A 224,930-nucleotide genomic window follows, 5' to 3' on the forward strand; every position below is an offset into this window, starting at 1 on the left:
TCGTGCTCGGGCTCGTCGCGGCGTGGCGCACCTTCGACGTCGCGGTCGGCGCGGGCGATCTCGTGGCGGATGCGGAGAGCCTGCGGGCGCTCGGCGTCGCCGCCCTGCTGCTCGCCCTCATCGCCGCGAGCTGGGTGGCGCTGCGCGTGGTGCGCCGCGACCGCGGGGGCGCCACGGCGCAGGCGATGGCCGACCGCATCGACGGGCTCGCGCTCATCGTGGCGGCGTTCACGACGACGTCGGTCGTCGCGACGCCCGTGCTCGTGCTCGGGCAGGTGTCGCTCGGCTACGGGGCCCCGAAGGAGGTCGCGAGCTTCTTCGTCGCGGCCGCGGGCTGGGCGACGACGTCGACCGTCATGTTCATCGTGCGCGCCGTCGGAGCGATCGTGCTGATCGTGCTCGCTTTCGTGCAGGCGCGGCGCGGCCGCCGCACGACCCCCGAGCTCATGGCCGCGGTCGGCGTCGCGGGGCTCCTCATCGCGGTCGGCGTGCTGTTCGAGCTGCCGCTCGGCTGGAACGAGGATGCGCTCGCGATCCTCGGCGCCGTGCTCGGCCTCGCGGTGCTCGTCGGCTCGCTCGTGGCGCGCCGGCTCACGCCCGCGCGCGCGACATCCGTGCTCATCGCGCTGCTCATGTCGGCGCTCTTCGCCTACCGCGAGTTCGTGACCGACCCCATCGCGTACCTGCTCGGCTTCGCGGGCGGCGCGGTCGTGCTCTTCGGCTTCGTGTGGTCGTTCCTCACGGGCTACAAAGCGGCCAACGAGGACTCGCCCGCCTACCCGCGGCCCTCGCGCGTGCAGCTCGTGCTCGCGAACGCCATCTTCGGCATCACGGTGCTCGCGTTCCTCGCGCTCGCGCGGGATCCGGATGCGTCGGTGTCGCTCGGCGAGCTCGCCGAGTACGGCGCGCAGGCCTACGGCGACCCGCTCGTCGCGGCCGGCCTGCTGCTCGCGCTGTGGGCGGCGCTCCGCGGCCGGGAGCTCGACGACGTGCCGGAGGAGGACAGCTCGGCGACCGTGTAGCTGGGGCCCGCAACGACGGACGCGGCTTCAGCCCCCGAGGGTGCTCTCGCGCGGGATGACCGTGTGCGGGGCGACGAGCTGCACGGCGGGGGCGTCGGGGTCGTCGATGCGGGCCGTGATGCGGGCGACGGCCCCCTGCGCGATGAAGGGGGTGTCGAGCGACACCGTGCTGAGCGAGGGGCGCGAGTAGCGGCCCTCCTCGATGTCGTCGATGCCGATGATCGCGACGTCCTCGGGCACGCGCAGGCCCGCGTCGAAGACGGCGCGGAGGGCGCCCATCGCGAGCAGGTCGGAGTAGCAGAAGATCGCATCCGGTCGGGGGTCGCGCTCGAGGAGGGCGCGCGTCGCCTGGTAGCCGTCGGCGCGACTGTAGTGCGCGGCCGCCTCGATGCCGACGGGGGCGAGCCCCGCATCCGAGAGAGCGCTCTCGAAGCCGGCCGTGCGCTGCTGCGGCGTCGAGTACTCCTCGTCGGGCTGAGCGCCGATCGCCGCGATGCGCGTACGGCCGATCGAGACGAGGTGGGTCGTGGCGTCGTGCGCCGCGCGCACGTTGTCGATCGCGACGTGATCGTAGCGTCCGTCGAAGTCGTGCTCGCCGAGCAGCACGAGCGGCATCGACGTGCGCGTGTTCATCTCGAGCAGCTCGGCGGGCGTCACGAGGGGCGCGAAGAGGATGCCGTCGAAGAGCATCGTGCGATCCCCGCCCGTGAGCAGCTCCCGCTCGCGCTCGTGGTCGTGCGCGGTCTGGTCGATCATGACGCGGTAGCCGACCTCGGCGGCGGAGTTGATGACGTCGCGCGCGAGCTCGCTGAAGTAGGGCACGTCGATCTCGGGCACGACGAGGGCGAGCATGCCCGTGCGGCCCGTGCGCAGCGTGCGCGCGACCGGGTTGGGCCGGTAGTCGAGCTCCTCGATCGCGGCGAGCACGCGCGTGCGCATCCTCTCGCTCACGTGGGCGTAGCCGCTCACGACGTTGGACACGGTGCGCATGGAGACCTGTGCGCGTTCCGCGACGTCTCGCAGCGTTGCCGGCATCGTCACCTCCTGATCTCGTGACATCGTAGCGTTTGCAACGTGCGCAAACTTGCGATACCGTTTTGCACACGTTGGCAAACGTCCTGCACAAAGGAGTGTCCCCATGCACCAGCGCACCACCCGAGCCCTCGCGCTCGGCGGGATCGCCGCACTCACCCTCGGCCTCACGGCCTGCGGCCCCGCCATCGGAGACGGCGGAGAGAGCACCGACTCCGCGAAGCTCCAGGCCCCGACCGAGAGCTCGCCGAAGGGCGAGATCACGATCTGGGACCGAGAGGGCGACCTCTTCAACGTCTTCGACGAGGCGATCGAGGCGTTCAACGAGAAGTACCCCGACATCGTCGTGCACCACGAGGCGGTCGACATCGGCGCCAAGCTGCAGAACACCCTCATCACCGGCAGCGACGTGCCCGACGGGGTGTTCCTCGACGACCAGCTCGTCGCCGGCTACGCCGACCACCTGTGGGACCTGAGCGACGTGCTCGCGCCCTACGCATCCGACATCGCCCCGCAGAAGCTCGACGTGAACTCGCAGGGCGACGGCATCTACGGCGTGCCGTTCGACCTCGACCCGGGCCTGCTGTTCTACAACGCGACCGCGCTCGAGGCCGCAGGCATCGACGCATCCGCGATCGAGACCTACGACGACCTGCTCGACGCCGCCCGCGCCTACAAGGCCGCAGTGCCCGACGCCGGCCCCATCCACCTCGAGCAGAGCCCCTTCCTCGGCCAGCTGCAGCTCGAGATGTATGCGAGCCAGCTCGGCACCGCGCTCACCGACGACGACGGCGCCCTGCGCCTCGACTCGCCGGAGTACGAGCAGATCCTCACCTTCCTCGACACCGTGAGCAAGGAAGGGCTCGGCACGCGCGCCGAGTACCTCTCGCCCACCGACATCGAGACGCTCGACGCGGGCAAGCAGGTGTTCTTCCCGTGGGCGATCTGGTTCGACTTCGCGCCGCAGCAGCTGCTCGAGCAGACGGCGGGCGACTGGCGCGCGATGCCGCTGCCCGCGTGGACGGATGGCGGGGCCCGCTCGGGCGCGATGGGCGGCTCCTCGTTCATCCTCCCGAAGGACGGCGAGAACTCGCAGCTCGCGTGGCTCTTCTACGAGTTCCTGATGTTCGACGAGGCCGGCTACTCCACGGTGTGGGGCCCCAACTCGGTCTACCCCGAGGGGCTCAACACGTCGATCCCGAGCTACCTGCCCGCGGCCGACCCCGCGAAGCCGCTCTTCCAGCCGGTCGACGCGTTCGGCGGTCAGGACCTCTGGGCCGTCGCGACGGAGGCCGGGGCCGAGATCCCGGGCGGCGTGCCGACCCCCAGCTGGTGGGCGGGGGCCGTGGACTACCTCGGCAACAACCTGCAGCTCATGCTCGACGGAACGCTCACGCCGCGCCAGGTGATCGAGAACTCGACGGCCGACATCCAGAAGAACCTCATCGACCGGCAGTAGCCGGCATCCGCACCACCCCCCATCGAGCCGAGACCGGGAGTCCCCATGACCACGACTGCACTGCCACGCCCCGCGCGGCCGCGCCGACGCGGCAGGGGGCTCCCGGTCAGCCGGCGCCTCGCGCCCTACGTCTTCGTCGCCCCGTTCGTCGCCCTGTTCCTCGCGTTCGGCATCTACCCGATGCTCTTCACGCTGCGGCTGAGCTTCACGAACTGGCACGGAGCCGGCTCCGCCCGATGGGTGGGGTGGGACAACTACACCTACCTGCTCGGCAACCCCGCGTTCTGGAACTCGCTCGGCAACTCTGCCGTGCTGTGGCTGCTCATCATCCCGGCGCAGCTCGTGATCGGGCTCGCGGCCGCGATCCTGCTCGACAACGCGAAGCTCAAGCTGCGCGGCTTCTACCGCACCGCCTTCATCGTGCCGTTCGTGACGCCGCTCGTCGCGGTCGCGCAGATCTGGGTCGTGCTCTTCGACCAGAACTACGGAGCCGTCAACGCCGTGCTCGGGGCCGTCGGGCTGCCGGATGTCGCGTGGCTCACCTCGAGCGAGTGGGCGAAGCCGACCCTCGCGCTGCTCTTCATCTGGAAGACGAGCGGCTTCATCATCATCATCCTCCTCTCGGGCCTGCAGGCGATCGACTCCTCCGTCTACGAGGCCGCGGCGCTCGACGGCGCCGGACGCATGCGGCGCGTGTGGAGCATCACGATCCCGCTCATCCGGCGCACGCTCATGTTCTCGGTCGTGCTGCAGACGCTCGCCGTCTTCCAGATGTTCGCCGAGCCGTTCGTCGTGACGCAGGGCGGTCCCTACTCGTCGACGACGACGGCCGGCCTCTACCTCTACAACCACATCACGCGCGGGGACCTCGGCACGGGTGCCGCGAACTCGTTCCTGCTCGTGATCCTCGTGATGGCGCTGTCGCTCGGCTTCGTGCGGCTCCTGCGGGCGAAGGACTGACCCGGATGACGATCTCCACCCAGGCAGGCGAGCGTCGCCGCCCGCACATCGCCTCGCACGCGTTCCTCGTCGTGCTCACGCTCGCGTTCCTCGCGCCCGTCGTGTGGGCGGTGCTCTCGGCGTTCAAGCCCGCGAACGACATCATCCGGCACCCCCTCGAGTTCGACGCGACGACCTTCGGGTTCGACAACTTCATCGGGATGTTCCAAGACGTCCCGATCCTGCACGGCTTCCTCAACACGGCGATCGTGCTCGTCGTGAAGGGCTCGATCACCCTCTTCTGCGCGCCGCTCGCGGCCTACGCCTTCGCGAAGTACGACTTCCCCGGCAAGAACCTGCTGTTCGGCACGGTGCTCGTCACCCTCATGCTGCCGACGATCGTGCTCATCATCCCGCTGCTGCTCGAGATGAAGGAGCTCGGCTGGGTCAACACCTACCAGGCGCTCATCCTGCCGGGTGCGGTCGACGCGTTCGCGATCTTCTGGATGCGACAGGTGATCGCCGCCGTGCCCGACGAGCTGCTCGACGCGGCGCGGGTCGACGGCTGCGGCGAGTTCGGGCTCTACTGGCGGATCGTCGTGCCGATCATCCGTCCCGGCCTCGCCGGCCTCGCGGTGCTCACGGTCATGAACATCTACAACGACTTCGTGTGGCCCGTCGTCGTCGCGAGCTCCGAGCGGATGGCGACTCTCCAGGTCGTGCTGTCGACCCTCGCCTCCACGATCTCCGGCAACAAGATCGGCGCCGACTACGCGACCGTCACGGGCGAGCTGCTCGCCGCGAGCACCGTGGCGCTCGTGCCGCTGCTCGTCATCTTCTTCCTCCTTCAGAAGCACTTCATCAACGGCATCCTCGCCGGAAGCGTGAAGGGCTGAGCCATGGAAAGGCCCCGCATGACCCTCCCCAAGCCCGAGTACCCGCGCCCCGACCGCGACCGGTCCGACCGCTGGCTGACCCTCAACGGCACGTGGTCGTTCTCGAGCGACGAGGGCGACACCGAGATCACGGTGCCGTTCGCGTGGGAGACCCCGGCATCCGGAGTGCAGCGCACGTGGCTCGAACACGGCGTCTACCGTCGCGACGTGCCGGCGACCGAGTGGCCGCGCACGTACCTGTGCTTCGGCGGCGTGCACCACCGCGCGCGCGTCACGCTCGACGGCGAGCTGCTCGGCGAGCACGTGGGGGGCAGCGTGCCGTTCGAGTTCGACATCACGGGGCGCTCGGGCGAGCTCGTCGTCGAGGTGGAGGCGCCGGCCGACAAGCGCGAGCTCGTGCACGGCAAGCAGCGCTCGATCCCGCGCGACGACTACGACGGCGTCTCGTTCACCCCGACGTCGGGCATCTGGCAGTCGGTGTGGCTCGAGGGCCGCGGCCGCGAGGAGATCCGCAGCGTCGTCGTGCGCGGCGACTCGCTCACGGGGTTCGACGTGGCGGGCGAGGCGGATGCGGCCGAGGTGCGCATCGACGGCGTACCTTTCGCGGTGGTCGATGGGCGCTTCGCGGCGCGCATCGACCTCGTCGAGCCCCGCCTGTGGTCGCCCGCCGATCCGCACCTCTACGAGCTCGAGCTCACGACCTCGGACGACCGGGTGGTCGTGACCGCCGGATTGCGCCGCATCGAGACCCGTGGCGAGGAGCTCTACCTCAACGGCGAACGCCTCTACCTGCGCGGCGTGCTCGACCAGGGCTACTGGCCCGAGACCGGGCTCACGGCGCCGAGCGAGGAGGCCCTCGTGCGCGACCTCGAGCTCGCGCGCGACCTCGGCTTCACGATGGTGCGCAAGCACATCAAGCTCGAGGAGCCGCGCTGGCTGCATCACGCCGACCGGATGGGCATGCTCGTGTGGGCGGAGCCGCCCGCCCCCAGCCGCTGGACCCCGGCATCCGCGGAGGCGTTCCTCGCGCAGCTGCCGATCATGGTCGAGCGCGACGGCAACCACCCGTCGATCATCGCGTGGGGCCTCTACAACGAGGAGTGGGGCCTCGACTGGGACATCCCGGGCAGCCCCGAACGAGCGGATGCCGCGGTCGCCGCCTACGACGCCCTGCGCGCGCTCGACGACACACGACCGATCGTCGAGAACTCGGGCTGGAACCACGTGCGCACCGACCTGGTCGACTGGCACTACTACGACGAGGACCCGGCGTCGTGGGCGCGCAACCTCGCCGAGCTCGCCGCCGGCTCCCGCGAGGACTGGCCGGTCAAGCTCGGCCCCGACTTCGTGGTCGACAAGAGCCTCTACGGCTCCGACGACTTCCCGCGCACGGGCGTGCCGATCGTCAACAGCGAGTACGGTGCGGGCTTCACGAGCCTCGAGCGGGCATGGCACTCGCGGTGGCAGACGCAGGAGCTCCGCCGACACGACCGCTTCGCGGGCTACGTGTACACCGAGCTGACCGACGTCGAGCACGAGATGGCGGGCGTCGTGGACGCCGACCGTCGCCCGAAGGATGCGGGCGGGCTCGACTACCGCGCGATGCACGCCGACACGGTGCTCGTCGTCGACCTCGTGCCCGCGCACGCGGGGGCTGACATCCGGGTTCCCGAGCAGCCGTTCGATCTCGACGTGCACGTGTCGCACCACGGCCGTGCGCCGCTCTCGGGTGCCGTGCATGCCGCGTGGGGTGCGGCCGGGTCGCGCCTCCGCCCGGTCGACGGTGCGGTCACGGCGCCGGTCGGCGTCGTGCGGCCGTTCGAGCTGAGCGCCGCTGCGACCTTGCGCATCCCGGCGCCCGCCGGGCCCGCTCGCCTGCACCTGTGGTTCACGGAGGAAGACGGCACGGTGCGGGCGAGCACGTTCGTCGACGCGGCGCCCGTCGAGCAGCCGAACCGCCGCGGGGCGCGCGCGGAGTGAGGCGTGGCGCGCGCCGGTTCCGCCAACGTCCGGCGCGCGTCACCTCCCGCCGGGGTCGCGTCACCCGCTGGTTGAGTAGCGCCCGCGCTTACCCGCTGGTTGAGTAGCGCCCGCAGCCGCCCACCCGCTGGTTGAGTAGCGCCCGTAGGGCGCGTGTCGAAACCAGCCCGCGGCCCGACCTCAGAACGCCGGCGCGTTCACCCGCTCCGCCCCGCTCGCCGAGAACGCGAGCGACTCGGCCGTCTGGATCGAGCCGGCCTCCTCGTCGACGATCGTGCGATACCCGAGGCGCGTCGCCTCGGCCGCGCGCTGGCGCCCACCCGCGACGGCGCGCACCTCGCCCGCGAGGCTGATCTCGCCGATCGCGGCGAGCGTGCGCGGCAGCGGCCGGTCTTTCGCGGCCGACGCGATGGCGAGCGCGATCGCGAGGTCGGACCCGGGCTCGGAGAGCCGGATGCCGCCCACCGTCGACACGTAGACCTCCTTGTCGGAGAGCTTGATGCGGCAGCGCTTCTCGAGCACCGCGAGCAGCATCGCGACGCGCGCGCCGTCGACGCCGCTCACGATGCGGCGCGGGTTGGGCGCCGTCGTGTCGACGACGAGCGCCTGCACCTCGACCGGGAGCGCGCGGCGTCCCTCGAGCGTGACCGTGACGCACGTGCCCGGCACGGGCGTGTGGGTGCGCGAGAGGAAGAGCCCCGACGGGTCGGGCACCTCCGCGATGCCGTCCCCCGCCATCTCGAAGCAGCCCGCCTCATCCGTCGGTCCGAAGCGGTTCTTGAGGGCGCGCACGAAGCGCAGCGCCGTCTGGCGGTCGCCCTCGAAGCTCAGCACGACGTCGACGAGGTGCTCGAGCAGACGCGGGCCCGCGATCGAGCCGTCTTTCGTCACGTGGCCGACGAGCAGCAGCGGGATGGAGCGCTCCTTCGCGACGCGGACGAGCGTGCCCGCGACTTCCCGCACCTGCGCCGGCTGGCCGGGGGCGCCATCCGAGAGGGAGGAGGCGATCGTCTGCACCGAGTCGACGATGAGCAGCCCGGGGCGCACGGCGTCGATGTGACCCAGCACGGTGGCGAGGTCTGTCTCGGATGCGAGGTACAGCTCGTCGTCGAGGGCGCCCGTGCGCTCGGCCCGCAGCCGCACCTGGCCCGCCGACTCCTCGCCCGAGACGTAGAGCACCCGCCCGCCTCGGCGTGCCACGCGCGCAGCGACCTCGAGCAGGAGCGTCGACTTGCCGACGCCCGGCTCACCCGACACGAGCACGGCGGCACCCGGCACGAGCCCGCCGCCCAGCACGCGGTCGAACTCGCCGATGCCCGTCTGGCGGTGGGTGGCATCCGCGACGACGTGCTCGGTGATGGGCCGTGCGGCGCGCGACTCGGGCACGGATGCGGCGGTCACCTTGCCGGTGGGCGCCCCGCGCTCGACGATGGAGCCCCACTGCTGGCACTCGGGGCAGCGCCCGAACCACTTGGCGCCCGTCCAGCCGCACTCGGAGCATGCGTAACCGGGGGCGGGGGGTCGGGCCATGCGGTCAGCCTAGATGGCACCGCCGACGCAGGATGCGTCAGGGCGTGACGACGAAGAGCTGCGTCGCGATCGTCACCGCGGCGACGGCGAGTGTCGCGAAGCCGAGCCAGCCCGCCGCGAGGGAGGGACGGTCGTCGCGCCACGTCAGGACGGGCGAGAGCTCGGGCGCCGGGGCGTCAACGAGGTTCTGCGCCGCCGCGAGCGAGTGCGAGCGGCCGATGCGCGTGCCGCGGTTGTCGGCGGTCTCGAAGGCGCCGTCCACGAACTCGACCGTGCCGAGGAACTCGCCGTCGCGCGTCCCGGCCCACAGGCCCTCCGCGACGAGCGACCAGCGCACGCCGTGCATGACGGGTGCGGCCGTGGGGGCGAAGCTCCCGGGGGTGAGCGTGGCGGTCATGGTGCCGGTCCTCTCGTGGTGAACGGGCTTGCGAACACCATCCTGCGAGCGGCGGCCGCCGGGAGCCAAGGAACGGGGGAGGGGTTGCGGAGGGGCGCGAGCGGTGCTACGAGACGCGCTCGAGCAGCACCATGACCTCGTAGTGCTCCGTCTGCGGGAACATGTCGAACACCCGGATGCGGCGCGGGCGCAGGCTCGGCATCGCCGCGAGGTCGCGCGCGAGCGACACCGCGTTGCAGCTCGAGTAGACGACCGCGCCGACGCTCGACGCCTCGAGCGTCGCGCACAGCTCCGGCCCGAGGCCGCGCCGCGGCGGGTTGACGATGACGGCATCCGGAGCATCCGCACCGCCGACCGCGGTCGCGTCGCCCACCTCGAACGCGACATCCGCGAGCCCCGCCTCGGCGGCCGACAGCCGCGCGCTCTCGACCGCGGGCGCGCTCGTCTCGATGCCGAGCACACGACGGCCGGGGCCCGCGACGTGCAGCGCGAAGCCGCCGACGCCGCAGTAGAGGTCCCAGACGGATGCGGGGGCGAGCTCGTCGACCCACGCACGTGCCTGGTGATAGAGGTCGGCCGCGACATCCGTGTTCGTCTGGAAGAAGCTGCCCGGACGCAGATGCAGCACGACGTCGTCGAGCCGCATCGCGAGCGACTCGTCGGCCGTGAGCGGCACCTCGACCTCGCCCTCGAGCACGGCCTTGTGCTCGGGCAGCAGGTTGACGCTCACGACCGCGAGCTGGGGCAGCGCGTCGAGCAGCGCCGGCAGGTGCTTGCGGATGCGCGCGAGCGACTCGGTCGAGCGCAGCACGAAGCGCAGCATGAGGCGCCCGTCGGGCGACTCGGTCAGCAGCACGTTCTTGAGCTCGCCACGTCGGGCCGGCACGTCGTACGGCTCGAGGCGCGCGAGGGTGATGAACGCGGCGATCGGCGGGAGCGCGGCGCGGAGCCCCTCGGCCAGCACGCCGCATCCGCGCAGGTCGACGCCGCGGCGGTCGCCGTCGAGGATGCCGAGGGTCGGCGCGTCGACCGTGCCGCCGACGACCATCTTCGCCTTGTTGCGGAAGGCTTCGGGGCGCGACGTCATCGGCGGGAGCCACATGGCATCCGCCCACGGGCTCAGGAGCGACTCGGCGTGCGCGACCTTGCCCGCGAGCTGGGCGTCGTACTCGACGCCCATGAGGGTGCACGAACGGCACACCCCCGCGTCGAAGTAGTCGCACTGCACCCGGTCACGATACGTCAGGCGCGCTGGTGCGCCCGCTCGAGCGCCGCCCCCTCGACGTCGACGTTCGGCATCGCGCGGTCGAGCCAGCGGGGGATCCACCACGCGGCGCGGCCGAGCACGTGCATGAGGGCGGGCATGAGCAGCAGCCGCACGACGAACGCGTCGAGTAGCACCCCGACCGCGAGGCCGAAGCCGAACTGGCGGATGATGACGGCCTCCGAGAACACGAAGCCGCCGAACACCGACACCATGATGAGCCCCGCCGCGATCACGACCGAGCGGCCCGCGCGGAACCCGCGGGCCACCGCGAGGCGGGCCGTGGCACCGTGCACGTAGGCCTCGCGCATCCCGGATGCCAGGAACAGCTGGTAGTCCATCGCGAGCCCGAAGAGGATGCCCACCAGGATGAGCGGCATGAAGCTGAGCACAGGGCCTGTGGCGGTGAGGCCGAAGACGGGCGCGAACCAGCCCCACTGGAACACCGCGACGAGCGCGCCGTAGGTCGCGAGCAGCGACAGGATGAACCCGCCCGTCGCGATGAGCGGCACGAGCAGTGAGCGGAACACGAGGATCATGATCACGAGCGAGATGCCCACGACGACCGCGAGGTAGAGCGGCAGCACGTCGGCGAGGTTGTTCGAGATGTCGATGTTGATGGCAGCCTGACCCGCGACGCCGAGTAGCTCGCCGTCGACCTCGAGCCCGCGCAGCGCGTGCACGACCTCCGCGGTGGAGGCGTCGTTCGGCCCTTCGGCTGGGATCACCTGGAACGCCAAGAGCTCGTTCGCGTCGTCGACCGCGATGGGCGCGACCGCGACGACGCCGTCGACGGCGCCGATCGCCTCGGCGATGTCGAGCTGACGCCCGAGCACCTCGTCGTCGGTCGTGCCGTCGGGCAGCTGGGCCGTCACGAGCATGGTGCTGTTGGCGCCCGCGCCGAAGCCGTCGTGCAGCAGCTCGAACGCGCGGTTCGTGGTCGAGCCCTCCGGCTCGGAGCCGCCGTCGGGCAGGCCGAGGCGCATCGACGCGGCGGGCACGGCGCACGCGAGCAGGGCCGCGACGGTCAGCACGATCGTCACGACCGTGCGCACCCAGCCCATCGGCGTTGCCGTGTCGGCCGGATGCGGCACCGGGCCGGAGGCGAGCGTGCGGCGTCCGCGGCGGCCCAGCATCCGCTCGCCCGCGAGCCCGAGCATGGCGGGCGTGAGGGTCACGGCGACGGCCACGGCGATCGCGACGCACGCCGCGCCGACGGCGCCCATGAGGCCGAGGAAGGGGATGCCCGTGACGAAGAGCGCGAGCAGCGCCACGACGACCGTCGACCCCGCGAACACGACGGCGGTGCCGGCGGTGCCGTTCGCGAGCGCGATCGACTCGTGCACCTCGGCGCCCGAGAGCAGCTGCCGTCGGTGCCGGTTGACGATGAAGAGGGAGTAGTCGATGCCGACCGCGAGCCCGAGCATGACGCCGAGCACGGGGGTGACGGATGCCATGGTCGTGAGACCCGAGAACGCGAGCGCGCCGAGCACGCCGATCGCGACGCCCGTGAGAGCTGTGACGATCGGGAACGACGCGGCGAGCAGGGAGCCGAGCATGACGACGAGCACGATCCCCGCGATCGCGACGCCGATCGCCTCGCTCACGCCGATGATCGCCGGCACGCCCTGCGCGATCTCGGTCGAGAACGCGACCTCGACACCGTCGATGCCGTGGTCGGAGAAGTGGTCGATGACGCTCTGCTTCGCCTCGTCCGAGAGCTCGAGGCGCGGCTCGGTGAAGGCGACGTTGACGACGGCGGTCGCGCCGTCCTCCGAGACGACGCGGATGCCCTCCGCGAGCTCGGCGACGCGCGCGCCCTGCTCGAGCAGCGTGGCCTGCGCCTCGAGCTCCGCGCGACCCGCGTCGAGGGTCGCCTGCTGCGCGTCGAGCTCGGCCCGCTGCGCGTCGAGGCCCGCGAGCATCGCGGGCGGGGCGCCGGATGCCTCGAGCTGCGCGCGGGCGGCGTCGAGCTGCGCCCGCCCCGCGTCGAGCTGGGCCTGGCCGCCGTCGAGCTGGGCGCGCGCCTCGTCGAGTTGGGCGCGGCCGGCCTCGACCTGCGCGAGCTGGTCGGCGCGCTGCTGCTCGGCGTCGAACGGGTCGACCACCTCGGCGACGTCGACGAGGTCGCTCGTGTCGGCGGCGAGCTGCGAGATCGCGGTGCGCTGCGCATCCGTCAGCTGCGAGCCGTCGTCGGTGTGGAAGACCACCATGCCGGCAGCGCCGCTGTACTCGGGCAGGCGCTCCTGCAGCTCGTCGATGACCTCGCTCGAGGCGGTGCCGGGGATGTCGAAGCTGTTGCTGAGGCCGCCGAAGAACGCGGCGAACGCGCCGGCGGTGAGGGCGAGCACGAGCGCCCACACGCCGATGACCCATCCGGCGCGGCGGGCGGCGAGGCGCCCGAGTCGGTACAGCAGTTCGGCCATGGAGTCCCCCTCGGGCGAATAACGAGACGGTGCGTCTCGTGATTACGATACCGGGTATGGCACCCAGCTCCCGCCGCGGGCCCGGCCGCAGCGAGGCGGCGCGCGTCGCGATCCTCGAGGCGACGGCGCGCATCTTCCTCGAGCGCGGCTACGAGCACCTCACGATGGAGGGCGTCGCCGCGGAGGCCGGGGTCGGCAAGCAGACCATCTACCGCTGGTGGCCCTCCCGCACGGCGCTCGTCGCCGAGTGCCTCGCGGAGGGGCTCATCATGCCCGCATGGTTCGTGCCGCCCGACTCGGGAGACGTGCGCGCCGACCTCACGACGTGGCTCGAGAATGTCGCCGACTTCGTCGCTCAGCCCGGCAACGACGCGCTCCTGCGCTCGCTCGTGGAGGCATCCGCTCAAGACCCCGCGGTCGCGACCGGGCTGAGCGAGCGGCTCGGTGTGCTGCAGCTGCTGGGCGAGCGGATGCGGCGCGCGGTCGAGGCGGGCGACATCGACGAGCTGCCCGTCGAGCAGCTCGTGGAGGCGATGCTCGGGGCGCTCGTCGTGCGGGCGCTGCAGCGCGGGCCCATCGACCGCGCGTACGCGGGGCGGCTCGTCGCGCTGCTCATGCCGCCCCGGGCAGCGCGCGACTGACGCGCGCGGGGACCTCCGGCACTGCTCGCGCGCATACGCGATCGGATAGTTTCGAGGGCGTGAGCCAGCAGCCGGATGCGTCCCCCGCGCGCCGCATCCGCCGGTCCCGCTGGATCGCGGCCGGGGTCGCGCTCGTCGCGCTCGTCGTGCTCGCGGCGGTCGTCGTGCTCGTCGCGCGCTGGCTGCGCACGCTCGAGCCCGTGCAGTCGTTCCTGCTCCAGTTCCCGGGCGAGTACCCGCTCCCGGACGGGTCGCCCGTGGGGCTGCCGGCGTGGCTCGGCTGGCAGCACTTCTTCAACGCGTTCTTCCTCGTGCTCATCGTGCGCACGGGGCTGCAGTCGCGCGCCGAGAAGCAGCCGCCCGCCCTGTGGACGTCGCGCCGCAACCGCCGCCGACGCATGAGCCTCACGGTGTGGCTGCACCTCGCGCTCGACCTGCTCTGGATCGTCAACGGCGTGCTCTACGTCGTGCTGCTGTTCGCGACGGGCCAGTGGGTGCGGATCGTGCCGACGAGCTGGGACGTCTTCCCGAACGCGATCTCGGCCGGACTGCAGTACGCATCCCTCGACTGGCCGCTCGAGCACGCGTGGCTGAACTACAACAGCCTCCAGCAGCTGTCGTACTTCGCGATCGTGTTCCTCGCGGCGCCGCTCGCGATCGTCTCCGGTGCGCGGATGTCGGCGTTCTGGCCGCGCGACGCGAAGCGCCTCAACGAGCTGTACCCGTTCTCGGTCGCGAAGGCCGTGCACCTGCCCGTGATGGTGTTCTTCATCGCCTTCACGGTCGCGCACGTCACGCTCGTGCTCGCGACGGACGCCCTGCGCAACCTCAACGCGATGTTCGCGGCGCGCGACGCATCCGATTGGGTGGGCTTCGGCATCTTCGCCCTCGCGCTGCTCGTGATCGCGGGCGGATGGGCGCTCGTGCGTCCCGCGATCGTCGACCGCATCGCATCCGCCTTCGGCGACGTGGTGCGCCGTTCCCCCCGCTGAGTGGTCGCTGCTCCCTCCGCTGAGTGGTCGGTTTCTGGCCTTAAACCGCCGGTTTGAGGCCAGAAACCGACCGGTCAGCGATCGGAGGGCCCGGACCGGCCCGCGGATGCAGGCGGATGCACGACCCGCGAACGCGGGGAGGCGGGCTCCCAGCCACGCGTGTTATCACTGATTACATGAACACCGGGACTCGACGAGGAGACCTCCGGGCCACCATCCTCCAGCTGTCGCTGGATCATGTGCGCACCGAAGGCATGAGCACACTCTCGGCGCGCGACGTCGCGCGGAGGGCCGGCGTCAGCTCGGCGGCCGTCTACCGCCACTTCCCCGACTTCGGTCAGCTCCGCGTCGCCGTCGCCCGCGCTGCCCGCGAGGAGCTCGCCCGCACGATGATCGCCGCGAAGGCGCTCGCGGGCCCCACCCCGCGGACGTGGCTCGACGAGGCGTGCCGCGCCTACATCCGCTTCGGGCTCGAGCAGCCGCTGCTCTTCGCGGCGGCGTTCCAGGGGCCGGAAGCGCGCGATGGATCGGGCGACGACCCCTCGCCGTGGGATGTGCTGCTGGAGACCCTCGACGAGCTCGTCGCCGTGGGCGCCCTCGGCGCGGCATCCCGTGAGCAGGCGCCGCTCGCGGTGTGGACCTCGGTGCACGGCCTCGCATCCCTGCTCGCGATCGGCACGCTGCCGCCCGGCGTCACGGTCGAGCTCGCGATCGGCACCGTGCTGCGGAGCCTCCACCGCTCGATCGGCGTCGACTGACGCGCCCCGGCGTACCCTTTCGGCATGGAGCACCGCATCTACGGCATGAGCTTCGCGCGCATCTACCCGCTCTACGTCGAGAAGGTGGAGCGCAAGGGGCGCACGACCGAGGAGCTCGACGACGTCATCGAGTGGCTCACGGGCTATACCCCGGCCGAGGTGCAGGCCCACATCGAGGCCGGCACGACGCTGCGCGAGTTCTTCGACGGCGCCCGCATCAACCCGGCCGCGAGCCTCATCACGGGCGTCATCTGCGGCATCCGGGTCGAGCAGATCGACGACCCGCTCATGCAGAGGATCCGCTATCTCGACAAGCTCGTCGACGAGCTCGCGCGGGGCAAGGCGCTGCAGAAGGTGCTGCGCACCCCGGCGTAGCCGCGCGGCAGGGCGTAGCGTCAGGGGGCATGACGACGACTCACGACAAAGCGCTCGCCCTTCAGGCCCTCCACGAGGCGCCAGAGATCCTGCAGGTGGTCAACGTGTGGGATGCGGTGAGCGCGAAGGTCATCGCCGAGCTGCCCGGCACGCGCGCCCTCGCGACCGCCGGCCACTCGATCGCCGCGAGCCACGGCTACCCCGACGGCGGGATGCCGCTCGACGTCGCGCTCGACGGCGCCCGCGTCATCGCCGAGGCGGTCGACCTGCCGGTGAGCGCCGACCTCGACGACGGCTACGACGAGCCCGGCGAGACCGTGCGCCGCGTGATCGGCTTCGGCGTCGTCGGCGCCAACGTCGAGGACCGGATGCGCCCGCTCGAGGAGGCGGCCGCGCGTGTGCGCGCGATCACGCGCGCCGCCGAGGCGGAGGGCGTCGCGTTCCAGCTCAACGCGCGCACCGACGCGTTCCTCGGCGAGGGTGATGTCGAGTGGAAGCTCGGCGAGGCGATCGCGCGCGGCCGCGCGTTCCTCGCGGAGGGTGCCGCGCTCGTCTTCGTGCCCGGCCCGACGCAGCGCGAGCTGATCGAGCCGCTCGTCGAGGCCTTCGGGGGCAAGCTCTCGATCATCGGCCTGCCGGGCGCGCTTCCCGCATCCGAGTACGAGCGGATGGGCGTGGCCCGCATCTCCTACGGCCCCCTGACCCAGCGCGTCGCCCTCCGTGCGCTGCGCGACCTCGGCGCCTCGCTCTACGGTGGCGGCGTCATCCCCGAGGACACGCCGGCCCTCAACTGACGCCGGCGCTCCATTCGCTGAGTGGTCGGTTTCTGGCCCCAAACCTGCGGTTTGAGGCCAGAAACCGACCGGTCAGCGAGAGATGGCCCGCGCGTAGCGCGCCCCGAGCATCCGCACGTGGTCGACGAGCTCGGCGGGCGCGGTGACGCGGAAGTCGAGCCCCAGCATCCCGATGTAGACCGCGATCGTCTCGTAGCTGTCGCCGCCCGTCACGAGCACGCAGCGCCCGGCGTCGAGCGCCTCGACGACCCCGACGGCGGGGTTGATGCGCGCGAGCACCTCGTCCGCGGGTGCGAGCACCTCGATCCGCGCGTGCACCGCCCACCCCGACGACGCGACCGTGCGCACGACGAGCTCCGTGTAGCGCTCCTCGCTGAGCGGCCGCGGGCGGAACGGGCGCCGCGTGGGCTGCTTGAGCCGCATCCAGTCGAGCCGGTACGTGCCCCACTCGCCCGTCGCGGCATCCCGCGCCACGAGGTACCAGCGCCGCTGCCAGCTCACGACGCGGTACGGCTCGACGAGGTGCGCGGCCCCGCCGAGCTCGAAGCGCAGCCACTCGGTGTCGCGCACGGCCGCGGCGACCTGCGCGAGGGCGGCGGGGTCGAGCTCGGGGTCGGCGACGTTCGAGCTTGTGTTGGCGGGCCCCTCGTCGACGGAGCTGCGGATGGCGCTCACACGGTCGCGCACGCGCGCCGGCAGCACCGTCTCGAGCTTCGCGAGCGTGCGGGCGCTCGTCTCGGAGACGCCGGGGACCGCGGATGCTGCCCGCAGCCCGACGGCGACCGCGACCGCGTCGTCGTCGTCGAGCAGCAGGGGAGGGACGCGCGCCCCCGCACCCAGCCGGTACGCGCCCGCCCGGCCGCGCACCGCATCCACGGGGTAGCCGAGCTCGCGGAGCGTGCCGACGTCGGCGCGCACCGTGCGCTCGCTCACGTCGAGCCGCTCGGCGAGCTCCGGCCCGCTCCAGGCCCGCCCCGACTGCAGCATCGCGAGCAGCTCGAGGAGGCGTTGGGTGCGCGTCGACATGGGTTCTCGAATCAGGAAAGAAACGTGCCTGATGCGAACCTACCGTGAGGGCATGACGAACAACACCACCATCACCCCCTTCCGCATCGACATCCCTCAGGCCGACATCGACGACCTGCGCGAGCGGCTCGCGCGCACGCGCCTGCCGCAGCCCGCGCCGGGCGACGACTGGAGCTACGGGATGCCGAACCACTACCTCACCCCGCTCGTCGAGGCGTGGCGCGGGTTCGACTGGCGCGCGCAGGAGGCGCGCCTCAACGCCTACCCGCAGTTCACGACCGAGATCGACGGCCAGACGATCCATTTCCTCCACGTCGAGTCGCAGGTTCCGGATGCGACCCCGCTGCTGCTCGTGCACAGCTACCCCGGCACGGTCGCCGACTTCCTCGACATGATCGACCCGCTCGTCGACCCGGTGGCCCACGGCGGCCGCGCCGAGGACGCGTTCTCGCTCGTGATCCCCTCGGCGCCCGGCTTCGGCTTCAGCACGCCGCTCGTCGACCGCGGCTGGACCATCAAGCGCGTCGCCGAGACCTACGACCAGCTCATGCGCCGCCTCGGCTACGACCGCTACCTCAGCCACGGCAGCGACATGGGGGCGCTCGTCGGACGCGAGCTCGCCATCCTGAGCCCCGAGGGCTTCCTCGGCGCGCACGTGCTGCAGCTGTTCGCGTTCCCCTCGGGCGACCCGGCCGAGTTCGAGAAGCTCGAGCCCGCCGACTACGCGGCGCTCGAGCACATGCAGTGGTTCCAGTCGGTGGGCGGCTACAACGCGTTCAACGCGTCGCGGCCCCAGACGGTCGCGGCGGCGCTCTCCGACTCGCCCGCCGGCCAGCTCGCCTGGAACGAGCTCTTCCAGTCGTTCGGCAACGGAACGAGCCGCGTGACCGACGAGCAGCTTCTGCTCGAGGCCTCGATCGAGTGGTTCACGAACACCTCGGCGTCGGTCGGCCGCTACCACTTCGAGGAGGCGCACTCGGGCGCCGAGCCCGTCGTGAACCCCGGCGTCGTCGGCGTGACGGTGTTCGAGCACGACTTCCAGACGATCAAGGTGTTCGCCGAGCGCGACAACGCGAACATCGTCTACTGGGGTCGCGGAACGGATGCCGGCCACTACGCCGCGCTCGAGGCCCCGGATGCCGTGGTCGCCGAGCTCCGCGCATTCGCCGAGGTCGTGGCCCGCCGCTGACCTCCGGTCGCCGAGTGATCGTGCGCTGACTGGTCGGTTTCTGGCCTCAAACCCGCGGTTTGAGGCCAGAAACCGACCGATCAGCGTGTGCAAGGCGCGCCCCCGGAGGGGTGGTACCGTCGCGCCATGGCCGACCCCATCCTGCTCACCGTCGATCAGGGCCTCGCCCGCATCACCCTCAACCGCCCCGAGCGGCTCAACGCCTTCGACGGCGAGACGGGCCACGCGTGGGCACGCATCGCCGAGGAGGTCGTCGCGCGCGACGACGTGCACGCGGTGCTGCTCGAGGGCGCGGGCCCCGCGTTCTGCGCGGGCGGCGACGTGCGGGCCATGGTCGAGCTCGGCTCGGGCCCCGCCCTCACCGAGCTCGCGGGCGTCATCAACCGCGGCATCCGGGCCCTCACCGAGTCGGAGCTGCCCGTCGCGGTGGCCGCCCACGGCGCCGTCGTCGGCGGCGGGCTCGGCATCCTGCTCTCGGGCGACTACGCGGTCGTCGGCGAGAGCTCGAAGATCGGCAGCCGCTACGCCAACGTCGGCCTCACGCCCGACCTCTCGGTGTCGGCGCAGCTCGCTCGCGCGGTCGGCGAGCGGCGCGCGCTCCAGCTCGTGCTGAGCGACCGGGTGCTCTCGGGCGCCGAGGCGGTCGAGTGGGGTCTCGCAGCCGAGGTGGTTCCGGATGCCGAGGTCGGCCCCCGCGCGGAGGCCGTGGCGCGCTCGTGGATCGCGGGAGCCGCATCCGCCTACGGGCGTGCGAAGCGCCTCGTGCGCGACGCGGCCCACCGGCCGTTCGCGGAGCAGCTCGCCGAGGAGGCCCGCTTGATCGGCGCCGCCTACGAGAGCCCGGACGGCCGGCGCCTCACGGCCGCCTTCGCCGCCAAGTAACCGCCCGTCGTCGTCCCCGAAAGTACGTACTTTTCCCTCGAATCGGCCCGGTTCTCGCGAAAAGTACGTACTTTCGCGGACCCGTCACCACTTGTTGGCTACGTCCTCCGCCCAGCCGAAGAGGTCGCGCACCTCGATGCGCCGGCCGTCGACGCGGATCCAGCCGTTGAAGTGGCCGAACACCTGGTCGCCGCGCGTGCCGATGATGCCGAGGTTCGTGCGCGAGACGTGGTCGTACTCGGGCGTCACGGTGACGTCGACGTCGGTGCCCCGGAGCGTCCACGGCTCCATCGGCCGGTCGAGGTCGTAGCCCCACGCGACGTCCTCGGAGATCTTCGTGACGTGCCCATCGACGATGAGGGCGTTCTCGGTCATGCCCGTGCCGTCGGTCCAGCGGGCGCCGAACTGCAGGCCCACCTGGTGCCCGTCGGTGCGGCCGACGGCGGCGGCCCAGTTCCAGCGCACGTCGTGGTGCCAGCGTCCGCGTCCGTGGTCGAGCACGGCCCACGCATCCGTCAGCTCGATGGTCTCGTCGCCCACCGTGAGGGTGCCGACGGCGCGGCGGCCGACGTCCTTGATCGTGTACTGGAAGCGGCGCTCCGACCACGGCACGACGACCGCGAGCGACTGGTGGTCGGCATCCGCCTCGGCGAGCACGTCGACCGAGAGGCCGTCGGCGCGCGCCCGCAGATGGGTGCCGCCCTCCTCGTCGCGGATGTCGATCTCGAGCGAGCCGGACTTCGCGCGCGCCGGCTCGTCGCCGAGCGAGCCGGGCAGGCTCGCCGTCCACGCGCCGCCGATGCGGCCGCGGTCGATCGTCTCGCCCGTGCGGCGGTCGCGCACCCAGAAGCCGTGCAGCGCCGCGTAGTCGAGCGACGACACCGTCACCGACACGATGTGCGTGGGGGAGACGATCGCCCAGTACTCCCAGCGCTTGTTACGGCCCTTGTCTCGCAGGCCGCGCCCGATGCCCGAGGTGTCGTGCAGCGGGCGGCGGCTCCAGCCCACGGCATCGGGGTTGAGGCTGCCGTCGGGGCGGCAGAGGGCGACGGGGGCGATGATCTCGCGCTCGCTCATTCGGGTGCTCCAGAGGTGACGGCCGCGAAGCGGCGGCGGATGTCGTGGTTGATGGCCCGCACGGTGTCCGCGTCCAGTTTCACCTCGGTGCGGTCGGCGGTGAGGATGCCGTTCGACTCGTCCTCGACGTCGGACAGCTGCGTGTAGACCGTGGCGGAGAGGCCGTGCTCGAGCGCGGGGATGATCTCGCGACGGTGCAGGCGCTCGTACTGCGCCGTGAGCTCGGCGGAGTCCTTCGCGCGGCGGTAGCCGAACTCGCGTTCGGGGTAGTCGTGGCCCGGCAGGCGCAGGTTGTAGCCGCCGTACTCCGACACGACGAGCGCGCGCCCGTCGCGCCCCCACCAGCGGGCGGGACGGATGGGCTGGAAGTACACGTGCAGGCTCCGCAGGTCGCCGGCTCGCTGGTCGTGCCATCCGCTCGCGTGGTCGACGATGCGGTCGGGGTCGAGCGCCCGTACGCGCTCCGCGACGGAGGCGGCGTCGAACTGCCCCCAGCCCTCGTTGAACGGCACCCAGGTGACGACCGCGGGGCTGTTGCGCAGCAGTTCGATCGTCTCGTCGAGCTCCCGCAGGAACTCGGCGCGACCCTCCGCATCCGCTCGCCCGAAGGCCGCGTACCGCCGGTCGGAGAAGCGGATGCGCGGGTGCGCGACGGGCAGCGTCACGACGCGCGCCGGGTACTCGCGACCGCCGTTGACGGCGTCCTGCCACACGAGCATGCCGAGCCGATCGCAGTGGAAGTACCAGCGCAGCGGCTCGATCTTGATGTGCTTGCGCAGCATCGTGAAGCCGAGGTGCTTCATGGCCTCGATGTCGCGCACGAGCGCCGCGTCGTCGGGTGCCGTGTAGAGCCCGCCCGGCCAGTAGCCCTGGTCGAGCACGCCGATGTGCGGGTACGGCTCGCCGTTGAGGTGCAGGCGAGGCACGCCCACGGCATCCGGCACCACCTCGGCCGAGCGCAGGCCCACGTAGCTCTCGACGCGGTCGTCGCTGAGCGAGATCTCGAGGTCGTAGAGGAACGGATGCTCGGGCGCCCAGGTGCGCGGCTCGGGGATGCGGATCAGCAGATCGTCGCCCGAGACGCCATCGGCTCGGACGACGACCTGGCCCTCGGCGAGCACGGTCGCCGTGAACGGGTGGGGGTGGTCGTCGGATGCGGTCACCCGCAGCTCGAGCGTCGCCTCGGCGAGGCCGTCGCGGATGCCGGGGGTGCGCATCCGGAGCCTCGCGACGTGCACGGTCGGCACGGTCTCGAGCCACACGGTCTGCCAGATGCCCGATTGCGCGGTGTACCAGATGCCCCCGCGGCGCAGCTTCTGCTTGCCGCGCGAGTGGAAGGAGGTGTCGCTCGCGTCGCGCACCTCGACGACGAGCTCGTGCAGCTCTGCGTCGGCGAGCGCGTCGGTGATGTCGGCCGAGAACGGCAGGTAACCCCCTACGTGGGTTGCCACCTCGACGCCGTTCACGCGCACGCGGCAGCGCTGGTCGACCGCCCCGAAGTGCAGGATGACGCGCTCGCCCGGCCGTGCGCTCGCGGCGAAGGTGCGGCGGTACCAGAGCGTCTCGTCGGGCTGCAGCTGACGGCCGACGCCCGAGAGCTCCGCCTCGGGCGAGAACGGCACGACGATCGGGCCATCCCACCCGGTCGGCTGGGGCGCGTCGGCGGCCGTGAACGCGTGCTCCCACGTGCCGTTGAGGATCGTGAACCCGGCCCGACGCAGCTGCGGGCGTGGGTACTCGGGCAGCGGCACGAGGGCGTCGGCGGGCTGCGACGTCATCGCGCGCGGCGCTCCACGCGCGAGCGCACGTACGCGACGAGCGGCACGAGCACGAGCACGGCTGCCGCGCCGAGGAAGATCTCCGGACCCGGCACGGGCTTCACGACGCCGAGATCGACGTACGTCTGCCCGGCGCCCGAGATGACCCACGCGCCGATGAACGGCCCCGCGATCATCGGCACCATGATCGCCATGACCATGCGCAGCCCCTGCACGATCCCCGCCTCGCCCTCGGGGGTCTGGTCGCGCACGGTCGCCGAGATCGACGCGATGCCGAGCATCATGCCGCCGAGGGCGACGGATGCCGCCACGATCACCGGCACCATGTCGCGTGCGAAGAACATGCCCACGAGGCCGATCGCGAACAGTCCCGTCGCGGGCAGCAGCATCCGGCGCTTGCCGACGCGGTCCATGAGGCGGCCGCCGAGGATGCTGATGACGGATGCCGTGAGCAGCGAGACGCCGAGCACGATCGCGTACGACTCGATCTGCAGCCAGCGCTGCAGGTAGATGATCACGTACGGCAGGAACACCTGGCTCGCGGTGCCGACGACGAGCCACACGGCGAACGAGAGGTAGAGGCCCGGGTTCGCGCGGATGGTGGAGGGGCGGAAGCCGCGCACGATGCGCGTGAGGGTGGAGCCGGATGCCGCATCCGCATCCGCCGCCCGCGGCACGTCGCGCACGAGGAACCACGCCACGATGCCCGTGACGCTCGTGACGGCGCCGACGATCGCGAAGAACAGCCGCCACTCGCCCGCGCGGGTGAGGCCGTCGAGGGCGCCGAACACGACGAGCATCGCGATGAGGGGCATGATCGCGACCACGCCGTCGACGCGACCGCGCGTGCGAGGCGTGGTGGCATCCGTGATCCAGGCGGCGAAGGCGGCGTCGTTCGCCGTGGAGCCGAAGATGCTCATGATGCAGTCGAGTGCGATGACCGCGATGATCGCGGCGAGCAGGAAGGGTGCCGCGACGACGCCCTCGGCGGGTGCGAGCAGGCCGAACGCGGCCGTGCAGACGCCCCACGCGAGGTAGCCGAAGGCGATGAAGGCGCGGCGGCGGCCGATGCGGTCGGACCACGCGCCCACGACGATCGTCGTGAGGGTCGCGACGATCGCGCTGAGGGCGACCATCGCGGCGATCGCGTTCGGGTCGGGCGTGATGACGTCGTAGACGAACACGTTGAGGTACATGTTCTCGACGGTCCACGCGAGCTGGCCGACCAGGCCGACGACCACGACCGTCCACCAGACGCGCGCGCCGGGGCGCTCGCGTCTGGTGACGGCTCCGGCATCACCGCCCTCGTCGGGTACACGGGCGGGGTTCGCGGATGTGGGGGCCGGGTTTGACATCGTCGTCGGAGGTCCTGGATCGGGTTGTAACGTGGTTCCACGCGGGGGTTTCCACGTGGAAAACCCTCCGCAACTGTAGCGCCTGCGAGCCTGAGAGGACACCGTGGTCACCCAGCAGGACGTCGCCGATCGCGCGGGCGTGGGCCGCCGCACGGTCTCGCACGTCGTGACGGGCTTCCCGCACGTGAGCCCCGAGGTGCGCGAGCGCGTGCTGCGTGCGATCGACGAGCTCGGCTACGTGCCGAACCGCGTCGCCCAGCAGCTGCGCACGGGACGCAGCGGCGTCATCGGGCTCACCGTGCCCGAGATCGGCGTCGGCTACTTCGGCGAGCTCGGCACGCTCATCGTCGAGGAGGCCGCCGCGCGCGGACTCGGCACGCTCGTCGCCCAGACTCGCGGCACGCGCGAGCGGGAGCTCGTCGAGATCGAGCGACTCCTCGGCCTCCAGCCGGAGGGCGTCATCCTGAGCCCCCTCGGCCTCACCGCCGATGACGTCGCAGGCGTGGCGGCGCGCACCTCCGTGACCCTCATCGGCGAGCACTTCGTGGGGCGCGAGCGCGGGGGCGTCGCGGCGCCCGTCGCCATCGACAACGCGGCCGCGGCATCCGAGGTCGTGGGCGTGCTCGCCTCAGCGGGACGGCGGCGCGTCGCCTACCTGGGTCTCGACTCGGATGCCGCCCCCCGCTTCGACGCGCTGCGGCGCCAGGGTGCGCGCGCCGGTCGCGAGGTGGCGGGGCTCGAGCAGGTGCCCGACATCCCGGTTCGCGACTACACGTGGCAGGACGGCTACGACGCCGGCCGGGAGGCCGCGCGGCGAGCCACGGCGGGTGAGCTCGACGCCGTGTTCTGCGTCACCGACGAGGTCGCGATCGGCGTCATGCGCGCGCTGCACGACGCGGGGCTCGGCATCCCCGCCGACGTCGCCGTCGCGGGCTTCGACGACATCCCCGAGGGCCGCTTCGCGAACCCGCGTCTCACGACGGTCGCGCCCGACAAGGCCGAGCTCGCGCGTCGTGCGGTCGCCGCGGTGCTCGGGGAGCCGGTGCCGACGTCCGCGGTGCCCCACCGCGTGCTGCCCCGCGAGAGCACATAGGCGGGGGCCGCTTCGCCGCTCCCTTTGCCTACCGCTGGTCGGGTGCCCGCCTTACCGCTGGTTGAGTAGCCCGCGCAGCGGGCGTATCGAAACCGGGCGAGCGTATGGCGTCGCCACGGCTTCCGGGCGGGCGCCGCGCTTCACCGCTGGTTGAGTAGCCCGCGCAGCGGGCGTATCGAAACCCGACGAGCGTATGGCGTCGGTGGTTTCGATACGCGCCCTTCGGGCGCTACTCAACCGGCGGGGGGTGGGGCGCCCTTCGGGCGCTACTGAACCAGCGGGAGGGGTCGCCCTTCGGGCGCTACTCAACCAGCGGGTGTGCCGCGTCCGTCGGGGGCCCGCCTTACCGCTGGTTGAGTAGCCCGCGCAGCGGGCGTATCGAAACCCGACGAGCGTATGGCGTCGGTGTGGTTTCGATACGCGCCCTTCGGGCGCTACTCAACCAACGGGTGGGGGCGCCCTTCGGGCGCTACTCAACCGGCGGGGGTGGGGCGCCGTTCGGGCGCTACTGAACCAGCGGGAGGGGTCGCCCTTCGGGCGCTACTCAACCAGCAGGTGTGGCGAGCAGCCCCGCGAAGTGCGCCACCACATCCGCCATCGCGTCGCGCGCGCTCGACGTGTAGGGCCGCGGGTCGACCGCATCCGGGTTCGCCGCGAGCACCTCGCGCACGGCGGCCGTACCCGCGATGTTGAGCGCCGTGCCGACGTTGACCTTGCGGATGCCGGCCGCGACCGCCGCGCGGATCGTGTCGTCGGCGACGCCCGACGATCCGTGCAGCACGAGCGAGACGGGCACGACGGCGGCGATGCGCGCCACGAGCTCCGTGTCGACCCCCGCGGTGCGCTCGCGCATCGCGTGCGAGCTGCCGACCGCGACCGCGAGCCCATCGACGCCCGTGGCGGCGACGAACTCGGCGGCCTCGTCGGGGTCGGTGCGCACGCCGGGCGCGTGGGCGCCGTCCTTGCCGCCGATCTCGCCGAGCTCCGCCTCGACCCACAGGCTCGCGTCGTGCGCGCGGCGCGCGGCATCCGCGGTCGCAGCCAGGTTGCCGGCGTAGTCGAGCTTCGACGCGTCGACCATGATCGACCCGAGGCCCCACTCGCGCGCGTTCGCGATCGCGAGGTCGACGAGCGCCGCATCCTCGATGTGGTCGAGGTGCAGCGCGAGCGGCACGGATGCCGCCTCGGCCACCGCGCGGCAGCCCGCGAGGATCGGGCGCGGGTCGCCCCCGTGGAAGCGGATGGCGTTCTCGCTCAGCTGCAGGATCGCGCCGACCCCCGCATCCGCCGCGCCGCGTGCGATCGCCTCGGCGTGCTCGAGGGTGATGACGTTGAACCCAGCGACAGCCCCGCCGGACGCGACCGCGGCATCCAGCAGCTCGCGGGTCGAGGCGAGGCTCACGGCAGCACGTGCGGCACGCAGCCGCCGAGGTTCTCGGGCAGCAGGTGGGCGTGCGCCTCGGTGAGCTCGTCGCACAGCTCCCAGATCTGCTCGGGGGTGAGCGTCGAGCTCGCATTGGGGTCGACGAGCACGGCGCGGCGCACGAGCTCGGGGTCGCCCTCGCGGGCGGCGCGGATGGCGAGCTCGGCCACCGAGAGGTAGGTGCGGTTGAGCGCGGCGCCGGCCGGCCACACCTCGCCCCACGTGACCGGGTGCACGCCCGAGGCGTCGACCGTCGCGGGCACCTCGACCGCCGCATCCTGCGGGAGGTTCGAGATGTAGCCGCGGTTCGGCACGTTGACGTGGATCTCGCGCGCGGTGCCCGTGAGCATCGAGTGGATGATCTGCGGCGCGTACTCGGCGGCGTCGCCCTCCTCGTGCAGCGGCACGTCGCCACCCGCGGCGAGGGTCGCGCGGGCCTCCTCGAACTCGCGCACGTTGTCCTCCGAGATGCCGATGTACTGCAGCGGCTCGAGGCGGAAGCGCTCGATCTGGGCGTCGTCGCGCAGGAACCAGTCGAGGTACTCCGACGAGTGCTCGCTCGTCTCGGTGGGGTAGTAGCCCATGCGGCGGAAGATCTCGACGCGCACGCGCCGGGCGAGCTCGGGGTCGGATGCGATGCGCTCGCGCAGGCGCGGGTAGAGGTCCTCGCCGTCGCGGCTCCACTCGGTGAGCCACGCCTGGTGGTTGACGCCCGCGGCACGGTAGTGGGTGCCCTCGAGCGGCACGCCCACGAGCTCGCACAGGTCGTTGACCGTCCAGTAGACGCTGTGGCAGAGGCCGACGGCCTTGATCTCGGGGGCGACGACCGACATCCACCAGATGTTCATCGCCATGGGGTTGGTGTAGTTGAGGAACCAGGCGTCGGGGCACAGCTCCGTCATGTCGCGCGCGATTCCGGTGAGCACGGGGAAGGTGCGCAGCGCCCGGAAGACGCCGCCGACGCCCGTCGTGTCGCCGATGGTCTGGCGCAGGCCCTTGCGGGCGGGCACCTCGAGGTCGACGCGCGTCGCGTCGATGCCGCCGACCTGGATCATGTTGATCACGAAGTCGGCGCCGGCGAGCGCCTCGCGGCGGTCGGCGGATGCGGTGACGCGCACCTCGCGGCCCAGTTGCGTCGCGACGTTCTCGGCCGTGAGCCGGGCGACCTCGAGACGCTCGGCGTCGATGTCGTGGAGGGCGATGTCGAGCACGGGCAGGTCGGGGAAGCGCAGCAGGTCGGTGAGCAGCTGTCGTGTGAACACGACGCTCCCGGCCCCGAGGAAGACGATCTTCGGCATGCCTCGATTGTCGGGAGGTTGCACAAGTCGCGCAATGAAATGAGCGGATTGACGCCCATTCGCTCATCTGTCATGCTCGCTTGCCATGGCCACCGCCTACAGCACCAGCACCGTCGCCGAGCTCGGCGGGTCGCCCAAGCGCTCCCGCCGCATGGCGGACATCCTCGACGCGATCGCCGAGCGCGGCGAGATCTCGCTCGCCGAGCTCTCCGAGCTGTTCGAGAGCTCCGCCGCGACGCTGCGCCGCGACCTCACCGTGCTCGCCGATCAGGGGCTCATCGTGCGCACTCACGGCGGCGCGAAGGCCGCCGGATCGCTCGCCGAGGTGCCCGTCGCGCTGCGCGACACCCGCTTCCAGGACGCCAAGCGCCGCATCGCGCGCGCCGCCGCCATCCGCATCCCACGCGAGCGCCACGCTGTCGCGCTCTCGGGCGGCACGACGACCGCGGGGGTCGCGCGCGAGCTCGTCAACCACGCCGACCTCACGATCGTCACCAACTCGCTCTCGATCGCCTCGCTCGTCGCGTCGTACCCGCGGCTCAAGGTCGTCATGACGGGCGGCATCCTGCGTCCGCAGTCGCTCGAGCTCGTCGGCGTGCTCGCCGAGGGCACGTTCAAGGCCGTCAACGTCGGCACCGCGATCCTCGGCGCCGACGGCGTCTCCGCCGCCGCGGGCGTCACGACCCACGACGAGACGGAGGCGCGCACGAACCACGCGATGGTGTCGAAGGCGCAGCGCACGATCGTGGTCGCCGACGGGTCCAAGATCGGTCGCGCGGCGCTCGCCCAGATGGCCGAGGTCTCCGACATCACGACGCTCATCACCGACGACTCCGCCGACCCCGAGGAGCTGCAGCGGCTGCGCGACGCCGGCGTGGAGGTCGTGCTCGCCTGAGGCCATGAGCGACCCGATCGAGGCGCTGCGGGATGCGGTGCTCGCCGACCCCGAGAACGCCGCGTTCCGCGCGCTCGGCTACGCCCCCGTGTTCACGGCTCACCCGGATGCACGCATCGCGGTGATCGGGCAAGCCCCGGGTCGAAAGGCGCAGGTCTCCGGGGTGCCGTTCGACGACGCGAGCGGGGCGCGCCTGCGCGACTGGCTCGGTGTCGACGAGGAGACCTTCCGCGACCCGGCGGCGTTCGCGCTCGTGCCGATGGACTTCTTCTATCCCGGTCGCGGCGCGGGAGGCGACCTGCCGCCGCGGCGCGGGTTCGCGGCGCGCTGGCATCCGCCGCTCCTCGCGCTCATGCCGCGCGTCCGCCTCACGCTCCTCGTGGGGTCGTACGCCCAGGCGCACTACCTCGGCCCGCGTCGCCGCGGCACACTCACCGAGACGGTGCGGGCGCACGCCGAGTACCTGCCGTTCGTGCCGCTCGTGCATCCATCGCCGCTCAACTTCCGCTGGCACGCGCGCAACCCGTGGTTCGAGGCGGATGTCGTGCCGACGTTGCGCGAGCTCGTCGCGCAGGCGCTCGGCACGCGGTGACGTCGCGCGTGGGGGTGGTTTCGACACGCCCGCTGCGCGGGCTACTCAACCACCGGGTTGTGCGCGTACCGCTGGTTGAGTGGCGCCGCAGGCGCCCCGCCCGCTGGTTGAGTAGCGCCGCAGGCGCGTGTCGAAACCAGCCCCGTGGTGACGTCGTGCGTGGGGGTGGTTTCGATACGCCCGCTGCGCGGGCTACTCAACCAGCGGTGAGGGGCGGGCGACTCAACCACCGGTGAGGGGCGGGCGACTCAACCAGCGGTGTCGGCGAGCCCCAGCACGCTCTGCGCGTTCGCGCGGTAGACGCGCTCGAGCAGCTCGGGCGGCAGGCCGAGCGCCGACACGGTCCAGCGCCCCTGGGGCGGCACGGGCTCGCCCGGCGCGTACTCGAACGCCTCGTCCTCGGTCTCGAGGAAGCGGAAGTGCAGGCGGAACTGCTCGGGCGTCGCGGGGTAGATGTCGGTGCCGAAGAGCACGCGATCCGGATGCCGTTCGAGCAGCGCGCGGAACCGTCGCGGCTGGCGACCGAGCTCCGCCATCCGTCCGCCGATGTCGATCGTGTAGTTGGGGCAGTCGTCGAGGAGGCGCTCGACGAGGTCGAGGTCTTCCGCGGCGCAGCCGGCGTGCGCGCCGATGAAGCGCGTGCCGGGGCACGACTCGACGAGCGTGCGGTGCGCGGCGAGCAGCCGGTCGAAGGTGGGGTGCACGGCGCGGTCGCCGAACCACCACTCCTTCATCTGCATGAGCTCGTCGATGCGCTCGTTGTGTGCGTCGAGCGGCTCGAAGAACGCCTTCGGGTCGGCCGTGTGGATGAGCACCGGCAGCCCGAGCTCGCCCGCGTGCCGCACGACGTCGATGACGCGCGGGTCGTCGGGCAGGATGAGCGCGCCATCCGCGTCGCGGATCGTGAGCCCGAGGTTCTTCCAGATCTTGACGCCGCGTGCTCCGCGCGCCGCGCTGTCGTCGAGCGACGCGCGCAGCCGGTCGACGCCGCCCTCGGATGCGAGCTCGGCCCAGTCGAGCTGGCAGAAGGTGAGGAAGCGGCCGGGGTAGGCGCGGTCGTAGCGCTCGACGTTGGCGGTGACCTCGTCGCCCCACATGCCGTCGAGGTTGACGATCGTCTCGACGCCGCACGCGTCCATCACGGCGACGAGCGCATCCGGGTCGTCGATCATCCAGCCGCCGTCGCCCGTCAACCAGCGGCCCAGGTGGTTGTGGACGTCGATCGCCGGGAAGGCGGCCCGCTCGACCTCGGTGGCGGGCAGTCGCAGCTGGGCGACCGGATGCCACTCGGGCACCGGCAGGGTGCGCAGCTCCTCCCACGAGAGGGAGGTGTCGGAGTTCTCGGTCACGGGCGGCTCCTGTGCTGTTGCGGGCCCCGGCGCATCCCCGGGTTCGGCCAGGCTATGGGCCCCCGCGAAAGGCTGGAACCAAATGATCAATCAGCATGATCATTTCGCGCAGATTCCTGAGTGATTCTTGCCGGAAACGCGCGAGGGGGCCAGCATCTGACCAACTTCACGCGATGGGGCGGAGTTCACCACGCGTGCAGGCACCCCTCCCGACGCCCGGCGTACGGCCACGTGCCCGGACGGTACCGAAAGGACACCGATGCAACGCACCAGCACCCGCGGCCGTATGGCCCTCGCCGCCACAGCGGCGGCGAGCACGGTCGCACTCCTCGCCGCCTGCTCCGGTCCGGCGGGCGACGCCGGCTCGGACGCCGACTACGCGCCGCCCGCATCCGATCTGCAGGCCGAGCTCACCTACGCGTTCTGGGACGCGAGCCAGCAGGCCGCGATCGAGGCGAACCTCGAGGAGTTCAACGCGCAGTACCCGAACATCAAGGTCAACCTCGACGTCACCCCGTGGGGCGACTACTGGACGAAGATCCAGACCCAGGCCTCGAGCGACACGCTGCCCGACCTGTTCTGGCTCAACGGCCCGAACTTCCAGCTCTACGCCTCGAACGGCAAGGTCGCGCCCATCACGACGCTCGTCGACGGCGGGTACATCGACACCGCCGACTACCCGAGCGCCCTCGTCGACCTCTACAACCTCGACGGCGTGCAGTACGGGGTCCCGAAGGACTTCGACACGATCGGCCTCTGGTACAACACGGCGCTCTTCGCCGCGGCGGGCGTCGACGAGCCCACCGCCGACTGGACGTGGGACGACGTGAGCGCGGCCGGCGAGCAGATCTCGACGGCGCTCGCCGACCAGGGCGTGTACGGCGTCGCGGGCGGCATGGACGGCCAGACCACGTACTACAACACGATCTTCCAGGCGGGCGGCGAGGTCATCACCGCCGACGGCACCTCGGGCTACGCCGACGAGGCCACCCAGAAGGGCCTCCAGTTCTGGGCCGACCTCATCGCGAGCGGCGCCTCGCCCTCGATGCAGCAGCTCACCGACACCCCCGCCGACCAGTGGTTCACCTCGGGCAAGCTCGCCATGTACTACGGCGGCAGCTGGTTCCGCGGCGCCATCGGGGGATCGGATGTCGAGGCCGACGTGCAGGTCGCCCCGCTCCCCAGGGGCGAGAAGCAGGCCACCGTCATCCACGGCGTCGCGAACGTCGTCTCGGCCAACAGCAAGAACAAGCAGGCGGCGCGCGCGCTCCAGGTGTTCCTCGCGAGCAAGGAGGCGCAGCAGCAGCAGGGCGAGGTCGGGTCGATCATCCCCGCGTTCACCGGCACGCAGTCGTCGTTCGTCGGCTCGCTCCCGGGTGTGAACCTGCAGGTCTTCCTCGACGCCGTGGACTACGCCGTGCCGCTGCCCGTGTCGAAGAACTCGGCCGCGTGGAACGCGTTCGAGGCCGAGCTGCTCCCCGAGGCGTTCTCGGGCGACCGCTCGGTGGCGGATGTCACGGTCGATCTCGCGCAGCAGATGGACGACGCCCTGGCCAAGGAGCGATGAGCTCCGCCCCCGCACGCCTCCGCCCCGCGCGCGCCACCCGGCGCGGCGGGGCGGAGGCCCAGGCCCGCCGGCGGGACGGAGCCTGGCCGTGGCTGTTCGTGCTCCCGCTGCTCATCGGCATCGCCACCTTCTATCTGTGGCCGATCCTGCAGACCTTCTACTTCTCGTTCACCGAGTGGGGCGTGTTCGGCGGCACGACGTGGACGGGCATCGACAACTACGCGCGGCTCGTCGTCGACCCGAAGCTCTACCAGTCGATCGGCAACACGCTGCTCTACACGGCGATCGTGCTGCTCGGCATCCCGATCGCGGTCGTGCTCGCGACCCTGCTCAACACGCCGGGGCTGCGCTTCGCCGCCGTCTACCGCGTGCTGTTTTTCCTGCCCTACATCGCGATGCCGACGGCCGTCGCGATGGTGTGGCGCATCATCTTCAACGGCGACTTCGGCGTGCTCAACTGGGTGCTCTCGCTCGTCGGGATCGACGGGCCGTACTGGACGAGCACTCCCGGCGTGGCGCTCGTCGCCGTTGCGATCGTCGGGCTGTGGTCGTCGCTCGGGTTCGCGATCATCGTGCTGGGTGCGGGCCTCAAGGCGATCCCGCCGGAGTACTACGAGGCCGCCGAGCTCGACGGCGCATCCGCGTGGCGTCGGTTCACGTCGATCACGGTGCCGCTGCTCACGCCGAGCATTTTCTTCGTGACGGTCGTCACGACCATCTCGAGCTTCCAGCTGTTCGACCTGCTCTACGCGATCCTCGGCAGCTCGAACCCGATCGTGCCGAAGAGCATGTCGCTCGTCTACTTCTTCTACCGCGAGGGCTTCACCCTCGGCGACAAGGGCTACGCCGCGGCGATCGCGATGGTCATCCTCGCGATCATCGGCATGGCGACGCTCGTGCAGTTCCGCCTCCAGAGGAAGTGGGTCGTCAATGACTGACGTCGCCATCCGTCGCCGCCGTGGCGGCCGCCGCGGCTCGCATGTGCTCGCCCACGTCGTGCTCGGAGTGGGCGGGGTGCTCATGGCGTTCCCGTTCGTGTGGCAAATCCTCATGTCGCTCTCGACGAACGCCGAGGTGCAGTCGGTCACGCCGCACTTCTGGCCGAGCGAGCTCCACTGGGAGAACTACGCCGTCGTGTTCGAGCGCCTGCCGTTCGTCTCGCAGCTGCGCACCTCGGTGCTCATCACGGTCATCCGCACGCTTGCCCAGATCCTGCTGTGCACGCTCGCCGGCTACGCGTTCGCCCGGATGCGCTTCTTCGGTCGGGGATACATCCTCGGCATCGTGCTGTCGATCCTCATGGTGCCGTCGCAGGTGTACCTCATCTCGCAATACCAGATCGTGCAGGGACTCGGATGGCTCAACACCCTCATCGGCATCGTCGCGCCCGGCCTGTTCAGCGCGTTCGGCACCTTCCTCATGTACACGGCGTTCCAGAACCTGCCCGACGAGCTCGAGGAGGCCGCGCGGCTCGACGGGGCGTCACCGTTGCGCGTCTTCTGGAACGTCATGCTGCCGCTCGTGCGGCCGAGCATCAACGTGCTCGCGATCCTCACGGCGCTGTGGTCGTGGAACGAGCTGCTGTGGCCGCTCGTCGTGACGACCTACCAGGAGAACATGCCGCTCTCGGCGGGTCTCGCGACCCTCGTGGGCGACAAGAACAACACGAGCTACCCGGTGATCATGGGCGCGAGCGTCATGGCGCTCGCGCCCATCCTCATCCTGTTCATCGCGCTGCAGCGCAAGGTCATCGACGGCCTCGCGTTCTCCGGGATGAAGTAGCGGGCCGTTCACTGCGATCACTTGAAGTGATCGAATCACGCAATCAGATTGTCAATCGCTCACTAGCGCCCCACCATGGACTCACCCGCACGAGAGGACACCGCAATGCACCGTCGCATCACCTGGCTCGCCCTCGCCGCAGCCACCGCAACAGCCGCCGCCACGCTCACCGGATGCTCGGCAGGAGGCGCCACCGAGCTCGACCCCGAGGCCGACGTCACCATCACGTGGTGGACCGGTCAGGCCGACGAGGCCGAGAGCATCCTCGAGGGCCTCGCGGACGAGTTCGAGGAGCTCCACCCGAACGTCACCGTTGACATCTCCTCGGGCGCCTCGTCGACCGAGGAGCTGCTGCAGAAGCTCTCCGCGGGCTTCGCGAGCGACACCTACCCGAACATCTCGTACTCCTTCGGCTCCTGGGCGAGCGAGCTCGAGTCGTCGGGCCGCACGCTCGACCTGCGCGACCAGGTCGAGGACCCCTCGTTCGCCTGGGACGAGTTCTCGGAGGCCGCGCGCGCGACCGTGCAGCCGACGGGCGAGAAGATCATCGGCTTCCCGGCTCTTGTCGACAACCTCTCCCTCATCTACAACAAGACGGTCTTCGACGCCGCGGGCGTCGAGTACCCGACCGAGGAGTGGAGCTGGGACGACTTCCGCGACGCCGCGAAGAAGCTCACCGACCCGGCGACCGAGACTTACGGCTACGCCTACTCGGTGTCGGGCTCCGAGGAGACGACGTGGCAGTTCTGGCCGCACCTGTGGCAGAACGGCGGCGAGATCCTGAACGACGACGGCACCGCCGCCTTCGCGAGCGACGCGGGCGTCGACGCCCTCGAGTTCCTCCGCCAGATGGCCGTCGACGACAAGAGCATCTACCTCGACCAGACCGACACCAAGTTCGCGCAGCTCTTCGCGGCCGACCGCATCGGCATGATGACCTCCGGCCCGTGGCAGCTCTACGACCTCAACACGGCCGGCACGCAGTACGGCGTCACCGTGCTTCCGGGAACCGACGGCGACCACCAGACCGTCTCGGGCCCCGACATCTGGGCGCTGTTCGACACGCAGGACGTCAACGAGAACTACTGGTCGGTCGAGCTGCTCAAGTGGCTCACCGCTCCGGAGCAGGACGTGCGCTGGAACGTCGAGTTCGGCAACCTGCCGCTCCGCGCGAGCGAGATCGACAGCCCCGAGTTCCAGGCCCAGGTCGTCGCCCTCCCGGGCATCGACATCATGGCCGCCAACAACGAGAACGCGGTGAAGTCGCGTCCCACGGTGGCGGGCTACGTCGGGCTCTCCGAGGCCATCGGATCGGCCATCTCGAAGGTGCTCCAGGGTCAGGGCGACCCGAAGGAGGCCCTCGAGGACGCCGCGAAGAAGGCCGACGAGGCTCTCGCCGACAACTGATCCACCCCGGCGGGGCGGTCAGTCGACCGCCCCGCCCCCACCCCGCTGCAGGAGCGCATCCCCTCATGAACATCACCTCCCTCGAGATCGAGAGCCAGCCGGACATCTGGCGTCGCTCGCTCGACCTCCTCGACGACGCCACGCGGATGCTGACCCGGTCGGGCGAGCGCATGCTCGTCATCGGCTGCGGCACCTCCGCCTTCGTGGCAGAGTCGTTCGCTCTGCTGCGGGAGGCCGCGGGCTTCGGCGAGACGGACGCGGCCTACGCATCCGAGCCCCGCCCGTGGCGCCCCTACGACGCCGTGCTCGGGATCTCGCGCTCGGGCACCACGACCGAGGTGATCGACGCCCTGCGCGAGGTGCCCGAGGGTGTGCGCAAGATCGTCGTGACGGGCGTCGCGGACTCGCCGGTGGCCGAGCTCGCCGACGAGGTGCTGCTGCTCGATTTCGCCGACGAGCGCTCGGTCGTGCAGACGCGCTTCCCGACGACGTTCCTCTTCCTCGCGCGCGCGGCGTTCGGCGACGACGTCTCCGCCCTGCCCGATGAGGCCTCCGAGGCGCTCGCCACGGGCGCACCGCAGACCCCCGAGGGCTTCGATCACATCGTCTACCTCGGTCGCGGCTGGACCTACGGCCTCGCCCAGGAGGCGGCGCTCAAGGTGCGGGAGGCCGCGCAGGCGTGGGCCGAGTCGTACCCGCTGCTCGACTACCGCCACGGCCCGCTCGCGGTCGCGCACCCCGGCTCGCTCGTGTGGCTGCTCGGCGTGCGCGACGACGACCTCGCGCGCGACATCGAGGCGACCGGCGCGCAGGTGGTGCAGTCGGACGCCGACCCGCTCGTGCAGCTCGCGCTCGCGCAGCAGCTCGCGGTCGACACGGCGGTCTCGCGCGGACTCGACCCCGACAAGCCGCGTCACCTGACGCGGTCGATCGTGCTCTCCTGACGCCGACAAGATAGGTCGAGGAGGCGACGATGGCGACGATCACCGAGACACGCGAGGCTCCGCGAGCGGATGCGGGCGGCAGCCCCCGCGGGTCGGCACCCGACACGCGCGCGGGCGCCCGCAAGCGCCGCGGGCTCGCCGACTTCACCGGCTGGGCGTTCGTCGCCCCGGCGATGGTCATCATCCTCGGTCTCTCGATCTTCCCCGCGGTGTGGGCGTTCGTGCTCTCGCTGCAGAAGTGGAACGGCTTCGCGCCGCCGAAGTGGGTCGGCGGGAACAACTACGGCAAGCTCCTGAGCGACGAGGAGTTCTGGGCCGCCGTGTCGCACACGGGCCTCTTCGTGCTGCTCTTCGTGCCCGCCTCGGTGCTGCTGGGGCTGTTCCTCGCCGTCGCACTCAACCGCGACATCCCGCTCATCGGCCTCTACCGCACGGCGATCTTCGTGCCGTTCGTCGCCTCGGCGGCGGCGACCGGCATCCTGTCGACCTACCTCTTCAGCCCGCAGTTCGGCCTCGCCAACAACGTGCTGCGCTCGCTCGGGTTGCCCGCGCAGGGCTGGCTCGAGGACCCGAACCAGGCGATGATCGTCATCGCGATCATGTCGCTGTGGGGTCAGGCGGCGTTCACGACCGTCATCTACCTCGCCGCCCTGCAGGATGTGCCGGGCGACCTGCTCGAGGCGGCGCGCATCGACGGCGCGAACCGCTGGCAGACCTTCTGGCGCATCGTGTGGCCGCAGCTCAGCCCCGTGACGGTGTTCGTCACGATCTGGCAGGTCATCGGCGCCCTGCAGCTGTTCGATCTCGTCTACACGACGACGAGAGGCGGTCCCCTCGATTCGACGAAGACGATCGTCTACTACCTGTGGGAGAAGGCCTTCAAGGCGCTCGACTTCGGCGGGGGTTCGGCGGCGGCCTACGTGCTGTTCTTCGTGACCCTGCTCATCACGATCGGCATGGTGCTCTACGCGCGCAGCCGGAAGCTGGAGGCGTTCTGATGGCGATCACGACGGCCACGCGCGCCCTCCACACGGCCGAGGGGCGGGGGCGCAAGCCCAAGGGCCGGTTCAGTCCGTGGCACTTCGTGCTCGCGCCCATCGCGCTCATCTTCGTGATCCCGTTCGCGCAGATGCTGCTCGCCTCGCTCTCGCCGGCCGAGGAGCTCGTGAAGTTCCCGCCCCCGTTCTTCCCGTCGCGGCTCACCCTCGACGGCTTCTTCTCGCTCTTCACGACGACGGATGTGGTGCGCTGGCTCGCGAACTCGACGATCGTCTCGGTCGTGTCGATCGCGTCGCACATCGTGCTGTGCTCGCTCGCCGGGTACGGGTTCGCGCGCCTGCAGTTCCGGGGCCGGAACGTCGGCTTCTTCATGATCGTCGCGACGATCATGATCCCGACTCAGCTGCTCATGATCCCGACCTACATCATGTTCTCGAAGCTCGGCCTCGTGAACACCGTCGCGGCCGCGTTCGTGCCGTGGCTCGCATCCGCGTTCGGCATCTTCCTCATGCGGCAGTTCTTCCTGTCGATCCCCGCGGAGGTCGAGGAGGCCGCGGCGCTCGACGGCGCGAACCGCCTGCAGATCTTCCTGCGGGTCGTGCTTCCGCTCGCCCGGCCGGCGATGGCGACGCTCGCGATCTTCACGCTGCTGAGCTCGTGGAACGACCTCATCTGGCCCCTCATCGCGATCAACAACGAGGACTGGTTCACGGTGCAGCTCGGCATCGCGAACTTCCAGGGCACGCGGCGCACGCAGTGGTCGCTGCTCATGGCGGGCAACGTCGTGGCGACGCTGCCGCTCGTGCTGTTCTTCCTCTTCGCGCAGAAGCAGTTCGTGCAGACGATGACGATGTCGGGGCTCAAGGGATGACGGCGCGCGTGCTCGTGGCGGGCGACGCCAACCTCGACCTCGTGCTGCGCGGCGACGTCGTGCCGCGGTTCGGCCAGGCGGAGCAGCTGCTCGAGGGGGCGGATCTCGTGCTCGGCTCAAGCGCCGGCATCTGCGCCGCGGGGCTCGCGCGCCTCGGCGTCGCGACATCGCTCGTGGCACGCGTCGGCGACGACGTGTTCGGCGCGCGCACGCGGGAGCTGCTCGAGCAGGCGGGGGTCGACACGGCATCCGTCTCCGTGATGAGCGACGAGCCGACGGGCGTCTCGGTCATCCTGTCGGCGACCGACGACCGCGCGATCCTCACACTCACGGGCGCGCTCGCGCGGGTCACGGCGCATGACGTGCTCGCGGCCGCGGACGACGCCACCCACCTGCACGTCGCATCCTTCTTCCTCGTGCCCGCGCTCGCCGCCGAGCTGCCGCGCGTGCTCGCCGAGCTGCGCTCGCGCGGCGCGACGACGAGCCTCGACACGAACTGGGACCCGGCAGAGGCGTGGGCCGGGGTCGCGGAGTGCCTGCCGCACCTCGACCTGCTGCTGCCGAACGCGCAGGAGGCGATCGCCCTCGCGCGTGCGCTCGGCGACGAGCCCGCGGATGCCGTGGAGGCCGCACGGTCGCTCGCGGCCCGCGGGCCCGTCGTCGTCGTGAAGGACGGGGCGGCGGGCGGCTTCGCCGCGACACCCCACGGCGAGGTCGTGCGCGCACCCGGACTCGTGCTCGACGTCGTCGACACGACGGGCGCGGGCGACAGCTTCGACGCCGGCTTCCTCGCGGCGTGGCTGGACGGCCGACCCCTCGCCGAGGCCGTGCGCTGGGCCGCCGTCGCGGGGTCGCTCTCGACGCGCGGGGCCGGCGGCACCGGCGGCCAGGCGACACGCGCGGAGGTCGAAGCGGAGCTGAGCGCGTGATCACGTGCCTCGGGCTCTCGCCCGCACTCGACGTCACCTACGGTGTGCCGGAGCTCGAGGTGGGCGATATCCACCGGCCCGATTGGAAGCTCGCGCTCCCGGGAGGCAAGTCGCTCAACGTCGCTCGCGCGGTTCACACGCTCGGCGGCTTCGTGCGTGCGATCGCGCCCCTCGGCGGCGCCGTCGGCGAGGGCATCCGCGCCACGCTCGACGCCGACGGCGTGCTTGTCGAGCCCGTGCCGTCGAGCGAGCCGACGCGCATGTGCGTGAGCGTCGTCGACGCCTCGAACGGGCGCATCACCGAGTTCTACGAGCGGGCGCCGGAGCTCGACGACGCGGCCTGGGAGGCGGTCGCCGCGGCCCTCGCGCGCGTGCACAGGGGCTGGCTCGCCGTGTCGGGCTCGGTGCCCGAAGCCCGCACCGTGGTGCTCGCGGAGGCGCTCGCGTCAGCGGTCGATCGAGGGGTGCGGCTCGCCGTCGACCTCCGCGGTTCCGCACTCGCCGCCGTGCTCGAGCGCACGCGTCCCGAGCTCGTCAAGGTCAACCGCGCGGAGGCCGAGGAGGCGGTCGGCGCGGGGGACCTGGAGGAGCTCGCGGCCCGCCTGCGCGCGCGGGGCGCGAGCGTCGCGATCGTCACCGACGGCGCATCCGGGAGCCTCGGGGTGGACGCCGAGGGCGCCTGGCGCGTGACCTCGCCGCCCGTCGGCCGCTACACGGTCGGCGCGGGCGACTCGTTCCTCGCGGGGCTGCTGCTCGCCCTCGACGACGGCATCGCGCTGCCCGAGGCCCTGCGCTCGGCGTCGGCGGTCGCCGCCGCGAACACCCTGCGCCCCGGTGCCGCGGTCTTCGACCCGGCGGACGTCGCCCCGCTCGCGGCCCGTATCGAGGTGCGCTATCTCGCGGGCGCGGAGGCCGGCGCGGCCCCGGAGACCGCGGATGCCTGACGCCCGTGGCCCTCGCGAGCGCTACCCGATCCGGCGAGCGCGCCCGGTGCGCCGGCCGCGCTCGCCGGTTTCGGTGGCGCTCGCGGCGACCGCGGCCGTGCTCGCGCTCGCGGGGTGCACGATGACGGCGCCCGAGCCCCTGCCGACCGCGGCGGGCGGCGACGGCATCGAACTCGACATCGGGCCGCGGCATCCGTTCGTCGACGCGGGGCCGACGGGCGTGACGATCGTCGACGGCGACGACTGGTCGCTGCCCGACTGGGTGCGGCCCGCGGCGAACTCGGGCTACTTCTCGGAGGATGCCGACGCATCCGAGCTCGTCGCCGTGCGCTCGATCGACGTGAGCTGGCGGCAGCTGCGGCCGACGCCCGAGAAGACCATCGACCCCACGGCATCCGGATCGGCCCAGGGCATGAGCTTCGACGGCCTCGACGCGCAGCTGCGGGAGCCGGGCGACTTCTGGATGCGCATCTTCGCGAGCGGCAAGGACTGGGCGCCGCGCTGGGTCGTCGAGGAGTGCGGGGTGTCGACGTACGGCCCCGACTACGACGGTCAGAGGCACCTGCCGATCTGGGACGAGTGCGTGTGGGGCCACCTCGTGGACACCTACCGGATGCTGTTCGTCGACCTCGGCCTCGCGGCCGACCCGCGGCTGCGGTTCGTGTACGTGCCGGGCGCCTTCACGTGGGCGGAGTACGACTACGAGATGGTGACGGCCGCGGTCGACGCGGGCGAGCTCGACGAGGAGACGTATCTCGCCTGGTACCGGCACGCGTGGACGGATCTCGTGTCGCTCTTCGGCGAGCACGCCGACAAGCTCGTCTTCACGGGCGAGGACTACCCGTGGGGCCCCTTCGGCGCGGCCGACGACCTGCTCGCGCGCGAGGCCGTGGATGCCGGCATGGGCATCCGCACGGGGATCACCGAGCTCTCGAACTTCCACCTGAGCGAGGCGCCCGCCTACGGATCGCGCATGCAGCCCGACGGGCACATGGTCGTCGACGAGACGCTGCCCATTCACTCGGGGCGCTACATCGTCGCGACCGAGAACGAGTGCTTCACCGACTGCGGCTATGAGACCGATGACGTCTACTACGCGGTGCGGCAGGCGAACCTCAAGGCGCTGCAGCTGCGCATGAACTGGATGTACGTGGTGCCGGGCCCGTCGTACATGGCCGAGTACCGGGAGCACTGGGACTGGCTGCGGCTCTCGCTCGGCCAGACCGCCGCGACCTCGGCGGATGCGTGGGCGGCGTTCCGCGACGCGGAGGACACGTACTGGGCCGAGCCCGAGTCGGGACCGTTCGACGACCCCGAGTCGTGGCGGGACCGGCCGTGGGTGCGCAACCTCGAGCGCTGGCTCGTGCAGGTCGACGAGCCGGGCTCGATCGCGCACCGCACCGACGTCGACGTGCACGCGCACGTGTTCGAGGAGGACAACGGCGTCGCCCGCGAGGGGCTCTCGACGGATGCCGCGGCGGGCGACACGGGCTTCGTGCTCGAGGTGGATCCGCGGTTCGCGAGCGCCGCATCCGGGTCCGCGTCGATCGTGCTCAAGGTGACCTACCTCGACGCGGGAGCGGGTTCGTTCGCGGTCGACACCGCCGCGGGTGCGTCACCGTCGGTCGCGCGCACGCACTCGGGCGCCTGGCGCACCGCGACCATCGCGCTGCCCGATGGCGCCCTCGCCGCATCCGGCACCGCCGCGCCCGGCACTGCCGCGCCCCGCATCCGCATCTCACTCGCCGAGGGCGCCGACGACCTCGTCGTCCGCTTCGCCCGCCTCATCCGCGCCTAGCCCGCGCGCGAGTCGTACCTCCCCGATCGGGGTGTGTCGGGGGTCCGCGATGTTCCCTAGGATCGGCGAACGATCCGAGAGGGGTTGGATGATGACCGCAGCAGCTGACTGGTATCCCGATCCGACGGGGCGCCACGAGAAGCGCTACTGGAGCGGGTCCGCGTGGACGGAGCACGTGTTCACCGCGGGCACCCAGGCCGTGGATCCGATGCGAGCGGTGGACCCCCCTGTCGTACACGACGTGGTCGTTGAGCCGATCGTCGCTGCGCCCGCGACCCCGAAGGTCCCGATGTTCGGCGCGCGGAAGTTCGCGGGGGAGGCCCTGCAGGAGAACGCGCGCCTGCAGGCGCTCATCGACAAACATGGGCTCAAGTCGCTCGCCCAGCTCGATGCGACCCGCGACGAGATCCGTGCGCAGATAGCCGCCGCCCACGCCGAGCTGTCGTCGGTGCGGGGGTCGATTCACTACGCGCAACAGGAACTCGCATCGGTGCGGTCGGCGGTCGTGGACCTCCGCGCCGCGGTGGATCTTCAGGAGTTCGGTCTCTACGACTTCGAAAACCCAGCGGAGTCGTCGGTCACCCTCGCGACGCAGCTCGAGCAGCTCCGTACGCAGATCAAGGAGGCCGTGCGTCGAGGGCAGGCCACGTCGGCGACCACCAACTTCACCTTCAACAACAGCAGAGCCAAAGGCGACAAGTTCGTACGCGACATGTCCAAGCTCATGCTCCGCTCGTACAACGCGGAAGCGGAGAACTGCATCAAGGCCGTCCGAGCCGGCAACCTTGCCACCGCGCAGAAGCGACTCAGCACAGCGGTCGACCAGGTCGCGAGGCTCGGCACCATGATCGATCTCCAGATCACGAGCTACTACCACGGCCTCCGGCTGCGGGAGCTCGAGCTTGCGAGTCGCCACCTGCAGGCCCTTCAAGCGGAGAAGGAGCGGGAGAGGGAACGTCGTGAGCAGCTGCGCCAGCAGCGGCTTGCCGAGCAGGAGCTCGCGAAGGAGAAGGAGCGGCTCGAGAAGGAGCGGAAGCATTACGAAAACGTCCTCGCGACCCTCATCGCGAACGGGGATGTGGAGGGTGCCGAGCGGCTGCGTGCCCAGCTGGCCGACGTGGAGAAGGCCATTCAAGATGTCGACTACCGAACGGCGAACATCCGTGCGGGCTACGTCTACGTCATCAGCAACCTCGGGTCGTTCGGCCCTGACGTCGTGAAGATCGGCATGACCCGCCGTCTCGACCCGATGGACCGCGTCAACGAGTTGGGCGACGCATCCGTGCCATTCCGCTTCGATGTGCATGCGCTCTTCTTCGCCGACGATGCGGTAGCGATCGAGACCATGCTCCACCAGCACTTCGCGGACAGGAGGCTGAACAAGGTGAACCTGCGCCGGGAGTACTTCCGTGCCACGCCGGCCGAGGTTCTCGAGGTGCTGAGAGAGCACCATGTCGAGGTGATCGAGTACACGGTCGAGCCCGCAGCCCTCGAGTACCGAGGCAGCATCGCGACCTGAGCGCAGCGCGAACGGCCGAGTGGCGCTCATCTCGAGGGCGAGTTCGCGTCCGCCCTGCTCCCGTTCCGCGACTCACAAGGGCGGAGACGGTCAGGACCGCTCGGCCTTCTTGTCGATCTGCTCGAGCAGCTCCTTGAGCGCCTTCTCGATCGAGGTGTGGTCGTACTGCCCCGCGCGGCTCTCGCCCGAGATGACGGCGCAGCGGTGCAGCTTGCGGAAGTCGCCGTAGGGGAACAGGTAGCGGCCCTTCGTGCCCTCGGTGGCATCCGTGTCCTCGCCCAGGAACCATCGCGAGTACTCGGCCATGCCGTGCTTCTCGATGAAGGCGTTGCCGTCGTCGGCGCTCGGGGCGTGCTCGCTCCAGTCGTCGCGTTCGTCGGCCACGTAGTCGCCGCCGCGCAGCAGGCCGCGGGCGTGGGAGAGGGCGTCGTCGTTCAGTCGTACCGTCATGTCTCCGGTCTACGCCGAGCGCTCGGGGCCATCGAGGCCCTTGACAGGGGCGGCGAGCGGATGCGGCGCTCGCCAATCTGCAACTCAGGGGTTGCATTAGGTGCGGGAGGGGTGCAACCTGGGGATTGCATATCCGCACGAGAAAGGGAAGCATCATGAGCATGACCATCAACCCGCCGGCCGTCGTCGACGAGGAGTCGTTCAGCGTCCGGCGCAGCATCCGCATCGCCGCGCCCGTCGAGAAGGTGTGGTCGGCGATCACCGACCCCGCTCACATCTCGCAATGGTTCGGCCAGACGGTGCTCGACGGCGCCGGCCCCGGAGCGACCGGCACGATGAGCTTCGAGGGCTATGGCGCGATCCCGCTGCGCATCGAGGCGGTCGACGCCCCGCGCGAGATCACCTACCGCTGGGGCAACGACGACGCCGCGCCGGAGCGCCCGGCGCAGCTCGAGGAGGAGACCTCCACGGTCTTCACGTTCACCCTCGCCGAGGTCGAGGGCGGTACGCAGCTCAGCGTCGTCGAGACCGGCTTCGAGCGCACGAGCGACCCGCTCGCCAACGTGCGCGACCACGGCACCGGCTGGACCGACGAGCTCGACAAGCTCGTCGCCCTGCTCGAGGGCGGCGCGTGACCGACACCCTCGTTCCCGTGTTCGCCGCTCTCGGAGACGAGACCCGGTGGAGCATCCTCGCAGCGCTCGGCGAGGGCGACGCATCCGCGTCCGCTCTCGCCGGGCGTCTGCCCGTGACCCGCCAGGCCATCGCGAAGCACCTCGCCGTCTTGCAGGAGGTGGGGCTCGTCGAGCCCGTGCGCGTCGGCCGCGAGGTGCGCTACCGGGTGATCGGCGCGCAGCTCGAGGCCACCGCCCGCCGCCTCGACGCGATCGGCGCCGAGTGGGACCGCCGCCTGCGCGACATCAAGCGCATCGCCGAGCAGCTCTAGTCCCTGCGGTCCCCTCACGCGGCACGGTCACGCGGCGAAGGCGCCCGGGGTGGTGCCGAGCACGCGACGGAAGTGGCGGGTCAGGTGCGCCTGGTCGTGGAACCCGGATGCCGCCGCAGCCTCCGCCGGCGACCGCCCGGCCAGCAGCAGCCGCCGCGCTCGGTCGACGCGGCGCCCCGTCACGTAGCGGTGCGGCGCGATGCCGTACGCCTGCGAGAACACCCGCACGAGGTGGCTCGGGTGCGCGCCGAGCAGGCGCGCGGCTTCCTCGATCGTGAACGTCTCGAGCAGGCGCTCGTCGAGCATCCGCCTCAGGCGCCGGGCGAGCGGCGCATCCCGCACCGCGCGAGCAGCGGATGCCGTGCCCCCGTACTGCGCACCCGCCGCCTCGCGCAAGGCGAGCACGCCGCACTCGGCCGCCATGACGTCCGCCGGGTGGGCGAGCGCGTCGTGGATGCCGGCGACGATCGCGAGGGCCCGCGGGTCGCGCAGCACCGGGTCGGCGACCGCCGCATCCGCCGCCGACGCGGGCAGCCAGTCGCGCGCGAGGTACAGCACGCGCTTGCGGAACGGCGTCCCCTCGACGGCCGAGCGCCCGTCGTGCGGCACGAGCGGCGGCAGCAGGGTGACGGCAGCCGGCGTCGCGTGGTGCCCGTGCCGGTCGAGCTCGTAGGCGACCGCGCCGTCGTCGATGAGCAGCACGGTCCAGTCGTCGTGCACGTGCGCGGGGTAGGCGTGCTGGGCGAAGGTCGCGTGCAGCACCTCGGCGACCCCCGGAACCTCGGGGTGCCACGCGCGCACCGTCTCCGTCATGCAAGGAACGTACAAGACCGCCGCCGCGCGGTCGATGGATGCTCGGAGCATGACCGACACCGACTACGCCCCGGATGCCGTCGTGCGCTTCGACACGAAGACGGTCGTGCTGCTGCGCGACGGCCTCGCGCCGTGGCAGGAGCTCAACGTGACGGCGTTCCTCATGAGCGCGATCGCCACAAGCGAGCCGGGCCTCGTGGGCGAGCCGTACCGCGACGCCGATGGCACGGAGTACCTGCCCATGCTGCGCCAGCCCGTGCTCGTGCTCGCGGCATCGGGTGAGGTGCTCGCGTCGGCGCGCGAGCGGGCGCTCGGCCGCGGCATCCCGCTCGCGATCTACACGCGCGAGCTGTTCTCGACGGGCCACGATGCGGCCAACCGCGCGGCCGTCGCCGCCGTCGGGGGTGCCGAGCTCGACCTCGTCGGCATCGGGATGCGGGGCCCGCGCAACGCCGTCGACCGCGTCGTGAAGGGCGCGCGGATGCACGAATAGGGCGCGCACGCCCCGCGGGTGCCAGGATGGAGTCGCGCTTACGATCGGGGGTCGGCGATGACGTACCGCTCTGCTCCGGATGACGGCGTCGCGCAGCTCTCGCGGATCATGCGCGAGGCCGCGACGGAGGCTCCCGCCCCCGGCGAATCCGCATCCGAGACCCGCCCACCCCGCATGCACGAGCGCCTCGGCCCGGACGGTCGACGTCGCGGCCCGCGCGGCGGGGTCATCGCCGGCATCGTCGCCGTGCTCGTCGTCGCGCTCGTCGGCGGCTACGTCGGCTGGGCGCTCACCGCCCCGCTGCCCGCGGCAGCCGGCGACGCCGTCACCCCGACCGCCGCGGCGGGCGCACCCGCGCGCCTCGACCTGCCGGTCGACGGCGCCTACGCGCTGAGCGTCACGGGCGGCGAGGAGTTCCTCGGCACCGGCGGACTCGACGTCGTCAGTTCCGACGAGCAGCGGTCGATGGCAAGCATCACGAAGGTCGTCACCGCCCTCGTCATCCTCGACGCGAAGCCGCTCGCGAGCCCCGACGACCCCGGGCCCACGATCACCTTCAGCAAGGCCGACCACGACCTCTACGACGCCTACTACGTTCAGGACGCGACGATCGCCGCGATGCCGACCGGCAGCCGGATGTCCCTCCACGACGCGCTCGAGATGATGCTCGTCGTCTCGGCCACGAACTACGCGGATGCCGTCTCGACCTGGGCGTTCGGCTCGCGCTCCGCTTTCCTCCGGGCGACGAGCGCCTGGCTCGCCGCCAACGGCTTCAGCCGCACGACCGTCGTCGAGCCGACCGGCATCGACCGCCGGAACGTGAGCACGCCGTCGGAGTTGCTCGCCCTCGGGCGCCTCGCGATGGCGGACCCGGTGGTCGCGGGCATCGTGGGGCGCGCGGCTCTCCGCGTCCCGGGCTTCGAGGGCGCGTCGAACACGAACGCGCTGCTCGGCACCGAGGGCATCCGCGGCATCAAGACGGGCACCCTCGACACGTCGAACCTGCTGTTCTCGTCGCTGCTCGACGTCGGCCTTGAGGAGCCGCTCGAGATCACGGGCGTCGTGCTCGGCGCCCAGACGCGAGACAGCGTCACGCTGGAGGTGCGGGCCTGGCTCGAGAGTATCCGGCTGGGGTTCCACGAGGTCGTCGCGAATGAGAAGGATCTGGCGATCGGCACCTACTCGACGCCGTGGGGCGAGAGCTCCCGCATCCTCCTCGCCGAGGAGGCGCGGCTGCTCACCTGGTCGGACACGCCCATCGAGGCGACGCTCGGCGAGCTGCGCCTCGAGACGGGCGCGGCAGGGGAGCAGGTCGGCGAGCTCACGTGGACGGCTGGCCCGCGCACGGTGACGGTGCCCGTCGTGCTGGAGAGCACGATCCACCCGCCCGACGAGTGGTGGCGGCTGACGCATCCATCCGAGATCGGCTGAGACTCTGCGGGCCCCGCGGGGCTGTCAACCCCCTGTCAGGCGTGGCGCGCGCCGGGGATCCTCGACGCATGACGAAGGACACGAACGACAACGGCATCGCCGACGGCTCCGTCGACCCCGACATCGCCCCCACGCCCCCCGACGAGGACGCGGAGAAGGACGACGACCCGCAGGGCATGAAGGGTCAGCTCGACGACTCGATGGACGGCCTCGAGGAAGGCGACGACGTCGGAGAGGCGTCGCGCGGCATCCCCCAGGACTAGCGCCCAGGCGGCGCCGGATCAGACGGTCGCGTCGAGCGCGAGCACGCCCGCCCCGACGGCGCACACGGCGTCGCCGAGGCCCGCGAGCTCGACGCGCACCGCGCGCGCCGCGGGGCCCATGGCTCCCCCGGCGACGATGCGCCGCACGGGATCGAGCAGCTGCGAGCCCGAGCGCGTGACGCCGCCCCCGAGCACGACGACCTCGGGCTCGAGGATGTTGACGAAGTCGGTCACGGCCTGGCCGAGCAGTTCGACCGTCTCCTCCCAGATGACGGATGCGAGCGGGTCGCCCTCGGCCGCGGCGCGCGCGACGTGCTCGGCGGTCGTCGGCGCCGTGAGGTGCGTCTCGAGTTCCCCGCGCTCGATGAGCTCGTCGGCGCGGCGCCCGATGAAGGTTCCGGAGGCGTAGGCCTCGAGGCAGCCGCGTCGGCCGCATAGGCATTCGCGGCCGCCGCGTACGACGGTGATGTGGCCGAACTCGCCGCCGTTGCCCGCGGCACCGCGGTGCAGGCGCCCGTCGATGACGGCCCCGCCGCCGATGCCGGTCGAGATCGTGAGATAGATCGACGACCCGCTGCCCGCTGCGGCGCCGTGCCGGTACTCGGCGAGGGCGGCGAGCGTCGCGTCGTTCTCGAGGAAGGCGGGGAGCCCGAACTCGTCGCGCGCGCGGTCGACGATGGGGATGTCGATCCAGCCGGGCAGGTGCAGCGGGCCCGTGAGCACGCCGGCAGCCGCATCCAGCGGCCCGCCGCACGAGATCCCGACGCCGCGGATGCCGCCCGCCGCCTCGGGGGCGGCGGCCATCGCCCGCCGACCCAGCTCGAAGAGCCGCGGGATGATGACGTCGGGCCCCTCCTCGCGGCGGGTGGGCTCGACCGTGAAGCCGTGGATGCGGCCGTCGGCGGTCACGACCCCCGCGGCGAGCTTGGTGCCGCCGATGTCGAGCGCGAGCGCGGCGTCCATGGTGTCTCCTCGCTCGAGGCGGCGCGGTGTGAACGGCATGTGGTAACGATGCCACACGCGACTATAGGCGACCCCGAGCGGTGAAGCAATGCCGGATGACACGATCGGTCGGCGAAAGCAAGGGGTCGCGGGAACCGGGTGCGGGAGCGACAGTGAGAGGGCACCGTCACGAAGGAGACCCCCATGCGCGCACGCGCCCGCACGCCCCTCGCCGTCGGCATCGCCCTCGCGATCGCCGTGCCGGCAGCCGTGTTCGTCACGAACGCCGTCGACCGCCGTCGGCCGAAAGCCGCTGCGCCCCTGCTCAGCGGGCTCTGCGTGCCCTCGCTCTCTCCGTCGCCGGTGCCCCCGGAGCACCCGCACGCCCTGACCTGAGCCGGGCGCCGGGCCGGGTCACACCCGCTCGGCCACCACGACGTCGACGATCGCCTCGACGTGCTGACCGAGCCGCAGCTCGCCGATCGTCACATCGATCGCGAGCCGGTTGCGGCGCGACACCGCGTCGCCCGTCGTCACGCGGAACACGAGCTCGCGCTCCTCGCCCGGAGCGAGGGTCGCACGCGCGACGGACGGTTCGACCGCCCAGCCGTGCGGCACGACGGGCGTGAGCACGGCATCCGCCTCGCTCGCGTGCGGGTTGCGCACCACGGCGCGGTAGTCGAGCGCCGAGTGCGGCTCGGCCGCCGCCCGATACGGGTAGAGCCGGCAGAGCACGCCGTCGGCGCCGAGGTCGAGCTCGTCGAGCGGCAGCAGCTCGTGATGCAGCTCGTCGAGGTTCGCGCCCGCCTGCAGCAGGTACTCGAGGTACGCGGGGTCGGTCGTGCGCGGCTCCCAGTGGCCGCTCAGCAGCAGGCCGGGCGCGATGCGCCGGTAGAGCTGCGCGCTCGCGACGTAGTCGCCCAGACGGAAGCGGTTGCGGTACTGGTAGTTCAGGATCTCGCGGCGCTCGCCGGGGAGGCCCAGGTTCTCCTGCTGGTCGCCCGTGAACACGACCTTCACGCCGTCGACCTCGACCTCGAACGCCGCCGCGAAGAGCGTGTGGCCGGGCTGGTCGTGCACCGTGATCTCGTACTCGTTCCAGCGCACCGTCTCGCCGAGCGGCAGCGAGCGGTCGGCGACGATCGGCTCGTACCACTGGCACGGCAGGTCGTGCTCCCACGGGTCGGCGAGCACGGGCGCGACGTGCTCGGGCGCCCAGATCTCGGTGCCCTCGACGTCACGCAGCAGCGGCATCCCCGCTACGTGGTCGTCGTGGTAGTGGGTCGCGAGCACGGCCGAGATGCGGGTGACGCCGAACTGCTTCTTGAGCGCGGGGAGGGATGCGAGCCACGGTCGGCGGGACGCCCGGTCCTGGCCCGTCGGCAGACCCGTCGTCATGTCATAGCCGTAGTCGACGAGCAGCGCCTCGCCCGTGCGCGACAGCAGCACGTAACTGCACGAGAGGCTTGAGCGGTTGAGCAGCAGGTGCTCGGTGAGCGGCACGTAGGGGTTCCGCAGGCGGTCGACGAGGTTCCAGTCGTGCCAGCGGCGCGAGTCGACGTACGCGTTCATGCGCTCGGCGAGCAGCGTGAGCGCGGCCACGGCATCCGTCATGACGTCGCCGTGCGAGGGCAGCAGCCGGTCGGGTCGCTCGTCGGCGAGCAGGTGGCAGCTGAGCACCGCCATCGCGGGCCCCTCGGTGGCCGTGTAGCTCCACTGCGTCGCGGCGAGCGACCACACCTTGCCGGGCGCGTAGATGAGGTCGCCCGTGAAGGCGAGGCGCTCGCCGTCGCGGTGCACGAGATAGCTCACCGAGCCGACCGTGTGGCCGGGCGTCGGAAGCGGACGCACGTCGACGCCGCCGACCGTCCACCAGCGGTACTCGGGCACGGTGCCGTGCACGGGCACGGGGTCGAGCAGCGAGAAGCGGTCCTGGCGCACGTTGTAGTCGTTGTCGAGCGTGCGGGTGGCCCACATCTCGTCGACGCGCGCGAAGAGGTCGACCTCGACGGGCGGCACGTGGATGCGAGCACCGTGGTCGACCGCGCGCGGGAGGCCCTGCGCCTGGTCGCGGTGATGGTGCGTCATGAGCACGTCGGTGATGCGGTCGATGCCGAGCGCGGGGAGCGCGTCGAGCGCCGCGCCCGCCCCGAAGTCGATCGCGATCGCCGTGCGCGCGCCGTCCTCGGCGGGCCGGTCGGCGACGATGAGGTAGACGTTGCACGTGTCGGGCACGAGCCACACCCCGCGCGCGACCTCCCGCGGTGCCGCGCTCACGCCCGGGCCTCGCGGTAGGCGCGCCAGCTCGCGGCGACGCGCTCGAGGTCGGCGCCCTCGATGCGCTCTCCGCTGTTGTCGATCGCCTCGACGTAGTAGAGCGCCGGCACGCCGTAGCGCGGCTGCGCCTCCACGTAGGCGAGCCACGACGCGCGGTCGGGCATGGGCCACTGGTCGGTGTCGACGAGGTGCTCGGGCAGCACGCGCGACGCGATGCCGTGGCGCATCGCGAGCTGGTCGGTCACGGGCACGCGCTTCCGGTGCACGTCGCGCTCGGTCACGTCGTTGAGGCGCACCATGTCGCACACGTCGCCGAACGACGGATGCACGGCGTGCGCGACGAGCAGCGCGTCCGGCTTCGTCTCGCGCGCGGCCGTCGCGATCGTCTCGAGCAGCAGGTGCACGGCGGCGATGCCCCACACGCCGTCGGTGCCGGTGAGGCTCGCGCCGCTCGGGCCGCGCTGCGTGAAGTCGATCTTGAAGCCGTCGGCATCGAGGCCGTCGGGTCCGAGCAGGCGCCGCACGATGCCCGCGAGGCGCTCGCGGTAGCCGGGGTGCCCGGGGTCGACCGTGACGGGTTCGCCCACGGCGTTGCGCACGCACTCCTCCGCGGGGATGCCCTCGGCATCCCACGCCTTCCACCACAGCAGAACCTTGCGGCCCTCGGCGTGGCGCGCGTCGATCCACGCGCGCAGGTCGGGCCACTTGTCGGCGTCGACCTCGCCCGTGCCGTAGGCGGCCTGCCAGCGGTCGTCGATCACGATCGTTCCGGGGTCGACGTCGTGCGCGTCGAGCCGCGCGAGGAAGGCGTCGTATACGTCCTGGCGCGCGAAGTCGGGCGCGGCGCGCACCGTCGCGACGTCGTCCTCGACCGAGACGAGGGGGCCCGTCTCGGCGTCCGGGTCGTCGTGGTGCAGGCGGTGCGCGGCGCGCGCGCACTGGGCGCCCCATCCGCAGAACAGCGGCTCGGTCCACCAGTCGGCGGCGGGGCGGGGCGACGGCGCGTGGCCGTGCGCCGCGAGGTCGGCGCGGTAGTCGTCGAGCACGCCCCATCCGGATGCCGCGGGCCGCAGCACGAGCGCGGGCGAGCACCACGCGCCCCACACGGGCGTGTGCCCCTCGTAGTCGAGCTGCAGCAGGAAGCCCCCGTCGAGCGGCTTGTAGCGCACCGTCGTCATCGTGAGCTCCTGCACGGGCGCGCGCAGCCACATCCCGAGCCAGTCGCCGGCGGGCGGCCGCGTGGCCTCGGTCGGCGCCTCGCGCGAGAGGCCGAAGGCGAGCGGCGGGGGCGAGAAGACGGCGTTGAGGCGGCCGGCATCCGCGTCTCCCACGACGCCGAGCACGGCGGGCGAGGTGGAGGGGCGCACGAACTGCACCGGCTCGGTCGCGGCGGGCACCATGACGCCGCCGAAGCGGATGTCGGAGCGGAAGACACCGCTCGCGGAGTTGGGCATGGCGCCCGTGCCGCCGAAGAGCGTGACGTCGGTGAGCGAGCCCGTGCCCTCGAGCTCGAGCCGCACCTCGAGCTGCTCGGGGGTGCAGCGCAGCACGAGCTCGCGCCGCAGCCAGACGCTGCTGCGGGCGATGACGCGCAGCTCGACGGCGTCATCGGTCTCGTCGGCCTCGATGCGCTCGACATGCACGGTGTCGTCGGATGCGAGGCGCGTGTGGGCGGACGCGAGCAGGCTCAGATACGACCAGGGTTCTCCGTGCGCGTCGCTCAGGATGGCGACGGGGGCCCGGAAGAGGGCGGCGGCGGTGTCGGGGATCTCGAGCCGGTAGCCGGGCGCGCGCACGTGGATGCGGTGTCCGGACCGCTCGACGCTGACGGCCCGGGGAGCCGTCGTCGTGTCGGCGAAGGGCATGCCGACATCGTATCTGAGATCGTTCCCAGAGAGGAGTGGCGATCTCGGGCGACGGCGGTGCGGGCCGGATGCGGGGTCAGTTCGCGGGGCGGGCCGTCGACGCGCGGCGGGCGAAGCCCGCGGGGAGCGTTACGGTGTGCGGTGCCCGCTGCGGGTCCGCGATGCGCGCGATGAGCTGATCGACGGCCGTGCGGCCGAGCTCCGCTGCATCCTGCCGGATCGCCGTGACGCCGGGCGTCACCATGCTCATCCACGGCGCGTCGTCGAAGGCGACGATGCTGAGCTGCTCGGGGATCGAGAGCCCGAGTGCGCGCGCCGCGCGCCAGACGCCCTCCGCGAGCAGGTTGTTGGCGGCGAAGACGGCCGTCGGGCGGTCGTCGCCGGAGAGCAGCTCCGTCATGACCCGCTCGGCGGCCTCCGCGTCCCAACCGGCCGCGACCACGAGCGAGGGGTCGAGCGCGACCCCCGCGGCGTCGAGGGCGTCCGCGAAGCCCGCGCGCCGCTCGCGACCCGTCGTCCAGTCGGTCTCGTCGATCACGAGCGCGATGCGGCGGTGGCCGAGGCTCAGCAGGTGCTCCGTCGTCGCATGCGCGGCGTGGCGGTTGTCAATCACCACGGCATCCGCTTCGCCGAAGACGCGGTCGACCTCGACGACCGGCACGTGCTGACGCTGCAGGAAGGCGACGGCGTCGCCCGCGACGGGCGTCAGCACGACCCCCGCGACGCGTGACGCGACGAACGCGCGCGCGGCCTCGAGCTCGTCCTCGGCGCTGCCGCCGTCGTCGACGAGCAGCATCGTGTAGCCCGCGCGGCGGGCGCGCTCACCCGCGCCGAACGCGAGGTCGGCGTAGAAGGCGTTGCGCAGGTCGGAGACGATGACGCCGATGACGCGGCTCGAGCGCTGCTTGAGGCTGCGGGCGGTCGCGTCGACGACGTAGCCGAGGTCGTCGGCGGCCTTGCGCACGCGCTGGCGCACGGGCTCGGCGACGTAGCCGGTTCCGGCGAGGGCGCGCGACGCCGTCGAGCGGGACACGCCTGCGCGCTCCGCGACCTCCTTGATGGTCACGCGGCCGGGAGTCGACGGCTCGGATGCGCTCATGCCTTCCCTCCAGTCAGTGGGCGTCAGCCTATCGGAGCAGGAACCTCACAACCGCTGGGCCCGCACGAGGCGCGCGTAGAGGCCGCGCGCCGCGACGAGCTCGTCGTGCGAGCCCACCTCGACGACGCGCCCGTGCTCGAGCACGACGATGCGGTCGGCCGACCGGATGGTGCTGAGCCGGTGCGCGACGACGAGCGTCGTGCGGCCCGCGCGCAGGCGCTCGAGCGCCTCCTGCACGGCTGACTCCGACTCCGAGTCGAGCGCCGACGTCGCCTCGTCGAGCAGCAGCACGCGCGGGTCGCGGATGAGCGCGCGAGCGATCGCGAGGCGCTGGCGCTGGCCGCCCGAGAGCCGTGCGCCGCGCTGCCCGACGACGGTGTCCCATCCGTCCGGCAGCTCCTCGACGAGCTCCCACGCGTTGGCGTCGCGCAGCGCCTGCTCGAGCTGCTCGTCGGAGACCCCGGGCAGGCCGTAGGTGACGTTCTCGCGGATCGAGCCCTCGAACATGACCGACTCCTGCGGCACGACCGAGAAGAACCCGCGCACCTGCCGCAGGTCGAGGCGGGCCGTGTCGTGCCCGTCGAGCAGGATGCGGCCCCGCGTCGGGCGCACGAAGCCCAGCACGAGGTTGAGCAGCGTCGACTTGCCGGATCCGCTCGGGCCGACGAACGCGACCGTCTCGCCCGGTGCGATCTCGAGGTCGACGTCCTCGAGCGCGAGCAGACGGTCGCCGGGGTAGTGGAAGTGCACGTGCTCGAGGCGGATGGCGCCCGTCACGGCGTCGAGCGTCGCCTTGCCCTGGTTGAGCTCGAGGTCGGGGTCCTCGAGCACCTCGGCGATCGAGCGCACCGACTCGCGGCCGCGCGCGAGGGTCGGGGCGAGGTTGAGCAGCATGACGATCGCGTTCGTGAGGATCGTGAAGTACGAGCTCAGCAGCACGACCTGCCCGGGCGTGATGTCGAGGATGCCGGAGAGCGACGCGAAGGCCGCCGCGCACAGGCAAAACATCGTGAGCAGCTGGAACATGAGCCACGACACCGCACCGAAGCGGCCGTTGAGCTGGTCGAGCAGGTGGGCGGCGTCGCGCACGTCCTCGACGCTGTCGACGACGCGCGCCGCCGCGACGCGCTCCAGCCCGTGGGCGCGCGTGACGGGCATGAGGGTCGCCATCTCGCCGACGCGCGCCGAGAACCCCTCCATGCGGTGCCGGAACGCCTCGTTGCGGCGGTGGGAGACGCGCCGCACCGCGACGACGAGGCCCACGCCGATGGGGATCGTGAGGGCGAACACGAGGATGAACGCCGGCACCTGGATCGCCGTCATCGTGAGCGCGCCGATGAGGATGCAGATGCTCGACATGATGGGCGCGAACGAGCCCTGGAGCATCTGCTCGATGTTCTCGACGTCGCGCACGACCTTGGTCTGGATGACGGCCGCGCTCGCGCGCGTGTGGAAGCCGATCGAGAGGTTCTGCAGCCGCTCGACGAGCGCGTTGCGCAGGTCGGCGCCCACCTGCCGGTACACGCGGCTCCACTGGTCGTTGTAGAAGATGCCGACGGGGTAGTTCTGGCCGAGCACGACCGCCGCGGCGAGCGCGTAGAAGCCGAGGGTCTGCAGCTCGCCGCGGTTCGCGACGACGTCGATCACGGCGCCCGTGATGACGGGCAGCAGCCACTGGGGACTGTCCTTGACGATGTACGCCGGGATGATGAGCAGCATCCGTCGCCGGTGCCGCAGCACGAGGCTCAGCAGGCTCCGCATGGGCGGGCGCTGCGTCGGCAGCGTGATGGGTGCGGTGTGGTCCTCGGGGATCTGCGCGGTCATCGCGCCGCCGCCTCCCCGACCCCGGCATCCCCGTCCATCATGTCCTCCGCGGCGTGCAGGAGCACGCCGGCCGACCACGCGTGCGAGAGCGTGAGGATCATCCCCTTCGGTTGGAAGCACTCCGTCTGGTAGTACCGCTCGGTGATCATGCCGCGGTACGCCCCGAGCTCGCCGTCGCGCCGCGGCAGCAGCTGCCGGAAGCACGCGAACGCCTCCTCGGCGCGGATGCGGTACCAGTCGTCGCCCGTCCACTCGCTCAGCTCGATGAGCTCGTCGGTGCAGATGAGCCCGTAGGCGTGCACGTGCTGGTTGGAGCTCGACGCCTGGTCGGCGCCGCGTGTGCGGAAGCCGTAGACCCCGAGCGGGGTGAGCGGGTCGAACGCGACGTCGTAGGAGTAGCGGAACGTGAAGGTCCACTCGGCCGCGCGCCGCGCGAGGTCGAGCCAGCGCTCCTCGCGCGTGACCCGGTAGAGCGCGGCGTAGGCCATGACGGCGACGTAGCCGTCCTCGCTCGTCGGGGCGAGGTCGACGTCTTCGGGGGCGCCGTGCAGGTACTCGGCGTGCACGGCATCCGCGTAGTACGCGCCCGCGCGCTCGGCCGCCGGCAGGTAGCGCTCGTCCCAGTCGCGCGCGGCGACGAGCGCGGGCACCCACGCGAGCGCCGCGGTGCCCTCCCACGAGAGCACCTCGCCCGTCGTCGCATCGTGGATGAGGCCGAGGGCGCCGTCGGCGCGCTGGCGGCCGACGATCGCGTCGAGGTTCGAGCGGGCGGCCTCGCGCCACCGCGGACGGTCGTCGAGCGCGATCGCCCGCAGCAGGAAGTCGGTCGCCTCACCGAGCGTGCGGGCGTGCAGGCCGTTCGGGATGCGCGTCCAGCTCTGGCTCCACCCGCGGCCGCGGTACCACGTGCCCCAGAAGGTGCCGGAGGGGGAGAGCTCGGCCGTGCAGAAGTCGATGACGCGACGTGCCGCATCCGTCGCCCGCTCGTCGCCCGTGCGGATGCCGTGGCGCAGCAGGGCGGTCGCCCACGGGATGCCGCTCACCCAGCCGACGTGCATCGCCTGGCGGTCGACGCTCTTCCCGTCGCGCCCCGAGACCTCGCGGTCGAAGCCGATCGTCTCGAGCAGCACGCCGGGGTCGGGGTCGTAGTGCCAGCGCACGAGCCCCTCTGCCGCGATCTCGGCGGCCTCGGCGGCATCCGTCCACGGGTTCTGCGGGTAGCGCTCGCGGGAGGCCGCGTGCAGCTCGCGCAGCACGCGGTCGTAGTCGTGGCGATCGCTCGTGAGCGGCACGACGCGCACGCGGATGCGCACGGTCTCGCCCGGCGCGAAGCGGTGCAGTCGCACCTCGGCGGGGCGTGGCGCCGCGTCGCCGTAGTACGAGACGGGGTACTCGCGCGCCGGGGCCGTGACGGCGAGCGAGGCGCGTCCGTCGCGCACGGCGAAGCCGATCGCCTGCTCGCCGAGCTCGCCCGTCTCGTCGGTCACGAGGGCGGCGCCCGGCAGGCCGGGACCGGCCCAGCAGAACACGGCGCACGTCGCGGCGCGGTCGGCGCGCACGTGCCACTCGTCGCTCACCATCGCGGCGTGCTGCTCGGGGCTCGTGGCGCCGAGCTCGAAGCGCGGGAAGACGCGGTCGTTCGCGGCCGGCCGGTTCTCGCCGTAGAACGCGCCCGGGATGAGCACGGAGGCGTCGGGCGCCGCGAGCTCGACGACGAGACGCACCGCGGCATCCGTCGGCTCATCGCCGCGGTACGCGACCTCGACCTCGTACGCCGTGCCCGATCCGGCCGCCTCGGCGCGGACGGCGACGGAGAAGTCGGCGGCGTCCGCGTCGAGGATCTCGACGCGCGGATCCGGGACCGGACCGGGCGCGGACATCAGCCCTCGTCGAGCGGGAGCTCGAGCAGGTCGAGCTCGACGATGTCGCCCTCGCGCGGCACGCGGAAGGTGCGGATGCGGTAGGGCTCGAAGCTCGCCTCGATGCTGCGCCCGATGAGGGGCAGCTCGATCGTCGCGTCGCTCGTCTCGCCGCGGGTCTCGACCGCGCGCACGATGAGGTCGGCGCCGCCCGGCACGTCGGCCGGGTCCTCGGAGCCCTTGAGCGCGGTCACCATGACGGCGCCGCGGCCGTCGTCGGCGTACGAGCCCTGCGGGCCGAGCGGTCCCTCGTGGAACGACTCGAGCATGGCCCGCACGCGCTGACCGAGCTCGACGGCTCGGCGGGCGGGCTGCGCCGCGCGGTGGTCGCCGCGGTGCGGCACGAGCTCGTAGCGGAAGCGCTGCACGCCCTGGTCCTGGAACGAGTAGTAGCCCGACTCGTCGAGCAGGCGCGGGTCGTGCCACGAGTACACGGGGCTGCGCACGGCCGTGATGCCGATGCTCGGGGCGTCGCCGGGCGACACGTCCCAGCCGTGCTTGTTCGTCGCGACGACCGTGAGGCCCGCGGCGGCTCCGTCGATCGTGCCCGTGAGGTCGACCCACGACTGGGCGGGCTCCTCGGCGCCGTCGACGGGGCGCTCGAGCTCGCCGAACGGGATCTCGTACGTCGCCTTCGGTGCCTCGAGCGCAGTCGGGAAGCGGAGCTTGAGCAGGTGGGCCTGCTCGCGCCAGTCGAGGGTCACCTCGACGCGCAGCTCGCGGGCGTCGTGGCCGAGCACGAACTCCTCGACGAGGGTCGAGCGGCCCCACGAACGCTCGACGCGGATGCTCGCGCGCAGCGCGCCCGACTCGCGCACCGCGATCCGGTCGACCGTCATGGGCGCGCCCTCCCACGCGTAGGAGACCACGCGGTGGCCCCACGTGTCGGTGGGGTCGTCGACGATCTGCGTGTGGGTCGCCCCCGACGCGCCCGCGACGACGTCGACGCCCGTCTCCTTGTCGAGCAGCGACACGAGCCAGCCCGTCTCGGGGTCGAGCTCGGCGCGCAGGAACTCGTTCTCCAGCACCGTCTCGGTCACGACGAGGCCGCGCGAGGGGGCCGGGTCGAGGGCGGGACCCGGGCGGAGGCGGTAGAGGCGGTAGCCGAAGGGCGGGAGGCTGGCACGGAACGCGACCGCGCCGCGGCCCTTGTCATCCGTCGTCGCGACCGACTGCACGCGCTGCGACACGGCCGTCACGCCGTCGCCGTCGACGACGTGCACGCCGTTCGGCTGCACGCCGTACTGCAGCTCGACGTCCTCCTCGACCGCCCACGGGTGCGGGTTGAAGACGACGACGGGCTGCGTGGCGGCCTCGAACGGGATGTCGATGCGCGCGGCGATCATGTTGTGGGCGCGCGTGATGATGCGCTTCGAGATCGCGACGGCCTCGCCGAGCTGGTCGCGCGCGTCGTCGTACGACTGCTCGATCGCGGAGCCCGGCAGGATGTCGTGGAACTGGTTGAAGAGCACCTGCTTCCACGCGCGCTCGAGGTCGTCGCGCGGGTAGTCCACGCCGCTCTCGAGCGCCGACACGGCAGCCCAGCGCTCGGCGTTCAGCACGGCGAACTGGGCGCGACGCTGCCAGGCCTTGATGCCCGAGTGCGCCGAGTAGCATCCGGGCGCGTGGTGCTGCAGGTCGTCGCGGCGCACGCCGAGGGAGTCGAGGAAGGCCGGCCCGCGAGCGAGCATCTCGTCGAAGTACTCACGCGGTGACGACATCTTCATCCTCCCGAAGCTGCCCATGCGGTCGTAGCGGTGGATCGAGTCGATGTTGGCCTTCGTGGGGCCGCCGCCGTGGTTGCCGACGCCGTAGAAAACCATGGCCTCGCCGAGCGAGGAGTCGAGCTGGGCGATCGACTTCTCGGTCTGCCAGGCGACGTCGCCGGGCGGGGAGCAGTACTCGAACGGGATGCGGTAGGCGAGCACCCGCGTGCCGTCGGGCGCCTCCCACCAGAAGAGGGAGTGGTCGAGGTCGGACTCGTGCTTGCCGGGCCGCAGGAACATGTAGGAGTCGAGGCGGTGCCCCTGCAGGATCTGCGGCAGCATCGCGTTGTGCCCGAACGGGTCGACGTTCATGCCGACCTCGGCGAGCTTCCCGAAGCGGCTCAGGAGGTAGCGCTGGCCGTAGAGGCCCTGGCGCGCGAACGACTCGCCCATCGGCATGTTGTTGTCGGGCTCGACCCACCAGCCTCCCGCGTTCACCCAGCGACCCTCGGCGACGCGCTCCTGGATGCGGGCGAAGAGCTCGGGGTCCTGCTCCTCGACCCACGACAGCAGCACGATCTGGTCGCACGTGAAGACGAAGTCGGGGTACTCCTCCATGCGGTCGAGCACCGAGCGGAAGGTCGCGCGGGCCTCCTGGTAGCCCTCCTGCCACGGCCACAACCACACGGGGTCGAGGTGCGCGTTGCCGATCATGTGCAGCACGCGGTCGGGCGTCGCGTACGGGCGCGGGGCGGCGGGCACGGTTTCGGGGCGGAAGCCCGAGGGCGCGTTGGAGAGGGGCGCCCCGGCCGGGGGCGCGGTCGGCTGCGGCGTGGAGGTCACACGTACTCCTGGTCGTCGTCGGCCCACGCATCGATCATCTCGCTGATCGCGTGGAGCATGAAGGTGTGCATCTCCTGGATGCGCGGCGTCGTCGGGCTCGGCACGATGAGCGCGACATCGGCGTGCTCGAGGGCGGGCCCGCCGTCGCCGCCGCCGAACAGGATCGTCGTGGCGCCGTTCGCGCGCGCGGCGGCGAGCGCCGTGACGATGTTGGCGCTGCGTCCGCTCGTCGTGAACGCGGCCACGACATCCGCGGGCTTCGCGAGCGCCTGCACCTGGCGGGCGAAGACGTCGTCGTAGGCGTAGTCGTTCGCGATGCACGTCATCGTCGTCGGATCGGTCGAGAGCGTCACGGCGGGCAGCGGCCGGCGGTCGCGCTTGTAGTGGCCGATGATCTCGCCCGTGAAGTGCTGCGCGTCGGCGGCGCTGCCGCCGTTGCCGAAGGTGTACAGGATGCCGCCCTCGCCGTAGGCCCGGATGAGTGCGTCGGCGGCGCGGCGCACCTCGGGCAGGAGCGCCTCGGCGCGCTCGGCGACGGCGCGGTGGTCGGCGAGCTGGGCGCTCATCCACTCGGGGACTGTCGGTTCAGGCATGACTGGGCTCCTCGCTCCGGTCGGCGGCGTGGACGGCCGCGCCGACGACGCACACGGCGTCGCCGAGGGCGGCGAACTCGATGCGGGTGGCGGCCGCGGCGGGCGGCATGGCCCAGCGCGCGACGTGGGCACGCACGGGGTCGAGCAGGAGGGCTCCGGCGCGCGTGACGCCGCCGCCGAGCACGACGACCTCGGGTTCGAAGGTGTTGACGAGGTCGGTGACGGCCTGGCCGATCACCTCGACCGTCTCGTCCCACACGGAGAGGGCGAGCCGGTCGCCCGACTGCGCGGCGGCGACGACGTCCTCGGCGCGCACGGTCTCGAGCGCCGAGAGCAGGCTCGTCTCGTCGCTCGCGGCGAGGGCGTCGCGCGCGCGGAGGGCGACCGAGGTGCCCGAGGCGTACGCCTCGAGGCAGCCGCGCCGGCCGCACGTGCAGAGCCGGCCGCCGGGTCGCACCATGATGTGGCCGAACTCCCCCCCGTTGGCGGCGGCGCCGCGGTGCAGGCGCCCGCCGACGATCGCGCCTCCCCCGACGCCCGTGGAGAGCGTGAGGTAGAGCGCGTCGGAGGCGCCCCGCGCGATGCCGTGGCGGTGCTCGGCGATCATGCCCGCTGTCGCGTCGTTCACGAGGTGCGCGGGCACGCCGAACTCCTCGGCTGCGAGCGCTGCGAGGGGCACGGCGTCCCAGTCGGGCAGGTTGAGGGGGCGGTGCACGACGCCCGCCTCGGCGTCGAGCGGTCCGCCGCAGCTGATGCCGACGGCGTCGACGTGGGGCTGGCCCGCGTCGGCGAACGAGTCGTGAGCGAGGTCGAAGAGGCGCCGCACGACGGCCGCGTGGCCCTCCTCCTTGCGGGTGGGCGTGATCCGCAGCCCGGTGACCGTGCCGTCGGTCGCCACGACGCCGGTCGCGAGCTTCGTGCCCCCGATGTCGAGCGCGAGCGTCGATCGCGTCGGTGCGGTCATTGCGTGTCCTGACTGAGTGGTGCGGAGGCCGGGGCGGGCTCGATGTCTGACATCGTTCCCATATCCTAGGTACTGCTTTTGGGCCGGGTCAACCGCCTCCGCCGCGGGTATCGTTGCCACACATGTCGTCCCCGTTTACCGAGCGCGGTGTCATCGAAGGCTTCTACGGCGAGCCCTGGACCCACGAGGAGCGCCTGCGGCTCGTGGCCGAGCTCGGCCGCCTCGGCATGAACCGCTACGTCTACGCGCCGAAAGACGACCCGTACCACCGCAAGCGCTGGCGCGAGAGCTACCCCGAGCCCGAGGGCGCCCGCCTCGCCGAGCTCGTCGCGGCGTCGCACGCGGCGGGGGTCGAGCTCGTCTACGCGCTGCACCCCGGGCTCGACATGGTGCACACCGACGACGCCGACCACGCCGCGCTCGCCCGCAAGGCGCGCGAGCTGCACGCGCTCGGCATCCGGCGCTTCGCGCTGCTCTTCGACGACATCGACGAGGGGCTGCCGGATGCGCGCGACCGTGAGCGGTACGGCGAGGGCGTCGCGGGCGCCGGGCGCGCCCACGGCGCGAGCTGCAGCCGCTTCGAGGCCGAGGTGCTCGCGCCACTCGGGATCGGCGGGCGGCTGCTCATGGTGCCGACGCACTACGCGGGCTCCGACCCGACGCCCTACCGCGACGGGCTCGTCGAGACGCTCGCCGAGGGCATCGGCGTGTTCTGGACAGGCGACGACATCGTCGTCGGCGAGGTGACGGAGGACCATGTGCGCCGCGCGATCGCGTCGTTCGGCGGGCACCCGCTCGTGCTGTGGGACAACTTCCCCGTCAACGACTTCGACCGCTCGCGCGCGTTCCTCGGCCCGCTGCTCGGGCGCGCGGCGGGCCTCGCGCGGGCCGGGCTCGCGGGCATCGTCGCGAACCCCATGGTCGAGTTCGAGCCGAGCCGCTTCGCCCTCCACACCGTCGCGGCGTGGGCGGCGGACCCCGATGCCTACGAGCCGAGTGCGGCTGCGGAGGCGGCGCTGCACGCGGTCGCGGGAGCGGATGCCGAGGTGCTGCGCCCGCTCGTCGCGGCGGCGTCGAGCTGGCCGCCCTCCGCACCCCAGCATCCGGCGCTCGCGGCCGAGGTCGATGCCGCGTTCGCCGACGGGGGCCGGCTCGGGGAGCGGCTCGAGGCGATGCTCGCCGAGCTCGGCGCGCTCGCGGGGCTCGAGCCGTCGACACCGCTGCGGGCGGCGCTGCGCCCGTGGGCGGATGCCGCGCCCGCGACGGCGCACGTCGTCCGTGCGGCGCTCGGGCACGTGCGCGGCGAGGTGCCGGCGGATGCCGTGGAGGCCGCGTGGGAGGCGGCGCGCACCGCGCGATACGGGCTCGCACGCGACGTCGCGCGCGGCGCCGCCGAGCGTGCGCTCGGGCGAGCGCTGCCGGACCGCGTGCGGCCCGAGGGGGATCCCGCCGCGGCTGCGGCCGCGGGGGACTGACCCCCCCAGGTGGTCGAGGAGCGCCCGCGCAGCGGACGGTACCCAGGTGGTCGAGGAGCGCCCGCGCAGCGGACGCGTCTCGAGACCACGGACGCGGTCAGACGTGGGCTGGTTTCGACACGCCCGCTCCGCGGGCTACTCAACCAACGGGGTTTCGACACGCCCGCTCCGCGGGCTACTCAACCAACGGGGTTTCGACACGCCCGCTCCGCCGGCTACTCAACCAGCGGGGGCGGCGAGGTCGGCGACGCCGCGGAGCACGCGCACCTCGCCGGCGCGCTCGTCCGTGAGCACCGCGACGCGCGCGCCCGGCGCGAGGTCCGCGTCGAGCGTGAGGCGCGCATCCGCCGTCGCCCACTCGAGCCGCAGGGCGCTCGGCCCCGTGCGGGTCGCCGAGAACGTGCCGTCGAACGCGGGGTGGTCGCGTCGCAGCCGCGCGAGCGCGAGGATCGCGCGCGGCACCGGGCGATCGAGCGCCTCGTGCAGCTCCTCGGGTGTGTAGGCGTGCCGGTTCACCTCGCGCCCCTGCCCCGTGGCGAGGAAGCGCGCGCGGTCGTCGCGCCCGTCGAGCAGCCCCACGTAGTAGACCTGCGGCTCGCCGGGCAGCAGGAACTGGATGGCGCGGCACAGCACGTAGGCGTCGTCGTCGGCGACGACGCTCGGGAAGGTCGCGTTGATCTGGTGCGGCATCGACGCCCACTGCGGCACGACGGATGCGAGGTCCGAGTGCCCGTCGGTCGCCACCGCCGCGCGGGCGAAGATCGCGCGCATCTCGTCCTCGCCGATGAGGCCGTCGAGGCCGGCCGCGGGGCCCGCGTCGATGATGCCGATGCCGTCGTGCGTGTCGAGCACCGTGACCGCGTTGCGCGGACGGATGTCGAGCCATCGCATGAGCGGGTCGATGTCGCCGTCGCCGAGCGCGTGCAGCAGGAGCGCCGGCAGCGCGAAGTCGTACACGAGGTCGACGAGCGGGGCGATCGCGAGCTGGAGGCTGTGGTGGGCGTGCACCTCGACGAGCACGCGCAGCCCCGCAGCGCGCAGGCGGGCCGTCAGCTGCTCGACGAAGGCGAGTGTCGCATCCGTCATGAACGAGTCGCTGCCGGGGGTCTTCACGGCGTAGCCGACGGCGTCGAGCCGCACGACGTCGACGCCCGCGCCCGCGAGCGCCGCGACGATGCGGTCGAGGTAGGCGAGGGCGGCCGGATGCGTCACGTCGAGGTCGACCTGGCTCGGCATGAAGGTCGTCCACACGAGTCGCCGCTCGCCCGCGACGGCGTAGGGCGTGAACGGCAGGCCGGGCCGCGGGCGGTAGAACGCCGTGATGCCCGCCTCGTCGCCGCCCTCGGGGAACACGCGGTCGAAGGTGAGGAACATCCCCGCGTGGGGTGAGGCGTCGCCGCGCTCGCACCAGTCGAGGAACTCGGGCGAGAGGTGCGAAGAGTGGTTGACGATGAGGTCGGCCGTGACCTCGCGTCGCGCGCCGAGGGCCGCGAGGTCGCGCCAGTCGCCCAGGCGCGGGTCGACGCGCGTGTGGTCGACGGGGTCGAAGCCCGCGTCGTCGCCGTCGAACGGCGTGTAGAACGGCAGCACGTGCACGCCGGCGAGGTCGGCGAGCGGGCCGTCGAGCACCTCCCCGAGGCGTCGCAGGTCGCCGCCGAGCCGGTCGGCGTAGCAGAGCAGCCGGACGCCGCGCGTCGTCACCGCGCCGCCTCGGGCGAGCCGCCGGCGGCCTCGACGACGGCGGCGAGAGCGGATGCGGGCGAGGTGAGCACGGGCACGTCGACGTGGGCGTCATCGGCCGCGGTCGCCATCGACGCCTGCGCGAGCACGATGACGTCGGCCTCGGCGGCGGCCGCGCGCACGGCGTCGGCGACGAGCCGGTCGTGCCGCGCCGTGTCGCCCGCGGACCGCGCGTCGGCGGCATCCGGCACGACCGTCGCGGTCACGACGGGCGGCTGCTCCGCCTCGGCGGCGGCGCGCTCGAGGATGCGTCCCGTCGGCCCGAGCGTCGCGGCGAGCGTCGCGAGCACGGCGATGCGGCCGCCCGGCCCCGCCGCGGCGATCGCGTCTGCCGCCATGCGCGCGTCGACGCGCACGACGGGGAGCGCGGCGCGCGCGGCGGCCTTCTCGACCGACTCGCCGATCGACGAGCACGTGACGAGCACGGCATCCGCCCCCTCCTCGGCGAGGTGGGCGATGTGCTTCTCGACCGCCGCGTCGACCGTGTCGTCGACACCCCAGCGGATGGCCGTCGCGAGCAGCTCGGCGTCGACGACGTGCACGGCCGTCGCACCCGGCGCGGCGGATGCGAGGTCGGCGTTGAAGCGCGGCGCGAGCGCCGGCACGGTGTGCAGGAACCCGATGCGCATCGTCACGCCTCCGTCCACGGGCGCGCGTGCGCGTCGACGATCTCGACGAGCCGCTCGAGGCGAGGACGCGAGCGCTCGCGCAGCGCAGCGTTCACATCGGATGCGCCCACGACGTCGCTCCACAGCGCGCGGCCCGCGAGGAAGCCGCTCGCGCCGGCGCGGCACGCGGCCTCCACGGCATCCGGGAACCGGTCGAGGGCGACGCCCTGCGAGAGCACGACCCACGGGCCCGTGATGTCGCGCGCGAGCTCCTCGCTCGCGGCGAGCTGGGCGGCAGCGTCGCCCGCACCCGCGAGGGGCACCTGCACCTTGTAGAGCGAGGGGCGAAGCGGCGACAGCTCGCGCGCGGCCTCGCGGATCGCCGCCTCCTGATCCCACGACCCGTCGGCGAGCTCCGCGGGCGTCGCGCGCACGACGGGCTCGAGCACCGAGAGCACGCCGCGTTCGCGCGCCTCCGCGATGAAGCGCTCGGCGAGCGCGACGCGCTCCTCGCGGCGCTCGTCCCGGCGCCAGATGATGAGCAGCTTGATGGCGGCGACGCCGTCGGCGCGCGCGTCGTCGAGCGCCGCGTCGTCGAGCGCCGTCTCCTCGACGGGCCCGCCGGGCTCCTGCTCGAGCGCGTCGGCCGCGAGGATGAAACCGCACTGGGGCGGCAGCAGCCCGTCGCCGAGGATGCCGAGGCCGCCGAAGTCGCGGTCGACGAGGAAGCCGCTCGCGAGGTCGGCGAGCTCGGTCGCGACGGCCCGTTTGAAGCCGACGAGCACGTCGTCGGCGGGGCGGCCCGCGCCCGCGGTGTCGAACATGTGCCGCAGGCTCTCGCGCTGGTCCATGGCGATCATGGCGAAGCCTCCGCCCGGACGTGCGATGGCCGAGAGGGTGGGCTGGGGGATGGTCACGATGCTCCTTCGGTGACGGTCGGCTCGGCCCCGACGGATGCCGGTGCGCTGAGCTCGAGGAGGCGCGCGAAGCGATCCCGCAGCTCGGGGATCGCGTCGTCGCACGGGGGGACGATGAGGTACGGGGGCTCGGCGCGCGGGGCGACGCCCTCGCGCTCGGCGGCGAGCGCGGCCGCGGCCGTCGCGACGGGCGCGTCGAGGTCGACGACGGGCAGCTCGCGTCCGGCGAGGTGAGCCATGAGGCCCGCGAGCCGCGGGTTGCGGCGCACGGGTGCGCCCGTCGCGACGATGCGGGCGTCGTCCGGGGTGTGCGTGAGCGCCGCGACGGCGTCGCGCATGAGCGCTCCGTGGGCCGCGAGGCCGCGCACGATCCCGGTGAGCTCTGCGGCAGCGTCGCCCGGCTCGGCACCCACGAGCACGTAGCGGGCGCCGGGGTCGGGGTCGGGGCACTGGCGTCCGGCGGGGTAGGGCAGCGCGACGGCGGGCCCCGGATGCCGCGGCAGCTCGGCGAGCAGCGCGTCGGCATCCGCTCCTGCCGCGGTCGCGCGTTCGCGCCAGTCGGCGACGAGCGAGCCCACGGCGGGGCTTCCGGCGAGCACGCCCTCGCGCTCACCGTCGACGCCGCGCACGACGCTCACGCCGTGGGCCCCCGCGAGCCGACGGTCGACGGGCGCGTCGCGGGCCGCGAGGGCGAGCACGGCCTCCGTCGTGCCGAGCGAGTGCACGACCGTGCCGGAGGCCACGGCGCCCGCGCCACGTGCCGCGACTGCGTGGTCGTGCCCGGCGATGCGCACGACGGCGCCGCGCAGCGCGACGGGGCCGCGGTCGGCGACGCCGAGCGCCTCGGCGGGCGCGAGCACCTCGCCGAGGAGCACGCGGGGGACGGCCGCGACGCTGAGCAGCGCGGCGTCCCAGTCGGAGGGCAGCGGCGCCCCGGGCGCGGGCAGCGGGTAGCCGCCGCTGCGGCCCGCGAGCGTGTGGTCGGTCGCGACGCGGCCCGTGAGGGCGGCGCCGACGAGGTCGGCGGCGAAGGCCCAGCGCGTTCCCGTCGGCACACCCTCGCGCACGAGCGCGGCCCACGTCAGCAGCGGCAGCTTCGGCACGAGCGGTGCGCCCGTGCGGGTGTGGAGCTCGATGGGATCGATCCCTGCCGCGAGGCGCAGGCGAGCCTCCGCGTCGCCCCTCCGGTCCCAGCGCAGGAGCGGGCCGCGCGGTCGCCCGTCGCGGTCGACGAGGGCGCCGGTCTCGGCCATCGAGGCGATGCCGATCGTCGCGACCGGGCCGGGCGAGAGCTCGAGCGCCTCGCCCGCAGCGGCGAGGGCGGCATCCACGAGATCGGCGGCGTCGAGGCCCCGGATGCTGCGCGCGGCCACGGCGAGCTCGGTGGCGCATCCGGCGCCGAGCGCGGCGACGACGGCCTTGACGTGCGTGCTCCCCACGTCGATCCCCATCGCCCGAACGGATGAGGTAACGTTCCCACATCCGGACATGCCGTCGAGCATGACACCGCCGACGGGTCGACGTCAAAGGGGCGTCGCGCGTCGCGGCTTAGAGGAGCAGCCATGACGGATCGCTGGGGCGTCATCGCCGACGACGTGACGGGGGCGTGCGACGTCGCCGCCGAGCTGCGGGAGCTCGGGCTCGACGTGGCCGTCGTGCTCGGGGTGCCGCAGCCCGCCGACATCCCGCGCGGCGTCGACGCGGTCGTCGTGGGCCTCGGCGCGCGAACCGCACCCCGCGAGCGCGCGGTGGCCGAGAGCCTCGCGGCGGCGGCGGCCCTGCGCGAGGCGGGGGCCGGCCGCTGGTACCAGAAGTACTGCTCGACGTTCGACTCGACCGACGAGGGCATGATCGGCCCCGTCGCGGAGGCGCTCGTCGACGCGGGCGGGCACCGCGCAAGCGTCGGCACACCCGCCACTCCGCACGCCGACCGCACGGTCTATCGCGGCCACCTCTTCGTGGGCGATCGGCTGCTGAGCGAGAGCCCGCTCGCCCACCACCCGCTCACCCCCATGACCGACCCCGATCTCGTGCGGGTGCTCTCGCGCCAGACCACGCGGCCCGTCGCGCTCCTCGATCGCCGTGCGCTCGGCGAGGGGGCGGATGCCGTGGCCGGGCGCCTCGCGCACGCCTCCGGCCACGTGATCGCCGACGCCCTCGACGACGCCGACCTCGACGTGCTCGCCGACGCCATCGAGACCGCGGGCGATCGCGTGCTCCCGGGCGGCGGGGCGGGGCTCATCACGGCGCTCGCGCGCCGCATCCGTCCCTCGGGCGACGGGGCGGTCGAGCGCGAGCATCCGGAGGCCGGCGGCGACCTCGTGATCGCCGGGAGCGCGAGCGCGCGCACGCGCGAGCAGCTCGCCGCGGCGGGCGGACCGACGGTCGAGATCGGCGCGCTCGACGCGGATGCGCGGCCCGACGACGTCGTCGCGACGGCCCTCGACGGCATCCGCGCAGACCTCGCAGCCGGCCGCGTGCCGGTCGTGAGCGCCGGCCACGACGAGGTCGCGATCGCGTTCGCGCAGGGGCGGCTCGGGGTCGCCCGCGCGGCGGCCGCGGTCGAGGCTGTGCTCGCCGAGATCGCTCGTCGCTCGGTCGCGGAGCTCGGCGTGCGGCGCCTGCTCGTGGCGGGCGGCGAGACGAGCGGCGCGGTGACGCGCGCGCTCGGCGTGCGCTCGCTGCGGCTCACGCGCCGCGTCGACCCGGGCGTCGCGTGGGCGACCGGTCGGGCGTCGGCCGTCGCGGGGGAGCCCGTCGTCGGCGTGCTGCTCAAGTCGGGAAACTTCGGGGGCGTCGACCTCTTCACGCGGGCGTGGGAGGTGGCGCCGTGAGCCGCTCGGACGCCCTCGCGCTCGTCGCCGCCGCGCGGCACCTGGCCGTGCGCGGACTGTCGCCCGGCTCCTCGGGCAACCTCAGCATCCGTCTCGGCGACCGCGTGCTCGTGACCCCGACGGGCTCGTCGCTCTCGCGCGTGCAGGCCGACGACATCGCCGAGCTGTCGCTCGCGGGCGAGCACCTCGCGGGGCCCCGGCCGACGAAGGAGTGGGCGATGCACGTCGCGGCGTACGCGTCGGATGCATCGCTCGGCGCCGTCGTGCACCTGCACTCACCTGCGTCGACGGCGGTCTCGTGCCTGCCCCCCGTGGGCGCCGGGCTCGCCGATCTGCCCGCCTACACGCCCTACCGCGTCATGAGCCTCGGCGAGGTGCCGCTCGTGCCGTACGCGGCGCCGGGGGATGCGTCGCTCGGTGCCGAGGTCGGGGCGCGGGTCGCCGCGGGTCGCCCCGTGATGCTGCTCGCGAACCACGGCAGCGTCGTCGCCGCGGCGACCCTCGACCGCGCCGTCGACCTGTCGGAGGAGCTCGAGGCGAGCGCCGCCCTGGCCCTGACCCTCGCGGGCCGCGGCGCCCGCACCCTCGCCCCCGAACAGCAGTCCCGCCTGCGCCCACCCGCTGGTTGAGTAGCCCGCGGGGCGGCTTACACCGCTGGTTGAGTAGCCCGCGCAGCGGGCGTGTCGAAACCAGCCCGACGGCTCACACCACCCGCAGCACCGCCCCGTCCCCCGCAAGCGCCTCCCGCAACACCCCCACGTCGACCGCGTGCACCTCACCCGCGCCGCGCACCGCGAGCGCGGCCGCCGTCCCCGCGGCCTGCCCGAGCATCTGGTACTGCGGCTCCATGCGCACCGACGAGAACGCCACGTGCGACGCCGACACGCACACCGCGGCGAGCACGTTCGTGGCCTCCTCGGCACGCGGCAGGAGCGCGCGGTAGGGGATGCCGTAGGCCGGCACGCGCACCGAGAGGTACCCCTCGTTGACGACGTGCGATCGCGGGTCGGGGTGCTCCCAGGCGGTGATGAACGAGCGCTGCACCTCGCGGATGTCGAGGTGGTACGAGCCGAGGGCGATCGTGTCGCCCGGCACCTCTCCCGCACGCAGCTCGTGCTCCGTCAGCACGAACTCGCCCACCATGCGCCGCGCCTCCCGCACGTAGAGCTGGTGCGGCAGATGGCCCGTGTCGGCGAACTCGTCGGGCGCGAAGCCCCACCGCGCGAGCTCGTCTCGGATGCCGCGCGGCACGGCGGGGTCGCTCGAGAGGAACCACAGGAACGAGAGCGCGTGCCGCGCGTGGTGCGCCGCGATGTCCGCACGCTGTTCGCGCGAACCCTCCGCCCATCCGCGCGCCGAGCCGTCGAGCACGCTCAGCGAGACGGGCCCGAGCGAGTTGGCGTCGCACTTGCCGCCGGGCAGGTTGGGCTCGAGGCCGAGCCAGCGCCCCGCGGGCTCGTCGGCGCCCCCGGCCGCGAGGTAGCGCCGCCCGAGCTCCCAGTACGCGGGGTCGTAGCCGTCGGGCTCGGTGAAGGGGATGCGGTCGGGGCCGCTCGTGAGGCACAGCCGGTAGCCGTACGACATGACGTTGCCGTCGCCGGCCCCGACCTCGGCCATCGGCCCGGGCGCGAGCTGCGCGATGAGCGCGCCCTCGCGCTCGCCGCTCGCGTCGTCCCGGAACGGCGAGACGCCCCACGGCATCGAGTGCCGTCCCGGTGCGATCTCGCGCCGCCCCGCGAAGCGCTCGCCGTGCAGGGCGCGGTCCTCGCGGCCCACGCGCGTCGTGACGCCCGCGAGCGCGAGCACGTCGCCCTCGTAGCTCGCGTCGACCACGACGCCCGCGCCCACGCGCTCGCCGGATGCCGTGCGCACCGCCGTCACGCGCGTCCCGTCGCGCTCGACCCCGTCGACGGGCGCGTCGAGCACGACCTCGACACCCGCCTCCTCGAGCCACCGCCGCATGATGCCCTCGGCGACGTGCGGCTCGGGGCCCGCGTAGCGGCCGACGGGCACGCCGTAGTGCGCCGCGACGTCGCGGCGGAAGCGCGCGGCGTGCCCGCCGAGCACGCGCACGTCGCCGACGTCGGTGTAGCCGAGCCCGCCCGACACCATGCCGCCGAGGTGCCGCCCCTCGGCGAGCAGCACGACCTGCGCCCCGTGCTCGGCGGCGGCGACCGCCGCGCACACGCCTGCGGCCGTCGCACCGACGACGACGACCTCGGCCGCCGTCATCCGAAGGCCCCGAGCGAGTCGACGGCGCTCTCGGCGGCCGCGTGTTCGGGCACGGCCGAGAGGTCTCCGTCGGCCGCGACGAGCGCCGCGTAGTGCCGCGCGCTGTCCTTCACGATGCGCGTGCCCGTCGGGTAGTCGACGTAGACGAGCCCGAAGCGTGGCCGGTAGCCGAGCGACCACTCGAAGTTGTCGAAGAGCGACCAATGCGTGTAGCCGACGAGCGGCACCCCGGCCGCCACGGCATCCGCCATCGCCGCGATGTGCTGGCGCAGGTAGCGGATGCGGCGCACGTCGTGCACGAGCCCGTCGTGCTGCGGCGTCTCGTTCGACACGAGCCCGTTCTCGGTGATCATGATCGGCACCCCGGGGTACTCGCGGTGCAGGCGCAGCAGCAGCTCGCGCAGCGCGTCGGGCACGATCTCGGTGCCCTCGTCGGAGAGGCGCGACTCCTCGGGCGCGCGCACGACCTGCCACGGGAAGGGCCGCTCGGGGCCGACCTCGGCGGCCTGCATGACGCGGCGCGTGTAGTAGTTCACGCCGAGGAAGTCGCTGCGCCCGCGGATGGCGGCCTCGTCGCCGTCGCGGATGACCTCGAGCGGCCCTCCGATCGCGCGCTCCCAGTGCGCGCGCATGTCGTCGGGGTAGCCCTCGCCGAGCAGCGGATCGAGGAACCAGCGGTTGACGTAGCCGTCGCTGCCCCATGCCGCATCGCGGTCGGCGGGGGAGTCGGATGCCGGCACGCACGGCAGCAGGTTCGGCGCGGCCCCGATGCGGCCCGTCACGAGCGGCTTCATCGCGTCGTACGCGGCGCCGTGCGCGAGCAGCACGTGGTGGCCCGCGGCGACGGCGGCGCCGAGGTCGGCGATGCCGGGCGCGTGGATGCCGAGCTGGTAGCCGAGCAGCTGGATGATCCACGGCTCGTTCTGCGTGATCCACCACGGCACGCGGTCGCCGAGGCGCCGGGCCACGGACTCCGCGTAGTGCACGAAGGCGTCGACGCTCGAGCGGTCGACCCAGCCGCGGCGATCCATGAGCGCCTCGGGCATGTCCCAGTGGTTGAGGGTCACGACGGGCGCGATGCCGCGCTCGAGCAGCGCGTCGACGATGCGCTCGTAGTGGTCGAGCGCGCGCTGCTCGATGCGGCCGCGGCCGTCGGGCACGACGCGCGACCAGCCGATCGAGAACCGGTAGGCGCGCATCCCGAGCTCGGCGAGCAGCTCGACGTCGTCGCGCCAGCGGCGGTACGAGTCGACGGCGATCGCGGCGTCGCCGCCGCCCTCGATCGCGCCGGGTCGGCGGCAGAACTCGTCCCACACGGAGGGGCCGCGGCCGTCGGCGTCGAGCGACCCCTCGATCTGGTACGCGCTCGTGGCGGCGCCCCACAGGAAGTCGGGCGGGAAGGGTGCGGTCATGCTCTGCTCCTCCGGTCAATCCCTTGCAGGGCGCTCCCGGACCGACCTATAGTGCTCACGACGCCCATGTGGAATCGTTACCACATTCCTGCGGCCGAGTCGATGTCGCCTCACGAGGGGAGCCCCGTTGAACACAACCCGAAGCGCCGTGGAGGCCACCTGATGGCCAACACGACGACCGTCGAGACGGCGGCCGGGCCGCGCGTCTTCAAGACGAGCAAGTACAACAGGCGCGAGACGACCGCCGCGTACCTCTTCATCTCGCCGTGGATCATCGGCTTCCTCGTGTTCACGCTCGGGGCGATGATCTACAGCCTCGTGATCTCGTTCAGCCACTACCAGCTCGCCACCAACACGGCGCGGCCGGCGGGGCTGTCGAACTACGAAGCGCTCATCGAGGACCCGAAGGTCATGATGTCGCTCGGCAACACGCTCTACTACGCCGTGCTCGCCGTGCCGCTCGAGATCGTCTTCGCGCTCTTCCTCGCGATGCTGCTCAACCGCGTGGGCCGGGGCGCGGGCCTCTTCCGCACCCTGTACTACCTGCCGAAGATGACGCCCGCGGTGGCCACCGCATCCGTGTTCTTCCTGCTGCTCAACGGCAACCAGGGCGCGATCAACAAGGGCCTCGCCGCGATCGGCATCCAGGGCCCGCAGTGGCTGCTCGACCCCAACTGGGTGAAGCCGTCGATCGTGATCATGACCCTGTGGGGCGTGAGCGGCACGATGGTGATCCTGCTCGCGGCGCTCAAGAACGTGCCGAAGGACCTCTACGAGGTCGCGCAGATCGACGGAGCCGGGCCCGTGCGGCGCTTCTTCTCGATCACGCTCCCGATGATCTCCGGCGCCCTGTTCTTCAACGTGATCGTGCTCACGATCGCGGCGCTGCAGACCTTCGACCAGGCGTATCTGCTGTTCTACCGCGACCAGGTGCAGGGGGCGTCGGATGCGTCGCTCTTCTACGCGATCTACCTGTTCCAGCAGGCGTTCCGCCAGTTCAACTTCGGGTTCGCCGCCGCCATGGCCTGGCTGCTGTTCGTGATCATCATGATCATCTCGCTCATCCAGGTGAAGGTCGGCAACCGTTTCGTCTACTACGAGAGCGAGCGCTGATGTCCGTCGACACCTCCGCCGTCGCCCCCGCCATCTCGAGCGCGGGCAAGGACCGTCCCCAGATCACGAAGCCGCCGCGGCGCGTCGGCTCGATCATCGGGCAGGTGGTGCGCTGGGTGCTGCTCGTCGGCTTCGCCCTGCTGTTCCTCTACCCCTTCGCATGGCTGCTCGCGGCGAGCTTCAAGCCGCGCGGTCAGGTCTTCGACAACTCGCTCATCCCGAAGACCTTCCAGCCCGAGAACTACGCGAACGTGTGGGCCGAGCTGCCGCTGCTCAACTGGGTGGGCAACAGCCTCCTCATCGCGATCCTCGCCGCGGCGTTCGTCACGGTGTCGAGTTCGCTCGTGGCGTGGGGGTTCGCCTACTTCAAGTTCCCCGGGCGCAACATCCTCTTCGGGCTCGTGCTCGCGACGATGATGCTGCCCGGTGCCGTGACCCTCGTGCCGCAGTACCTCATCTGGAACAACCTGGGGTTCGTCGGCACGAACGTGCCGCTGTGGGGCATGAACCTCTTCGGCTCGGCCTTCTACATCTTCCTGCAGCGCCAGTTCTTCCTCGGCCTGCCGCGGGAGATCTTCGAGGCGGCGCGCGTCGACGGCGTGAGCTACTGGGGCATGTTCTGGCGGATGGCATTCCCGCTGTCGATCCCGTCGTTCATCATCGTGTTCCTGTTCGAGTTCCAGGCGAGCTGGAACAACCTGCAGGCGGCGCTCATCTACCTGAACGCCGGCGGCCAGGACGGCTACACCGTGCCGCTCGGCATCGCGTCCGCCATGACGCGCTACAGCCCGACGAACGGCGGACACGGCGACTACCAGTACGTGATGGTGGCCGCGCTGCTCGTCACGCTGCCGATGCTCATCCTGTTCGCCTTCGGCCAGCGCTACTTCATCGAGGGGGTGGCCACGCAGGGTCGCAAGGGCTGAGCGCGCGCTCGGTGACCGTCGTCGGGCGGGTCGTGCTGGGATCGATTCCAGCGCGATCCGCCCGTCGTCGTCTGCGCGGATGCGGCGGGCGCGTCACGATTCCGTTGCATCCCCAGCAAAAACCGGCGAACCCCTTGCTCGCGCGCGAGGACTGGGGTAGCTTCCCGAATGTGGGATGGTTCCCACATCCAGTCACGTTCCGTTGCGCTCGATGGCGAGGACGCCGCGAGCTCGCAGCTCCGAGAGGACATTTCGATGAAGAAAACCAAGCAGATGCTGCTGGCCGCCACGGCCGGTGCGGCGCTGTTCACGCTCACCGCGTGCGGAGGCGGCGGAGGCGGCGGGGGCGCCGCGGCCGACTTCAGCAAGGACTACTCCGGCACCCTCAGCGTCTGGGGCTTCGAGAACGCGGATGAAGTGGGCACGTCGCGCATCGACGTCGCCGACAAGACCGTGGGCGAGAACGACGTCACGGTCGAGCTCGAAGGCGCCGCGTTCGACGCCCAGAAGTTCACGACCCGCGCCGCGAGCGGCAACATCCCCGACGTCGTGCAGATGGACCGCAAGTTCGTCACGACCTACGCGGCCCAGGGCCTCGTCATGCCGCTCGACAAGTGCTTCGCGCTCTACGACCTCGACCCGCAGGAGTACTGGTACCCGCAGGTCGTCGACGACGTCACCTACGACGGCAGCGTCTACGCGGTTCCGCAGTTCTACCAGCCGCCGGCCATCCTGCTGAACACCCGCGTCATGGACGAGGCGGGCGTCACCGTCGAGGACATGGACACCTCGAACCCCGAGGCCTTCCTCGAGGCCGTCAAGAAGATGACCGTCATGGACGGCCAGAACCCCGTGCGCATGGGCTTCGACCCGCAGGGACCGCAGAAGGCGGGCCTGTGGATGCTGAGCTTCGGCGGCGGCACGATCGACGGCGACGGCAAGCCGACGCTCGACGACGAGAACAACGTCAAGGCGATCGAGTTCCTCAAGGAGATCTACGACGCGCAGGGCGGCTACGCCAACGCGAAGAGCTTCGTTGATTCGTTCGACGTGTTCGGCGACAACAACTCCTACGTCGCCGACCAGGTCGGTGCCGCGGTGTTCGACCAGTGGTACGTGAACGTGCTCACCTCCTACGCGGAGCAGGTCGAGATCGGCGCCACCCCCGTCATGACGCAGGACGGCCAGCCCTTCACGGTCGCGAGCGGCTCGTCGTTCGTCATCCCGACGTCGGCGAAGAACCCCTCGGCCGCGTGCGCCTGGCTCCTCTCGCTCACCTCGGCTGAGGCCTGGCAGGCGGCCGGCGAGGCCCGCAACGAGACGACCATCAACGACCCGGGCCGCCACGGCATCAACGCGGGCCTCTTCACCGGCTCGCCCGAGTCCGACCAGGCGATCCGCGAGGCCTACGTCAAGCCGAGCGACTTCCCCGGCTTCGACCAGACGATCGCCGCGTACTACGACGTCGCGGCGAGCGGCCAGTCGTTCGGTTCGTCGCCCGCCGGTCAGCAGATCGAGAGCGAGCTGCAGAACGCGGTGACCTCGGCCCTGCTCGGCGAGAAGTCGGCGGCCGACGCACTCAAGGACGCCCAGGCGGCGGCCCAGCGCGCGTACGACCAGGTCGCCGGCTGATCTTCAGCCGACCCGACGGAGGCGGGCGGTCCCACGGGGCCGCCCGCCTCTCGGCGTCCCGGGAGGTCGCCCGATGAGCGAGCGGATGCCGCACGCGGCCCTCGAGGCGGCGGTCGCCTCCGCCGTCGGCGCGGGCCACGGAGCGCACGTCGCGGTCGACGAGGTGCACCGCGACGGCATCGACTACGACGCGTTCCTCGCGCACCGGGCCGTGCATCGCATCCGGGGCACCGCGCGCGTCGACGGCGAGCCGGTGCCGTGGTCGCTCGTCGAGAAGGTGACGGAGGGCCCCGCGTTCGCATCGCCGTACCTCTACGACAACGCCGAGCGCGAGCACGCGGCCTACACCTCGGGCCTGCTCGCCGAGCTCGCGCCGCGCGTGCGCGCGCCGGCGCTGCGCGGTGCCGAATGCGATGCCGAGGGCCGCATCACGCTGTGGCTCGAGGACGTGCCCGCGCCCGCGCGCCCGCTCGGGGCGGACGCGCTTCTGGCCGCAGCGCGCGACCTCGGCGGGCTCGCCGCCGAGTGGGTGGGCCGCGTGCCGCACGAGGAGTGGCTCTTCACGGGATGGATCGACCGACACGGCCAGCCGGGGGCCGTCGGCGCGGGTCTCGCGGTGCTGCGCAGTCGGCATCCGTCGGCGGTCGCACGGCTCGGCTCCCACCTCGACGCCGCCGTGCCGCTGCTGCTCGCGCAGCACCGGGTGCGCGGCATCCTCGAGTCGCTGCCGCAGACGCTGTGCCACCACGACGCCGTCGGCGCGAACGTGTTCCAGACCGAGCACGGCACCGTTCTCATCGACTGGGAGTCGGTGGGGCCCGGCTCGGTGGGGGCCGACCTCGCGTCGCTGCTGTTAGCATCCGTGCGCCGCGGGGATGCGTCGATCGCGACCGTGCGCGCCGTGCTCGGCGACGCGCTCGACGCCTACGCCGAGGCGTGCGCGGGCGTCGTGCCGCCCGAGCTCGTTCGCCGCGGCTTCGACGCGGCCGTCTGCCTGCGCTGGAAGCTCATCGTCGACACGGCGGCCACCCTCGCGAGCGGCGATCCCGCACGACGCGGAAGCGCGCCCGCGGAGGAGCCCGAGCGCTCCATGGACGAGCTCGTCGGCCTCGTCGACGTGCTCATCGGCGCCGCCGAGCGAACCCTCGGCTGAGCGGCGAGCGGCCGCTCAGCGGCCCGTCGGCGGGAGCCGGTCGACGCCGTGTCGGTTGGCCTTGTCGGGCTCAGCCGCTGTCTCGGGCGACGCGTGCGACCCGCCGTGCGGCGACTCGCTCGTGGGGTAGTGCGGCTCCTCGATCTCGATGGCCGGGTCGCGTTCCTCGGCCGGCGGCAGGTGGTCGAGCGGCTGCCGGATGTTCTCTGGATTGCTCATGGCGCCAGCATCCGCCCGCCGTTGCGACGGTGACAGGGGGTTGCGGATGCGCGCCGAGAGTGGTGAGGTCTGCCGTGCGCTGCGCGCTACGACAGCAAGAACTCGCGGTGCGCGTGATGCGTGCGACGCGTGCTCGCCTGCACGGCATCCGTCTTGGCCCGCGGGATGCCGTCGGCGGGCTCGCTCGGAGCGTCGACCACCGGGATGTCGCCCGTGTACATCGTGTCGGCGGTGAGCTGGATGCCACCCGTCGAGTTCGAGGAGCGCAGGATCTGCTCGATCCAGTCGCGGCTCAGCGGGCGGGGCTCCGCTTCGTCGAACTCGAAGCGGATGGGGATGGACGGCTGCATCCAGATGGTCGTGCGGCCGCGGGGTTCGCCTGGGCCGTGCGTCCAGGAGAGGGTGAAGCTCTCTCCACGACGCAGCTTGGTGACCACCGCGATCTTGAGATGGGAGAGTGTGCGGTCGTCGATGACGATCGCCTGGTCGGCGTAGTGCAAGACGCCCATGATGAACCTCGTTCGGTTTCGGCGTGCGATCGGCTCGAAACACCTGAGCGTTCTGAGATGCGAAGACTCGCGACCGACGGATGTCGATTGCTTGTCACCCTAGCCCCCGAACGGGGGACATTGGGGTGACAGTCTGCTGGGCGTGGCCTGGACTACGCCGCGAGGTGGAAGGTGCTCGCGAAGCGGCCGAGCAGCTCGCCCGGCCCGTGCAGCACCTCGACGACGCCGGATGCGATCGCCCGCTCCGGCGCGAGCTCGCCCGAGATGAGGCGGCGGATGTCGGGGCCGGCCGCGAAGTCGAGGTCGGCCGGCGCGACACCACGGCGTACGTCGAGGCGGGTGCCGTCGACGCGCACGTGCAGTTCGGCGGGCCCGAGCCGCGCGACGTAGGCCGTCGACGGCAGCGTGCCTGCGACATCCGCTCGGAATGCCGTGCGCAGCGCCATCGTCATCGAGTCGGGCGTGATCACCTGGCTCTCGCGCGGGTCGCCCATCGCCTTGAAGCCCCACGCGCCGAGCGCGAGCACGACCGGCTCGAGCTCGCGGCCGTAGGGGGTGAGCTCGTAGACGATCACGCGTGAGCGCGGGGCCCGGCGGATGAGGCCGGCCTCCTGCAGCTCCTTGAGCCGCGCCGCCAGGATGTTGCTCGGGATGCGGGGCAGACCCGCGGCGAGCTCCCCGTAGCGGCGCGGCCCCACGAGCAGGTCGCGCACGATGAGCAGCGTCCAGCGCTCGCCCACGAGCTCGAGGGCTCGCGTGACGCCGCAGTACTGCCCGTAGTCGCGCGCGGCCACCGGGTCAGGCCTGCTGCTGCTCGGCGGCGAACGCCTCCGGACCCTTCTCGGCGGCGACCGGGTCCATCCAGCCGAACTCGAGGATGTTGCCGTCGGGATCGGTGAGCTGGCGCTGGTACATGAAGCCGTAGTCGGACGGCTCCTCCGCCTCGGTGCCGCCCGCGGCGAGGCCGGCGGCGACGGCGCTGTCGACCTCCTCGCGGCTGTCGAGGAAGATCGCGGTCGACACGGAGGGGTTCTTCGCGTTGTCGCCGAGGGGCAGCTTGGTGAAGGTCTGGAAGAACTCGCGGCGCAGCAGCATGAAGTAGTTGTGGCCCTCGTCGATCACGATGCACGCGGCGTTGTGGTCGGTGAAGGCGGGATTCACCGTGCCGCCGACGGCGGTGTAGAACGCCTTCGCGCGCTCCAGGTCGGTGACGGGCAGGTTGACGAACATCGAGGGCATGGCGGTGTCTTCTCTCGTGGCGTGCGTATGTGGACGGTGTCCACACTTGCAAAAAACAAGTGAGGGTGTCAAGGGTTGGGGCGTGTCGGCGCGCGTCAGCGTCGGATCTACAGGCTGGATGCGGCGGTGCCGGGCTCAGGCGAGGCCGAGTGCGGGATTCAGCCTGTTATTCCGACCGATTCGGGCGACCATGGAGGCATGACGACCCCGGATGCCGCCCTCCCGGATGCCGCGACCGCCCGCGGCTGGATCGCCGAGCGCCGCGCCGTGGTCGAGGAGCGCCTCGCGGCGGTCGAGGCCCGGCTCGCGTCGGTGCGCGCCGCCCGCGGCGACTGGATCGACGAGGAGCACGACCCCGAGGGCTTCGCGCTCACGTTCGAGTGGCAGCAGGCGGAGGGTTCGCGCGCGGAGCACCGTGCGGAGCTCGCCGAGCTGGATGCGGCGGAGGCGCGCGTCGCATCCGGCACGTACGGCGTGTGCACGGTGTGCGGGCAGCCGATCCCGCACGGCCAGCTCGAGCTGCGCCCGGCGCGCACGGTGTGCGTCGCGTGCACGGACCGTTGATGCGGCGACCGCGACGGGGAGCTGCTGATCCGGAGCCCGCTGACCCGGCGGCGCCGCCGGGGACCCGCGGGTCGGGTGACACTTGCCGTCGGATCGACGACGATCTCGACGCTGTCGCGTCGGCGCTCGATAAGGTGCGCGCCACGCGGGTGGCTGCTACACGCTGACGAGGACGGACTGCTCCGAGCGGCTCCACTGGAACACGTCGGACGCATCAGCGGTCGCTACCTGCGGGTTCCCACCAGCTGCGCGGATCACCTGCTCAAGGATCTGCTTGGCGATCGCCTGGGCGTCAGCAGGGTCGTCCACGTTCACTGCGAAGGAGATCTCTACCGTGCGGTCGGCGAGCGCGGCAGATACGGAGGAGTCGAAGATCAAGCTCGTCGTCTCCTCGACCTCGATGAGCTCGTCCATGATGACATCGGTCTGCGCATCGAGGTCGCCGTCTCCCTGGACGTCGAAGCTCGAGGCGATCATGATGGGCATCGTCTGGTCACCTCTCTCAGGCTTCCTTCTTGTAGCAGGGCTGACGCTCCAGCCACTTGCGCGTGTCTAAAACGTATCGCACATTGCTTGGTGTTAGATGGATGGTTCTTTTGTGCTTGGCCGGACATGGGCAGTAGACCTTGTAGTACTTCGGGGGATCGATGATTCGCCACCCGGCTCCGTCGAACAGTCCGAGGAGCGCCTCCATCTCCTTGTTGGGATGCCGCTTCCAATACCTTGCCACCGCGCCCCTTCCCGATGGTCGGCTCGGCGTCAGCCTAGCGGCGGGAATGGCGTCGGTTACCCGCACGGTACTGCGGAGTGTCGCGTGAACGACTTCACGCTCAGAAGGTTGTGGGGTTTTTGTGGGGGAAACAGCCTGCCGGGCAGTAGAAAGCCCCGAAATCATTGGGATTCCGGGGCTTTCGCTGGCGGTACCGGTGGGATTTGAACCCACGGAAGGCGTGAACCTTCACATGTTTTCGAGACATGCTCCTTCGGCCGCTCGGACACGGTACCGCCGTCGAGTCTAACGGACGCGCGGGGGTGGTCCAGACCGCGGCCGCATTCGGATGTTTGCAAGCACGTGCCTGCCCCGGCCGTCAGCGCCGGCGCGACACCGTCACCGTGAACTTCGGCGTGCGGCTCAGTTGCCGTGTCGGGCCGACGAGCCGCTCGAGCACGGGCCGGTAACCGAGGTGCGAGTTCCACACGACGCGCAGCTCGCCGCCCGGGCGCAGCACGCGCGCGGCATCCGCGAACAGGCGGTGGGCGATCTCGGTCGTCACCGCCGCGCCCGCGTGGAACGGCGGATTGAGTACGACGAGGTCGGCGGATGCGTCGGGCTCGCCCGAGAGGCCGTCGTCCTGGTGCGCGTCGACGCGCACGCCGTTCGCCTCGGCGGTGAGGCGCGCGGACTCGACCGCGATCTCCGAGACGTCGGTCGCGAGGATGCGCGCATCCGGGTTCCGGCGGGCGAGCAGGGCGGCGACGATGCCCGTGCCGCACGCGAGGTCGATCGCGCGCTCGAACGGGGGGAGTTCGTCGAAGGTGTCGAGCAGGGCGCGCGTGCCGATGTCGAGCGTCGGGCCCGCGAAGACGCCGGGGAGAGCGACCACCTCGATCGTGTGCGCCTCGGCGCCGGACGCGGCGGGGGAAACGCCCTCGCGGCGGGAGTCGTTTCCCCCGCCGCCGGGGCGCAGCTCCAGCCGCGCTACGAAAGCCAGCGGCAGGGTCACGTCGGGGCGCGGCTCGCGGGCGACGAGGATGCGGGACTTCGCACGGGCGTGGGTGACGTCGACGCGGGCGAAGGCGCGCGCGAGCACCTCGTTCTGCGTCGGGGTCATGTGCTTGAGGCGTCCCGCGGCGAGCACCACGACATCCGGGCCCGCGGCGCGGGCGGTCGAGCGCGCGATCGCGTCGAGGCGGTCGAGGGAGCGGGGCAGCCGCACGAGCACGAGCGACGTCGCGGGCGTCACGAGCGAGGCGAGCGGATGCTGCGCGGGCTCCGCGAGCCCCGCGCGTTCGGCGTTCCCCGCGAGAGCCCGGCGGGCGACGAGCGAGTCCTGGTGCACGCGCACGCCGCGGGCGCCGAGCGCCAGGGCCCCGAGCGCGAGCGCGCCATGGGTGTCGTCGACGACCGCGACCTCGCCGGCCACGGCATCCGGGAACTCGGATGCGGCGTAGTCGAGCAGGTAGCGGTCGGCGGCGTCCCACGCGCGCTGGTCGACGGTGCCGACGTCGGGGGTGCGCTCGAGCGTGTCGAGGAGCGCGGCGAGGTCGGTCACCCCTCGACGGTAGCCCGCGTGCGGGCGGTTTCGAGACGCGTCGCCCTGTGGGCGGCGCTCCTCAACCGCCTACGGAACACCAGGTGGTCGAGGAGCGCCCGCGCAGCGGACGCGTCTCGAGGCCACCACCGCGCCTGGTCTACTCGCCCAGCACGTTGCGCGCGAAGTTCGCGACGTGCTCGCGGAGCGCCGCGATCCGCCGCTCGCGCTCGGCCTCGAGGTCGAATCCGACGTAGGCGAGGGTCGGGCGCCTGCGCACGTTCCCCGAGCACTCGAAGTTCGCGCACACGAGCGTGCCGACGGTGTCGCCCTTGCGCCCTGCCGCGCCGGCGCGCTTGGTGCTGAACAGCACGACGTCGTTCGGCAGCTGCACGTCCTCGCACCACGAGCATTGGGCTCGGGCACGGGGGCGCGCCTCGGCCTGGCGCAGCAGCAGCCCGACGGGCTTGCCGTCGAGCTCGACCACGACGTAGCCGAGCTGGGGCGACTTCTTGTCGCGCCATCCGAGGTAGTCGACGCGGTCCCACTCGATCTGGTCGACGGGCGCGGGAAGCTGCAGGCTCTGCCGTTCGCGGAGCGATGCGTTGATGAAGGAGTCGCGGATCGCGGACTCGCTGAAGGCGTGCATGGAGGAACCCTCCTCAGGGTCGTTCGTCTCGCGGATGCGAGGTCAGGTGGGGATGTCGGATGTCGTGCGCGGGCAGGGGCGCGGGCGCGGGCAGGGGCGCGCGACTATCTCGCGTCGGCGATGGGAACGCCGACGACCTCCTGACGCCCTGAGGGCTGAGACGAACGAAGCACGACGGGGAGCTTACGCCGCTCGCGTCGTATCCGCTGGGCTGGAAACACCAGCTGGTCGAGGAGCGCCCGCGAAGCGGACGCGTCTCGAGACCACCACCACCTGCGTCACGCGAGCGCCGCGCGCAGCCCCTCCACGAGCGGCGTCGTCGGACGCCCGATGAGCCCCGAGAGCTCGCCCGTCACCTCGCCGAGCAGCCCGTCGCGGATGTTGCCGTCCATGCCGACGACGAACCCGATCGCACCCTCGTCGAGCCCCGCAGCGGTGAGCGCCGCGCGCTGCTCCTCGGGCGTCCACGCGACGTACGCGATGTCGCGCCCGAGCACCTCGCCGATCGCCGCCGCGAGCTCGGCGAAGTCCCAGGCCACGTCGCCCCCGAGCTCGTAGGTCTTGCCGAGGTGTCCGCCGGTCGTCAGCACCACTGCCGCCGCCTCCGCGTAGTCGACCCGCGACGCGCTCGCCACGCGCCCCTCGCCCGTGCTCGACGCGACGACACCCGTCGCATCCGCCTGGTGCACGGTCTGCACGTAGTTCTCGGTGTACCAGTTGTTGCGCAGCACCGTGAAGGGCACTCCGGATGCCGTAAGGGCCTCCTCGGTCGCCTTGTGCTCGGGGTTCACGAGCAGCGCCGAGGTGTCGGCGTGCGGCGCGCTCGTGTAGACGAGCTGCGCGACCCCCGCGGCGGCGGCCGCGTCGATCACGTTGGTGTGCTGCGCCACGCGGTTGCCGAACTCGCTGCCCGACACGAGCAGCATCCGCTCGACGCCGGCCACGGCATCCGCGAGCGAGGCGGGGTCGTCGTAGTCGAGGTGCACGGTCTGCACGCCCTTCGCGGCGAGGTCGGGGACCTTCGCGGTGTCGCGGGCGCCCGCGCGGATCTCGGATGCGGGCACGCCTCGGGCGAGCAGCGCCTCGATGGTGAGGCGGCCGAGGTGGCCGGATGCGGCGGTGACGAGGAGGGTCATGGGGTGGGTCCTTTCTGACGCGTTCGCCGGATGCAACCATGCACGACCCAGGGTACTTCCTGTGGGAGAGTACCCACTTTCTGGTAAGGTACTGGCATGACGGTAAGCCTCCGCGAGCTGCGGGCCCTGCCCGGGTTCGACGACGCCCTCCTCACCGAGGGCTGCCCCACCCGCGTCGTGCTCGACCACATCACGAGCAAGTGGGGCGTGCTCGTGCTGCTCGCGCTGAGCGACGGCACCCACCGCTGGGGTGAGCTGCGGCGCGCCGTCGACGGCATCAGCGAGAAGATGCTCGCCCAGACCCTGCGCATCCTCGAGGCCGACGGTCTCGTGCTGCGCGACGCGCGGCCCACGATCCCGCCGCACGTCGAGTACTCGCTCACGGCATCCGGCCGCGAGCTCGTCGACCGGATGCTGCCCCTCGTCGAGTGGATCGCGCGCAACGCCGGCCGCATGCTCGCCGACCGCCTCGTCGCGCCCGCCGCCTCTTAGTTCCCGTTCCGCGTGTTTGTTCCCGAAGGAACGGGTGCGAACACGCGGAACGGGAACTATGGCGGGGATGTCGCACGACGCTGCCAGCATGGGGGCATGACCGACATCGGCGTCATCTTCACCCCCACCCGTCCTCCCGAGCAGCTGCGCGAGTTCGTGATCGAGGCCGAACGCCTGGGACTGGACGAGGTGCTGCTCTTCGAGGACTGCTTCCGCGAGTCGGGCCTCGCCGCCGCGGTGGCCGCGCTCGCCGCGACCGAGCGCATCCGTGTGGGCATCGGTGTGCTGCCGATGCCGTTCCGCAACGTCGCGCTGCTCGCGATGGAGGTCGCGACGATCGAGCGCCTCTTCCCCGGCCGCCTGCGGCTCGGCGTCGGCCACGGCGTGCAGGACTGGATGGCGCAGGTCGGTGCGCGCCCCGCGTCGCCGCTCACGCTCATGCGCGAGTACGTGCCCGCGCTTCGGCGCCTGCTCGCGGGCGAGCGGGTCGACGCATCCGGGCGCTACGTGACCCTCGACGGCGTGCAGCTCGACTGGCCGCCCGCCGCCCCCGTCGCCGTGTGGGCCGCGGGCGAGGGCCCGAAGACGCTCGCGCTCACCGGCGAGGTCGCCGACGGCACCATCTTCACGACCGGCACGCCGCCCGAGACGCTCGCGGCGGGCGTCGAGCTCATCGCCGAGGGGCGCCGCACCGCGGGCCGCGACGGCACGCAGCCGGTCGCCGCGTTCGTGATGACCGCGTTCGGCGAGGGTTCCGCCGGGCGGCTCGAGGCCGAGCTCGCCGAGTGGGGTTACCAGGGTGAGCGTGCGACGGGCGCGACCGGCACGGTCGACGAGGTCGCCGGCCAGGTGCAGGGCTGGGTCGACGCCGGCGCCGACGCCGTGCTCCTGCAGCCCCTGAACGACGAGACCGACCTCGACGGGTTCCTCGCGAACTGCGCCGAGGTCGCGGCACGCCTGCGCGCGCGATAGTTCCCGTTCCGCGCGATAGTCGCAGAACGAACGGGTGCGAACACGCGGAACGGCAACTCAGCCGTCCGATCCGTCGAACCCACCCGCCGGGCGAACGCGGCTAGCTCTCCGGCACCGGGTACGCGGATGCCGCGAGCAGCCCCGCGAGGTGCGCCGCGTTCGCGGCCGCCGTCGCCGTCGCGGCATCCGTCGACTCCGCACGCGCGTTGAGATCGATGTAGTCGACCGACCCCATCGCCTCGCCGTTCCAGTAGGTGCAGCCCTGCGCGGGGATCGTGAAGCCCACGTCGTCGAGCGCCTGGAACACGTCGGCGCAGATGTGGTGCGCGCCGTCCTCGTTGCCGACGACGGCCACGATCGCGACCTTGCCGAACATCGTGGGGCGACCCTCGGCATCCGTCTCCGAGAGCTCGGCGTCGAGCCGCTCGAGCACGCGCTGCCCGACGCTCGTGGTCTGCCCCATCCAGGTGGGCGTCGCGAACACGAGGATGTCGGTGGCGAGGATCTTGTCGCGCAGGCGCGGCCACTCGTCACCGTCGCCCATGTCCTTCTCGACGCCGGGACGGATGTCGAGGTCGACGACGCGCACATGCTCGCCCTCGACTCCGTGGTCCTCGAGCGCGTCGAGCACCTCGCGCGCGAGCCGTTCCGTGCTCGAGACGGCGGGGCTGGGCTTGAGCGTGCAGTTGAGGGCGAGAGCGTGAAGGGCCATGCTGCGACGCTAGGCAGGCGCCGCTCCACGGGGCAGGGGGTTGCGCGCCCCGCAGGCCAGGGCTACGGGCACGCCTAGGTGAGCCCCTCGGCCGTCTGCTCGAGCTCGGATGCCGGAGCCGGTCGCTGCGTCGCGATCGCCGTGCCCGCGGCGGCGCACACGAGCACGATAGCGAGCAGCTGCACCCAGCCGAGGCGCTCGTGCAGCACGATCCAGCCGAACACGGCCGCGACGACGGGCCCGAACGACGTGATGATCGCGTAGAGCCGCGCCGTGATGCGGCGCAGGATGAAGGTGTCGAGCGCGTAGGGGAGCGCCGACGACAGGATGCCGATGCCGACGAGCAGGCCGACGACCGGCCACGAGAACTCGGCGCCGGGAAGCGTGAACGCGGCGACAGGCAGGATGAGCGCGAGGCTCACGATGCCCGCGACCGTCAGCCCCTCGAGGCCGGGCAGCCCGAGCGCCACCCGGCGCGTCAGCAGGATGTAGGCCGCCCACGCCGCCGCCGCGAGCAGCGCGAGCACGACGCCCCACGCATCCACCTCCCCCTCGAGTCCCGTGAGCAGCACGACGCCCGCCCCCGCGACGACGACGCAGATGACGTCGAGGAGGCGGCGCGAGGTCGCGAGGGCGAGCAGGAGCGGGCCGAGGAACTCGATCGTCGCGGCGATGCCGAGACCGAGCAGGTGCACCGACTCGTAGAAGGTGAGGTTCATGACGGCGAGTGCGACGCCGAGTGCGACGGCGGGCCACAGCCGCCGCCACGTCAGCAGCGAGCGGCGGGGTCGGTAGAACGGCAGCAGCACGGCGATCATGACGAGCTGCCGCGCGGCGACGACGATCGGCGAGCCGACGAACGGGATCGCGACGCCCGCGAGGGCCGAGCCGAGGTTGATCGACACCTCGGTGCCCACCTGCGTGGCCGCGCCGACGACGGTGCGGCGGCGTCCCGCATCCGTCCTCGCGCTCACCGCCCCATTCTCGCGGCTCCCGACCCCCCTCCCGTACGCCCACCCCGGGGCCGGCGCCCCGGGGGTCCGCGAGAGTACGTACTTTTCGGGCGCAGCGAGCCCGAAACGGGGAAAAGTGCGTACTCTCGCGGAGTCAAGGGGTTCGGGCGCGCCGCCGCGCCCCGGCAGGATGGGGGCATGGCCGACGTCGGAGAACTCATCGCCCGCACCGCCCTCGACCGCGATCTGCGCATCGCGGTCGCCGAGTCGCTCACGGGCGGCGCCCTGAGCCAGGCGTTCGCCGCCGCACCGGATGCCGGCACCTGGTTCGCGGGCGGCGTCGTCGCGTACACGGTCGAGACGAAGAACCGCGTGCTCGGCGTGCCCGAGGGGCCGGTCGTCAACGCGCCGACCGCGCGGCAGATGGCGCAGGGTGTGCTCGAGCTGCTCGACGCGGATGTCGCGCTCGCCGTCACGGGCGTCGGCGGCCCCGGCGACGAGGAGGGGCGCCCGCCGGGCACCGTCTACCTCGCGATCGTCACGCGCGACTCGACGCGCATCACCGAGTTCGCGTTCGACGGCGACCCCGAGTCGGTCGTCAAGCAGACGGTCGACGCCTCCCTCCGCGCCCTGCAGACCGACCTCGGCGCCTGACCCGCGGGCCCCTCTGCCGAGCCCCCGCGACCGGTAGCGTCCCCGCCCTCAGCCGCCCGTCGAGCGCGGAATAGCCATCACTCGCGAGGGCACCGCCGCCTATGCTCGACGCATGGCAGAGCAGCCGTCGATCGACCCGAGATACGACCCGGCGTTCCAGCGCGGCTACGACGGCGCCGTCGTGAGCGGCAGCCGAGCGGATGCGGCGAGCCGCACCGTCGGGACGCCCCGCGTCACGAGCGCCCTCAGCCGCCCGGCGGCCGCGCCCCCGCGCGCGACCAGGACGCCCGACGCCGCCGGCACGACCGGCACCGCGGACGCAGCCGAGCGCATCGGCCTGCCGCCCGAGTCGGCGTCCGCGGCGGACGCGACCGCGGCATCCGAGCCCACCGTCGTGCACGTCGCGGCGCCCGCGATGCGCCCGCCGTGGACGAACCCCTTCGCCATCGTCGTCGCGCTGCTCGGGATCGCCTCGCTCGGCGTGGGGCTGTACCTCGTGCAGGAGTCGCTGCGGCTCGTGCAGTCGAACGACGGCTTCGAGACGCAGCTCGACTACTGGAGCCTGCAGTGGGGCCTGTGGGGCGGCGCGATCTTCACGGGCGTCGGCGTGCTGGTGATCGCGGGCGTGCTCATGTTCTGCGCCGTGTACTGGTCGCGTCGCTCGCACCTCGAGGACTAGCCGGGAACACGCGCCGCGGCACCGCCGAGAACACGCGCTCGAGCGGCCCGCGCCCGAGCAGCGCCCGCCACACCGTCGCGAAGATGAGCGCGCCGAGCACCAGCCAGAGAAGCGGCTCGTTCGTGACGTAGAGGGGGTCCCAGTCGATGCGGTTCCACCACGCGATCACGGCGACCTGCGCCGAGTAGATCGTGAGCGCCATGGCGCCGACGGCGGCGAGCGGCGTGACGACCGCGAGCACGACGCCCCGCAGCACGCGCGGCGCCCAGCCCGGCACCCGCGTCTCGACCACCCGGCCGAGCAGCAGGCACAGGCCGAGCATGCCGAGCGCGAACGCGCCGGAGCCCACGGCCTCGAAGATCGTGTCGTCGTGCGGGCCCTCGAGCGCGAGGCCCGCGAGCGGAGGCCACGGGTCGGACCACGCGTGGGTCGCCCCGGTCAGCGACGACGTCGCGCGCACCGCCGCCCGGACCGCGTCGGCACCGCCCGCCGCGCCGACGAGGCCGTGCGACACGAGCGACGTCACGGCGGCCACGCCGAATCCGCCCAGACCGAGCGAGAGCTGCACCATGGGCGAGCGCAGGTCGCTGCGTCCCACCGCGAGGCCCGCGAAGACGTAGGCCATCCAGACGAACGCGGGGTAGTAGCCCGTGAGCAGGAAGTCGGTCACGGCACCGGAGCCGACCGACGGCATCCGCAGCCCCGCTCGCGCCAGCACCTCGGGGCCGTAGTAGACGAGCACCGGCCCGATGAGCGCCGTGCCCACGGCGAGGGCGGCGAGCCGCGCGGTCGACAGGCGCAGGAACGGCAGCGCGAGCACGAAGTACGCCGCGTAGTAGCCGAGGATGAGGGCGACGCGCGCACCGAGCAGGTCGAGCAGGGCGACGAGCACCATGAGCAGCACGGCGCGCACGAGGATGCGGCCCCGCGCCGTGCGCAGCGCCTCGCCAGCGGGCGGTGTGCGGGCGCCCGTCACGAGGGCGAGCGAGACCCCCGCGACGAGGGCGAACAGGATCGACGACCGACCCTGCCCCACGGCGAGCCAGCCCTCCGGTGTGCCGAGGTCGCCCGAGGTGACCCCCACGTGCGCCGCGAACATGCCGAGCACGGCGATGCCGCGCGCGAGGTCGACCCCCGTGACGCGACCCGGGCCACCCAGAAGGTTGCGGCCCGCGCGGTGCAGCAACGACTCGCGCGAGACGGATGCCTCGGGCCCGGTCGGCGGATCGGCGGGCGACGTGCGCATGGCGGCCATCCTCCCGTGAGTGCGGCGGCGACGGGAAGGGGCCACGCCGCCGTCACGCGGCCGGCTGCCCGTCTCCCTCGCGGAGCGCGTCTCGCGTGCCGCGGCTCAGCGCTGGCACACGGGGCACCAGCTGACGACCCGCTCCTGCCCCTCGACGCGGCCGAGCTCGCCGCCCTCGAGTCGCGTGCCGCAGCGCAGGCACGGCTGGCCCGTGCGTCCGTAGACCCAGCTGCGGCGGCCGGGGCGCAGGTCGCCCGTCGTCGAGCGGGTCCAGCGTCCGCGGTTGGCCACGAGCATCCGGTGCGCGAGGGCGACGAGGGCCGGCACGTCCTCGACCTCGCCGACCGGCCGCGTCGGCAGCAGGCCGCGCACGAAGCACAGCTCGTTCGCGTAGACGTTGCCGACGCCCGCGAGGTTGCGCTGGTCGAGCAGCGCCGTGAACACGGCCGCCTCGGGGTCGGATGCGAGGCGCCGGGCCGCCTCATCGGCATCCCAGTCGGGGCCGAGCAGGTCGGGACCGAGGTGGCCGACGACGCGCTCCTCCTCCGCGGTCGGGATCACCTCGAGGATGCCGAGCTCGAATCCGACGGACTGGGTCGTGTCGGCCGTCAGCACCGCACGCGCCTGGAACGCGGGCCGCGTCCAGCGCTCGCCGCCGCGGAACAGCCGCCAGGCGCCCTCCATCTTGAGGTGCGAGTGCACCGTCCAGTCGCCGATGCGGTGCAGCAGGTGCTTGCCGCGCGACACGACCTCGCGCACGGTCTCGCCGCTCAGGTCGACGGTCGCGAACTGCGGCACCCGGAAGTCGGTCGCCGTGAGCACGCGACCCGCGAGCGCGTCGTGCTGCTGCCGCGCGGTGCGGTAGACGGTGTCCCCCTCAGGCATCTTCGCAACGTACCCCACGCATCCGTGGTGCCGCCTGGGCTTGCGTGCACACCCGCGCGCGATCACCGGTGGTCGAGTGCCGCGAAGCGGTGTATCGAGACCCGCCCCGCCCGCCTCCGCCCCGCCCGCCTCCGCCCCCAGCGGATCCGCCCCCGGCAGATCCCACCCCGGGGGCCGCCGCATCCGCGCAGGCTGGGCCCATGAGCGAAGAACCCCGACCCATCCGCTTCACCGACACCGTGCGACGCGAGCTGTTCGAGCAGCGCGTGCTCGTGCTCGACGGCGTGCTCGACGATGACAACGGCACTCTGCTCGCGAGCCAGCTCGTCGCGCTCGCGGCGGCCGACCCGGCATCCGACATCGCCTTGTGGATCCACTCGCCGGGCGGCTCCGTGCCCTCGATGCTCGCCATCCGCGACCTCATGCGGCTCGTGCCATGCGACGTGTCGACCCTCGCGGTCGGGCTCGCGTGCAGCGCGGGCCAGTTCCTGCTGTCGTCGGGCACGCCCGGCAAGCGGCGGGCCCTGCCGCACGCGCGCATCCTCATGCACCAGGGGTCGGCAGGCATCGGCGGCACCGCGGTCGACGTCGAGCTGCAGGCCGCCGACCTGCGCTACACGCGCGACGTCGTGCTCGGCCTCATCGCGTCCGACACGGGGCAGCCCGTCGAGCGCGTCTTCGAGGACTCCCTGCACGACCGCTGGTACTCGGCCGAGGAGGCGCGCGACTACGGCTTCATCGACGAGGTCGTCGTCGACTTCGCGCGGATCGCACCCCCGCGCCGCACGCGCGGCACGGGCTTCACGGTGGGGAGCGCGGCATGACGAGCTACACGATCCCCAACGTCATCGCCCAGCACCCGCGCGGCGAGCGGATCATGGACGTCTACTCGCAGCTGCTCACCGAGCGCGTCGTCTACCTCGGCACCCCGATCGACGCGGGCGTCGCGAACGTGCTCGTGGCGCAGCTGCTGCACCTCGAGGCCGACAACCCCGACCGCGACATCCAGCTCTACATCAACTGCGAGGGCGGCGACCCGAGCGCGATGCTCGCCGTCTACGACACGATGCGCTACATCCGTCCGCAGGTCGCGACGACGGTCGTCGGGCAGGCGGTCGCCGTGGGCGCGGTGCTGCTCGCAGCGGGCACCGAGGGCAAGCGGGCCGCCCTGCCGCACGCGCGCGTCGTGCTGCACCAGCCGGTCTCGCAGGGGCGGGGAGCGATCCCCGACCTGATCCTGCAGGCGGATGAGGTGGTGCGGGTGCGCTCGGACATCGAGGCGATCCTGTCGCGGCACACCGGCCAGACCGTCGAGCGGCTACGGGCCGACACCGACCACGACCGCGTCTTCACCGCCGCGGCCGCCCGCGACTACGGACTCGTCGACGCCGTCATGACGGATCGGGGCGGAGCGGCGCCGCTCGCGACGGCGGGGCTGCCCAGGTAGCGGAGGTCGTCTCGGGCCGCGAGCGCGCGGAGCGGCTCCGCCTCGCGCGGTCGGCTCAGGCGGCGAGCGCGAGCGAGGCTCGCACGCTCGCCTGGGCCGGCTGCGCAGGTGCGAGCTCGCGCGCCCGCTCGGCGACGCCCATCGTGAGGTCGACGAGGCTCGTGTCGAGGGCGCCCGCGACGGCCGCGATCATCTCGCTCGACGGCTCCTTGAGCCCGCGCTCCATCTCCGACAGGTACTGCGGTGAGACGCCCGCGCGCTTCGCGGTCTCGGTCAGGGTCTGCCCGCGATCCTGGCGGATGCCGCGCAGCTGGTCGCCGAGGAGGTGCCGCCACAGCGGCTCGGGGTCGGTGCTCGCCATGGCCCGACTCTAGGCACGGCCGCTGCGCGGTGTCTCGCCCGTCCGCTCACAGCAGACGGCGCATCCGCCGCCGCGCCCCGTCCGTCACCGCAGCCGCAGCCCCTGCGGGGTGGCGGCGAAGCCGGCGCGCACGAGGGCGTCGCCGAGCGGGGTGCCCACGGCGAAGGCGCCGTCGATGCGCTCGACGCGCAGCCGCCCGCCCGCGGCGCGCACCGTCGTGGCGAGGGATGCCGCGGCGGCCTCGCGGGCGTCCTCGGCATCCGGGTCGAGGAAGTCGAGCACCGTCTTGCCGCCCTTCTCGACGTACAGCCCGAGCGCCCCGTCGACGAGCACGACGAGGGCCCCCGCCTTGCGTCCGGGCCGGTGCCGACCCTTTGCGCCCGCGGTCGGGTCGGCCGCCGCCGCACCACCCGCCCGCTGACCCGCCGCCGCTGCCTTCCCCGCTGGTTGAGTAGCCGCCGCAGGCGCACCCCCCGCTGGTTGAGTAGCCGCCGCAGGCGGCGTATCGAAACCACCCCCGCCGTCGCCCGACCCCGACGGCCACCCCAGCGCCGCCCCGTACGGGTTCGCCGGGTCGGTCGCCCCGAGCGTCACCGCGACGGGCGGCGCCGTGTCGTCGCGGTCACCGTGGAACGCCCGCAGCCGATCCACGGTCGCGGGCGTCGCGAACTGCGCGGCCCCGAGCCCCTCCACGAAGTAGCCGCGGCGCACGCGCCCGGTCTCCTCGAGCGTCGCGAGCACTTTGTACGCGAGCGCGAAGCCGCCCTCGACGCCCTCCGCCTGCACGGCCCCGCGCGTCACGACGCCGTACCGCTCGAGCAGCTGCTCGGCGAGCGCCGTCGCGCGTGCGGTGGGCACGGCATCCGGGGTCGGCAGCAGGCTCCAGCGTCCGGCGACGGTCGGGGGAGCGGATGCCGCGAGCGACGCCGCGACGCGCGCCCGCGCCCGGTGCGCCCGCCCCCGGGGCGTCGCCCGCGCCCGTGTCGTCGTCGCGCCGAGCCGCGCCCGCAGCCCCGCGAAGGTGTCGCCCGTGACGACGCCGGCCCACACGAGGTCCCACAGGGCGCGGGCGACATCCGTGTCGGTGGCGGGCTCGGCATCCGGCATCGCGATCGCCGACGCGAGCTGCCGGAAGAAGTAGCCGCCCCCGCCCGCGAGCGCCTCGAGCAGCCGGTCGCGCAGCGGGTCGGGCTCGAGCGCGAGCGGCTCGGGAAGGGTCAGCGGCGCCGCGTCGGCGAGGTGCAGGCTCACCCAGCCGTCGCCGCCCGGCAGCTCGCCGCGTCCGGCCCACACGACCTCGCCGGATGCCATGAGCTCGTCGAGCATCGCGGGGCTGTAGTCGCGCACGCGGCTCGGCAGCACGAGGCTCTCCCAGCTCGTCGCGGGCAGGGGCAGCCCGGCGAGCTGGTCGATCGCCGACACGAGCCCGTCGATGCCGCGCAGCCCGCCGCGCCCCGGCTCGGATGCGACGTGCTGCCAGTCGGGCAGGAATCGGCCGAGCGCGGCCTGCGGCACGGGCTCGACCTCGGCGCGCAGGGCCGCGAGGGAGCGGGCCCGCAGGCGGCGCAGCACCTCGGGGTCGACCCACTCGGTTCCGGATGCGCCCGGACGGAACTCCCCCTCGACCGCCCGGCGGTCGGCCGCGAGGCGGCGCAGGGTGTCGGTGACGACGGCGACGCCGAGGCCGAGTCGCGTCGCCGCCTCGGTCGCGGTGAACGGCCCGTGGGTGCGCAGGTAGCGGGAGACGAGGTCGCCGACGGGGTCGGAGACGGGCTCGAGGAACGCCGTCGGCACGCCGATCGGCAGCGGCACGCCGAGCGCGTCGCGCAGCCGCGCGGCGTCCTCGACGACGGCCCACCGCTCGACGCCCGCGATGTGCACGCGCAGCACGCGGTTGGCCCGCGCGAGCTCGGTGAGCATCGGCTCGAACGTCCCCGCTGGTTGAGTAGCCGCCGAAGGCGGTCCCCCCGCTGGTTGAGTAGCCGCCGAAGGCGGCGTGTCGAAACCAGCCCCCGAATACCGCTCCGCGATCTCCCCCACGCTCAACGGCCCGAGCACCCGCAGCAGGTCGACGACCCCCTCGGCGTCGCGCGCCCGGCGGTCGGGCTCGAGCCGCTGCAGCTCGCGCTCCGTCTGCGCGATCACCTCGGGGTCGAGCAGCTCGCGCAGCTCCGCGCGCCCGAGCAGCTCCGCGAGCAGCCCGGGGTCGAGCGAGAGCGCCGCGGCCCGCCGCTCCGCGAGCGGGGAGTCGCCCTCGTAGAGGAACGCGGCCACGTACCCGAAGAGCAGGGTGCGCGCGAAGGGCGAGGGCGCATCCGTCTCCACCTCGACGAGACGGATGCGGCGGGTCTCGATGTCGGTCGCGAGCTCGCGCAGCGAGGGCAGGTCGTAGACGTCCTGCAGCACCTCGCGCACCGTCTCGAGGATGATCGGGAAGCTCGGGTACTTGCGCGCCACCTCGAGCAGCTGCGCCGAACGCTGCCGCTGCTGCCAGAGCGGCGAGCGGCGTCCGGGGTTGCGGCGCGGCAGCAGCAGGGCGCGCGCCGCCGACTCGCGGAACCGCGACGCGAAGAGCGCCGATCCGCCGACCTCCTCGGTCACGAGGGTCTCGAGCTCGCCCGGCTCGAAGGCGAAGAGCTCCGCGCCGGGCGGGTCGGCATCCGTCTCGGGCAGCCGCACGACGATGCCGTCGTCGCCCGCCAGGGCCGAGCCGTCGACGCCGAGCCGCTCCCGGATGCGCGCCGCCACCGCGAGCGCCCACGGCGCGTGCACGGGGGTGCCGTAGGGCGAGTGCAGCACGAGCCGCCAGTCGCCGAGCTCGTCGCGGAACCGCTCGACGAGCAGCGTGCGGTCGGTCGGCACGACGCCCGTCGCGGCCTTCTGCTCGGAGACGAAGGCGGTGAGGTTGCGGGCGGCGCGCTCGTCGAGCCCGTCGGCCTCGAGCCGCTCCTGGTCGACGGTGCCGGATGCCAGCTCGCCCGCGAACGCGCCGATCGCGCGCCCCAGCTCGGCGGGCCTGCCGAGCCCGTCGCCCTTCCAGAACGGCACGCGCCCCGGCTGCCCGAACGCGGGGGAGACGAGCACGCGGTCGGACGTGATCTCCTCGATGCGCCAGCTCGTGGCCCCGAGCGCGAACACATCGCCCACGCGCGACTCGTAGACCATCTCCTCGTCGAGCTCGCCCACGCGGCGCGCGCCCTCCTCCGCGCCGACGATGAACACGCCGAACATGCCGCGGTCGGGGATCGTGCCGCCGCTCGTCACCGCGAGACGCTGCGCGCCGGGGCGCCCCGAGATCGTGCCGGCCACGCGGTCCCACACGACGCGCGGCCGCAGCTCGGCGAACTCGTCGGAGGGGTACCGCCCCGCGAGCAGGTCGAGCGTCGCCTCGTACGCGGATCGGGGGAGCGTCGCGAACGGCGCCGAGCGGCGCACGGTGTCGAACCACTCCTCGACGTCGAGGCTGTCGAGCGCGACCGCCGCGACGGTCTGCTGGGCGAGGATGTCGAGCGGGTTCTGCGGTATCGAGATCGCCTCGATGAGCCCCTCGCGCATCCGCTCCGTCGCGATCGCGGTGTGCAGCAGGTCCGCGCGATGCTTGGGGAACATCACGCCTTTCGAGATCTCGCCCACCTGGTGGCCGGCGCGGCCGACGCGCTGGAGCCCGGATGCGACGCTCGGCGGCGACTCCACCTGGATCACGAGGTCGACGGCGCCCATGTCGATGCCGAGCTCGAGCGAGCTCGTCGCGACGACGCAGCGCAGGCGGCCCGACTTGAGGTCGTCCTCGATCTGGGCGCGCTGCTCCTTCGATACCGAGCCGTGGTGGGCGCGCGCGAGCACGGGCTCGGCGCCCGCCGTCTGGCCGGATGCGCCCATGAGCTGCGCGGGCGGCTTGCGTGGCGCTGGTTTCGACACGCGATCCTGCGGATCGCTACTCAACCAGCTGCTGCCCGCTGGCGCGCTACCCGCCTGCGCGCTACCCGCCTGCGCGCTACCCGCTGGTTGAGTAGCCGCCGAAGGCGGCGTGTCGAACCCAGCCCCGGGTTCACCCGCGCCCGCCTCCGCCCCCTCCGCCAGCAGCTCCTCGTAGATCTCGTTCATCGACGCCGTGATGCGCTCCGCGAGCCGCCGCGAGTTCGCGAACACGATCGTCGACCGGTGCCGCAGCACCTCCTCGACGATCGCCCGGTCGACGTGCGGCCAGATCGAGCCGCCGGAGGCGAGGGCCTTCTCGCCGTCATCGAGCGCCGCATCCGTGGCCCGCGCGCCGAGCTCGGTCATGTCCTCGACGGGCACGACGACCCGGAGCTCGAACGTCTTCTGGATGGGCGGCGACACGATCTCGACGCGCTCGCGGCCGCCGAGGAACCGGGCGACCTCCTCGAGCGGACGCACGGTCGCCGACAGCCCGATGCGCTGCGCGGGCTTCGGCAGCATCGCGTCGAGCCGCTCGAGCGACACAGCGAGGTGCGCACCGCGCTTGGTGGCGGCGACGGCGTGGATCTCGTCGACGATGACCGTCTCGACACCTGCGAGGGTCGAGCGCGCCTGGCTCGTGAGCATGAGGTAGAGCGACTCGGGCGTCGTGATGAGGATGTCGGGGGGCTCCCGCACGAGCAGCCGTCGGTCGGCGGATGTCGTGTCGCCCGAGCGCACGCCCACGCGGATGTCGGGGGGCGCCATGCCGAGCCGCTTCGCCGTCTGCGTGATGCCGACGAGCGGCGAGCGGAGGTTGCGTTCGACGTCGACGCCGAGGGCCTTGAGCGGGGAGATGTAGAGCACGCGCGTGCGCGTGGCGGGGTCGGCGGGCGGCGAGGTCAGCAGCCGGTCGAGCGACCACAGGAACGCCGAGAGCGTCTTGCCGGACCCCGTGGGCGCCACGACGAGCGCGTGCCGCCCCGAGGAGATCGCCTCCCATGCCCCCGCCTGGGCCGCGGTCGGCTCCGGGAACGCGCCCGCGAACCACTCCCTCGTCGCGGGGGAGAAGCGCTCGAGCGCAGGGTCCATCTCCCCATCTTCGCGCCCACCCCCGACTCCCGCCGGGGGGCTTGCGCGGCCGCCGCCGTCACCCGTGCCGTTCGTGGCGCGGCTGGAGCCCCGCCCCGGCGGCGGGAGAAACGCCTCCCGCCGCGTGGTCACTTCTCCCGCCGAGCGACCGCACCCCACCCGTGCACCCGGTCCGGATGCGGCTTCCCTGGGCTCCACCCCACGGGAGGCCAACACGACACCCGCCGGTAGCGACTCGCCCCCGTTCGAACCCGCAGATCGGGGCGCAGCTGGAGCCGCGCCCCGACGGCGGGGGAAACAACTCCCGCCGCGGGGTCGTAGCTCCAGCCGCGCCCAGGCCTACCATGGCGGCATGTCGCACGCGGATGTCGCGCCCGCCGCCGAGGGGTGGCGCCCCGACCCGGCGCATGCGACTCTCGAGCGCTGGTGGGACGGCGTTGCCTGGACCGAGTTCACCCGCCCCGCACCGCCGCCGCCGAACCCGCTCGCCCGCCGCATCCCCGTCCGCGACTACGTGCATCGCAAGCCCGACCCCGACACGCGCGCCGTCGCCTGGATCGCGTGGTCGCCGGGCTGGATCACCTTCGGCCTCCTGCCGCTCTCGCTCCTGACGATGGCGAGCGCACTCGCATCCCTGCTCGTGCCCGTCGTCGCGGGGCTCGCCGCGCTCGCGCTCCTCCTCCTCGCGCGCCGAGACGCCCGCCAACTCTACGATCGAGGTTTCGCACGCCGCCCCTCCGTCGCCTGGATGCTGCTCACGCCCGTCGCGTACCTCTTCGCGCGTCGCCGCGCGCTCGGCGAGGGTCGGGCCCATATCGTGCTCATCGCGGTGCAGCTCGGGCTCATCGGCGTCGGCTTCTTCATCTACGAGTCGATCACGCTCGGCCTGGTCGCCTTGAGCGAGCGCATCGCCGAGACACCGGCCTCCTGACGGGAGGCGGGCGGCGTCGCCCTCACCTCCGGCGCGCCAGCGGGCGGCGAACTCGACGCGCGGCGGGAACAACGACCCCCGCCGCATGCACCCTTCACCGCCCGGACGCGCGGCTTCTCCCGCCGCAGGCGGCGCGGCGCCGCCGCAGCAGGCCACGTCATCCTTCCGAGGTACGCGCCCCGCAGGAGATACCTCCCCCGGGGGCCGAGCGCGCACGCCCCCGATTCCTACCTTCGGAACGTATCCCGACGAAGGAGGACACATGATCGAGGCGAAGGGCCTCACCAAGAGGTACGGCGACAAGGTCGCCGTCGACGACGTCACCTTCACGGTGCGTCCGGGCGCTGTCACGGGCTTCCTCGGTCCGAACGGCGCCGGCAAGTCCACCACGATGCGCATGATCGTCGGCCTCACCCGCCCCACCGAGGGCAGCGTGACGGTGCAGGGTCAGCGCTACGCCGAGCTCCGCTCTCCGCTCACCACCGTGGGCGCGCTGCTCGACGCCAAGGCCGTGCACACCGGCCGCACCGCCTACCACCACCTGCTCGCCCTCGGGGCGACCCACGGCATCCCGAAGTCCCGGGTGCAGGAGGTCATCGAGCTCACGGGCCTGGATGCCGTGGCGAACAAGCGCGTCAAGGGCTTCTCGCTCGGAATGGGCCAGCGCCTCGGCATCGCGGCCGCCCTCCTCGGCGACCCGCAGGTGCTCATCTTCGACGAGCCCGTCAACGGTCTCGACCCCGAGGGCGTGCGCTGGGTGCGCAACTTCGCCCGCTACCTCGCGAGCGAGGGCCGCACGGTGTTCCTCTCGAGCCACCTCATGAGCGAGGTGGCGCTCACCGCCGATCACGTCATCGTCATCGGCAAGGGCCGCATCCTCGCGGATGCGCCGGTCGCCGATTTCGTCGCGGGCGCCGGGCGCCAGGCGGTGCGGGTGCGCACGGATCGGGCTGCCGAGCTCGCCGAGCTGCTCGCGCGCAGCGGGGCGACGGTCGCATCCGAGCAGGCGGGCGTGCTGGAGATCTCGGGTCTCGAGACGGCCGACATCGCCGGTGCGGCGGTCGCGGCGGGTATCGTCCTGCTCGAGCTCACCCCGATCACCACCTCGCTGGAGGACGCGTACATGGCACTCACCGACGATGCGGTCGAATACCGCACGCACGAGGTGCCCGCGGGGGTGACCCGATGAGCGCCACGATCGCGACGCGGGCCGAGTCGGGCCTGCGTCCCACCTTCCCGCGGCTCGTGCGCTCGGAGTGGATCAAGCTCCGCAGCCTCCGCTCGAGCGTCTGGACGGCCGTGCTCACGGTCGGCATCATGGGCGCATTCGCGGGCCTGTTCGCGTGGGCGCTCACGTCGTTCCCCGACGAGGCTCCGACGAGCGCGGGCGTGCTCGTGGTCGGCTACCCGATCGCGCAGCTCGCGATCGCGGTGCTCGGCGTGCTCGTCGTCACCGGCGAGTACGCGACGGGCGCTGTGCGCTCGACGCTCGCGGCCGAGCCGCGCCGCCTGCGCGTCGTGGCGAGCAAGGGCCTCGTGCTCGCGGCCGTGTCGTTCGTCGTGGCGACGGTCTCGGTGGGCCTGTCGGCTCTCATCGCGATCCCCGTGCTGCAGGCGGGCGGGGCCGAGGTGCTGTTCGGGGCGGACGACATCCGCGCCCTCGTCGGCACGGTGCTCTACCTGACGGTGTCGTCGCTCTTCGCGTTCGGCATCGGCCTGCTCGTGAAGAACTCCGCGGCGGCCATCACGGCGGTCGTGGGCGTGCTCTTCATCCTGCCGATCATCGTGCAGATCATCGCGGTGACGACGCGCATCGAGTGGATCATGGACGCCTACTCCTACCTGCCGGCCCCCGCAGGCTCGGCGGTGGCGGGCAGCGGCACGGTGAGCATGTCGGATCTCGACCCGTGGCTCGGGTTCGCGATCTTCTGCGGCTACACGGTGGTCGCGCTCGTCGCGGGGGCCGTCGCCTTCTCGAGGCGGGACGACTGATCGACGAGTCCACGCGCCCGGCGGCGCCGCGTCCGAACCCGGATGCGGCGCCGCCGTCGCGCGTGCTCGAGCGGCTGCGCAGGTGGGTTCGTCCGCTGCCGCCGCCGACCGCCGACGGCCCGTTCACCGAGCTCGACGCGCGGCGACTGGGCGCCGTCCGCCGCTACTTCGTGCGGCATCCGGTGGCCATGGACGTGCTCGTCGCGCTCTGGTACTCGTTCTTCGCCGTCGGCTCGTCGCTGCTCGTGATCGTGGGGGCGACGGATGCGACGGCCGGCCCCCAGCCGTACGTCGGCGGGGTGCAGCTCGTCGTGGCCGTGCTGGGCGGCCTCATCCTCATGCGTCGCCGCCATGAGCCGATCCTCACGGTCGGGGCGCTCGTGGTGCTCGGCATCGTGTGTCTCGTGCTCGTGAACGAGTCCGCGGGGATCGAGTTCGCGCTCGGCCTCGCGATGTACGCGGTCGCGGTCGCGCGGCCGCCCGCCGTCACGTGGATCGTCGAGCTCGTGATGGTCGTCGTCATGGGCGTGGCGACCTCCATGTGGACGCGGGCGGTGTCGGGCGAGCCGATCCGGCCGTCCGACCAGGTGGTCACGATCGTCATCGCGACGATCGCCGCGCTCATCCTGTTCAGCGTCGTCGCGATCGCGATCGGCGTCGGGGTGCGTGGCCGACGCCAGCACATCGCGTCGCTCATCCAGCGCGCGAACGCGCTCGCGCGCGACCGCGAGCAGCAGTCCGCGCTCGCGGTGGCCGAGGAGCGCACGCGCATCGCCCGCGAGCTGCACGACGTCGTCGCGCACTCGCTCACCGTCATGGTCGCGCTCGCCGACGGCGCCCGCGCCGCCGCCCCGAAGGATCCGGAGGGCGCCCAGCGCGCCCTCGACGCGCTCACCGAGACGGGCCGTTCGGCGCTCGCCGACATGCGACGCGTGCTCGGCGTGCTGCGCGACCCCACCGACGACGCACCTCTCGAGCCGGAGCCCGACGTCGGCCTCGACGAGCTCATCGAGCGCTTCCGCGCCGCGGGGCTTCCCGTGCGGCTCGTGCGCTCCGGTGCGATCGACGAGCTGCCCGTCGCCGTGCGCCGCTCGGTGTGGCGCATCGTGCAGGAGTCGCTCACGAATGTGCTGCGGCATGCGCCGGGGTCGCCGCTCGTGCTCGTCGAGCTCACGCGCGTCGCGGATGCGGCGGATGCGTCGGATGCGGCGCGGGCGGCGGGCGGGGCCGGCGGCCGCGTCGAGCTCGTCGTCACGAACGAGTCAGGTCCGGCCGCGCCGGGCCGCGTCGAGTCCGCGGGAACCGGCCGCGGCATCCTGGGCATGCGCGAGAGGGCGGCGTCGCTCGGCGGTAGCGTCGAGGCGGGCGCGCACGAGCGCGGCTGGCAGGTGCGGGCCGTGCTGCCGATCGGACCCGCGGATGCGAAGGGCGGCATATGAGCGACGACACGATCCGGGTGCTGCTCGTCGACGACCAGTCGATGCTGCGCATGGGTTTCCGCATGGTGCTCTCGGCCGAGGACGGCATCGAGGTCGTCGGCGAGGCCGGCGACGGCGCCGCCGGGGTGTCGATGACGAAGGCCCTGCAGCCCGACGTCGTGCTCATGGACGTGCGCATGCCGGGCGTCGACGGCATCGAGGCGACCCGCCGCATCCTCGCCGAGGCGCCGGGGGCGCGCGTCATCATCCTCACGACGTTCGACCTCGACGAGTACGCGTTCGCCGCGCTGCGTGCGGGTGCGAGCGGGTTCCTGCTCAAGGACGCCCGTCCCGCCGAGCTCGTGGCCGCCATCCGCTCGGTCGCGGCGGGCGACGCCGCCGTCGCGCCGCGCGTCACGCGCCGCATGCTCGAGCTGTTCGCCGAGCGGCTCCCGGATGCCGAGCAGGCCCCGCAGGACGACTCGCGACTCGCGGCCCTCACCCCCCGCGAGCACGAGATCTTCGCCGCCCTCGGCGAGGGGCTCAGCAACGCCGAGATCGCGGAGCGCTTCGTGCTCTCGGAGGCGACGGTGAAGACGCACGTCGCGCGTGTGCTCGGGAAGCTCGGGTTGCGCGACCGCGTGCAGGCCGTCGTGCTCGCGTACGAGACGGGTGTCGCGGGCCGCTGAGGTCGGCCCCCGCCCGCCATAGTTCCCGTTCCGCGTGTTCGCACCCGTTCGTTCGGGAACTATCGCGCGGAACGGGAACTATGGCAGTCAGAGCCGCGCGCGCAGGAACTCGGAGACGTCGCGCAGCATGTCGTCCGAGACGGAGTGCCCGAGCCCGGGGTAGACGGCGCTCGTGAGCGCCGTGTGCGCCGCGAGCCACGTCTCCGAGCGGTGCACGAGCTCGGGCGAGAAGAACGGGTCGACCGAGCCGCGGCCCCAGTAGGCCGGCGGGCGCGCGGCGACGAGCGAGACGTCGGAGGCGTGCGAGCCGCCCACGACGAACCCCGACATGTTGACCGCGAACGACACGATGCCGCGCCCCTGGCGCAGCAGGTGCGTCGACATCGCGCCGCCCTGCGAGAACCCGAGCGCGCCGACCGTGGTCGGCTGCCACGGAAGGTGCCGCGCCCAGGCGAGCACGGCATCCGCCATCGCGTCCGCCGTGGCGAGGCGCGGGCTGCCGGGCTGCTCGACCGTGTCGTCGAACCACGCATAGCCCGTGCCGTAGCTGTGCGGACCGCGCAGCGAGGCGTACACGAAGCCCGCGGGCAGCAGCGGGAACAGGCCCGCGAGGTCGCGTTCGTCGGCTCCGCGCCCGTGCATCACGATGACGAGCGGATGCTGGTGCCGGGCCCCCGGCTCCACGCTCCAGACGACGAGGTCGGGGTCGATCGACAGGTCGGTCACCCCTCCATGGTGCCCCTTCCCCCTCCGCGGGTCGAGTGCCCGCGGGGCGGCCCCTCCGCGGGTCGAGTGCCCGCGGGGCGGCCCCCTACGCTGGTCGAGTGCCCGCGAAGCGGGTGTATCGAGACCCGCCCCGGCGAGTGCGCCACAATGAACCCATGAGCACCGTGGGCGCCGGCATCCCCGAACCTCCGCGCGAGGAGCCGAACTCGGCGTGGCTGTCGGAGTCCGAGCTCGACTGGGTGCGCGGGCGCATCCCGCTGCTCTACGTCGAGGCCGTGCCGGTGCGCGTCGACGGCCTCGGGGTCGTGACGCAGGTGGGCGTGCTGCTGCGCGCCAACAACCAGGGCGAGATCACGCGCACACTCGTGTCGGGTCGCGTCATGTACGGCGAGACGATCCGCGATGCGCTCTTTCGCCACCTCGAGAAGGACCTCGGGCCGATGGCCTTCCCGCAGCTGCCGGCGAGCCCCGTGCCGTTCCAGGTGGCGGAGTACTTCCCGATCCCGGGCCTCTCGGCGTACGTCGACGAGCGGCAGCACGCCGTTTCGCTCGCGTTCGTGGTGCCCGTGACGGGCAGCTTCGAGCCGCGTCAGGACGCGCTCGAGCTCACGTGGGTGACGCCCGCCGAGGCGTCGTCATCCGCGTTCCACGCCGAGATGGAGGGCGGCCGCGGCACGCTGCTGCGCGCCGCGCTCGCCTCCGTCGGCGTGCTGGGCTGATCACCGCTGATTGGGTCGATCACCGCTGGTTGGGCTGATCACCGCTGGTCGAGCTGATCACCGCTGGTTGAGTAGCCGCGAAGCGGCGTGTCGAAACCAGCCCGACGGTCACGCCCCCGCGGGACGCCCCGCCCGGCGCCCGCCGCGGCGCGGGTTTCCCTGCGGCGCGGCGCTCGACGAGCTGTACACGGGCGCGCTGCCCGAACGCGTCACCCCCGAGCGTCCGCCGCCCCGCGACGCCTGCTGCCCGCGCGACTGCGTCTGACCCTGCGCCGACGACTTCGTCGCCGGACGGCCGGAGCGGTCGCGGCGCGGGCGATCCGTGCGCGGCTGCTGCGACGCATCCCGAGCCTCGCGCGCGGCACGCTTGCGCTGCGCGTTGGCGCCCTGGCTGCGTCCGCCGCCGCCCTGCTGCTGGTGCGCGGTCTTCGGCGCCGGGGCCACGTACTCGGCGACCTCGCCGACGAGCGCCGTGACGGGCGCGGCATCCGCCGTCACACGCTGCACGGTCGCGCTGATGCCGGCCTTGCGCATGAGCTGCGCCACGTCCTTCTCCTGCGCGGGCGTCACGAGGGTGACGACGTCGCCCTCGCTGCCGGCGCGCGCCGTGCGACCCGAGCGGTGCAGGTACGCCTTGTGCTCCGCGGGCGGGTCGACGTGCACGACGAGCTCGACGCCGTCGACGTGCACGCCGCGCGCCGCGACGTCGGTCGCGACGAGCACGCGCGCGTCGCCCGAGGCGAACGCGGCGAGGTTGCGGTCGCGCTGCGGCTGCGACAGGTTGCCGTGCAGGTCGACCGCGGGGATTCCGGATGCCGTGAGCTGCTGCGCGAGCCGCTTCGCGTGGTGCTTGGTGCGCATGAACAGGATGCGGCGGCCGCGTCCCGAGGCGAGCGTGCGCACGAGATCCTTCTTTGCATCCGCGTCGGCCGCGCCGAACACGTGGTGGGTCATCTTGACGGGCGGCTGGTCGATCTCGTCGACCGAGTGCATGACCGGGTTCGCGAGGAAGCGGTTCACGAGCTTGTCGACGCCGTTGTCGAGCGTCGCCGAGAACAGCAGACGCTGACCGCCGGCGGGGGTCGCCGCGAGGATGCGCGTGACGCCGGGCAGGAAGCCAAGGTCGGCCATGTGGTCGGCCTCGTCGATGACGGTGATCTCGATCGCGTCGAGGCGGATGAGCTTCTGGCCCATGAGGTCCTCGAGGCGGCCGGGGCACGCGACGACGATGTCGACGCCGTCGCGCAGCGCCTGCACCTGACGGTTCTGCGAGACGCCGCCGAAGATCGTGGTGACGCGCAGGCCGTACGCGTCGGCGAGCGGCTGGATGGTGGCCGTGATCTGGGTGGCGAGCTCGCGCGTCGGGGCGAGCACGAGGCCGAGGGGCAGGCCACTGCGGCGGTTGCCGCCCGCGAGCTTCGTGCCGAGGCGCGCCACGAGCGGCAGCGCGAAGGCGATCGTCTTGCCGGAGCCCGTGCGGCCGCGGCCGAGCACGTCGCGTCCGGCGAGGGTGTCGGGCAGGGTGTCGGCCTGGATGGGGAAGGCCTCGGTCTTGCCGTCGGCCGCGAGGGCGGCGACGAGCGGGGCGGGCACGCCGAGCGTGCGGAAGTCGGTGGTCATGGTGGGACTTTCGGGTGGTGTGCGCGCGTGGTCGCACTGCGGGCGAGCGTGCCGGACGGCACGTCGGGTTCGCCGGGAAGAGATGTCAGTCGGCCTGGCTTCCGCGGATGCGGTGCGGGCGACGAGGGATGCGTTCACGACGCGGGCGCGGTGGACGCGCCTCGGCAACCATACAGGGGTTTCGATCTGTGACGCGGTGTTCCGGGCGGATGCCCAGCCGTCGATACCCTCGGTGGCATGAGTACGCCGCGCGCCCAGAGCAACTACCAGGTCCGCTTCGAGTGGGGCGCCGTGGGCGCCCACGCGGTGGCCGAGGGGGCGCACGCGATCGTGTGGGTCGACGAGCTGGGCGCCGAGACGGCGCCGTCGCTCGACGTCGAGGTCGTCTCGGGTGGGCTGCGCAACGCGGATGCCGTGGCACGCTGGTCGCTCGAGCGCCAGGCCCAGCTCGGCGGCCGCTTCGTCGTGTCGGTCGTCGCGGCGGGCGTGCTGCAGGACGACGGCTCGCTGCGCTTCGCCGTCGAGGACCTGCTCGGCGCGGGCGCCGTCATCGACGCGATCGGCGAGCTCGGTATCGACCACCAGTCTCCGGAGGCCGCGGCAGCGGCATCCGCGTTCTCGGGGCTCCGCAACGCGACGCGCCACCTCGTGTCGGCGTCGGTGTCGGCGCGTGAGCTCGGGGGCGTGCAGCTCGACCTGTCGCCCATCGACGAGGTGCGGCGGCTACTCGACCAGCGGCGAGGCGCACCCCCGGCGTAGCCTCGTCGCATGTTCCAGGCGAAGCTCGGCGATCAGGTGATCGCGCAGGCCGACGAGGCCGATGTCATCCACATCGAGGGGAACGTCTACTTCCCCCCGTCGGCGGTCGCGGAGGGGGTGCTGCGCGACAGCCCGACGCCGTACACGTGCCCGTGGAAGGGCGAGTGCCAGTACTTCAGCGTGCGTGACGGCGAGAACTGGCTCACCGACCGCGCGTGGGCGTACCCGCAGCCGTACCCGAGCGCGATCGACAAGGTGGGTCGCGACTTCAGCGGCTACGTCGCGTTCTGGAAGGACGTGCGGGTCTCCGAGGCCTGACCGGGGCCTGACCGCGGCCTGACCGGCTCGACCCGGGTCACCGCCGCGTCAGACGGTGGCCGCCTGCCGCGCGCGGGCGCGGTGCGCGCGCACCTTGGCGCGGTTGCCGCAGCGTTGCATCGAGCACCAGCGTCGGCTGTTGGTGCGCGACTCGTCGCGGTACACGATGCGGCAGTCGTCGGCGGCGCAGCGACGGATGCGTCCCCCAGGCGCGGCGAGAGCGGCGATGGCGTCGCGCGCGAGCGCCGAGAGAGCCTGCGCCGGACGGATGCGGCCCGTGCCCGCCTGACGTCGGCCGCCCGCGAGCGCGGGTGGGATGTCGGGGGTCGCCGCGAAGAGGTTGAGCGTGTCGACGTCGTCGGCGTCGTACTCGCCGCTGTCGGCGGCCGCCGTGTAGAGTCGCGCGAGGGCCCCGCGGAGGATGAGCGCGTCGGCGAGGTCGCGCTCGCTCACGTCGTCGGGGCGCAGCGTCGGCACGCGTTCGGCGAGCCAGGCGCCGAGGTCGCCGGGTGCGTGGAGGCGCTCGCCGAGTTCTGCGCCGCCGCCGACCGGTCCTGTCGAGGCGAAGTCGAGGCTTTCGGCGCCGGCGTCGAAGTGCCACGCGTCGCCGTCAGGGGTCGGGATCCACTGGCCGGTGCTCACGTCACCAGCATCGCAGGTCAGCGGGAGCGCATCGTGCGCCGCAGGTGGGCCCCGCGCAGCTGCCACACCCCCCACAGTACGAGCCACACGGCGGGCGTCAGGAGGCCCGCCGACACGTCGAGCCGGTCGCGGTAGAGCGTCGCGCCGTTGGGCAGCGGGGTCGCCGCCATGCGGTGCCGCCACGAGGTGACGACGGCGAGCGGCCCCGAGAGCGGCCCTCCCGCGTCTTCGAGGATGCGCGTCTCGCCTCGCCGCCGCATGCGGATGGCGACGAGCTGTCGGCCGAACGGCACGAGCCCGAAGAGGCGCATGCCGATGACGATCTCGTGCCCCGCGCGCCAGCGATCGGGCAGCGGCCCCTCCGGGTGCACCTGCAGGAGGGGCGCGTACGCGCGAGTGAGCTCGGCGGGCGAGACGAGCACGGCCCACGCGGCGTCGGCCGGGCACTCGACGCGGAACGACAGCTGCACCCTCATCGCTTCGCCCATTCGATGCGGTATGCCGGGTCGAAGCGCCGAGAGCACACTCCGCACGAGTTGGGCCGGGTGGGCCGCCGGTAGCGGTAGGCGACGTGCCCGTTGGGGCACGTGCCGACCCAGGGTGCGAGTTCCGTCGGCACGGGGCCGTCGTGCGTTCGGCCGCCTTCGTAGCCGAGCTCCGCCGCGACCGCCCGCCACTTCGCCCCGTGGCCCGCCTTCTGCCCCGCGATCGCGTGGGCGACTTCGTGCAGCAGCACCTGGTGGATGGCGTCGTCGTCGGAGAGGGTCGCGATGTGCCGCGACACCGAGATGCGCTTGCGCGTGTAGTTGCACAGCCCAGCACGGGTGCGGGCGTTGTCGAACGCGAAGGTCCAGCTCGGGTCGAGGTGCAGCCGGATGAGCGCGTCGGCCCAGGTGCGCACGCGCGCGAGGTCCGCCATCCGCTCAGCCCTCCTGCAGCTCGACGAGGCGCACCGAGAGGATGCGGTCGTCACCCGGGCGGGGCGTGCCGCGCCCGTCGGTGTTGTTGGTCACGAACCACAGGGTGCCGTCGGCCGCGGGCAGCACCTCGCGGACGCGGCCGAACTCGCCCTCGAACCACGCGACCGCGTCCAGGCGGCCGTCGGCCATCGGGTAGAGCGCCCACACGCGCTCGCCGCCGAGCCCTGCGAGGAAGAAGGTGCCGTCGATGTAGGCGAGGGCGCTCGGGCTCGCGTCGTCGGTGGCCCACTGCGCGACGGGGTCGATGTAACCCTCGGCGCCCGCGGCTCCTTCCACCTCGGGCCAGCCGTAGTTGCCGCCCGGCACGATGCGGTTCACCTCGTCCCACGTGTCCTGCCCGAACTCGGCGGCGTAGAGCTGCCCGGCGGCATCCCACGCGAGCCCCTGCGGGTTGCGATGCCCCATCGAGTACACGAGCGACCCGCGCAGGGGGTTGTCACCCGGCGCCTCGCCCGTGGGCGTCATCCGCAGGATCTTGCCGTTGAGGCTCTGCGGGTCTTGCGCGCTCTCCCGCGACGTGGCGTCGCCGACCGTCGCGTAGAGCATGCCGTCGGGACCGAACGCGATGCGCCCGCCGTTGTGGGTGCGCGCCTTCGCGAGGCCCGTGAGCACCTCCTCGGGCTCGCCGAGTGAGAGGCCCTCGCCGAGCGGCATGCGCACGATGCGGTTGTCGGATGCCGCGGTGAAGTAGGCGTAGAGCCACCTGCCGGTCGAGTCCTCGAGCAGGGCGAGCCCCATGAGCCCGCCCTCGCCGCCCGGCACGACGCCCGGCACCGTGCCGAGGGCAGTGAGCGTGCCGTCCGAGCCGAGATGCTGGATGACCCCCGTGTCGCGCTCGCTCACGAGCGCCTCGCCCGGCACCTCCGACTCCGGCAGCAGAACGACCGACCACGGGCTCGTGAGCCCCGTCGCGACCTCGACCGGATCGCCCGCGGGTTGCACGGGCCCACGGCCCGAGGGCGCGTTCGGAGCGGGCGTCGACGCGGGCGAGCCCGCCGGAGGCGAAGGGGGCGTCGTGCACCCCGCGAGCAGCGCAGCGACGAGGATCGCGACGGGAGCCAGGATGCGGGGGGACATGCCCTTATTCCAGCACCGGGCGCCGACGCGCGCTGTCCGCCTCAGCCCTTCGGGGGAATCTGGAAGATACCCCGACCCGGGGGAGGAGAGGCCACGGCAGTCGCATCCGTCACGACGGGCGCGCCCGCGATCCAGTCGCGCAGAGCCTTGCCGTGCACGAGCTGGGCCGGATGCGGTCCCCCCGCGAGCAGGCGCGGCATCCAGTCGAGCGGCAGCTCGGCAGGCGACGCGGCGAGCACGAAGTTGCCGAAGCGGCGCCCGCGGATCACCTGCGCCTCGCCCAGCACGGCGACATCCGCGAACACCATGCCGAGCGTCGCCGCCTGCCCGCGCGCGAACGCCGCACCCTGCCCGTCGGCGATGTTGGCGAGCAGCACGCCGCCCGGCGCGAGGAACGCCGCGCACTCCGTGTAGAACTCGACGCTCGTGACGTGCGCGGGCGTGCGGGCGCCCGAGAAGACGTCGACCACGAGGAGGTCGACCTGGCCGCGCAGCCCGCCCGGCAGCCGTCCGAGCACCTCGCGCGCGTCGCCGTAGCGCACGCGGATGGAGGCGCCGCTAGGGAGCGGCAGGTGCTCGCGCACGAGCTCGACGAGCGCGGGCTCGAGCTCGATCACCTGCTGGCGCGACCCGGGCCGCGTCGTCGCGATGTACCGCGGGAGGGTGAGCGCGCCCGCGCCCAGATGCAGGGCCGTGAGGGGCTCGCCCGGTTCGCCGAGCTCGTCGATCACGTGTCCCATGCGCGCGATGTATTCGTAGAAGAGGTGCGTGGGGTCGGCGAGGTCGACGTGCGACTGGGGTGTGCCGTCGACGACGAGCTCGAAGCCCCTCGTGAGCCGATCGGGGCGCACCTCGGCGCGCATCCCGTTCGACAATCGTGCGCTCGGCAGCTCCTCCACAGCTCAATCCTCTCCCACCCACCCGCCTCGCCGACCACGAGTCCACAGATCCTCACGTGCGCCCGATGACCGATGCGGGGGTCAACCCCACCGGATGCGGGGGTCACCCGCATCCCGCCCGTCGCCGCCGCGCGCCAGGCTGGAAGCACATCGGAAGGAGAACCCCATGACCACCACCCACCGCCGCGCGCTCGCCGCGGTCGCCGCGCTCGCCGTGGCCGGCGTCGCGCTCGCCGGATGCGCCACGCTCCCCGCGTCGGGACCGCGCGTCACCGAGGAGCACGCCGTGTCGGACGAGGTGCACGCCCTGCGTCTCGAGCACGCGGGCGACGTCGTCGTCGAGCTCGGCGACGAGCCCGGGCTCACCGTGCGCGCACCGCAGGCCACGATGGACCGGCTCACGGCCGACGAGGAGGGCGGCACGCTCGTGCTCGGCATCCGCGGCTCGAGCATGTGGGCCGGCCGCGTCACCTACACGCTCACCGTGCGCTCGTTCGACGGGCTCGAGATCGAGGGGTCGGGCGATGTGAAGGCGGACTTCTCGAGCGCCGAGGACGTGTCGATCGAGGTCGACGGCTCCGGCGACGTGAAGGCCGACGGTATCGACGCCCGGAGCGTCACCGTCTCCATCGAGGGCTCGGGCGACGTGCGGCTGAGCGGCCGCGCCGACCGCGGCGAGTACTCGATCGAGGGCTCGGGCGACATCCGCGGCGCCGACCTCGAGCTGCGCGAGGGCGAGGCGTCCATCTCGGGCGCGGGCGACATCCGCATCCACGCGACCGACACGGTCGACGCCCGCATCGACGGCTCGGGCGACATCGTCGTGACGGGGCCGGCTCGCGTGACGCGCGACGTGCAGGGCTCCGGCGACGTCACGGAAGGCTGACGCGCACATTCGGCGCCTGCATCGGCGGGCTGCACCGGGCGGCCTGCACCGGGCGGCGAAGACGGCATGCGGCGGGGGTCACGACTCCCGCCGCACGCGTGTTCCGCCGCCCCGTCGCGCAGCTTCTCCCGCCGAACGTGCCGGTGCTCCCGCCGAACGTGCCGGTGCTCCCGCCGAACGTGCAGGTGCTCCCGCCGAACGGGAACAGCGGATGCGGCACTCCCGCAGCAGAGCAGGGGCGGGTTTATAGACCCGTCCGAAAAGAAAGTCAAGGAATATGTGGACACGGCGCGTCGTTCCGACCTATAGTTGTTCTTTGCGCTCCCCCTCTCACCCTGCCCTCATATTGCGGTCGGCCGGTGTGTGCCCGGAGACGGATCCCGAAAATGGCGGCGGGATGTCCACGACCGGCTCGAGCGCCTCCTCACTGACCGACACCAATTGAGACCGACGGGTCTCACGGAGGTTGTTTTCCTTTGGCTGCTGCGCGCTCCGCATCCAGTAAGAACCCCAAGAACGGTCGCGGCGCATCGCGACTCTCGTTCGCCAAGATCACGGACACGCTGACCGTCCCGGATCTCCTCGCCCTCCAGACCGAGAGCTTCGACTGGCTCGTCGGCAACGAGGCGTGGAAGGCCCGCATCGCCGGCGACCCCAACGCCCCCCAGACCACGGGCCTCGACGAGATCTTCGAGGAGATCTCGCCCATCGAGGACCTCGGCGAGACGATGCAGCTGTCGTTCTCGAACCCCGAGCTCGAGGAGCCGAAGTACTCCATCGAGGAGTGCAAGGAGCGCGGCAAGACCTTCGCGGCGCCGCTCTACGTCAACGCCGAGTTCATGAACCACATGACCGGTGAGATCAAGACCCAGACGGTCTTCATGGGCGACTTCCCGCTCATGACCGAGAAGGGCACCTTCATCATCAACGGCACCGAGCGTGTCGTCGTGTCGCAGCTCGTCCGCAGCCCGGGCGTCTACTTCGAGCGCACGCCCGAGAAGACCTCCGACAAGGACGTGTTCTCGGCCCGCGTCATCCCGAGCCGCGGTGCGTGGCTCGAGTTCGAGATCGACAAGCGCGACCAGGTGGGCGTGCGCATCGACCGCAAGCGCAAGCAGTCGGTCACCGTGTTCCTCAAGGCCCTCGGCATGACGAGCGAGGAGATCCTCGCGGCCTTCCCCGGCTACGAGTCGATCGCCTCGACGCTCGAGAAGGATGCCATCCTCACCAAGGAGGAGGCCCTCAAGGACATCTACCGCAAGCTCCGTCCGGGCGAGCAGGTCGCCGCCGAGGCCGCCCGCGCGCTCCTCGACAACTTCTACTTCAACCCGAAGCGCTACGACCTCGCGAAGGTCGGCCGGTACAAGATCAACCGCAAGCTCGGTCTCGACGCGCCCCTGAGCGACTCGGTGCTCACGCTCGACGACATCATCGCGACGATCAAGTACCTCGTCGCGCTGCACGCCGGCGAGACCACGCTCCCGGGCGTCCGCGAGGGCAAGAAGGTCGACATCCGTCTCGACACCGACGACATCGACCACTTCGGCAACCGCCGCATCCGTGCGGTCGGCGAGCTCATCCAGAACCAGGTGCGCACCGGCCTCAGCCGCATGGAGCGCGTCGTGCGCGAGCGCATGACGACGCAGGACATCGAGGCCATCACGCCGCAGACGCTCATCAACGTGCGTCCCGTCGTCGCCGCGATCAAGGAGTTCTTCGGAACCTCGCAGCTGTCGCAGTTCATGGACCAGAACAACCCGCTCGCGGGTCTCACCCACAAGCGCCGCCTCTCGGCGCTCGGCCCGGGTGGTCTGAGCCGTGAGCGCGCGGGTGTCGAGGTCCGCGACGTGCACCCCTCGCACTACGGCCGCATGTGCCCGATCGAGACGCCGGAAGGCCCGAACATCGGTCTCATCGGCTCGCTCGCGACGTTCGGCCGCATCAACGCGTTCGGCTTCATCGAGACGCCGTACCGCAAGGTCGTGAACGGCAAGGTCACCTCGCAGATCGACTACCTGACGGCGTCCGAGGAGGACGACTTCGTCGTCGCCCAGGCGAACGCGCCGCTCACGAGCGACAGCAAGTTCGCCGAGCCCAAGGTGCTCGTCCGCAAGAAGGGCGGCGAGGTCGAGCTCGTCGACGCCGCGGACGTGGACTACATGGACGTCTCGCCGCGCCAGATGGTGTCGGTCGCGACCTCGCTCATCCCGTTCCTCGAGCACGACGACGCGAACCGCGCCCTCATGGGTGCCAACATGCAGCGCCAGGCCGTGCCGCTCCTCCGCTCCGAGTCGCCGTTCGTCGGCACCGGCATGGAGGGCTTCGCGGCGGTCGACGCCGGCGACGTCATCACGGCGCAGAAGTCGGGCGTCGTCGCCGAGGTCTCGGCGGATGTCGTGACCGTGCAGCTCGACGAGGGCGGCACGCAGGAGTACTACCTGCGCAAGTTCGACCGCTCGAACCAGGGGACGAGCTACAACCACCGCGTGGTCGTCTCGGCCGGTGAGCGCATCGAGGCCGGCGAGGTCATCGCCGACGGCCCCGCGACGGAGAACGGCGAGCTCGCGCTCGGCAAGAACCTCCTCGTGGCGTTCATGCCGTGGGAGGGCCACAACTTCGAGGACGCGATCATCCTCAGCCAGCGCCTCGTCTCCGAGGACGTGCTGAGCTCGATCCACATCGAGGAGTACGAGGTCGACGCCCGCGACACGAAGCTCGGCAAGGAGGAGATCACGCGTGACCTCCCCAACGTGAGCCCCGAGCTGCTGGCCGACCTCGACGAGCGCGGCATCATCCGCATCGGCGCCGAGGTTCGCCCCGGCGACATCCTCGTCGGCAAGGTCACGCCGAAGGGCGAGACCGAGCTGTCGGCCGAGGAGCGCCTGCTGCGCGCGATCTTCAACGAGAAGAGCCGCGAGGTGCGCGACACCTCGCTCAAGGTTCCTCACGGTGAGGAGGGCACCGTCATCGGCGTCAAGGTGTTCGACGCCCAGGACGGCGACGACGAGCTCGGCTCGGGCGTCAACCAGCGCGTCGTGGTGTTCATCGCGCAGAAGCGCAAGATCACCGAGGGCGACAAGCTCGCGGGCCGTCACGGCAACAAGGGCGTCATCTCGAAGATCCTGCCGGTCGAGGACATGCCGTTCCTCGCCGACGGCACCCCGGTCGACGTCATCCTCAACCCGCTCGGCATCCCCGGTCGCATGAACTTCGGCCAGGTGCTCGAGACCCACCTCGGGTGGATCGCGAAGCAGGGCTGGAAGGTCGAGGGCAACCCCGAGTGGGCCGCGAACCTGCCCGAGGCCGCCCGCGAGGCCGCCCCCGGCACCAAGGTCGCGACCCCGGTGTTCGACGGCGCCGCGGAGGAGGAGATCGAGGGTCTGCTCGACTCGACGATCCCGAACCGCGACGGTCTCCGGATGATCGACCACACGGGCAAGACCCGGCTGTTCGACGGCCGCTCCGGCGAGCCGTTCCCGCACCCGGTGTCGGTCGGCTACATGTACATCCTCAAGCTGCACCACCTCGTGGACGACAAGATCCACGCCCGCAGCACGGGCCCCTACTCGATGATCACCCAGCAGCCGCTCGGTGGTAAGGCGCAGTTCGGCGGCCAGCGCTTCGGTGAGATGGAGGTGTGGGCGCTCGAGGCCTACGGTGCCGCGTACGCGCTGCAGGAGCTCCTCACGATCAAGTCCGACGACATCCTCGGCCGCGTCAAGGTGTACGAGGCCATCGTCAAGGGCGAGAACATCCAGGAGCCCGGCATCCCCGAGAGCTTCAAGGTGCTCATCAAGGAGATGCAGTCGCTGTGCCTGAACGTCGAGGTGCTCGGCGCAGACGGCTCGGTCCTCAGCCTCAAGGACACGGATGACGAGGTCTTCCGCGCCGCCGAGGAGCTGGGCATCAACATCTCCACCCGCTTCGAGTCGTCGTCGATCGACGACATCTGATCCGGGCTCAACAGGATTCGTAGAGAAAAGAAGCGAGAGAGAACACACACGTGATCGACGCAACAACTTTCGACCAGCTGCGCATCGGCCTCGCCACGAGCAAGGACATCCGCGAGTGGTCGTACGGCGAGGTCAAGAAGCCGGAGACGATCAACTACCGCACGCTCAAGCCCGAGAAGGACGGTCTGTTCGGTGAGCAGATCTTCGGGCCGAGCCGCGACTGGGAGTGCTCGTGCGGCAAGTACAAGCGCGTGCGCTTCAAGGGCATTGTCTGCGAGCGCTGCGGCGTGGAGGTCACCAAGAGCTCCGTCCGTCGTGAGCGCATGGGCCACATCGAGCTCGCCGCCCCGGTGACGCACATCTGGTACTTCAAGGGCGTTCCGAGCCGTCTCGGCTACCTGCTCGACATGGCGCCGAAGGACCTCGAGAAGGTCATCTACTTCGCCGCGTACATGGTGATCGACGTCGACGAGGAGGGCCGCCACGCGGACCTCCCCGGCCTCGAGAACGAGCTGCGCCTCGAGATCAAGAACCTCGAGCAGCAGCGCGACGACCGCATCAACGCGCGTCTCGTGCAGCTCGAGGGCGACCTCGCCGCGCTCGAGGAGGAGGGCGCCAAGTCCGACCAGAAGCGCAAGGTCAAGGACGCCGGCGAGAAGGAGATGTCGCAGATCCGCAAGTCGTACGACGAGCAGATCAAGCAGCTCGAGGAGGTGTGGGAGCAGTTCCGCACCCTCAAGGTCGGTGACCTCAAGCCCGAGGACTCGGTCTTCCACGAGCTGCAGGACCGCTTCGGCCTGTACTTCGAGGCGCACATGGGCGCCGAGGCGATCAAGCGCCGCCTCGAGTCGTTCGACCTCGAGGCGGAGGCGGAGCTGCTCCACGAGCAGATCGCGAACGGCAAGGGTCAGAAGAAGATCCGCGCCATCAAGCGCCTGCGCGTCGTCAACTCCTTCCTGCAGACCGGCAACTCGCCGGCCGCGATGGTGCTCGACGTCGTGCCGGTCATCCCGCCGGAGCTTCGCCCCATGGTGCAGCTCGACGGTGGCCGCTTCGCGACCTCCGACCTCAACGACCTCTACCGTCGTGTGATCAACCGCAACAACCGTCTTCGTCGTCTGCTCGACCTCGGCGCCCCCGAGATCATCGTCAACAACGAGAAGCGGATGCTGCAGGAGGCCGTCGACGCCCTGTTCGACAACGGCCGCCGCGGTCGCCCCGTCACGGGTACCGGCAACCGCGCCCTCAAGTCCCTGAGCGACATGCTCAAGGGAAAGCAGGGTCGCTTCCGCCAGAACCTGCTCGGCAAGCGCGTCGACTACTCGGGCCGTTCGGTCATCATCGTCGGACCGCAGCTCAAGCTGCACCAGTGCGGTCTGCCGAAGCAGATGGCGCTCGAGCTGTTCAAGCCATTCGTCATCAAGCGCCTCATCGACCTGTCGCACGCGCAGAACATCAAGGCCGCCAAGCGCATGGTGGAGCGTTCGCGCCCGCAGGTGTGGGACGTGCTCGAGGAGATCATCCGCGAGCGCCCCGTGCTGCTGAACCGCGCGCCCACGCTGCACCGTCTCGGCATCCAGGCGTTCGAGCCGCAGCTCGTGGAGGGCAAGGCCATCCAGCTGCACCCGCTCGTCTGCGCCGCGTTCAACGCGGACTTCGACGGTGACCAGATGGCCGTGCACCTCCCCCTCTCGGTGGAGGCGCAGGCGGAGGCCCGCGTGCTCATGCTCGCGTCGAACAACATCCTGAAGCCGTCGGACGGCCGCCCGGTGACCCTGCCCTCGCAGGACATGATCATCGGTCTGCACCACCTGACGACGGTCAAGGAGGGCGCCGTCGGCGAGGGTCGCGCGTTCGCGTCGATCGCCGAGGCGATCCTCGCGAAGGACGAGGGCACCCTCGACCTCAACGCGAAGGTCCGCATCCGTCTCGAGGGCGTGTACCTCGAGAACGCGGACGAGGACTTCGTGCAGGGCTCGACCAAGGTGCTCGAGACCACGCTCGGCCGCGCGCTCTTCAACCAGGCGCTCCCGACCGACTACTGGTACGTCGAGGCCGTCGCCGACAAGGGCAAGATCTCCGCGATCGTCAACGACCTCGCGGAGCGCTACCCCAAGGTGGAGGTCGCCGCTGCGCTCGACCGCATCAAGGACGCCGGCTTCTACTGGGCCACGCGCTCGGGTGTGACCGTCGCCCTCAGCGACATCATCACGCCGCAGGACAAGCCCGCGATCGTGTCGAAGCACGAGAAGCAGGCCGCGAAGATCCAGTCGGAGTTCGACAAGGGTCTGATCGACGACGCGACGCGCCGCAAGGAGCTCATCGACATCTGGACGGAGGCGACCAACGAGATCGCCAAGTCCATGCAGGAGAGCTACCCCAAGGACAACAACATCTTCCGGATGGTGTCGTCGGGTGCCCGTGGTAACTGGCTGCAGGTGCGCAACATCTCGGGTATCCGCGGCCTCGTCGCAAACCCGAAGGGTGAGACCATCGCGCGCCCGATCATCTCGTCCTACCGCGAGGGTCTGTCGGTGGCGGAGTACTTCATCGCCACGCACGGTGCCCGTAAGGGTCTCGCCGACACCGCCCTCCGTACCGCGGACTCCGGCTACCTGACGCGTCGTCTCGTCGACGTCTCGCAGGATGTCATCATCCGCGAGGACGACTGCGGCACGACCAAGGGTCTCGAGATCCGCATCGCGGCGAAGATCGGCGACGAGCTGGTCCGCGACGAGAACGTCGAGAACTCGGTCTACGCGCGCTCGCTCGCCGAGGACGCGGTCGACGCAAAGGGCGAGGTCGTGGCCCCCGCGGGCTCCGACGTCGGCGACGTGCTCATCAACGAGCTCATCGCGGCCGGTGTCGAGACCGTCAAGGTGCGCTCGGTGCTCACGTGCGAGTCGGCGGTCGGCGTCTGCGCCGCCTGCTACGGCCGTTCGCTCGCGACCGGCAAGCTCGTCGACATCGGCGAGGCGGTCGGCATCATCGCCGCCCAGTCGATCGGCGAGCCCGGCACGCAGCTGACGATGCGTACCTTCCACCAGGGTGGTACCGCCGGTGCCGACGACATCACGCAGGGTCTGCCCCGTGTCACCGAGCTCTTCGAGGCCCGTACTCCGAAGGGCGCGAGCCCGATCGCGGAGGCCGCCGGTCGCATCGAGATCGAGGACACCGAGAAGCAGCGTCGGATCATCCTCACGCCCGACAACGGCGACGAGCCGATCCTCTACCCCGTGCTCAAGCGCGCCACCCTCCTCGTGGAGGACGGCCAGCACGTGGAGCTCGGCCAGCAGTTCGTCGTCGGAAACCTCGACCCGAAGGAGGTCCTGCGCGTGCAGGGCGTCCGTGCGGTGCAGAAGCACCTCGTCGACGGCGTGCAGGGCGTCTACCGCTCGCAGGGTGTGCCGATCCACGACAAGCACATCGAGGTCATCGTCCGTCAGATGATGCGCAAGGTGACCGTCGTCGAGCACGGCGACACCGAGCTGCTGCCCGGTGAGCTCGTGGACCGTTCGCGGTACACGGAGATCAACCGTGCGGCGATCGTCGAGGGCAAGAAGCCGGCGTCGGCGCGTCAGGAGGTCATGGGTATCACCAAGGCCTCGCTCGCGACCGAGTCCTGGCTGTCGGCGGCCTCTTTCCAGGAGACCACCCGCGTGCTCACGCAGGCCGCGATGGAGGGTCGCTCCGACCCGCTGGTCGGCCTCAAGGAGAACGTGATCATCGGACAGCTGATCCCGGCGGGTACCGGACTCTCGAAGTACCGGAACGTGTCGGTCGAGGCGACCGAGGAGGCGAAGGCGGAGCGTTACCCGAACCGCATCTTCGCCGACGACTCGGCGTTCTCGGAGGCCGATCTGAGCTTTGTCGACTTCGACAGCTTCAGCTCGGACGACTTCCAGCCCGGTACCTATAACTGAGTCGCGCGGTGGGGGCTCCACGCCCCCGCCGCCGACTCAGGCGCCGCGCTGAGGAGGCCGAAGGCCGTCTCGAAGCGTCGAGTAGGCCGCCCCTGCCGGGCGGCCGTATCGAGACCTGGTCGCGTCACTCCTAGCAGTACAGAAGGCCCCCGTGTCAACGGGGGCCTTCTGGCATTCTCCCGGCGAGCCTCCCTCGCTAGGCTGAGGCGCACGAGCGAAGGAGGCCCCCATGGCCGAGCCCACCGAGCCCCAGTCCCCCGCCGATCCGGATGCCACGCCGGAGCCCGTCGTCGTCGAACCGGTGTCGGCGACCGAGCACGTCGGGGTCGAACCGGACGTGCCGACGGTCGAGGAGGCCGACGAGGCGGAGGTCGTGGACGACGTCTCGGACCCCGTCGTCGTGGAGCCGGAGCCCGTCGTCGACACGACCGAGGACCCCGAGCCGGAGCCGCTCGTCGAGCCGGAGCCGCTCGTCGAGCCGGAGCCCGTCGCGGTCCCGGACAGGGACACGCACGCCGAGTCCGACCGCTACTCGGGCCCGCTCGTCGCGGAGCCCGTCGTCGTCGTCGAGGAGGAGACGGTCGTCGAGACCGAGACCGTCGAGCCCGAGGTGATCGAGGCGGAGCCCGCGACGGCATCCGAGTCCGAGCCCACGCCCGCGGTGCCCGTCACGCCGGTCGCCCCCGTCGCCGCGCCCGCGGAGCCGCCTCGCGAGGTCGTCTACGTGCAGGCGCCGACCCCGCCGAAGGCCCGCGGCAACCGCGGTTTCGGCGTGCTCATCTCGCTGCTCGGCGCGATCGCCTTCGGGCTGCTCTACCTCGCGGCGGCCGTCGTGCTGTCGCTGCTCCCCGGCACGGGGTTCACCGCGTCGATCCCGGTCTTCCTCGCGAGCGACGCGTTCTGGGTGCCGATCGCCGCGTACGCGGTGTTCGCCGTCATCTTCGCGCTCATCGTCAACCGGGCCGCGTGGTGGGCGCACGTCATCACGAGCATCCTCGTCGCCGTGCTGACCTACGCCGCCTCGATCGGCGTGCTCGCACTGCTGCGCGATGTCGTCGGGATGACGCCGGATGCGGGCCTCTCCCTCATCGGGGCCATGGCCGTGAGCCCGTTGCTGCTCACCGTGCTCGTGCTCGCGCGCGAGACGAACCTGTGGTTCGGGCTCGCGATCTCGACGCGCGGCCGCCGCGTGAAGGAGCGCAACGCGAGCGAGCGGGCGGAGTTCGAGCGGAGCGTCGCGGAGCAGCGCGCGGAGTATGAGCGCGCCCACGCCTCCTGACGAGCGTCGGCCCGGCGCGCCCGCACGGCATCCGGAGCGGGTCGCCGGGCTGTTCGTCGCCATCGTGTGGGCGGCCCTCGTGTTCGCGGTGTTCGGGGTGCTCGCGGTGCTGCTCGACCGCGACCCCGTCGAGCAGCCGGTCGGCCCGTACTTCGGGCTCGTCGCGATCGTGCTGGCCCTCGGCGTCGTCTACCTCGGGATCGTGTTCACGACGCCCGCGCGAGCGCCCGGACTCGGCGCGGTGGCCACGGCGGCCGGTGTCTACCTCGTGATCGTGCTGTCGGCCCTCGTCGTCGACACCGCCCTCGCCTTCGAGCAGGCGACGAGTCCGTTCGTCGTCGCGGCCGCGATCCTGGCCTTCGCGCCTCCCATCGCCTGCTGGGCATACTTCCGCTCGAGGCGCTGACCCGTCCGGGTGCCCCCCGCATGCGGGTATCGTCCCGGAGGCATACGGGCGGATAGCCTGACGACCTCAGGGATGTGGGGTCCCTGATCGAGATGCCGCTCGGGGGGACGGCATCCCGGGTACCGTGCGAACACCTAGGGGGTGGCATGGCCTCCCTTTCCGAGATCCTCATCATCCGGGGACAGCTTCCGATCACGTCGATCGACGCGGCCGCGAACGACGACGAGACGCAGATCCGCGAGCTCGTGACGCAGGGCCTGCTCACCGAGAGCCAGGTCGCATCCGCGCGTGCCGCGCAGATGAACCTGCCGTTCGTCGACCTCACGGAGTACCCCGTCGACCACTCGGCCGTCGCGCTCGTGCCGATCGGGCTGCTGCGCCGTCACGAGGTGCTGCCGATCGGCCGCGACGGCGACCGCCTGCTCGTCGCGATGGCCGACCCGAACAACGTCGTCGCGCTCGACGACATCCGCGCCGCCGTGCGCTTCTCGGTGCGCGCCGTCGTCGCCGAGCGCCAGGACCTGCTCAACGCGATCACCCGCTTCGTGCGCGCCGACAGCGAGCTCAACGACCTCTCGAGCGAGATCGAGAGCGATGCCGAGCCCACCGGCAGCGAGCTCGAGCGCGCCGAGGTCGAGGACGACGCGCCCATCGTGCGCTTCGTGAACCTGCTCATCAGCCAGGCGATCCAGGACCACGCATCCGACATCCACATCGAGCCCGCCGAGCACGACATGCACGTGCGGTACCGCATCGACGGCGTGCTGCACGAGATGCAGCGTGCGCCGAAGACGATCCAGAACGGCGTCATCAGCCGCCTCAAGATCATGAGCGACATCGACATCGCCGAGCGCCGCAAGCCCCAGGACGGCCGCCTCTCGGTCATGCACGGCGGCAGGAAGATCGACCTCCGCGTCGCGACCCTGCCGACGGTGTACGGCGAGAAGGTCGTCATGCGTATCCTCGACAACTCGTCGACGCAGCTCGGCATCCAGCAGATGGCGATGCTCGACCACAACCTCGACCGCTTCAAGCGCTCGTACTCGAAGCCGTACGGCATGATCCTCGTCACCGGTCCCACGGGTTCCGGTAAGTCGACGACGCTCTACACGACCCTCAACGAGGTCGCGAAGCCCGAGATCAACGTCATCACGGTCGAGGACCCGGTCGAGTACCGCCTGCCGGGCATCAACCAGGTGCAGGTCAACGTCAAGGCGGGCCTGACCTTCGCGAGCGCGCTCCGCAGCATCCTGCGTTCGGACCCGGATGTCGTGCTGATCGGTGAGATCCGCGACCAGGAGACGGCGCAGATCGCCATCGAGGCGTCGCTCACGGGTCACCTCGTGCTCTCGACGCTGCACACGAACGACGCGCCGAGCGCCGTCACGCGTCTCATCGAGATGGACATCGAGCCGTTCCTCGTCGGCTCGGCGCTCGACTGCGTCGTGGCTCAGCGTCTCGCGCGACGCTTGTGCGACAAGTGCAAGCAGCCGTACCACCACAACCCGGACGAGCTGCAGGCACTCGGTTTCGCTTTCGACCCGCGGATGGGGATCCCGACCCTGTTCCGTCCCGTCGGCTGCCAGCACTGCTCGAACACGGGCTACCGCGGCCGCATGGCGCTCCACGAGGTGATGACCGTCACCGAGGAGATCGAGCGTCTCGCGGTCGCCCGTTCGTCGAGCGCCGAGATCGGCCGCGTCGCCGTTCAGCAGGGCATGTACACGCTGCGGCAGGACGGGTGGGGCAAGGCTCTGCTCGGCATGACGAGCATCGAGGAGATCCTGCGCGTCGTCGCCTAGCGACGATGTGGGGAGGTTCCGCATGGAGGGGGAGGACCAGCGCGTGAACAACAACATCTACGAGATCCCGTTGACGGATCCGGCGGCGCCGCCGTTCGGCGCGCCCGGCACGAGCGGCGCCCTGCCGCCGCAGCCCGGCGTGCTGCCGCCGGACGCCGTGCCGAGCGTCGACTTCTCGCAGCTGCCGCCGCCCGGCATGAGCGCCGCGCCGTCGTCGGATGCGCCCTCGCCCGTGCCGCCGTCGGCGAGCGTGCCGCCTGTGCCGCCGCCCGCCGCGTCGTTCTCCGACTCGGCCCCGCCCGTCTTCCCGCCCGCCGGGGGCATCCCGGGCTTCACGGAGGCGCCGACCGTCGACCTGACCACGCCGAGCTTCGCCGCCGCGCCGCCGCCTCCGCTCCCGACCGCGGCCGTCGCTCCCGCGGCACCCGTGCCCGCCGAGACGCTCATCGACGACGAGTTCGCGCGCGCGGCCCGCGCCAACGCGGATGCCGACCTGCTGCACTGCCTGCAGGAGGTGCTCCTCGCGGGCGCATCCGACCTCCACATCTCCACGGGCACCTCGCCGCTCCTCCGTATCGACGGCACGCTCACGCCCGTGCACGAGCAGCCCATCTGGGACCGCGAGAAGACCGCGACGGCGCTCTACAGCATCCTGTCGCCGACGCAGCGGGCGAAGTTCGACGAGGTGCTCGAGCTCGACTTCGCGTTCACGCTCTCGGCCAACGCCCGTTTCCGCGTGAACTTCTACCAGCAGCGCGGCGCGATCGGCGGGGCGTTCCGTATCATCCCGACCGAGATCAAGAGCCTGAGCCAGCTCGGCGTGCCGCCGCAGGTGGGCGAGTTCGCGAAGCTGCCGCGGGGTCTCGTGCTCGTGACGGGCCCGACCGGTTCGGGTAAGTCGACGACCCTCGCCGCCCTCATCGACCAGGTGAACCAGACGCGTCGCGACCACGTCGTGACGGTCGAGGACCCGATCGAGTTCCTGCACAACAACAAGAAGGCGCTCATCAACCAGCGCGAGGTCGGTGCTGACACGCACTCCTTCGCGAACGCGCTCAAGCACGTCCTCCGCCAGGACCCCGACGTCATCCTCATCGGTGAGCTCCGAGACCTCGAGACGATCTCGGTCGCCCTGACCGCGGCGGAAACCGGTCACCTCGTCTTCGCGACCCTGCACACGCAGAGCGCCGCGTCGACGATCGACCGTGTCATCGACGTCTTCCCGCCGCACCAGCAGGACCAGATCCGCGTGCAGCTCGCGGCGACGCTGCAGGGCGTCGTCTGTCAGACCCTCGTCAAGCGCGCCAACGGCCGGGGCCGTGCCGTCGCGACGGAGGTCATGTTCATCACGCCGGCCATCGCGAACCTCGTGCGCGAGGGCAAGACCTACCAGGTGACGTCTTCCCTGCAGTCGGGTGCCGCGCAGGGCATGCACACGATGGACCAGCACCTCGCCGACCTCGTGAACGGCGGCGAGGTCGCCTACGAGCACGCGCTCGAGAAGGTGCAGGATCTCGAGACGTTCAACCGCCTCGTCACGCGCCGCGACCTCAACAACAACGCTCAGGCTGCGAGAAGCATCTGATGGCCGCCGGAGCAGCAGTCGCATCTCCGACGCGCAACTGGACGTACCAGGGGCGTGACGGTGCGGGAAAGCGCGTCAAGGGGAAACTCGAAGCGCCCACCGAGAGCGCCGCCGTCGATCGCATGAGAGCGATGGGGCTCAGCCCGATCAAAGTCAGCGAGATCCAGGCCGGGACCGGGCTCAACCGAGAGATCGAGATCGGTGGGAGCAACGTAGGCCTCAAGGATCTCGCGGTGCTCTCGCGCCAGGCAGCGACGATGGTAAGTGCGGGCCTCTCTCTCCTCAAGACGCTCAACATCCTTGCCGAGCAGACGGAGAACAAGAAGCTGAAATCCACGCTCGCCACCGTCTCGCGCGACGTCGAGGTCGGCTGGTCGTTCTCCGACGCCCTGGGGAAGCACCCCCGCGTGTTCCCGCCCCTCATGGTCAATATGGTGCGCGCTGGCGAGACCGGCGGCTTTCTCGACGGCGCGCTCAACACAATCGCGGTGAACTACGAGAAGGAAGCGAAGCTGCGCGAGCAGATCAAGTCCGCGATGACCTATCCCGTGATGGTCTTCATCATGTCGATCGTCGCGGTGATCGTGATGCTCCTATTCATCGTCCCCATATTCAAGGACATGTTCGCGGGCTTCGGTGCTGAACTCCCGCTACCAACGATGATGCTGGTCTGGCTGAGCCAGGCGATGGTGTACGTCGTGCCTGTCGGAATCGTCGGCGGGATCGCCTTCGCCGTCTGGTGGGGCGCGAACAAGCACACCGAGAAGGTGCGGAAGTTCGTCGACCCGCTCAAGCTCAAGATTCCCGTCTTCGGAAGCCTCATCGGCAAGATCGCCATAACCCGCTTCTGTAGGAACCTGGCGGACATGGTCAAGGCGGGCGTCCCCATTCTGCAAGCGCTCAACATCGTGGGCGAAGCGTCCGGCAACTGGGTCATAGAGCAGGCATCACTCGAGATCGCAAACTCCGTGCGTATCGGAAAATCGATCTCCGGACCGCTAGCCGAACAGAAGGTATTCCCGCCGATGGCAGCGCAGATGATCGCTGTCGGCGAGGACGCGGGGGCGCTCGACACGATGCTCTCGAAGGTCGCGGACTTCTATGACGACGAAGTGAAGGCCACCACCGAGGGGCTCACATCCATCATCGAGCCGCTGCTCATCGCGTTCCTCGGCATCGTCGTGGGCGGCATGGTCATCGCGCTGTACATGCCCATCTTCAGCATGATCAACGTCGTCGGAGGTGCCTGAACCTGCCCCCCCATCGCGGGATACCGCGGGGGGAATAGACAGGGCCACGATCAAAGCGTCGAGTCAGAACCGTAGGGGGGGACGGCTCGCGAACCCATAACAATCAAGTGGAAATGGAAATGCACATGACTCGCATCAGCGCCGCTCTCGCGGCTCAGCGCGAGAAGCTCGCCAAGAAGGATGAGGGCTTCACCCTCATCGAGCTCCTCGTCGTCGTCATCATCATCGGCATCCTGGCCGCGATCGCGATCCCGGTGTACATCGGGGTCCAGAACTCGGCCAAGGAGTCGGCTCTCCAGAGCGACATCAACAACTTCAAGACGGCCGTCGTGGCCTACTTCACGGCAGAGGGCGACTACCCCGCCACCGGCACCGACCTGTCGGCCCAGGGTTACCCCGGGCCGAGCCGCGACGACTACGAGGCCGCGCCGGCGATCCTCTACGGCTCGGGCGACACGTTCACCATCTGTGGCCAGGCGCTCGACACCGGCAAGATCTACGAGGCGTCTGAGTCCAGCGGCGTCGAAGAGGTCACCGCCTGCACGACGCCCTAAGTAGTTCCATGGTCGCGTCGCTTCGACGCTGACCGGGGGTGGGGCATCCGTACGGGTGCCCCACCCCCGCACCTCAGTTCTCGACGGCAGGGGGCCGGAGATGGCGAAAGCGGATATCGCACGTACCGTTCGGTACATCCGCACGCGGCTGCGCGATGACGAGGGCATCTCGATCATCGAGGTGCTCGCCGCAACCATGATCTTCCTCATGCTCTCGGTCGGAGTCGCCCAGGCGACGGTGACCGCCATCCGTCTCGCAGGCGACCAGCGTCATCGCGTGACCGCGCTCAGCCTCGCGGCGAGCGAGATCGACCTCGTGCGCTCGATCAGCGACCCGTTCGACGTGCTGGACCGCACCCCGCCGCTGATCGTCACGGTCGACGGCCTCGACTACACGATCCACCGGACCACGTCGTGGGTCTCGGGAACCGGCCTCGACATCCCCTGCGGCGCAGGTGGGACCGGCAACCTGCAGTACAAGCGCGTGAACGTGCGCGTGACCTGGGAGGGGCAGCTCGAGCCCATCGCGCCGGTCTCCACCGACACCATTCTCGCGCCCGATGGGCGCCTCAACGACCCTTCGCGGGGAACGATCATCGTCGCGGCGACCCGCGCAGACGGCACGGGTGCATCGGGGGTCAACGTCAACATCGCTCCCAACGGGGGAGGTGCTGTCGCGCTCGACGCACAGCCGGATCCCACGAACGCCGAGGGGTGCACCTACGCGCTTCAGGTCAACCCGGGCAACTACACCGTGTCGCTCTCGCGCGCCGGCTACGTGAGCGCGGACCAGACCTCGAACCCGAGCTCGAGCGTCACCGTGGCCGCCGGTGCGACCGTGAACGCGCCGTTCACGTACGACCGGGCCGGGACATTCGGCATCACATACGCGGGCGGATCGACCGCGGCGCGGCCCACGAACCTCGAGACCAGCTTCATCAACACCTACGGCGTCTTCTACACCTCCGGCCCGGTGCCGACCACGACTCTCTTCCCGTGGAGTTCCGGCTACCGAGCGGTCGCCGGCCACTATGTCGCGCCAGATGGGACGGGTGCCGGCGGCTGCCCCGCGGTCGACCCGGCTGAGTGGCCGGCTGCGACAGTCGGCTCGACAGATCTCGCCGCAGGTGTCGCGCCCGATCCCGTGGCTGCGACCCCCGGAGGCACCGCTTCGGTGAACGTTCCGCTCGCGACGGTGGAGCTCAAGAGCATCCCGCAGAACCGCTACATCACAGCGGTCAGCCAGAACGTGAGCGTCGCCGCGGGCCAGCCGGGGTGCGCCGTGGCCATGACCTACACCTTCGCGCGGATCAGCACGAGCAACAGCAACTCGGATCGCACGATCCTGCTGCCGTACGGGACCTGGCGGCTCTACACGTCGACGAGCAGCGGTGGCACATCGACATCGATCGGGCAGTCGGCGATCGATCCGCTGAGCAACGCCGTGACCTCGGGCATGGTTTCCGGCAATCAGGTCACCCTCGACCCGCGGGTCGCCCAATGATCCGCGCCTACCGTCGCCTCCGCGCCGAGCAGGCGGGCGTGACGCTCGTCGAGACGCTCGTCGTCATGGTGCTGAGCGGCATCCTCATGTCGATCACCGCCGTTTTCTTCGTGACCGTCACGCGTCAGACCATGCAGGCGGAAGACATCCGTCGGTCCACAGCGGACGCGAGCAACATCATGAACGTCGTCTCGACGTCCGTGCGCGCGGCAGTGCGCAATGCCGTCGCCAACTCGCCGAACCCCGACCCGGCGGTCGTGGCAGCGTCGCCCACGTCGATCACGATCATCACCTACACGGATGCCGGCCCCAGCTTCGAGACTCCGTTGCGCCTGCGCTACCGCGTCGACGCGGACGGTCGCATGGTCGAGGATCGGTGGAACGCGACCGTTGTGAATGGCTACGCCGTCTTCCCATCGATGACGACGAATCCAGCGTCGACCCGCGTCCTCGGCAATGTCGTCGTGAACACGACGGCGGAGCCGCTCTTCCGGTACTACAACTCCGGCGGCGGATTGCTCGGGGGAAGTGGAACGCTGACAGCGACCGATCGTGCCGCTGTGACGTCGGTGAGATTCAACGTCAAGGTGCGCGCAGAGGGCTCCGACCAGATCGTCGCGCTGGACAACACCATCGGCATGCCCAACATGGACCTCGGAACCGGGAGCTGAACATGCTGCGTCGTCTCATCCGCCGTGAAGAGGGCTACGTCCTCCCGATGGTGCTCGGCCTCGGCATGGTGCTCGTCCTGGTCACGGCTACCGCTCTCGCCGCGACCTCGAGCGGCAGCGTCAAGTCCGACACCGAAGCGAACTGGAACGCCGCCCTCGCCGCCGCGTACGCCGGCATCGAGGACTACACCAGCCGCGTCGAGAACGACACCAGCTACGTGCGTTTCGGCAACTTGGCGTCGCCCTTCAGCGCCGCGAGCCCCGGCCTCACGCTTCCGACGGGGTCGGCTGCGAACCCCGCATTCGACGTGGCGGCCGGGGGAACCTGGGCCGTCGTGCCCGGGTCGGAGGGCGCCGCGAAGTTCCGCTACGAGATCGACACGTCGCGGTACCCGGCGACCGGCGTCATCCGCATCCGCTCGACCGGGCTCGTGGGTGACCAGACGCGGTCCGTGATCGCGGATCTGCGCCAGGACGGCTTCAGCGACTTCGTCTACTTCACCGACTTCGAGGTGCAGGACCCGCTTCTGACGTCCGGCAACGACCCGTACTGCGCGAACTACTGGTGGAACCGACCTCCGCAGAAGACGTCGGGCGTGCCCGGTTACTCGGGCGGATCGCCGAGCTGCAGCGATATCCAGTTCGGCTCGAGCGACACGATCGAGGGCAAGGTCCACAGCAACGACCGCCTGCTCGTGTGCGGCACGAACTTCCTGGGTGCCGTGACCAGCGCGAGCACGACCACCCCTCTGTACGGCACCGCAGGCGGCTGCTCGGCTCCGTCCTTCCCCTCCGGGACGACGGCGCAGCGCGTGGGAGCCATCACCATGCCCGACACGAACGCCGAGATGAAGAAGGAGACGCGCAGCGATCTTCCCGGCGAAGTACCCGACCCGGGTTGTCTCTACACAGGGCCAACAGTTGTGAAGCTCAACGGTGACGGGACGATGACCGTCTGGTCGCCGTTCACCAAGAAGACCCAGACGACCGGAGCGGGCACGGGCAGCACGCCCGCCAAGTGCGGCGCCATCGGCACGACGGGCAATACTCTCGGCAGCACCGCGGGCGCCAAGATCCCCGTGCTCGACCTCAACCTCCTCTACGTCCAGAACGTGCCGACCACGTCGACGGACCCGAACTACACCTCGACGTCGACGACGAACTTCGGCAACTTCTATTGCAGTGGATCGGGATCCACCCAGGGTTGGAAGATCGCGGCCAATAACACGACGACGACGTACGCGCAGAAGTTCCCGGCGACCATCGGCTCCAACACGGAGACGGTGCCCGCGACGTCGACCTCATCGACACCCGCGTACGGATGTCGAAACGGCGATCTCTTCATCTCCGGCGAGATCAAAGGCCGGATGACGGCCGCGGCCGAGAACTACGTGTACATCACGGGCGACATCACCTACGACGACAACAACGAGGACATGATCGGCCTCGTGGGCCAGAACGCCGTGTGGATCTGGAACCCGATGCGAGTCAACAACGGCAACTACACGCCGATGCTCGGCACGAACCGCACGGTCTACGCGTCGATGCTGTCGGTCGCCCACACCATCCAGGTTCAGAACCATGACAAGGCGACCAACACCTCGCGTGGCACCCTGACGGTGGTCGGGAGCATGGCGCAGAAGTTCCGCGGGCCTGTCGGCACGACGAGCCCCACGGGATACAACAAGAACTACAAGTACGACCCGCGCTTGACCTACTCGGCCCCGCCGAAGTACCTGACGCCCACGTCGACCACCTACGGCACGACTCAGATCGCCGGGGTCCCCTCGGCGTTCTCGGCTGATGGGACGCCGAGATGATGCCCCTGCTTGCGACGGTCGTGGGAGTCACGGGACTCTCCATCGGCTCGTTCCTCAACGTCGTCGTGTGGCGGGTGCCGCGCGGCGTGTCGATCGTGCGTCCCGCGTCGGCCTGCCCCGGATGCGGTGCCGAGATCCGTGCGCGAGACAACGTGCCCGTGCTGTCCTGGCTTCTGCTCGGGCGTCGCTGTCGCGAGTGCCGCACGGCGATCTCCGCGCGCTACCCGCTCGTCGAAGCAGTGACAGCGATCGCCTTCGTCGTGGTGGCGCTGGTCTTCGCGCCGTCGATCCTCGAGGCGACGGACCCGTCGTCGGTCGTCGCGGCGTCGCTCGTCCTCGCCGCCTATCTGGCCCTGGCAGCAATCAGCATCGCCCTCTCGGCGATCGACCTCGAGTTGCGCCGGTTGCCGAACCCGATCGTCTTGACGGGATTCATCGCGGGCGTCGCCCTGCTCGTCCCCGCGCTCCTCATCGAGACGCGATACGACCTGCTCGTCTCGGCGGGCCTCGGGGCGGCGGCCTCGTTCGCGTTCTACTTGGCGCTCGCCCTCATCGGGCGCGGCGGCATGGGCATGGGAGACGTGAAGCTCGCGGGTGTGCTGGGCCTGTACCTCGGGGCGCTCGGATGGGCGCCCCTCGTGGTCGGAGTCGCCGCGGCGTTCGCAGTGGGCGCGGTCGCGGGAGTGATCACGCTTATCGTGCGGCGATCCGTCAAGGATCGCTCGCTGCCATTCGGCCCCTGGATGTTCCTCGGGGCGTGGGTGGGCATCTTCGGTGGCGACGCGATCGCCGCTGGATATCTCCGGTTCGTCGGCCTGGGCTGACGTCGGGGGAACGGGAGGAAAGGAAAGGCAATGGCATCGACCATCGTGGGGCTCGACTTCGGTCGGGGGGTGATCAGAGGAGCGGAGGTCTCGGGGGCGGCATCCGCGCGACCGACCCTGGTGAGGTATCACCAGATCGCCGTCCCGGCGACCGCGGTCAACCGCGGCGAGGTCCTGGAGCAGGAGACCGTCGTCGCGGCCCTCAAGCAGCTCTGGAGCCAGGCAGGTTTCAAGACGCGCAAGGTGATCGTCGGCGTCGGGAACGCGCGCGTGCTCGTGCGCGAGCTCACGGTTCCTCGCATGCCGATGAATCGCATCCGAGAAACGCTGCCGTTCCAGGTGCAGGACGTGCTCCCCGTGCCCGTCAACGAGGCCCTTCTCGACTTCTATCCGACGACCGAGTCGGATGAGGACGGCAACCCGGTCATCCACGGCTTGCTCGTCGCCGCGATCAAGGAGAGCGTCCTCGGCATGGTGGAGGCCGTCGAGAAGGCACGTCTCGTGCCGGTCGACGTCGATCTCATCCCCTTCGCGCTCACGCGTTCGGTCCTCACCGGGCCGATCGCGCAGGGGGCGGTCGCGCTCGTCCACATCGGGGCGGAGACCACGATGGTGGTCGTCGCGGTCGACGGCGTGCCGCAGTTCGTGCGCATCATCCAGAACGGGGGGGACGACATCAACCGCGCGCTGGTGTCGCGTCTCGGCATGGACGAGTTCCAGGCGGAGCAGATCAAGCGGCGGTTCGGCCTGGCCACCCAGGGCGCGGGGCCCGAGCTGCGGCCGGCGTTCGAGGTCATCTACGAGGCGACGGGAGATCTGGTGGTCGCCATCCGCAACACGCTCAGCTTCTACCTTTCGAGCAAGGCTGGCGCCGCGGTCGAGCGCGTCGTCCTGTCGGGCGGCGGCGCGGAGCTCAACGGCTTCGCCACGGCCCTCGCGGATGCGACGCGTCTGCCCGTGCGTGCTCCCGCGCCCGTCGACCGACTCGCGATCGCGCGTTCGGTCAACACGGATCAACTGTCGGCAGGCAGTTCCGGCGTCGCCGTCGCCGCCGGCCTCACCCTGGGGAGCAAGGCATGACCGCCACAGTGAATGCACCTGCACAGGCCCGTGCGGCGGGGAACCGCAAGACCTCTGTCGCTCTCGGTGCGGTGCCTCGCGTCTCGCTCATGCCGCCGGAGCTCGGCGAGCGCAATCGCCAGCTCGGTGTCCAACGTGGACTTCGCCTCCTCATGTTCGCCGCCGTGGTCCTCGCGATCGGGGCCACTGCAGGCGCGTGGTACCTCGCCTTCGGGGCAACTCTCGCGGCTCAGGCCGAACAGGCGCGCACTGCCGACCTGCTTCTGCAACAGCAGCAGTACGCAGAGGTGCAGCAGGCCATCCGCGCCGTCGAACTGGGCGAGGCGGCCCTGCGAGTCGGAGGGTCGACAGAGATCGACTGGCAGGACTACCTCGGACGCGTCCAGGCGTCGCTGCCCGAAGGTGTGCTGCTCGAGAGCTTCACGGTCGATGCCTCGACCGTCACAGAGCAGTACCCGCAATCTTCCATCCCGTTGCAGGGAAACCGCATCGCGACGCTCCAGTTCTCCGCGAAGAGCTCGACGCTGCCGGAGATCCCGGATTGGCTCAACCGCCTGCAGGGGCTACCCGGTTTCGTTGATGCCAACCCGGGCAGTGTCTCGCGCGGCGTCGACGGCAGCTACACCGCGAGCATCGAGATGCACATCGACGCCCAGGCATACAGCAACCGCCTCACCGCCGATGAGGCGGAAGCGGCTGAGACCGAGGAGGTCGGAGAGTGAAGCTCAGCACGCAGATCTGGGGCCTCATCACGGTCGTGGTCGTCGTCGGAGTGCTCGCAGCGGGCTGGTTCCTCGGGGTCTCACCCCAGCTGACCGCTCAGGCACAGGCGGAGTCCCAGCGGAAGACCGCGCTTGCGCAGAACGACAGCATCCGCGCGACCATCGCCGAGCTCGAGCGCGAGCAGGACAATCTCGCGGCGTACAAGGAGCGCGATGCCCAGCTGCAGGTGGCCATCCCGACCACTGTCGACAGCGCCGACTTCATCACCGACCTGAACTGGTTGGCTGTAGCGTCCAACGTCACGATCGAGCAGATCTCCATCAACGAGGTCACGCCCTACACGGCGCCCGGTCGGTCCACGGATGAGGATCTGGCCCCCGTCACCGACAGCCGGATCAACGGCGACAACTTCCTCCTCGTCCCCGTGTCGCTCTCGGTCAGCGGTGGGTGGAATGAGGTGCTCGCCTTCACGCACGGCGTGCAGGCCAACGGCCGCCTCGTGCTCGTCACGAAGGTCAGCACCACGGGCGACGGCATCACCTTCACCACGACTCTCAGCGGCGCGATGTACGTGCTTCTGCGACCCGTGGTGGCGACCGCTGAGACCGCAGACGAGGGATCCGACTCGGACGCCTCGGCGGCCGGCTGATGAGACCGCCGGCGGCCGCGTCCCTCCCGTCGCGGCCGCCGGCCCCTCTTCTCCTATGAACATGCGTATCGGACGGGTCGTCGACGCCGTCGTCCTCGTCATCGCCCTCGTCGGCGCGGCACTCGTCGCCCGCCATGACGCGGGACTCGCGGGCCCCTGGCTGCCGGTCGCCCTCGTGGCGACGCTTCCCCTCTATCTCGTCGGTCGCGGCTGGAGGCTCCCGTGGTGGCTCCACGCCGTGGCCGCCGCGCTGCCGGTCTCCCTCGTGCTCGTGGCCGTCGCCCACGGCTACGCGGATGGCGCGGCGCGGTCGATGCGCTTCGCCTACGGCGCGCTCCTCGCGCTCGCCCTCATCGGATGGGCGCGTTCGCCCCGCCGCCGCCTCGCCGCCGGCATCGGAGTGGCGGCGCTCGTGGCCGATCAGTACATCACCGCCTGGTTCCCCTGGTGGGGCGGCGGTGACCCCGCGAAGCTCATGTGGGGCACCTTCTACTGGCACAACCAGTTCGGCATCTACCTCGTCATCGGCATCGCAGTCGCCGCGGCGCTCGCCGTGGCTGGGCGCCGCATCTTCGCGCTACTGGGCTTCCTCGTCACCTTCCTCGCCGGGGCGGGCGTCGTCGCATCCGGATCCCGCGCGTCGCTGGCACTCCTCGGCGTCGTCCTCGCCGTCGCCGTCGTGATCGGGCTCGCCGCGGGACGGTGGAAGGGTGCCGTCCGGGGGCTCGTGCTCCCCATCGGTGTCGTGCTGACGGCCGTGTTCATGACGAGCGCGGTCTTCTTCCCGAACACCGACGCTGCGGGGGACCCGACGAGCGGCCTGACCGGCCGCGACGCGGAGGCCGGCAGATCGGTCACCGAGCGCATCAAGTTCTGGGGCGACGCCGTCAGGCTCGGCGCGAGCTCGCCGCTTGTCGGCATCGGGCTCCAGGCCTACGGTCGTGCCCTCCAGTGCGTGCGCGACACCTCGCTCACGTCCCATCCGCACAACGAGTACCTGCTCGCGTGGGCCGAGGGCGGGGCCGTCGCCGCGCTCCCGGTGCTCACCGTGCTCGTCGGTGTCGTGTGGCTCGTCGTCATTTCGCTGCGTCGCCCGCGGGGACTCGAGGTCGAGCGGCGGATCTCGTGGCTCCCGAGCGGCGCCGAACTGCGCGAGGACCCGGTGCGCTGGGGCGCGCTGCTCGGCCTCGTCGTCTCGGCGGGCCACGCCGCGTTCGACTTCGACTGGGCGTATCCCGCGCTGCTCGCGATCACGGGGCTCGTGGGGGGCCTCGCCGCGGCGCCCCTGTTCGCCGAGAGGCCCGCTCCCAAGACGGGCCTCGCCATCCTGAACCTCGGCCTCGTGGCCGTGCTGCTCGCGGCGGCGTTCGCGGGCTACCTCGCCGACCCCGTGCCGGGCGAGGCGCTGCGCCCGCTCACCCCCGGGATGTACGTCTGCCCCGAGTGACCCGACATTGCGGCAGGTTACGCCCCCGGGTACACTTGACCGCGTGTGTGCATTCGCGCACGTTCCCCATGCCTGAGAATCGCTCCGCTGGAGCGGGTCGCGCATGGGAACGCACCGAATGCCCCACAGGGCCAGGCCCCGGCACCCGTCGCGGCTGACCCCCACGGCATATCCGTCTGCAGTCCTCGCGGAGTTCTCCGAGAGGTGACGGGTCCCGATGGATCCACCATCAAGCTGTCACCGTGCAGCGTGAGCAAGGAGCACTTTTGCCCACCATTCAGCAGCTGGTCCGCAAGGGCCGCACGCCGAAGGTCACCAAGACCAAGGCCCCGGCCCTGAAGGCCAACCCGCAGCAGCGCGGCGTGTGCACCCGTGTGTACACGACCACCCCGAAGAAGCCGAACTCGGCCCTCCGCAAGGTCGCCCGTGTGAAGCTCTCCAACGGCACCGAGGTCACCGCCTACATCCCCGGCGAGGGCCACAACCTGCAGGAGCACTCGATGGTGCTCGTCCGCGGCGGTCGTGTGAAGGACCTCCCCGGCGTGCGCTACAAGATCGTCCGCGGCGCCCTCGACACGCAGGCCGTCAAGAACCGCAAGCAGGCCCGTAGCCGCTACGGCGCGAAGAAGGGTTAAGGAACATGCCTCGTAAGGGACCCGCCGCCAAGCGCCCCGTCGTCGCCGACCCGGTCTACAGCTCGCCGGTCGTCAGCCAGCTCGTCAACAAGATCCTCCTCGACGGCAAGAAGGACCTCGCCCAGCGCATCGTCTACGGCGCGCTCGACGGCGTCGCCACCAAGTCGGGCCAGGATGCGGTCGTCGTGCTCAAGAAGGCGCTCGACAACGTCCGTCCGACCCTCGAGGTCAAGAGCCGCCGCGTCGGCGGTTCGACCTACCAGGTGCCGGTCGAGGTCAAGCCGCACCGCGCGAACACCCTCGCGCTGCGCTGGCTCGTGAGCTACTCGAAGTCGCGTCGCGAGAAGACGATGACCGAGCGTCTGCAGAACGAGATCCTCGACGCCTCCAACGGCCTCGGCGCCGCCGTGAAGCGCCGCGAGGACACCCACAAGATGGCCGAGTCGAACAAGGCCTTCGCCCACTACCGCTGGTAAGCATCCGGGTCGTCCGGATGTTGTACCCGACGAGGGTCGACATCCGGACGGCCTGAACTCTCCGATTCCCGAAAGAAGGAACACCCCGTGGCACAAGACGTGCTCACCGACCTCACGAAGGTCCGCAACATCGGCATCATGGCGCACATCGATGCCGGCAAGACGACGACGACCGAGCGCATCCTCTTCTACACGGGCGTGAACCACAAGATCGGCGAGACGCACGACGGTGCGTCGACGACCGACTGGATGGAGCAGGAGAAGGAGCGCGGCATCACGATCACGTCCGCCGCCGTCACCTGTTTCTGGAACAAGAACCAGATCAACATCATCGACACCCCCGGTCACGTGGACTTCACGGTCGAGGTCGAGCGCTCGCTGCGCATCCTCGACGGTGCGGTCGCCGTCTTCGACGGCAAGGAGGGCGTCGAGCCCCAGTCCGAGACCGTGTGGCGTCAGGCCGACAAGTACAACGTCCCGCGCATCTGCTTCGTCAACAAGATGGACAAGCTCGGCGCCGACTTCTACTTCACGGTCGACACGATCATCAGCCGCCTCGGCGCGAAGCCGCTCGTGATCCAGCTGCCGATCGGCTCCGAGTCGAGCTTCGTCGGCGTCGTCGACCTGATCGAGATGCGCGCCCTCGTGTGGCCCGGCGACGCCAAGGGCGACGTGACCATGGGCGCCAAGTACGAGGTGCAGGAGATCCCCGCCGACCTCGTCGACAAGGCCAACGAGTACCGCCAGGTGCTGCTCGAGACCGTCGCCGAGACCGACGACGCGCTGCTCGAGAAGTTCTTCGGCGGCGAGGAGCTCACGGTCGCCGAGATCAAGGGCGCGATCCGCAAGCTCACCATCGCGAGCGAGATCTACCCCGTGCTCTGCGGCTCGGCGTTCAAGAACCGCGGCGTGCAGCCCATGCTCGACGCCGTCATCGACTTCCTGCCGAGCCCGCTCGACGTGCCGCCGGTGCAGGGCCACGACGTCAAGGACGCCGAGGTCGTGCTCGAGCGCAAGGCCGACGCGAAGGAGCCGTTCTCGGCGCTCGTGTCGAAGATCGCCGTGCACCCGTTCTTCGGTCGCCTCACCTACATCCGCGTGTACTCGGGTGCGCTCGAGTCGGGTGCCCAGGTGATCAACTCGACCAAGGGCAAGAAGGAGCGCATCGGGAAGATCTTCCAGATGCACGCCAACAAGGAGATCCCGGTGCCCTCGGTCACCGCCGGTCACATCTACGCCGTCATCGGCCTCAAGGACACCACCACCGGTGACACCCTGAGCGACGCGGCGAACCCGATCATCCTCGAGTCGATGACCTTCCCGGAGCCCGTCATCGAGGTCGCGATCGAGCCCAAGACCAAGGCCGACCAGGAGAAGCTCGGCACGGCGATCCAGAAGCTCGCCGAAGAGGACCCGACGTTCCGCACCGAGCAGAACATCGAGACCGGCCAGACGGTCATCAAGGGCATGGGCGAGCTGCACCTCGACATCCTCGTCGACCGCATGAAGCGCGAGTTCAACGTCGAGGCGAACGTCGGCAAGCCGCAGGTGGCGTACCGCGAGACCATCCGCAAGACGGTCGAGAAGTACGACTACACCCACAAGAAGCAGACCGGTGGTTCCGGCCAGTTCGCCAAGGTCCAGATCACCCTCGAGCCTCTCGAGGTGACCCCGGAGACCTCGTACGAGTTCGTGAATGCCGTCACCGGTGGTCGCGTGCCGCGCGAGTACATCCCCTCGGTGGACCACGGCATCCAGGACGCGATGCAGGTCGGCGTGCTCGCCGGCTTCCCGACGGTGGGCGTCAAGGCGACGCTCGTCGACGGTGCCTCGCACGACGTCGACTCCTCGGAGATGGCGTTCAAGATCGCCGGCTCGATGGCCTACAAGGAGGCCGCGCGCAAGGCGAGCCCCGTTCTGCTCGAGCCGCTCATGGCTGTCGAGGTGCGTACGCCCGAGGAGTACATGGGCGACGTCATCGGCGACCTCAACTCGCGGCGCGGCCAGATCCAGGCGATGGAGGATGCGACCGGCGTCAAGGTCGTGCGTGCCCTCGTGCCGCTGTCGGAGATGTTCGGCTACGTCGGCGACCTTCGGTCGAAGACGTCCGGGCGTGCCGTCTACTCCATGCAGTTCGACTCCTACGCCGAGGTCCCCAAGGCCGTGGCCGACGAGATCGTCCAGAAGAGCAAGGGCGAGTGACCCCGGTCACCGCCCAGCAAACCCCACTACAGTAAGAACAACCCAAAGCACGAGCATCCGGAAAGCCATCCGGATGCCTGCGACCGAGTCCTGAGGAGGACACCAAGTGGCTAAGGCCAAGTTCGAGCGGACCAAGCCGCACGTCAACATCGGAACGATCGGTCACGTCGACCACGGCAAGACCACGCTCACCGCGGCGATCTCGAAGGTTCTCGCCGACAAGTACCCGTCGGCCGTGAACGTCCCCCGCGACTTCGCGTCGATCGACTCGGCTCCCGAGGAGCGTCAGCGCGGTATCACGATCAACATCTCGCACGTCGAGTACGAGACCCCGAAGCGCCACTACGCGCACGTCGACGCGCCCGGTCACGCCGACTACATCAAGAACATGATCACCGGTGCGGCCCAGATGGACGGCGCGATCCTCGTGGTCGCGGCGACCGACGGCCCGATGGCCCAGACGCGTGAGCACGTGCTGCTCGCCAAGCAGGTCGGCGTTCCCTACCTGCTCGTGGCCCTCAACAAGTCGGACATGGTCGACGACGAGGAGATCCTGGAGCTCGTCGAGCTCGAGGTGCGCGAGCTCCTCTCCTCGCAGGACTTCGACGGCGACAACGCCCCCGTCGTCCGCGTCTCGGGCCTCAAGGCTCTCGAGGGCGACGAGAAGTGGACGCAGTCGATCCTCGACCTCATGGAGGCCGTCGACGAGAACATCCCCGACCCGGTGCGTGACAAGGACAAGCCGTTCCTCATGCCCATCGAGGACGTCTTCACCATCACCGGTCGTGGCACCGTCGTCACGGGTCGCGCCGAGCGTGGCACGCTCGCCATCAACTCCGAGGTCGAGATCGTCGGCATCCGCCCGACGCAGAAGACCACGGTCACGGGTATCGAGATGTTCCACAAGCAGCTCGACGAGGCCTGGGCCGGCGAGAACTGTGGCCTGCTCCTCCGCGGCACCAAGCGCGAGGACGTCGAGCGCGGTCAGGTGGTCGTGAAGCCGGGTTCGGTCACGCCGCACACCGTGTTCGAGGGCACCGCGTACATCCTGTCCAAGGACGAGGGTGGTCGCCACAACCCGTTCTACGCGAACTACCGTCCGCAGTTCTACTTCCGCACCACCGACGTCACCGGCGTCATCACGCTGCCCGAGGGCACCGAGATGGTCATGCCCGGCGACACCACCGACATGACGGTCGAGCTCATCCAGCCGATCGCCATGGAGGAGGGCCTCGGCTTCGCCATCCGTGAGGGTGGCCGCACCGTGGGCGCCGGCAAGGTCACCAAGATCATCAAGTGAGTCCGCAGGGCTCAATGCGCGCAGCGCGTTGAGCCCGGAGGACTCAGGTCGAGCAGGCGGCGCAGCCGCCGTGTCGAGACCTCATCCTCGCCTCACTGATCGCGAAGGGCCCGGATCCGATTGGATCCGGGCCCTTTCGCGTGCCCGGCGTGCCGTGTCAAGGGGTCGCCCGCCGAGGGGTGAGCGCGCGAGACTCACAGCATGGTGAGGCTGCGACGCACCCGGGCAGGTGAGCCCGGCATCCGTCGCGTGCGCCGCGGGCGCGGCTTCGCCTACACGGATGCGACGGGCGCCCCGATCGGCGACCCCGAGCTGCGCGAACGCATCGACGCGCTCGCGATCCCGCCCGCGTGGACCGACGTGTGGATCTGCAGCTACCCCAACGGCCACATCCAGGCGACGGGCGTCGACGCCGCGGGCCGACGGCAGTACCTCTACCACCCGACGTGGCGCGAACAGCGCGATCGCCAGAAGTTCGACCGCGCCCTCGCGCTCGCCGAGTCGCTCCCGGCAGCGCGCCGCGGGGTCACGATCGACCTGCGCCGCGAGGGCCTGCCGCGTGAGCGCGTGCTCGCCGCCGCGTTCCGGATGCTCGATGTCGCGCGTCTGCGCGTCGGCTCGGAGCGGTACGCGCTCGAGCACGGATCGGTCGGCCTCTCGACCCTGCTCGGCGCGCACGCGTGGGTCGAGGATCGCCGCATCGTGCACCTCGAGTTCCCCGGCAAGAGCGGTCAGGAGTGGTCGTCGGAGGTGAGCGACCCCGACCTCGCGGCCGTCGTCGCCTCGCTCAAGCGCCGTGGTCCGCGGGCGCGCCTGCTGGCCTGGCGCGACGACGACGGGCCGCATCCGCTGCGCGCGGAGGACATCAACGCCGACATCCGCGAGCGCACGGGCGGCGACTTCACCGCGAAGGACTTCCGCACGCTGCACGGCACGTGCGCTGCGGCGCTCGCGCTCGCCCGCACCGGCCCGAAGGGCTCGGCGTCGGCGCAGGACCGCGCGATCGCGGCCGCGGTGCGCCAGACGGCCGAGCTGCTCGGCAACACCCCCGCGGTCGCGCGCGCGAGCTACATCGACCCGCGCATCCTCGACCTCTACCGCGACGGGGTGACCATCGACGCCGACCGGGCGGCCTCCGTCGAGTCGCAGCTGCGGGCTCTTCTCTTCGAATAGTCGCCGGCGTCGCGGGGGCGCGATGTCGGCGGGGTGCGCCAGGATGGTGCGGTGAGCGCACGGGGTTGGCTGCTGTTCGCGGCCATGGCGTTGCTGTGGGGCGTGCCGTACCTCTTCATCAAGGAGACGGTCGAGACCTTCACGCCCGTCGCGATGGTCGCGGGGCGCACGCTCGGCGGGGCGCTTCTGCTGCTGCCGTTCGCCATCCGCCGCCGCGCGCTCCGACCCGCGCTCGCGAAGTGGCCGTGGGTGCTCGCGTTCGGCGCGATCGAGATGGCGGGCCCGTTCCTCCTGCTCGGGCACGCCGAGCAGACCCTCGACTCGGGAATGACGGGGCTGCTCGTCGCGACCGTGCCGCTCGTCGCCGCGATCATCGCCGTGGTGCGCGGCGACCGCAGCGTGCTCAAGCCCCTGCGTCTCCTCGGCCTCGTCATCGGGTTCGGGGGAGTGGCCGTCATCGTCGGCGGCCCGGCGCTCGTGCACGGCGTCGACGGGCTCATCGCGGTGGGGGAGGTGCTGCTCGTCGCCGTGCTGTACGCGACGGCCCCGTTCCTCATCGCCGCGAAGCTCGCCGACGTGCCCTCGCTCGGCTCGATCACGATCGCGCTCGGCGCCGTCGGCCTCTTCTACCTGCCGTTCGCCCTCGTCTTCCCGAGCGAGGCGCCGACCCTCCGCAGCGGCCTCTCGCTCGTTGCTCTCGCGGTTCTCTGCACGGCGCTCGCCTTCATCGCGTTCTTCGCCCTCATCGACGAGGTCGGGCCCGCCCGGGCGCCGCTCTTCACCTACGTGAACCCCGTCGTCGCGATCGCGCTCGGCGCGCTTCTGCTGGGCGAGGAGCTCAGCCCGCAGCTGCTCATCGGCTTCCCGCTCGTGATCGTCGGATGCTGGCTCGCGGCCACGGGGGGCCGCCTCCGGCAGCGTCGCAGCGTCCCCATCCCGGAGCCCACGCCTCCCGTCTGAGCCGCCGCCGCCCCCTCCCCGCCTTAGTTCCCGTTCCGCGTGTTTGTTGCCGAACGAACGGGTGCAAACACGCGGAACGGGAACTATTGCCCGGGGCGGATGTCGTGCACATCCCAGGCGCGAGGGCGTCATCCACTGAGTGCTCGAGCCGGCGGGTCGGGCCACGCGCCGAGGCCGCACACTGGCGCGATGGAAGAGCTGCCCCAGGAGTCCGGCGTCACCCTCGTCAAGCGGATGCGGGCACTGGGCATCCCCGACCAGCAGCTGCGCGGTGCAGCAGGGCGCGAGCAGCTGGTCCGGCTCCGCCGCGGTGCGTACGCGCGAAGGCGCGCCGCGGAGGCCGCGGATCGCGACGACGCCTACCGCCTGCGCGTCGTCGCGGTCGTCGGCACGCGCCGTTCGGCGGTGGTTCTCTCGCATCACTCGGCGGCGTTGCTCCATGGACTGCCGGTGGCGGACGGATGGCCGTGGCAGGTCCACATCACGGAGCCACCCGAGTCGCGACGGCGCACGAAGAACGGCGTCGTCGTGCATCGCTCCCCGTCGATCGGTGACATCGTCGAGATCGACGGCATGCTCGTGACCTGTCTGGCTCGCACCGTCGTCGACGTCGCGGCAGAGGGCGCGTTCGTGGACGCCGTATGTGTCGCGGATGCGGCGCTCCGCGCGGGCGTGAGCCGCGAGGACCTGCGCGCCGAGGCGGAAGCGCGGCCAGGGCCGGGGAGGGCTCGCGCGCGACGGGTCGTCGAGTTCGCCGACGCGAAGGCGGAGACGTCGCTCGAGTCGTGGAGTCGAGCGACGATCGAGGAGCTGGGCTTCCCGCGACCGGTGCTACAGCATCCGATTCCGACGCCGAACGGGATCCGATACCTCGACCTGGCGTGGCCGCAGATCCGCGCCGGCGCCGAGGCCGATGGCCTCTGGAAGTACGGCGCCCTCGCCGAAGCCGAGGGGCGGACCGGACTCGAGGCGTTCCGAGCGGAGAAGCAGCGCGAAGCCGACATCCGTCCCCACCTGCGCGCGTTCACGAGGTGGGGTGTCGACGAGCTCCGCCACCCCGAGAAGCTGCGCCGTCACCTCCTCTCCCTGGGCTTGCGCCCCCTCCCCTCCTATCGCCCCGACCACCCTCAGCGGTAGTCCCCGTTCCGCGTGTTTGTTCCCGAAGGAACGGGTGCAAACACGCGGAACGGGAACTATGGAGGGGGTCGAGAGCGCGACGCGCCGAGCGCGACACGCCCGGGTTGCAGCAAATGCCGGTGTGTGGCAGACTTTCATGGTTCAACACGCTGCGCCCGGTGCGCGGCTCACTCCTCTGGCAGTGCACAGCCCCCGATCCTCGATCGGAAGCGGCTGGGCCGCGAGGAGCAGGACAAAGCTTCAATCGAATCCCGAAACCCTCTGGGGACACGCGTGCGCCTGCGCGCCGTGGAACCGGGCGGAGTCGGTGATTGACAGAAGAACAGCGGTGCGCGTCGAAGGGCGCGCGGATGTGCGGGCCGATTCGGTGCCGTACGGGAACAAGGAAGAGAGCTGACCATGGCGGGACAGAAGATCCGCATCCGGCTGAAGTCGTACGACCACGCCGGCCTCGATGCATCGGCGCGCAAGATCGTCGACACCGTGACCCGTGCGGGCGCGACCGTCGTCGGCCCTGTGCCGCTCCCGACGGAGAAGAACGTGGTCGTCGTGATCCGTTCGCCGCACAAGTACAAGGACAGCCGCGAGCACTTCGAGAAGCGCACCCACAAGCGCCTCATCGACATCATCGACCCGACGCCCAAGGCCGTCGACTCGCTCATGCGCCTCGACCTGCCCGCCGACGTCAACATCGAGATCAAGCTCTAGCCCGAGCTGAACCCGGAAGCCAAAGGAAACCCATGTCTGCTGTGAAGACGACCAAGGGTCTGCTGGGCACCAAGCTCGGCATGACCCAGGTCTGGGACGAGAACAACAAGCTCGTGCCCGTGACCGTGGTCCAGATCACCCCCAACGTCGTGACCCAGGTCCGCACCGTCGAGAAGGACGGCTACGAGGCCGTCCAGATCGCGTACGGCCAGATCGACCCGCGCAAGGTCAACAAGCCTGCCGCCGGTCACTTCGACAAGGCGGGCGTCACACCCCGCCGCCACCTCACCGAGGTCCGCACCGCCGACGCCGCCGAGTACTCGCTCGGTCAGGAGCTCGCGGTCGACATCTTCGAGGCCGGCCAGCTCGTCGACGTCGTCGGCACGAGCAAGGGCAAGGGCTTCGCGGGCGTCATGAAGCGCCACAACTTCAAGGGCGTCTCGGCCTCGCACGGTGCGCACCGCAACCACCGCAAGCCCGGCTCGATCGGCGCCTCCTCGACCCCCAGCCGTGTCTTCAAGGGCATGCGCATGGCCGGTCGCATGGGTGGCGAGCGCGTCACCGTGCAGGGCCTCAAGGTCCACTCGGTCGACGTCGAGAAGGGCCTCCTGCTGGTCAAGGGCGCCGTCCCCGGTGCCCGCGGCCGCATCGTCTTCGTCCGCAACGCCGTGAAGGGTGCCTGATCATGGCCGCTACCACTCTCGACGTCGTCGACCCCAAGGGTAAGAAGGCCGGTTCGGTCGAGCTGCCCGGCGCGATCTTCGACGTGCAGACCAACGTCCCGCTCATCCACCAGGTCGTGACCGCCCAGCTCGCCGCAGCGCGCCAGGGCACCCACAAGACCAAGGGTCGTGGTGAGGTCTCGGGCGCCGGCCGCAAGCCGTTCAAGCAGAAGGGCACCGGTCGCAGCCGTCAGGGCTCCATCCGCGCCCCCGAGCACACCGGCGGTGGCATCGTCCACGGACCGGTGCCGCGCGACTACTCGCAGCGCACCCCCAAGAAGATGATCGCCGCTGCTCTGCTCGGCGTCCTCTCCGACCGTGCCCGCGGCGAGCGCATCCACGTCGTCTCCGACTTCGGCATCGACGCTCCCTCGACGAAGGCCGCGGCCGACGTCCTCGCGGGTCTCGGCGCCGTCAAGAACGTGCTCGTCGTGATCGACCGTGACGACGAGGTCGGCGCGCTCAGCGTCCGCAACCTCGCCAACGTGCACGTGCTCTACGCCGACCAGCTCAACGCCTACGACGTGGTCGTGTCGGATGACGTCGTGTTCACCCGTGCCGCGTTCGACGCCTTCGTCGCGTCGAAGGGCGCCCAGACCGAGGAGGCTGCCAAGTGAGCGGCTACAACAAGGACCCGCGCGACATCATCATCGCGCCGGTCGTGAGCGAGAAGAGCTACGGGCTCATCGACGAGGGCAAGTACACCTTCATCGTCGACCCCCGCTCGAACAAGACCGAGATCAAGCTGGCGATCGAGAAGATCTTCGGCGTCAAGGTCGCCTCGGTGAACACCATCAACCGCGTGGGCAAGACCCGCCGTACCCGGTTCGGCATGGGCAAGCGCAAGGACACCAAGCGCGCCATCGTCACGCTCAAGTCCGGCTCGATCGACATCTTCACGGCTGTCGGCTAAGGACCAGGGAAGAGAATCATGGCCATTCGCAAGTACAAGCCGACGACCCCGGGTCGTCGCGGCTCGTCGGTCGCCGACTTCGCGGAGATCACGCGCTCGACGCCCGAGAAGTCGCTTCTGAAGCCGCTGCCCAAGACGGGTGGACGCAACAACACCGGTCGCATCACGACCCGCCACATCGGCGGCGGTCACAAGCGCCAGTACCGCGTCATCGACTTCCGTCGCAACGACAAGGACGGCGTCAACGCCAAGGTCGCTCACATCGAGTACGACCCCAACCGCACGGCGCGCATCGCGCTCCTGCACTACGTCGACGGCACGAAGCGCTACATCCTCGCGCCGAACAAGCTGCAGCAGGGCGACATCGTCGAGTCGGGTGCCTCCGCCGACATCAAGCCCGGCAACAACCTGCCGCTCAAGAACATCCCGGTCGGTACCGTCATCCACGCGATCGAGCTCAAGCCCGGTGGGGGCGCCAAGCTCGCCCGCTCGGCCGGCGCCTCGGTGCGCCTCGTCGCGAAGGACGGCCCCTACGCCCAGCTGCGTCTCCCCTCGGGCGAGATCCGCAACGTCGACCTGCGCTGCCGCGCGACGATCGGCGAGGTCGGCAACGCCGAGCAGTCGAACATCAACTGGGGCAAGGCCGGCCGCAAGCGCTGGAAGGGCGTCCGCCCGACCGTCCGCGGTGTCGCGATGAACCCCATCGACCACCCGCACGGTGGTGGTGAGGGCAAGACCTCCGGTGGTCGCCACCCGGTCAGCCCGTGGGGTCAGCCCGAGGGCCGCACCCGTCGCCCCAACAAGGAAAGCGACAAGCTCATCGTCCGTCGTCGCACCGTCGGCAAGAAGCGCAAGTAGAGGTAGTAGAAGATGCCGCGCAGTCTCAAGAAGGGACCCTTCGTCGACGAGCACCTGTTCCGCAAGGTTCAGGCTCAGAACGAGGCGGGTTCGAAGAACGTCATCAAGACGTGGTCGCGTCGCTCGATGATCGTCCCGGCCATGCTTGGCCACACGATCGCCGTGCACGACGGCCGCAAGCACATCCCGGTCTTCGTGACCGAGACCATGGTGGGTCACAAGCTCGGCGAGTTCGCGCCGACGCGCACCTTCCGTGGACACGAGAAGGACGACAAGAAGGGTCGTCGCCGCTGACGCGGTGACTGAGGAGGAAGAGAAATGGTGGAGTCGATCGCCCGCGTGCGACACATCCGCGTGACGCCTCAGAAGGCCCGTCGCGTCGTGGACCTCATCCGGGGCAAGCAGGCCCAGGAGGCTCTCGCGATCCTGAAGTTCGCGCCCCAGGGTGCGAGCGAGCCCGTCTACAAGCTCGTGGCGTCCGCGATCGCGAACGCCCGTGTGAAGGCGGATGCGACCAACACGTTCCTGGACGAGTCCGACCTCGTCGTGGCGCGTGCGTTCGTCGATGAGGGCACCACGCTCAAGCGGTTCCAGCCGCGTGCCCAGGGCCGCGCGTTCCGCATCAACAAGCGCACGAGCCACATCACCGTCGTGCTCGCCACGCCGGACGAGCCGGTGCTCGCCGGCACGGCCGCTGCGAAGAAGGCAGGTAAGTAATGGGCCAGAAGGTCAACCCCTACGGCTTCCGTCTGGGCATCACCACCGACCACACGTCGCGCTGGTTCTCGGACTCGACCAAGCCCGGTCAGCGTTACGCCGACTTCGTGGCCGAGGACGTCAAGATCCGCGAGATGCTCAAGACGAAGCTCGACCGCGCCGGTGTGGCGAAGATCGAGATCGAGCGCACCCGCGACCGCGTCCGTGTGGACATCCACACGGCCCGTCCCGGCATCGTCATCGGCCGCCGCGGCGCCGAGGCCGAGCGCATCCGCGCCGACCTCGAGAAGCTCACCGGCAAGCAGATCCAGCTCAACATCCTCGAGGTCAAGAACCCCGAGGCCGAGGCCCAGCTCGTCGCTCAGGGCATCGCGGAGCAGCTCAGCGCCCGTGTCGCGTTCCGTCGCGCCATGCGCAAGGGCCTCCAGGGTGCCCAGCGCGCCGGCGCCAAGGGCGTGCGCATCCAGGTCTCGGGCCGCCTCGGCGGCGCGGAGATGAGCCGCTCGGAGTTCTACCGCGAGGGCCGCGTGCCCCTGCACACGCTCCGCGCGAACATCGACTACGGCTTCTATGAGGCCAAGACCACCTTCGGCCGCATCGGCGTGAAGGTCTGGATCTACAAGGGCGACATCACCAACAAGGAACTCGCTCGCGAGCAGGCGGCTCAGAAGTCGTCGCGCCCCGAGCGTCGTGACGGCGCGCGCCGTGGCCCCCGGGCCGAGGCCGCCGCAGGAGTCGAGGCGTAATCATGCTCATTCCCCGTAAGGTCAAGCACCGCAAGCAGCACCACCCGGGTCGTTCCGGGCAGGCCACCGGTGGCACGAAGGTCACCTTCGGCGAGTACGGCATCCAGGCCCTCACTCCCGCCTACGTGACCAACCGCCAGATCGAGTCCGCGCGTATCGCGATGACCCGTCACATCAAGCGCGGCGGCAAGGTGTGGATCAACATCTACCCCGACCGCCCGCTCACCAAGAAGCCCGCCGAGACCCGCATGGGTTCCGGTAAGGGTTCGCCCGAGTGGTGGGTCGCCAACGTCAAGCCCGGCCGGGTCCTCTTCGAGGTCTCCGGTGTCAGCGAGGAGCTCGCCCGCGGCGCGCTCACCCGGGCCATCCACAAGCTGCCGCTCAAGGCACGCATCATCAAGCGCGAGGAGGGCGACGCATAATGGCCGTCGGATCCAAGGAGCTCGCTCCCGTCGAGCTCGACACCTTCGAGGACGAGCGTCTCGTCGACGAGCTGAAGAAGGCCAAGGAGGAGCTGTTCAACCTCCGCTTCCAGGCCGCAACCGGTCAGCTCGAGAGCCACGGACGCCTGCGCGCCGTGAAGCGCGACATCGCCCGCATCTACACCGTCATCCGTGAGCGCGAGCTCGGCATCCGTGCCACGCCCGCCCCCGTGGAGGCGCCGGCCAAGGCCGCGAAGAAGTCCACCAAGAAGTCGGAGGCCGCCGAGGCCCCCGCCGAGTCCGCTGAGGAGGCGAGCAAGTAATGGCCGACACCAAGAAGGCCGCCGTGAAGCCGGCGAAGGCCGGACACGAGTCCGCCGCCCACGACGTCAAGGACGCGGCCGCCCGTGGCTACCGCAAGGTGCGTCGCGGTTACGTGACGAGCGACAAGATGGACAAGACCATCGTCGTCGAGGTCGAGGACCGCGTGAAGCACCCGCTGTACGGCAAGGTCATCCGCCGCAGCTCGAAGATCAAGGCCCACGACGAGCAGAACTCGGCCGGCATCGGCGATCTCGTCGTCATCTCGGAGACCCGTCCGCTCTCGGCAACGAAGCGCTGGCGTCTCGTCGAGATCGTGGAGAAGGCGAAGTAACCCATGATCCAGCAGGAATCCCGCCTCAAGGTCGCCGACAACACCGGCGCCAAGGAGCTCCTCACCATCCGCGTGCTCGGCGGCTCCGGCCGTCGCTACGCGGGCCTCGGTGACGTCATCGTCGCCACGGTCAAGGACGCGATCCCCGGCGGCAACGTGAAGAAGGGCGACGTGGTCAAGGCCGTCGTCGTCCGCACCAAGAAGCAGACGCGCCGTCCCGACGGCTCGTACATCAAGTTCGACGAGAACGCCGCCGTCATCCTGAAGAACGACGGGGACCCCCGCGGTACCCGCATCTTCGGACCGGTCGGCCGTGAGCTTCGCGACAAGAAGTTCATGAAGATCATCTCGCTGGCGCCGGAGGTCATTTAGTCATGGCGAACATCAAGAAGGGCGACCTGGTCCAGGTGATCAGCGGCCCCTCGCAGGCCCGCGGCGGAGACCGCGGCAAGCAGGGTCGCGTCATCGAGGTCCTCGTCGACCAGAACCGCGTCGTGGTCGAGGGAGTCAACTACGTCACCAAGCACGTGCGCGTGGGCCAGACCCAGCGCGGCACGAAGACCGGTGGCATCGAGACGCACGAGGCCCCGATCCACGTGTCGAACGTCGCGCTCGTCGACCCGAAGACCAAGAAGCCGACCCGCGTGGGTTTCCGTGAGGAGACCGTCGAGAAGGACGGCGTCAAGAAGACCGTTCGCGTGCGCTACGCGAAGAAGTCCGGAGAGAAGCTCTAATGGCGAACGCGACTGCCGCGGTGGCTGGCAAGAACCAGCCCCGCCTGAAGCAGAAGTACCGTGACGAGATCACCAAGTCCCTGACCGAGGAGTTCGGCTACGCGAACCCCATGCAGGTCCCGGGTCTCGTGAAGATCGTCGTCAACACCGGTGTCGGTGAGGCCGCTCGCGACTCCAAGGTGATCGACGGGGCCGTCAAGGACCTCACGCTCATCACGGGTCAGAAGCCGCAGGTCACCAAGGCCCGCAAGTCGATCGCCCAGTTCAAGCTCCGCGAGGGCATGCCCATCGGCGCCCACGTGACGCTCCGCGGCGACCGCGCGTGGGAGTTCCTCGACCGACTCCTGTCGCTCGCGCTCCCCCGCATCCGCGACTTCCGCGGTCTGAACCCGAAGCAGTTCGACGGCAACGGCAACTACACCTTCGGTGTGCAGGAGCAGTCGATCTTCCACGAGATCAACCAGGACCAGATCGACCGCGTCCGCGGCTTCGACATCACGGTCGTCACCACCGCCAAGACGGATGACGAGGGTCGCGCCCTGCTGCGCGCGCTCGGCTTCCCGTTCAAGGCGGAGTAACACCCACCCACCCGCGGAGCTCGGCTCGCCGAGACCCGCACGAACCGAAGAAGGTCGGATGCCGGTGAACCGGCTCCGAAACCGCCCAGGAAAAAGGAAACCAACGAAATGACGATGACAGACCCGGTCGCAGACATGCTGACCCGTCTGCGCAACGCGAACCGTGCTTACCACGACACGGTCGCGCTTCCGAGCAGCAAGCTCAAGACCCACATCGCGGAGATCCTCAAGCGCGAGGGCTACATCGCCGACTGGAAGGTCGAGGACGCGCGCGTCGGCCAGACGCTCACGATCGACCTCAAGTACGGCCCGAACCGCGAGCGGTCGATCGCCGGCATCAAGCGCGTCTCGAAGCCGGGTCTGCGCGTCTACGCGAAGTCGACCGAGATCCCCCACGTGCTGGGCGGCCTCGGTGTGGCGATCCTGTCCACCTCCTCCGGTCTGCTGACCGACCGTGAGGCGAGCAAGAAGGGCGTCGGCGGGGAAGTCCTCGCCTACGTGTGGTGATCTGACATGTCTCGTATCGGACGCCTCCCCATCGTCGTGCCCGCGAACGTCACCGTGACGATCGACGGCCAGGACGTCACCGTCAAGGGCCCCAAGGGCGAGCTCGCGCTCACCGTCAAGAGCCCCATCGAGGTCAAGCTCGAAGACGGCCAGGTCATCGTCACCCGTCCCGACGACGAGCGCGAATCGCGCTCGCTGCACGGCCTGACCCGCACGCTCATCGCGAACCAGATCATCGGCGTCACCGACGGCTACTCCAAGAGCCTCGAGGTCGTCGGCACCGGTTACCGCGTGCAGTCGAAGGGCAGCTCGGTCGAGTTCGCGCTCGGCTACTCGCACCCCATCACCGTCGACCCGCCCGCCGGCATCACCTTCGAGGTCGAGGGCAACAACAAGCTTCACGTCCGCGGCATCGACAAGCAGGCCGTGGGCGAGGTGGCCGCCAACATCCGCAAGCTGCGCAAGCCCGAGCCCTACAAGGGCAAGGGTGTCCGCTACGCCGGTGAGGTCGTCCGCCGCAAGGCCGGAAAGGCTGGTAAGTGATCATGGCTGCCATCAGCAAGTCGGCGCAGCGCAACCGTCGCCACGCACGTCTGCGCAAGCGCATCGTCGGGACCGCGGAGCGTCCGCGTCTCGTCGTCACCCGTTCGGCCCGCCACGTCTTCGTGCAGGTCGTCGACGACGCCAAGGGCCACACCGTGGCCTCCGCCTCGACCCTCGAGGCCGACCTGCGCACCTTCGACGGTGACAAGACGGCCAAGGCGCGCAAGGTCGGCGAGCTCGTCGCCGAGCGCGCGAAGAAGGCGGGCATCGACGCGGTCGTGTTCGACCGCGGCGGCAACAAGTACGCCGGACGTGTCGCGGCCATCGCCGAGGGCGCCCGCGAGGGAGGGCTGGAGCTGTGAGCGACGCCACCGAGAACAAGGAGAACCAGGACGTGCAGTCCGAGGAGATCACCGAGGGTCAGGTCGTGGAGACCGCCGCGGGCACCCAGCAGGCCCAGGAGCCTCGCGAGGCCCGTCGCGGCAGCCGCGAGCGCAACCCGCGCAACGACCGCGGCTCGCGCGGCGGTCGTGAGGACAGCCAGTTCCTCGAGCGTGTCGTGACCATCAACCGCGTGTCGAAGGTCGTCAAGGGCGGCCGCCGCTTCAGCTTCACGGCGCTCGTCGTCGTGGGCGACGGCAACGGCATGGTCGGCGTCGGCTACGGCAAGGCCCGTGAGGTGCCGCTCGCGATCTCGAAGGGCGTCGAGGAGGCGAAGAAGAACTTCTTCCGCGTCCCGCGTGCCGGAGCGACCATCCCCCACCCCGTCCAGGGTGAGGCGGCCGCCGGTGTCGTGCTGCTCCGTCCCGCCGCCGCCGGTACCGGTGTCATCGCGGGTGGTCCCGTGCGCGCCGTGCTCGAGTGCGCCGGCATCCACGACGTGCTGTCGAAGTCGCTCGGCTCGTCGAACACGATCAACATCGTCCACGCGACCGTGACCGCCCTCAAGCAGCTCGAGGAGCCCCGCGCGGTCGCCGCGCGCCGCGGCCTCGAGTTCGAGGACGTCGCGCCGGAGCGCCTCATCCGCGCCGAGGCCGACGCACGTGCCGCCGCTACCGCGAAGGTTGGTGCCTGATGGCCGCCCGTCTCAAGGTGACCCAGATCAAGTCCGTTATCAGCGAGAAGCAGAACCAGCGCGACACCCTGCGCAGCCTGGGCCTCAAGCGCATCGGCGACGTCGTCGTGCGCGAGGACACCCCGGCCAACCGCGGGTACGTCCGTACGGTCGCCCACCTCGTGAAGGTCGAGGAGATTGACTAATGGCTGACGAGAAGAAGACGGCGGCCGAGAAGCCGGCCGCCGAGAAGAAGGCTCCCGCCAAGGCTGCTGCCCCCAAGGCCGCCGCCGAGAAGAAGCCCGCTGCGGAGAAGAAGCCCGCCGCCGAGAAGGCCGCCCCCAAGGCTGCCGCCTCGAAGGCTGCCGCCGACAAGCCGGCCGCCGAGAAGAAGGCGCCGGCCAAGGCTGCTGCTCCCAAGGCCGCTGCTGCGAAGAGCGAGACCGAGGCCCCCAAGGCCGAGGCCAAGCCCGCCGCGAAGAAGGCCGCGCCCAAGAAGTCGGCCGACGTCGCGTCGCGTCCGCAGGTGCTCAAGGCCCACCACCTCCGCCCCGCCGAGGGAGCGAAGAAGGCCAAGACCCGCGTGGGTCGCGGTGAGGGCTCGAAGGGTAAGACCGCCGGACGTGGAACCAAGGGCACGAAGGCCCGGTACCAGGTGCGCGTCGGACTCGAGGGCGGCAACCTGAACCAGGTCATGCGCGCCCCGAAGCTCCGCGGCTTCAAGAACCCGTTCCGTGTCGAGTACCAGGTCGTGAACCTGGACCGCCTCGCCGAGCTCTACCCGCAGGGCGGCGACGTCACCATCAGCGACCTGGTCGCCAAGGGTGCCGTCCGTAAGAACGAGAAGGTCAAGGTTCTCGGCACCGGCGAGATTGCGGTTAAGCTGAACGTTGCGGTCGACAAGGTCTCGAGCTCTGCGGAGCAGAAGATCGTCGCCGCCGGCGGCTCCGTCAAGTAGCCATCGGGAAGGTGGCCCCACCCGGGGCCACCTCCTCGCCGCACCGACCCGTGTGCGGCACGCTCCAGAATCTCACCCGGGAGGCGTCGTGTTCAGTGCCGTCGCGCGGATCTTCCGCACGCCGGACCTCCGCCGCAAGATCGCGTTCACACTCGGCATCATCGCCCTGTTCCGGCTCGGGTCATTCGTCCCCGCGCCGTTCGTGGACTTCGGCAACGTCCAGCTCTGTCTCGCGGGGAACGCGGGCGCCTCGGGTCTCTACGACCTCGTCAACCTCTTCTCCGGCGGTGCGCTCCTGCAGCTGTCGATCTTCGCGCTCGGCATCATGCCGTACATCACCGCGTCGATCATCGTGCAGCTGCTGCGCGTCGTCATCCCGCACTTCGACACCCTCTACAAGGAGGGCCAGGCGGGCCAGGCGAAGCTGACGCAGTACACGCGCTACCTCACGATCGCGCTCGGCGTCCTGCAGTCGACGACCCTCATCACCGTCGCCCGCTCCGGCGCGCTGTTCGGCGACACCGGCACCGCCGAGTGCTCGCAGCTCATCGTCGCGGGCGGCGACACCTGGTACGGCATCCTGCTCATGGTCATCACCATGACCGCCGGCACCGGCGTCATCATGTGGATGGGCGAGCTCATCACCGAGCGTGGCGTCGGCAACGGCATGTCGCTGCTCATCTTCACCTCGATCGTCGCGGCCTTCCCCGGCTCGCTCGGCTCCATCGCGGCCCAGCACAACATCGAGACCCTGCTCCTCGTCATCGCGATCGGCATCCTGATCATGGTCGCCGTCATCTTCGTCGAGCAGTCGCAGCGGCGCATCCCCGTCCAGTACGCGAAGCGCATGGTCGGACGCCGCACCTACGGCGGCAACAACACGTACATCCCGATCAAGGTCAACATGGCGGGCGTCGTGCCGGTCATCTTCGCCTCATCGCTGCTGTACCTGCCCGCCCTCATCGCGCAGTTCAACCAGCCCGGCCAGGGCGAGGAAGCGCAGCCGTGGGTCGAGTGGATCTCCACCTACCTCACGCGCGGCGACCACCCGCTCTACATGCTGCTCTACTTCCTGCTCATCGTCGGCTTCACGTACTTCTACGTCGCCATCACGTTCAATCCGGACGAGGTCGCCGACAACATGAAGAAGTACGGCGGCTTCATCCCGGGCATCCGCGCCGGCCGCCCCACCGCCGAGTACCTCGACTACGTGCTCACCCGCGTCACGCTCCCCGGCTCGCTCTACCTCGGAATCGTCGCGCTCGTGCCGCTCATCGCGCTCGTGCTCGTCGGGGCCAACCAGAACTTCCCGTTCGGCGGCACCTCGCTGCTGATCATGGTCGGCGTCGGTCTCGAGACGGTGAAGCAGATCGACTCGCAGCTGCAGCAGCGCCACTACGAGGGGCTCCTGCGATGACGGTCCGGCTGCTCATCGTCGGACCCCCCGGGGCCGGCAAGGGAACCCAGGCCGCCCGCATCGCGGAGCACTTCGGCATCCCGACCATCTCGACCGGCGACATCTTCCGCGCCAACATCAAGAACGGGACCGAGCTCGGCAAGCGCGTCAAGGCGATCGTCGACGCCGGCGACTACGTGCCCGACTCGCTCACCAACGAGCTCGTCACCGACCGCCTCTCCGAGGCCGACGCCACCACCGGCTTCCTCCTCGACGGGTACCCCCGCACCCCCGACCAGGTGCGCTACCTCGACGAGCTGCTCGCCTCCCACGGTCACAAGCTCGACGCCGTGCTCCGTCTCGTCGCCGACCAGGACGAGATCGTGCGCCGCCTCCGCAAGCGCGCCATCGAACAGGGCCGCGCCGACGACTCCGAAGAGGCCATCCGGCACCGCCAGGAGGTCTACCAGCGCGAGACCGCGCCGGTGCTCGAGATGTTCCGCGAACAGGGCCTCCTCATCGAGGTCGACGGACTCGGCACGGTCGACGAGGTCACGGACCGCATCTGGGCCGCCTTCGCCGAGGCCGGCATCGGCGTCCCCGCCGAGTAGCACCGCCTTGGCGGCCTGACGCCGCTTCACGAGGGAGCGGGGGGCGTTCCGAGCCGCATGCCCCCGCGGGCCTGAACGGCGCGCTCCCGCCAGTCCCGATGCCAGCGTCTCGGAAAGCCCCCGGCACCCTCGCTTCACTCGTGCGCCGTGCGGGTACGGCCGATGTGATCCGTTGGGGTGGTCTCGAGACGCGTCGCGCAGCGCGCGGCGCTCCTCGACCACCTGGGTTCGGCCGCCGCTCGACCGACGCGAGATGGCTCGCAAGCGACCCCGCCCGCCCGTGGAGCGGCATCCGGCAGGGCCGCCGGGGATGACTCAGTCGTCGATGAGGCGGGTGAGCTCGGCGACGAGGGTGGGGATGTCGGTCGCGCGGGCCACGAGGTTGCGGATGTTGTCGCGGTCGGCGAAGACCTCGACCAGCTGATCGAAGACCTCCTGGAAGGAGGCGCGACCCGACTCGCTGAAGGCGATGAACGCGACCACCTCGACCCGCGCGTCGCCCCACGGCATCGACGTCGAGTTGAGCACGAGGGCGATCGCGGTGCGCTCCGCCGTCATCTCCATGGCGTGCGGCATCGCGAGGCCGTCGGTGAACGCCGTCGAGGAGAGGCGCTCGCGCTCGATCGCGCCGGCGACGTAGGCGTCGTCGACGATGCCCGCCTCGACCATGCGGGCCCCGAGCGTGCGGATCATGCTCTCGGCGTCGGGGGCGTACAGCTCGCGGAAGAAGAGCCGCTCGTCGAAGTAGGAGCCGAGGCGCTCGGCGAGCCGCGTGCGGCGCCGCTGCCGACGGATGCGGGCGATGGCGGCGTGGATGGCCTGCGCATCCGGCTCCCCGAGGAAGGGGTGCACGACGAGCACGCGCTCGCTCGGGGCGGGCGGGTCGATGACGGAGATGACGAGGTCGCCGGGAAGGGCGTCCCAGTCGACGTCGGAGCGGGTGTCGAGCTGCTCGATGCGCAGCTCGCCGCCGACGGACGCCTCGACGCGGCGCAGAAGCTCGAGGTGGAGCCGGTGATAGGCGGGCGCGACGATCGTTGCGGTGACGGCCTGCTCGGTCTGGCGCTGCTCCTCGAGGCGGGCGCCGAGGTGCATGGCGAGGTAGGCGATCTCGTCCTCGGGCACGGCGATGCCGGAGTCGAGCTGCAGCTCGCGCGCGAGGTACACGGCGAGCTCGTAGATCATCGGGTACCCCGACTTGATCGACCGGGTGAGCGGGTTGCGCGAGAACGAGCCCTCCTGCGCGCGGCGCTGGAGCTGGCGGATGTGCATGGCGAGTCGCAGGAGGAAGTCGTCGTCGCCGTCGAGGTCGACGAGATACTCGTGGGCGGCCTTCTCGACGATCGCGCGCACGCGTTCCAGCTGCTCGTCGTCGAGGGGCGGGGGACCGGCATCCACGGGGTCGACGGCGACGCGCGTGCCGAGCAGGAAGCCGAGGTAGCCGAGGTCGCCGGGCGGAAGCCGCACGCCGAAGTGGTCGGCGACGAGCTCGTCGAGGATCGCCGCGAAGACGCCCTCCTCGTCGCCGCCCGTGCGGTCGGGGAGGCTGTGGTGCGCCTGGGTGCGGTCGACGGCGATCGCGAGGTGCAGCAGCACGGTGCCGAGGCCGTAGTCGTTGATCTCGTAGCCGTCGGACACGAGCCGAGCGATGAGGTCGGTCTTGAACGCGGAGAGGTCGCCCGCGGCGAACCAGCTCTCGATGCGGTCGACCTCGCGCATGCCGCGGGTGGCCTCGTCGCGGAAGAGCGCGCCGATGAGACGGCGTCGGGCGGTCTCGGGGCCTTCGAGCTGCACGTGCTCGCGCGCGCGCACGATCGTGAGCCCGACGGCGCCGGCGCGCGACCGGGCGCGGGCGAGGTCGGATTCGAGGGTCGAGTCGCTCACGTGCAGCCGCTCGGCGAGCTCGTACACGTCGACGCCGTCGCTCTCGGGGTCGGCGTCGAGCAGCGCGCGCAGCACGGCGGAGACGCGCGCGGCGGGCGTCACGGCGTCGTCGTCCTGGCTCTCGCGGATGCGGCGCCCCCACTCGGTGCGGTCGAGCCGGTAGCCGTGGGGTCCCGACTCGATGACAGGGGTGTCGCCCGCCGCGTTGAGGGCGGCGACGTAGCCGCGGATGCTGCGGTCGGTGACGCCGAGGCGCGCGGCGAGGTCCGCGGCCGTGACCCAGCCGCCGTGCTGGGCGAGCGCATCCGTGAGCTGTTCGTGTCTCGCGACCATGCCACTCCGCTCCGCGCCGACCGTGCGTCACCCCAGTCAAGCAGCCGTGGCGCGGCCGCGGCACGGGTCCGGGGGAGATTTCCGGGGGCCCGGAAGCGACCGCGCTGGCAGGCGCTCCGCATCCGGGAGCACACTGGCCTCGCCCGCCGGGAGAGGGAACCGGCGGGCCCCGGACTCAGGTGCGGGACGGCAGCGCCGCCGACGCGGTCCCGTGGGCGGCAGAGCGGCAGGACGGGAGACGGACGCCATGCGGGTGCTCATCGTGTGCGGCGCGGGCGCGTCGAGCACCTTCGTCGCCCAGCGCCTCCGCCGCGCCGCCGCCGCGCGGGGTGTCGACGTGACTCCCGTGCCGTCGTCGGCCGCTGCGGCCCCGAACCTCATCCCCGACGTCGACGTGGTGCTCGCGGGAGCCCACCTCGGCGGGCAGGTCGCCGTGTTGGGGGCTGCCGCCGCTGCCGCCGACGTGCCCTTCGTGGTCGTCGCGGATGCGGCGCGCGAAGACGGCGACCACCTCCTCGACACGACTCTGGCGGCCGCGGCCGCCGCAGGAAGGACGTCCTGATGGAACGCACGGTCACGATCGCCTCCGGCCACGGGCTGCACGCCCGCCCGGCGAAGCTCTTCACGCAGGCGGTCGCCGCATCCGGTCACCAGGTGACCATCGGGCGCCCCGGCGGCAAGGCCGTCAACGCCGCGAGCATCCTCGGCATCATCGCCGCCGGCTTCGAGAACGGCGACGAGGTCGTGCTCGACGTGCAGGGCGACGACGCCGAGCGCGTGCTCGACGAGCTCTGCGAGTTCCTGACGACCGACCACGACGAGGCCGAGGCCGCCGGATGATCGAGGTGCGCGAGCTGCGCGGCGTCGGCGTCGGCACCGGGATCGTCGTCGGGCCGGTGCTGCACGTGTCGCGTCAGGCGACCGCGGCGCCGACCGACGCCCCGAGCACGCTCGGCGCGGATGCGGAGCTCGCGCGCGCACGGGAGGCGCTCGCGGGTGTGTCGGCGCAGCTGCGGGAGCGTGCCGCAGGGGCCGACGAAGCGACGCGCGACGTGCTCGAGGCGCAGGCGCTCATGACCGACGACCCCGAGCTGCTCGCGGCCGTCGAACGCCACCTCGAGTCGGGGGTCACGGCCGAGAAGGCGGTGACGGATGCGTTCGGCGAGTTCTCGGCGCTCCTCGCGGATGCGGGCGAGTACTTCGCGGAGCGCGTCGCCGACCTGCACGACCTCGCCGACCGCGCGGTCGCCGCGCTGCAGGGACGCTCGACGGAGCTCGTGACCGACCCCGGGCATCCGTACGTGCTCGTCGCGCGCGACCTCGCGCCCGCCGACACCGCCGTGCTCGACCTCGACCGCGTGCTCGCCTTCGTCACGAGCGAGGGCGGACCGACCTCGCACACGGCGATCCTCGCCCGCCAGCGCGGCATCGTCGCGATCGTCGGCGCATCCGGTGTCGAGTCGCTGCCCGACGGCACGCGCGTGATCGTCGACGCCGAGCGCGGCCGAGTGTACGCCGACCCGGATGCCGCGGAGCTCGCCGACGCCGAGCAGCGCATCGCCGCGCGGCAGGCGGCCGCGGATGCCCCCGCGGGCCCCGGGGCGCTCGCCGACGGCACCCCGATCAAGCTCCTCGCCAACCTCGGCAAGCCGGGGGAGGCCGCGGAGGCCGTGCGCCTCGGCGCCGAGGGCGTGGGCCTCTTCCGCACCGAGTTCCTCTTCCTCGACGACGACGCGACGGCGCCGACCGTCGAGGACCAGCGGGCGAGCTACCGCGAGGTGCTCGCCGCGTTCCCGGGCAAGCGCGTCGTCGTGCGCTTGCTCGACGCGGGCGCCGACAAGCCGCTCGCGTTCCTCTCGCCGGGGGAGGAGGAGAACCCGGCCCTCGGTCGGCGCGGGCTCCGAGCGCTTCGCGCCTCGGAGTCCGTGCTCCGCGACCAGCTCGCGGCGCTCGCCGCGGCGCAGGCCGAGACGGATGCCGAGCTCTGGGTCATGGCGCCCATGGTCGCGACGGTCGAGGAGACCGTGTTCGTGACGCGCGCGATCCACGAGGCCGGCATCCGCACGGCGGGCGTCATGGTGGAGATCCCGTCGGTCGCGCTCGTCGCCGACCGCGTGCTCGCCCGCACCGACTTCGCGTCGATCGGCACGAACGACCTGACGCAGTACACGATGGCCGCCGACCGCCAGCTCGGCTCGGTCGCGGCCCTGCAGGATCCGTGGCATCCGGCGGTGCTGCGGCTCGTGAAGGAGGTGGGCGCCGCGGGCGCCGCCTCCGGCAAGCCGGTCGGTGTGTGCGGCGAGGCCGCCGCCGACCCCCTCCTCGCCGTCGTGCTGGCCGGGCTCGGTGTCACGAGCCTGTCCATGTCGCCGACGGCACTCGCAGACGTCCGCGTATCCCTCGCGCGGTACACCCTCGACGACGCGCGAGCGATCGCCGAGGCAGCCCTGGCGGCCGATGAGGCCGCCGATGCCCGAGAGGCGGCCCGGGCGGCCGCCGACACCATCACCGCCGGGCGCTCGTCCGGCATCCGAGCCAGGAGGCACACACCATGACGACGACGTCAGCACCGACGGCACAGCGGGGCGGGGGAGCCCGCGTCGCCGTCCAGAGATTCGGAACCTTCCTGTCGGGCATGATCATGCCCAACATCGCGGCCTTCATCGCCTGGGGCCTCGTGACCGCGATGTTCATCCCCAACGGCTGGTTCGGGGTGGAGAGCCCCGTCGCAGCCTGGCGCTGGGCGGACTCGGCGATCCTCGGCGGCGGGGAGGCGTCCGACGGCACCGTCTGGACGGGCCTCGTCGGCCCGATGATCACCTACATGCTGCCGCTGCTCATCGCCTATACGGGCGGTCGCATCGTCTACGGCGTGCGCGGCGCGGTCATCGGCGTCGTCGTGACGATGGGTGTCGTCATCGGCGCCGAGGGCACGGTCATGTTCCTCGGCGCGATGATCTGCGGCCCCCTCGCGGCCTGGATCCTCAAGCAGCTCGACAAGCTGTGGGCCGGCAAGATCAAGCCGGGCTTCGAGATGCTCGTCGACAACTTCTCGTCGGGCATCCTCGGCTTCCTGCTCGCCCTCGCGGCGTTCTTCGGCCTCGCACCGCTCATCAAGATCTTCAGCGATGCGCTCGGCGCGGCCGTCGGCTGGCTCATCGAGACGGGCCTCATCCCGCTCGCCTCGATCCTCGTCGAGCCCGCGAAGGTGCTGTTCCTCAACAACGCCATCAACCACGGCGTGTTCACGCCGCTCGGTACCGAGCAGGTCGTCGAGAACGGCAAGAGCCTGCTGTTCCTCGTCGAGGCGAACCCCGGACCGGGTGCGGGCCTGCTGCTCGCGCTCACGGTGTTCGGCGTCGGCGCGGCGCGCGCGACCGCCCCGGGTGCGTTCATCATCCAGTTCCTCGGCGGCATCCATGAGGTGTACTTCCCGTACGTGCTCGCGAAGCCGCTCCTCATCGTCGCCATGATCGGCGGCGGCGCGACGGGCGTGCTGACGAACGTCATCTTCAACTCGGGTCTGCGGGCTCCCGCGGCACCGGGGTCGATCTTCGCGGTCGTCATCCAGACGGCGCCCGACAGCTACGTCGGCGTCATCCTCTCGGTCATCCTCGCGGCGGCCGTGACGTTCCTCATCGCGATGCCGATCCTGCTCGCGAGCCGCAAGCGCGACCTCGCGTCCGAGGCGGATGCGGATGCGCGCCTCGCCGCGTCGGTCGCGCAGACGAGCGCGAACAAGGGCAAGGAGAGCTCCGTGCTCTCGGGCCTCGCGACGAGCGTCGGCGCCGGAGCGGGCGGCGACGTCGCGACGAAGACGATCGAGAAGGTCGTGTTCGCGTGCGATGCGGGCATGGGCTCGAGCGCGATGGGCGCATCCGTGCTGCGGAACAAGTTCAAGAAGGCGGGCATCGAGGTCGACGTGTCGAACGCGGCGATCGCGAACCTCACGGGCGACGAGGATCTCGTCATCACGCAGAATGAGCTCACGCCGCGCGCCCGGCAGAAGGCGCCGGATGCGGTGCACGTGTCCGTCGACAACTTCATGAACTCGCCGCGGTACGACGAGGTCGTGGAGCTCGTGAAGAACCAGAGGGAAGGGGCCGCCCAGTAAGCCCCGAGGGGTCCGGCGGCGAGAGAGGAGCACACCATGAGCGACGACATCCTGACGCCCGAGCGAGTGCTGCTCGCCGACCGGACCCCGACCCGCGAGGAGGCGGTGCGCGACGTCGGCCGCCTCCTCGTGGAGGCCGGGGCCGTGCGGCCCGACTACGTCGACTCGATGCTCGCCCGGGAGGCGACCGTGTCGACGTCGATGGGGAACTTCCTCGCGATCCCCCACGGCACCAATGAGGGCCGCGAGTTCATTGACGCGACGGCGCTCGCCGTCATTCGCTATCCCGAGGCGATCGACTGGGACGGCGACGAGGTGCGGTTCGTGATCGGCATCGCGGGTCGCGAGAACGAGCACCTCGAGATCCTCGGACGGATCGCGGTGCTGTTCTCGGAGGACGACGAGGTGCAGGCTCTGCTCGCGGCGCCCACCGCGGAGGAGCTGTACGCTCGGATCTCCGCCGTCAACGAGGACTAGGTCCGCGAGAGTACGTACTTTTCCCGCGACACGCCGCGTGGTCGCCGCAAAGTACGTACTTTCGCGGATTATGCGTATTCGCTTCGGATCGGGTAGGATCGATCTTTGGTGTCTTGTGCCTACACGGCCGTCCGCACCGAATCAATCACCCGCATGACCGAGTGTCACCGATAGCGATTTAGAGGGTATGGCCAAGAAAGACGGCGTCATCGAGATCGAGGGATCTGTCCTCGAGGCTCTGCCGAACGCGATGTTCCGCGTCGAGCTGAGCAACGGGCACAAGGTTCTCGCCCACATTTCGGGCAAGATGCGTCAGCACTACATCCGCATCCTCCCCGAGGACCGCGTGATCGTGGAGCTGAGCCCCTACGACCTGACCCGCGGCCGGATCGTCTACCGCTACAAGTGACCCTCGGGAAGTAACGGCCTGCGCACGCGCAGGTACGAGGACAGCGAGAAGGAAAAATGAAGGTCAACCCGAGCGTCAAGCCCATCTGCGACCACTGCAAGGTCATCCGCCGCAACGGCCGCGTGATGGTCATCTGCAAGTCGAACCCGCGTCACAAGCAGCGTCAGGGTTGAGCCGAAGGTCGACACCGCGAAGCGGTTTCGACCGAAGGCTCAAGGTCGAGTAGGCCCGCGCGAAGCGCGGACCGTGTCGAGACCCCACGTCAGCAGACGTCACAACTCAACAGATCAAGAAGCACCGCCAGAACCACCTGCATCCGTGCGGTTGGGGACACCTCGGGTTCGGAGGCCCGGGCACCGGCGGCGCTCCACACCTCCGATCGACTCCATAAGGAGAAGCCGCCATGGCACGTATCGCCGGCGTCGACATCCCGCGCGAGAAGCGCGTCGAGGTCGCCCTGACGTACATCTACGGCGTGGGCCGCACTCGCGCGCTCGCGACCCTCAAGGAGACCGGGATCTCCGGTGACATCCGCGTGAAGGATCTGACCGACGACCAGCTCGTCGCCCTTCGCGACTTCATCGAGGGCAACTACAAGGTGGAGGGTGACCTTCGCCGTGAGGTGCAGGCCGACATCCGCCGCAAGGTCGAGATCGGCTCCTACGAGGGCCTCCGCCACCGTCGCGGTCTGCCCGTCCGCGGTCAGCGCACCAAGACCAACGCACGCACTCGCAAGGGCCCGAAGCGCACCGTGGCCGGCAAGAAGAAGGCAGGTAAGAAGTAATGGCTGCTCCGAAGGCCGCCGCGCGCAAGCCGCGCCGCAAGGAGAAGAAGAACATCGCCGTGGGCCAGGCCCACATCAAGTCGACGTTCAACAACACGATCGTCTCCATCACCGACCCGTCCGGTGCCGTCATCAGCTGGGCCTCCTCGGGTGGCGTCGGCTTCAAGGGCTCGCGCAAGTCGACCCCCTACGCCGCGCAGCTTGCCGCCGAGTCGGCCGCCCGTCAGGCGCAGGAGCACGGCATGAAGAAGGTCGACGTCTTCGTGAAGGGCCCGGGCTCGGGTCGCGAGACGGCGATCCGCTCGCTCCAGGCCGCTGGTCTCGAGGTCGGCACGATCAACGATGTGACGCCCCAGGCGCACAACGGATGCCGTCCGCCCAAGCGTCGTCGCGTGTGATCTCGCCGCTCGGATGACCGGGTCCTGATCCGGTCATCCGAGCGCGCCAACGTCTTTCCACAACTCAACAAACGGCGGCCCAGCCACCCGCCGCATCTGTCGTGGGCGTCATATGGCGGACGCCCTCGCCGAAAGGAAACCACGTGCTCATCGCACAGCGTCCCACCCTCTCCGAAGAGGTCATCTCGGAGTTCCGCTCCGCGTTCGTCATCGAGCCCCTCGAGCCCGGCTTCGGCTACACGCTCGGCAACTCGCTGCGTCGCACCCTTCTCTCGTCGATCCCCGGCGCGGCCGTCACGAGCATCCGCCTCGACGGCATCCAGCACGAGTTCGACACCATCCCGGGTGTCAAGGAGGACGTCGTCGAGATCGTCCTCAACATCAAGAACCTGGTCGTCTCGAGCGAGCACGACGAGCCCATCACCGCCTACCTGCGCAAGACCGGCGCGGGCCAGGTGACCGCCGCCGACATCTCGGCGCCGGCGGGTGTGGAGATCCACAACCCCGACCTCGTCATCGCGACCCTCAACGACAAGGCGAAGTTCGACCTCGAGCTCACGATCGAGCGCGGCCGCGGCTACGTCTCGGCCACCCAGAACCGCAGCGAGTTCTCCGAGGCCGGCCAGATCCCGGTCGACTCGATCTACTCTCCCGTGCTCAAGGTCACCTACCGCGTGGAGGCCACGCGTGCCGGTGAGCGCACCGACTTCGACCGCCTCGTGGTCGACGTCGAGACGAAGCCGGCGATCACGCCGCGCGACGCGCTCGCCTCGGCCGGTCGCACGCTCGTCGAGCTGTTCGGTCTCGCCCGCGAGCTGAACACCGCCGCCGAGGGCATCGAGATCGGGCCCGCCCCGGTCGACGCCGTGCTCTCGAGCGAGCTGTCGATGCCCATCGAGGACCTCGACCTCTCGGTGCGCTCGTACAACTGCCTCAAGCGCGAGGGCATCAACACCGTCAGCGAGCTCGTCGCCCTCTCGGAGACGCAGCTCATGAACATCCGCAACTTCGGTCAGAAGTCCGTGGACGAGGTGAAGGACAAGCTCGTCGAGCTCGGCCTCTCGCTCAAGGACAGCGTGCCCGGCTTCGACGGCGCGCACTTCTACGGCGGATACGACGACGAGACCGTCTGAGCCCGCACTGACCACAGAACCCTCTGCGCCGCGATGATCCGCGACGCGCAACTCCTGGAGAACGACTGATCATGCCCCAGCCCACCAAGGGTCCCCGTCTCGGCGGCGGTCCGGCGCACGAGCGCCTGCTGCTCGCGAACCTCGCCGCGGCCCTGTTCACCCACAAGAGCATCACGACCACCGAGACGAAGGCCAAGCGCCTCCGCCCCGTGGCCGAGCGTCTCATCACCTTCGCCAAGCGCGGTGACCTGCACTCGCGTCGTCGTGTGCTCTCGATCATCAGCGACAAGTCGGTCGTGCACGAGCTCTTCACCGAGATCGCGCCGCTCGTCGCCGAGCGCGACGGCGGATACACCCGCATCACGAAGATCGGCAACCGCAAGGGCGACAACGCCCCCATGGCGGTCATCGAGCTCGTGCTCGAGCCGGTCGTGAAGAAGTCGGCCGCCCGCGTCGAGACCCCGAAGGCGGAGGCGAAGCCCGCCGCCGAGGAGACCCCGGTCGAGGAGACCGAGGCCCCCGTCGAGGAGTCGACCGAGGTCGAGGCGCCCGCGGAGGAGACCGAGGCTGCTGCCGAGGAGACCACCGAGGACGCTCCCGCCGAGGAGTCGGAGGAGAAGTAACTCCCCGCATCCCTTTCCCAGAGGGCCCCGCTCACGTCGAGCGGGGCCTTCTGCTTTCCCGCCTCCCGCTCAGATGAGCCGATAAGCTCCCACATGGGGTCGATCCGGGAACCCGACACCGCCCGGGCCCCTTCGAGGAATGACAGGGACATGCCTGACGGGACGCAGCTGCACTACGAGGTCGCTCGTGCGTACTACCTCGACGGCCTGTCGAAGATCGAGATCGGCGAGCGCTTCGGCGTGAGCCGCTTCCAGGTCGCCAAACTGCTCAAGGAGGCCGTCGATACGGGCGTCGTCCGCATCGAGTTGCGTCGCCCCCAGTCGGAGCTCACGACGACGCTCGCGGCCGAGGTCGCCGCGGCTCTCGGCGTGCGCCAGGTGCGCATCGCCGAGGCGGGTTCGGATGAGCTCGCGCCGAGCGAGGTGCTCGGACGCACCGTCATGGAGACCATCCAGGACCTCATCCGCCCGGGCATGACGGTGGGGCTCTCGTGGTCGCGCACGCTCGACATCGCGGCGAAGTTCATGAAGGAGCCGCCGCCCTGCGACATCGTGCAGCTCGCGGGCGCCCTCCAGCTGCCGGGCGTCGGCAGCCTTCCGCAGCTCATCTCGCGCCTCGGCGACAGCCCGGGCATCAACACCTGGCCCATCCACGCCCCGCTCGTCGTCGACGAGGAGTCGACGGCGCGCGATCTCCGCAAGCAGCCGGAGATCGCCCAGGCGCTCGACCGCGCGGACCGGCTCGACCTGGCGGTCGTCTCGCTCGCCGAGTGGAAGGGTGGGGAGTCGAGCGTGTGGGACAAGGTCTCGCGGGCGGACCGCGAGCTCGCGGCGGATGCCGGAGCGGTCGCGGAGATCTCGGGGCGCCTGCTCGGGGCGGACGGCGAGCCCGTCGTCACACGCCTCGACAAGCGCATCATCAGCGTGCGGCTCGAGCAGCTCGCGCGCACCCCCGAGGTCGTCGCGGTCGTGCCGAGCGCGGGTCGCCTCGAGGCGGTCTTCGCCGCCGCACGCGCCGGCTTCGTGACGACGTTCGTGATGGGGAGCGACCTCGCGGCCCTCATCAAGGAGCGCGCCGACGCCTCGCGGTGACGGGACTCAGCCGTCCTCTTCGCCCGCCGCGCTCACCGACACGATGCCGCGCGTCTCGGAGAGCTGTGAGATGAGCTCGTCGGGGGAGGCCCGACGCCGGTGGGTGAAGGTGATGTTCGCCTCGACGATCGTGTGCCCCTTGGGTGTCTCGAACTTGCGGGTCTGCAACAGCGCGATCTTGTAGCCGAGGCGCGTCGCGGTCTCGACGATGACACGCATGACGCCGCGGTTCTCGCGGTAGCGCACGACGAGGGTCTCGCCCGTGTCGGACCGGGGGATGCGCCGCGCGGCGTAGCTGAGCGCCGTCACGGCGAGGAAGTACAGCAGGGTCGAGATGATCGCGAGCCCCGGCATCCCGGCCCCGCATGCCATGCCGATCGCGGCCGTGACCCAGACGGATGCGGCTGTCGTGAGCCCGTTGACGACGTTCTGCCGCACGAAGATGACGCCCGCGCCGAGGAAGCCGATACCCGACACGATCTGCGCCGCGATGCGCGAGGGGTCGACGATCGTGTCGGGGCCGACTGTGTGGCTGAAGCCGTAGGCCGAGACGAGCGTGAAGATCGCCGAGCCGAGGCCGACGAGGGTGTGCGTCCGCACGCCCGCGCTCTTGAGGCGGCGCTGCCGTTCGGCGCCGATGCTCGCGGACAGCACGAACGCGAGGCTCGCGAGCACGACCTCGGTCAGCAGGGTCTCGCTGAAGAGGTCGAACTGCAGCATGGGTGCTCCATCCGGGTCGCCGGCGGCGTCGCGCGGGACCGAGAGACGAGAAAGTCTTGACAGATCTCAGATGATACACCAGCCTCTCAGATGAGCGAGCGCCCTTCAATCGGCACCCGCCCGATCGAGTCCATGCGACAAAGGGGTTTACATGGAGCACGTCACACGTCGAGGAGTTCTCGCCGGAGGTCTCGGGGCCGCGGTCGGCGCGGCCGCATCGCACGGCTGGGGGCGCGCATCCGGCGCCCAGGCCGCCCAGGCCGCGATGGCGGTGAGCAGCGTGCCGGGCGTCCACCACGTCGCCGACTTCGGGGCAGTCGGCGACGGCGTGACGGATGACACGGCAGCTCTGCAGGACGCCCTCGACGCCGCGGCGGGCGCGAGCCTCTTCTTCGACGCCGCGGTCTACGTCGTGAGCGCGGCGCTCATGGTCAAGCAGGGCACGATGCTCCACGGGCGCGGCGCCACCATCACGCGCGCGCCCTCCTACGGCGCGGAGCTGCTCGGCAACTGGTCGCTCACCGACACGACCACGACCGCCTACAACGGGCACGGCGACATCACGATCGAGGGCTTCACCTTCGACGGCGACGGCCGGGCGCTGCCCGCGAACATGGTCTCGTTCGTGCACTGCGAGAACATCGTCATCCGCGACTGCACCTTCCTCGACTGCACCGCGATGCACCACCTCGAGCTCAACAGCACGCGGCACGCCCTCGTCGAGAACTGCCGGTTCCTGGGCATGCGGCCCGACGCCACCATCAGCGTGCGCAAGGAGGCCATCCAGATCGACCGCGCGCATCCGACACTCGGGATGGGCGGGGCACCCGACGGCACGATGTCGGCCGACATCACGATCGTCAGCTGCTACTTCGGGCCGTCGGCGAGCTACCTGGCCCCCGCGATCGCGGTCGGCACGCACCAGGAGGCGCCCGCGGGGAGCATCTACCGGAACATCCGCGTGCTCAACTGCGTCGGCGAGGCGCTCACCCACGCCGGCACGCGGTGGGTCAACACCGAGGGCCTCCGTGTGATCGGCAACGAGTTCACGCTCACGCGCCGCCCCACGCCCGTCGCGGACGGCGAGTCGGACGCGATGCTCTACGGCTTCGCCTGCACCGTGAGCACCGACGTGCTCGTGGCCGACAACCGCTTCGTCGTGGAGCCGGGCGAGAAGGCGATCTCGGTCGACATCCGCAAGGACTCGTCGTGGGCACAGGTGATCGGCAACATGCTCCGCTACGGCCGCTATGCCCTCTTCGTCGAGAACTCGAACGACACGAGCTTCCGCGACAACTACTGCCTGAGCCACAACTACGACGGCGTGCACCTGCGCAGCACGCGTCGCGCGCACATCTCGACGAACACCTTCCACAACACGGGGGCCAACGGCGCGATCGCGGTCGTCGAAGGCAGCGGCACGAACGGCAACGCGATCTGGAACAGCTTCGACAGCAACGTCGCCCAGTACACGGGCAGCGTCAGCGCGCCCGCCGTCGGGGTCGTGTGCGATGTCTCGACCTCGCAGGGCACCTCGGTGCGGATGAACCGCTTCCGGCAGGTGCCGACCGTCCACTCCGGCTCGACGAGCGACGTCGTCGCCTACAACACCACCAACTAGACACCGGGAGCCACCACCACATGACCACCATCAACCGTCGCGGACTCCTGCTCGGAGGCCTCGGCGTCGCCGCCGGTGCCGCGGGTGCCGTCGCGCTCGACACCGCCGCCGCGGCGCCCGCCGTCGCCGCCGCCAGCGCGGGCGCCACCGTCGCACAGTCGGCCGCACCGTCCAGTGCGGCCGGCCGCGCGCTCGCGGCCGGCTCGGCCGGGGTCTTCAACCCCTTCCTCCGCCAGTCGACGCTCTACTCCTACGGCCACAGCTTCACGGTCGTGCCGAGCCCGTACTGCACCCCCGACCGGGGCGAGTACCCGCTCCGACTCAAGGAGCTCATCGGCTTCGCCGACGTCGTGCCCTTCGGCCGCGGCGCCACCTACCTGCCCGACACGCTCGCGCTCGCCCTCAACGGCATCCGGGCGACCGACAAGGACCGCACGTGGCCGGGCCTCGCCACGATCGCGTCGTCCGAGCACGCGCACGGCGTCAACAACGACCCCGACCACAGGTCGATGCCGCGCGGCGTCGTGACGATCCAGAACTACCTCAACGAGACGGGCGACACGCACCCGTGGGCGCACACACCCGAGTACGTCGAGTTCTGGTCGCATTGCCTGCGTTCGCTCATCGCCGTCGTGTCGAGCAAGGGGCAGAAGGCGAGCACGGTGGATGTCGGCTCGACCGCGCCGGGCGGGCACGCCTGGCAGACGATGTCGTCGGCGCAGTACGTCAACATGTTCCCGGGAGGACACCTCTTCCGCTCGAACCAGGTGGGCGACTGGCGGCAGTTCAGGGTGAGCGGCGACGAGTGCTGGATCCTGATCTTCGCGGCGCTGTCGACGACGGCCACCCGCGGCCTCGACGTCTACGTGGGGAACACCAAGATCCAGGAGATCGACCCGACGGGCATGATGGCGCCCTACACCTCGGTGATCGCCGATTCGGCGGGCCTCAACCTCTGGCCGCTCGCCGTGCGTGTGACCGGCCTCAACGCGGCCGCGGGGACCGCCGACTTCAAGACGGTGCAGGTGCGGGTCGCCAACCGCGGCAGCGGCTGGGGCTTCCTGTCGACCGCGCTGTTCCCGCGGAAGACGCCGCCCGAGGTCTTCGTCGCGTACGAGCCGGTGCGGCGCAACGTGACGGACTGGCCGGCCCGCACCGCGATGTACCGGGCCGCCATCGACCAGGTCGTCTCGGAGTTCACGAACGTGCACGCCGTCGATCTCGAGGACGGCTGGGATCTCGAGGCGATGACGCTCGCGGGCGACATCCACCCGAACGACCGCGGGCAGGTGCACATCGCCGACCGCTTCGTCGAGGCGATCAACGACAACGTCACCGACTTCACGAACGGCATCGCGATCATCTGATCGCGGGCGGCGGCTCAGCCCGTCACGACCTCGGGCGCGAGCTCCGCGACGTGGAGGCCCGGATGCCGTGCCGTGAGAGTCGAGAGGGTGTCGGCATCCGTGCCGTCGTCGACGACGAGGTCGGTGAAATCGCTCAGCGGAGCGACGGAGTGCAGCGCCGTGCGGCCGATCTTGTGGTGGTCCATGAGCAGCACGCTGCGGTCGGAGGCCGACATCATGGCCCGCTTGACGAGCACGACGTCCTGCTCGGAGTGGAAGGCCTGCGTCGTCGACATGGCCGACGTCGAGGAGAAGTGGATGTCGGCCCGCACGCGCGCGACGGCGTCGATGCAGGGGAGGCCGAGGTAGGCGTCGTGCCCGGCGGAGTACACGCCGCCGAGCATGATGAGGCGCACCTCGTCGCGCCCCTTGAGCACCTCCACGATCTCGGGGAAGTTCGTGATGACCGTGAGGGGGGCGATGTCGACGAGCTCGTGCGCGAGCGCGAGCGTCGTCGTGGAGTCCTCGAGCAGCACGACCATGCCGGGCTCGACGAGCGACGCGGCGGTGCGCGCGATCGCGGACTTCTCGGCACGGGCCGAGCGGGACCGGAAGTGGATGCTCGAGTCGAACACCGCCGACGGCAGCGCCGTCACGCCGCCGTAGTACTTCTGCACGATGCCCGCCTTGACGAGCTGGTCGATGTCGCGGTGGGCGGTCATGAGGCTCACGCCGAAGATCTCGGAGATCTGCTGCGGCGAGACCGAGCCCTCGCGCATGACGAGGTCGGCGAGCTCGCTCTGGCGGTCGGCCGGCGAGAGTCGGCGCAGCGCCTGGGGATGCTGGGTCATGTCTCTCCTCGAGGTCCGATCATGTGGCGCCTCAACCTAACAACGTCTTTGTGATAGTCCTGGGGCCGCCCGGAGAAGCCGCGCGGGTACTTAACACTACTGCTCCGAATCGCGGAGCGCGACATCCGATCGCGTCGGCCTCTAGGTACCCGTGTGCCCACGATTTCTGAGGGTTCTTGACGGTCGGAACTTCCTTCTCGCCGAGGATTGGACGTATCGCATACTGCGTGGTAACTTCGCACCATGCTTGTGATGATGCCAGCATGGACTCGGGGGGAGCCCGCCGCATGACGCTTTCCAGCGCGAAGCCCGGCGCCGCCACCGACGCCCTGCCCGCGGCGCCCGCCTCCCTCGGATCCGAACTGCTCGGCATCGCCCGGCGAGCCGCCCAGGCGGCCGGAGCCGAACTGCTCGCCCGCGCCGACCAGCCCCACCGCGTCTCCACCAAGTCGAGCCCGACCGACCTCGTGAGCGAGGCCGACAGCGTGGCCGAGACCGTCATCCGCGAGACCCTCCTGGGCGCTCGCCCCGACGACGGCTTCGTCGGCGAGGAGGGCTCGCGCGACGGCGGCAGCACGGGCATCACGTGGGTCGTCGACCCGCTCGACGGCACCGTCAACTACCTCTTCGGCGATCGCGAGTGGTCGGTCAGCATCGCCGCCGTCGACGCCGACGGCCCGCTCGTCGGCGCCGTCATCGAGCCCGTCACCGGACGGATGTGGACCGGCATCCGCGGCGAGGGCGCCTGGCGCGACGACGTCGAGATCAGCGCCCGCCGCACGCCCGAGCTCGCCGACGCGATGGTGCTCGCGGGCCTCTCGTACGACGCGGCCCAGCGTCGCCGCCAGATGGAGATGTTCACCGACGTCGCCCCCGGCGTGCGCGACCTGCGCCGGCACGGCAGCGCCGCGCTCGAGCTGTGCCGCGTCGCAGAGGGCACGGCCGACGCCTACGTCGAGTCGCCCATCTTCCGCTGGGACATCGCCGCGGGCGCGCTCATCGCGCGCGAGGCCGGCGCGCGCGTGCACGTCACGCACCTCGACGAGGTGCGCCGCTCGGTGCTCGCCGCGACCCCGTTCATCTTCGAGGAGCTGCTCATGCTCCTGCAGACGAGCGATTTCGGCGCCGAGTTCTTCAACGTCGAGCAGGTGAACCCGCAGTAATGGCCGCCTACATCGCCCGCCGGCTGCTCCTCTCGGTCTTCGTGCTGTGGGGCACGGTCAGCCTCGTCTTCGTCGTCATGCGCCTCGTGCCGGGCGACCCCGCGCTCATGATCCTGGGTCCGGATGCGCAGCTCGGCGAGCTCGAGGCCCTTCGGAAGCAGATGGGCCTCGACCAGCCCGTCATCCTGCAGTACCTCAACTACCTCTGGGGCGCGCTGCAGCTCGACTTCGGCGACTCGGTGCGCCTCGGCGGCGACGCCATGAGCCACGTGCTCGGACGGATGCCGCTCACGCTCGTGCTCGCGGCCGCCGCCCTCGTCGTCGCGGTCGTGGTCGGCGTCTCGATGGGCATCCTCGCGGCCCTCAACTTCGACACCCGGATCGACCGCACCGTCACGACGCTCTCGCTCGTGACGCACTCGGCGCCGTCGTTCTGGGTCGGCCTCGTGCTCATCCTCATCTTCGCCCGGCAGCTGCAGGTGCTCCCGAGCGGCGGCGCGGGCACCTTCGCCCACCTCGTCCTCCCCGCGCTCGCGGCGGGCCTCCCGTTCTCGGCGACGCTCACGCGCTTCACGCGCTCCGGTCTGCTCGAGGTCGTCAACGAGGGCTACATCCAGACGGCCCGCTCGAAGGGCCTCTCGGAGCGCATCGTGATCGTCGCCCACGCCATCCGCAACTCGCTCATCCCGATCGTCACCGTCGTCGGCCTCTACGCGGGCGGCATCCTCGGCGGCACGGTCGTCATCGAGACGGTGTTCTCGTGGCCGGGCATGGGCCGACTCATCGTCGACTCGATCGGCTACCGCGACTACGCGGTCGTGCAGGCGGGAATCGTGCTCATCACCTTCGTCTTCGTCGCGATCAACCTGGTCGTCGACGTCCTCTACGGGTACCTCGACCCGCGCGTGCGATTGGCAGGGAAGCGATGACCGGGGTCACGGAAAGCACGCTCACGCCCACGGCGGCGCTCGCCGTGGCGCCCACGCGGGAGCGCGCACGCAAGCGCGGCAGCCTCCGCATCGGCGTCTCGATCGGCATCATCGCGCTCTACCTCGTGGCGGCCATCGTCGGCCCCATCCTCGTGCAGTTCGACCCGGTCGCGACCGACACCGCCAACCGGCTGCTGCCGCCGTTCGCGACGCGCCAGGACGGCTCGATCGCCCTCTTCGGCACCGATCAGGTCGGCCAGGACCTCTTCGCCCAGACGCTCCAGGGCGCCCGGATGTCGATGCTCGTGGGCGTCTCGGCGCTCATCATCGCGGGCGTCATCGGCGTGCTGATCGGCATCTTCTCCGGCTACTTCGGGGGCGTCGTCGACTCGGTGCTCATGCGCCTCGCCGACGTGCAGCTCGCCTTCCCCGGCATCCTGCTCGCCGTGCTCGTCGCATCCGTGCTCGGGCAGAGCGTCGTCAACGTCATCATCATCCTCGCGATCGGCGGATGGGTGACCTACGCCCGTGTGACGAGGAGCCAGGTGCTCGCGACGAAGAACCGCGAGTTCGTCGACGCGACGCGCACCCTCGGCGCCGGGCACTGGCACACCATCCGCACGACGATCCTCCCCGCGTGCGTCGCACCCGTCATGGTCATCGCGACGATGGACATCGGCAGCATCATCCTCGCGGAGGCGTCGCTGTCGTTCCTCGGACTCGGCACCCCGCCGTCGACCCCCAGCTGGGGCCTCACGATCGCCGGCGGCCGCAACTACCTCGCGAGCGCGTGGTGGATCTCGACGATCCCCGGCATCTGCCTCGCCATCCTCGTCATCGCGTTCGGCGTCCTGGGCGACGCGCTGCGCGACCGCTTCGACCCCCGCCTGAAGGAGGTGTGAGCCCGATGTCGGAAGCTCTCACGACGCTGCTCGAGCAGCCGCGTCCGGATGCGGGAGACGGGCCGCTGCTGTCGGTCCAGGATCTCGCGGTGTCGTTCGGGGCCCAGCGCGGCCGCGTGCGCGTGGTCGACGGGCTCTCGTTCGACATCCACCCGGGTGAGACGGTCGCGGTGCTCGGCGAGTCCGGCAGCGGCAAGAGCGTGACGGCGCAGACGATCATGGGCCTGCTGCCCAAGCCGATCGGCCGCGTCGACGCGGGCCGCATCCTCTACCGAGGGGTCGACCTGCTGCAGCAGCCGGCGAGCTACACGCGCTCTCTCGGCGGCACCGAGATCGCCATGATCTTCCAGGACCCGCTGAGCTCGCTCAACCCGGTCATGCGCGTGGGCGCGCAGATCGGCGAGGCCATGCGGCGCCGCGCCGGGGTCTCCCGGCGGGAGGCCCGCGAGCGCGCGATCGAGCTCATGGAGCGCGTCGGCATCCCCGCGGCCCGCCGCCGCGTCGACGACTTCCCGCACCAGTTCTCGGGCGGCATGCGCCAGCGCGTCATGATCGCGATGGCGCTCGCCCTGCGGCCGTCGCTCATCATCGCCGACGAGCCGACGACCGCGCTCGACGTCACGGTGCAGGCGCAGATCATGGCGCTCCTCGCCGAGGTGCAGGAGCTCGACGGCACCGCCCTGCTGCTCATCACCCACGACCTCGGGGTCGTGGCGGATGTCGCCGACCGCACCGTCGTCATGTACAGCGGGCGCGTGGCCGAGAGCGGCGCGATCCGCGACGTCTACGACCGCCCCGCCCACCCGTACACGGTCGGGCTCATGGCCTCCGTTCCGGACCTCGAGGGTCCGCGCGGACGCCTCACCCCGATCGAGGGCTCGCCGCCCGACCCGCGGCGTGTCCCGCAGGGCTGCCCCTTCCACCCGCGCTGCCCCATGGCCGTCGCCCTGTGCGCAGAGGTGCGGCCCGAGCCGCGCGAGATGCCCGGGCGCACGGCACTCCACCTGTCCGCCTGCCACCGCGCCGAGGAGGTCGGAGCATGACCCTCACGACCCCCACGCGGAGCGCGGTCCCCTCGGCGGCGGGCGAGCCGCTGCTGAGCGTGCGCGAGCTGCGCACGACCTTCCCCATCCGCTCGAACGTGCTGCGACGCAAGGTGGGCGAGATCGGCGCCGTCGACGGCGTGAGCTTCGACATCATGCCGGGGGAGACCTACGGCCTCGTGGGCGAGTCCGGTTCCGGCAAGTCGACCGTCGCACGCACCATCATCGGCCTCGAGACGCCGACGTCGGGCACGATCCGCTTCGACGGACGCGACCTCACGACGGTGCGCGGCGCGGCTCTCAAGAGCGTCCGCCGGGACATCCAGATGATCTTCCAGGACCCGCACGCTTCGCTCAACCCGCGCCGCACGGTCGTCGACATCGTGAGCGAGGGATGGCAGGTGCAGCCCGGCTTCGGGCCGCGCGGCAGCTGGCGGCAGAGCGCGCTCGAGCTGCTCGACCGCGTGGGGCTCAACCCCGACCACGCCGACCGCTACCCGCACCAGTTCTCGGGCGGGCAGCGCCAGCGCATCGGCATCGCCCGCGCCCTCGCGATGCGGCCGAAGCTCATCATCTGCGACGAGGCGGTCTCCGCGCTCGACGTGTCGATCCAGGCGCAGGTGCTCAACCTCCTGCAGGATCTGCAGGCCGAGATGGGGCTCTCGTACCTCTTCATCGCCCACGACCTCGCGGTCGTGCGGCACATCTCCGACCAGGTCGGCGTCATGTACCTCGGCAAGCTCGTCGAGTCGGGCAGCTACGAGCAGATCTTCGCCGAGCCGCTGCACCCCTACACGCAGGCCCTGCTCTCCGCGATCCCCGTCACGCATCCGTGGCGCCAGGACCGCCGCGAGCGCATCGTCCTCAGCGGCGACATCCCCTCGCCGGCCGACCCGCCATCCGGATGCCGCTTCCGCACCCGCTGCTGGATGGCCCGGGACATCTGCGCAGAATCCGTGCCGGCGCTCGCCCGACGCGGCCACGACCATCCCGACGCCTGCCATCTCACGGGGGAGCCCGAGTGAAGGCGGCACCACGCAAGTCCCATGTCACACACCGAAAGGAAAACACCATGAGCGTCACCCGACGCAGTCTCGGCGCGATCGCGATCGCGGTCAGCGCCCTGCTCACGCTCGGCGCGTGCGCGAACACGGGGTCCGACGGCGCGCCCCTCGCGGAACAGCAGGATCTCAAGGTCGGTCTGGCATCGCTGCCGATCAACCTCGACGTCCTCCAGAACTCGGCCGAGGGCAAGATCATCGGGCCCATGCAGCACGTGCTCGAGCCGCTCGTCAAGCGCGACGGCGACTCGTTCGAGCCGTGGCTCGCCGAGTCGTGGGAGAACCCCGACGACCTCACGTGGGTCTTCACCATCCGCTCGGACGTGAAGTTCAGCGACGGCACGGTCCTCACCGCCGAGGACGCGCGTGCGTCGCTGCGACGACTCATCGACACGGAGTCGCCGCTGGCGCCGCTGCTCGCCGCCGTCGAGAACATCGAGGCGACCGACGACTCGACCCTCACGATCGAGACGAAGACCCCGCTGGGAACCCTGCTGACGACGCTGTCGCAGATCCTCATCGGGCAGGGCGCGGTCATCAACGACGAGGCCTACTGGGCCAAGCCCATCGGCACCGGTCCCTTCGTGATCGACGAGTTCGTCGCCGACCAGCGCTTCGCGCTCAGCCGCAACGACGACTACTGGGGTCCGGAGACGAAGCTCGACACGATCACCTACATCGGCATGCCCGAGGAGGCGGCGCGCATCTCGGCGCTCTCGACGGGTGAGGTCGACATCATCGACGGAGTGAGCCCCGACGCCATCCCGGAGGTGCAGTCGCTCGACTCGGTGACGTTCGAGTCGGTGCCGAGCTACGCGATCCAGTACATCTGGTTCAACAGCAGCCGCGAGCCCTACACCGACGTGCGGGTGCGCCAGGCGCTCTGGCACGCGCTCGACCTCGAGCAGATCGTGAGCGACCTCTACGGCGACCAGGCATCCGTCGCGCAGGCGCCGGTTCCGCAGGCCGTGTTCGGCGCAGCCAAGCTCGAGCCCTACACCTACGACCCGGAGCTCGCGAAGGAGCTCCTCGCCGAGGCGGGCTACCCCGACGGGTTCTCGACGACGATGCAGTTCTCGAGCAGCACGGGCGTGCCGCCCTTCATGCAGACGGTCATCTCCTACTGGGCCGAGATCGGCGTGACCGTCGAGCCGCTGCCCAAGGAGCAGGCCATCTGGCTCGACGACCTGCTCGCGCTCAACTGGGACATGAACGTGCAGTCGCCGTCCGTCACGAGCGGTGACGCCGACTACCACCTCGGCCGTCTCTACGTGAGCAGCGCGAACCGCCTCGGTTACGCCAACCCGGAGTACGACGCCCTCGTCACGGCCGCCCGCGAGTCGGTCGACCAGCAGGAGCGCATCTCGCTCTACGCGGAGGCCTCGAAGATCCTCTGGGAGGATGCGCCCGCCATCTGGGCCGCCGACCAGACCGCGAACGTCGCCTACCGCGACTACGTGACCGGTGTGACGATCGACGCGGGCAACCGCAACGACTACAGCGCCGTCGTGCTCCGTGCGAAGTGAACGGCGACGGGTACACCCGGCGCCGCACGGAACGACCGAGAACCAGATCGGAAGTGGAATGAACGACACGATTCACGTCGACACGCAGGCGCGTGTGCGGGCGACGCCCGAGGTGCTCGTGGTCGGCGGGGGTCCCGCGGGGATCGGGGCAGCCATCGCCGCCGCGCGCCGCGGGGCCCGCACGATGCTCGTCGAGCAGCAGGGGTACCTGGGAGGGAATCTCACGGCGGGCCTGGTCGGCCCGTGCATGACCTCCTACAGCCTCGACGGCTCGAAGCAGCTGATCCGCGGGATCTACGACGAGCTGATCCTGCGGATGGAGGCCGCCGGTGAGGCGATTCACCCGTCGAAGGTGCCGGCGGGCAGCCCGTTCGCCGGATTCATCTACCACGGGCACGACAAGGTCACGCCGTTCGAGCCGGAGGGCATGAAGCTCATCGCGCAGCGGATGTGCCTCGAGGCGGGCGTGGAGCTGCTGTTCCACACCTTCGTCGTCGACACGATCGTCGAGGACGGCGCCGTCCGCGGCGTCATCGTCGCCAGCAAGTCCGGGCTCGAGGCGATCACGGCCGACGTCGTGATCGACTGCTCCGCGGATGCGGACGTCGTCGCCTTCGGCGGCGGCGAGACCGTGACGGGACGCGAGGGCGACGGGCTCGTGCAGCCGATGACGCTCTTCTTCCGGGTGGGAGGTGTCGACGACGACGTCCTCGCGGACTACGTCGCGCAGTTCCCCTCGAAGACGGATGCGTTCGAGGTGCCGGTGCAGGCCGCTCGCGCCGCGGGCGAGTACACGATCGAGCGGAGGGGTCTCGGCTTGTACAAGACCCTCAAGCCGGGCGTGTGGCGCGTCAACACGACCCGCATCCTGCGCCGTGTCGGCACCGACGTGGGCGACCTCACGCAGGCGGAGATCGAGGGTCGCGAGCAGGTCACCCAGCTCATGCGCCTCTTCCGGCGCGTGCCCGGCATGGAGAACTGCGAGCTCATCGACACGGCCGCGACGATCGGCGTCCGTGAGACCCGCAGGATCGTGGGCGAGTACACCCTCACTCACGAGGATCTCGCCAACGGGCAGGAGTTCGACGACGTCATCGCGCTCGCGGGGTACCCGATCGACATCCACAGCCCGACCGATTCCGGTGGCGGCCTGATCGACATGCCGGTCGCGAACGAGTACCAGATCCCGTACCGCTCCCTCGTGCCGAAGGAGCTCGACGGGGTGCTCGTCGCGGGGCGGAGCGTCTCGTCGACGCACGAGGCCCTCGGCGCGATCCGGATCATGCCGCCGGCCTTCGCGATGGGCCAGGCCGCCGGTACCGCCGCCGCTCTCGCCGTGCGCGGGGGCGCGCGGCCCCGGGACGTCGACGTGACGGAGCTGCAGAAGGCTCTCGTCGAGGACGACGCCTACATCGGGGAGCGCGCGATGGAGCTGGTGCCGTGACAGCCGTTCCCCCGCGTGTCCGGGATGGCGGGCATCCGCGCATCTCCGGGCACCGGGGGGCGGCCGGCACCGAGCCGGAGAACACCGTCCGGTCGTTCCAGCGGGCCATCGCGCTCGGGGCGGGCACCGTCGAGCTCGACCTGCAGCGCTCGGCGGACGGCGAGCTCATCGTCATCCACGACGAGACCGTCGACCGCACGACCGGCGGCGCGGGGCGGGTCAACGACCTCACCCTGGCCGACATCCGGCTCCTGCGCGCCGACGGCGAGCCCGTGCCGACGTTCACCGAGGTGCTCGACTCGATCGACGCGCCCATCCAGGTGGAGGTCAAGGATCCGCTCGCGGTCGAGCCGCTCATCGCGCTGCTGCGGGCTCGGCCCGAGATCGGCCGCAGGGTCGTGCTCTCGGGCTTCTCCGAGGAGGTGCTGCGGCAGCTCGCCGAGGCCGTCCCCGACGTGCCGCGCGGCCTCATCTGCCGGGGCTACGAGGAGGGGCTGCTCGGCAGGCTCGCGGACCTCGGATGCGAGGTCGTCTACTCGGGCTGGCCCGGTCTCACGGTCGAGACGGTCCAGGCGCTGCACGACGCGGGGGTGTCGATCGCGGCCTGGAACGTCAACACGCGCGAGGAGCTCGCGCTCGCGCTCGCGCTCGGCGTGGACGAGATCTCGTCCGACTTCCCGGGTGAGGTGGCGCGCTGGTTGGGATCCGCGTCGGGCTGACCGCACGCGAGCATGCGAAAGGGGCGCCGGGTCGTCCAGCCGTGAGGCTGGCGCCCGGCGCCCCTTCCGTCGTCAGCTCTCGAGCGCGATCTGCGCCTTGAGGGCGGCACCGTTTGCGACGGCGTCGAGCGCGGTGGCGAACTCCTCGAGCGGGTAGGTGTGCGAGAGCAGCGCGTCGACGTTCACGACGCCGCGGGCCACGAGGTCGAGGGCCGCGTCGAAGCTGTGCAGCACGGCCATGGTGCCGATGATCGTGATCTCGTCGTTGTAGATCTCGAACGGCGACACCTCGAGGCGCGCCTCGGCGGCGGCGACGCCGAACACCTGCAGGCGGCCTCCGCGGTCGAGGGCGCCGAGCGCCGCGGCCATCGCGGCGGGGGCGCCCGTGACGTCGACAGCGGCGTCGAAGCGGCGCGTCGAGAGCTCCTCGACGGAGGTGCCGACCTCGACGGCGCCGAGCTCGAGCGCGGCGGCGGCCTTCGCAGCGACGCGGTCGACGACGCTGACGACCGCGCCGCCTGCCGTGAGCAGCTGCGCGACGATGAGCCCCATCGGACCCGCGCCCATGACGAGCATGCGCTCGCCGGCCTCGACGCCCAGGCGGCGCACGCCGTGCACGGCGCACGAGACGGGCTCGACGAACGCGCCCTGCGCGAAGGTCATCGAGTCCGGCATCCGGTAGCAGTTCGCGGCGGGCACGGCGACGTACTGTGCGAACGCGCCGTCGACGGTGTCGCCGATGGCGCCCCAGTCGGCGCACAGGTTGCCGCGCCCGCGGCGGCACTGCGCGCACTTGCCGCAGAAGAGCGAGGGGTCGACGGCGACCCGCTGGCCCACGAGGCCCGCATCGACTCCGGCGCCGACCGACGCGATCGTGCCCGCGAACTCGTGGCCCGGGATGATCGGGAACGGGGTGGGCGGGAACTCGCCCTTCACGATGTGGAGGTCGGTTCCGCAGATGCCGACCCGGGCAACCTCGACGATCACCTCCCCGTCGCGGGGGGTGGGGTCGTCGACCTCGGTGACCTCGATCTGGCCCGGCCGCGGGAGCAACACTGCACGCATGGGTTCCGCCAATCTCATCTGATACGTCTGCGTATCATCTGAGCGTATCCGATGCGTGCGTGTGTGCCTATGCGCAGCTGGAGCCGCAACACGGCGGCGGGGGAAACGCCTCCCGCCGCGCGGTCGTAGCTCCAGCCGCGCCGTGATCCGCCGGCTTGACGGGGGCGGCCGTTTGACGGGGGCGGGTCAGACGGGGCGGGGGAGGGACTCGTCGGCGAGGGGGTCGCGCGTGGGCGGCAGGGCCGCGAGACGCGTCAGCGCCTCCTGCACGGTCGCCGTGAAGATGCGCGCGCCGGCCGAGCCGAAGTGCACGCGGTCGCGCGCGAGCACGTCGAGGTGCGGCTGGATCGCGGTGTACCAGTCGGCGAGCTCGACGTCGCGGTACTGCCACGCGAACGACACGAGCTTCTCGTTGACGCCGGGGATCCATGCGCGCGGAGCCTGCGCCGTCGCGAGCACGAGCTCGCGCTCGGGCCCGATGATGTCGCGGATCGTCACGAGCGTGTCCCAAGAGATCGGGCCGTTCGTGCCGAGCGCGATGACGACGGTCGGCCGCAGCATCCCCGCATTGCGCAGCCCGCGCAGGATGTCGGGCGCGGCCGACATGGAGCGCGACACCGCGGCGTCGATGTGGATGCCGGGGAACGCCGCCTGCAACTCGGGCACCGCGGCGAGCATGACGGAGTCGCCGACGGCCGTGATCTGGTCGCCCTGCAGCTGCCTCGGGGGCCCCGTCGGGTCGCTCGTCGGCGTCGGCGTCGGGTCGCTCGTCGGCGTCGGGGTCTCGCGGATGGCGTCCTGCCCCGCCTGGATGCGGTCGGCGACGTCGCTCTGCTGCGGCTGCACGACGAGCGCGGCGGTCGTGCCCGCGACGCCGACGAGCACGAGCACGAGGGCCGCGGCGCTGCCGGCCGTCGCGAGGCGGGCGGGCCGCCATCCGCTCGCCCACGCGCGCCACGTGGCGCGGAAGCCGTCGCGCCGGATGGGCGTCTCGACGTAGCGGTAGCTCAGGGCGGCCACGACGACCGTGATCGCGGCCGCGATCCCGCCGAGCGCCCACGCGAGCGCGGGCTCCGAGCTCCAGTCGGGCAGGAGCGCCACGAGCAGCACGAACACGGGCCAGTGCCACAGGTAGATGCCGTAGCTGCGTCGCCCGATCCAGCGCAGCGGTGCGACGTCGATCGCGCGCGCGAGCGGCGAACCCGGCACGAGGAACGCGGCGATGAGCACGGCCGTGAGCACCGCGACCGCGAGCAGCCCGCCCTGGTAGGCCCAGTCGGCCTCGCCGGGCATGGCGATCGAGAGCGCGACGAGCCCCGCGAGCGAGAGGGCTCCCGCGGTCCCGAGGATGCGGCGTGCGGCGAGCGGCCACTCGAGCGCCCGCGTCGACCACCAGCGGCTCACGACGGCGAGCAGGGCGCCGAGCGTGAGCCCGAACGCGTGCGTGCCCGTCGCGTAGTAGACGGATGTCGGGTCGCCCGGCGTGAGCATGAGCGCCATCGCGGTGGCGGATGCGACGGTCGCGAGGGCGAGCACGACGACGCGTGCGACGCGCGGCAGCCGCAGCACGACGAGCAGCAGCACGAGCGGCCACAGCAGGTAGAACTGCTCCTCGACCGCGAGCGACCACAGGTTGCGGAACAGCTCGGGCGCGGTGCTCGCGAAGTAGTCGGAGCCGCTCGCGATGAAGTACCAGTTGCTCGAGAAGGTGAGCGCCGTGACGAGCTGCGCGCCGAGCCCCACGAGCACGTCGCCGCCGACGAGGAGGGCGGCGCTGCTGCATGCGAGCAGCAGCACGACGAGGGCCGGCAGCAGACGGCGGGCGCGGCGCAGCCAGAACGACCCGAGACGGATGCGCCCCGTGCTCACGTGCTCGATGAGCAGCAGGCGCGTGATGATGAAGCCGCTCACGACGAAGAACACGTCGACGCCGAGGTAGCCGCCGACGACGGCGCCGGGCGTCAGGTGGAACAGCACGACGACGATGACGGCGAACGCGCGCAGCCCGTCGAGGCCCGCCACGTGCCCGCGGGGGGCGTCGCGCGGCGAGGTGGGACGCGCATCCGCGGGGGCCTTCGGGGGAGCGGCGGATGCCGTGGTCGCCGAATCGGGGGAGGGTACCGTCGCCTTCGCCGGGCTCTTCGCCGCCGGGCTCTTCGCCGCGCCGGGCTTCGTCCCCGAGGGCTTCGCCCCGGGCCGCGTCGCGGGCTTCGACCCCGGCCGCGTCTCCGGCTTCGCCGTCGGCGCCTTCCGGGCCGCCCCGCCGCCCGTCTTCGGGCGCGCCGAAGCGGACGAGGGCGCGACGGCGCGCTCGTCCTGGGGATCGGGCGTACGGGGTGTCATCGGCGGGTCACCCGCTCCAGCCTAAACTCGCTGCGTGGACACTCCGGAAGCCCCGACGCGCATCCGGCTCGACCTCGCCTACGACGGCACCGACTTCACGGGGTGGGCCCGCCAGCCCGGTCTCCGCACCGTGCAGGGCGTGCTGGAGGAGGCCCTCGCGACGCTCTTCGGTCGCACCGGCGCCGAGCCCCCGCGGCTCACCGTCGCAGGCCGCACGGATGTCGGGGTGCACGCCGTCGGACAGGTCGCCCACATCGACCTCGCGCCCGCGCAGCTGGACCAGCTCGAGCGCCGCCCGCGCGGTCGCGGCGCGGGAGCGGCCGGCGTCGGATCGCTCGCGCGGCGCATCAACGGCATCGTGGGGCAGGCCGCCGATGTGCAGATCCTGCGCGCGAGCGTGGCGCCCGCGGGCTTCGACGCGCGCTTCTCGGCCGTGTGGCGCCGCTACGAGTACCGCATCGCCGACGCCCGGGCGCTGCGCGACCCCCGCACGCGCGCGTTCACGCTGTGGCACCCGTCCGAGCTCGACGTCGAGACGATGGACGCCGCCGCCCGCTCCCTGCTCGGCCTCCACGACTTCGCGGCGTACTGCCGTCCCCGGGAGGGTGCGACCACCATCCGCACGCTCCAGGAGTTCGGATGGCGGCGCGACGACGACGGCGTGCTCGTCGCCCACGTGCGCGCCGACGCGTTCTGCCACTCGATGGTGCGCGCGCTCGTGGGGGCGTGCGTCGCCGCGGGCGAGGGGCGGTTCGCTGCCGACCGGGCGGCCGGCATCCGCGACGAGGGCCGCCGCACGAGCGAGTTCATCGTCATGCCCGCGCGCGGCCTCACGCTCGTCGAGGTCGGCTACCCGGCGGATGCGGAGCTCGCCTCCCGCGCGGAGCAGACGCGGGCGAAACGCGGTTTGCCCGAAGACGCCCTCATCGACTAGTCTGTTGAGGTTGTCTGCGCGCCGCGCGGGCGACCAGTTGGGCCCTCCACCGTCGGGTTCCGTCTCCCTCGGAGACCGGAACGCACACCGGAGCGGGATTCACGAACACCACCGACCAGAATCGAGTCATTCCATGACGCGTACGTTCAGCCCCACGCCGGCGGATGTCAAGCGCGAGTGGGTCGTCATCGACGCCACCGACGTCGTGCTCGGCCGCCTCGCGAGCCACGCCGCCGCCATCCTCCGCGGCAAGCACAAGCCGACCTTCGCCCCCCACATGGACATGGGCGACTTCGTCATCATCGTGAACGCCGACAAGGTGGCGCTCACGGGTGCGAAGCTCGAGCAGAAGAAGGCCTACCGCCACTCGGGTTACCCGGGCGGCCTCTCGGCCACCACCTACTCGGAGCTGCTCGAGAAGCACCCGACCCGCGCGGTCGAGAAGGCCATCCGCGGCATGCTGCCGAAGAACTCGCTGGGCCGTGCCCAGATCAAGAAGCTGAAGGTGTACGCCGGCGCCGAGCACCCGCACGCCGCGCAGCAGCCGAAGCCCTACACCCTCACCCAGGTCGCGCAGTAAGCGCCGAGAGACTTCCAAGGACATCACCGATGGCGAAGATCGAAGACACCGTGTCGGACGAGGTTCTCACCTCCTTCTCGACCGAGACCCCCGCTGACGAGGCCCCGCGCGCTCCGCGTGCCGTGCTCAACGTCTCGGGCGCGGCCGTTGGCCGCCGCAAGGAGGCAATCGCCCGCGTGCGCCTCACCCCGGGCGCCGGCGAGTTCACCGTGAACGGCCGCACGCTCGAGGACTACTTCCCGAACAAGCTGCACCAGCAGCTCATCAACGACCCCTTCAAGGTGCTCGACCTGCTCGGCTCCTACGACGTGAAGGCGAAGATCACGGGCGGCGGCCCCTCGGGCCAGGCGGGCGCTCTGCGTCTCGCGATCGCCCGTGCGCTCAACGAGATCGACCGCGAGAACAACCGCCCGGCCCTCAAGAAGGCCGGCTTCCTCTCGCGCGACGCCCGCGTCATCGAGCGCAAGAAGGCCGGTCTCAAGAAGGCCCGCAAGGCGTCGCAGTTCTCGAAGCGCTAAGGCGCATCGCAGGATACGCGCATGCCGCGTCTCTTCGGCACGGACGGGGTCCGGGGGCTGGCGAACGGTGAGGTGATCACCGCCGACCTGGCCCTCGGCCTCGCCCAGGCCGCGGCCTACGTGCTGACCCGTGGTCGGCACGCCGACCAGGTGCGGGGCGAGGGCCGACGCCCTCGCGCCGTTCTCGCGCGCGACCCGCGGGTCTCGGGCGAGTTCATCTCGGCCGCCGTCGCCGCCGGGCTCGCGAGCTCGGGCATCGACGTGCTCGACGCGGGCGTCATCCCGACCCCCGCGGCGGCCTTCCTCGTCGCCGACATCGACGCCGACTTCGGCGTCATGGTCTCGGCGTCGCACAACCCCGCCCCCGACAACGGCATCAAGTTCTTCGCCATCGGGGGCGTCAAGCTGCCCGACGAGGTCGAGGACCGCATCGAGGCGGCGCTCGGCCAGCCGAAGCTCGCCCCGACGGGCGCGGGCGTGGGCCGCATCCGCCGTTTCGCGGATGCCGAGGACCGCTACCTGCTGCACCTGCTCGGCACGCTCGACGTGCGCCTCGACGGCCTCAAGGTCGTCATCGACGCCGCGCACGGCGCTGCCGCGGGCGTCTCGCCGCAGGTCTTCACGGATGCGGGTGCGCGCGTCACGGTGATCGGCGCCGACCCCGACGGCCTCAACATCAACGACGGCGTCGGCTCGACGCACCTCGAGAAGCTCCAGGCGACCGTGCGGCTCACGGGTGCCGACCTCGGCATCGCGCACGACGGCGACGCCGACCGCTGCCTCGCGGTCGACGCCCACGGCGAGGTCATCGACGGCGACCAGATCATGGCGATCCTCGCGATCTCGCTCCAGCGTCGCGGCCGCCTCGCGCACGACACGCTCGCGGTCACGACCATGAGCAATCTCGGGCTGCGCGTCGCGATGGCCGAGCACGGCATCCGACTCGTCCAGACCGCCGTCGGCGACCGCTACGTGCTCGAGGCGATGGGCGAGCACGGCCTCTCGCTCGGCGGCGAGCAGTCGGGCCACATCATCTTCAGCGAGCACGCCACGACGGGCGACGGCATCCTCACGGGCCTGCAGCTCGCGGCCGAGATGGCGCGCACGGGCAGGAGCCTCGCGGAGCTCGCATCCGTCATGACCGTGTACCCGCAGGTGCTCGTGAACGTGCGCGGCGTCGACCACCATGCGCTCCACGCCGACGAGGCGATCGCGGATGCCGTGCGTCGTCACGAGGCCGCGCTCGGCGACGACGGCCGCGTGCTGCTGCGTCCCTCCGGCACCGAGCCGCTCGTGCGCGTCATGGTCGAGGCGCGCGAGCAGGACGAGGCCCAGCGGATCGCCGACGAGCTCGCGGGGATCGTGCGCGAGCGCCTCGCGTTGCCCTGACCCCGTAACCTCGAAGACGACGGCCCGAAAGAGCCACCGCACGACGACGAGAAGGAGACACGGATGCCGCTGACGGGGGAGTACGCACCGAGCACGTCCGAGTGGGCGCGCACGCAGGCCGAGGCCTATGAGGCATCCGGCGGCACCGAGGCGAACGAGCTGCGCGGCAAGCCGATCATCGTCATGACGTCGGTGGGGGCGAAGAGCGGCAAGCTCCGCAAGAACGCCCTCATGCGGGTCGAGCACGACGGCTCCTACGCCGTCGTCGCGTCGAAGGGCGGTGCGCCGCAGCACCCCGCCTGGTACTTCAACCTCATCGCGAATCCGCACGTCGAGCTTCAGGACGGCGCTCACCGCGCCGACTTCCGCGCGCGCGAGCTCTCGGGTGAGGAGCGCGAGCTCTGGTGGGGTCGCGCGGTCGAGGTGTGGCCCGACTACGCCGGCTACCAGGAGAAGACCGACCGCGTCATCCCCGTCTTCGTGCTGGAGCCCATCGAGGCCGCCTGACCGCGGTCACACCTTGCGGATGAGCACGTTCGACACGGTGTGATCCGCCGCCTTGCGCAGCACGAGCGAGGCACGGGCGCGCGTCGGTGCGATGTTCTGCTCGAGGTTGGGGCCGTTGATCTGGTCCCAGATCGAGCGGGCGCGCGCGATGGCGTCCTCCTCGCTCAGCTCGGCGAAGCGGTGGAAGAACGAGCGCGGGTCGGAGAAGGCGCCGCGTTGCAGGCGCAGGAAGCGCTCGACGTACCAGTTCTCGATGTCGACCGTGCGGGCGTCGACGTAGATCGTGAAGTCGAAGAGGTCGCTCACGGCGAGGCGCGCTCCGGGGCCCGGAGGCTGCAGCACGTTGAGGCCCTCGACGATGAGGATGTCGGGGCGCCGCACGACGATCTCGGCGTCGGGCACGATGTCGTACACGAGGTGCGAGTAGACGGGCGCACGCACCTCGTCGACGCCGCTCTTGACGCGGCTCACGAACCGCAGCAGGGCGCGGCGGTCGTAGCTCTCGGGGAAGCCCTTGCGCTCCATGAGGCCGCGGCGCTCGAGCTCCGCGTTGGGCAGCAGGAAGCCGTCGGTCGTGACGAGCTCGACGCGCGGGGTGTCGTCCCAGCGGGCGAGCAGCTCGCGCAGGAGCCGCGCGGTCGTCGACTTGCCGACGGCGACCGAGCCGGCGACGCCGATGACGAACGGCGTGGGCGGCTCGTCGCCCGTGCCGAGGAAGTCGCGCGTCGAGCGGTGCAGCGCCTTCGCGCCGACGGCGTAGAGGTTGAGCAGCCGGCTGAGCGGGATGTAGACGTCGGCGACCTCGCGCAGGTCGAGCGCGTCGCCGATCCCGCGCAGGCGCACAAGCTCCTCCTCGGTCAGCGGATGCGCGGTGGTCGGGGCGAGTGCGGCCCACGCGGCGCGATCGAGCTCGAGGAACGGGGTCGCCGGAGCGTGACGCTCGCCGTTCTCAGCCATCCCATCGAGCGTAGTCCCGCCGGACGGGTGCCCATGCACGTCGCCTAGGATCGACCCCATGTGCGGAATCGTGGGATACGTGGGTCCGGGGAGCAGCCTCGAGGTGCTGCTCGGAGGCCTCAAGCGGCTCGAGTACCGCGGCTACGACTCCGCGGGTGTGGCCGTCCTCTCACCCGAGGGGGCCATCGGTTCGCGCAAGCGCGCGGGCAAGCTCGGCGTGCTCGTCGACGACCTCTCCGCGTCCCCGATCGCCGACGGCGGCACGGGCATCGGCCACACCCGCTGGGCGACGCACGGCGGCCCGACCGACGGCAACGCGCATCCGCATTTCGGCGATGACGGTCGTCTCGCGCTCATCCACAACGGCATCATCGAGAACTTCGCCGAGCTCAAGGCCGAGCTGCTGGAGGCCGGCGAGCAGTTCGAGAGCGAGACCGACACCGAGGTCGCGGCGCTGCTCGTGGGCCGCGCGTTCCGCGAGACGGGCGACCTCACCGAGGCGATGCGCCGCACGGTCGAGCGTCTCGACGGCGCCTTCACGCTCCTCGCGCTGCACCAGGACGCCCCGGGGGTCGTCGTGGGCGCCCGCCGCAGCTCGCCGCTCGTGATCGGGCTCGGCGAGGGCGAGAACTTCCTGGGCTCGGATGTCGCGGCGTTCGTCGAGCACACGCGCCGCGCCATGGAGATCGGCCAGGACCAGATCGTCACGATCCGCCCCGACTCGGTCGAGGTCATCGACTTCGCGGGGAACCCCGCCGAGGCCTCCGAGTTCGAGGTCGCGTGGGATGCCTCCGCCGCCGAGAAGGGCGGCTGGCCGAGCTTCATGAAGAAGGAGATCGACGAGGAGCCCGACGCGGTCGCCAACACGCTCCTCGGCCGCGTGCACGACGGCGCGACGGCGCTCACCGAGCTCGACGCGGTCGCCGACATCCTCACCGACATCGACCGCGTGCTCGTGCTCGGATGCGGCACCGCGGCCTACGCCGGACTCGTCGGCAAGTACGCGATCGAGGCGTGGGCGCGCATCCCTGTCGACGTCGAGCTCTCGCACGAGTTCCGCTACCGCGACCCCGTGCTGAACGAGCGCACCCTCGTCGTGTCGGTGAGCCAGTCGGGCGAGACGATGGACACCCTCATGGCCGTGCGGTACGCACGCGAGCAGGGCGCCCGCACCCTCTCGATCTGCAACACGCAGGGCGCGACGATCCCGCGCGAGTCGGATGCCGTGCTCTACACGCACGCGGGTCCCGAGGTCGCCGTCGCGTCGACGAAGGCGTTTGTGGCCCAGGTGACGGCCCTCTACCTGCTCGGCCTGCACCTCGCGTCGCTGCGCGGCACGCTCGACGCGGAGGGGGTCGCGGCGCAGCTCGCGGAGCTCGAGGCGGTGCCGGGCAAGATCCGCACGGTCGTCGACTCGGCATCCGCACGCATCGCCGAGCTCGCGCACTGGATGAGCGACACCCAGTCGGTGCTGTTCCTCGGTCGTCACGTGGGCTATCCGGTGGCGCTCGAGGGCGCGCTCAAGCTCAAGGAGCTCGCGTACATCCACGCGGAGGGCTTCGCGGCGGGCGAGCTCAAGCACGGCCCGATCGCGCTCATCGAGCCGGGCCAGATCGTGTTCGTCGTCGTGCCGAGCCCGCGCGACCCGTCGTCGCTGCACAAGAAGGTCGTCTCGAACATCCAGGAGATCCGCGCGCGCGGGGCCCGCGTCATCGCGATCGCCGAGCTCGGCGACGTCGCCGTCGTGCCGTACGCCGACGAGGTCATCCGCATCCCGCTCGCGGCCCCGCTCTTCGAGCCACTGCTCGCTGTCGTGCCGTTGCATGTCTTCGGCATGGAGCTCGCGACGGCGAAGGGCCTCGACGTCGACCAGCCGCGCAACCTCGCCAAGTCGGTCACGGTGGAGTGAGCGTGATCGTCGGATTGGGCGTCGACGTGGTCGACCTGGCCCGGTTCGAGCGCGCCGTCTCCCGCACGCCGCGGCTGCGCGAGCGACTGTTCGCCGAGAGCGAACGGATGCTGCCCCTGCGCTCGCTCGCGGGTCGCTTCGCCGCGAGGGAAGCGCTCGTGAAGGCCCTCGGCGACGTCGAGGACGTGCACTGGATCGACATGCGCATCGCCTCCGACGCCACCGGCAACCCGTCGTTCGCGCTCGAGGGCCCGCTCGCCGCGCTCCTCGAGCGCCGCGGCGTCTCGGCCCTCCACGTCTCGATGAGCCACGACGCGGGCGTCGCGGTCGCGACCGTCGTCGCGGAACGGCTGCCGTGACCGCGCCGCTGCGCGAGGCGCGCATCCGTCTCGACGCGCTCGCGAGCAACCTCGAGACCGTGCGCGGCATCGTCGCGCCCGCGCGCGTGCTCGCGGTCGTCAAGGCCGACGCCTACGGGCACGGCGCCCTGCGCGTCGCGCGCACGGCCGTCGAGGCCGGTGCGGATTGGCTCGGTGTCGCCGACCTGGGCGAGGCGCTCGCGTTGCGCGAGGCCGGCATCCGGGCGCCCCTGCTCGCGTGGCTGCACGCCGCCGAGCCCGACTTCACCGCCGCCGTCGAGGCGGGCGTCGACGTCGGCGTCTCGACGCGCGCGCAACTCGAGGCGGCCGCCGCGGCGGGCGCGAGCGTGCACCTCAAGCTCGACACGGGGCTCAGCCGCAACGGCTTCGCGCCCGCTGAGTCCGACGAGGTCTTCGCGCGCGCGGCCGAGCTCGAGCGCGCGGGCCGCCTGCGGGTGCGCGGGCTCATGAGCCACCTCTCCGGCACCTCGCCCGCCGACGACGACGCCCAGCGCGCGGCCTTCGCGGATGCCGTGGCGCGCGCCGAGGCGGCCGGCCTGCGACCCGAGCTGCGCCACATCGCCGCGAGCCTCGCCGCTCTCACGGTTCCCGAGGCGCGCTTCGACATGGTGCGCGTCGGCATCGCGCTGTACGGCCTCTCGCCCGACCCCTCCGTCGACCCCGCTGCCCTCGGGCTGCGGCCCGTCATGCGGCTCGTCTCCGAGGTCGCCGCCGTGCGTCGCGTGCCCGCGGGCACGGGCGTCTCCTACGGCTACGTGCACCGCACGCCCGGCGAGACGACGCTCGCCCTCGTGCCGCTCGGCTACGCCGACGGCATCCCGCGCGCGTCGTCCGACGTGCTGCGCGTGCGCATCGGCGACCGCGTCCACCGCCAGGTCGGCCGCATCGCGATGGACCAGTTCGTCGTCGACGTCGGCGACGCCGAGGTCTCGCCCGGCGACCCCGTCGTGCTGTGGGGCGACCCCGCCGACGGCGACCCGGGAGCCGACGAGCTCGCCGATGCGAGCGGCACGATCGGCTACGAGCTCGTGACGCGCGTCGGCCCGCGCGTCACCCGGGTCGTCTCGTGAGCGAGCAGCGCCTCGAGGTCGCCGACGCGGATGCCATGGAGGCTCTCGGCGCGCGTCTCGCGTCCCGGCTGCGCGCGGGCGACCTCGTGCTGCTGAACGGCGAGCTCGGCGCGGGCAAGACGACTCTCACGCGTGGCATCGGGCAGGCTCTCGGCGCGCGCGGCCAGGTCACGAGCCCGACGTTCGTGCTCGCGCGCACGCACCCCACGGCATCCGGTGTGCCGCTCGTGCACGTCGACGCGTACCGGCTCGCGACGGCCGCGGAGGTCGACGACCTCGACCTCGATTTCGAGGGCTCGATCACGGTCGTCGAGTGGGGCGCGGGCAAGGTCGACGGGGTCGTCGACTCGTGGATCGAGGTCGACATCGAGCGTCCCGTCGGCGGCGACCCCGAGGCCGACGACGCCCCGCGCCACGTGCGCCTCGCGACGTACGGCCCCCGCTGGGAGGGCGTCGAGCTCTAGCCGCGAGCACCGACGTAGGCTTGTCCGGTGCTGCTCGCGATCGACACCTCCACGGGGACGAGCGTCGCCGTCGTCTCCCGCGAGGGCACCCTCGCCGAGCGCACGAGCGCCGACACCCGCGGGCACGCGGAGGTCGTGGGCGCCTTCATCCGCGACGTGCTCGCCGAGGCGGGTGTCGCGCCGCACGAGCTCGAGGGCGTCGCGGCGGGCATGGGCCCCGGCCCCTTCACGGGCCTGCGGGTCGGCATCGCGGCCGCGCGCGCGTTCGCGGTCGGGATCGGCCGCCCCGTGCTGCCCGTCGTCTCGCACGACGCCGTCGCGTACGGCCGCACCGAGCGCGTGCTCGTCGTGACGGATGTGCGCCGCCGCGAGTACGCATGGTCGCGCTACGCGGCCCCCGGCTCCGACGGCCTGCCCGTGCGCCTCGAGGGCCCCTCGCTCACGCCCGTCGCGGATTTCGACGTCGTCACCTCCGTCGCCGGTTACGTGCGGATCGACGCCCCCACGATCGACGCGGGCCTGCTCGGCATCCTCGCGCTCGCGCGCCACGACGCGGGACTCGCCGCGGGCCCCGCCGAGCCCGTGTACCTGCGCGCTCCCGACGTGACGCTCTCGACGCCCAAGCGGGTCACGCCGTGAGCGCGACCGTCACCCTGCGGCTCGCCACGGCATCCGACCTCGACGCGATCGACGCGCTCGAGACGGCGACCTTCCCGAGCGACGCGTGGTCGCGCGAGGCGATCGCCTCCGAGCTCGCGAGCGCCCACACGCACTACCTCGTCGCGGTCGACGAGACGGATGCCGTGCTCGGCTACGCGGGGCTCCTCGCCCCTCGCGGCTCGGGCCAGGGCGACATCCAGACGATCGCGGTCGCCGAGCACGCCCGTCGCCGCGGCATCGGCGCGACGCTGCTCGACACGCTCCTCGCCGAGGCCCGCGCCCGCGACGCGCGCGAGGTGTTCCTCGAGGTGCGCGCCGACAACCCCGGCGCCGAGGCGCTCTACGTCACGCGCGGCTTCGAGCGCATCGCCGTGCGCCCCGCGTACTACCAGCCCGACGGCGTCGACGCCGTGGTCATGAAGGCGGAGCTGACATGAGCGCACCCCTGGTGCTCGGCATCGAGACGAGCTGCGACGAGACCGGCATCGGCATCGTGCGCGGCACCGAGCTGCTCGCAAACGTCATCGCGAGCTCGATGGACGAGCACGCCCGCTACGGCGGCGTCGTGCCCGAGATCGCGGCGCGCGCGCACCTCGAGGCGCTCACGCCCGCGATCGAGGAGGCCCTGCGCACGGCGGGCGTCGCCCTCGACGAGCTCGACGCGGTGGCCGTCACGAGCGGGCCGGGCCTCGCGGGGGCGCTCATGGTGGGCGTGGGCGCCGCGAAGGCGCTCGCTGTCGCGACCGGCAAGCCGTTCTACGCCGTCAACCACCTCGTGGGCCACGTCGGTGCGGACCTCCTCAACCACGACCCCCTGGTAGGCGAGGGCGAGCTCGAGTTGCCGACGATCGCCCTGCTCGTCTCGGGCGGCCACACCTCGCTCCTGCTCGTGCGCGACCTCGTCTCCGACGTCGAGCTGCTCGGCGAGACGATCGACGACGCGGCGGGGGAGGCCTTCGACAAGGTGGCCCGGCTGCTCGGCCTGCCCTACCCGGGCGGCCCCGAGATCGACCGTGCGGCCGCCGAGGGAAGAGCGGATGCCATCCGCTTCCCGCGCGGACTCACGGCCCCCAAGGACCTCGATCGGCACCGCTACGACTTCTCGTTCTCGGGACTCAAGACGGCCGTCGCGCGCCACGTCGAGGCGGCGCGCGCCGCGGGCGAGCCCGTGCCCGTCGCCGACGTCGCCGCGAGCTTCCGCGAGGCCGTCGTCGACGTGCTGCTCACGAAGGCGCTCGCCGCGTGCCGCGACCTCGGTGTTCCGCGCCTCCTGCTCGGCGGCGGCGTCGTCGCCAACCGGCGGCTGCGGGATGCGGCGGTCGAGCGGTGCGCGGAGGCGGGCGTCGCGCTCCGCATCCCCCCGCTCTCGCTGTGCACCGACAACGGCGCCATGATCGCCTCGCTCGCCGCCCAGCTCATCGCGGCGGGCCACGCGCCGTCGAGCCTCGACGTCGGCGCCGACTCGACGCTCCCCGTCACGCAGATCCAGGCCTGACGCCCGGATGGGTCGCTTGCCGGGCCCCCGCGCGGCTGCCAGCATGGCGGGGACCCCCGAGGGAGCCCCATGTCCGACACCACCACCCCGTCCGCGTCCGACCCCGTCGCGCCGCCCGTGCCGCCGCCGTCGCCCGCGGATGCACCGCCCGTGAACCCGTACGTGTCGGCGCCCGCCGCGCCGCAGGCCGCGCCCAACCCGTTCGTCTCGCCCGGTGCGCCCGCCGAGGCCTATGCCCCGGGCGCCTACCAGCCCGTGCCGACGAGCCCGCCGCCCACGGCGCTCGCGCCCTACTCGACGAGCGGCGTCGCCTACGCTTACGCGCCCCGCACGAACCCCGTCGCCATCACCTCGCTCGTGCTGTCGCTCGCGGGCATCCTCACCTGGATCACGGCGATCGGCGGCGTCATCGCGGGCCACATCGCGCTCAGCCAGATCAAGCGCACGGGCGAGGGGGGACGCGGGATGGCGATCGCGGGGCTCGTCGTCGGCTACGTGCTCTCGGGCTTCCTCCTGCTCTACGTGCTGCTCATGGTCTTCGTGTTCATCGGACTGTCGAGCGTGCGCTCCTACTGAATCCCGGGCGCCGGCGCAACGCGTTGACAGCCCTGTGGCCCGCTGCGAGCATGGGGCAGTCCCTCAGTCGAAGGAGTCCGGACATGACCGATCCCACCGCCCCCGGCACCCCCGAGGAGCCCACTCCGGGCGCCGACGCCGCGCCCTCCGCCCCCGGCACGCCCGCGACCCCGGCTGCTGAGCCCGTCGCGCCCGCCGAGCCCGTCGCTCCCGCGGCCCCCGCCGCCGAGCCGACCGCGCCCGCCGCCCCCGCGGCCGAGCCGACCTCGAACCCCTACGCGGCCCCCGCGGCGAGCCCCTACGCGGCCCCCGGTGCCGCGCCCGGCGGTGCCCCCGTCAAGCAGACGCTGAGCCTCGTGTCGTTCATCCTCGGCATCCTCGGCGTGCTGCTCGCCTTCGCGTGGGGCTTCGGCTTCATCCCGGGCCTCGCCGCCGTGATCCTCGGCTTCCAGGGCAAGAAGAAGGAGCCGGATGCCCCGAAGTGGATGGCCACGACGGGCATCATCACCGGTTTCGTCGCGATCGCGATCGGCCTCATCTTCGCGATCCTGACGATCATCGGCATCGTGCTGTACTTCGCCGCGCTCTCGCAGATCGGCGACTACTACAGCTACTGAGTGCGCTCGACGAGGATCGCCGTGCGCTTGCCGGCGATCCTCGTCAGCACGAGCGTGGCGCTCTCGTCGCCGCGCAGTGCGAGGCGCGTGCGGAACGACGCGGGGTCGACATCGACCCCGCGTTTCTTGATCTCGAGGGTGCCGATGCCGCGAGCCCGCAGCGCCTGCTTGAGCTTGCGCTCGTCGAACGGCAGCTCCTCCCGCACGCGGAAGGTCTGGCCGAACGCCGTCTCGGGCGCGGCATCCGTCGTGATCCACGCGATCGTCGGGTCGAGCATGCGTCCGCCGAGCGAGCGTGCGAGGTCGCCGATGAGGCGGGCCCGGATGACGGCGCCGTCGGGTTCGACGAGGTGCGTCCCGAGCTCCCCGGCCTCGGCATCCGGAGCGGGCGCCGGCGCCGTGAGCTCGTGGGCGCCGTTCGCGCCGAGCAGGAGCGCGGAGCGGCCCACACCCTCGCGCGCGAGCGCGCCCGACCACACGACGAGCTCGACGACCTCGCGGTCGACCGACACCCACTGCGCCTCGACGCCCTCGGGGATGAGCTCGTGGTCGAGCCCCGGGCCGAGCTTGACGCCCGTCGGCTTCGTCGCGGCGCGCGCGAACACCGCGTCGAGCGGGGGAGACCAGTCGGCGGGGTCGGAGTGGCGGCGGCCGCCGCCCCGGCGCGCGGGGTCGAACCACAGCGCGTCGACGTCGGCGGGCTCGTCGGCGAGCGCGTCACCCTGCACGACGCGGGCCCCGGGGAACGGCGCGAGGTTGTAGGCCGCGATCGCCGCCGTCGCCTCATCGCGCTCGACCGCGATGACCCGCAGGCCGAGGCTCGCGAAGGCGAGCGAGTCGGCGCCGATGCCGCACCCGAGGTCGGCGACGGATGCGACGCCCGCGCGCGCGTAACGCCCCGCGTGCTGCGCAGCGACCTGCAGGCGGGTCGCCTGCTCGAGTCCGTCGGGCGTGAACAGCATGCGGTCGGCGAACTCGTGGAACCGGGCTCGCGCGCGCGTGCGCAGGCGCGCCTGGGTGAGCACGGCGGCGACGAGCTCGGGGGAGTGCCCGGCCGCGCGCAGCCTCGAGACGGTGCGCACGACATCCGCGTCGGCCGCGATCGGGCCGACCTCGTCGAGCAGCCGCAGCCCCTCGGGCGTCAACAGCGCGCGCAGCTCCTCGGGCGTCACTCCTTCACCGTACCGGGGTGCACAAACGCTGCAGCCCTTGCCGTCGCGCGCCAGGTATCTCTGCAGCGCCAGGGCAACCGCTGCTGCGTTTGGCCCACATGCCATGGGCTGAGCACCCGTCGGTTGGCAGTCGGATTGAATGAGTGCTAATCCGGGCCTATAGTTGTCCTGGCACTCTCGAAGTGAGTGTGCCAAACCCCTGAGTCTTCAGAAAGAGGTCACACGTGTCGGTCTCCATCAAGCCGCTCGAGGATCGCATCGTCATCAAGCAGGTCGAAGCCGAGCAGGTCACCGCGTCGGGTCTGGTCATCCCGGACACCGCCAAGGAGAAGCCGCAGGAGGGCGAGGTCGTCGCCGTGGGCCCCGGCCGCATCGACGACAACGGCAACCGCGTGCCCCTCGACGTCGCCGTGGGCGACCGGGTCCTGTACTCGAAGTACGGCGGCACCGAGGTCAAGTTCGGCGGCGACGAGTTCCTCGTGCTGTCGGCCCGCGACGTGCTGGCGGTCGTCGTCCGCTGAGTCCATCTGCGCTGCGATGATCCGCAGCGCATCCAGGATCGTCGACATCCTGCCGGAAGGCCCCGAGGCTCTGCCATCGGGGCCTTTCCCGTCATCCGGGGCCCTCGCACGCGACTAGCCTCGAGTGGTGAGCACGCCCGATCCGTCCCCGCGCGCTCAGGGCCAGGGAGCGGGTCTCGCGTTCGCGATCACCGCCTACGGCCTCTGGGGCTTCCTGCCCGGTTTCTTCCTCCTGCTCGACCCCGCGAGCCCGTGGGAGATCGTCGCCTTCCGCGTGCTCATGTCGCTCGGCTTCTGCGCCGTGCTGCTGACCGTGACGCGCGGATGGCGCGCCTTCGTCGGCCTCGCGCGCCAGTGGCGCGTGCTCGGCACGATGGCGCTCGCGGGCCTGTTCATCTACATCAACTGGCAGGTCTTCGTGCTCGCCACCCTGAGCGGCCACGTCGTCGAGGGCTCGCTCGGGTACTTCATCAACCCCATCGTCACGGTCGCGCTCGGCGTCATCGTGCTGCGCGAGCGCCTGCGCCCCCTCCAGTGGGCGGCCGTCGGCATCTCGCTCATCGCGATCCTCGTCATCTCGATCGGCTACGGCGCCTTCCCGTGGATCGCGCTCATCCTCGCGCTCTCGTTCGGCTTCTACGGCTTCATCAAGAAGCGCGTCGGCGCGCAGGTCGACGCCATCTCGGGACTCACGCTCGAGACCGCGTGGCTCACCCCCGTCGCGATCGTGCAGCTCATCATCACGGGCGCGACCGTCGGCCTGAGCTTCGGCGACGCCGGACCGGTGCACATCGTGCTCATGATCGCGACGGGCGTCATCACCGCGACGCCGCTGCTGCTCTTCGCCGCCGCCGCCCGTCGACTGCCGCTCGTCGCCCTCGGCCTCACCCAGTTCCTCGCCCCCGTGCTGCAGTTCCTCACGGGCGTCTTCCTGCTCGGCGAGCCCATGCCGGCCGGACGCTGGGCGGGCTTCGGGCTCGTCTGGATCGCGCTCGTGATCCTCGTCGTCGACATGGTGCGGGCGGCCCGCGAGGGACGCCGCGCCTCCCTTCCCGCGGCCTGAGCGCACGGTAGGGTCGCGGCGTGCGCACCCTGTCGACCCGCAGCCGATCCGTCGCGCTCGCCGCGGCATCCGCGTTCACCCTGGCCCTCGCGGGCTGCACGGCAGCAGCCCCCATGCCCACGCCCACCCCGACGCCCGTCGCGACGATCGCCCCGAGCGGCGACGGCGTGCTGCGCATCGGCACCCTCTTCCCCACGACGGGCGCGACGGCCTTCATCGGCGCGGCCCAGGTCGCGGGCGTCAACGCGGCCGTGCGCGAGATCAACGCGGCGGGCGGCGTGCTCGGCGCCCCTGTCGAGGTCGTCAACCGCGACTCGGGCGACGCGACCACCGAGACGCTCGAGGCGTCGTTCGCCGCCCTCGTGGAGCGCGGCGTCGACGTCGTCATCGGGCCGAGCTCGTCGGTGCTCGCCGAGCGTCTCCTGCCCGCGGCGATCGAGGCGGGCATCCCGCTCATCTCGCCCGCCGCCACCTATCCCGGCGTCGGGCCGGATGCGCGCGGCTACTTCGCGCGCACCATCCCCGCCTATGCGCACCAGGGCGTCGCGCTCGGCACCCTGCTGCCGGAGAAGGGCGCGAAGACGGTCGCGCTCGTCGTCGGCGCGGACGACGTCTCGTCGTCGATCACCGAGCCCCTCGAGACCACGCTCGCCGACAACGGCGCCGAGCTCGCCGTCGCGGCCGTCGTGCGCAACGCTTCCGGGGTCTCCCCCGCCGTGTCGGAGGTCACCAAGGCGAAGCCCGACGTCGTCGTGCTCGCGACGCCCGACAACGGCGACGTCACGAAGGCGCTCATCACGGCCCTCACGCAGGCCGGCTACCGCGGCGCGAAGCTGTGGCTCACGAGCCAGAACCTCGCCGACTACTCGCAGGCCCTGCCCGCGGGCACGCTCGACGGCGTCAACGGCATCCTCGAGGGGCTGCGCCCGGATGACGCGCTCGCCGCCAAGCTCAAGGTCGAGGACCCGGGGCTCGGCTCCTTCCGCTACGGCGCCGAGGCCTACGACGCGACGGTCATCGCGGCGCTCGCGGCGATCGTCGCGGGCGACGACGGAGGCCCCTCGATCGCGAGCCGGCTCATCGGCGCGACGCGCGACGGCATCCGCTGCACGAGCTTCGGCGAATGCGCCGACGTGCTGACGACCGAGCCCGATATCGCGTACGAGGGGGTTGTCGGGCCGCTGCGTCTCGACGACGCGGGGGACCCCACCTCGGGCGTCTACACGACCTTCGTCTACGGGGCCGGCAACACCTACAGCGCAAACGGTTCCGTCACCGGCTGAGCCGCGAACCGGCCGCGCGGGGCCTGCTGTTTGTAACGATTCGGTGGCGTTACAGAGTGTTAACACATCGCAACACTCGGGATACACGTGGGCCGTTAGGTTTGAGCAACCGGGGGCGGCTCCATGCCGTCCCATGGACTTACCCAAGCAAGGAGCACAATGAGCGTCTTCACACGTTCACGGCGTGCGAAGGTCATCGGCGGTATCGCCATGGCCGGCGCGAGCGCCCTCGTCCTGGTCGGATGTTCGACCGGAACCCCGAGTGACGGAGAGACGGGCGGCAGCGCCTTCGAGTTCCCGGTCGACTGCGACGCGGCAGCGCCCGCCTCGTACACGCCGGAGTACTCGTCGACGTCGACCGGTCCGGCCAGCGGCCTCACCTACAAGATCGGCACGGCTCTCCCCGTGACCGGCAACCTCGCCTTCCTCGGACCGCCCGAGATCGCGGGCACCGAGTACGCCGCATCCGTCGTCAACGAGGCCAACAAGGGCATCACGATCGACCTCATCCAGGGCGACTCGGGTGACACCGACAACAAGGCCTACGAGACCGAGATCCCGCGCATCCTCGGTGAGGGTGCGACCGCCGTCCTCGGTGCCGCCTCGTCCGGCACCTCGCTGCAGTTCATCGACCAGGTGATCGCGGCCGGCGCCATCCAGTTCTCGCCCGCCAACACCTCCGCCGCCTTCACGGGCTACGAGGACAACGGGCTCTACTGGCGCACCGCCCCCTCGGATGTCCTCCAGGGTGAGGTGCTCGGCAACCTGATCGCGGGCGACGGCGCCGAGACCCTCGGCATGCTGATCCTCAACGACTCGTACGGCACCGGTCTCGCGTGCTTCGCCAAGGCCGCGTTCGAGAACGCGGGCGGCGAGGTCGTCTCGGCCGCCCTCTACAACACCGGTGACACGAACTTCTCGTCGCAGGTGGAGGACGTGCTGGCGGCCGACCCCGACGCGATCGCGCTGATCACGTTCGAAGAGGTCAAGACCATCATCCCCGAGCTCCTCGGAGCCGAGTTCCCGGCCGACAAGCTGTACTTCGTCGACGGCAACCTCGCCAACTTCGGTGACGAGTTCGAGGAGGGTTCGCTGGAGGGCGCCAAGGGCACCTACCCGGCGGTCGACCCGGCCACGATCGAGGAGTTCCGCAACAACCTCCAGGCCTTCTGGACGGGTGCGGGCCAGCCGGAGCTGAAGGACTTCACCTACGCTCCGGAGTCGTTCGACGCGGTCATCCTGCTCGCCCTCGCGGCGCTCGAGGCCGGCTCGACGGCCGGCCCGGATGTCGCTGCGCACCTCCAGCAGGTGTCGGGCGGTTCCGGTGACGGCACGAAGTGCACCACCTACGCGGAGTGCGCGGACATCATCCTCGGAGGCGGCGTCGCCGACTACGACGGTGTGTCCGGCCCGATCACGTTCAACGAGGTCGGCGACCCGACCGAGGCGTCGATCGGCATCTTCCAGTACGGAGCAGACAACAACTACTCCTTCCTGAGCGTGGGCTGATCCACTCTCGATAGCGAGCGGCCCCGGTCTTCGGACCGGGGCCGTTTCGCGTGCCCCTGGGCCCTGTGCGGGCGCGGGGGCCCTGTGCGCGCGACGGCCCTGTGCGCGCGCCGAGCACGGCCGGCCGCATCCGCTCTCCCGCAGAGCGCGGTTCGCGGCTCTCCGGGAACCACGGATGGTGCGGCGGGAGAAACGACGACGCGGCGGGAGTCGTTTCTCCCGCCGCGTGGTCGTGGCTCCAGCCGCGCCCTGAAGCGCGGGACGCGCTCAGGTGCCGAGCGTGCCGAGGTAGAGGCCGATGACCTTGGGGTCGTTGAGCAGCTCGCGGCCCGTGCCCGTGTAGGCGTCGCGGCCCTGGTCGAGCACGTAGCCGCGGTCGCAGATCTGCAGGCAGCGGCGGGCGTTCTGCTCGACCATGATCGTCGTGACGCCCGCCTTGTTGATCTCGGAGACGCGCAGGAACGCCTCGTCCTGACGCGACGGCGAGAGGCCCGCCGAGGGCTCGTCGAGCAGCAGCACGTGCGGGTCCATCATGAGCGCGCGGCCCATCGCGACCATCTGCCGCTCACCGCCCGACAGCGAGCCCGCGCGCTGCTGGAGGCGCTTGGCGAGGTCGGGGAAGATCGACGTGACGAAGTCGATGCGCTCGGCGACGACCTTGGGCCGCTGGTAGGCGCCCATCTGCAGGTTCTCGGCGATCGTGAGGCTCGGGAAGACGTTGTTGGTCTGCGGCACGAAGCCGACGCCCTTCGCGACGAGCTTGTTCGCGCGCAGGCCCGTGATGTCGTCGCCGTTGAGCTTGACGACGCCCGAGCGGATCTTCACCTGGCCGAAGATCGCCTTGAGCATCGTCGACTTGCCGGCTCCGTTGGGGCCGATGATGCCGATGAGCTCGCCCTTGGCGGCCGTGAGGTTCGCGCCGTTGAGGATGTTGACGCCCGGCAGGTAGCCCGCGACGAGGTCGGTGACCTCGACGACGTTCTCCGACGGGGCGGCGGTTGCAGCGGGGGCGCCGCCGGTCTTCGGGTCGCTCACTTGCCGTCCTCCGTCTCGCCCGCATCCGCATCCGTCGCGTCCGCGCTCGCCTCGGCGGACGCCTCGCTCTCGGAGTCCTCGATGGCCGCGTCGATCTCGCGAGCCGTCTCGGCGAGCTCCTGGCCCTCCGCCGACAGCTCGCCCTCCACGCGGCCCGTCACGACGCCGAGGTCGACGTCCTGGTGGGCGCCGAGGTAGGCGTCGATGACGGCCTGCTCGCGCATGACCGTGTCGGGTGGGCCCTCGGCCACGATGCGGCCCTCGGCCATGACGACGACCCAGTCCGCGATGTGGCGCACCATGTGCATGTCGTGCTCGACGAACACGACCGTCATGCCGAGGTCCTTGAGGTCGAGGATGTGGTCGAGCAGCGACTGCGTGAGGGCCGGGTTCACGCCGGCCATCGGCTCGTCGAGCATGACGAGGGTCGGGTCGCTCATGAGCGCGCGCGCCATCTCGAGCAGCTTGCGCTGGCCGCCCGAGAGCGAGGCCGCGAAGTCCTTCTCCTTGGCGTCGAGCTTGAAGCGGGCGAGCAGCTCGCGCGCCTTCTCCTCGATCTCCAGCTCCTGCTTGCGCCACAGGAACGGCAGGATGCCGGCCCACAGGCGCTCGCCGGTCTGCTTGGGCGCGCCGAGCTTCATGTTCTCGAGCACGGTGAGCAGGCCGAGCGACTTCGTCAGCTGGAAGGTGCGCACCTGGCCCATGCGGGCCGCCTTGTACGCGGGGATGCCGGCGAGCGAGGTGCCGTCGAACGACCACGTGCCCGCGTTCGGCTTGTCGAAGCCCGTCAGGAGGTTGAAGAGGGTCGTCTTGCCGGCGCCGTTCGGGCCGATGAGAGCGGTGATCGCGTTGCGCGGGATCTCGAGGTGCTCGACGTCGACGGCCGTGAGACCGCCGAAGACGCGACGCACGCCGTCGACGACGATGATCGGGTCGACCTTGGCGACGCCCGGGCGGATCTCGCCCTGGTGCAGCCCTGTCGACTTCGGGCGCGGGGCCGGGGGTGCGACGTCAGCGGACAAAGGTCAGCTCCTTCTTGTTCCCGAGGATGCCCTGCGGGCGGAAGATGACGAGCAGCATGAGCGCGACGCCCACGAGCACGAAGACGAGCATCTGGCTCTGCTCGGTGGTGAGGAACGGGAGCCAGCCGATCTGCACGAGCGCGGGCAGCAGGTTCGAGAGGAACGCGCGCACGATCCAGAACAGCACGGCGCCGAGCACCGGGCCGAAGATCGTCGCGGCGCCGCCGAGCAGGAGGGCCGTCCACACGTAGAACGTCTGCGAGGTCACGTACACGTTGGGGTTCACGTTGGTGCCCATCGCGGTGATGATGCCGCCCGCCGCGATGATGACGCCGCCGATGATGAGGGCCTGCATCTTGAAGGCGAACACGTTCTTGCCGAGCGAGCCCACCGCATCCTCGTCCTCGCGGATGCCGCGGATGACGCGGCCCCAGGGGCTGCGCATGAGCAGCCACACGAGCAGCACGGCGATCGCGATCGTGATGACGCCGACGATGATGACCCACCACTGGTCGGACTGGTAGGTCCACGGACCCCAGCCCCAGCGTCCGGGCGGCAGCGGGTTGCTCATGCGGAAGCCCGACTGGAAGCCCGAGAGGCCGTCGGCCGAGCCCGTGACGTTGCGGAATGTCGACGTGAGGAAGAGCAGACGCAGGACCTCGGCCGCCGCGATCGTCACGATCGCGAGGTAGTCGCCGCGGAGGCGGAGGGTCGGGATGCCCATGATGAGGGCGAACACGACGGCCGCGGCGAGGCCGATGAGCGCGGCGAGCGGCCACGGGAGCCCGAACGTGAGGATCGAGATCGCGAAGCCGTATGCCCCGATCGCCATGAAGCCCGCGACGCCCATGTTGAGCAGGCCGGCGAAGCCGAAGTGCACCGACAGCCCGATCGCGGCGAGAACGTAGCCGAGCGTTGCCGGCGCGAGGATCTGCGCGAGGGTGTTGGAGATGATCTGCAGGAAGTTCATCGCGACTACCCGATTCTCTCTCGGCGCCCGAGGATGCCCTGGGGACGGAACAGCAGGATGACGATCAGCACGACGAGCGCGCCCACGTACTTGAGGTCGGAGGGGATCCAGAGCGTCGACAGCTCGACGAGGAGGCCCACGATGATCGAGCCGATGAGGGCGCCGAACGCGGTGCCGAGGCCGCCGAGGGTGACCGACGCGAAGATGAGCAGCAGGATGCTGGTTCCCATGTCCCACTTGATGCCGGGGCGGAAGTAGGCCCACAGCACGCCCGAGAGGCCCGCGAGCGCCGCGGCGACGACCCAGACGACGCGCACGACGCCGTCGACGTCGATGCCGCTCGCTGCGGCGAGCGAGGGGTTGTCGGAGACCGCGCGCGTCGCACGGCCGATGCGGGTGCGCATGAGCCACCACGCGAAGATCACGATCACGATGAGCGAGACCGCCATGCTGATGACGTCGGTGACCGTGAGGCGGATCGGGCCGAGGCCCGGGATCACCTGCGTGACGGCGCCCGGCAGCTGCTGCGTGCGGCCGCCGACGAACATCTGGTACACGTAGCGCAGCGCGAGCGAGAGGCCGATCGAGACGATCATGAGCTGCACGGTGCCGAGGCCCTTGCGGCGCAACGGGCGCCACAATCCGCTGTCCATCGCGAGGCCGAGGGCGGCGGATGCCAGCACGGCGAGCGGGATCGCGATCCAGATCGACAGCGAGAACCCGGTCGTGAAGAGCAGGGCCATGAGCGCGCCGAACGTCACCATCTCGCCGTGCGCGAAGTTCGAGAGGCCCGTCGTGCCGAACACGAGCGAGAGGCCGATCGCCGCGAGGGCGAGCATGAGGCCGAAGTTGAGGCCGTTCACGGCGCGCGAGAGGAACTGGTCCCAGAAGCCGACGAGCTGCCGTTCGGCCGCCCCGAGGGTGAAGTTGCGGGTGACGGAGCTCGTCGCGCCGAACGTGACCTCTTGCGTGAACTCGAAGCCGTCGGGCACCTCGACGCCCGAGGGGATGCTCGACTCGACGAGCTCGACCGTCCAGGTGCCCTCCTTGGTGGGCACGCCGACCGACCAGGCGCCGTTCTCATCCGTGGTCGCCTCGCCCTCGAACTCGGCGCCCTCCTCGTCCTCGCCCGTGACCCGCACGGTCGCGTCGGCGACCGGCTCGCCGGCAGCCCGCACATTGCCCTTGATCGAGTAGGGGAAGTCCTCGAAGGATGCCGCGGAGGCCCCGGATGCGGGACCCGCCAGGATCCCGACGCCCGCCGCCGCTGCGGCGAGGAACGCGAGCGCGGCGACGACCCTGCGATGCAGGCGTGGGATCGGCGCTGTTCGACCGTGAGCCACGGAACCTCCAAGACCTCGGGAACGACAGACCCAGCGGCTCCGTCGACCTTGACGCTACTTCCGGAATGTTGCCTTCGTGTTTCGAACGCACACTGCGGTGGGAACAGTATGTGCGTGTCATGGGCATCCGTCCAACCGGGGGCGTGTCGGCATCCGGAATGAGTTCGGCCTCGTGCCGTTAAGATGTACTACCGGTCTTCGACGATGCAGCCGGGCCCACCTCAACGCGACCTCAGAGGACACCATGGACCAGCCCGATCCGTTCGGATTCGTCGGACTCACCTACGACGACGTCATGCTGCTCCCCGCGCATACCGACGTCATCCCGAGCGAGGCGGACACGTCCTCGCAGCTCACGCGCCGCATCCGCGTGTCCGCGCCGCTCGTCTCCAGCGCGATGGACACCGTCACCGAGTCGCGCATGGCGATCGCCATGGCGCGTCAGGGCGGCATCGGCATCCTGCACCGCAACCTCTCGATCGACGACCAGGCGACGCACGTCGACAAGGTCAAGCGCTCCGAGTCGGGCATGATCACGAACCCGGTCACGACGACCCCCGACGCGACGGTCGCCGAGGTCGACGCGCTGTGCGGGAAGTTCCGCGTCTCGGGTCTGCCCGTCGTCGAGGGCGACGGCACGCTCGTCGGCATCATCACGAACCGCGACATGCGCTTCGTCTCGCCGTTCGAGGCGACGACCACTCTCGTGCGCGACGTCATGACGAAGGCCCCGCTCGTCACCGCCCGCGAGGGCATCGACCCGGATGAGGCGGTCGCGATCTTCGCGCAGCACAAGATCGAGAAGCTCCCGCTCGTCGACGAGCACGGTCGCCTGCGCGGCCTCATCACCGTCAAGGACTTCGAGAAGACCGAGAAGTACCCGAACGCCACGAAGGACGACGAGGGCCGCCTGCGGGTCGGCGCCGCGATCGGCTTCTTCGGCGACGCGTGGGACCGCGCGGGCGCGCTGCGCGACGCGGGCGTCGACGTCATCGTCGTCGACACCGCGAACGGCGACTCCGCCGGCGTCATCGACATCATCAAGCGCCTCAAGTCCGACCCGGCGTTCGCGCACATCGACGTCATCGGCGGCAACGTCGCGACGCGTGCGGGCGCCCAGGCGCTCGTCGACGCGGGCGCGGATGCCGTCAAGGTCGGCGTGGGACCGGGCTCGATCTGCACGACGCGCGTCGTCGCGGGCGTCGGCGTGCCCCAGGTGACCGCCGTCTACGAGGCGTCGCTCGCGGCGCGCGAGCACGGCATCCCGGTGATCGCCGACGGCGGCCTGCAGTACTCGGGCGACATCGCGAAGGCGCTCGTGGCCGGTGCCGACACGGTCATGCTCGGCTCGCTGCTCGCGGGCACGGACGAGTCGCCCGGCGAGCTCGTCTACGTCGGCGGCAAGCAGTTCAAGAACTACCGCGGCATGGGCTCGCTCGGCGCGATGTCCGACCGCGGCAAGAAGACGTCGTACTCGCGCGACCGCTACTTCCAGGCGGATGTGCCGTCGGATGCGCAGCTCATCCCCGAGGGCATCGAGGGTCGCGTGGCCTACCGCGGTTCGCTCGGCGCCGTCGTGTACCAGCTCGTGGGCGGCCTCCGTCAGTCGATGTTCTACGTCGGCGCCCGCACCATCGCCGACCTGAAGCAGCGCGGCAAGTTCGTGCGCATCACCCCGGCGGGCCTCAAGGAGTCGCACCCCCACGACATCCAGATGGTCGTGGAGGCCCCCAACTACTCCCGCTGACCGGGTGATCGTGGCGCGGCTGGAGCCGTGACCCGAGGGAGGGGGAAACGCCTCCCGCCGCGCGGTCGTATCTCCCGCCGCTCCTCCACTGCGGGGCCGTAGCCGGTCCATCCCCGATCCTGCGCCGCGCCTGCTCGGCCGCCTCTGCGTTCGACCACCGTGAACGCCATGACGCGACCCTTCGACCCCCAGTTCGACATCCTCTACGCCGACGAGGTGGCACGCGCCGGCGACGACCCGCGACGGCTGCGCAAGCTGTTCGCGGCGGGCTACCTGCACCGCGTGCGCCGGGGCGCCTACGTCATCAAGGAGCGGTGGGATGCCGCGGACGCCCGGCAGCAGCACCTCGCCCGGGTCTACGCCGCCGCCCACGATGCGCGCGAGGAGTTCGTCGTCGCGGGCGTGTCCGCAGCGGCGGTCTGGGACGTCCCGCTGTTCGATCCCTACGGGGTGGATGTCGAGGTGCTCTGCGAATATTGCGGCGGCGGCCGATCGGAGCCGGGCGTGCGACGGCTCACCGCATCCGCCGAGCACGCCTCCGCGATCGGTCACGCGGGCCTCGTCGTCACCGATCTGCCCCGCACCGTCATCGATGTGGCCTGCGGTCGCCCGCTGCCGGAAGCGCTCGCGGCGGTCGACTGGGGGATCTCAGCACGCAATCCCGCCCGCACGTCGATCGCCGCCATCCGGGACCTCATGGGGGACATCGGCAAGCGGCCGGGTATCCGGCAGGTGTGGCGGGCGACGGAACTCGCCGTACCGGATTCCGGCTCCGGTGGCGAGTCATACGCGCGCGGCGTGATCCACGAGCTCGGGTTCGAGGCGCCGACGACGCAGCTCGAACTGCGCGACGCGGAGGGATCGATGTTCGCGGACTTCGGCTGGCTCGAGGTGCGTGTGCTCGGCGAATTCGACGGTTTCGTCAAGTACGCCGACGCGCGGTTCAACCATGGTGACCCGTTGGAGAAGCTCCGACGGGAGAGGGGGCGGGAGGCGCGATTGCGTGCGCTCGGGTGGACGGTGGTGCGGATCACGTGGGCGGATGTGCGCGACCCGGGGGCGCTCGCGCGCATCCTGGCGTCCGCAGGGGTGCCGCGGCAGCGCCGCTTCACGGCGTGAGCGGATGCGGCGGCGGGGGAAACGACCACACGGCGGGAGGCGTTTCTCCCGCCGTGTGGTCGCGGCTCCAGCCGCGCCATGATCACACACGCGCGGGTAGGGTGGAGCGGTGAGCGACATCGAGATCGGACGGGCCAAGCGCGCCCGCCGCGCGTACGCCTTCGACGACATCGCGATCGTGCCGAGCCGCCGCACGCGCGACCCGAAGGACGTGAGCGTCAGCTGGACGATCGACGCGTTCACCTTCGACATCCCCGTGCTCGCGGCCCCCATGGACTCCGTCGTGAGCCCTGCGACGGCGATCGCGATCGGCGAGCTCGGCGGCCTCGGCGTGCTCGACCTCGAGGGCGTGTGGACGCGTTACGAGAACCCCGAGCCCGTGCTCGCCGAGATCCGCGAGCTGCCCACCGAGGGTGCGACGGCCCGCATGCAGGAGCTGTACGCCGAGCCGGTCAAGCCCGAGCTCATCAAGGCGCGCCTCGCCGAGATCCGCGCCGCGGGCGTGCCCGTCGCGGGCGCCCTGAGCCCCCAGCGCACGCAGGAGCACTACAAGACGGTCGTCGACGCGGGCGTCGACCTCTTCGTCATCCGCGGCACGACCGTGAGCGCCGAGCACGTCAGCAAGTCGGTCGAGCCGCTCAACCTCAAGAAGTTCATCTACGAGCTCGACGTGCCCGTCATCGTCGGCGGCGCCGCGACCTACACGGCCGCGCTGCACCTCATGCGCACGGGCGCCGCGGGCGTGCTCGTCGGCTTCGGCGGCGGCGCCGCGAGCACGACGCGCACGAGCCTCGGCATCCACGCTCCCATGGCGACGGCGGTCGCGGATGTCGCGGGCGCGCGCCGCGACTACCTCGACGAGTCGGGCGGGCGCTACGTGCACGTCATCGCCGACGGCGGTCTCGGCACGAGCGGCGACATCGTCAAGGCCGTGTCGATGGGCGCCGACGCCGTCATGCTCGGCTCGACACTCGCGCGCGCCGAGGAGGCGCCTGGCGGCGGATTCCACTGGGGCGCCGAGGCGCACCACCCGGAGCTGCCGCGCGGCAACCGCGTCGAGGTCGGCACGATCGCCCCGCTCGAGCAGGTGCTCTTCGGACCGTCGGCCCACCCCGATGGCCAGGTCAACCTCATCGGCGCCCTGCGCCGCTCGATGGCGACGACGGGCTACTCCGACCTCAAGGAGTTCCAGCGCGTCGAGGTCGTCGTCGCGCCCTACCTGCAGAGCTGACACCCGAGCTGACAGCTCGGATGCCGCGGTCCGGTCGAGCGCCGGGCCTCCCCGCTAGGGTGGACTGCAATCCCGAACGAGCGTGAGGAGTTGCGATGGTCGACGTCCGACGGGTCAAACTCCCCGGAGTGGGGGTGCTGCACACCTTCGTCACCGATGACGGCGGCAAGGTGGGCGTGATCACGCACCGCTCCGGTGCGTCCGATCTGATCTCCTTCGCCGACGCCGAGGACGGCGCCGACGCCCGCAAGGTCTCGCTCCGTCTCGACGAGGACGAGGCGCACACGCTCGCCGAGCTGCTCGGCGGCACGCGCATCACCGAGTCGCTCAGCGGCCTCGACCAGATCCCCGGCCTGTCGATCGACTGGTTCCACGTCGACTACGACCACCACATCGCCGGCCAGCCCCTCGGCAACATGACCGAGCGCGGGCTCCCGGGCGTCACCGTCGTCGCCGTCGTGCGCGGGGACTCCGCGAACCCGGGCCCGGACTCCGACTTCCGCGTGTTCCCGGGCGACACCCTCGTCGTCGCGGGTGCGCCCGAGAAGGTCGCGAAGGCGTTCCAGTTCTACCGGACCGGCGAGTTCCGCCCGCGTGCGTCCGACGCTCCGCCGGGAGGCTGAGCCATGGAAGGGCACCTCGGCGAAGAGCTCATCGTCATCGGCGTCCTGTTCCTCATCGCGTATGTGCTGGGGCGGGTCGGGAAGCTCGTCGGTCTGCCGTCGATTCCGATCTACATGCTCGTCGGCCTCCTCGCGAGCCCCCACTTCCACCTCTTCCCCCTGCACATCGAGTCGGGCTACGTCGAGCTGATCGCGGTCTTCGGTCTGCTCTTCCTGCTGTTCAACCTCGGGCTCGAGTTCGACCAGGACGAGTTCTTCGGCAACGCGGGCAAGCTGCTGCTGTCGGGCGGCAGCTACGTGCTCATCAACATGGGCGTCGGGTTCGCGTTCGGCTTCATGGTGGGCTGGGGCACGCGCGAGGCGCTCGTGATCGCGGGCATGACGGCCACGTCGTCGAGCGCGATCGTGACGAAGCTGCTGATCGAGCTGCGCCGCCTCGCGAACGCCGAGACGCCCATGATCCTCGGCGTGACCGTCGTCGAGGACATCTTCATCGCGATCTACCTCGCGATCGTCTCGGTCGTCATCTCGGGCGAGACCGATTTCTGGGCGGTCGTGCTCAAACTCGCGATCGCGTTCCTGTTCCTCGTCGTCATGTTCTCGGTCGCGCGCTGGGGCGGGCGGGTCGTGTCGAGGCTCGTGCAGACGAAAGACGACGAGCTCTTCACGATCCTGATCTTCGCCCTCGCGGTCGCGTTCGGCGGCATCGGCGAGCTGCTGGGTGTGACGGATGCGATCGGCGCGTTCCTCATCGGGCTCGCCCTCGGCGCGACCCGCTTCCGCGCCCGGATCGAGGCGTTCGCGACGCCGCTGCGCGACGTGTTCGGCGCGTTCTTCTTCCTCAACTTCGGTCTCGCGCTCGACCCGTCGACGTTCGGCGAGGTGCTGGTGCCGGTGGCTCTCGCGATCGTCATGACGATCGTGCTCAACATCGCGGCGGGCCAGTTCGTGGCGTGGCTCAACGGCTTCGGTCCGCAGGCGGGGCTCAACGCGGCCGTCATCCTCGTGAACCGTGGCGAGTTCGCGCTCATCCTCGCGACGCTCGCCGCGGCGGGCGGACTGGATGCGCGTCTCACGCCGTTCGCGGGCCTCTACGTGCTCGTGATGGCGCTCATCGGCCCCGTGTTCGCCGTCAACTCGGAGCGCATCGGCGCCCTGTTCCGCCGCAAGCAGAAGGCATCCGGCACGCCGCACGAGCTCGACCTCGAGCGGGAGCGGGCGATCGCGCTCGCGGAGGCGGCGATGGCGGGGGAGCCCGCCGCGGAGGAGGTCGCCGCGAACGAGGCCTCCGCGCCCGTCGCCGCGGCCGAGCGCGAGCCGGAGCCCGAGGTGCTCGAGGACACGGCGCCCGATGTCGAGTCGGCGCTCGAACGGGAGGCGCGGCGTGCCGAGCAGGCCCGCAGCCAGTCCGACGCGCTCACCGCCGAGGAGGTCCGGCGCGCGCGAGAGATCGACCCCGAGTACTGATCCGCGTTGACCGGGCCCTCAGCCGCGACCTGGCAGAGTGAGGGGGTGACCGCCGCCCCCGTCGACCCGGATGCGCGCCCCCCGCGCCCGACGTTCGCCCAGTTCATGGCCGTCGCCCGTCGGCCGAAGTGGATCGGCGCCCTGCTGCTGTCGCTCGCGATCGCCGCGGCGTTCGCGGCCCTCGGGCAGTGGCAGCTCGAGCGCAGCGTGCAGAACGTCTCGGTGCCCGAGTACGACACCGAGACGCCCGTGGCGCTCGAGACGGTCGCGACGCCGCAGCAGCGCATGACCGATCCGTCGATCGGCCAGCGCGTCACGGCATCCGGCGAGGTCGTCGCGGGCGACTTCTCGGTCATCGGCCCGCGCGAGAACGACGGCGAGCTGGGCTTCTGGCTCGTCGCCCACGTGCGCACCGACGACGGCGCCTCGCTCGCGGTGGGCCTCGGCTGGGCCCCCGACGCGGATTCCGCCGAAGCCGCCGAACGCGCGGTGCCCGAGCGCCTCGAGGTCGCGGGCCGCTACCTGCCCACCGAGTCGCCCGAGCTCAACGACGTCGAGGACGGCGAGCGCCGCGTGCTCTCGATCGGCGAGCTGCTCAACCTGTGGGAGGAGCCCGGTCCCGTGTACGCGGGCTTCGTCGTGATGGCCGAGCCGACCCCGGGCCTCGACGCCATCCACCAGCCCCCGCCCGAGCGCGACACGAGCCTCAACTGGCTCAACGTCTTCTACGCGATCGAGTGGGTCGTGTTCGCCGGCTTCGCCGTGTTCCTCTGGTACCGCCTCGTGCGCGACGTATGGGAGGCCGAGGTCGCGGCGGAGTAGCGGTCGTCAAACGCTGTAGCGCTTGCCCAGGCGCGGCAGGGATCACTGCCGCCCGCCGCCGAACGCTGCAGCGTTTGCCCACCGACGAGCGGCCTAAGCTAGGGGCATGCCCGCTGGCCCCCGCCCCTCCGACGTGCCCCGGCTCCGCACGGCCCTCAAGGTCTACCGGGTCTCGGCCGCCATCACCGGCACCTTCCTGCTGCTGCTCGTCGTCATGATGGTGCTGCGGTACGGCTTCGGGGTCGACATCGAGCTGGGCGGCCCCTTCGGCTTCCTGAACCTCACCCCGAAGGACCAGATCACCGCGATCAACCTGTCGATCGGCATCCTCACGGTGCACGGCTGGCTCTACGTGCTCTACCTCGGCTGCGACTTCGTCATGTGGCGCCTCGCGCGCTACAGCTTCAAGCGCTTCCTCTTCATCGCGCTCGGCGGCGTCGTGCCGTTCCTCAGCTACTACTTCGAGTTCCAGGTGCCGCGCTTCATCGAGGAGCGCATCCGGAACACCATGGACCGGACGGATGCGGCTCCCGCCGCGGAGGAGGTGAGCGCGTGAGCGAGACCGCTCAGCGCCCCGTGCTCGTCGTCGACTTCGGCGCGCAGTACGCCCAGCTCATCGCCCGCCGCGTGCGCGAGGCCGGCGTCTACAGCGAGATCGTGCCGCACACGATCTCGGCCGAGGAGCTCGCCGCGAAGAACCCCGTGGGCATCGTGCTCTCGGGGGGACCGTCGAGCGTCTACGAGGAGGGCTCGCCCGACCTCGACGAGGGCATCCTCGAGCTCGGGGTGCCGACCCTCGGTATCTGCTACGGCTTCCAGGTCATGGCGCGGCAGCTCGGCGGCGAGGTCGCGAAGACGGGCGCGCGCGAGTACGGCTCGACCGAGGTGCGTCTCGTCGCGGGCTCGGACGGCGGCACGCTCCTCGCGGAGCAGCCCATCGAGCAGACCGCCTGGATGAGCCACGGCGACTCCGTCGTGAAGGCGCCCGAGGGCTTCGACGTGCTCGCGGCATCCGAGTCGACCCCCGTCGCGGCGTTCGCGAACGACGACCGCAAGCTCTACGGCGTGCAGTGGCACCCCGAGGTGAAGCACTCGCAGTTCGGGCAGCGGGTGCTCGAGAACTTCCTGCACCGCGCCGCGGGCATCCCCGCCGACTGGAACTCGGGCAACGTCATCGCCGAGCAGGTGGAGCGCATCCGCGCCCAGGTGGGCGGCGGCCGCGTGCTGTGCGCCCTCTCGGGCGGCGTCGACTCGGCGGTCGCGGCGGCGCTCGTGCACGAGGCGGTCGGCGACCAGCTCGTGTGCGTCTTCGTCGACCACGGCCTGCTGCGTGCGGGCGAGCGCGAGCAGGTCGAGCAGGACTACGTCGCGTCGACGGGCGTGCGGCTCGTGACGGTGGATGCGCGCGAGCGCTTCCTGACGGCGCTCGCGGGGGTCTCCGACCCGGAGCAGAAGCGCAAGATCATCGGGCGCGAGTTCATCCGCACCTTCGAGCAGGCGCAGGCCGAGCTCGTGGCGGAGTTCGCAGCCGAGGGCGACCCCATCCGCTTCCTCGTGCAGGGCACGCTCTACCCGGATGTCGTGGAGTCGGGCGGCGGCACCGGCACCGCGAACATCAAGTCGCACCACAACGTCGGCGGCCTGCCGGAGGATCTGCAGTTCGAGCTCGTCGAGCCGCTGCGCACCCTCTTCAAGGACGAGGTGCGCGCGATCGGCCGCGAGCTGGGGCTCCCCGAGGCGATCGTCTCGCGCCACCCCTTCCCGGGGCCGGGCCTCGGCATCCGGATCGTGGGCGAGGTCACCGAGGAGCGTCTCGACACGCTGCGCGCGGCCGACCTCATCGTGCGCAGCGAGCTGACGGCCGCGGGCCTCGACGCCGAGATCTGGCAGTGCCCCGTCGTGCTGCTCGCGGATGTGCGCTCGGTGGGCGTGCAGGGCGACGGCCGCACCTACGGTCACCCCATCGTGCTGCGCCCCGTCTCGAGCGAGGACGCCATGACGGCCGACTGGACGCGCCTGCCCTACGACTTCCTCGCGCGCGTCTCGAACCGCATCACGAACGAGGTCGCCGGGGTCAACCGGGTCGTGCTCGACGTCACGTCGAAGCCCCCGGGCACCATCGAGTGGGAGTGACGCGTCGACCTCATCCCTGAGGGGGAGGACGGCGTCGGCGGCCGGTGCGAGGATCGACCGGTGAGTACGGAGCAGACGAACGTGCGCGTCGGTTGGCGCCGTGACACGGCCATCTTCCTGTCCGGGCAGACGGTGTCGATGTTCGGCTCGATGCTCGTGCAGTACGCCATCATGTGGCACCTCACGCTCGAGACGAAGTCGGGCGTCGTGCTCATGGCGTCGGCCGTGTTCGGGATGCTGCCCCAGGCGATCGTCTCGATCTTCGGCGGCGTGTGGGCCGACCGGCTCAACCGCAAGACGCTCATCATCGCCGCCGACGCGTCGATCGCCGTCACGACGGTCGTGCTCGCGGTGTTCATGATGAGCGGCTACCAGGAGCTGTGGCTCATCTACCTGACGCTCGCGATCCGCTCGACGGGCGCCGGCATCCAGTCGCCCGCCGTCATGGCGCTCATCCCGCAGCTCGTGCCGACCGACAAGCTGCTGCGGGTCAACGGCGTGTTCCAGTCGATCCAGTCGGGCATGATGCTCATCGCGCCCGCCGCGGCCGCCGGCATCTACGCGTCGATGTCGATCATCGCGATCTTCTGGGTCGACGTCGTGACGGCGATCATCGGCATCGGCCTGCTGCTGTTCATCTCGGTGCCGACCGTGCGCACCTCGATCGACACGGGCTACTTCACCGACCTCGCGAAGGGCGTGCGCTATACCTTCACGCACGCCTTCGTGCGCTGGCTGCTCGTGCTCTTCGGGATCGTCTTCGTGCTGACCGTCGCCCCCTCGATGCTCACGCCGCTCATGGTCGTGCGCAGCTTCGGCGAGGAGGTGTGGATGCTGACCGTCAACGAGCTGTCCTTCAGCGTCGGCATGCTGCTCGGCGGCGTGCTCGTCGCGGTGTGGGGCGGCCTGAAGAACAAGGTCGTCACGGTGCTCGTGTCGTCGCTCGTGTTCGGTGCGCTCACGCTCGCGCTCGGCCTCTCGACGAACATGTGGGTGTTCTTCGGCTTCATGCTGCTCGTGGGACTCGCGGTGCCGTTCTTCTCGACGCCCGCCACGACGCTCCTGCAGGAGCGCGTCGAGCCCGAGTACCAGGGCCGCGTGTTCGGATTCGTGGGCGTCGTCATGGCGACGGCGATGCCGTTCGGCATGATCGTGTTCGGTCCGCTCGCCGACGTCGTGCCTGTCGAGTGGGTGCTCATCGGGGCGGGCATCCTGACGTTCGTCGTCGTCGCGATCGCGGCCGTCATCCCGGCGGGCAAGCGGGCGATCGCGATCGGCGCGCAGCCCGCGCCCGCGGCGCCCGGGCACCCCGATGGCGACGACGCGGCAGCCGACGAGCCCGCCTCGCAGCCCACCTCGCAGCCCGCCGACTGAGCTGACCCCCTTCCGGGTCGCCCCCTGTCAAGGGGCTCCCGCCGGTTTCCGGCGGCTCATACGCTTCAAGGCATGCTGCGGAACACCGTCGACTCCGCGCGTCCGCGTCTGACCGATGACACGGGCGCCGCTGCGCCGACGCCGCTGTTCCTCGCCTACGTCGTAGCCCTCGTGCTGTCGGCGCTCGCGGCCTTCCGCGGGGGCGTCGACACCCGCGCGACCGTCGACTTCCTGCTGCTCGCGGCGATCGTCACGGGCTCGGCGCTCGTGCTCTTCGCGGGGCTCATGATCTGGTCGACGCGCGGGGGCCAGCGTGCCGTCGCGCTCGCCGCGGCCCGGCCGGGGGCGGTCGTGCTGCGCGCGATGCACGCCCACGGCCTCCGGCGTGCGGTGCGCTCGCTCCGTGTCGAGGCGCAGTACGTGCCCATCGGCCTCACGCTGCTCGCCGACGACTCCGGCTTCGAGGTGTGGAGCGGCTCGGCCGAGCACCCGGTGCGCCTCGGCCGCACCCCCTGGGACGGCGTCGTCGACGTGCGCGTCGGGCACGTCTCGCGGCTCGGGCGTGCGACCGACGGTCTCGTCGTGACGGTCGTCGACGGCGACCGCACGATCGAGCTGCCGTTCGCCGTCGTCGGTGCGGGGTTCGGCGGGCTGTGGGCCCCGGGCGCGGGCGAGCTCGAGCGCTTCGTCGCGGCGCTGCACGAGCGTCGCACCGACTTCGTGCACGCCTGAGGCGTCGGTCGCGAGCCGACGGCAGGTCAGCGCCGGCGGGGGATGAGCCGCGAGGCCCAGGCTCCCGCCGCCATCGTGGCGCCGACGATCGCGAGCGCCGCGAGCATCCGGGAGTAGTCGTGGCCGAACGCGTCGCCGACGAGGATCGCGGCGGCGGCCACGGGCACGGCCGTGAGCACCGAGAGCGGCGCGCGGTGCCGCACGTAGAGCCACAGCAGGTAGGGCACGACGAGCACGATGACGAAGCGCGGGCCCGTGAGCAGCAGCCACATCGCGAGCGTCGCCGGCCCGACCGCGACGACGCGCCGACATCCGCTCGAAGGCAGCACGCACCAGCCCGCGACGTGCGCGGTCGTGCCCAACGCGAGCACCCACAGCGCCTCGGTGTTGGAGCCCGCGATCGACACCCCGCCGCCGACGATGAGCCAGATGCCCGTCCACAGCCGCGTCGCGTGGTCACCCCAGCGCAGGGGGAGGGATGCCGTCGGCTCGCGCCGCGGGCCTGGCGCGGGGGCGGGCACGGCGGGCGACGTCATGTCTCGGAGCGTAGCGGCGCACGACCCCCAGACCGCTCCCGGGAGCCCCGGATAGGGTGGCGGGATGATGCAGTCGCGGCGCCCGTGGATCATCGGGCACCGCGGTGCCAGCGGCTACCGGCCTGAGCACACGCGCGCCGCGTACGAGCTCGCCTTCGCACTCGGCGCCGACGCGGTCGAGCCCGACATCGTCGCCACGAAGGACGGCGTGCTCGTGCTGCGTCACGAGAACGAGATCTCGGGCACGACGGATGTCGCGCGCCGCCTCGAGTTCGCCGACCGGCACACGACGAAGCGCTTCGGTCCCGCGAGCATGACGGGCTGGTTCACCGAGGACTTCACGTGGGAGGAGCTCTCGACGCTGCGCGCGACGGAGCGGCTGCCCGGCATCCGTCAGCACTCGACGACGTTCGACGGGCGCTCCCCGATCATGCGTCTCGACGAGCTGCTGCGGCTCATCGGCGAGGCCTCCGAGCGCCACGGCCGCCAGCTCGGCCTCGTCGCCGAGATCAAGCACGCCGCGTACTTCGACTCGATCGGGCTGCCCCTCGGCGAGCTCGTGACGGATGCGCTCGCGCGCTTTCCCGGGCGCCTCGTCGTGGAGAGCTTCGAGGAGACGGTGCTCGGCGACGTGCGGCAGCGCGGTCTCGAGGCGGAGCTCGTCTACCTGTTCGAGGCGACCGGCACGGCGCCCGACCTCGTGATGAGCCTCGGCTCGGCTGCCCCCGACTACACGGCGCAGCTCGACGACCTCGGTGCGCTCGCCCAGCGCGTGCACGGCATCAGCGTCGACAAGGGCCGCCTCATCAAGCCCGACGCGCGCGCGGGCGTCGAGCTCGTCGACCGCGCGCACGCCGCGGGCCTCCAGGTCTTCACGTGGACGCTGCGCCCCGAGAACAAGTTCCTCACGAAGCCGTTCCGCGCCGGCGACTCCGCACAGTGGGGCGACTGGCGGGGCGAGTACGAGGCCATCATCGCGACGGGAGTCGACGGCGTCTTCGCCGACCACCCCGACCTCGCGATCGCCGCGCGCGACGGCGCCTGAACCGCGGGACACGCGCCCCTGGATTCCGGGACGGGGGACAGGGCATTCTTGCCTGCAGAGGTCGCGCGACCCGGAAGGATGACGGCATGAGCGCCCCGACGGACGCCGCGCGGTTCGACCCGCGGAGCGCACCCGTGCGCCCGGGCACTCGCCGGGTGGTCGCGGGTGCGGCCGTGACGACGACCTCGTGGGCGCTCGCGCTCACGGCGATCGTCATGGCTCTCGTCGTCGGCCCGCCGTACGCGGAGGAGGGCGACTTCACGACCGTCTACCTCGGCTACGCGATCATCTGGGGCGGCGTCGCCGGCATCATCGTGAGCCGCGGCTCGCGACTCGTGGGCGGCATCCTGTCGGTGCAGTCGATCGGCGCGGGGCTCTCGTGCGTGCTCACGGTCATGCTTCGCTGGGGTCCCGAGGATGCGGCGACGCTCGGGCTGCTCGCCCACCTCGCCGACCGCCCGTGGATCCCGGGGGCCCTCGCGAGCTTCTCGGTCATGCCGTTGCTGCTCACCTCGCAGCCCCTGTCGCGCCTCACGCGCGGGCTCGTCGGGCTCGGGCTCGTGCTCGCGGTCATCCCCGTCGTGCTCGCCGCCTTCCGGCAGCGCGAGGGCTCGCCCGCCAACCCGCTCGCGATCCCCGGAGACGCGATCCAGGAGGTGCTGCGCAACACGATCATCGTGGCCTTCACGGCATCCGTCGCCCTCGCGTTCGTGACCCTCGGGATCGTCGCCTGGCGGCGCTGGGCGGGTCCCGTCGCCGACCGCCCGGGCCAGGGCTGGATCGTGCTCGGCCAGACGCTGCTCGTGCTGCTCGCCTCGCCGATGTTCCTCGCCGGGTGGCCCGAGATCGCGATGGTCATCGACAGCGTCGCGCCCCTCGCGCCGCTCGTCGCCCTGCTCTTCATGCCCGCGGCGGTCATCGTCTTCGCGCTCGGCCGGCGCGTCGGGGGGATCGAGGTCACGGTCAACCGCGCGATCGTCAACGTGCTGCTCGTCGCGGTGCTCGTGCTCACCTACTCGGCCGTCGCGACGACGATCGCGATCGTGCTTCCCGTCGCGCCGCTCATCGCGGGTGTCATGGGCGTCGCCATCCTCGCGCTCGGCATCGAGCCGCTGCGCATCTGGATCCAGGGGCGCGTCGACGAGCTCGTCTACGGCGACGCCGCCGACCCCGCGCAGCTCGTGCGCACGCTCGGCGAGCGCGTGCCCGACGACGTCGACGGCGACGACCTGCGGGCGCTCGCGGGGGAGCTGCGACTCGCGCTGCGCCTCGCGCGCCTCGAGCTGCACTCGGCCGAGATCGGGGGCGTACGCGCCGTGAGCGGGGGCCCGGGCGGACCGGCCTCCCGCATCCCGCTGCGCGGCTCCAACGGCGAGGTCGGCTGGATCGAGGCCGCCGCCCCCGGGCACCAGCGCGTCGACCGGCGCGTGCTGCGCGTGCTCGACCAGGTGTCGGGCGTGCTCGCCGTCGCGGTGCGCCTCGCCGACATCAACCGCGACATCCTCGACGCCGGCGAGCGCGCGCGCGAGGTCGGTGCGGAGGAGCGGCGGATGGTGGCGCGCGAGCTCGACGAGGGCCTCGGCCCCGGGCTCTCCCGCAGCGCAGAGCGCCTCGACCGCGTGCCCGCCCTCGTCGCGAGCGGCGACCCGACCGCGGCGGCCGAGCTCGCCGGCATCCGCGAGGAGCTCGCCGAGCGCACGACGGAGGTGCGCGACCTCGCCCGCACCCTGCTGCCGGGCGCCCTCGACTCGGGCGACGTCGACACGGCCTTGCGCGAGCTCGCGGCGCGGTTCTCGAGCGCGCGCCTCGACATCTCGGTCGAGGGGCTCCTCGGCGACGCGATCCCCGAGGGGCGCGAGGCCGCCGTGCACCACCTCGTCGCGGAGCTCGTGCTGCTCGCGCGCCGCGCGCCCGAGGCCCGCCTCGCGCGCATCGCGATCGACGTCGAGCCGCGCTCCGTGCGCATCGCCCTCACGGTCGACGGCCGCGGCCGGCCGTCCGACGAGGCACCCATCCTCGGCTCGGTGCGCGACCGCGCGGCCGAGCTCGGCGGCACCCTCGACGACGGCGGCACCCAGCGCCTGCGCGAGCTCGTCGTGGAGGTGCCGCGATGACGCCGACCAACCCGACCCACGTGCGCGGCATCGCGGCCCTCGCCGTGCTCGCGACCTCGTGGGGGCTCGCCCTCGCGTCCATCGCGATCATGTGGGTCTACGAGCTGCCCGAGCTGCCGCTGCCGGGCGTCTTCCTCTCGGCCTCGCCGCCGCTCGTGCAGTCGCGCTTCGACGAGATCGGGGTGACCGTCGCGATCATCTACGGTGCCCTGAGCGCCGTGCTCATCGCGCGTCGCCCCTCCACCGTCGCGGTGATCTTCGCGGTGCACGCGGTCGGCTCGGGCCTCGCCGCCTTCGGCGTGCAGTGGGGCCTGCTCGGCGAGCGCATCCCCGACCTCCCCCTGTGGGGTCTGCTCGCGCACGCCGCCGGGTGGGGCTACATCCCCGGCACGGTGGCCACCGCGATCGTGCCGCTGCTCGTGCTGCGCCGCACGCCCGGACGGATCGCGTCCGCGGTCGCGGGGGTCGGCATCGGCCTCGCGATCATCGCGACGCTCGCGGCCCTCGTCAACCAGGCGGCCGTCGACCCCGTCACGGGCGGCCCGATCAACCCGCTCGCGATCCCCGACCCCGCTGTGCAGCTCGCGCTGCCCTACATCTATGGCGTCGCCGTCTCGCTCGCGGTGCTGCTCTCGATCGGCGTCGCCGTGTGGGTCGTGCTCGAGTGGCGGCGCTCGGTGCGCATCCGCCGCGGGCGCCTCGCCTGGCTCGCGGTCGGGCACGCGTTCCTGTCGTTCTCGTACCTGCTGCTCGTGATCCCCGCGGGCGACGGCGTTCCGAAGCTCGTGTGGGATCTCGGCATGATCGCGCCCGTCGTCGGCCAGATCTTCTACCCGTCCGCCGTGCTCGTGCTCATGCTCGGCACGCGCATCCGGGGCATCGACGTCGCGGTGTCGCGCGTGCTGCTGTGGTCGATCCTCGTGGTCGTCGCGGTCACGGGCTACCTCATCGTCGTCGAGGTGCTCAAGACGACGACCGAGCTCGACCCCGTCGCATCCGGCATCCTCGCGGCCGCCCTCGTGGCGTTCTCGCTGCAGTGGGGGCGGCGGGGGATCGCGGAGGGCATCGACCGGCTCATCTACGGACCCGATGGCGACCCCGCGAAGCTGCTCGGTCGCCTCGGCGAGCGCGTGGGCGAGTTCGACTCGGGCGTCGAGGGGCTCACGGGCCTCGCCGCCGCACTGCGCGCGGCCCTCGGGGTGTCGTCGGTCGAGATCGCCCCCGACGATCAGGTGTCGCCCGTGATCCTCGTCGGCGAGCCCGCGGGCGAGGCGACGACCGTCGAGCTGCGCGCCGCGGGCGCGCGCATCGGCGAGATCCGCGTGACCGCCCGCGCCGGGGAGCGCCTCTCGCGCATGACGTTGCGGCAGCTCGAGGGGCTCGCGGGCGTCGTCGCGACGGCCCTCCGACTCGCCCTCGCGAGCGCGCGCCTCGGCGATGCACGCGACGCGCTCGTCGCAGCCCGCCAGGCGGAGCGGCGGATGCTGCGCCGAGAGCTCCACGACAGCATCGGCCCGGCGCTCGCGGGCGTCGGCTTCGGCCTCGCGGCCGTCGACAACCTGCGCATGACCGACCCGTCGGCCGCGGGCGAGCTCGCGTCGCGGCTCGCCCAGGACCTGCGCGAGCAGCTCGGCGAGGTGCGGCGTGTGGCCCGCAGCGTGCGCGCCGACCGCACCGTCTTCGAGCTCTCGGTCGAGCTCTCGGAGCTCGCGGCGGACTTCGCGGGCTCGGGCGTCGAGGTGACCGTCGAGGCCCCCGCGGCCTGGCGCGTGCCGGCCCGCGCCATCCGTCCCCTCTACCTCGTCGCGGCGGAGGCCGTGCACAACGCCGTGCGCCACTCGGGCGCGTCGACCGTCGCCATCCGCGTGCTCGAGGACGACGGCGGAGTCGTGCTGACGGTCGCCGACGACGGGCACGGCTTCGAGCCCGCGCGCGTCTCGGGCGGCGTGGGCCTCACGACGATGCGCGAGCACGCCACCGAGGCCGAGGCCGAGCTCGCGCTGCACTCCGGCCCCACCGGCACCACGATCACCTTCCGCGTCGCGACCCTCGCGGCCGCACCCACCACCACAGCAACACTGGAGCACACCGCATGACCGCATCCGAACCCATCCGCGTCGTCGTCGTCGATGACCACCCGCTCTTCCGCATCGGCATCATCTCGCTGCTCGAGACCCTCGAGGGCGTCGAGGTCGTCGGGTCGGCGGAGACGGCCGACGAGGCCGTCGAGGTGGTGCTCGCCGCGTCGCCCGCGGTCGTGCTCATGGACCTCGACCTCGCCGCGGGCTCGTCGGGCATCGACGCGACGCGGCGCATCAACCGCGAGCGCCCCGACATCGGCGTGCTCGTGCTCACGATGCTCGGCGACGACGAGTCGCTCTTCGCGGCCGTGCGCTCGGGCGCCCGCGGTTACCTGCTCAAGACGGCGGCGCCGGGCGAGGTGCAGCGCGCGATCCACGCGGTCGCCGCGGGCGACATGCTCCTGGGGGCGGATGTCGCGCGCCGGGCCGTCTCGTATCTCACCGACGCGAAGCGCTCGGGTGGCAGCCCCTTCCCGGAGCTCACGGAGCGCGAGCGGGAGGTGCTCGACCTCGTGGCGCGCGGTCAGGACAACCCGACGATCGCCCGCACCCTCGTGCTCACGAACAAGACCGTGCGGAACTACGTGTACGGCATCGCGTCGAAGCTCGGGGCGACCGACCGCTCGGCGCTCATCGTCATGGCGCGCGAGGCCGGCATCGGCGTGGATTCGCTTACCTGAACGGGGTTTGGATACCTGAAAAGGGTGTCCAATTGAGGGCATCCGTCCCTGGGTCTCGGGACACCGGGCCGTGGAGTCTCGGACATCGGCGCGCCTCCGCGCCGAGACCGAGAGGACCACCCCCACATGATGTTCACCCCCGTGCGCCGGCTCGCCGCCGGCGCGACCGCCGCCGCGATCCTCGCGGGGGCGTTCCTCATCCCCGCCGCGGTAGCCGTGGCCGAGGAGCTGCCGATCGATACGGCCCTCACCGTGCCGCAGCCGGGCGCCGGAGCCGACGAGTCGGCCGCCGCCCGGCCGGTCGCCGAGCCGTCGAGCGACCTCCCCGTCGACGCACCTGTCGAACTCCCCGACGACGCGCCCGTCGTGCCGGTCGGCGCCTCCGCCGAAAGCGACGAGCCCGCCGCGACCGGATCCGCTGCGCCCCCCGTCGACCACCGCGAGCCGGCTCCCGCCGCCGCCGCGTCTCAGCCCGTCGCCTCGCTCACGGGTGAGGCGTTCATCGCCGCGGGTGATACGTGGGTCGGCGTGATCGCGGTGGACGACGCGCGCAACGTGCGCGTCGTCGCTCTCGGCTCGCGCTTCGAGATCACGATGACCGACTCCGCGGGGGTGACCCGCAGCGGCGCGGCCGCGAACGGCTACGCGGACCTCAGCATCATCCCCGCCGTGCCCGACGGCGGCGTCACGGTCGCGATCCACAACCTCGCGTCGATCCCGCAGGAGATCCCGTACATCTTCGGGTGGGACGCACGCGACATCACCGCAGGGGCTTCGGTCACGGTGGGGCGACCCGAGATCGGCATCAGCGTGTTCCCCACCCGGGGCGACACCCAGCTCGTGGCGAACGTCGTCGCGCGGATCATCGCCGCAGACGGCTCCGTGCGCACCGAGAACCTCACGGGCTCGGCGGGCTTCTACCACGCCGAGGTCGCGGGCCTCGCGCCCGGGCGCTACCTCGTCGAGACGGACGCGCTCGTCCTCGGACTGCATCGCTACGCGGTGCGCACCGTGACCGTCGCCGCCGCGGAGACGACTCCTCCGACGGTCGCGATCGCGACCGCGCAGCAGCAGGCGCCCGGCGGCTGGTTCCCGGGAGACGTGGATGTGACGCTCACCGCGAGCGACGCGGGTTCGGGCGTCCAGTATCTCTACTGGGGCGTCGACACGACGACGCTCGACTTCGTCTCCGGCGCGGTGAAGTCGTTCCGCGTCTCGGGGGAGGGCACGCACCAGGTGCGCTACCAGGCGAACGATTGGCAGGGCAATCTGAGCGCGATCGCGACCCGCCAGATCAACATCGACCACACCGATCCGGAGGTGAGCCTCCAGGGCTTCGTCGACGGCGAGGAGTTCGAGCAGGACGAGCTCGTCGCGATCGAGTACGCGTGCGAGGACGCCCTCTCGGGCATCCAGAGCTGCGTCGGCGACATCGGCTCGGGCGACTTCCTCGACACCTCGACACCCGGCACGCGCACCTTCCGCGTGACGGCGACCGACCGCGCCGGCAACGAGCACATCGTCGACCGCTCCTACACGGTGCTCGAACCCGACACGACCGACCCCGTCGTCGACGTCGACGTGCCCGAGGAGCCCGCCTCCGGCTGGTACCTCGACGAGGTGACGGTGCGCTTCAGCGCGAGCGACGAGAGCGGCATCCGTCGCATCCACTACGAGTACGGCACGATGCAGGGCACCGTGAGCCGCGACATCGAGGGCGACACCGCCGAGATCACGTTCGACCGCACGCAGCTCTACAGCCTCAGCTACTGGGCCGAGGACAACGCGGGCAACCGCAGCGAGGGACGCACCCTCAACCTCTATGTCGACTCGGACGCGCCGTGGATCGACGTGTACAGCCCCGATGAGGACGAACTCTCGATCCTGCCGAACGGGCACTTCGCCCAGCACGAGCGCGTCGAGGTCGACATCCGCTGCGACGACATCGGCTCGGGCATCGCGACGTGCGACGCCACGACGCCGGACGGCGAGCTGCTGCCGACGGGCGTGCCCGGCACGCACGAGCTGCGCATCGTCGCGACGGATGTGGCGGGCCACCGCACCGAGCGCGTCGTGACCTACACGGTCGACGCCGCGCCCGCGCCCGGCGGTTCGCAGGGCGGTGCCGTCGGCGGCGCGACCGGCGGTCGCGTGCTCGCCACGACGGGAGCCCAGGATGTCGTCCCGGGCCTCGCGCTCGCCGTGATCCTGCTGGGGGCAGGGGCGGCGCTCGCGATCCGGCGACGCGTGCGCACGCGGTAAGAGGACACCGCGTGACGCACGGGGCGGCCGGCCCTTCGGGTGGACCGGCCGCCCCGAATCCCCGACGGAGGCGCGTCCCGAGCACGTCCCGGGACGGATGTCCCGGTCGGCCCGGGCGCGGACCAGGCGCGATCAAGGGCGCCCGACTCTGGGGCCCGGGACGCTCGGCCCGCGAATCTCGGATGGCGGTTGAGAGACCGCTGCCGAA

The 224,930-nt window shown here is 71.4% G+C and carries 218 protein-coding genes and 1 tRNA gene (1 of these 219 running past the window's edge); 156 read left to right on the forward strand and 63 right to left on the reverse strand.

What is annotated here, in order from left to right; genetic code table 11:
• Nucleotides 1-1,022, forward strand: the 3' portion of a protein-coding gene (locus H4J02_RS01055) for a hypothetical protein (RefSeq protein ID WP_187675297.1). The gene continues 787 nt to the left of window position 1, outside the view; 1,022 of the gene's 1,809 nt are visible here — the last part of the coding sequence; its start codon lies off the left edge, out of view; the stop codon is at nt 1,020-1,022.
• A 27-nt stretch (nt 1,023-1,049) separates the two neighbouring features.
• Here H4J02_RS01055 and H4J02_RS01060 read toward each other — a convergent pair whose 3' ends face one another.
• Entirely contained in the window at nt 1,050-2,012 is a 963-nt protein-coding gene (locus H4J02_RS01060; RefSeq protein WP_222942225.1) for a LacI family DNA-binding transcriptional regulator, read from the reverse strand.
• 148 nt (nt 2,013-2,160) lie between these two features.
• Here H4J02_RS01060 and H4J02_RS01065 point away from each other — a divergent pair, with 148 nt between their 5' ends.
• From H4J02_RS01065 to H4J02_RS01080, 4 genes are read left to right on the forward strand one after another with little or no spacing between them, the layout of a single operon-like run.
• Nucleotides 2,161-3,513, forward strand: coding sequence for an ABC transporter substrate-binding protein (locus H4J02_RS01065; protein WP_187675299.1), 1,353 nt, complete (start codon nt 2,161-2,163; stop codon nt 3,511-3,513).
• A 45-nt stretch (nt 3,514-3,558) separates the two neighbouring features.
• Nucleotides 3,559-4,473 carry a carbohydrate ABC transporter permease gene (locus tag H4J02_RS01070; protein ID WP_187675300.1) on the forward strand — a complete coding sequence of 305 codons (915 nt, stop codon included), beginning with the start codon at nt 3,559-3,561 and terminating at the stop codon, nt 4,471-4,473.
• A 5-nt stretch (nt 4,474-4,478) separates the two neighbouring features.
• Nucleotides 4,479-5,348 carry a carbohydrate ABC transporter permease gene (locus tag H4J02_RS01075; RefSeq protein WP_187675301.1) on the forward strand — a complete coding sequence of 290 codons (870 nt, stop codon included), beginning with the start codon at nt 4,479-4,481 and terminating at the stop codon, nt 5,346-5,348.
• Between the two features lie 18 nt (nt 5,349-5,366).
• Nucleotides 5,367-7,328 carry a glycoside hydrolase family 2 protein gene (locus H4J02_RS01080; RefSeq protein WP_187675302.1) on the forward strand — a complete coding sequence of 654 codons (1,962 nt, stop codon included), beginning with the start codon at nt 5,367-5,369 and terminating at the stop codon, nt 7,326-7,328.
• Between the two features lie 180 nt (nt 7,329-7,508).
• On the opposite strand, the gene radA is transcribed toward H4J02_RS01080, so the two are convergent.
• The 4 genes from radA to H4J02_RS01100 all read right to left on the reverse strand — a co-directional run bounded on the left by radA (nt 7,509) and on the right by H4J02_RS01100 (nt 12,945).
• Nucleotides 7,509-8,858 (reverse strand): DNA repair protein RadA, encoded by a 1,350-nt coding sequence (radA, locus tag H4J02_RS01085; protein ID WP_187675303.1) that lies wholly within the window; start codon nt 8,856-8,858, stop codon nt 7,509-7,511.
• 37 nt (nt 8,859-8,895) lie between these two features.
• On the reverse strand, nt 8,896-9,255 hold the full coding sequence (locus H4J02_RS01090) for a hypothetical protein (RefSeq protein WP_187675304.1): 360 nt from the start codon (nt 9,253-9,255) through the stop codon (nt 8,896-8,898).
• 106 nt (nt 9,256-9,361) lie between these two features.
• The gene (rlmC, locus tag H4J02_RS01095; RefSeq protein ID WP_187675305.1) at nt 9,362-10,483 is read right to left on the reverse strand and encodes a 23S rRNA (uracil(747)-C(5))-methyltransferase RlmC; all 1,122 of its coding nucleotides are present in this window, start codon (nt 10,481-10,483) and stop codon (nt 9,362-9,364) included.
• Nucleotides 10,484-10,497: 14 nt separating this feature from the next.
• The gene (locus tag H4J02_RS01100) at nt 10,498-12,945 is read right to left on the reverse strand and encodes an MMPL family transporter (protein ID WP_187675306.1); all 2,448 of its coding nucleotides are present in this window, start codon (nt 12,943-12,945) and stop codon (nt 10,498-10,500) included.
• Between the two features lie 56 nt (nt 12,946-13,001).
• Here H4J02_RS01100 and H4J02_RS01105 point away from each other — a divergent pair, with 56 nt between their 5' ends.
• The 5 genes from H4J02_RS01105 (at nt 13,002) to H4J02_RS01125 (ending at nt 16,505) form a co-directional block, all read left to right on the forward strand.
• Nucleotides 13,002-13,586 (forward strand): TetR/AcrR family transcriptional regulator, encoded by a 585-nt coding sequence (locus tag H4J02_RS01105; RefSeq protein ID WP_187675307.1) that lies wholly within the window; start codon nt 13,002-13,004, stop codon nt 13,584-13,586.
• A gap of 59 nt (nt 13,587-13,645) precedes the next feature.
• A complete protein-coding gene (locus H4J02_RS01110; protein ID WP_187675308.1) occupies nt 13,646-14,578 on the forward strand; it encodes a cytochrome b/b6 domain-containing protein in 933 nt (310 codons plus the stop codon).
• Nucleotides 14,579-14,832: 254 nt separating this feature from the next.
• Nucleotides 14,833-15,336: a TetR/AcrR family transcriptional regulator gene (locus tag H4J02_RS01115; RefSeq protein WP_187676371.1), complete on the forward strand. Its 504-nt coding sequence runs from the start codon at nt 14,833-14,835 to the stop codon at nt 15,334-15,336.
• Between the two features lie 24 nt (nt 15,337-15,360).
• Nucleotides 15,361-15,711 (forward strand): DUF2200 domain-containing protein, encoded by a 351-nt coding sequence (locus tag H4J02_RS01120; protein WP_187675309.1) that lies wholly within the window; start codon nt 15,361-15,363, stop codon nt 15,709-15,711.
• Between the two features lie 29 nt (nt 15,712-15,740).
• A complete protein-coding gene (locus H4J02_RS01125; RefSeq protein WP_187675310.1) occupies nt 15,741-16,505 on the forward strand; it encodes an isocitrate lyase/phosphoenolpyruvate mutase family protein in 765 nt (254 codons plus the stop codon).
• Between the two features lie 72 nt (nt 16,506-16,577).
• Here H4J02_RS01125 and H4J02_RS01130 read toward each other — a convergent pair whose 3' ends face one another.
• Entirely contained in the window at nt 16,578-17,531 is a 954-nt protein-coding gene (locus tag H4J02_RS01130) for a YafY family protein (protein WP_187675311.1), read from the reverse strand.
• A gap of 52 nt (nt 17,532-17,583) precedes the next feature.
• Between H4J02_RS01130 and H4J02_RS01135 the strand changes: the two genes are divergently transcribed.
• Nucleotides 17,584-18,720 (forward strand): epoxide hydrolase family protein, encoded by a 1,137-nt coding sequence (locus H4J02_RS01135; protein WP_187675312.1) that lies wholly within the window; start codon nt 17,584-17,586, stop codon nt 18,718-18,720.
• A 126-nt stretch (nt 18,721-18,846) separates the two neighbouring features.
• On the forward strand, nt 18,847-19,602 hold the full coding sequence (locus H4J02_RS01140) for an enoyl-CoA hydratase/isomerase family protein (RefSeq protein ID WP_187675313.1): 756 nt from the start codon (nt 18,847-18,849) through the stop codon (nt 19,600-19,602).
• 84 nt (nt 19,603-19,686) lie between these two features.
• Here the strand turns inward: H4J02_RS01140 and H4J02_RS01145 are convergent, their stop codons facing one another.
• The 3 genes from H4J02_RS01145 to H4J02_RS01155 are packed head-to-tail and all read right to left on the reverse strand — an operon-like array spanning nt 19,687 to nt 23,698.
• On the reverse strand, nt 19,687-20,679 hold the full coding sequence (locus H4J02_RS01145) for a DUF2804 domain-containing protein (protein ID WP_187675314.1): 993 nt from the start codon (nt 20,677-20,679) through the stop codon (nt 19,687-19,689).
• Nucleotides 20,676-22,457: a glycoside hydrolase family 2 protein gene (locus tag H4J02_RS01150; protein WP_187675315.1), complete on the reverse strand. Its 1,782-nt coding sequence runs from the start codon at nt 22,455-22,457 to the stop codon at nt 20,676-20,678. Before H4J02_RS01150 ends, H4J02_RS01145 begins: the two co-directional genes overlap by 4 nt.
• A complete protein-coding gene (locus H4J02_RS01155; protein ID WP_262406165.1) occupies nt 22,454-23,698 on the reverse strand; it encodes an MFS transporter in 1,245 nt (414 codons plus the stop codon). The genes H4J02_RS01150 and H4J02_RS01155 overlap by 4 nt, the downstream gene beginning before the upstream one ends.
• Nucleotides 23,699-23,915: 217 nt before the next feature.
• On the opposite strand from H4J02_RS01155, the gene H4J02_RS01160 reads away from it, so the two are divergent.
• Nucleotides 23,916-24,905, forward strand: a complete 990-nt coding sequence (locus H4J02_RS01160) for a LacI family DNA-binding transcriptional regulator (protein ID WP_187675317.1) — start codon at nt 23,916-23,918, stop codon at nt 24,903-24,905.
• Nucleotides 24,906-25,449: 544 nt separating this feature from the next.
• Here the strand turns inward: H4J02_RS01160 and H4J02_RS01165 are convergent.
• Both H4J02_RS01165 and H4J02_RS01170 read right to left on the reverse strand, forming a co-directional pair.
• The gene (locus H4J02_RS01165) at nt 25,450-26,307 is read right to left on the reverse strand and encodes a class II fructose-bisphosphate aldolase (protein ID WP_187675318.1); all 858 of its coding nucleotides are present in this window, start codon (nt 26,305-26,307) and stop codon (nt 25,450-25,452) included.
• Nucleotides 26,304-27,626, reverse strand: coding sequence for an alpha-glucosidase/alpha-galactosidase (locus H4J02_RS01170; protein ID WP_187675319.1), 1,323 nt, complete (start codon nt 27,624-27,626; stop codon nt 26,304-26,306). The genes H4J02_RS01165 and H4J02_RS01170 overlap by 4 nt, the downstream gene beginning before the upstream one ends.
• An 85-nt stretch (nt 27,627-27,711) precedes the next feature.
• Here H4J02_RS01170 and H4J02_RS01175 point away from each other — a divergent pair, with 85 nt between their 5' ends.
• A complete protein-coding gene (locus H4J02_RS01175; protein ID WP_222942198.1) occupies nt 27,712-28,521 on the forward strand; it encodes a DeoR/GlpR family DNA-binding transcription regulator in 810 nt (269 codons plus the stop codon).
• Between the two features lie 4 nt (nt 28,522-28,525).
• Nucleotides 28,526-29,113: a uracil-DNA glycosylase family protein gene (locus H4J02_RS01180; protein WP_187675320.1), complete on the forward strand. Its 588-nt coding sequence runs from the start codon at nt 28,526-28,528 to the stop codon at nt 29,111-29,113.
• A gap of 248 nt (nt 29,114-29,361) precedes the next feature.
• On the opposite strand, the gene H4J02_RS01185 is transcribed toward H4J02_RS01180, so the two are convergent.
• Entirely contained in the window at nt 29,362-30,462 is a 1,101-nt protein-coding gene (locus tag H4J02_RS01185) for an amidohydrolase family protein (RefSeq protein ID WP_187675321.1), read from the reverse strand.
• Between the two features lie 259 nt (nt 30,463-30,721).
• Between H4J02_RS01185 and H4J02_RS01190 the strand changes: the two genes are divergently transcribed.
• The 11 genes from H4J02_RS01190 to H4J02_RS01240 all read left to right on the forward strand — a co-directional run bounded on the left by H4J02_RS01190 (nt 30,722) and on the right by H4J02_RS01240 (nt 43,222).
• Nucleotides 30,722-32,029 (forward strand): sugar ABC transporter substrate-binding protein, encoded by a 1,308-nt coding sequence (locus tag H4J02_RS01190; RefSeq protein WP_187675322.1) that lies wholly within the window; start codon nt 30,722-30,724, stop codon nt 32,027-32,029.
• Nucleotides 32,026-32,967, forward strand: coding sequence for a carbohydrate ABC transporter permease (locus H4J02_RS01195; protein ID WP_187675323.1), 942 nt, complete (start codon nt 32,026-32,028; stop codon nt 32,965-32,967). Before H4J02_RS01190 ends, H4J02_RS01195 begins: the two co-directional genes overlap by 4 nt.
• The gene (locus H4J02_RS01200) at nt 32,960-33,811 is read left to right on the forward strand and encodes a carbohydrate ABC transporter permease (RefSeq protein ID WP_187675324.1); all 852 of its coding nucleotides are present in this window, start codon (nt 32,960-32,962) and stop codon (nt 33,809-33,811) included. The genes H4J02_RS01195 and H4J02_RS01200 overlap by 8 nt, the downstream gene beginning before the upstream one ends.
• Nucleotides 33,812-33,916: 105 nt before the next feature.
• Entirely contained in the window at nt 33,917-35,218 is a 1,302-nt protein-coding gene (locus H4J02_RS01205) for an ABC transporter substrate-binding protein (protein ID WP_187675325.1), read from the forward strand.
• Between the two features lie 65 nt (nt 35,219-35,283).
• A complete protein-coding gene (locus H4J02_RS01210) occupies nt 35,284-36,162 on the forward strand; it encodes an SIS domain-containing protein (RefSeq protein WP_187675326.1) in 879 nt (292 codons plus the stop codon).
• Between the two features lie 29 nt (nt 36,163-36,191).
• The gene (locus H4J02_RS01215) at nt 36,192-37,160 is read left to right on the forward strand and encodes a carbohydrate ABC transporter permease (RefSeq protein WP_187675327.1); all 969 of its coding nucleotides are present in this window, start codon (nt 36,192-36,194) and stop codon (nt 37,158-37,160) included.
• Nucleotides 37,160-38,032 (forward strand): carbohydrate ABC transporter permease, encoded by an 873-nt coding sequence (locus H4J02_RS01220; protein WP_187675328.1) that lies wholly within the window; start codon nt 37,160-37,162, stop codon nt 38,030-38,032. The genes H4J02_RS01215 and H4J02_RS01220 overlap by 1 nt, the downstream gene beginning before the upstream one ends.
• Nucleotides 38,029-38,961: a carbohydrate kinase family protein gene (locus H4J02_RS01225; protein ID WP_187675329.1), complete on the forward strand. Its 933-nt coding sequence runs from the start codon at nt 38,029-38,031 to the stop codon at nt 38,959-38,961. Before H4J02_RS01220 ends, H4J02_RS01225 begins: the two co-directional genes overlap by 4 nt.
• Complete coding sequence (locus H4J02_RS01230) at nt 38,958-39,905, forward strand: 1-phosphofructokinase family hexose kinase (protein WP_187675330.1); 948 nt, start codon at nt 38,958-38,960, stop codon at nt 39,903-39,905. The genes H4J02_RS01225 and H4J02_RS01230 overlap by 4 nt, the downstream gene beginning before the upstream one ends.
• Nucleotides 39,906-39,978: 73 nt before the next feature.
• Nucleotides 39,979-41,703: a hypothetical protein gene (locus H4J02_RS01235; protein ID WP_187675331.1), complete on the forward strand. Its 1,725-nt coding sequence runs from the start codon at nt 39,979-39,981 to the stop codon at nt 41,701-41,703.
• An 88-nt stretch (nt 41,704-41,791) separates the two neighbouring features.
• Nucleotides 41,792-43,222: a DUF4041 domain-containing protein gene (locus tag H4J02_RS01240; RefSeq protein WP_262406166.1), complete on the forward strand. Its 1,431-nt coding sequence runs from the start codon at nt 41,792-41,794 to the stop codon at nt 43,220-43,222.
• Between the two features lie 90 nt (nt 43,223-43,312).
• Here the strand turns inward: H4J02_RS01240 and H4J02_RS01245 are convergent, their stop codons facing one another.
• A complete protein-coding gene (locus H4J02_RS01245; protein WP_187675332.1) occupies nt 43,313-43,672 on the reverse strand; it encodes a hypothetical protein in 360 nt (119 codons plus the stop codon).
• Nucleotides 43,673-43,827: 155 nt separating this feature from the next.
• Between H4J02_RS01245 and H4J02_RS01250 the strand changes: the two genes are divergently transcribed.
• Complete coding sequence (locus H4J02_RS01250) at nt 43,828-44,307, forward strand: SRPBCC domain-containing protein (protein ID WP_187675333.1); 480 nt, start codon at nt 43,828-43,830, stop codon at nt 44,305-44,307.
• Nucleotides 44,304-44,618 (forward strand): helix-turn-helix transcriptional regulator, encoded by a 315-nt coding sequence (locus tag H4J02_RS01255; RefSeq protein ID WP_187675334.1) that lies wholly within the window; start codon nt 44,304-44,306, stop codon nt 44,616-44,618. The genes H4J02_RS01250 and H4J02_RS01255 overlap by 4 nt, the downstream gene beginning before the upstream one ends.
• A gap of 27 nt (nt 44,619-44,645) precedes the next feature.
• Here the strand turns inward: H4J02_RS01255 and H4J02_RS01260 are convergent, their stop codons facing one another.
• Nucleotides 44,646-45,431 (reverse strand): AraC family transcriptional regulator, encoded by a 786-nt coding sequence (locus H4J02_RS01260; protein ID WP_187675335.1) that lies wholly within the window; start codon nt 45,429-45,431, stop codon nt 44,646-44,648.
• 49 nt (nt 45,432-45,480) lie between these two features.
• Here H4J02_RS01260 and H4J02_RS01265 point away from each other — a divergent pair, with 49 nt between their 5' ends.
• The 3 genes from H4J02_RS01265 to H4J02_RS01275 all read left to right on the forward strand — a co-directional run bounded on the left by H4J02_RS01265 (nt 45,481) and on the right by H4J02_RS01275 (nt 47,618).
• Nucleotides 45,481-45,924 carry a DUF2000 domain-containing protein gene (locus tag H4J02_RS01265; RefSeq protein ID WP_187675336.1) on the forward strand — a complete coding sequence of 148 codons (444 nt, stop codon included), beginning with the start codon at nt 45,481-45,483 and terminating at the stop codon, nt 45,922-45,924.
• Between the two features lie 57 nt (nt 45,925-45,981).
• Nucleotides 45,982-47,355 carry a D-alanyl-D-alanine carboxypeptidase family protein gene (locus tag H4J02_RS01270; protein WP_187675337.1) on the forward strand — a complete coding sequence of 458 codons (1,374 nt, stop codon included), beginning with the start codon at nt 45,982-45,984 and terminating at the stop codon, nt 47,353-47,355.
• Between the two features lie 68 nt (nt 47,356-47,423).
• Complete coding sequence (locus tag H4J02_RS01275) at nt 47,424-47,618, forward strand: hypothetical protein (protein ID WP_187675338.1); 195 nt, start codon at nt 47,424-47,426, stop codon at nt 47,616-47,618.
• A gap of 18 nt (nt 47,619-47,636) precedes the next feature.
• On the opposite strand, the gene H4J02_RS01280 is transcribed toward H4J02_RS01275, so the two are convergent.
• Nucleotides 47,637-48,581, reverse strand: a complete 945-nt coding sequence (locus H4J02_RS01280) for an ROK family protein (protein ID WP_262406167.1) — start codon at nt 48,579-48,581, stop codon at nt 47,637-47,639.
• 183 nt (nt 48,582-48,764) lie between these two features.
• Between H4J02_RS01280 and H4J02_RS01285 the strand changes: the two genes are divergently transcribed.
• Nucleotides 48,765-48,956, forward strand: coding sequence for a hypothetical protein (locus H4J02_RS01285; RefSeq protein WP_187675340.1), 192 nt, complete (start codon nt 48,765-48,767; stop codon nt 48,954-48,956).
• Between the two features lie 18 nt (nt 48,957-48,974).
• Here the strand turns inward: H4J02_RS01285 and H4J02_RS01290 are convergent, their stop codons facing one another.
• The 8 genes from H4J02_RS01290 to H4J02_RS01320 all read right to left on the reverse strand — a co-directional run bounded on the left by H4J02_RS01290 (nt 48,975) and on the right by H4J02_RS01320 (nt 61,650).
• The gene (locus H4J02_RS01290) at nt 48,975-50,837 is read right to left on the reverse strand and encodes an MBL fold metallo-hydrolase (RefSeq protein ID WP_262406168.1); all 1,863 of its coding nucleotides are present in this window, start codon (nt 50,835-50,837) and stop codon (nt 48,975-48,977) included.
• Nucleotides 50,834-52,702 carry a hypothetical protein gene (locus tag H4J02_RS13955; protein ID WP_262406169.1) on the reverse strand — a complete coding sequence of 623 codons (1,869 nt, stop codon included), beginning with the start codon at nt 52,700-52,702 and terminating at the stop codon, nt 50,834-50,836. The genes H4J02_RS01290 and H4J02_RS13955 overlap by 4 nt, the downstream gene beginning before the upstream one ends.
• Nucleotides 52,703-52,778: 76 nt before the next feature.
• A complete protein-coding gene (locus tag H4J02_RS01295; RefSeq protein WP_187675342.1) occupies nt 52,779-53,801 on the reverse strand; it encodes a LacI family DNA-binding transcriptional regulator in 1,023 nt (340 codons plus the stop codon).
• 45 nt (nt 53,802-53,846) lie between these two features.
• Nucleotides 53,847-55,625, reverse strand: coding sequence for an ABC transporter ATP-binding protein (locus H4J02_RS01300; protein WP_187675343.1), 1,779 nt, complete (start codon nt 55,623-55,625; stop codon nt 53,847-53,849).
• On the reverse strand, nt 55,622-57,505 hold the full coding sequence (locus tag H4J02_RS01305; RefSeq protein WP_187675344.1) for a hypothetical protein: 1,884 nt from the start codon (nt 57,503-57,505) through the stop codon (nt 55,622-55,624). Before H4J02_RS01305 ends, H4J02_RS01300 begins: the two co-directional genes overlap by 4 nt.
• Complete coding sequence (locus H4J02_RS01310) at nt 57,505-60,093, reverse strand: alpha-mannosidase (protein ID WP_262406170.1); 2,589 nt, start codon at nt 60,091-60,093, stop codon at nt 57,505-57,507. Before H4J02_RS01310 ends, H4J02_RS01305 begins: the two co-directional genes overlap by 1 nt.
• The gene (locus H4J02_RS01315) at nt 60,090-60,686 is read right to left on the reverse strand and encodes an SIS domain-containing protein (protein WP_187675345.1); all 597 of its coding nucleotides are present in this window, start codon (nt 60,684-60,686) and stop codon (nt 60,090-60,092) included. Before H4J02_RS01315 ends, H4J02_RS01310 begins: the two co-directional genes overlap by 4 nt.
• Entirely contained in the window at nt 60,679-61,650 is a 972-nt protein-coding gene (locus tag H4J02_RS01320) for an ROK family protein (RefSeq protein WP_187675346.1), read from the reverse strand. The genes H4J02_RS01315 and H4J02_RS01320 overlap by 8 nt, the downstream gene beginning before the upstream one ends.
• A 122-nt stretch (nt 61,651-61,772) precedes the next feature.
• Between H4J02_RS01320 and H4J02_RS01325 the strand changes: the two genes are divergently transcribed.
• Entirely contained in the window at nt 61,773-63,125 is a 1,353-nt protein-coding gene (locus H4J02_RS01325) for a beta-N-acetylglucosaminidase domain-containing protein (RefSeq protein WP_187675347.1), read from the forward strand.
• Between the two features lie 219 nt (nt 63,126-63,344).
• Here H4J02_RS01325 and H4J02_RS01330 read toward each other — a convergent pair whose 3' ends face one another.
• The 4 genes from H4J02_RS01330 to H4J02_RS01345 are packed head-to-tail and all read right to left on the reverse strand — an operon-like array spanning nt 63,345 to nt 67,829.
• Nucleotides 63,345-64,826, reverse strand: coding sequence for an alpha-amylase family glycosyl hydrolase (locus H4J02_RS01330; protein ID WP_222942202.1), 1,482 nt, complete (start codon nt 64,824-64,826; stop codon nt 63,345-63,347).
• Nucleotides 64,823-65,494, reverse strand: a complete 672-nt coding sequence (locus H4J02_RS01335; RefSeq protein ID WP_262406288.1) for an aspartate/glutamate racemase family protein — start codon at nt 65,492-65,494, stop codon at nt 64,823-64,825. Before H4J02_RS01335 ends, H4J02_RS01330 begins: the two co-directional genes overlap by 4 nt.
• Before the next feature lie 2 nt (nt 65,495-65,496).
• The gene (locus H4J02_RS01340; RefSeq protein WP_262406171.1) at nt 65,497-66,390 is read right to left on the reverse strand and encodes a hypothetical protein; all 894 of its coding nucleotides are present in this window, start codon (nt 66,388-66,390) and stop codon (nt 65,497-65,499) included.
• Entirely contained in the window at nt 66,387-67,829 is a 1,443-nt protein-coding gene (locus H4J02_RS01345; protein WP_187675349.1) for an FGGY family carbohydrate kinase, read from the reverse strand. The genes H4J02_RS01340 and H4J02_RS01345 overlap by 4 nt, the downstream gene beginning before the upstream one ends.
• A 123-nt stretch (nt 67,830-67,952) precedes the next feature.
• Here H4J02_RS01345 and otnK point away from each other — a divergent pair, with 123 nt between their 5' ends.
• Together otnK and H4J02_RS01355 are read left to right on the forward strand one after the other, a co-directional pair.
• On the forward strand, nt 67,953-69,224 hold the full coding sequence (gene otnK / locus H4J02_RS01350) for a 3-oxo-tetronate kinase (RefSeq protein ID WP_187675350.1): 1,272 nt from the start codon (nt 67,953-67,955) through the stop codon (nt 69,222-69,224).
• Nucleotides 69,221-69,853, forward strand: coding sequence for a class II aldolase/adducin family protein (locus H4J02_RS01355; protein WP_187675351.1), 633 nt, complete (start codon nt 69,221-69,223; stop codon nt 69,851-69,853). The genes otnK and H4J02_RS01355 overlap by 4 nt, the downstream gene beginning before the upstream one ends.
• A gap of 73 nt (nt 69,854-69,926) precedes the next feature.
• On the opposite strand, the gene H4J02_RS01360 is transcribed toward H4J02_RS01355, so the two are convergent.
• Together H4J02_RS01360 and H4J02_RS01365 are read right to left on the reverse strand one after the other, a co-directional pair.
• Nucleotides 69,927-71,456 carry an FAD-dependent oxidoreductase gene (locus H4J02_RS01360; protein ID WP_187675352.1) on the reverse strand — a complete coding sequence of 510 codons (1,530 nt, stop codon included), beginning with the start codon at nt 71,454-71,456 and terminating at the stop codon, nt 69,927-69,929.
• Nucleotides 71,453-72,868, reverse strand: coding sequence for a GH1 family beta-glucosidase (locus H4J02_RS01365; RefSeq protein WP_187675353.1), 1,416 nt, complete (start codon nt 72,866-72,868; stop codon nt 71,453-71,455). The genes H4J02_RS01360 and H4J02_RS01365 overlap by 4 nt, the downstream gene beginning before the upstream one ends.
• A 162-nt stretch (nt 72,869-73,030) precedes the next feature.
• Here H4J02_RS01365 and H4J02_RS01370 point away from each other — a divergent pair, with 162 nt between their 5' ends.
• From H4J02_RS01370 to H4J02_RS01385, 4 genes are all read left to right on the forward strand, one after another.
• Nucleotides 73,031-73,981 (forward strand): carbohydrate ABC transporter permease, encoded by a 951-nt coding sequence (locus H4J02_RS01370; RefSeq protein WP_187675354.1) that lies wholly within the window; start codon nt 73,031-73,033, stop codon nt 73,979-73,981.
• Nucleotides 73,981-74,907, forward strand: coding sequence for a carbohydrate ABC transporter permease (locus H4J02_RS01375; protein ID WP_187675355.1), 927 nt, complete (start codon nt 73,981-73,983; stop codon nt 74,905-74,907). The genes H4J02_RS01370 and H4J02_RS01375 overlap by 1 nt, the downstream gene beginning before the upstream one ends.
• Nucleotides 74,908-75,162: 255 nt before the next feature.
• Entirely contained in the window at nt 75,163-76,539 is a 1,377-nt protein-coding gene (locus H4J02_RS01380; RefSeq protein ID WP_187675356.1) for an ABC transporter substrate-binding protein, read from the forward strand.
• A gap of 73 nt (nt 76,540-76,612) precedes the next feature.
• The gene (locus H4J02_RS01385) at nt 76,613-77,692 is read left to right on the forward strand and encodes a phosphotransferase (RefSeq protein ID WP_187675357.1); all 1,080 of its coding nucleotides are present in this window, start codon (nt 76,613-76,615) and stop codon (nt 77,690-77,692) included.
• A 15-nt stretch (nt 77,693-77,707) separates the two neighbouring features.
• Here H4J02_RS01385 and H4J02_RS01390 read toward each other — a convergent pair whose 3' ends face one another.
• The 4 genes from H4J02_RS01390 to H4J02_RS01405 form a co-directional block, all read right to left on the reverse strand.
• On the reverse strand, nt 77,708-77,911 hold the full coding sequence (locus H4J02_RS01390) for a hypothetical protein (RefSeq protein WP_187675358.1): 204 nt from the start codon (nt 77,909-77,911) through the stop codon (nt 77,708-77,710).
• Nucleotides 77,912-77,997: 86 nt separating this feature from the next.
• Nucleotides 77,998-78,420, reverse strand: a complete 423-nt coding sequence (locus H4J02_RS01395; RefSeq protein WP_316250699.1) for a hypothetical protein — start codon at nt 78,418-78,420, stop codon at nt 77,998-78,000.
• A 152-nt stretch (nt 78,421-78,572) separates the two neighbouring features.
• Entirely contained in the window at nt 78,573-79,214 is a 642-nt protein-coding gene (locus H4J02_RS01400; protein ID WP_187675359.1) for a helix-turn-helix domain-containing protein, read from the reverse strand.
• Nucleotides 79,215-79,218: 4 nt separating this feature from the next.
• Nucleotides 79,219-79,659, reverse strand: coding sequence for a VOC family protein (locus H4J02_RS01405; RefSeq protein WP_187675360.1), 441 nt, complete (start codon nt 79,657-79,659; stop codon nt 79,219-79,221).
• 198 nt (nt 79,660-79,857) lie between these two features.
• Here H4J02_RS01405 and H4J02_RS01410 point away from each other — a divergent pair, with 198 nt between their 5' ends.
• The gene (locus tag H4J02_RS01410; RefSeq protein WP_187675361.1) at nt 79,858-80,223 is read left to right on the forward strand and encodes a TraR/DksA C4-type zinc finger protein; all 366 of its coding nucleotides are present in this window, start codon (nt 79,858-79,860) and stop codon (nt 80,221-80,223) included.
• A gap of 156 nt (nt 80,224-80,379) precedes the next feature.
• Here H4J02_RS01410 and H4J02_RS01415 read toward each other — a convergent pair whose 3' ends face one another.
• The 5 genes from H4J02_RS01415 to H4J02_RS01435 all read right to left on the reverse strand — a co-directional run bounded on the left by H4J02_RS01415 (nt 80,380) and on the right by H4J02_RS01435 (nt 84,260).
• Complete coding sequence (locus H4J02_RS01415; protein WP_187675362.1) at nt 80,380-80,709, reverse strand: hypothetical protein; 330 nt, start codon at nt 80,707-80,709, stop codon at nt 80,380-80,382.
• 429 nt (nt 80,710-81,138) lie between these two features.
• A tRNA-Ser gene (locus tag H4J02_RS01420) sits at nt 81,139-81,228 on the reverse strand.
• A gap of 83 nt (nt 81,229-81,311) precedes the next feature.
• Nucleotides 81,312-82,496, reverse strand: a complete 1,185-nt coding sequence (locus H4J02_RS01425; RefSeq protein WP_187675363.1) for a class I SAM-dependent methyltransferase — start codon at nt 82,494-82,496, stop codon at nt 81,312-81,314.
• Between the two features lie 139 nt (nt 82,497-82,635).
• Nucleotides 82,636-83,124, reverse strand: a complete 489-nt coding sequence (locus H4J02_RS01430) for an FBP domain-containing protein (RefSeq protein WP_187675364.1) — start codon at nt 83,122-83,124, stop codon at nt 82,636-82,638.
• A 278-nt stretch (nt 83,125-83,402) separates the two neighbouring features.
• Nucleotides 83,403-84,260, reverse strand: a complete 858-nt coding sequence (locus tag H4J02_RS01435; RefSeq protein ID WP_187675365.1) for an SDR family oxidoreductase — start codon at nt 84,258-84,260, stop codon at nt 83,403-83,405.
• Nucleotides 84,261-84,356: 96 nt separating this feature from the next.
• Between H4J02_RS01435 and H4J02_RS01440 the strand changes: the two genes are divergently transcribed.
• Together H4J02_RS01440 and H4J02_RS01445 are read left to right on the forward strand one after the other, a co-directional pair.
• Nucleotides 84,357-84,752, forward strand: coding sequence for a helix-turn-helix domain-containing protein (locus H4J02_RS01440; protein ID WP_187675366.1), 396 nt, complete (start codon nt 84,357-84,359; stop codon nt 84,750-84,752).
• Between the two features lie 96 nt (nt 84,753-84,848).
• The gene (locus H4J02_RS01445; RefSeq protein WP_187675367.1) at nt 84,849-85,724 is read left to right on the forward strand and encodes an LLM class flavin-dependent oxidoreductase; all 876 of its coding nucleotides are present in this window, start codon (nt 84,849-84,851) and stop codon (nt 85,722-85,724) included.
• 100 nt (nt 85,725-85,824) lie between these two features.
• Here H4J02_RS01445 and H4J02_RS01450 read toward each other — a convergent pair whose 3' ends face one another.
• Nucleotides 85,825-86,436 (reverse strand): flavodoxin family protein, encoded by a 612-nt coding sequence (locus H4J02_RS01450; protein WP_187675368.1) that lies wholly within the window; start codon nt 86,434-86,436, stop codon nt 85,825-85,827.
• 74 nt (nt 86,437-86,510) lie between these two features.
• Nucleotides 86,511-87,410 carry a DMT family transporter gene (locus tag H4J02_RS01455; protein WP_187675369.1) on the reverse strand — a complete coding sequence of 300 codons (900 nt, stop codon included), beginning with the start codon at nt 87,408-87,410 and terminating at the stop codon, nt 86,511-86,513.
• 177 nt (nt 87,411-87,587) lie between these two features.
• Here H4J02_RS01455 and H4J02_RS01460 point away from each other — a divergent pair, with 177 nt between their 5' ends.
• On the forward strand, nt 87,588-88,043 hold the full coding sequence (locus H4J02_RS01460) for a CinA family protein (protein ID WP_187675370.1): 456 nt from the start codon (nt 87,588-87,590) through the stop codon (nt 88,041-88,043).
• A 112-nt stretch (nt 88,044-88,155) separates the two neighbouring features.
• A complete protein-coding gene (locus tag H4J02_RS01465; RefSeq protein ID WP_187675371.1) occupies nt 88,156-88,722 on the forward strand; it encodes a hypothetical protein in 567 nt (188 codons plus the stop codon).
• Here H4J02_RS01465 and H4J02_RS01470 read toward each other — a convergent pair.
• Nucleotides 88,673-89,968 (reverse strand): heparan-alpha-glucosaminide N-acetyltransferase domain-containing protein, encoded by a 1,296-nt coding sequence (locus H4J02_RS01470; RefSeq protein ID WP_187675372.1) that lies wholly within the window; start codon nt 89,966-89,968, stop codon nt 88,673-88,675. The genes H4J02_RS01465 and H4J02_RS01470 overlap by 50 nt on opposite strands.
• A 105-nt stretch (nt 89,969-90,073) precedes the next feature.
• The gene (locus H4J02_RS01475; RefSeq protein ID WP_187675373.1) at nt 90,074-90,853 is read right to left on the reverse strand and encodes an Fpg/Nei family DNA glycosylase; all 780 of its coding nucleotides are present in this window, start codon (nt 90,851-90,853) and stop codon (nt 90,074-90,076) included.
• Nucleotides 90,854-91,053: 200 nt separating this feature from the next.
• Here H4J02_RS01475 and H4J02_RS01480 point away from each other — a divergent pair, with 200 nt between their 5' ends.
• Nucleotides 91,054-91,677: a ClpP family protease gene (locus H4J02_RS01480; RefSeq protein ID WP_187675374.1), complete on the forward strand. Its 624-nt coding sequence runs from the start codon at nt 91,054-91,056 to the stop codon at nt 91,675-91,677.
• The gene (locus H4J02_RS01485) at nt 91,674-92,300 is read left to right on the forward strand and encodes a ClpP family protease (protein ID WP_187675375.1); all 627 of its coding nucleotides are present in this window, start codon (nt 91,674-91,676) and stop codon (nt 92,298-92,300) included. The genes H4J02_RS01480 and H4J02_RS01485 overlap by 4 nt, the downstream gene beginning before the upstream one ends.
• 55 nt (nt 92,301-92,355) lie before the next feature.
• Here H4J02_RS01485 and H4J02_RS01490 read toward each other — a convergent pair whose 3' ends face one another.
• Nucleotides 92,356-92,661 (reverse strand): helix-turn-helix domain-containing protein, encoded by a 306-nt coding sequence (locus H4J02_RS01490; RefSeq protein WP_187675376.1) that lies wholly within the window; start codon nt 92,659-92,661, stop codon nt 92,356-92,358.
• An 84-nt stretch (nt 92,662-92,745) separates the two neighbouring features.
• A complete protein-coding gene (locus H4J02_RS01495; protein ID WP_187675377.1) occupies nt 92,746-97,671 on the reverse strand; it encodes a DEAD/DEAH box helicase in 4,926 nt (1,641 codons plus the stop codon).
• A gap of 352 nt (nt 97,672-98,023) precedes the next feature.
• On the opposite strand from H4J02_RS01495, the gene H4J02_RS01500 reads away from it, so the two are divergent.
• The 5 genes from H4J02_RS01500 (at nt 98,024) to H4J02_RS01520 (ending at nt 102,701) form a co-directional block, all read left to right on the forward strand.
• Nucleotides 98,024-98,602 carry a DUF2510 domain-containing protein gene (locus tag H4J02_RS01500; protein WP_187675378.1) on the forward strand — a complete coding sequence of 193 codons (579 nt, stop codon included), beginning with the start codon at nt 98,024-98,026 and terminating at the stop codon, nt 98,600-98,602.
• 262 nt (nt 98,603-98,864) lie between these two features.
• The gene (locus H4J02_RS01505) at nt 98,865-99,791 is read left to right on the forward strand and encodes an ABC transporter ATP-binding protein (RefSeq protein WP_187675379.1); all 927 of its coding nucleotides are present in this window, start codon (nt 98,865-98,867) and stop codon (nt 99,789-99,791) included.
• Nucleotides 99,788-100,594 (forward strand): ABC transporter permease subunit, encoded by an 807-nt coding sequence (locus tag H4J02_RS01510; RefSeq protein ID WP_187675380.1) that lies wholly within the window; start codon nt 99,788-99,790, stop codon nt 100,592-100,594. Before H4J02_RS01505 ends, H4J02_RS01510 begins: the two co-directional genes overlap by 4 nt.
• A 62-nt stretch (nt 100,595-100,656) precedes the next feature.
• Nucleotides 100,657-102,033 carry a sensor histidine kinase gene (locus H4J02_RS01515; protein WP_187675381.1) on the forward strand — a complete coding sequence of 459 codons (1,377 nt, stop codon included), beginning with the start codon at nt 100,657-100,659 and terminating at the stop codon, nt 102,031-102,033.
• Nucleotides 102,030-102,701 carry a response regulator transcription factor gene (locus H4J02_RS01520; protein WP_187675382.1) on the forward strand — a complete coding sequence of 224 codons (672 nt, stop codon included), beginning with the start codon at nt 102,030-102,032 and terminating at the stop codon, nt 102,699-102,701. Before H4J02_RS01515 ends, H4J02_RS01520 begins: the two co-directional genes overlap by 4 nt.
• Before the next feature lie 87 nt (nt 102,702-102,788).
• Here the strand turns inward: H4J02_RS01520 and H4J02_RS01525 are convergent, their stop codons facing one another.
• The gene (locus H4J02_RS01525; protein ID WP_187675383.1) at nt 102,789-103,427 is read right to left on the reverse strand and encodes an alpha/beta hydrolase; all 639 of its coding nucleotides are present in this window, start codon (nt 103,425-103,427) and stop codon (nt 102,789-102,791) included.
• A gap of 155 nt (nt 103,428-103,582) precedes the next feature.
• On the opposite strand from H4J02_RS01525, the gene H4J02_RS01530 reads away from it, so the two are divergent.
• Nucleotides 103,583-104,146, forward strand: a complete 564-nt coding sequence (locus tag H4J02_RS01530) for an NUDIX hydrolase family protein (RefSeq protein ID WP_187675384.1) — start codon at nt 103,583-103,585, stop codon at nt 104,144-104,146.
• A 108-nt stretch (nt 104,147-104,254) separates the two neighbouring features.
• On the opposite strand, the gene H4J02_RS01535 is transcribed toward H4J02_RS01530, so the two are convergent.
• On the reverse strand, nt 104,255-105,766 hold the full coding sequence (locus H4J02_RS01535; RefSeq protein ID WP_187675385.1) for a DEAD/DEAH box helicase: 1,512 nt from the start codon (nt 105,764-105,766) through the stop codon (nt 104,255-104,257).
• 237 nt (nt 105,767-106,003) lie between these two features.
• Here H4J02_RS01535 and H4J02_RS01540 point away from each other — a divergent pair, with 237 nt between their 5' ends.
• Together H4J02_RS01540 and H4J02_RS01545 are read left to right on the forward strand one after the other, a co-directional pair.
• Nucleotides 106,004-106,525, forward strand: a complete 522-nt coding sequence (locus tag H4J02_RS01540) for a 2-phosphosulfolactate phosphatase (RefSeq protein WP_187675386.1) — start codon at nt 106,004-106,006, stop codon at nt 106,523-106,525.
• Between the two features lie 9 nt (nt 106,526-106,534).
• Nucleotides 106,535-106,843, forward strand: a complete 309-nt coding sequence (locus tag H4J02_RS01545; protein WP_187675387.1) for a DUF427 domain-containing protein — start codon at nt 106,535-106,537, stop codon at nt 106,841-106,843.
• Between the two features lie 48 nt (nt 106,844-106,891).
• Here the strand turns inward: H4J02_RS01545 and H4J02_RS01550 are convergent, their stop codons facing one another.
• From H4J02_RS01550 to H4J02_RS01570, 5 genes are read right to left on the reverse strand one after another with little or no spacing between them, the layout of a single operon-like run.
• On the reverse strand, nt 106,892-107,485 hold the full coding sequence (locus H4J02_RS01550) for a CGNR zinc finger domain-containing protein (protein ID WP_262406172.1): 594 nt from the start codon (nt 107,483-107,485) through the stop codon (nt 106,892-106,894).
• Nucleotides 107,486-107,502: 17 nt separating this feature from the next.
• Complete coding sequence (locus tag H4J02_RS01555; RefSeq protein WP_187675388.1) at nt 107,503-107,961, reverse strand: hypothetical protein; 459 nt, start codon at nt 107,959-107,961, stop codon at nt 107,503-107,505.
• The gene (locus H4J02_RS01560) at nt 107,958-108,404 is read right to left on the reverse strand and encodes a SprT-like domain-containing protein (protein WP_187675389.1); all 447 of its coding nucleotides are present in this window, start codon (nt 108,402-108,404) and stop codon (nt 107,958-107,960) included. Before H4J02_RS01560 ends, H4J02_RS01555 begins: the two co-directional genes overlap by 4 nt.
• A 4-nt stretch (nt 108,405-108,408) precedes the next feature.
• A complete protein-coding gene (locus H4J02_RS01565) occupies nt 108,409-109,542 on the reverse strand; it encodes a sorbosone dehydrogenase family protein (protein ID WP_187675390.1) in 1,134 nt (377 codons plus the stop codon).
• A gap of 41 nt (nt 109,543-109,583) precedes the next feature.
• Nucleotides 109,584-110,405 (reverse strand): spermidine synthase, encoded by an 822-nt coding sequence (locus tag H4J02_RS01570; RefSeq protein WP_187676377.1) that lies wholly within the window; start codon nt 110,403-110,405, stop codon nt 109,584-109,586.
• A gap of 202 nt (nt 110,406-110,607) precedes the next feature.
• Between H4J02_RS01570 and H4J02_RS01575 the strand changes: the two genes are divergently transcribed.
• The 46 genes from H4J02_RS01575 (at nt 110,608) to H4J02_RS01800 (ending at nt 154,802) form a co-directional block, all read left to right on the forward strand.
• Nucleotides 110,608-111,327: a head GIN domain-containing protein gene (locus H4J02_RS01575; protein WP_187675391.1), complete on the forward strand. Its 720-nt coding sequence runs from the start codon at nt 110,608-110,610 to the stop codon at nt 111,325-111,327.
• A gap of 476 nt (nt 111,328-111,803) precedes the next feature.
• Complete coding sequence (rpoB, locus tag H4J02_RS01580; RefSeq protein ID WP_187675392.1) at nt 111,804-115,280, forward strand: DNA-directed RNA polymerase subunit beta; 3,477 nt, start codon at nt 111,804-111,806, stop codon at nt 115,278-115,280.
• A 50-nt stretch (nt 115,281-115,330) separates the two neighbouring features.
• Nucleotides 115,331-119,203, forward strand: a complete 3,873-nt coding sequence (locus tag H4J02_RS01585) for a DNA-directed RNA polymerase subunit beta' (RefSeq protein WP_187675393.1) — start codon at nt 115,331-115,333, stop codon at nt 119,201-119,203.
• 229 nt (nt 119,204-119,432) lie between these two features.
• On the forward strand, nt 119,433-120,482 hold the full coding sequence (locus H4J02_RS01590; RefSeq protein WP_187675394.1) for a hypothetical protein: 1,050 nt from the start codon (nt 119,433-119,435) through the stop codon (nt 120,480-120,482).
• A complete protein-coding gene (locus tag H4J02_RS01595) occupies nt 120,460-120,888 on the forward strand; it encodes a hypothetical protein (RefSeq protein ID WP_187675395.1) in 429 nt (142 codons plus the stop codon). The genes H4J02_RS01590 and H4J02_RS01595 overlap by 23 nt, the downstream gene beginning before the upstream one ends.
• 146 nt (nt 120,889-121,034) lie before the next feature.
• Nucleotides 121,035-122,690 (forward strand): GspE/PulE family protein, encoded by a 1,656-nt coding sequence (locus H4J02_RS01600; protein WP_187675396.1) that lies wholly within the window; start codon nt 121,035-121,037, stop codon nt 122,688-122,690.
• 43 nt (nt 122,691-122,733) lie between these two features.
• Entirely contained in the window at nt 122,734-124,275 is a 1,542-nt protein-coding gene (locus H4J02_RS01605) for a type IV pilus twitching motility protein PilT (protein WP_316250700.1), read from the forward strand.
• Nucleotides 124,275-125,525 carry a type II secretion system F family protein gene (locus H4J02_RS01610; protein WP_187675397.1) on the forward strand — a complete coding sequence of 417 codons (1,251 nt, stop codon included), beginning with the start codon at nt 124,275-124,277 and terminating at the stop codon, nt 125,523-125,525. Before H4J02_RS01605 ends, H4J02_RS01610 begins: the two co-directional genes overlap by 1 nt.
• Nucleotides 125,526-125,650: 125 nt before the next feature.
• Nucleotides 125,651-126,079, forward strand: coding sequence for a prepilin-type N-terminal cleavage/methylation domain-containing protein (locus tag H4J02_RS14085; RefSeq protein ID WP_316250701.1), 429 nt, complete (start codon nt 125,651-125,653; stop codon nt 126,077-126,079).
• 100 nt (nt 126,080-126,179) lie between these two features.
• Nucleotides 126,180-127,583: a carboxypeptidase-like regulatory domain-containing protein gene (locus tag H4J02_RS01620; RefSeq protein WP_187675398.1), complete on the forward strand. Its 1,404-nt coding sequence runs from the start codon at nt 126,180-126,182 to the stop codon at nt 127,581-127,583.
• Nucleotides 127,580-128,254: a type II secretion system protein J gene (locus H4J02_RS01625; protein WP_187675399.1), complete on the forward strand. Its 675-nt coding sequence runs from the start codon at nt 127,580-127,582 to the stop codon at nt 128,252-128,254. The genes H4J02_RS01620 and H4J02_RS01625 overlap by 4 nt, the downstream gene beginning before the upstream one ends.
• Before the next feature lie 2 nt (nt 128,255-128,256).
• Nucleotides 128,257-130,074 carry a hypothetical protein gene (locus H4J02_RS01630; protein WP_187675400.1) on the forward strand — a complete coding sequence of 606 codons (1,818 nt, stop codon included), beginning with the start codon at nt 128,257-128,259 and terminating at the stop codon, nt 130,072-130,074.
• Complete coding sequence (locus H4J02_RS01635; RefSeq protein WP_187675401.1) at nt 130,071-130,898, forward strand: A24 family peptidase; 828 nt, start codon at nt 130,071-130,073, stop codon at nt 130,896-130,898. Before H4J02_RS01630 ends, H4J02_RS01635 begins: the two co-directional genes overlap by 4 nt.
• A gap of 30 nt (nt 130,899-130,928) precedes the next feature.
• Complete coding sequence (pilM, locus tag H4J02_RS01640; RefSeq protein WP_187675402.1) at nt 130,929-131,978, forward strand: type IV pilus assembly protein PilM; 1,050 nt, start codon at nt 130,929-130,931, stop codon at nt 131,976-131,978.
• Nucleotides 131,975-132,700, forward strand: coding sequence for a hypothetical protein (locus H4J02_RS01645; protein ID WP_187675403.1), 726 nt, complete (start codon nt 131,975-131,977; stop codon nt 132,698-132,700). Before pilM ends, H4J02_RS01645 begins: the two co-directional genes overlap by 4 nt.
• Nucleotides 132,697-133,350 carry a type 4a pilus biogenesis protein PilO gene (locus tag H4J02_RS01650; protein WP_187675404.1) on the forward strand — a complete coding sequence of 218 codons (654 nt, stop codon included), beginning with the start codon at nt 132,697-132,699 and terminating at the stop codon, nt 133,348-133,350. The genes H4J02_RS01645 and H4J02_RS01650 overlap by 4 nt, the downstream gene beginning before the upstream one ends.
• Before the next feature lie 61 nt (nt 133,351-133,411).
• Nucleotides 133,412-134,797 (forward strand): O-antigen ligase, encoded by a 1,386-nt coding sequence (locus H4J02_RS01655; RefSeq protein ID WP_187675405.1) that lies wholly within the window; start codon nt 133,412-133,414, stop codon nt 134,795-134,797.
• A gap of 266 nt (nt 134,798-135,063) precedes the next feature.
• A complete protein-coding gene (gene rpsL / locus H4J02_RS01660; protein WP_147900665.1) occupies nt 135,064-135,432 on the forward strand; it encodes a 30S ribosomal protein S12 in 369 nt (122 codons plus the stop codon).
• 5 nt (nt 135,433-135,437) lie between these two features.
• Complete coding sequence (gene rpsG, locus H4J02_RS01665) at nt 135,438-135,908, forward strand: 30S ribosomal protein S7 (RefSeq protein WP_187675406.1); 471 nt, start codon at nt 135,438-135,440, stop codon at nt 135,906-135,908.
• A gap of 87 nt (nt 135,909-135,995) precedes the next feature.
• The gene (fusA, locus tag H4J02_RS01670; protein ID WP_187675407.1) at nt 135,996-138,110 is read left to right on the forward strand and encodes an elongation factor G; all 2,115 of its coding nucleotides are present in this window, start codon (nt 135,996-135,998) and stop codon (nt 138,108-138,110) included.
• Nucleotides 138,111-138,216: 106 nt separating this feature from the next.
• Nucleotides 138,217-139,410 carry an elongation factor Tu gene (tuf, locus tag H4J02_RS01675; RefSeq protein WP_187675408.1) on the forward strand — a complete coding sequence of 398 codons (1,194 nt, stop codon included), beginning with the start codon at nt 138,217-138,219 and terminating at the stop codon, nt 139,408-139,410.
• Nucleotides 139,411-139,611: 201 nt separating this feature from the next.
• Nucleotides 139,612-140,583 carry a DNA topoisomerase IB gene (locus tag H4J02_RS01680; protein WP_187675409.1) on the forward strand — a complete coding sequence of 324 codons (972 nt, stop codon included), beginning with the start codon at nt 139,612-139,614 and terminating at the stop codon, nt 140,581-140,583.
• A 51-nt stretch (nt 140,584-140,634) separates the two neighbouring features.
• Entirely contained in the window at nt 140,635-141,543 is a 909-nt protein-coding gene (locus H4J02_RS01685; protein ID WP_262406174.1) for a DMT family transporter, read from the forward strand.
• Nucleotides 141,544-141,732: 189 nt separating this feature from the next.
• On the forward strand, nt 141,733-142,680 hold the full coding sequence (locus H4J02_RS01690) for a hypothetical protein (protein ID WP_187675410.1): 948 nt from the start codon (nt 141,733-141,735) through the stop codon (nt 142,678-142,680).
• A 399-nt stretch (nt 142,681-143,079) separates the two neighbouring features.
• Nucleotides 143,080-143,388: a 30S ribosomal protein S10 gene (gene rpsJ / locus H4J02_RS01695; RefSeq protein ID WP_120761912.1), complete on the forward strand. Its 309-nt coding sequence runs from the start codon at nt 143,080-143,082 to the stop codon at nt 143,386-143,388.
• A gap of 32 nt (nt 143,389-143,420) precedes the next feature.
• Nucleotides 143,421-144,071 (forward strand): 50S ribosomal protein L3, encoded by a 651-nt coding sequence (rplC, locus tag H4J02_RS01700; RefSeq protein ID WP_187675411.1) that lies wholly within the window; start codon nt 143,421-143,423, stop codon nt 144,069-144,071.
• A 2-nt stretch (nt 144,072-144,073) separates the two neighbouring features.
• Entirely contained in the window at nt 144,074-144,727 is a 654-nt protein-coding gene (gene rplD, locus H4J02_RS01705) for a 50S ribosomal protein L4 (protein WP_187675412.1), read from the forward strand.
• The gene (gene rplW / locus H4J02_RS01710) at nt 144,724-145,023 is read left to right on the forward strand and encodes a 50S ribosomal protein L23 (protein WP_147900678.1); all 300 of its coding nucleotides are present in this window, start codon (nt 144,724-144,726) and stop codon (nt 145,021-145,023) included. The genes rplD and rplW overlap by 4 nt, the downstream gene beginning before the upstream one ends.
• Before the next feature lie 18 nt (nt 145,024-145,041).
• Entirely contained in the window at nt 145,042-145,881 is an 840-nt protein-coding gene (gene rplB, locus H4J02_RS01715) for a 50S ribosomal protein L2 (protein ID WP_187675413.1), read from the forward strand.
• A 12-nt stretch (nt 145,882-145,893) separates the two neighbouring features.
• Nucleotides 145,894-146,175 (forward strand): 30S ribosomal protein S19, encoded by a 282-nt coding sequence (rpsS, locus tag H4J02_RS01720; protein WP_187675414.1) that lies wholly within the window; start codon nt 145,894-145,896, stop codon nt 146,173-146,175.
• 24 nt (nt 146,176-146,199) lie between these two features.
• On the forward strand, nt 146,200-146,598 hold the full coding sequence (rplV, locus tag H4J02_RS01725) for a 50S ribosomal protein L22 (RefSeq protein WP_187675415.1): 399 nt from the start codon (nt 146,200-146,202) through the stop codon (nt 146,596-146,598).
• Complete coding sequence (rpsC, locus tag H4J02_RS01730; protein WP_187675416.1) at nt 146,598-147,344, forward strand: 30S ribosomal protein S3; 747 nt, start codon at nt 146,598-146,600, stop codon at nt 147,342-147,344. Before rplV ends, rpsC begins: the two co-directional genes overlap by 1 nt.
• A gap of 2 nt (nt 147,345-147,346) precedes the next feature.
• Nucleotides 147,347-147,766, forward strand: coding sequence for a 50S ribosomal protein L16 (gene rplP / locus H4J02_RS01735; protein ID WP_187675417.1), 420 nt, complete (start codon nt 147,347-147,349; stop codon nt 147,764-147,766).
• Nucleotides 147,766-148,089: a 50S ribosomal protein L29 gene (gene rpmC / locus H4J02_RS01740; protein ID WP_187675418.1), complete on the forward strand. Its 324-nt coding sequence runs from the start codon at nt 147,766-147,768 to the stop codon at nt 148,087-148,089. Before rplP ends, rpmC begins: the two co-directional genes overlap by 1 nt.
• Nucleotides 148,089-148,421, forward strand: a complete 333-nt coding sequence (rpsQ, locus tag H4J02_RS14090; protein WP_187675419.1) for a 30S ribosomal protein S17 — start codon at nt 148,089-148,091, stop codon at nt 148,419-148,421. Before rpmC ends, rpsQ begins: the two co-directional genes overlap by 1 nt.
• Nucleotides 148,422-148,424: 3 nt before the next feature.
• Nucleotides 148,425-148,793, forward strand: coding sequence for a 50S ribosomal protein L14 (gene rplN / locus H4J02_RS01750; RefSeq protein ID WP_187675420.1), 369 nt, complete (start codon nt 148,425-148,427; stop codon nt 148,791-148,793).
• Between the two features lie 2 nt (nt 148,794-148,795).
• The gene (rplX, locus tag H4J02_RS01755) at nt 148,796-149,155 is read left to right on the forward strand and encodes a 50S ribosomal protein L24 (protein ID WP_187675421.1); all 360 of its coding nucleotides are present in this window, start codon (nt 148,796-148,798) and stop codon (nt 149,153-149,155) included.
• A complete protein-coding gene (rplE, locus tag H4J02_RS01760) occupies nt 149,155-149,733 on the forward strand; it encodes a 50S ribosomal protein L5 (RefSeq protein WP_187675422.1) in 579 nt (192 codons plus the stop codon). Before rplX ends, rplE begins: the two co-directional genes overlap by 1 nt.
• Before the next feature lie 108 nt (nt 149,734-149,841).
• Nucleotides 149,842-150,240, forward strand: coding sequence for a 30S ribosomal protein S8 (rpsH, locus tag H4J02_RS01765; protein WP_187675423.1), 399 nt, complete (start codon nt 149,842-149,844; stop codon nt 150,238-150,240).
• A 6-nt stretch (nt 150,241-150,246) separates the two neighbouring features.
• A complete protein-coding gene (gene rplF, locus H4J02_RS01770; RefSeq protein ID WP_187675424.1) occupies nt 150,247-150,783 on the forward strand; it encodes a 50S ribosomal protein L6 in 537 nt (178 codons plus the stop codon).
• A 2-nt stretch (nt 150,784-150,785) separates the two neighbouring features.
• A complete protein-coding gene (gene rplR, locus H4J02_RS01775) occupies nt 150,786-151,145 on the forward strand; it encodes a 50S ribosomal protein L18 (protein ID WP_187675425.1) in 360 nt (119 codons plus the stop codon).
• A complete protein-coding gene (rpsE, locus tag H4J02_RS01780; RefSeq protein WP_397420143.1) occupies nt 151,142-151,858 on the forward strand; it encodes a 30S ribosomal protein S5 in 717 nt (238 codons plus the stop codon). Before rplR ends, rpsE begins: the two co-directional genes overlap by 4 nt.
• Nucleotides 151,858-152,043 carry a 50S ribosomal protein L30 gene (rpmD, locus tag H4J02_RS01785; RefSeq protein ID WP_187675426.1) on the forward strand — a complete coding sequence of 62 codons (186 nt, stop codon included), beginning with the start codon at nt 151,858-151,860 and terminating at the stop codon, nt 152,041-152,043. The genes rpsE and rpmD overlap by 1 nt, the downstream gene beginning before the upstream one ends.
• Nucleotides 152,043-152,795, forward strand: coding sequence for a 50S ribosomal protein L15 (rplO, locus tag H4J02_RS01790; protein ID WP_187675427.1), 753 nt, complete (start codon nt 152,043-152,045; stop codon nt 152,793-152,795). The genes rpmD and rplO overlap by 1 nt, the downstream gene beginning before the upstream one ends.
• An 88-nt stretch (nt 152,796-152,883) precedes the next feature.
• Complete coding sequence (secY, locus tag H4J02_RS01795; protein ID WP_187675428.1) at nt 152,884-154,212, forward strand: preprotein translocase subunit SecY; 1,329 nt, start codon at nt 152,884-152,886, stop codon at nt 154,210-154,212.
• Nucleotides 154,209-154,802 carry an adenylate kinase gene (locus H4J02_RS01800; RefSeq protein ID WP_187675429.1) on the forward strand — a complete coding sequence of 198 codons (594 nt, stop codon included), beginning with the start codon at nt 154,209-154,211 and terminating at the stop codon, nt 154,800-154,802. The genes secY and H4J02_RS01800 overlap by 4 nt, the downstream gene beginning before the upstream one ends.
• Before the next feature lie 315 nt (nt 154,803-155,117).
• On the opposite strand, the gene H4J02_RS01805 is transcribed toward H4J02_RS01800, so the two are convergent.
• Nucleotides 155,118-157,019, reverse strand: coding sequence for a transcription antiterminator (locus H4J02_RS01805; protein ID WP_187675430.1), 1,902 nt, complete (start codon nt 157,017-157,019; stop codon nt 155,118-155,120).
• Between the two features lie 247 nt (nt 157,020-157,266).
• On the opposite strand from H4J02_RS01805, the gene H4J02_RS01810 reads away from it, so the two are divergent.
• The 12 genes from H4J02_RS01810 (at nt 157,267) to H4J02_RS01865 (ending at nt 166,049) form a co-directional block, all read left to right on the forward strand.
• Nucleotides 157,267-157,581, forward strand: coding sequence for a PTS IIB subunit (locus tag H4J02_RS01810; protein ID WP_187675431.1), 315 nt, complete (start codon nt 157,267-157,269; stop codon nt 157,579-157,581).
• Nucleotides 157,581-157,859 carry an HPr family phosphocarrier protein gene (locus tag H4J02_RS01815; RefSeq protein WP_397420144.1) on the forward strand — a complete coding sequence of 93 codons (279 nt, stop codon included), beginning with the start codon at nt 157,581-157,583 and terminating at the stop codon, nt 157,857-157,859. The genes H4J02_RS01810 and H4J02_RS01815 overlap by 1 nt, the downstream gene beginning before the upstream one ends.
• On the forward strand, nt 157,856-159,574 hold the full coding sequence (ptsP, locus tag H4J02_RS01820; protein ID WP_187675432.1) for a phosphoenolpyruvate--protein phosphotransferase: 1,719 nt from the start codon (nt 157,856-157,858) through the stop codon (nt 159,572-159,574). The genes H4J02_RS01815 and ptsP overlap by 4 nt, the downstream gene beginning before the upstream one ends.
• Nucleotides 159,571-161,133, forward strand: a complete 1,563-nt coding sequence (locus H4J02_RS01825) for a PTS mannitol transporter subunit IICB (protein WP_187675433.1) — start codon at nt 159,571-159,573, stop codon at nt 161,131-161,133. The genes ptsP and H4J02_RS01825 overlap by 4 nt, the downstream gene beginning before the upstream one ends.
• 36 nt (nt 161,134-161,169) lie before the next feature.
• Nucleotides 161,170-161,610: a PTS sugar transporter subunit IIA gene (locus tag H4J02_RS01830; protein ID WP_187675434.1), complete on the forward strand. Its 441-nt coding sequence runs from the start codon at nt 161,170-161,172 to the stop codon at nt 161,608-161,610.
• A gap of 187 nt (nt 161,611-161,797) precedes the next feature.
• Nucleotides 161,798-162,019: a translation initiation factor IF-1 gene (gene infA, locus H4J02_RS01835; RefSeq protein WP_100365313.1), complete on the forward strand. Its 222-nt coding sequence runs from the start codon at nt 161,798-161,800 to the stop codon at nt 162,017-162,019.
• 56 nt (nt 162,020-162,075) lie between these two features.
• Nucleotides 162,076-162,192: a 50S ribosomal protein L36 gene (gene rpmJ, locus H4J02_RS01840; protein ID WP_055821300.1), complete on the forward strand. Its 117-nt coding sequence runs from the start codon at nt 162,076-162,078 to the stop codon at nt 162,190-162,192.
• A gap of 230 nt (nt 162,193-162,422) precedes the next feature.
• Nucleotides 162,423-162,803, forward strand: coding sequence for a 30S ribosomal protein S13 (rpsM, locus tag H4J02_RS01845; protein ID WP_187675435.1), 381 nt, complete (start codon nt 162,423-162,425; stop codon nt 162,801-162,803).
• A complete protein-coding gene (gene rpsK / locus H4J02_RS01850) occupies nt 162,803-163,201 on the forward strand; it encodes a 30S ribosomal protein S11 (RefSeq protein ID WP_149324693.1) in 399 nt (132 codons plus the stop codon). Before rpsM ends, rpsK begins: the two co-directional genes overlap by 1 nt.
• A gap of 143 nt (nt 163,202-163,344) precedes the next feature.
• Entirely contained in the window at nt 163,345-164,334 is a 990-nt protein-coding gene (locus tag H4J02_RS01855) for a DNA-directed RNA polymerase subunit alpha (RefSeq protein ID WP_187675436.1), read from the forward strand.
• Between the two features lie 71 nt (nt 164,335-164,405).
• Nucleotides 164,406-164,957 (forward strand): 50S ribosomal protein L17, encoded by a 552-nt coding sequence (rplQ, locus tag H4J02_RS01860; RefSeq protein ID WP_187675437.1) that lies wholly within the window; start codon nt 164,406-164,408, stop codon nt 164,955-164,957.
• A gap of 150 nt (nt 164,958-165,107) precedes the next feature.
• Complete coding sequence (locus H4J02_RS01865) at nt 165,108-166,049, forward strand: sugar-binding transcriptional regulator (RefSeq protein WP_187675438.1); 942 nt, start codon at nt 165,108-165,110, stop codon at nt 166,047-166,049.
• Nucleotides 166,050-166,055: 6 nt separating this feature from the next.
• On the opposite strand, the gene H4J02_RS01870 is transcribed toward H4J02_RS01865, so the two are convergent.
• The gene (locus H4J02_RS01870) at nt 166,056-166,769 is read right to left on the reverse strand and encodes an MgtC/SapB family protein (RefSeq protein WP_187675439.1); all 714 of its coding nucleotides are present in this window, start codon (nt 166,767-166,769) and stop codon (nt 166,056-166,058) included.
• 151 nt (nt 166,770-166,920) lie between these two features.
• Here H4J02_RS01870 and H4J02_RS01875 point away from each other — a divergent pair, with 151 nt between their 5' ends.
• Both H4J02_RS01875 and H4J02_RS01880 read left to right on the forward strand, forming a co-directional pair.
• Nucleotides 166,921-168,390 (forward strand): glycosyl hydrolase family 28-related protein, encoded by a 1,470-nt coding sequence (locus H4J02_RS01875; protein WP_187675440.1) that lies wholly within the window; start codon nt 166,921-166,923, stop codon nt 168,388-168,390.
• 20 nt (nt 168,391-168,410) lie between these two features.
• Nucleotides 168,411-169,757, forward strand: coding sequence for a hypothetical protein (locus tag H4J02_RS01880; protein WP_187675441.1), 1,347 nt, complete (start codon nt 168,411-168,413; stop codon nt 169,755-169,757).
• Nucleotides 169,758-169,771: 14 nt separating this feature from the next.
• Here the strand turns inward: H4J02_RS01880 and H4J02_RS01885 are convergent, their stop codons facing one another.
• Nucleotides 169,772-170,587: a DeoR/GlpR family DNA-binding transcription regulator gene (locus H4J02_RS01885; RefSeq protein WP_187675442.1), complete on the reverse strand. Its 816-nt coding sequence runs from the start codon at nt 170,585-170,587 to the stop codon at nt 169,772-169,774.
• Between the two features lie 287 nt (nt 170,588-170,874).
• Here H4J02_RS01885 and H4J02_RS01890 point away from each other — a divergent pair, with 287 nt between their 5' ends.
• From H4J02_RS01890 to H4J02_RS01925, 8 genes are read left to right on the forward strand one after another with little or no spacing between them, the layout of a single operon-like run.
• The gene (locus H4J02_RS01890) at nt 170,875-171,750 is read left to right on the forward strand and encodes an inositol monophosphatase family protein (RefSeq protein WP_187675443.1); all 876 of its coding nucleotides are present in this window, start codon (nt 170,875-170,877) and stop codon (nt 171,748-171,750) included.
• Nucleotides 171,750-172,679: an ABC transporter permease gene (locus H4J02_RS01895; protein WP_187675444.1), complete on the forward strand. Its 930-nt coding sequence runs from the start codon at nt 171,750-171,752 to the stop codon at nt 172,677-172,679. The genes H4J02_RS01890 and H4J02_RS01895 overlap by 1 nt, the downstream gene beginning before the upstream one ends.
• Nucleotides 172,676-173,581, forward strand: a complete 906-nt coding sequence (locus tag H4J02_RS01900) for an ABC transporter permease (RefSeq protein WP_187675445.1) — start codon at nt 172,676-172,678, stop codon at nt 173,579-173,581. Before H4J02_RS01895 ends, H4J02_RS01900 begins: the two co-directional genes overlap by 4 nt.
• Nucleotides 173,582-173,586: 5 nt before the next feature.
• Nucleotides 173,587-174,624, forward strand: coding sequence for an ABC transporter ATP-binding protein (locus tag H4J02_RS01905; RefSeq protein ID WP_187675446.1), 1,038 nt, complete (start codon nt 173,587-173,589; stop codon nt 174,622-174,624).
• Nucleotides 174,621-175,649 (forward strand): ABC transporter ATP-binding protein, encoded by a 1,029-nt coding sequence (locus H4J02_RS01910; protein ID WP_187675447.1) that lies wholly within the window; start codon nt 174,621-174,623, stop codon nt 175,647-175,649. Before H4J02_RS01905 ends, H4J02_RS01910 begins: the two co-directional genes overlap by 4 nt.
• A 47-nt stretch (nt 175,650-175,696) precedes the next feature.
• Nucleotides 175,697-177,211, forward strand: coding sequence for an ABC transporter substrate-binding protein (locus H4J02_RS01915; protein WP_187675448.1), 1,515 nt, complete (start codon nt 175,697-175,699; stop codon nt 177,209-177,211).
• A gap of 58 nt (nt 177,212-177,269) precedes the next feature.
• Nucleotides 177,270-178,655 carry an FAD-dependent oxidoreductase gene (locus tag H4J02_RS01920; protein ID WP_187675449.1) on the forward strand — a complete coding sequence of 462 codons (1,386 nt, stop codon included), beginning with the start codon at nt 177,270-177,272 and terminating at the stop codon, nt 178,653-178,655.
• Nucleotides 178,652-179,374 (forward strand): glycerophosphodiester phosphodiesterase family protein, encoded by a 723-nt coding sequence (locus tag H4J02_RS01925; protein WP_187675450.1) that lies wholly within the window; start codon nt 178,652-178,654, stop codon nt 179,372-179,374. Before H4J02_RS01920 ends, H4J02_RS01925 begins: the two co-directional genes overlap by 4 nt.
• A 72-nt stretch (nt 179,375-179,446) precedes the next feature.
• Here H4J02_RS01925 and H4J02_RS01930 read toward each other — a convergent pair whose 3' ends face one another.
• Nucleotides 179,447-180,439 (reverse strand): alcohol dehydrogenase catalytic domain-containing protein, encoded by a 993-nt coding sequence (locus H4J02_RS01930; RefSeq protein ID WP_187675451.1) that lies wholly within the window; start codon nt 180,437-180,439, stop codon nt 179,447-179,449.
• A 186-nt stretch (nt 180,440-180,625) separates the two neighbouring features.
• A complete protein-coding gene (locus H4J02_RS01935) occupies nt 180,626-182,461 on the reverse strand; it encodes an acyltransferase family protein (RefSeq protein ID WP_187675452.1) in 1,836 nt (611 codons plus the stop codon).
• Nucleotides 182,462-182,489: 28 nt separating this feature from the next.
• Between H4J02_RS01935 and H4J02_RS01940 the strand changes: the two genes are divergently transcribed.
• The 6 genes from H4J02_RS01940 to H4J02_RS01965 all read left to right on the forward strand — a co-directional run bounded on the left by H4J02_RS01940 (nt 182,490) and on the right by H4J02_RS01965 (nt 186,710).
• On the forward strand, nt 182,490-182,807 hold the full coding sequence (locus H4J02_RS01940; protein ID WP_187675453.1) for a hypothetical protein: 318 nt from the start codon (nt 182,490-182,492) through the stop codon (nt 182,805-182,807).
• A 9-nt stretch (nt 182,808-182,816) separates the two neighbouring features.
• The gene (locus H4J02_RS01945; protein WP_187675454.1) at nt 182,817-183,716 is read left to right on the forward strand and encodes a tRNA pseudouridine(38-40) synthase TruA; all 900 of its coding nucleotides are present in this window, start codon (nt 182,817-182,819) and stop codon (nt 183,714-183,716) included.
• Between the two features lie 133 nt (nt 183,717-183,849).
• The gene (rplM, locus tag H4J02_RS01950; protein ID WP_187675455.1) at nt 183,850-184,296 is read left to right on the forward strand and encodes a 50S ribosomal protein L13; all 447 of its coding nucleotides are present in this window, start codon (nt 183,850-183,852) and stop codon (nt 184,294-184,296) included.
• 29 nt (nt 184,297-184,325) lie between these two features.
• Nucleotides 184,326-184,814, forward strand: a complete 489-nt coding sequence (rpsI, locus tag H4J02_RS01955; protein WP_187675456.1) for a 30S ribosomal protein S9 — start codon at nt 184,326-184,328, stop codon at nt 184,812-184,814.
• Between the two features lie 21 nt (nt 184,815-184,835).
• On the forward strand, nt 184,836-186,203 hold the full coding sequence (gene glmM, locus H4J02_RS01960; RefSeq protein WP_187675457.1) for a phosphoglucosamine mutase: 1,368 nt from the start codon (nt 184,836-184,838) through the stop codon (nt 186,201-186,203).
• A 63-nt stretch (nt 186,204-186,266) separates the two neighbouring features.
• Nucleotides 186,267-186,710, forward strand: coding sequence for a nitroreductase family deazaflavin-dependent oxidoreductase (locus H4J02_RS01965; protein WP_187675458.1), 444 nt, complete (start codon nt 186,267-186,269; stop codon nt 186,708-186,710).
• A 6-nt stretch (nt 186,711-186,716) separates the two neighbouring features.
• On the opposite strand, the gene coaA is transcribed toward H4J02_RS01965, so the two are convergent.
• Entirely contained in the window at nt 186,717-187,667 is a 951-nt protein-coding gene (coaA, locus tag H4J02_RS01970) for a type I pantothenate kinase (protein ID WP_187675459.1), read from the reverse strand.
• A gap of 58 nt (nt 187,668-187,725) precedes the next feature.
• Between coaA and glmS the strand changes: the two genes are divergently transcribed.
• From glmS to H4J02_RS02015, 9 genes are all read left to right on the forward strand, one after another.
• On the forward strand, nt 187,726-189,576 hold the full coding sequence (glmS, locus tag H4J02_RS01975; RefSeq protein WP_187675460.1) for a glutamine--fructose-6-phosphate transaminase (isomerizing): 1,851 nt from the start codon (nt 187,726-187,728) through the stop codon (nt 189,574-189,576).
• Between the two features lie 2 nt (nt 189,577-189,578).
• A complete protein-coding gene (locus tag H4J02_RS01980) occupies nt 189,579-189,935 on the forward strand; it encodes a holo-ACP synthase (RefSeq protein ID WP_187675461.1) in 357 nt (118 codons plus the stop codon).
• On the forward strand, nt 189,932-191,026 hold the full coding sequence (alr, locus tag H4J02_RS01985; RefSeq protein WP_187675462.1) for an alanine racemase: 1,095 nt from the start codon (nt 189,932-189,934) through the stop codon (nt 191,024-191,026). The genes H4J02_RS01980 and alr overlap by 4 nt, the downstream gene beginning before the upstream one ends.
• A 35-nt stretch (nt 191,027-191,061) precedes the next feature.
• A complete protein-coding gene (tsaE, locus tag H4J02_RS01990; protein ID WP_187676382.1) occupies nt 191,062-191,490 on the forward strand; it encodes a tRNA (adenosine(37)-N6)-threonylcarbamoyltransferase complex ATPase subunit type 1 TsaE in 429 nt (142 codons plus the stop codon).
• Between the two features lie 27 nt (nt 191,491-191,517).
• Nucleotides 191,518-192,129, forward strand: coding sequence for a tRNA (adenosine(37)-N6)-threonylcarbamoyltransferase complex dimerization subunit type 1 TsaB (gene tsaB / locus H4J02_RS01995; RefSeq protein ID WP_187675463.1), 612 nt, complete (start codon nt 191,518-191,520; stop codon nt 192,127-192,129).
• Nucleotides 192,126-192,587, forward strand: a complete 462-nt coding sequence (rimI, locus tag H4J02_RS02000) for a ribosomal protein S18-alanine N-acetyltransferase (protein ID WP_187675464.1) — start codon at nt 192,126-192,128, stop codon at nt 192,585-192,587. The genes tsaB and rimI overlap by 4 nt, the downstream gene beginning before the upstream one ends.
• Complete coding sequence (gene tsaD, locus H4J02_RS02005; RefSeq protein ID WP_187675465.1) at nt 192,584-193,645, forward strand: tRNA (adenosine(37)-N6)-threonylcarbamoyltransferase complex transferase subunit TsaD; 1,062 nt, start codon at nt 192,584-192,586, stop codon at nt 193,643-193,645. The genes rimI and tsaD overlap by 4 nt, the downstream gene beginning before the upstream one ends.
• Before the next feature lie 69 nt (nt 193,646-193,714).
• Entirely contained in the window at nt 193,715-194,221 is a 507-nt protein-coding gene (locus H4J02_RS02010) for a DUF4190 domain-containing protein (RefSeq protein ID WP_187675466.1), read from the forward strand.
• Between the two features lie 83 nt (nt 194,222-194,304).
• The gene (locus tag H4J02_RS02015; RefSeq protein WP_187675467.1) at nt 194,305-194,838 is read left to right on the forward strand and encodes a DUF4190 domain-containing protein; all 534 of its coding nucleotides are present in this window, start codon (nt 194,305-194,307) and stop codon (nt 194,836-194,838) included.
• Here the strand turns inward: H4J02_RS02015 and H4J02_RS02020 are convergent.
• Nucleotides 194,832-196,010 (reverse strand): class I SAM-dependent methyltransferase, encoded by a 1,179-nt coding sequence (locus H4J02_RS02020; RefSeq protein WP_187675468.1) that lies wholly within the window; start codon nt 196,008-196,010, stop codon nt 194,832-194,834. The genes H4J02_RS02015 and H4J02_RS02020 overlap by 7 nt on opposite strands.
• Before the next feature lie 224 nt (nt 196,011-196,234).
• On the opposite strand from H4J02_RS02020, the gene groES reads away from it, so the two are divergent.
• From groES to H4J02_RS02040, 4 genes are all read left to right on the forward strand, one after another.
• Complete coding sequence (groES, locus tag H4J02_RS02025; protein ID WP_187675469.1) at nt 196,235-196,531, forward strand: co-chaperone GroES; 297 nt, start codon at nt 196,235-196,237, stop codon at nt 196,529-196,531.
• A gap of 127 nt (nt 196,532-196,658) precedes the next feature.
• Complete coding sequence (gene rarD / locus H4J02_RS02030; protein ID WP_187675470.1) at nt 196,659-197,594, forward strand: EamA family transporter RarD; 936 nt, start codon at nt 196,659-196,661, stop codon at nt 197,592-197,594.
• Nucleotides 197,595-197,614: 20 nt separating this feature from the next.
• The gene (locus H4J02_RS02035) at nt 197,615-198,877 is read left to right on the forward strand and encodes an ABC transporter substrate-binding protein (RefSeq protein ID WP_187675471.1); all 1,263 of its coding nucleotides are present in this window, start codon (nt 197,615-197,617) and stop codon (nt 198,875-198,877) included.
• A gap of 159 nt (nt 198,878-199,036) precedes the next feature.
• Nucleotides 199,037-200,386 (forward strand): ABC transporter substrate-binding protein, encoded by a 1,350-nt coding sequence (locus H4J02_RS02040; RefSeq protein ID WP_187675472.1) that lies wholly within the window; start codon nt 199,037-199,039, stop codon nt 200,384-200,386.
• Nucleotides 200,387-200,653: 267 nt separating this feature from the next.
• Here H4J02_RS02040 and H4J02_RS02045 read toward each other — a convergent pair whose 3' ends face one another.
• From H4J02_RS02045 to H4J02_RS02060, 4 genes are read right to left on the reverse strand one after another with little or no spacing between them, the layout of a single operon-like run.
• Complete coding sequence (locus H4J02_RS02045; protein WP_187675473.1) at nt 200,654-201,421, reverse strand: ABC transporter ATP-binding protein; 768 nt, start codon at nt 201,419-201,421, stop codon at nt 200,654-200,656.
• Entirely contained in the window at nt 201,418-202,443 is a 1,026-nt protein-coding gene (locus H4J02_RS02050) for an ABC transporter ATP-binding protein (RefSeq protein ID WP_187675474.1), read from the reverse strand. Before H4J02_RS02050 ends, H4J02_RS02045 begins: the two co-directional genes overlap by 4 nt.
• Complete coding sequence (locus tag H4J02_RS02055; RefSeq protein WP_187675475.1) at nt 202,433-203,413, reverse strand: branched-chain amino acid ABC transporter permease; 981 nt, start codon at nt 203,411-203,413, stop codon at nt 202,433-202,435. The genes H4J02_RS02050 and H4J02_RS02055 overlap by 11 nt, the downstream gene beginning before the upstream one ends.
• A 5-nt stretch (nt 203,414-203,418) precedes the next feature.
• Nucleotides 203,419-204,756: an ABC transporter permease subunit gene (locus H4J02_RS02060; RefSeq protein WP_397420145.1), complete on the reverse strand. Its 1,338-nt coding sequence runs from the start codon at nt 204,754-204,756 to the stop codon at nt 203,419-203,421.
• Between the two features lie 244 nt (nt 204,757-205,000).
• Here H4J02_RS02060 and guaB point away from each other — a divergent pair, with 244 nt between their 5' ends.
• The 10 genes from guaB to H4J02_RS02110 all read left to right on the forward strand — a co-directional run bounded on the left by guaB (nt 205,001) and on the right by H4J02_RS02110 (nt 216,004).
• A complete protein-coding gene (gene guaB, locus H4J02_RS02065; protein ID WP_187675476.1) occupies nt 205,001-206,503 on the forward strand; it encodes an IMP dehydrogenase in 1,503 nt (500 codons plus the stop codon).
• A gap of 168 nt (nt 206,504-206,671) precedes the next feature.
• Entirely contained in the window at nt 206,672-207,622 is a 951-nt protein-coding gene (locus H4J02_RS02070) for a type IV toxin-antitoxin system AbiEi family antitoxin domain-containing protein (RefSeq protein WP_187675477.1), read from the forward strand.
• Nucleotides 207,623-207,731: 109 nt separating this feature from the next.
• Nucleotides 207,732-208,853, forward strand: coding sequence for a GuaB3 family IMP dehydrogenase-related protein (locus H4J02_RS02075; RefSeq protein ID WP_187675478.1), 1,122 nt, complete (start codon nt 207,732-207,734; stop codon nt 208,851-208,853).
• 95 nt (nt 208,854-208,948) lie between these two features.
• Nucleotides 208,949-209,476, forward strand: a complete 528-nt coding sequence (locus H4J02_RS02080) for a cation:proton antiporter regulatory subunit (RefSeq protein ID WP_187675479.1) — start codon at nt 208,949-208,951, stop codon at nt 209,474-209,476.
• A 3-nt stretch (nt 209,477-209,479) separates the two neighbouring features.
• Nucleotides 209,480-210,943 carry a cation:proton antiporter gene (locus tag H4J02_RS02085; RefSeq protein WP_187675480.1) on the forward strand — a complete coding sequence of 488 codons (1,464 nt, stop codon included), beginning with the start codon at nt 209,480-209,482 and terminating at the stop codon, nt 210,941-210,943.
• A 45-nt stretch (nt 210,944-210,988) separates the two neighbouring features.
• Nucleotides 210,989-211,765, forward strand: coding sequence for an SURF1 family protein (locus H4J02_RS02090; protein ID WP_262406178.1), 777 nt, complete (start codon nt 210,989-210,991; stop codon nt 211,763-211,765).
• A gap of 106 nt (nt 211,766-211,871) precedes the next feature.
• On the forward strand, nt 211,872-212,321 hold the full coding sequence (locus H4J02_RS02095) for a DUF3817 domain-containing protein (protein ID WP_187675481.1): 450 nt from the start codon (nt 211,872-211,874) through the stop codon (nt 212,319-212,321).
• On the forward strand, nt 212,318-213,898 hold the full coding sequence (gene guaA / locus H4J02_RS02100) for a glutamine-hydrolyzing GMP synthase (RefSeq protein ID WP_187675482.1): 1,581 nt from the start codon (nt 212,318-212,320) through the stop codon (nt 213,896-213,898). The genes H4J02_RS02095 and guaA overlap by 4 nt, the downstream gene beginning before the upstream one ends.
• Nucleotides 213,899-213,958: 60 nt before the next feature.
• Nucleotides 213,959-215,272 carry an MFS transporter gene (locus H4J02_RS02105; RefSeq protein ID WP_262406179.1) on the forward strand — a complete coding sequence of 438 codons (1,314 nt, stop codon included), beginning with the start codon at nt 213,959-213,961 and terminating at the stop codon, nt 215,270-215,272.
• A 72-nt stretch (nt 215,273-215,344) separates the two neighbouring features.
• Nucleotides 215,345-216,004: a hypothetical protein gene (locus tag H4J02_RS02110; RefSeq protein ID WP_187675483.1), complete on the forward strand. Its 660-nt coding sequence runs from the start codon at nt 215,345-215,347 to the stop codon at nt 216,002-216,004.
• Nucleotides 216,005-216,030: 26 nt separating this feature from the next.
• Here the strand turns inward: H4J02_RS02110 and H4J02_RS02115 are convergent, their stop codons facing one another.
• The gene (locus H4J02_RS02115) at nt 216,031-216,540 is read right to left on the reverse strand and encodes a hypothetical protein (protein WP_187675484.1); all 510 of its coding nucleotides are present in this window, start codon (nt 216,538-216,540) and stop codon (nt 216,031-216,033) included.
• Between the two features lie 67 nt (nt 216,541-216,607).
• Between H4J02_RS02115 and H4J02_RS02120 the strand changes: the two genes are divergently transcribed.
• The 5 genes from H4J02_RS02120 to H4J02_RS02140 all read left to right on the forward strand — a co-directional run bounded on the left by H4J02_RS02120 (nt 216,608) and on the right by H4J02_RS02140 (nt 224,722).
• Nucleotides 216,608-217,585 carry a glycerophosphodiester phosphodiesterase family protein gene (locus tag H4J02_RS02120; protein WP_187676386.1) on the forward strand — a complete coding sequence of 326 codons (978 nt, stop codon included), beginning with the start codon at nt 216,608-216,610 and terminating at the stop codon, nt 217,583-217,585.
• A gap of 86 nt (nt 217,586-217,671) precedes the next feature.
• The gene (locus H4J02_RS02125; RefSeq protein WP_187675485.1) at nt 217,672-219,699 is read left to right on the forward strand and encodes a sensor histidine kinase; all 2,028 of its coding nucleotides are present in this window, start codon (nt 217,672-217,674) and stop codon (nt 219,697-219,699) included.
• Nucleotides 219,696-221,795 carry an ATP-binding protein gene (locus tag H4J02_RS02130; RefSeq protein WP_187675486.1) on the forward strand — a complete coding sequence of 700 codons (2,100 nt, stop codon included), beginning with the start codon at nt 219,696-219,698 and terminating at the stop codon, nt 221,793-221,795. The genes H4J02_RS02125 and H4J02_RS02130 overlap by 4 nt, the downstream gene beginning before the upstream one ends.
• Nucleotides 221,792-222,460, forward strand: coding sequence for a response regulator transcription factor (locus tag H4J02_RS02135; protein ID WP_187675487.1), 669 nt, complete (start codon nt 221,792-221,794; stop codon nt 222,458-222,460). The genes H4J02_RS02130 and H4J02_RS02135 overlap by 4 nt, the downstream gene beginning before the upstream one ends.
• Nucleotides 222,461-222,586: 126 nt before the next feature.
• Nucleotides 222,587-224,722 (forward strand): OmpL47-type beta-barrel domain-containing protein, encoded by a 2,136-nt coding sequence (locus H4J02_RS02140; protein WP_187675488.1) that lies wholly within the window; start codon nt 222,587-222,589, stop codon nt 224,720-224,722.
• Nucleotides 224,723-224,930: the final 208 nt, after the last annotated feature.

Origin of the sequence: Protaetiibacter sp. SSC-01 (assembly GCF_014483895.1) — a bacterium.
GTDB lineage: Bacteria > Actinomycetota > Actinomycetes > Actinomycetales > Microbacteriaceae > Homoserinibacter.

Bases quoted from the DNA above. Each gene is read 5' to 3' on its own strand.
- H4J02_RS01060 (WP_222942225.1), bottom strand. From the start codon at position 2,012: ATGCGCACCGTGTCCAACGTCGTGAGCGGCTACGCCCACGTGAGCGAG.
- H4J02_RS01065 (WP_187675299.1), top strand. From the start codon at position 2,161: ATGCACCAGCGCACCACCCGAGCCCTCGCGCTCGGCGGGATCGCCGCA.
- H4J02_RS01070 (WP_187675300.1), top strand. From the start codon at position 3,559: ATGACCACGACTGCACTGCCACGCCCCGCGCGGCCGCGCCGACGCGGC.
- H4J02_RS01075 (WP_187675301.1), top strand. From the start codon at position 4,479: ATGACGATCTCCACCCAGGCAGGCGAGCGTCGCCGCCCGCACATCGCC.
- H4J02_RS01080 (WP_187675302.1), top strand. From the start codon at position 5,367: ATGACCCTCCCCAAGCCCGAGTACCCGCGCCCCGACCGCGACCGGTCC.
- radA (WP_187675303.1), bottom strand. From the start codon at position 8,858: ATGGCCCGACCCCCCGCCCCCGGTTACGCATGCTCCGAGTGCGGCTGG.
- H4J02_RS01090 (WP_187675304.1), bottom strand. From the start codon at position 9,255: ATGACCGCCACGCTCACCCCCGGGAGCTTCGCCCCCACGGCCGCACCC.
- H4J02_RS01100 (WP_187675306.1), bottom strand. From the start codon at position 12,945: ATGGCCGAACTGCTGTACCGACTCGGGCGCCTCGCCGCCCGCCGCGCC.
- H4J02_RS01105 (WP_187675307.1), top strand. From the start codon at position 13,002: ATGGCACCCAGCTCCCGCCGCGGGCCCGGCCGCAGCGAGGCGGCGCGC.
- H4J02_RS01115 (WP_187676371.1), top strand. From the start codon at position 14,833: ATGAGCACACTCTCGGCGCGCGACGTCGCGCGGAGGGCCGGCGTCAGC.
- H4J02_RS01120 (WP_187675309.1), top strand. From the start codon at position 15,361: ATGGAGCACCGCATCTACGGCATGAGCTTCGCGCGCATCTACCCGCTC.
- H4J02_RS01125 (WP_187675310.1), top strand. From the start codon at position 15,741: ATGACGACGACTCACGACAAAGCGCTCGCCCTTCAGGCCCTCCACGAG.
- H4J02_RS01130 (WP_187675311.1), bottom strand. From the start codon at position 17,531: ATGTCGACGCGCACCCAACGCCTCCTCGAGCTGCTCGCGATGCTGCAG.
- H4J02_RS01135 (WP_187675312.1), top strand. From the start codon at position 17,584: ATGACGAACAACACCACCATCACCCCCTTCCGCATCGACATCCCTCAG.
- H4J02_RS01140 (WP_187675313.1), top strand. From the start codon at position 18,847: ATGGCCGACCCCATCCTGCTCACCGTCGATCAGGGCCTCGCCCGCATC.
- H4J02_RS01145 (WP_187675314.1), bottom strand. From the start codon at position 20,679: ATGAGCGAGCGCGAGATCATCGCCCCCGTCGCCCTCTGCCGCCCCGAC.
- H4J02_RS01150 (WP_187675315.1), bottom strand. From the start codon at position 22,457: ATGACGTCGCAGCCCGCCGACGCCCTCGTGCCGCTGCCCGAGTACCCA.
- H4J02_RS01170 (WP_187675319.1), bottom strand. From the start codon at position 27,626: ATGCCGAAGATCGTCTTCCTCGGGGCCGGGAGCGTCGTGTTCACACGA.
- H4J02_RS01175 (WP_222942198.1), top strand. From the start codon at position 27,712: ATGGCCACCGCCTACAGCACCAGCACCGTCGCCGAGCTCGGCGGGTCG.
- H4J02_RS01180 (WP_187675320.1), top strand. From the start codon at position 28,526: ATGAGCGACCCGATCGAGGCGCTGCGGGATGCGGTGCTCGCCGACCCC.
- H4J02_RS01190 (WP_187675322.1), top strand. From the start codon at position 30,722: ATGCAACGCACCAGCACCCGCGGCCGTATGGCCCTCGCCGCCACAGCG.
- H4J02_RS01195 (WP_187675323.1), top strand. From the start codon at position 32,026: ATGAGCTCCGCCCCCGCACGCCTCCGCCCCGCGCGCGCCACCCGGCGC.
- H4J02_RS01200 (WP_187675324.1), top strand. From the start codon at position 32,960: ATGACTGACGTCGCCATCCGTCGCCGCCGTGGCGGCCGCCGCGGCTCG.
- H4J02_RS01205 (WP_187675325.1), top strand. From the start codon at position 33,917: ATGCACCGTCGCATCACCTGGCTCGCCCTCGCCGCAGCCACCGCAACA.
- H4J02_RS01210 (WP_187675326.1), top strand. From the start codon at position 35,284: ATGAACATCACCTCCCTCGAGATCGAGAGCCAGCCGGACATCTGGCGT.
- H4J02_RS01215 (WP_187675327.1), top strand. From the start codon at position 36,192: ATGGCGACGATCACCGAGACACGCGAGGCTCCGCGAGCGGATGCGGGC.
- H4J02_RS01220 (WP_187675328.1), top strand. From the start codon at position 37,160: ATGGCGATCACGACGGCCACGCGCGCCCTCCACACGGCCGAGGGGCGG.
- H4J02_RS01225 (WP_187675329.1), top strand. From the start codon at position 38,029: ATGACGGCGCGCGTGCTCGTGGCGGGCGACGCCAACCTCGACCTCGTG.
- H4J02_RS01240 (WP_262406166.1), top strand. From the start codon at position 41,792: ATGATGACCGCAGCAGCTGACTGGTATCCCGATCCGACGGGGCGCCAC.
- H4J02_RS01245 (WP_187675332.1), bottom strand. From the start codon at position 43,672: ATGACGGTACGACTGAACGACGACGCCCTCTCCCACGCCCGCGGCCTG.
- H4J02_RS01250 (WP_187675333.1), top strand. From the start codon at position 43,828: ATGAGCATGACCATCAACCCGCCGGCCGTCGTCGACGAGGAGTCGTTC.
- H4J02_RS01260 (WP_187675335.1), bottom strand. From the start codon at position 45,431: ATGACGGAGACGGTGCGCGCGTGGCACCCCGAGGTTCCGGGGGTCGCC.
- H4J02_RS01265 (WP_187675336.1), top strand. From the start codon at position 45,481: ATGACCGACACCGACTACGCCCCGGATGCCGTCGTGCGCTTCGACACG.
- H4J02_RS01270 (WP_187675337.1), top strand. From the start codon at position 45,982: ATGACGTACCGCTCTGCTCCGGATGACGGCGTCGCGCAGCTCTCGCGG.
- H4J02_RS01275 (WP_187675338.1), top strand. From the start codon at position 47,424: ATGACGAAGGACACGAACGACAACGGCATCGCCGACGGCTCCGTCGAC.
- H4J02_RS01280 (WP_262406167.1), bottom strand. From the start codon at position 48,581: ATGGACGCCGCGCTCGCGCTCGACATCGGCGGCACCAAGCTCGCCGCG.
- H4J02_RS01285 (WP_187675340.1), top strand. From the start codon at position 48,765: ATGCGCGCACGCGCCCGCACGCCCCTCGCCGTCGGCATCGCCCTCGCG.
- H4J02_RS13955 (WP_262406169.1), bottom strand. From the start codon at position 52,702: ATGCCCTTCGCCGACACGACGACGGCTCCCCGGGCCGTCAGCGTCGAG.
- H4J02_RS01295 (WP_187675342.1), bottom strand. From the start codon at position 53,801: ATGAGCGCATCCGAGCCGTCGACTCCCGGCCGCGTGACCATCAAGGAG.
- H4J02_RS01300 (WP_187675343.1), bottom strand. From the start codon at position 55,625: ATGACCGCGCAGATCCCCGAGGACCACACCGCACCCATCACGCTGCCG.
- H4J02_RS01305 (WP_187675344.1), bottom strand. From the start codon at position 57,505: ATGTCCGCGCCCGGTCCGGTCCCGGATCCGCGCGTCGAGATCCTCGAC.
- H4J02_RS01315 (WP_187675345.1), bottom strand. From the start codon at position 60,686: ATGCCTGAACCGACAGTCCCCGAGTGGATGAGCGCCCAGCTCGCCGAC.
- H4J02_RS01320 (WP_187675346.1), bottom strand. From the start codon at position 61,650: ATGACCGCACCGACGCGATCGACGCTCGCGCTCGACATCGGGGGCACG.
- H4J02_RS01325 (WP_187675347.1), top strand. From the start codon at position 61,773: ATGTCGTCCCCGTTTACCGAGCGCGGTGTCATCGAAGGCTTCTACGGC.
- H4J02_RS01335 (WP_262406288.1), bottom strand. From the start codon at position 65,494: ATGCGCATCGGGTTCCTGCACACCGTGCCGGCGCTCGCGCCGCGCTTC.
- otnK (WP_187675350.1), top strand. From the start codon at position 67,953: ATGACGGATCGCTGGGGCGTCATCGCCGACGACGTGACGGGGGCGTGC.
- H4J02_RS01360 (WP_187675352.1), bottom strand. From the start codon at position 71,456: ATGACGGCGGCCGAGGTCGTCGTCGTCGGTGCGACGGCCGCAGGCGTG.
- H4J02_RS01365 (WP_187675353.1), bottom strand. From the start codon at position 72,868: ATGACCGCACCCTTCCCGCCCGACTTCCTGTGGGGCGCCGCCACGAGC.
- H4J02_RS01370 (WP_187675354.1), top strand. From the start codon at position 73,031: ATGGCCAACACGACGACCGTCGAGACGGCGGCCGGGCCGCGCGTCTTC.
- H4J02_RS01375 (WP_187675355.1), top strand. From the start codon at position 73,981: ATGTCCGTCGACACCTCCGCCGTCGCCCCCGCCATCTCGAGCGCGGGC.
- H4J02_RS01380 (WP_187675356.1), top strand. From the start codon at position 75,163: ATGAAGAAAACCAAGCAGATGCTGCTGGCCGCCACGGCCGGTGCGGCG.
- H4J02_RS01385 (WP_187675357.1), top strand. From the start codon at position 76,613: ATGAGCGAGCGGATGCCGCACGCGGCCCTCGAGGCGGCGGTCGCCTCC.
- H4J02_RS01390 (WP_187675358.1), bottom strand. From the start codon at position 77,911: ATGAGCAATCCAGAGAACATCCGGCAGCCGCTCGACCACCTGCCGCCG.
- H4J02_RS01395 (WP_316250699.1), bottom strand. From the start codon at position 78,420: ATGGGCGTCTTGCACTACGCCGACCAGGCGATCGTCATCGACGACCGC.
- H4J02_RS01405 (WP_187675360.1), bottom strand. From the start codon at position 79,659: ATGCCCTCGATGTTCGTCAACCTGCCCGTCACCGACCTGGAGCGCGCG.
- H4J02_RS01410 (WP_187675361.1), top strand. From the start codon at position 79,858: ATGACGACCCCGGATGCCGCCCTCCCGGATGCCGCGACCGCCCGCGGC.
- H4J02_RS01415 (WP_187675362.1), bottom strand. From the start codon at position 80,709: ATGCCCATCATGATCGCCTCGAGCTTCGACGTCCAGGGAGACGGCGAC.
- H4J02_RS01430 (WP_187675364.1), bottom strand. From the start codon at position 83,124: ATGCACGCCTTCAGCGAGTCCGCGATCCGCGACTCCTTCATCAACGCA.
- H4J02_RS01435 (WP_187675365.1), bottom strand. From the start codon at position 84,260: ATGACCCTCCTCGTCACCGCCGCATCCGGCCACCTCGGCCGCCTCACC.
- H4J02_RS01440 (WP_187675366.1), top strand. From the start codon at position 84,357: ATGACGGTAAGCCTCCGCGAGCTGCGGGCCCTGCCCGGGTTCGACGAC.
- H4J02_RS01445 (WP_187675367.1), top strand. From the start codon at position 84,849: ATGACCGACATCGGCGTCATCTTCACCCCCACCCGTCCTCCCGAGCAG.
- H4J02_RS01450 (WP_187675368.1), bottom strand. From the start codon at position 86,436: ATGGCCCTTCACGCTCTCGCCCTCAACTGCACGCTCAAGCCCAGCCCC.
- H4J02_RS01460 (WP_187675370.1), top strand. From the start codon at position 87,588: ATGGCCGACGTCGGAGAACTCATCGCCCGCACCGCCCTCGACCGCGAT.
- H4J02_RS01465 (WP_187675371.1), top strand. From the start codon at position 88,156: ATGGCAGAGCAGCCGTCGATCGACCCGAGATACGACCCGGCGTTCCAG.
- H4J02_RS01470 (WP_187675372.1), bottom strand. From the start codon at position 89,968: ATGCGCACGTCGCCCGCCGATCCGCCGACCGGGCCCGAGGCATCCGTC.
- H4J02_RS01475 (WP_187675373.1), bottom strand. From the start codon at position 90,853: ATGCCTGAGGGGGACACCGTCTACCGCACCGCGCGGCAGCAGCACGAC.
- H4J02_RS01480 (WP_187675374.1), top strand. From the start codon at position 91,054: ATGAGCGAAGAACCCCGACCCATCCGCTTCACCGACACCGTGCGACGC.
- H4J02_RS01485 (WP_187675375.1), top strand. From the start codon at position 91,674: ATGACGAGCTACACGATCCCCAACGTCATCGCCCAGCACCCGCGCGGC.
- H4J02_RS01490 (WP_187675376.1), bottom strand. From the start codon at position 92,661: ATGGCGAGCACCGACCCCGAGCCGCTGTGGCGGCACCTCCTCGGCGAC.
- H4J02_RS01495 (WP_187675377.1), bottom strand. From the start codon at position 97,671: ATGGACCCTGCGCTCGAGCGCTTCTCCCCCGCGACGAGGGAGTGGTTC.
- H4J02_RS01500 (WP_187675378.1), top strand. From the start codon at position 98,024: ATGTCGCACGCGGATGTCGCGCCCGCCGCCGAGGGGTGGCGCCCCGAC.
- H4J02_RS01505 (WP_187675379.1), top strand. From the start codon at position 98,865: ATGATCGAGGCGAAGGGCCTCACCAAGAGGTACGGCGACAAGGTCGCC.
- H4J02_RS01510 (WP_187675380.1), top strand. From the start codon at position 99,788: ATGAGCGCCACGATCGCGACGCGGGCCGAGTCGGGCCTGCGTCCCACC.
- H4J02_RS01520 (WP_187675382.1), top strand. From the start codon at position 102,030: ATGAGCGACGACACGATCCGGGTGCTGCTCGTCGACGACCAGTCGATG.
- H4J02_RS01530 (WP_187675384.1), top strand. From the start codon at position 103,583: ATGAGCACCGTGGGCGCCGGCATCCCCGAACCTCCGCGCGAGGAGCCG.
- H4J02_RS01535 (WP_187675385.1), bottom strand. From the start codon at position 105,766: ATGACCACCGACTTCCGCACGCTCGGCGTGCCCGCCCCGCTCGTCGCC.
- H4J02_RS01540 (WP_187675386.1), top strand. From the start codon at position 106,004: ATGAGTACGCCGCGCGCCCAGAGCAACTACCAGGTCCGCTTCGAGTGG.
- H4J02_RS01545 (WP_187675387.1), top strand. From the start codon at position 106,535: ATGTTCCAGGCGAAGCTCGGCGATCAGGTGATCGCGCAGGCCGACGAG.
- H4J02_RS01555 (WP_187675388.1), bottom strand. From the start codon at position 107,961: ATGAGGGTGCAGCTGTCGTTCCGCGTCGAGTGCCCGGCCGACGCCGCG.
- H4J02_RS01560 (WP_187675389.1), bottom strand. From the start codon at position 108,404: ATGGCGGACCTCGCGCGCGTGCGCACCTGGGCCGACGCGCTCATCCGG.
- H4J02_RS01565 (WP_187675390.1), bottom strand. From the start codon at position 109,542: ATGTCCCCCCGCATCCTGGCTCCCGTCGCGATCCTCGTCGCTGCGCTG.
- H4J02_RS01570 (WP_187676377.1), bottom strand. From the start codon at position 110,405: ATGCGCGCCGAGGTGCGCCCCGATCGGCTCACGAGGGGCTTCGAGCTC.
- H4J02_RS01575 (WP_187675391.1), top strand. From the start codon at position 110,608: ATGACCACCACCCACCGCCGCGCGCTCGCCGCGGTCGCCGCGCTCGCC.
- H4J02_RS01590 (WP_187675394.1), top strand. From the start codon at position 119,433: ATGGCCGAGCCCACCGAGCCCCAGTCCCCCGCCGATCCGGATGCCACG.
- H4J02_RS01595 (WP_187675395.1), top strand. From the start codon at position 120,460: ATGAGCGCGCCCACGCCTCCTGACGAGCGTCGGCCCGGCGCGCCCGCA.
- H4J02_RS01600 (WP_187675396.1), top strand. From the start codon at position 121,035: ATGGCCTCCCTTTCCGAGATCCTCATCATCCGGGGACAGCTTCCGATC.
- H4J02_RS01610 (WP_187675397.1), top strand. From the start codon at position 124,275: ATGGCCGCCGGAGCAGCAGTCGCATCTCCGACGCGCAACTGGACGTAC.
- H4J02_RS14085 (WP_316250701.1), top strand. From the start codon at position 125,651: ATGACTCGCATCAGCGCCGCTCTCGCGGCTCAGCGCGAGAAGCTCGCC.
- H4J02_RS01620 (WP_187675398.1), top strand. From the start codon at position 126,180: ATGGCGAAAGCGGATATCGCACGTACCGTTCGGTACATCCGCACGCGG.
- H4J02_RS01625 (WP_187675399.1), top strand. From the start codon at position 127,580: ATGATCCGCGCCTACCGTCGCCTCCGCGCCGAGCAGGCGGGCGTGACG.
- H4J02_RS01630 (WP_187675400.1), top strand. From the start codon at position 128,257: ATGCTGCGTCGTCTCATCCGCCGTGAAGAGGGCTACGTCCTCCCGATG.
- H4J02_RS01635 (WP_187675401.1), top strand. From the start codon at position 130,071: ATGATGCCCCTGCTTGCGACGGTCGTGGGAGTCACGGGACTCTCCATC.
- pilM (WP_187675402.1), top strand. From the start codon at position 130,929: ATGGCATCGACCATCGTGGGGCTCGACTTCGGTCGGGGGGTGATCAGA.
- H4J02_RS01645 (WP_187675403.1), top strand. From the start codon at position 131,975: ATGACCGCCACAGTGAATGCACCTGCACAGGCCCGTGCGGCGGGGAAC.
- H4J02_RS01655 (WP_187675405.1), top strand. From the start codon at position 133,412: ATGCGTATCGGACGGGTCGTCGACGCCGTCGTCCTCGTCATCGCCCTC.
- rpsG (WP_187675406.1), top strand. From the start codon at position 135,438: ATGCCTCGTAAGGGACCCGCCGCCAAGCGCCCCGTCGTCGCCGACCCG.
- H4J02_RS01680 (WP_187675409.1), top strand. From the start codon at position 139,612: ATGGTGAGGCTGCGACGCACCCGGGCAGGTGAGCCCGGCATCCGTCGC.
- H4J02_RS01690 (WP_187675410.1), top strand. From the start codon at position 141,733: ATGGAAGAGCTGCCCCAGGAGTCCGGCGTCACCCTCGTCAAGCGGATG.
- rpsJ (WP_120761912.1), top strand. From the start codon at position 143,080: ATGGCGGGACAGAAGATCCGCATCCGGCTGAAGTCGTACGACCACGCC.
- rplC (WP_187675411.1), top strand. From the start codon at position 143,421: ATGTCTGCTGTGAAGACGACCAAGGGTCTGCTGGGCACCAAGCTCGGC.
- rplD (WP_187675412.1), top strand. From the start codon at position 144,074: ATGGCCGCTACCACTCTCGACGTCGTCGACCCCAAGGGTAAGAAGGCC.
- rplB (WP_187675413.1), top strand. From the start codon at position 145,042: ATGGCCATTCGCAAGTACAAGCCGACGACCCCGGGTCGTCGCGGCTCG.
- rpsS (WP_187675414.1), top strand. From the start codon at position 145,894: ATGCCGCGCAGTCTCAAGAAGGGACCCTTCGTCGACGAGCACCTGTTC.
- rplV (WP_187675415.1), top strand. From the start codon at position 146,200: ATGGTGGAGTCGATCGCCCGCGTGCGACACATCCGCGTGACGCCTCAG.
- rpsC (WP_187675416.1), top strand. From the start codon at position 146,598: ATGGGCCAGAAGGTCAACCCCTACGGCTTCCGTCTGGGCATCACCACC.
- rplP (WP_187675417.1), top strand. From the start codon at position 147,347: ATGCTCATTCCCCGTAAGGTCAAGCACCGCAAGCAGCACCACCCGGGT.
- rpmC (WP_187675418.1), top strand. From the start codon at position 147,766: ATGGCCGTCGGATCCAAGGAGCTCGCTCCCGTCGAGCTCGACACCTTC.
- rpsQ (WP_187675419.1), top strand. From the start codon at position 148,089: ATGGCCGACACCAAGAAGGCCGCCGTGAAGCCGGCGAAGGCCGGACAC.
- rplN (WP_187675420.1), top strand. From the start codon at position 148,425: ATGATCCAGCAGGAATCCCGCCTCAAGGTCGCCGACAACACCGGCGCC.
- rplX (WP_187675421.1), top strand. From the start codon at position 148,796: ATGGCGAACATCAAGAAGGGCGACCTGGTCCAGGTGATCAGCGGCCCC.
- rplE (WP_187675422.1), top strand. From the start codon at position 149,155: ATGGCGAACGCGACTGCCGCGGTGGCTGGCAAGAACCAGCCCCGCCTG.
- rpsH (WP_187675423.1), top strand. From the start codon at position 149,842: ATGACGATGACAGACCCGGTCGCAGACATGCTGACCCGTCTGCGCAAC.
- rplF (WP_187675424.1), top strand. From the start codon at position 150,247: ATGTCTCGTATCGGACGCCTCCCCATCGTCGTGCCCGCGAACGTCACC.
- rplR (WP_187675425.1), top strand. From the start codon at position 150,786: ATGGCTGCCATCAGCAAGTCGGCGCAGCGCAACCGTCGCCACGCACGT.
- rpmD (WP_187675426.1), top strand. From the start codon at position 151,858: ATGGCCGCCCGTCTCAAGGTGACCCAGATCAAGTCCGTTATCAGCGAG.
- rplO (WP_187675427.1), top strand. From the start codon at position 152,043: ATGGCTGACGAGAAGAAGACGGCGGCCGAGAAGCCGGCCGCCGAGAAG.
- H4J02_RS01800 (WP_187675429.1), top strand. From the start codon at position 154,209: ATGACGGTCCGGCTGCTCATCGTCGGACCCCCCGGGGCCGGCAAGGGA.
- H4J02_RS01805 (WP_187675430.1), bottom strand. From the start codon at position 157,019: ATGGTCGCGAGACACGAACAGCTCACGGATGCGCTCGCCCAGCACGGC.
- H4J02_RS01810 (WP_187675431.1), top strand. From the start codon at position 157,267: ATGCGGGTGCTCATCGTGTGCGGCGCGGGCGCGTCGAGCACCTTCGTC.
- H4J02_RS01815 (WP_397420144.1), top strand. From the start codon at position 157,581: ATGGAACGCACGGTCACGATCGCCTCCGGCCACGGGCTGCACGCCCGC.
- ptsP (WP_187675432.1), top strand. From the start codon at position 157,856: ATGATCGAGGTGCGCGAGCTGCGCGGCGTCGGCGTCGGCACCGGGATC.
- H4J02_RS01825 (WP_187675433.1), top strand. From the start codon at position 159,571: ATGACGACGACGTCAGCACCGACGGCACAGCGGGGCGGGGGAGCCCGC.
- H4J02_RS01830 (WP_187675434.1), top strand. From the start codon at position 161,170: ATGAGCGACGACATCCTGACGCCCGAGCGAGTGCTGCTCGCCGACCGG.
- infA (WP_100365313.1), top strand. From the start codon at position 161,798: ATGGCCAAGAAAGACGGCGTCATCGAGATCGAGGGATCTGTCCTCGAG.
- rpmJ (WP_055821300.1), top strand. From the start codon at position 162,076: ATGAAGGTCAACCCGAGCGTCAAGCCCATCTGCGACCACTGCAAGGTC.
- rpsM (WP_187675435.1), top strand. From the start codon at position 162,423: ATGGCACGTATCGCCGGCGTCGACATCCCGCGCGAGAAGCGCGTCGAG.
- rpsK (WP_149324693.1), top strand. From the start codon at position 162,803: ATGGCTGCTCCGAAGGCCGCCGCGCGCAAGCCGCGCCGCAAGGAGAAG.
- rplQ (WP_187675437.1), top strand. From the start codon at position 164,406: ATGCCCCAGCCCACCAAGGGTCCCCGTCTCGGCGGCGGTCCGGCGCAC.
- H4J02_RS01865 (WP_187675438.1), top strand. From the start codon at position 165,108: ATGCCTGACGGGACGCAGCTGCACTACGAGGTCGCTCGTGCGTACTAC.
- H4J02_RS01870 (WP_187675439.1), bottom strand. From the start codon at position 166,769: ATGCTGCAGTTCGACCTCTTCAGCGAGACCCTGCTGACCGAGGTCGTG.
- H4J02_RS01875 (WP_187675440.1), top strand. From the start codon at position 166,921: ATGGAGCACGTCACACGTCGAGGAGTTCTCGCCGGAGGTCTCGGGGCC.
- H4J02_RS01880 (WP_187675441.1), top strand. From the start codon at position 168,411: ATGACCACCATCAACCGTCGCGGACTCCTGCTCGGAGGCCTCGGCGTC.
- H4J02_RS01885 (WP_187675442.1), bottom strand. From the start codon at position 170,587: ATGACCCAGCATCCCCAGGCGCTGCGCCGACTCTCGCCGGCCGACCGC.
- H4J02_RS01890 (WP_187675443.1), top strand. From the start codon at position 170,875: ATGACGCTTTCCAGCGCGAAGCCCGGCGCCGCCACCGACGCCCTGCCC.
- H4J02_RS01895 (WP_187675444.1), top strand. From the start codon at position 171,750: ATGGCCGCCTACATCGCCCGCCGGCTGCTCCTCTCGGTCTTCGTGCTG.
- H4J02_RS01900 (WP_187675445.1), top strand. From the start codon at position 172,676: ATGACCGGGGTCACGGAAAGCACGCTCACGCCCACGGCGGCGCTCGCC.
- H4J02_RS01905 (WP_187675446.1), top strand. From the start codon at position 173,587: ATGTCGGAAGCTCTCACGACGCTGCTCGAGCAGCCGCGTCCGGATGCG.
- H4J02_RS01910 (WP_187675447.1), top strand. From the start codon at position 174,621: ATGACCCTCACGACCCCCACGCGGAGCGCGGTCCCCTCGGCGGCGGGC.
- H4J02_RS01915 (WP_187675448.1), top strand. From the start codon at position 175,697: ATGAGCGTCACCCGACGCAGTCTCGGCGCGATCGCGATCGCGGTCAGC.
- H4J02_RS01920 (WP_187675449.1), top strand. From the start codon at position 177,270: ATGAACGACACGATTCACGTCGACACGCAGGCGCGTGTGCGGGCGACG.
- H4J02_RS01930 (WP_187675451.1), bottom strand. From the start codon at position 180,439: ATGCGTGCAGTGTTGCTCCCGCGGCCGGGCCAGATCGAGGTCACCGAG.
- rplM (WP_187675455.1), top strand. From the start codon at position 183,850: ATGACGCGTACGTTCAGCCCCACGCCGGCGGATGTCAAGCGCGAGTGG.
- rpsI (WP_187675456.1), top strand. From the start codon at position 184,326: ATGGCGAAGATCGAAGACACCGTGTCGGACGAGGTTCTCACCTCCTTC.
- glmM (WP_187675457.1), top strand. From the start codon at position 184,836: ATGCCGCGTCTCTTCGGCACGGACGGGGTCCGGGGGCTGGCGAACGGT.
- H4J02_RS01965 (WP_187675458.1), top strand. From the start codon at position 186,267: ATGCCGCTGACGGGGGAGTACGCACCGAGCACGTCCGAGTGGGCGCGC.
- coaA (WP_187675459.1), bottom strand. From the start codon at position 187,667: ATGGCTGAGAACGGCGAGCGTCACGCTCCGGCGACCCCGTTCCTCGAG.
- glmS (WP_187675460.1), top strand. From the start codon at position 187,726: ATGTGCGGAATCGTGGGATACGTGGGTCCGGGGAGCAGCCTCGAGGTG.
- tsaE (WP_187676382.1), top strand. From the start codon at position 191,062: ATGGAGGCTCTCGGCGCGCGTCTCGCGTCCCGGCTGCGCGCGGGCGAC.
- tsaD (WP_187675465.1), top strand. From the start codon at position 192,584: ATGAGCGCACCCCTGGTGCTCGGCATCGAGACGAGCTGCGACGAGACC.
- H4J02_RS02010 (WP_187675466.1), top strand. From the start codon at position 193,715: ATGTCCGACACCACCACCCCGTCCGCGTCCGACCCCGTCGCGCCGCCC.
- H4J02_RS02015 (WP_187675467.1), top strand. From the start codon at position 194,305: ATGACCGATCCCACCGCCCCCGGCACCCCCGAGGAGCCCACTCCGGGC.
- H4J02_RS02040 (WP_187675472.1), top strand. From the start codon at position 199,037: ATGAGCGTCTTCACACGTTCACGGCGTGCGAAGGTCATCGGCGGTATC.
- H4J02_RS02055 (WP_187675475.1), bottom strand. From the start codon at position 203,413: ATGAACTTCCTGCAGATCATCTCCAACACCCTCGCGCAGATCCTCGCG.
- guaB (WP_187675476.1), top strand. From the start codon at position 205,001: ATGGACCAGCCCGATCCGTTCGGATTCGTCGGACTCACCTACGACGAC.
- H4J02_RS02070 (WP_187675477.1), top strand. From the start codon at position 206,672: ATGACGCGACCCTTCGACCCCCAGTTCGACATCCTCTACGCCGACGAG.
- H4J02_RS02080 (WP_187675479.1), top strand. From the start codon at position 208,949: ATGGTCGACGTCCGACGGGTCAAACTCCCCGGAGTGGGGGTGCTGCAC.
- H4J02_RS02085 (WP_187675480.1), top strand. From the start codon at position 209,480: ATGGAAGGGCACCTCGGCGAAGAGCTCATCGTCATCGGCGTCCTGTTC.
- H4J02_RS02095 (WP_187675481.1), top strand. From the start codon at position 211,872: ATGCCCGCTGGCCCCCGCCCCTCCGACGTGCCCCGGCTCCGCACGGCC.
- H4J02_RS02110 (WP_187675483.1), top strand. From the start codon at position 215,345: ATGCTGCGGAACACCGTCGACTCCGCGCGTCCGCGTCTGACCGATGAC.
- H4J02_RS02115 (WP_187675484.1), bottom strand. From the start codon at position 216,540: ATGACGTCGCCCGCCGTGCCCGCCCCCGCGCCAGGCCCGCGGCGCGAG.
- H4J02_RS02120 (WP_187676386.1), top strand. From the start codon at position 216,608: ATGCAGTCGCGGCGCCCGTGGATCATCGGGCACCGCGGTGCCAGCGGC.
- H4J02_RS02125 (WP_187675485.1), top strand. From the start codon at position 217,672: ATGAGCGCCCCGACGGACGCCGCGCGGTTCGACCCGCGGAGCGCACCC.
- H4J02_RS02130 (WP_187675486.1), top strand. From the start codon at position 219,696: ATGACGCCGACCAACCCGACCCACGTGCGCGGCATCGCGGCCCTCGCC.
- H4J02_RS02135 (WP_187675487.1), top strand. From the start codon at position 221,792: ATGACCGCATCCGAACCCATCCGCGTCGTCGTCGTCGATGACCACCCG.
- H4J02_RS02140 (WP_187675488.1), top strand. From the start codon at position 222,587: ATGATGTTCACCCCCGTGCGCCGGCTCGCCGCCGGCGCGACCGCCGCC.